Origin of the sequence: Acidilutibacter cellobiosedens (genome assembly GCF_004103715.1) — a bacterium.
Lineage (GTDB): Bacteria > Bacillota > Clostridia > Tissierellales > Acidilutibacteraceae > Acidilutibacter > Acidilutibacter cellobiosedens.
Genome location: NZ_CP035282.1, coordinates 2018503 through 2249188 on the forward strand (window position 1 = coordinate 2018503; position 230686 = coordinate 2249188).

Annotated in this window: 227 protein-coding genes, 2 pseudogenes, 3 CRISPR repeat arrays and 1 other annotated feature (2 of these 233 running past the window's edge); of the genes and pseudogenes, 42 read left to right on the forward strand and 187 right to left on the reverse strand. The window is 33.2% G+C overall.

Going from position 1 to position 230686, the window contains the following annotated elements:
- The 4 genes from EQM13_RS09720 to EQM13_RS09735 form a co-directional block, all read right to left on the reverse strand.
- Positions 1-305: the start of an RNA-binding domain-containing protein gene (locus EQM13_RS09720; protein WP_128752533.1), read on the reverse strand. 862 nt of this gene lie to the left of the window's left edge; only the first 305 of its 1167 coding nucleotides appear in the window; it begins with the start codon at positions 303-305; the stop codon falls past the left edge of the window.
- A 403-nt stretch (positions 306-708) separates the two neighbouring features.
- Complete coding sequence (locus tag EQM13_RS09725) at positions 709-1476, reverse strand: ABC transporter ATP-binding protein (protein WP_071138527.1); 768 nt, start codon at positions 1474-1476, stop codon at positions 709-711.
- Positions 1460-2341, reverse strand: coding sequence for an ABC transporter permease (locus tag EQM13_RS09730; protein WP_128752534.1), 882 nt, complete (start codon positions 2339-2341; stop codon positions 1460-1462). The genes EQM13_RS09725 and EQM13_RS09730 overlap by 17 nt, the downstream gene beginning before the upstream one ends.
- A gap of 27 nt (positions 2342-2368) precedes the next feature.
- Complete coding sequence (locus EQM13_RS09735; RefSeq protein WP_128752535.1) at positions 2369-3349, reverse strand: ABC transporter substrate-binding protein; 981 nt, start codon at positions 3347-3349, stop codon at positions 2369-2371.
- A 93-nt stretch (positions 3350-3442) separates the two neighbouring features.
- Positions 3443-3689 (reverse strand) — a binding site (T-box leader).
- Positions 3690-3967: 278 nt separating this feature from the next.
- On the opposite strand from EQM13_RS09735, the gene EQM13_RS09740 reads away from it, so the two are divergent.
- Positions 3968-5305, forward strand: coding sequence for a C1 family peptidase (locus tag EQM13_RS09740; RefSeq protein ID WP_071138524.1), 1338 nt, complete (start codon positions 3968-3970; stop codon positions 5303-5305).
- Between the two features lie 67 nt (positions 5306-5372).
- Here the strand turns inward: EQM13_RS09740 and glpK are convergent, their stop codons facing one another.
- The 4 genes from glpK to EQM13_RS09760 form a co-directional block, all read right to left on the reverse strand.
- A complete protein-coding gene (gene glpK / locus EQM13_RS09745) occupies positions 5373-6863 on the reverse strand; it encodes a glycerol kinase GlpK (protein WP_071138523.1) in 1491 nt (496 codons plus the stop codon).
- Between the two features lie 48 nt (positions 6864-6911).
- Positions 6912-8045: an MFS transporter gene (locus tag EQM13_RS09750; RefSeq protein ID WP_406565225.1), complete on the reverse strand. Its 1134-nt coding sequence runs from the start codon at positions 8043-8045 to the stop codon at positions 6912-6914.
- Between the two features lie 385 nt (positions 8046-8430).
- Positions 8431-9123, reverse strand: coding sequence for a B3/B4 domain-containing protein (locus EQM13_RS09755; protein ID WP_071138521.1), 693 nt, complete (start codon positions 9121-9123; stop codon positions 8431-8433).
- Positions 9124-9172: 49 nt separating this feature from the next.
- Positions 9173-9589, reverse strand: a complete 417-nt coding sequence (locus EQM13_RS09760) for a DUF1648 domain-containing protein (protein ID WP_128752537.1) — start codon at positions 9587-9589, stop codon at positions 9173-9175.
- A gap of 107 nt (positions 9590-9696) precedes the next feature.
- On the opposite strand from EQM13_RS09760, the gene EQM13_RS09765 reads away from it, so the two are divergent.
- Positions 9697-10290 (forward strand): SOS response-associated peptidase, encoded by a 594-nt coding sequence (locus EQM13_RS09765; RefSeq protein WP_200795929.1) that lies wholly within the window; start codon positions 9697-9699, stop codon positions 10288-10290.
- A 26-nt stretch (positions 10291-10316) separates the two neighbouring features.
- Here the strand turns inward: EQM13_RS09765 and EQM13_RS09770 are convergent, their stop codons facing one another.
- Positions 10317-11450 carry a pyridoxal-phosphate-dependent aminotransferase family protein gene (locus EQM13_RS09770; RefSeq protein WP_128752538.1) on the reverse strand — a complete coding sequence of 378 codons (1134 nt, stop codon included), beginning with the start codon at positions 11448-11450 and terminating at the stop codon, positions 10317-10319.
- A 384-nt stretch (positions 11451-11834) separates the two neighbouring features.
- Here EQM13_RS09770 and EQM13_RS09775 point away from each other — a divergent pair, with 384 nt between their 5' ends.
- A complete protein-coding gene (locus EQM13_RS09775; RefSeq protein ID WP_071138517.1) occupies positions 11835-12059 on the forward strand; it encodes a hypothetical protein in 225 nt (74 codons plus the stop codon).
- A 91-nt stretch (positions 12060-12150) separates the two neighbouring features.
- Positions 12151-15180: a CRISPR direct-repeat array (repeat unit 29 nt; unit sequence GTTTCAATTCCTCATTAGGTATTATAAAT).
- 162 nt (positions 15181-15342) lie between these two features.
- Here the strand turns inward: EQM13_RS09775 and cas2 (EQM13_RS09780) are convergent.
- The 30 genes and pseudogenes from cas2 (EQM13_RS09780) to EQM13_RS09925 form a co-directional block, all read right to left on the reverse strand.
- Positions 15343-15606 (reverse strand): CRISPR-associated endonuclease Cas2, encoded by a 264-nt coding sequence (gene cas2, locus EQM13_RS09780; protein WP_128752539.1) that lies wholly within the window; start codon positions 15604-15606, stop codon positions 15343-15345.
- A gap of 13 nt (positions 15607-15619) precedes the next feature.
- A complete protein-coding gene (gene cas1b / locus EQM13_RS09785; RefSeq protein ID WP_128752540.1) occupies positions 15620-16612 on the reverse strand; it encodes a type I-B CRISPR-associated endonuclease Cas1b in 993 nt (330 codons plus the stop codon).
- A 13-nt stretch (positions 16613-16625) separates the two neighbouring features.
- Positions 16626-17117 (reverse strand): CRISPR-associated protein Cas4, encoded by a 492-nt coding sequence (gene cas4 / locus EQM13_RS09790; RefSeq protein ID WP_128752541.1) that lies wholly within the window; start codon positions 17115-17117, stop codon positions 16626-16628.
- Between the two features lie 59 nt (positions 17118-17176).
- Positions 17177-19531: a CRISPR-associated helicase Cas3' gene (cas3, locus tag EQM13_RS09795; protein ID WP_128752542.1), complete on the reverse strand. Its 2355-nt coding sequence runs from the start codon at positions 19529-19531 to the stop codon at positions 17177-17179.
- Positions 19532-19541: 10 nt separating this feature from the next.
- Positions 19542-20276 carry a type I-B CRISPR-associated protein Cas5b gene (gene cas5b, locus EQM13_RS09800; protein ID WP_128752543.1) on the reverse strand — a complete coding sequence of 245 codons (735 nt, stop codon included), beginning with the start codon at positions 20274-20276 and terminating at the stop codon, positions 19542-19544.
- A gap of 9 nt (positions 20277-20285) precedes the next feature.
- Positions 20286-21176, reverse strand: a complete 891-nt coding sequence (gene cas7b / locus EQM13_RS09805; protein ID WP_128752544.1) for a type I-B CRISPR-associated protein Cas7/Csh2 — start codon at positions 21174-21176, stop codon at positions 20286-20288.
- On the reverse strand, positions 21169-23109 hold the full coding sequence (locus EQM13_RS09810; protein ID WP_128752545.1) for a TIGR02556 family CRISPR-associated protein: 1941 nt from the start codon (positions 23107-23109) through the stop codon (positions 21169-21171). The genes cas7b and EQM13_RS09810 overlap by 8 nt, the downstream gene beginning before the upstream one ends.
- Positions 23110-23140: 31 nt before the next feature.
- Positions 23141-23890: a CRISPR-associated endoribonuclease Cas6 gene (gene cas6 / locus EQM13_RS09815; RefSeq protein ID WP_159429015.1), complete on the reverse strand. Its 750-nt coding sequence runs from the start codon at positions 23888-23890 to the stop codon at positions 23141-23143.
- 244 nt (positions 23891-24134) lie between these two features.
- Positions 24135-24566: a TM1812 family CRISPR-associated protein gene (locus EQM13_RS09820; RefSeq protein ID WP_128752546.1), complete on the reverse strand. Its 432-nt coding sequence runs from the start codon at positions 24564-24566 to the stop codon at positions 24135-24137.
- Positions 24567-24657: 91 nt separating this feature from the next.
- Positions 24658-25422, reverse strand: coding sequence for an IS21-like element helper ATPase IstB (istB, locus tag EQM13_RS09825; RefSeq protein ID WP_114217624.1), 765 nt, complete (start codon positions 25420-25422; stop codon positions 24658-24660).
- Between the two features lies 1 nt (position 25423).
- Positions 25424-27007, reverse strand: coding sequence for an IS21 family transposase (gene istA / locus EQM13_RS09830; protein ID WP_128751667.1), 1584 nt, complete (start codon positions 27005-27007; stop codon positions 25424-25426).
- 165 nt (positions 27008-27172) lie between these two features.
- Positions 27173-30707: a CRISPR direct-repeat array (repeat unit 30 nt; unit sequence ATTTACATTCTACTGTAGTTCTATTAAAAC).
- A 181-nt stretch (positions 30708-30888) separates the two neighbouring features.
- Positions 30889-31167: a CRISPR-associated endonuclease Cas2 gene (cas2, locus tag EQM13_RS09835; protein WP_128752547.1), complete on the reverse strand. Its 279-nt coding sequence runs from the start codon at positions 31165-31167 to the stop codon at positions 30889-30891.
- A gap of 5 nt (positions 31168-31172) precedes the next feature.
- A complete protein-coding gene (gene cas1b, locus EQM13_RS09840) occupies positions 31173-32171 on the reverse strand; it encodes a type I-B CRISPR-associated endonuclease Cas1b (RefSeq protein WP_240662917.1) in 999 nt (332 codons plus the stop codon).
- 11 nt (positions 32172-32182) lie between these two features.
- Entirely contained in the window at positions 32183-32674 is a 492-nt protein-coding gene (gene cas4, locus EQM13_RS09845; protein WP_128752548.1) for a CRISPR-associated protein Cas4, read from the reverse strand.
- A gap of 11 nt (positions 32675-32685) precedes the next feature.
- A complete protein-coding gene (gene cas3, locus EQM13_RS09850) occupies positions 32686-34938 on the reverse strand; it encodes a CRISPR-associated helicase Cas3' (protein WP_128752549.1) in 2253 nt (750 codons plus the stop codon).
- A 14-nt stretch (positions 34939-34952) separates the two neighbouring features.
- Positions 34953-35702, reverse strand: coding sequence for a type I-B CRISPR-associated protein Cas5b (gene cas5b / locus EQM13_RS09855; RefSeq protein WP_240662918.1), 750 nt, complete (start codon positions 35700-35702; stop codon positions 34953-34955).
- The gene (gene cas7i / locus EQM13_RS09860) at positions 35689-36573 is read right to left on the reverse strand and encodes a type I-B CRISPR-associated protein Cas7/Cst2/DevR (protein ID WP_206172659.1); all 885 of its coding nucleotides are present in this window, start codon (positions 36571-36573) and stop codon (positions 35689-35691) included. The genes cas5b (EQM13_RS09855) and cas7i overlap by 14 nt, the downstream gene beginning before the upstream one ends.
- Positions 36563-38236 (reverse strand): type I-B CRISPR-associated protein Cas8b1/Cst1, encoded by a 1674-nt coding sequence (cas8a1, locus tag EQM13_RS09865; RefSeq protein ID WP_071138461.1) that lies wholly within the window; start codon positions 38234-38236, stop codon positions 36563-36565. The genes cas7i and cas8a1 overlap by 11 nt, the downstream gene beginning before the upstream one ends.
- Before the next feature lie 11 nt (positions 38237-38247).
- Positions 38248-38970: a CRISPR-associated endoribonuclease Cas6 gene (cas6, locus tag EQM13_RS09870; RefSeq protein WP_071138460.1), complete on the reverse strand. Its 723-nt coding sequence runs from the start codon at positions 38968-38970 to the stop codon at positions 38248-38250.
- A gap of 147 nt (positions 38971-39117) precedes the next feature.
- Positions 39118-40150: pseudogene (locus tag EQM13_RS09875) on the reverse strand (IS30 family transposase).
- Between the two features lie 703 nt (positions 40151-40853).
- Complete coding sequence (locus EQM13_RS09880; protein WP_128752551.1) at positions 40854-41627, reverse strand: SDR family NAD(P)-dependent oxidoreductase; 774 nt, start codon at positions 41625-41627, stop codon at positions 40854-40856.
- Positions 41628-41690: 63 nt separating this feature from the next.
- Positions 41691-42806 carry an iron-containing alcohol dehydrogenase gene (locus EQM13_RS09885; protein WP_128752552.1) on the reverse strand — a complete coding sequence of 372 codons (1116 nt, stop codon included), beginning with the start codon at positions 42804-42806 and terminating at the stop codon, positions 41691-41693.
- Positions 42807-42832: 26 nt separating this feature from the next.
- The gene (locus EQM13_RS09890) at positions 42833-43891 is read right to left on the reverse strand and encodes a zinc-dependent alcohol dehydrogenase (RefSeq protein WP_128752553.1); all 1059 of its coding nucleotides are present in this window, start codon (positions 43889-43891) and stop codon (positions 42833-42835) included.
- A 23-nt stretch (positions 43892-43914) separates the two neighbouring features.
- Positions 43915-44577: a class II aldolase/adducin family protein gene (locus EQM13_RS09895; RefSeq protein ID WP_128752554.1), complete on the reverse strand. Its 663-nt coding sequence runs from the start codon at positions 44575-44577 to the stop codon at positions 43915-43917.
- Positions 44578-44608: 31 nt separating this feature from the next.
- A complete protein-coding gene (locus tag EQM13_RS09900; RefSeq protein ID WP_161567214.1) occupies positions 44609-45109 on the reverse strand; it encodes a PTS system mannose/fructose/N-acetylgalactosamine-transporter subunit IIB in 501 nt (166 codons plus the stop codon).
- A 44-nt stretch (positions 45110-45153) separates the two neighbouring features.
- Positions 45154-46197: an NAD(P)-dependent oxidoreductase gene (locus tag EQM13_RS09905; protein ID WP_128752556.1), complete on the reverse strand. Its 1044-nt coding sequence runs from the start codon at positions 46195-46197 to the stop codon at positions 45154-45156.
- Positions 46198-46323: 126 nt separating this feature from the next.
- On the reverse strand, positions 46324-47934 hold the full coding sequence (locus EQM13_RS09910; RefSeq protein WP_071138452.1) for a PTS system mannose/fructose/sorbose family transporter subunit IID: 1611 nt from the start codon (positions 47932-47934) through the stop codon (positions 46324-46326).
- Between the two features lie 87 nt (positions 47935-48021).
- Positions 48022-48480, reverse strand: coding sequence for a PTS sugar transporter subunit IIA (locus EQM13_RS09915; protein ID WP_128752557.1), 459 nt, complete (start codon positions 48478-48480; stop codon positions 48022-48024).
- A 114-nt stretch (positions 48481-48594) separates the two neighbouring features.
- The gene (locus EQM13_RS09920; protein WP_128752558.1) at positions 48595-49428 is read right to left on the reverse strand and encodes a class II fructose-bisphosphate aldolase; all 834 of its coding nucleotides are present in this window, start codon (positions 49426-49428) and stop codon (positions 48595-48597) included.
- Positions 49429-49471: 43 nt separating this feature from the next.
- Positions 49472-50530, reverse strand: coding sequence for a zinc-dependent alcohol dehydrogenase (locus tag EQM13_RS09925; RefSeq protein WP_128752559.1), 1059 nt, complete (start codon positions 50528-50530; stop codon positions 49472-49474).
- 416 nt (positions 50531-50946) lie between these two features.
- On the opposite strand from EQM13_RS09925, the gene EQM13_RS09930 reads away from it, so the two are divergent.
- Complete coding sequence (locus EQM13_RS09930) at positions 50947-53787, forward strand: sigma-54-dependent transcriptional regulator (protein WP_161567215.1); 2841 nt, start codon at positions 50947-50949, stop codon at positions 53785-53787.
- A gap of 35 nt (positions 53788-53822) precedes the next feature.
- On the opposite strand, the gene EQM13_RS09935 is transcribed toward EQM13_RS09930, so the two are convergent.
- The 16 genes from EQM13_RS09935 to EQM13_RS10010 all read right to left on the reverse strand — a co-directional run bounded on the left by EQM13_RS09935 (position 53823) and on the right by EQM13_RS10010 (position 72273).
- Positions 53823-54962, reverse strand: coding sequence for a hypothetical protein (locus EQM13_RS09935; RefSeq protein WP_128752561.1), 1140 nt, complete (start codon positions 54960-54962; stop codon positions 53823-53825).
- A gap of 5 nt (positions 54963-54967) precedes the next feature.
- Complete coding sequence (locus EQM13_RS09940; protein ID WP_128752562.1) at positions 54968-56233, reverse strand: ABC transporter permease subunit; 1266 nt, start codon at positions 56231-56233, stop codon at positions 54968-54970.
- A gap of 7 nt (positions 56234-56240) precedes the next feature.
- Positions 56241-57116, reverse strand: a complete 876-nt coding sequence (locus EQM13_RS09945; RefSeq protein WP_128752563.1) for an ABC transporter ATP-binding protein — start codon at positions 57114-57116, stop codon at positions 56241-56243.
- A complete protein-coding gene (locus tag EQM13_RS09950) occupies positions 57117-57863 on the reverse strand; it encodes a hypothetical protein (protein WP_128752564.1) in 747 nt (248 codons plus the stop codon).
- Between the two features lie 3 nt (positions 57864-57866).
- Complete coding sequence (locus EQM13_RS09955; protein WP_128752565.1) at positions 57867-58412, reverse strand: RNA polymerase sigma factor; 546 nt, start codon at positions 58410-58412, stop codon at positions 57867-57869.
- 106 nt (positions 58413-58518) lie between these two features.
- Positions 58519-59646, reverse strand: a complete 1128-nt coding sequence (locus tag EQM13_RS09960; protein WP_128752566.1) for a DUF3885 domain-containing protein — start codon at positions 59644-59646, stop codon at positions 58519-58521.
- Between the two features lie 299 nt (positions 59647-59945).
- Positions 59946-61001, reverse strand: a complete 1056-nt coding sequence (locus tag EQM13_RS09965; RefSeq protein WP_128752567.1) for a hypothetical protein — start codon at positions 60999-61001, stop codon at positions 59946-59948.
- A 252-nt stretch (positions 61002-61253) separates the two neighbouring features.
- Entirely contained in the window at positions 61254-62447 is a 1194-nt protein-coding gene (gene iadA / locus EQM13_RS09970; protein WP_128752568.1) for a beta-aspartyl-peptidase, read from the reverse strand.
- A 36-nt stretch (positions 62448-62483) separates the two neighbouring features.
- Positions 62484-64226, reverse strand: a complete 1743-nt coding sequence (gene yfcC / locus EQM13_RS09975) for a putative basic amino acid antiporter YfcC (protein ID WP_071138441.1) — start codon at positions 64224-64226, stop codon at positions 62484-62486.
- Between the two features lie 332 nt (positions 64227-64558).
- Positions 64559-65725: a nucleotide sugar dehydrogenase gene (locus tag EQM13_RS09980; RefSeq protein WP_128752569.1), complete on the reverse strand. Its 1167-nt coding sequence runs from the start codon at positions 65723-65725 to the stop codon at positions 64559-64561.
- A 256-nt stretch (positions 65726-65981) separates the two neighbouring features.
- Positions 65982-67004 carry a radical SAM protein gene (locus EQM13_RS09985; RefSeq protein WP_206172661.1) on the reverse strand — a complete coding sequence of 341 codons (1023 nt, stop codon included), beginning with the start codon at positions 67002-67004 and terminating at the stop codon, positions 65982-65984.
- A complete protein-coding gene (locus EQM13_RS09990; RefSeq protein ID WP_128752570.1) occupies positions 66967-68133 on the reverse strand; it encodes a glycosyltransferase family 4 protein in 1167 nt (388 codons plus the stop codon). Before EQM13_RS09990 ends, EQM13_RS09985 begins: the two co-directional genes overlap by 38 nt.
- Positions 68134-68149: 16 nt before the next feature.
- Positions 68150-68734: a zinc dependent phospholipase C family protein gene (locus tag EQM13_RS09995; RefSeq protein WP_071138437.1), complete on the reverse strand. Its 585-nt coding sequence runs from the start codon at positions 68732-68734 to the stop codon at positions 68150-68152.
- 435 nt (positions 68735-69169) lie between these two features.
- Positions 69170-70297, reverse strand: coding sequence for an ABC transporter permease (locus tag EQM13_RS10000; RefSeq protein WP_128752571.1), 1128 nt, complete (start codon positions 70295-70297; stop codon positions 69170-69172).
- Complete coding sequence (locus EQM13_RS10005) at positions 70284-71339, reverse strand: ABC transporter permease (RefSeq protein ID WP_128752572.1); 1056 nt, start codon at positions 71337-71339, stop codon at positions 70284-70286. Before EQM13_RS10005 ends, EQM13_RS10000 begins: the two co-directional genes overlap by 14 nt.
- Position 71340: 1 nt before the next feature.
- Complete coding sequence (locus tag EQM13_RS10010; protein WP_071138434.1) at positions 71341-72273, reverse strand: ABC transporter ATP-binding protein; 933 nt, start codon at positions 72271-72273, stop codon at positions 71341-71343.
- A gap of 185 nt (positions 72274-72458) precedes the next feature.
- On the opposite strand from EQM13_RS10010, the gene EQM13_RS10015 reads away from it, so the two are divergent.
- Together EQM13_RS10015 and EQM13_RS10020 are read left to right on the forward strand one after the other, a co-directional pair.
- A complete protein-coding gene (locus EQM13_RS10015; RefSeq protein ID WP_128752573.1) occupies positions 72459-73505 on the forward strand; it encodes a sensor histidine kinase in 1047 nt (348 codons plus the stop codon).
- Positions 73506-73510: 5 nt separating this feature from the next.
- Positions 73511-74116: a response regulator transcription factor gene (locus tag EQM13_RS10020; protein ID WP_114219254.1), complete on the forward strand. Its 606-nt coding sequence runs from the start codon at positions 73511-73513 to the stop codon at positions 74114-74116.
- Between the two features lie 102 nt (positions 74117-74218).
- Here the strand turns inward: EQM13_RS10020 and EQM13_RS10025 are convergent, their stop codons facing one another.
- Both EQM13_RS10025 and EQM13_RS10030 read right to left on the reverse strand, forming a co-directional pair.
- Positions 74219-74941, reverse strand: coding sequence for a creatininase family protein (locus EQM13_RS10025; protein WP_128752574.1), 723 nt, complete (start codon positions 74939-74941; stop codon positions 74219-74221).
- 32 nt (positions 74942-74973) lie between these two features.
- On the reverse strand, positions 74974-75558 hold the full coding sequence (locus EQM13_RS10030) for a GrpB family protein (protein ID WP_128752575.1): 585 nt from the start codon (positions 75556-75558) through the stop codon (positions 74974-74976).
- 892 nt (positions 75559-76450) lie between these two features.
- Between EQM13_RS10030 and EQM13_RS10040 the strand changes: the two genes are divergently transcribed.
- From EQM13_RS10040 to EQM13_RS10055, 4 genes are all read left to right on the forward strand, one after another.
- The gene (locus tag EQM13_RS10040; RefSeq protein ID WP_128751741.1) at positions 76451-77740 is read left to right on the forward strand and encodes an IS110 family RNA-guided transposase; all 1290 of its coding nucleotides are present in this window, start codon (positions 76451-76453) and stop codon (positions 77738-77740) included.
- An 890-nt stretch (positions 77741-78630) separates the two neighbouring features.
- Entirely contained in the window at positions 78631-78831 is a 201-nt protein-coding gene (locus EQM13_RS10045) for a cold-shock protein (RefSeq protein WP_071138429.1), read from the forward strand.
- Positions 78832-79004: 173 nt separating this feature from the next.
- The gene (locus EQM13_RS19030; protein ID WP_200795935.1) at positions 79005-79121 is read left to right on the forward strand and encodes a beta-galactosidase; all 117 of its coding nucleotides are present in this window, start codon (positions 79005-79007) and stop codon (positions 79119-79121) included.
- Positions 79122-79555: 434 nt separating this feature from the next.
- A complete protein-coding gene (locus EQM13_RS10055; protein ID WP_128752576.1) occupies positions 79556-80290 on the forward strand; it encodes a metallophosphoesterase family protein in 735 nt (244 codons plus the stop codon).
- Positions 80291-80539: 249 nt separating this feature from the next.
- A CRISPR array of direct repeats spans positions 80540-80832; the repeat unit is 30 nt; unit sequence ATTTCAATACATCCTATGTTAAGGTTCAAC.
- Between the two features lie 321 nt (positions 80833-81153).
- Here EQM13_RS10055 and EQM13_RS10060 read toward each other — a convergent pair.
- The 13 genes from EQM13_RS10060 to EQM13_RS10120 form a co-directional block, all read right to left on the reverse strand.
- A complete protein-coding gene (locus EQM13_RS10060) occupies positions 81154-81636 on the reverse strand; it encodes a PTS sugar transporter subunit IIA (RefSeq protein WP_128752577.1) in 483 nt (160 codons plus the stop codon).
- A gap of 22 nt (positions 81637-81658) precedes the next feature.
- Positions 81659-82309 carry a ribulose-phosphate 3-epimerase gene (locus EQM13_RS10065; protein WP_128752578.1) on the reverse strand — a complete coding sequence of 217 codons (651 nt, stop codon included), beginning with the start codon at positions 82307-82309 and terminating at the stop codon, positions 81659-81661.
- Between the two features lie 95 nt (positions 82310-82404).
- Positions 82405-83226: a BtpA/SgcQ family protein gene (locus EQM13_RS10070; RefSeq protein WP_071138425.1), complete on the reverse strand. Its 822-nt coding sequence runs from the start codon at positions 83224-83226 to the stop codon at positions 82405-82407.
- A gap of 105 nt (positions 83227-83331) precedes the next feature.
- Entirely contained in the window at positions 83332-84684 is a 1353-nt protein-coding gene (locus tag EQM13_RS10075; protein ID WP_071138424.1) for a PTS galactitol transporter subunit IIC, read from the reverse strand.
- A gap of 13 nt (positions 84685-84697) precedes the next feature.
- Positions 84698-84982 carry a PTS sugar transporter subunit IIB gene (locus EQM13_RS10080; protein ID WP_128752579.1) on the reverse strand — a complete coding sequence of 95 codons (285 nt, stop codon included), beginning with the start codon at positions 84980-84982 and terminating at the stop codon, positions 84698-84700.
- A gap of 29 nt (positions 84983-85011) precedes the next feature.
- Positions 85012-86118, reverse strand: coding sequence for a M42 family metallopeptidase (locus tag EQM13_RS10085; protein ID WP_128752580.1), 1107 nt, complete (start codon positions 86116-86118; stop codon positions 85012-85014).
- Positions 86119-86405: 287 nt separating this feature from the next.
- Positions 86406-87185, reverse strand: coding sequence for a DeoR/GlpR family DNA-binding transcription regulator (locus EQM13_RS10090; RefSeq protein WP_128752581.1), 780 nt, complete (start codon positions 87183-87185; stop codon positions 86406-86408).
- Positions 87186-87384: 199 nt separating this feature from the next.
- Positions 87385-88155: a creatininase family protein gene (locus EQM13_RS10095; RefSeq protein ID WP_128752582.1), complete on the reverse strand. Its 771-nt coding sequence runs from the start codon at positions 88153-88155 to the stop codon at positions 87385-87387.
- Positions 88156-88432: 277 nt separating this feature from the next.
- Complete coding sequence (locus tag EQM13_RS10100) at positions 88433-89140, reverse strand: ABC transporter ATP-binding protein (RefSeq protein WP_128752583.1); 708 nt, start codon at positions 89138-89140, stop codon at positions 88433-88435.
- Complete coding sequence (locus tag EQM13_RS10105) at positions 89118-89918, reverse strand: ABC transporter ATP-binding protein (protein WP_128752584.1); 801 nt, start codon at positions 89916-89918, stop codon at positions 89118-89120. Before EQM13_RS10105 ends, EQM13_RS10100 begins: the two co-directional genes overlap by 23 nt.
- Before the next feature lie 17 nt (positions 89919-89935).
- The gene (locus tag EQM13_RS10110) at positions 89936-90895 is read right to left on the reverse strand and encodes a branched-chain amino acid ABC transporter permease (RefSeq protein ID WP_128752585.1); all 960 of its coding nucleotides are present in this window, start codon (positions 90893-90895) and stop codon (positions 89936-89938) included.
- Between the two features lie 15 nt (positions 90896-90910).
- Entirely contained in the window at positions 90911-91783 is an 873-nt protein-coding gene (locus EQM13_RS10115) for a branched-chain amino acid ABC transporter permease (protein WP_128752586.1), read from the reverse strand.
- A 78-nt stretch (positions 91784-91861) separates the two neighbouring features.
- A complete protein-coding gene (locus EQM13_RS10120) occupies positions 91862-93022 on the reverse strand; it encodes an ABC transporter substrate-binding protein (protein WP_128752587.1) in 1161 nt (386 codons plus the stop codon).
- A gap of 253 nt (positions 93023-93275) precedes the next feature.
- Here EQM13_RS10120 and EQM13_RS10125 point away from each other — a divergent pair, with 253 nt between their 5' ends.
- Positions 93276-93929, forward strand: a complete 654-nt coding sequence (locus tag EQM13_RS10125; protein WP_128752588.1) for a Crp/Fnr family transcriptional regulator — start codon at positions 93276-93278, stop codon at positions 93927-93929.
- Positions 93930-94156: 227 nt separating this feature from the next.
- On the forward strand, positions 94157-94606 hold the full coding sequence (locus EQM13_RS10130; protein ID WP_128752589.1) for a DJ-1/PfpI family protein: 450 nt from the start codon (positions 94157-94159) through the stop codon (positions 94604-94606).
- A 235-nt stretch (positions 94607-94841) separates the two neighbouring features.
- Here EQM13_RS10130 and EQM13_RS10135 read toward each other — a convergent pair whose 3' ends face one another.
- From EQM13_RS10135 to EQM13_RS10180, 10 genes are all read right to left on the reverse strand, one after another.
- Positions 94842-95084 carry a hypothetical protein gene (locus EQM13_RS10135; protein ID WP_128752590.1) on the reverse strand — a complete coding sequence of 81 codons (243 nt, stop codon included), beginning with the start codon at positions 95082-95084 and terminating at the stop codon, positions 94842-94844.
- 381 nt (positions 95085-95465) lie between these two features.
- A complete protein-coding gene (locus EQM13_RS10140; protein WP_128752591.1) occupies positions 95466-95681 on the reverse strand; it encodes a hypothetical protein in 216 nt (71 codons plus the stop codon).
- Between the two features lie 23 nt (positions 95682-95704).
- Positions 95705-96658 (reverse strand): sigma-70 family RNA polymerase sigma factor, encoded by a 954-nt coding sequence (locus EQM13_RS10145; protein WP_128752592.1) that lies wholly within the window; start codon positions 96656-96658, stop codon positions 95705-95707.
- Between the two features lie 291 nt (positions 96659-96949).
- Positions 96950-97396, reverse strand: coding sequence for an RQC-minor-1 family DNA-binding protein (locus EQM13_RS10150; protein ID WP_128752593.1), 447 nt, complete (start codon positions 97394-97396; stop codon positions 96950-96952).
- Between the two features lie 72 nt (positions 97397-97468).
- Positions 97469-99574, reverse strand: a complete 2106-nt coding sequence (locus tag EQM13_RS10155; protein ID WP_240662919.1) for a DEAD/DEAH box helicase — start codon at positions 99572-99574, stop codon at positions 97469-97471.
- Positions 99574-100902: a BREX system ATP-binding domain-containing protein gene (locus EQM13_RS10160; protein WP_128752595.1), complete on the reverse strand. Its 1329-nt coding sequence runs from the start codon at positions 100900-100902 to the stop codon at positions 99574-99576. The genes EQM13_RS10155 and EQM13_RS10160 overlap by 1 nt, the downstream gene beginning before the upstream one ends.
- The gene (locus EQM13_RS10165; RefSeq protein WP_128752596.1) at positions 100871-102991 is read right to left on the reverse strand and encodes a tellurite resistance TerB C-terminal domain-containing protein; all 2121 of its coding nucleotides are present in this window, start codon (positions 102989-102991) and stop codon (positions 100871-100873) included. Before EQM13_RS10165 ends, EQM13_RS10160 begins: the two co-directional genes overlap by 32 nt.
- Positions 102992-103248: 257 nt before the next feature.
- Positions 103249-104184 (reverse strand): hypothetical protein, encoded by a 936-nt coding sequence (locus EQM13_RS10170; protein WP_128752597.1) that lies wholly within the window; start codon positions 104182-104184, stop codon positions 103249-103251.
- A gap of 4 nt (positions 104185-104188) precedes the next feature.
- Positions 104189-104998 carry an ImmA/IrrE family metallo-endopeptidase gene (locus EQM13_RS10175; protein ID WP_128752598.1) on the reverse strand — a complete coding sequence of 270 codons (810 nt, stop codon included), beginning with the start codon at positions 104996-104998 and terminating at the stop codon, positions 104189-104191.
- A 5-nt stretch (positions 104999-105003) separates the two neighbouring features.
- Positions 105004-105369, reverse strand: coding sequence for a DNA-binding protein (locus EQM13_RS10180; RefSeq protein ID WP_128752599.1), 366 nt, complete (start codon positions 105367-105369; stop codon positions 105004-105006).
- 398 nt (positions 105370-105767) lie between these two features.
- On the opposite strand from EQM13_RS10180, the gene EQM13_RS10185 reads away from it, so the two are divergent.
- Both EQM13_RS10185 and EQM13_RS10190 read left to right on the forward strand, forming a co-directional pair.
- Positions 105768-106025, forward strand: coding sequence for an AbrB/MazE/SpoVT family DNA-binding domain-containing protein (locus EQM13_RS10185; protein WP_128752600.1), 258 nt, complete (start codon positions 105768-105770; stop codon positions 106023-106025).
- A 5-nt stretch (positions 106026-106030) separates the two neighbouring features.
- A complete protein-coding gene (locus EQM13_RS10190) occupies positions 106031-106405 on the forward strand; it encodes a type II toxin-antitoxin system PemK/MazF family toxin (RefSeq protein ID WP_128752601.1) in 375 nt (124 codons plus the stop codon).
- A 453-nt stretch (positions 106406-106858) separates the two neighbouring features.
- Here EQM13_RS10190 and EQM13_RS10195 read toward each other — a convergent pair whose 3' ends face one another.
- From EQM13_RS10195 to EQM13_RS10235, 7 genes are all read right to left on the reverse strand, one after another.
- Complete coding sequence (locus EQM13_RS10195) at positions 106859-108931, reverse strand: DUF262 and DUF1524 domain-containing protein (protein WP_128752602.1); 2073 nt, start codon at positions 108929-108931, stop codon at positions 106859-106861.
- Positions 108932-108944: 13 nt separating this feature from the next.
- Positions 108945-111983, reverse strand: a complete 3039-nt coding sequence (locus tag EQM13_RS10200) for a type I restriction endonuclease subunit R (protein WP_206172663.1) — start codon at positions 111981-111983, stop codon at positions 108945-108947.
- 406 nt (positions 111984-112389) lie between these two features.
- The gene (locus EQM13_RS10215; protein WP_114219271.1) at positions 112390-112893 is read right to left on the reverse strand and encodes a restriction endonuclease subunit S; all 504 of its coding nucleotides are present in this window, start codon (positions 112891-112893) and stop codon (positions 112390-112392) included.
- On the reverse strand, positions 112883-114388 hold the full coding sequence (locus tag EQM13_RS10220) for a type I restriction-modification system subunit M (RefSeq protein ID WP_114219272.1): 1506 nt from the start codon (positions 114386-114388) through the stop codon (positions 112883-112885). The genes EQM13_RS10215 and EQM13_RS10220 overlap by 11 nt, the downstream gene beginning before the upstream one ends.
- A 77-nt stretch (positions 114389-114465) precedes the next feature.
- Complete coding sequence (locus tag EQM13_RS10225) at positions 114466-114690, reverse strand: helix-turn-helix domain-containing protein (RefSeq protein ID WP_114219291.1); 225 nt, start codon at positions 114688-114690, stop codon at positions 114466-114468.
- Positions 114691-114765: 75 nt separating this feature from the next.
- Positions 114766-116133: a M20/M25/M40 family metallo-hydrolase gene (locus EQM13_RS10230; RefSeq protein ID WP_114219273.1), complete on the reverse strand. Its 1368-nt coding sequence runs from the start codon at positions 116131-116133 to the stop codon at positions 114766-114768.
- A gap of 12 nt (positions 116134-116145) precedes the next feature.
- Entirely contained in the window at positions 116146-117630 is a 1485-nt protein-coding gene (locus EQM13_RS10235) for a YfcC family protein (protein ID WP_114219274.1), read from the reverse strand.
- Positions 117631-118486: 856 nt separating this feature from the next.
- On the opposite strand from EQM13_RS10235, the gene EQM13_RS10240 reads away from it, so the two are divergent.
- Both EQM13_RS10240 and EQM13_RS10245 read left to right on the forward strand, forming a co-directional pair.
- On the forward strand, positions 118487-118789 hold the full coding sequence (locus tag EQM13_RS10240) for a type II toxin-antitoxin system RelB/DinJ family antitoxin (protein ID WP_071141407.1): 303 nt from the start codon (positions 118487-118489) through the stop codon (positions 118787-118789).
- A 1-nt stretch (position 118790) separates the two neighbouring features.
- The gene (locus EQM13_RS10245; protein WP_114219275.1) at positions 118791-119114 is read left to right on the forward strand and encodes a type II toxin-antitoxin system RelE/ParE family toxin; all 324 of its coding nucleotides are present in this window, start codon (positions 118791-118793) and stop codon (positions 119112-119114) included.
- Positions 119115-119223: 109 nt separating this feature from the next.
- Here the strand turns inward: EQM13_RS10245 and EQM13_RS10250 are convergent, their stop codons facing one another.
- The 10 genes from EQM13_RS10250 to EQM13_RS10285 form a co-directional block, all read right to left on the reverse strand.
- Positions 119224-120348 (reverse strand): radical SAM protein, encoded by a 1125-nt coding sequence (locus EQM13_RS10250; protein WP_128752603.1) that lies wholly within the window; start codon positions 120346-120348, stop codon positions 119224-119226.
- 157 nt (positions 120349-120505) lie between these two features.
- A complete protein-coding gene (locus tag EQM13_RS10255) occupies positions 120506-120817 on the reverse strand; it encodes a type II toxin-antitoxin system RelE/ParE family toxin (RefSeq protein ID WP_128752604.1) in 312 nt (103 codons plus the stop codon).
- Positions 120807-121115 carry a type II toxin-antitoxin system Phd/YefM family antitoxin gene (locus EQM13_RS10260; RefSeq protein ID WP_114219278.1) on the reverse strand — a complete coding sequence of 103 codons (309 nt, stop codon included), beginning with the start codon at positions 121113-121115 and terminating at the stop codon, positions 120807-120809. The genes EQM13_RS10255 and EQM13_RS10260 overlap by 11 nt, the downstream gene beginning before the upstream one ends.
- A gap of 109 nt (positions 121116-121224) precedes the next feature.
- The gene (locus EQM13_RS10265) at positions 121225-121662 is read right to left on the reverse strand and encodes a hypothetical protein (RefSeq protein ID WP_128752605.1); all 438 of its coding nucleotides are present in this window, start codon (positions 121660-121662) and stop codon (positions 121225-121227) included.
- 235 nt (positions 121663-121897) lie between these two features.
- Positions 121898-123454, reverse strand: a complete 1557-nt coding sequence (gene murJ / locus EQM13_RS10270; protein ID WP_114219280.1) for a murein biosynthesis integral membrane protein MurJ — start codon at positions 123452-123454, stop codon at positions 121898-121900.
- Between the two features lie 306 nt (positions 123455-123760).
- Positions 123761-127180: a DEAD/DEAH box helicase family protein gene (locus tag EQM13_RS10275; protein WP_128752606.1), complete on the reverse strand. Its 3420-nt coding sequence runs from the start codon at positions 127178-127180 to the stop codon at positions 123761-123763.
- Positions 127180-129162 carry an Eco57I restriction-modification methylase domain-containing protein gene (locus tag EQM13_RS18745; RefSeq protein WP_114219282.1) on the reverse strand — a complete coding sequence of 661 codons (1983 nt, stop codon included), beginning with the start codon at positions 129160-129162 and terminating at the stop codon, positions 127180-127182. Before EQM13_RS18745 ends, EQM13_RS10275 begins: the two co-directional genes overlap by 1 nt.
- Positions 129147-129272 (reverse strand): hypothetical protein, encoded by a 126-nt coding sequence (locus EQM13_RS18845; protein ID WP_255417513.1) that lies wholly within the window; start codon positions 129270-129272, stop codon positions 129147-129149. Before EQM13_RS18845 ends, EQM13_RS18745 begins: the two co-directional genes overlap by 16 nt.
- 414 nt (positions 129273-129686) lie before the next feature.
- Complete coding sequence (locus EQM13_RS19035; protein ID WP_406565245.1) at positions 129687-129929, reverse strand: transposase; 243 nt, start codon at positions 129927-129929, stop codon at positions 129687-129689.
- Entirely contained in the window at positions 129883-130599 is a 717-nt protein-coding gene (locus EQM13_RS10285) for a hypothetical protein (protein WP_114219283.1), read from the reverse strand. Before EQM13_RS10285 ends, EQM13_RS19035 begins: the two co-directional genes overlap by 47 nt.
- Before the next feature lie 88 nt (positions 130600-130687).
- Here EQM13_RS10285 and EQM13_RS10290 point away from each other — a divergent pair, with 88 nt between their 5' ends.
- Positions 130688-131158, forward strand: a complete 471-nt coding sequence (locus EQM13_RS10290; RefSeq protein ID WP_206172665.1) for a transposase — start codon at positions 130688-130690, stop codon at positions 131156-131158.
- 342 nt (positions 131159-131500) lie between these two features.
- On the opposite strand, the gene EQM13_RS10295 is transcribed toward EQM13_RS10290, so the two are convergent.
- The 3 genes from EQM13_RS10295 to EQM13_RS10300 form a co-directional block, all read right to left on the reverse strand.
- On the reverse strand, positions 131501-133405 hold the full coding sequence (locus tag EQM13_RS10295) for an AAA family ATPase (RefSeq protein ID WP_128752607.1): 1905 nt from the start codon (positions 133403-133405) through the stop codon (positions 131501-131503).
- Positions 133406-133437: 32 nt separating this feature from the next.
- Positions 133438-133563 carry a hypothetical protein gene (locus tag EQM13_RS18850; protein WP_255417515.1) on the reverse strand — a complete coding sequence of 42 codons (126 nt, stop codon included), beginning with the start codon at positions 133561-133563 and terminating at the stop codon, positions 133438-133440.
- 186 nt (positions 133564-133749) lie between these two features.
- Positions 133750-134064 (reverse strand): hypothetical protein, encoded by a 315-nt coding sequence (locus EQM13_RS10300; protein WP_114218930.1) that lies wholly within the window; start codon positions 134062-134064, stop codon positions 133750-133752.
- Positions 134065-134628: 564 nt separating this feature from the next.
- Between EQM13_RS10300 and EQM13_RS18235 the strand changes: the two genes are divergently transcribed.
- From EQM13_RS18235 to EQM13_RS10310, 3 genes are all read left to right on the forward strand, one after another.
- Positions 134629-134784, forward strand: a complete 156-nt coding sequence (locus EQM13_RS18235; protein ID WP_161567216.1) for a hypothetical protein — start codon at positions 134629-134631, stop codon at positions 134782-134784.
- A 244-nt stretch (positions 134785-135028) separates the two neighbouring features.
- The gene (locus EQM13_RS10305) at positions 135029-135211 is read left to right on the forward strand and encodes a type II toxin-antitoxin system HicA family toxin (protein WP_114218928.1); all 183 of its coding nucleotides are present in this window, start codon (positions 135029-135031) and stop codon (positions 135209-135211) included.
- 43 nt (positions 135212-135254) lie between these two features.
- Entirely contained in the window at positions 135255-135665 is a 411-nt protein-coding gene (locus tag EQM13_RS10310) for a type II toxin-antitoxin system HicB family antitoxin (RefSeq protein ID WP_114218927.1), read from the forward strand.
- A gap of 74 nt (positions 135666-135739) precedes the next feature.
- Here the strand turns inward: EQM13_RS10310 and EQM13_RS10315 are convergent, their stop codons facing one another.
- From EQM13_RS10315 to EQM13_RS19050, 10 genes and pseudogenes are all read right to left on the reverse strand, one after another.
- Complete coding sequence (locus EQM13_RS10315; RefSeq protein ID WP_128752608.1) at positions 135740-136054, reverse strand: hypothetical protein; 315 nt, start codon at positions 136052-136054, stop codon at positions 135740-135742.
- Positions 136055-136198: 144 nt separating this feature from the next.
- A complete protein-coding gene (locus tag EQM13_RS10320) occupies positions 136199-136525 on the reverse strand; it encodes a type II toxin-antitoxin system HicB family antitoxin (RefSeq protein WP_206172666.1) in 327 nt (108 codons plus the stop codon).
- Positions 136526-136598: 73 nt separating this feature from the next.
- On the reverse strand, positions 136599-136820 hold the full coding sequence (locus tag EQM13_RS10325; RefSeq protein WP_206172669.1) for a type II toxin-antitoxin system HicA family toxin: 222 nt from the start codon (positions 136818-136820) through the stop codon (positions 136599-136601).
- Positions 136821-137159: 339 nt separating this feature from the next.
- Positions 137160-138599: a serine hydrolase domain-containing protein gene (locus EQM13_RS10330; RefSeq protein WP_170177309.1), complete on the reverse strand. Its 1440-nt coding sequence runs from the start codon at positions 138597-138599 to the stop codon at positions 137160-137162.
- Positions 138600-138694: 95 nt separating this feature from the next.
- Entirely contained in the window at positions 138695-139207 is a 513-nt protein-coding gene (locus EQM13_RS10335; protein ID WP_206173003.1) for a DDE-type integrase/transposase/recombinase, read from the reverse strand.
- A gap of 3 nt (positions 139208-139210) precedes the next feature.
- Entirely contained in the window at positions 139211-139345 is a 135-nt protein-coding gene (locus EQM13_RS19040) for an IS3 family transposase (RefSeq protein ID WP_206173004.1), read from the reverse strand.
- Positions 139346-139671: 326 nt separating this feature from the next.
- Positions 139672-140403 (reverse strand): annotated as a pseudogene (locus EQM13_RS19045) (hypothetical protein); the annotation flags it as partial.
- Positions 140354-140797 carry a hypothetical protein gene (locus EQM13_RS10345; RefSeq protein WP_161567218.1) on the reverse strand — a complete coding sequence of 148 codons (444 nt, stop codon included), beginning with the start codon at positions 140795-140797 and terminating at the stop codon, positions 140354-140356. The pseudogene EQM13_RS19045 and the gene EQM13_RS10345, both read right to left, overlap by 50 nt.
- Positions 140798-140834: 37 nt before the next feature.
- Positions 140835-141296, reverse strand: a complete 462-nt coding sequence (locus tag EQM13_RS10350) for a hypothetical protein (RefSeq protein WP_128752610.1) — start codon at positions 141294-141296, stop codon at positions 140835-140837.
- A 720-nt stretch (positions 141297-142016) separates the two neighbouring features.
- Complete coding sequence (locus tag EQM13_RS19050) at positions 142017-142124, reverse strand: putative holin-like toxin (protein ID WP_114218922.1); 108 nt, start codon at positions 142122-142124, stop codon at positions 142017-142019.
- A gap of 439 nt (positions 142125-142563) precedes the next feature.
- Here EQM13_RS19050 and EQM13_RS10365 point away from each other — a divergent pair, with 439 nt between their 5' ends.
- From EQM13_RS10365 to EQM13_RS10375, 3 genes are all read left to right on the forward strand, one after another.
- Complete coding sequence (locus tag EQM13_RS10365) at positions 142564-143568, forward strand: polysaccharide deacetylase family protein (RefSeq protein WP_128752611.1); 1005 nt, start codon at positions 142564-142566, stop codon at positions 143566-143568.
- Between the two features lie 28 nt (positions 143569-143596).
- Positions 143597-144502, forward strand: coding sequence for a GNAT family N-acetyltransferase (locus EQM13_RS10370; protein WP_206172670.1), 906 nt, complete (start codon positions 143597-143599; stop codon positions 144500-144502).
- Between the two features lie 62 nt (positions 144503-144564).
- A complete protein-coding gene (locus EQM13_RS10375) occupies positions 144565-145266 on the forward strand; it encodes an NAD-dependent protein deacylase (protein WP_114218920.1) in 702 nt (233 codons plus the stop codon).
- Between the two features lie 83 nt (positions 145267-145349).
- Here the strand turns inward: EQM13_RS10375 and EQM13_RS10380 are convergent, their stop codons facing one another.
- Together EQM13_RS10380 and EQM13_RS10385 are read right to left on the reverse strand one after the other, a co-directional pair.
- Complete coding sequence (locus EQM13_RS10380) at positions 145350-145811, reverse strand: ferritin-like domain-containing protein (RefSeq protein ID WP_240663030.1); 462 nt, start codon at positions 145809-145811, stop codon at positions 145350-145352.
- A gap of 229 nt (positions 145812-146040) precedes the next feature.
- Positions 146041-146424, reverse strand: a complete 384-nt coding sequence (locus EQM13_RS10385; RefSeq protein ID WP_128752612.1) for a hypothetical protein — start codon at positions 146422-146424, stop codon at positions 146041-146043.
- Positions 146425-146600: 176 nt separating this feature from the next.
- Between EQM13_RS10385 and EQM13_RS18515 the strand changes: the two genes are divergently transcribed.
- Both EQM13_RS18515 and EQM13_RS18520 read left to right on the forward strand, forming a co-directional pair.
- Positions 146601-146816 (forward strand): hypothetical protein, encoded by a 216-nt coding sequence (locus EQM13_RS18515; RefSeq protein WP_206172673.1) that lies wholly within the window; start codon positions 146601-146603, stop codon positions 146814-146816.
- A gap of 161 nt (positions 146817-146977) precedes the next feature.
- Positions 146978-147193 (forward strand): hypothetical protein, encoded by a 216-nt coding sequence (locus EQM13_RS18520; RefSeq protein ID WP_206172674.1) that lies wholly within the window; start codon positions 146978-146980, stop codon positions 147191-147193.
- Between the two features lie 169 nt (positions 147194-147362).
- Here the strand turns inward: EQM13_RS18520 and EQM13_RS10405 are convergent, their stop codons facing one another.
- From EQM13_RS10405 to EQM13_RS10430, 6 genes are all read right to left on the reverse strand, one after another.
- Positions 147363-147950, reverse strand: a complete 588-nt coding sequence (locus EQM13_RS10405; protein ID WP_114218917.1) for a hypothetical protein — start codon at positions 147948-147950, stop codon at positions 147363-147365.
- A gap of 180 nt (positions 147951-148130) precedes the next feature.
- Complete coding sequence (locus tag EQM13_RS10410; protein ID WP_114218916.1) at positions 148131-148349, reverse strand: transposase; 219 nt, start codon at positions 148347-148349, stop codon at positions 148131-148133.
- Between the two features lie 251 nt (positions 148350-148600).
- Entirely contained in the window at positions 148601-148927 is a 327-nt protein-coding gene (locus tag EQM13_RS10415; protein ID WP_114218915.1) for a nucleotidyltransferase domain-containing protein, read from the reverse strand.
- Entirely contained in the window at positions 148894-149319 is a 426-nt protein-coding gene (locus EQM13_RS10420) for a HEPN domain-containing protein (RefSeq protein ID WP_161567219.1), read from the reverse strand. Before EQM13_RS10420 ends, EQM13_RS10415 begins: the two co-directional genes overlap by 34 nt.
- 652 nt (positions 149320-149971) lie before the next feature.
- On the reverse strand, positions 149972-150913 hold the full coding sequence (locus EQM13_RS10425) for a hypothetical protein (RefSeq protein WP_128752614.1): 942 nt from the start codon (positions 150911-150913) through the stop codon (positions 149972-149974).
- Between the two features lie 324 nt (positions 150914-151237).
- The gene (locus EQM13_RS10430) at positions 151238-152203 is read right to left on the reverse strand and encodes a toll/interleukin-1 receptor domain-containing protein (RefSeq protein WP_128752615.1); all 966 of its coding nucleotides are present in this window, start codon (positions 152201-152203) and stop codon (positions 151238-151240) included.
- 630 nt (positions 152204-152833) lie between these two features.
- Here EQM13_RS10430 and EQM13_RS10435 point away from each other — a divergent pair.
- On the forward strand, positions 152834-153079 hold the full coding sequence (locus tag EQM13_RS10435; protein ID WP_161567220.1) for a hypothetical protein: 246 nt from the start codon (positions 152834-152836) through the stop codon (positions 153077-153079).
- A gap of 93 nt (positions 153080-153172) precedes the next feature.
- Here the strand turns inward: EQM13_RS10435 and EQM13_RS10440 are convergent, their stop codons facing one another.
- From EQM13_RS10440 to EQM13_RS18525, 4 genes are all read right to left on the reverse strand, one after another.
- Positions 153173-153664: a nucleotidyl transferase AbiEii/AbiGii toxin family protein gene (locus tag EQM13_RS10440; protein WP_206172675.1), complete on the reverse strand. Its 492-nt coding sequence runs from the start codon at positions 153662-153664 to the stop codon at positions 153173-153175.
- Complete coding sequence (locus EQM13_RS10445) at positions 153661-154254, reverse strand: type IV toxin-antitoxin system AbiEi family antitoxin domain-containing protein (protein WP_114218910.1); 594 nt, start codon at positions 154252-154254, stop codon at positions 153661-153663. The genes EQM13_RS10440 and EQM13_RS10445 overlap by 4 nt, the downstream gene beginning before the upstream one ends.
- A 164-nt stretch (positions 154255-154418) precedes the next feature.
- Positions 154419-154601, reverse strand: a complete 183-nt coding sequence (locus EQM13_RS10450; protein ID WP_128752616.1) for a hypothetical protein — start codon at positions 154599-154601, stop codon at positions 154419-154421.
- Positions 154568-154711, reverse strand: a complete 144-nt coding sequence (locus EQM13_RS18525; protein ID WP_206172677.1) for a hypothetical protein — start codon at positions 154709-154711, stop codon at positions 154568-154570. Before EQM13_RS18525 ends, EQM13_RS10450 begins: the two co-directional genes overlap by 34 nt.
- A 214-nt stretch (positions 154712-154925) precedes the next feature.
- On the opposite strand from EQM13_RS18525, the gene EQM13_RS10455 reads away from it, so the two are divergent.
- The 3 genes from EQM13_RS10455 (at position 154926) to EQM13_RS10465 (ending at position 156118) form a co-directional block, all read left to right on the forward strand.
- On the forward strand, positions 154926-155147 hold the full coding sequence (locus EQM13_RS10455; protein ID WP_128752617.1) for a DUF1659 domain-containing protein: 222 nt from the start codon (positions 154926-154928) through the stop codon (positions 155145-155147).
- A 41-nt stretch (positions 155148-155188) separates the two neighbouring features.
- A complete protein-coding gene (locus tag EQM13_RS10460; RefSeq protein ID WP_128752618.1) occupies positions 155189-155407 on the forward strand; it encodes a DUF2922 domain-containing protein in 219 nt (72 codons plus the stop codon).
- 168 nt (positions 155408-155575) lie between these two features.
- A complete protein-coding gene (locus EQM13_RS10465) occupies positions 155576-156118 on the forward strand; it encodes a sigma-70 family RNA polymerase sigma factor (protein WP_128752619.1) in 543 nt (180 codons plus the stop codon).
- Between the two features lie 139 nt (positions 156119-156257).
- Here EQM13_RS10465 and EQM13_RS10470 read toward each other — a convergent pair whose 3' ends face one another.
- The 7 genes from EQM13_RS10470 to EQM13_RS18245 form a co-directional block, all read right to left on the reverse strand.
- Positions 156258-156461: a hypothetical protein gene (locus EQM13_RS10470; protein WP_114218895.1), complete on the reverse strand. Its 204-nt coding sequence runs from the start codon at positions 156459-156461 to the stop codon at positions 156258-156260.
- Positions 156462-156463: 2 nt separating this feature from the next.
- Positions 156464-156976: a PIN domain-containing protein gene (locus EQM13_RS10475; RefSeq protein WP_206172678.1), complete on the reverse strand. Its 513-nt coding sequence runs from the start codon at positions 156974-156976 to the stop codon at positions 156464-156466.
- 646 nt (positions 156977-157622) lie between these two features.
- Positions 157623-159383: an ImmA/IrrE family metallo-endopeptidase gene (locus EQM13_RS10480; protein WP_128752621.1), complete on the reverse strand. Its 1761-nt coding sequence runs from the start codon at positions 159381-159383 to the stop codon at positions 157623-157625.
- A gap of 30 nt (positions 159384-159413) precedes the next feature.
- Positions 159414-159998: a hypothetical protein gene (locus EQM13_RS10485; protein ID WP_114218892.1), complete on the reverse strand. Its 585-nt coding sequence runs from the start codon at positions 159996-159998 to the stop codon at positions 159414-159416.
- A gap of 155 nt (positions 159999-160153) precedes the next feature.
- Positions 160154-160396: a hypothetical protein gene (locus EQM13_RS10490; RefSeq protein ID WP_128752622.1), complete on the reverse strand. Its 243-nt coding sequence runs from the start codon at positions 160394-160396 to the stop codon at positions 160154-160156.
- Between the two features lie 302 nt (positions 160397-160698).
- The gene (locus EQM13_RS18240; RefSeq protein ID WP_161567221.1) at positions 160699-160863 is read right to left on the reverse strand and encodes a hypothetical protein; all 165 of its coding nucleotides are present in this window, start codon (positions 160861-160863) and stop codon (positions 160699-160701) included.
- A gap of 42 nt (positions 160864-160905) precedes the next feature.
- A complete protein-coding gene (locus EQM13_RS18245; RefSeq protein ID WP_161567222.1) occupies positions 160906-161082 on the reverse strand; it encodes a PDDEXK family nuclease in 177 nt (58 codons plus the stop codon).
- Between the two features lie 287 nt (positions 161083-161369).
- Here EQM13_RS18245 and EQM13_RS10495 point away from each other — a divergent pair, with 287 nt between their 5' ends.
- The 6 genes from EQM13_RS10495 to EQM13_RS10510 all read left to right on the forward strand — a co-directional run bounded on the left by EQM13_RS10495 (position 161370) and on the right by EQM13_RS10510 (position 164667).
- Positions 161370-161591, forward strand: coding sequence for a DUF1659 domain-containing protein (locus tag EQM13_RS10495; RefSeq protein ID WP_128752623.1), 222 nt, complete (start codon positions 161370-161372; stop codon positions 161589-161591).
- Between the two features lie 41 nt (positions 161592-161632).
- Positions 161633-161851 carry a DUF2922 domain-containing protein gene (locus tag EQM13_RS10500; protein WP_114218888.1) on the forward strand — a complete coding sequence of 73 codons (219 nt, stop codon included), beginning with the start codon at positions 161633-161635 and terminating at the stop codon, positions 161849-161851.
- Between the two features lie 168 nt (positions 161852-162019).
- Positions 162020-162562 carry a sigma-70 family RNA polymerase sigma factor gene (locus tag EQM13_RS10505; protein WP_161567223.1) on the forward strand — a complete coding sequence of 181 codons (543 nt, stop codon included), beginning with the start codon at positions 162020-162022 and terminating at the stop codon, positions 162560-162562.
- Positions 162563-162759: 197 nt separating this feature from the next.
- Positions 162760-162879, forward strand: coding sequence for a DUF1659 domain-containing protein (locus EQM13_RS19115; RefSeq protein ID WP_454665260.1), 120 nt, complete (start codon positions 162760-162762; stop codon positions 162877-162879).
- Between the two features lie 42 nt (positions 162880-162921).
- Positions 162922-163068, forward strand: a complete 147-nt coding sequence (locus EQM13_RS18250; RefSeq protein WP_161567224.1) for a hypothetical protein — start codon at positions 162922-162924, stop codon at positions 163066-163068.
- A gap of 171 nt (positions 163069-163239) precedes the next feature.
- Positions 163240-164667 carry an ISLre2 family transposase gene (locus EQM13_RS10510; protein WP_206172679.1) on the forward strand — a complete coding sequence of 476 codons (1428 nt, stop codon included), beginning with the start codon at positions 163240-163242 and terminating at the stop codon, positions 164665-164667.
- A gap of 363 nt (positions 164668-165030) precedes the next feature.
- On the opposite strand, the gene EQM13_RS10515 is transcribed toward EQM13_RS10510, so the two are convergent.
- From EQM13_RS10515 to EQM13_RS18855, 3 genes are all read right to left on the reverse strand, one after another.
- Positions 165031-166908: a UvrD-helicase domain-containing protein gene (locus EQM13_RS10515; RefSeq protein WP_128752626.1), complete on the reverse strand. Its 1878-nt coding sequence runs from the start codon at positions 166906-166908 to the stop codon at positions 165031-165033.
- A 6-nt stretch (positions 166909-166914) separates the two neighbouring features.
- The gene (locus EQM13_RS10520) at positions 166915-168825 is read right to left on the reverse strand and encodes an ATP-dependent nuclease (RefSeq protein WP_128752627.1); all 1911 of its coding nucleotides are present in this window, start codon (positions 168823-168825) and stop codon (positions 166915-166917) included.
- Positions 168826-168888: 63 nt separating this feature from the next.
- A complete protein-coding gene (locus EQM13_RS18855; RefSeq protein WP_255417516.1) occupies positions 168889-169023 on the reverse strand; it encodes a hypothetical protein in 135 nt (44 codons plus the stop codon).
- Between the two features lie 133 nt (positions 169024-169156).
- Between EQM13_RS18855 and EQM13_RS10525 the strand changes: the two genes are divergently transcribed.
- The 3 genes from EQM13_RS10525 (at position 169157) to EQM13_RS10535 (ending at position 170360) form a co-directional block, all read left to right on the forward strand.
- Positions 169157-169378: a DUF1659 domain-containing protein gene (locus tag EQM13_RS10525; protein WP_128752628.1), complete on the forward strand. Its 222-nt coding sequence runs from the start codon at positions 169157-169159 to the stop codon at positions 169376-169378.
- A gap of 39 nt (positions 169379-169417) precedes the next feature.
- Positions 169418-169636, forward strand: a complete 219-nt coding sequence (locus tag EQM13_RS10530; RefSeq protein ID WP_128752629.1) for a DUF2922 domain-containing protein — start codon at positions 169418-169420, stop codon at positions 169634-169636.
- Between the two features lie 160 nt (positions 169637-169796).
- Entirely contained in the window at positions 169797-170360 is a 564-nt protein-coding gene (locus EQM13_RS10535) for an RNA polymerase sigma factor (protein WP_128752630.1), read from the forward strand.
- Between the two features lie 148 nt (positions 170361-170508).
- On the opposite strand, the gene EQM13_RS10540 is transcribed toward EQM13_RS10535, so the two are convergent.
- The 27 genes from EQM13_RS10540 to galU form a co-directional block, all read right to left on the reverse strand.
- Positions 170509-171216, reverse strand: coding sequence for a DDE-type integrase/transposase/recombinase (locus tag EQM13_RS10540; protein WP_206172680.1), 708 nt, complete (start codon positions 171214-171216; stop codon positions 170509-170511).
- A gap of 793 nt (positions 171217-172009) precedes the next feature.
- Positions 172010-172525, reverse strand: a complete 516-nt coding sequence (locus EQM13_RS10545; RefSeq protein ID WP_128752631.1) for a hypothetical protein — start codon at positions 172523-172525, stop codon at positions 172010-172012.
- Between the two features lie 116 nt (positions 172526-172641).
- Positions 172642-173535 carry a ComEC/Rec2 family competence protein gene (locus tag EQM13_RS10550; RefSeq protein WP_128752632.1) on the reverse strand — a complete coding sequence of 298 codons (894 nt, stop codon included), beginning with the start codon at positions 173533-173535 and terminating at the stop codon, positions 172642-172644.
- A 297-nt stretch (positions 173536-173832) separates the two neighbouring features.
- Positions 173833-174195, reverse strand: a complete 363-nt coding sequence (locus EQM13_RS10555) for a helix-turn-helix domain-containing protein (protein WP_128752633.1) — start codon at positions 174193-174195, stop codon at positions 173833-173835.
- 112 nt (positions 174196-174307) lie between these two features.
- A complete protein-coding gene (locus tag EQM13_RS10560) occupies positions 174308-175105 on the reverse strand; it encodes an ImmA/IrrE family metallo-endopeptidase (protein ID WP_128752634.1) in 798 nt (265 codons plus the stop codon).
- A 170-nt stretch (positions 175106-175275) separates the two neighbouring features.
- The gene (gene istB / locus EQM13_RS10565) at positions 175276-176040 is read right to left on the reverse strand and encodes an IS21-like element helper ATPase IstB (RefSeq protein WP_128752635.1); all 765 of its coding nucleotides are present in this window, start codon (positions 176038-176040) and stop codon (positions 175276-175278) included.
- A 1-nt stretch (position 176041) separates the two neighbouring features.
- Entirely contained in the window at positions 176042-177265 is a 1224-nt protein-coding gene (locus tag EQM13_RS10570; RefSeq protein ID WP_128752636.1) for a Mu transposase domain-containing protein, read from the reverse strand.
- Positions 177258-177548, reverse strand: a complete 291-nt coding sequence (locus EQM13_RS10575) for a helix-turn-helix domain-containing protein (RefSeq protein ID WP_128752637.1) — start codon at positions 177546-177548, stop codon at positions 177258-177260. The genes EQM13_RS10570 and EQM13_RS10575 overlap by 8 nt, the downstream gene beginning before the upstream one ends.
- A 391-nt stretch (positions 177549-177939) precedes the next feature.
- Positions 177940-179154 carry an O-antigen ligase family protein gene (locus EQM13_RS10580; protein WP_161567225.1) on the reverse strand — a complete coding sequence of 405 codons (1215 nt, stop codon included), beginning with the start codon at positions 179152-179154 and terminating at the stop codon, positions 177940-177942.
- 58 nt (positions 179155-179212) lie between these two features.
- Positions 179213-180553, reverse strand: a complete 1341-nt coding sequence (locus EQM13_RS10585) for a polysaccharide deacetylase family protein (RefSeq protein ID WP_128752639.1) — start codon at positions 180551-180553, stop codon at positions 179213-179215.
- 15 nt (positions 180554-180568) lie between these two features.
- Positions 180569-181246 carry a methicillin resistance protein gene (locus EQM13_RS10590; RefSeq protein ID WP_128752640.1) on the reverse strand — a complete coding sequence of 226 codons (678 nt, stop codon included), beginning with the start codon at positions 181244-181246 and terminating at the stop codon, positions 180569-180571.
- 53 nt (positions 181247-181299) lie between these two features.
- A complete protein-coding gene (locus EQM13_RS10595; protein WP_128752641.1) occupies positions 181300-181539 on the reverse strand; it encodes a hypothetical protein in 240 nt (79 codons plus the stop codon).
- A 90-nt stretch (positions 181540-181629) separates the two neighbouring features.
- The gene (locus EQM13_RS10600; protein ID WP_128752642.1) at positions 181630-182724 is read right to left on the reverse strand and encodes a glycosyltransferase; all 1095 of its coding nucleotides are present in this window, start codon (positions 182722-182724) and stop codon (positions 181630-181632) included.
- Between the two features lie 37 nt (positions 182725-182761).
- Positions 182762-183793: a Gfo/Idh/MocA family protein gene (locus EQM13_RS10605; RefSeq protein ID WP_128752643.1), complete on the reverse strand. Its 1032-nt coding sequence runs from the start codon at positions 183791-183793 to the stop codon at positions 182762-182764.
- Complete coding sequence (locus EQM13_RS10610; RefSeq protein WP_128752644.1) at positions 183790-184722, reverse strand: UDP-3-O-(3-hydroxymyristoyl)glucosamine N-acyltransferase; 933 nt, start codon at positions 184720-184722, stop codon at positions 183790-183792. The genes EQM13_RS10605 and EQM13_RS10610 overlap by 4 nt, the downstream gene beginning before the upstream one ends.
- The gene (locus EQM13_RS10615) at positions 184719-185447 is read right to left on the reverse strand and encodes a polysaccharide deacetylase family protein (protein WP_128752645.1); all 729 of its coding nucleotides are present in this window, start codon (positions 185445-185447) and stop codon (positions 184719-184721) included. Before EQM13_RS10615 ends, EQM13_RS10610 begins: the two co-directional genes overlap by 4 nt.
- A gap of 18 nt (positions 185448-185465) precedes the next feature.
- Positions 185466-186797: a nucleotide sugar dehydrogenase gene (locus EQM13_RS10620; protein ID WP_206172681.1), complete on the reverse strand. Its 1332-nt coding sequence runs from the start codon at positions 186795-186797 to the stop codon at positions 185466-185468.
- Positions 186798-186802: 5 nt separating this feature from the next.
- Positions 186803-187390: an acyltransferase gene (locus EQM13_RS10625; RefSeq protein WP_240662920.1), complete on the reverse strand. Its 588-nt coding sequence runs from the start codon at positions 187388-187390 to the stop codon at positions 186803-186805.
- Positions 187383-188573, reverse strand: a complete 1191-nt coding sequence (locus EQM13_RS10630; protein ID WP_128752646.1) for a DegT/DnrJ/EryC1/StrS family aminotransferase — start codon at positions 188571-188573, stop codon at positions 187383-187385. Before EQM13_RS10630 ends, EQM13_RS10625 begins: the two co-directional genes overlap by 8 nt.
- An 83-nt stretch (positions 188574-188656) precedes the next feature.
- On the reverse strand, positions 188657-189883 hold the full coding sequence (locus EQM13_RS10635) for a glycosyltransferase family 4 protein (protein WP_128752647.1): 1227 nt from the start codon (positions 189881-189883) through the stop codon (positions 188657-188659).
- 23 nt (positions 189884-189906) lie between these two features.
- Complete coding sequence (locus EQM13_RS10640) at positions 189907-191073, reverse strand: LegC family aminotransferase (protein ID WP_128752648.1); 1167 nt, start codon at positions 191071-191073, stop codon at positions 189907-189909.
- Positions 191074-191111: 38 nt separating this feature from the next.
- Complete coding sequence (locus tag EQM13_RS10645) at positions 191112-192176, reverse strand: lipid II:glycine glycyltransferase FemX (protein WP_114218876.1); 1065 nt, start codon at positions 192174-192176, stop codon at positions 191112-191114.
- A 15-nt stretch (positions 192177-192191) separates the two neighbouring features.
- Complete coding sequence (locus EQM13_RS10650; RefSeq protein ID WP_114218875.1) at positions 192192-193280, reverse strand: aspartate aminotransferase family protein; 1089 nt, start codon at positions 193278-193280, stop codon at positions 192192-192194.
- A gap of 4 nt (positions 193281-193284) precedes the next feature.
- Positions 193285-193842: a GNAT family N-acetyltransferase gene (locus EQM13_RS10655; protein ID WP_128752649.1), complete on the reverse strand. Its 558-nt coding sequence runs from the start codon at positions 193840-193842 to the stop codon at positions 193285-193287.
- 27 nt (positions 193843-193869) lie between these two features.
- Positions 193870-194499 (reverse strand): sugar transferase, encoded by a 630-nt coding sequence (locus EQM13_RS10660; RefSeq protein WP_128752650.1) that lies wholly within the window; start codon positions 194497-194499, stop codon positions 193870-193872.
- A gap of 29 nt (positions 194500-194528) precedes the next feature.
- Complete coding sequence (locus EQM13_RS10665) at positions 194529-195149, reverse strand: Rossmann-fold NAD(P)-binding domain-containing protein (protein WP_128752651.1); 621 nt, start codon at positions 195147-195149, stop codon at positions 194529-194531.
- 192 nt (positions 195150-195341) lie between these two features.
- A complete protein-coding gene (gene galU, locus EQM13_RS10670; RefSeq protein WP_128752652.1) occupies positions 195342-196223 on the reverse strand; it encodes a UTP--glucose-1-phosphate uridylyltransferase GalU in 882 nt (293 codons plus the stop codon).
- 442 nt (positions 196224-196665) lie between these two features.
- Here galU and EQM13_RS10675 point away from each other — a divergent pair, with 442 nt between their 5' ends.
- A complete protein-coding gene (locus tag EQM13_RS10675) occupies positions 196666-197331 on the forward strand; it encodes a hypothetical protein (RefSeq protein WP_128752653.1) in 666 nt (221 codons plus the stop codon).
- Positions 197332-197377: 46 nt separating this feature from the next.
- On the opposite strand, the gene EQM13_RS10680 is transcribed toward EQM13_RS10675, so the two are convergent.
- The 8 genes from EQM13_RS10680 to EQM13_RS10715 form a co-directional block, all read right to left on the reverse strand.
- The gene (locus EQM13_RS10680; protein ID WP_128752654.1) at positions 197378-199417 is read right to left on the reverse strand and encodes an S-layer homology domain-containing protein; all 2040 of its coding nucleotides are present in this window, start codon (positions 199415-199417) and stop codon (positions 197378-197380) included.
- A gap of 94 nt (positions 199418-199511) precedes the next feature.
- A complete protein-coding gene (locus EQM13_RS10685) occupies positions 199512-200585 on the reverse strand; it encodes an S-layer homology domain-containing protein (RefSeq protein WP_161567227.1) in 1074 nt (357 codons plus the stop codon).
- A 12-nt stretch (positions 200586-200597) separates the two neighbouring features.
- Positions 200598-201392, reverse strand: coding sequence for a tyrosine-protein phosphatase (locus EQM13_RS10690; RefSeq protein WP_128752656.1), 795 nt, complete (start codon positions 201390-201392; stop codon positions 200598-200600).
- Entirely contained in the window at positions 201385-202128 is a 744-nt protein-coding gene (locus tag EQM13_RS10695) for a CpsD/CapB family tyrosine-protein kinase (protein ID WP_071139194.1), read from the reverse strand. The genes EQM13_RS10690 and EQM13_RS10695 overlap by 8 nt, the downstream gene beginning before the upstream one ends.
- Before the next feature lie 18 nt (positions 202129-202146).
- Positions 202147-202833: a YveK family protein gene (locus EQM13_RS10700; RefSeq protein WP_128752657.1), complete on the reverse strand. Its 687-nt coding sequence runs from the start codon at positions 202831-202833 to the stop codon at positions 202147-202149.
- A gap of 334 nt (positions 202834-203167) precedes the next feature.
- Positions 203168-205060 (reverse strand): nucleoside-diphosphate sugar epimerase/dehydratase, encoded by a 1893-nt coding sequence (locus tag EQM13_RS10705; RefSeq protein ID WP_128752658.1) that lies wholly within the window; start codon positions 205058-205060, stop codon positions 203168-203170.
- Between the two features lie 189 nt (positions 205061-205249).
- Positions 205250-205864: a histidine phosphatase family protein gene (locus EQM13_RS10710; RefSeq protein ID WP_071139190.1), complete on the reverse strand. Its 615-nt coding sequence runs from the start codon at positions 205862-205864 to the stop codon at positions 205250-205252.
- Positions 205865-205974: 110 nt separating this feature from the next.
- Positions 205975-207567: a glycosyl hydrolase family 18 protein gene (locus EQM13_RS10715; protein WP_128752659.1), complete on the reverse strand. Its 1593-nt coding sequence runs from the start codon at positions 207565-207567 to the stop codon at positions 205975-205977.
- 215 nt (positions 207568-207782) lie between these two features.
- Here EQM13_RS10715 and EQM13_RS10720 point away from each other — a divergent pair, with 215 nt between their 5' ends.
- The 3 genes from EQM13_RS10720 (at position 207783) to EQM13_RS10730 (ending at position 210471) form a co-directional block, all read left to right on the forward strand.
- On the forward strand, positions 207783-208457 hold the full coding sequence (locus EQM13_RS10720) for a hypothetical protein (protein WP_071139188.1): 675 nt from the start codon (positions 207783-207785) through the stop codon (positions 208455-208457).
- Positions 208447-209466 carry an alpha/beta fold hydrolase gene (locus tag EQM13_RS10725; RefSeq protein WP_114218860.1) on the forward strand — a complete coding sequence of 340 codons (1020 nt, stop codon included), beginning with the start codon at positions 208447-208449 and terminating at the stop codon, positions 209464-209466. The genes EQM13_RS10720 and EQM13_RS10725 overlap by 11 nt, the downstream gene beginning before the upstream one ends.
- A gap of 258 nt (positions 209467-209724) precedes the next feature.
- Positions 209725-210471 (forward strand): alpha/beta hydrolase fold domain-containing protein, encoded by a 747-nt coding sequence (locus tag EQM13_RS10730; RefSeq protein WP_159429031.1) that lies wholly within the window; start codon positions 209725-209727, stop codon positions 210469-210471.
- Positions 210472-210604: 133 nt separating this feature from the next.
- Here EQM13_RS10730 and EQM13_RS10735 read toward each other — a convergent pair whose 3' ends face one another.
- From EQM13_RS10735 to alaS, 20 genes are all read right to left on the reverse strand, one after another.
- Complete coding sequence (locus EQM13_RS10735) at positions 210605-212146, reverse strand: hypothetical protein (RefSeq protein WP_128752660.1); 1542 nt, start codon at positions 212144-212146, stop codon at positions 210605-210607.
- The gene (locus tag EQM13_RS10740; RefSeq protein WP_240662921.1) at positions 212143-213507 is read right to left on the reverse strand and encodes a sensor histidine kinase; all 1365 of its coding nucleotides are present in this window, start codon (positions 213505-213507) and stop codon (positions 212143-212145) included. The genes EQM13_RS10735 and EQM13_RS10740 overlap by 4 nt, the downstream gene beginning before the upstream one ends.
- 49 nt (positions 213508-213556) lie before the next feature.
- Positions 213557-214264 carry a response regulator transcription factor gene (locus tag EQM13_RS10745; RefSeq protein WP_114218858.1) on the reverse strand — a complete coding sequence of 236 codons (708 nt, stop codon included), beginning with the start codon at positions 214262-214264 and terminating at the stop codon, positions 213557-213559.
- Positions 214265-214311: 47 nt separating this feature from the next.
- Entirely contained in the window at positions 214312-215319 is a 1008-nt protein-coding gene (locus EQM13_RS10750; RefSeq protein ID WP_128752661.1) for a polysaccharide deacetylase family protein, read from the reverse strand.
- 148 nt (positions 215320-215467) lie between these two features.
- The gene (locus EQM13_RS10755) at positions 215468-215635 is read right to left on the reverse strand and encodes an aspartyl-phosphate phosphatase Spo0E family protein (protein WP_083381776.1); all 168 of its coding nucleotides are present in this window, start codon (positions 215633-215635) and stop codon (positions 215468-215470) included.
- Positions 215636-215918: 283 nt separating this feature from the next.
- Positions 215919-216629 carry an RNA polymerase sporulation sigma factor SigK gene (gene sigK, locus EQM13_RS10760; protein WP_128752662.1) on the reverse strand — a complete coding sequence of 237 codons (711 nt, stop codon included), beginning with the start codon at positions 216627-216629 and terminating at the stop codon, positions 215919-215921.
- 64 nt (positions 216630-216693) lie between these two features.
- Positions 216694-218349, reverse strand: a complete 1656-nt coding sequence (locus tag EQM13_RS10765) for a peptidoglycan D,D-transpeptidase FtsI family protein (RefSeq protein WP_128752663.1) — start codon at positions 218347-218349, stop codon at positions 216694-216696.
- 60 nt (positions 218350-218409) lie between these two features.
- Positions 218410-219030: a uridine kinase gene (gene udk, locus EQM13_RS10770; RefSeq protein ID WP_128752664.1), complete on the reverse strand. Its 621-nt coding sequence runs from the start codon at positions 219028-219030 to the stop codon at positions 218410-218412.
- Positions 219023-220264 carry a peptidase U32 family protein gene (locus tag EQM13_RS10775; RefSeq protein ID WP_128752665.1) on the reverse strand — a complete coding sequence of 414 codons (1242 nt, stop codon included), beginning with the start codon at positions 220262-220264 and terminating at the stop codon, positions 219023-219025. Before EQM13_RS10775 ends, udk begins: the two co-directional genes overlap by 8 nt.
- 39 nt (positions 220265-220303) lie before the next feature.
- The gene (locus EQM13_RS10780) at positions 220304-220948 is read right to left on the reverse strand and encodes an O-methyltransferase (protein WP_128752666.1); all 645 of its coding nucleotides are present in this window, start codon (positions 220946-220948) and stop codon (positions 220304-220306) included.
- 63 nt (positions 220949-221011) lie between these two features.
- A complete protein-coding gene (mltG, locus tag EQM13_RS10785; RefSeq protein WP_206172683.1) occupies positions 221012-222067 on the reverse strand; it encodes an endolytic transglycosylase MltG in 1056 nt (351 codons plus the stop codon).
- 81 nt (positions 222068-222148) lie between these two features.
- A complete protein-coding gene (locus EQM13_RS10790; protein ID WP_071139104.1) occupies positions 222149-222622 on the reverse strand; it encodes a QueT transporter family protein in 474 nt (157 codons plus the stop codon).
- A gap of 30 nt (positions 222623-222652) precedes the next feature.
- Positions 222653-222988 (reverse strand): YlbF family regulator, encoded by a 336-nt coding sequence (locus EQM13_RS10795; protein WP_128752667.1) that lies wholly within the window; start codon positions 222986-222988, stop codon positions 222653-222655.
- 154 nt (positions 222989-223142) lie between these two features.
- Positions 223143-224810 (reverse strand): ribonuclease J, encoded by a 1668-nt coding sequence (locus EQM13_RS10800; RefSeq protein WP_071139102.1) that lies wholly within the window; start codon positions 224808-224810, stop codon positions 223143-223145.
- Positions 224811-224891: 81 nt separating this feature from the next.
- Positions 224892-225335 carry a Fur family transcriptional regulator gene (locus EQM13_RS10805; protein WP_170177312.1) on the reverse strand — a complete coding sequence of 148 codons (444 nt, stop codon included), beginning with the start codon at positions 225333-225335 and terminating at the stop codon, positions 224892-224894.
- A gap of 28 nt (positions 225336-225363) precedes the next feature.
- The gene (locus EQM13_RS10810) at positions 225364-225621 is read right to left on the reverse strand and encodes a DUF1292 domain-containing protein (protein WP_071139101.1); all 258 of its coding nucleotides are present in this window, start codon (positions 225619-225621) and stop codon (positions 225364-225366) included.
- Positions 225590-226042, reverse strand: coding sequence for a Holliday junction resolvase RuvX (gene ruvX / locus EQM13_RS10815; protein WP_071139167.1), 453 nt, complete (start codon positions 226040-226042; stop codon positions 225590-225592). Before ruvX ends, EQM13_RS10810 begins: the two co-directional genes overlap by 32 nt.
- Before the next feature lie 63 nt (positions 226043-226105).
- Entirely contained in the window at positions 226106-228256 is a 2151-nt protein-coding gene (locus tag EQM13_RS10820; RefSeq protein ID WP_128752669.1) for an alkaline phosphatase family protein, read from the reverse strand.
- Positions 228257-228268: 12 nt separating this feature from the next.
- Entirely contained in the window at positions 228269-228514 is a 246-nt protein-coding gene (locus EQM13_RS10825) for an IreB family regulatory phosphoprotein (protein ID WP_071139166.1), read from the reverse strand.
- A gap of 92 nt (positions 228515-228606) precedes the next feature.
- Positions 228607-230686: the 3' portion of an alanine--tRNA ligase gene (gene alaS / locus EQM13_RS10830; RefSeq protein WP_128752670.1), read on the reverse strand. 560 nt of this gene lie beyond the right edge of the window; 2080 of the gene's 2640 nt are visible here — the last part of the coding sequence; its start codon lies beyond the right edge, outside the window; its stop codon occupies positions 228607-228609.

Genomic DNA, 230686 nt, shown 5'->3' on the forward strand with positions numbered 1-230686 from the left:
AACCCTTTTGGAATACTTACTGCTGCCACTTTCTTACCGCCTACTTTCACTTCTTCAAAAACCGGTATAATATGAGGAATACAATTGTTTCTGCATATATTCATTATTGTTTCCTCAATTTTACTATTTTCAATTCCTTTAATATCTCCGTTATCATTCACCCCAATAAGTACAATACCACCTTCAGAATTAGCAAAAGCCACAAATTCTTCAGCCAATTCCTTTGCTCGAATACTTTCTTCTTTAAATTCAACATATAAATTTTCACCGTTGGATATCATATCAAGAATACTTCTTTCATCCATTTTTTATCCCCCTTTGCTTTAATTTATAAACTATTGATACCTTCATATTATAAAATTATATTATAGTTTCAATTTCTCATAGATATTCTAATTATTTACAATAATTCCACATCTTTATTATAAATAATATTATAAATTAATTCTAATTGTCAATGTACATTATACTATATTATAATATTATCTTATATAAAATTAATAAAAGTTTTACCTAATAAGTTGATCTTACATTATTACATATAATTGAAGCAAACTTCTAAATAAGACATCTATATTCTTAATGCCATTCATATGATTTTCTTATATACCTATATTACTTAAATATACAAAAATGTCATCAAACTTCAGTCTTCTATATCATTTGAAGTTGACGACAATTTTTGTATACATCAATATATATTTATTTCTAATATATTCCCTGTTCATTTAATTTGGATTTATATATCCCAACCAATTCATCCTCAGTAACATCCGTACTTGGTTTATCCAATATTATTTTTCCCCTATCAAGCATAATAATCCGATTGGAATAATTTATAGCATCTTTCATGTTATGGGAAATCATTACAGTAGTTATGGAACATTTTTTGATTAATTCTTTGGTTTTTTTCATTATAACTTTGGAAGTCTTTGGATCTAATGCTGCCGTATGTTCGTCAAGCAAAAGCAGTTTAGGATATTTCATGGTTGCCATTATAAGAGAAAGAGCCTGTCTCTGTCCTCCGGATAGAAATTTTACTTTTGTATTTAACTTATTCTCTAATCCCAAATCCAAATCTTTCAAAAGTTTTTTATATGAATTTATTTTATCCTTCTTTATTAATTTTTTTAAAGTAAATTTTTCTCCCTTTTTATCTGCTAAAGACATGTTTTCCAATATTGTAAGAGATGAGGCTACCCCCATAGATGGGTCCTGATATACTCTTCCTATATAAACGGATCTATCTTCTTCTTTTAAAGAAGATAAATTTATATCGTCCAGCATTATCTCACCGTTATCTGATAAAACACTGCCGCCTATCATATTGAGAAGAGTGCTTTTTCCGCAACCATTAGAGCCTATTATTGATACACATTCCTTTGACTCTATTTCTAAATTAAGCTTATCAAATATATTTATTTCATTTTCTGTTCCAATATTAAATGTTTTTGATAAATTACGTATTTTCAACACTTTTCTTCACCCCTCTCTTATTTCTTAAATCCGGTAAATGTACTGCAATATTATTATAAGCTATAAATATTATCACTATTATTGCATTTATCGCCCTGAGGGCATTAGGATCCAACCCCAAATCTATAGCAATTCCTCCTATAATTTTATATACTATGGCTCCCAATATAGCCCTTGTAGTATTTTTTACAGCATTTGAACTTCTCTTTATAGTATCTCCTATTATAATAGATGCAAGGGCAACTACAACAATTGAACTTCCCATTGTTATATCGGCAAATCCTTGAATCTGGGCCATTAAGCTTCCGCTCAATCCTACCAGTCCATTGGAAAGTACAAGTCCCATTGTTTTATATTTGTTACTATTTGCTCCAAGAGATCTTACGAGAATTTCGTTATCTCCCGTAGTTATTAGCAAATACCCGATTTCTGTCTTCAAAAACATATCCAATGAAACTTTTACCAGCAGCACTATAACTATCAGTACAAAAAGAGCTGGACCCATATCAAATATTGAACCGTATTTATACAGCGGAATATTTGATTTACCGTTTATTTTAAGATTCACAGAATACAATATGCTTAAAGTCAGTATCCCTGCTAATAAGGGCTTTATTTTTAACTTAATAAATAATATTGAAGTCAAAAGTCCTGCCGAGCATCCAAAGCAAAAAGACATGAAACTGCTTAATATAGGACTAACTCCCATAGAAATAAACTTCGCAAATATAAAAGCTCCCAATGGAAAAGTCCCTTCAACAGAAAGATCTGCAATGTCCAATACTTTATAAGTCAGTACCACTCCCATGGCTAAAACCGCAAATATCAATCCTTGTTCCAAAGATGTCAAAATCAGCGAATTCATTGTTTATCCTCCAGTTTCATCTCAAATTTATTTATCAACTATTACAGCATTTTTAAAAACTTTTAAATTCAAATCCAGGCCTAAGGCTTTTAGTGTTTTTTTGTTTACTTTTATTACGGTTTTATCTGCTGTGCCTACAGGTATAGATGATAAATCTTCTTTATCTACAAGTATTTTTTTTGCCATTTCTGCTGTCTGCTTTCCCAGTTCATAATAGTCAAGTCCATTTGTTGCAAGAATTCCATCATCTACTGCAGCCGCAAAGCTGGAAACGGAAATCATTTTATTTTCTATAAGAGACTTAGATACCAGCTCTATAGACGAAGCTACAGTATTATCTGTAATCAGATATAAGGCATCTACCTTTTTAACTATAGAATCTATTCCTTGTGGTAATTCATTTACATTGGTTACTCCAACGGTTACCACCTTTAATCCTGCTTCAGGAGCTAACTTTTTCACTTCTTCTATTTGTATTTCAGAATTCGTTTCACTTGTATTATACAATATACCTATGGTTTTTATATCAGGATCAATTTCTTTAAACATTTTCAATTGGGAGGCAATAGGAGCTGCATCAGATGTTCCCGTTATATTTCCCCCCACATTTTTCATATCATCAACTATTTCAGATTTCACCGGATCAGTTACCGCACTAAATAATATTGGAATATCGGAAGTTGCCTGCTTAGCACTCTGGGCTGCAGGAGTTGCTATAGCAAATATTAGATCTACTTTATCTTTTACAAATTTTTGAGCTATGGCAGATGATGTTGGGATGTCCCCTTGAGCATTGCGGTAATCTATTTCTGCATTAACTCCAAGTTCTTTCAGACCATCTTCAAATCCCTTTCTCGTGTCATCCAAAGAAGGATGTTCAGATAACTGGCTTATTCCAATTTTAAATACTTTTTCTCCATTACTGCTCACTTCTTTACTGTCCTTACCACAACTTGTCATAACTAACGCGATAAGTAAAATCAATGTTACCAAACTTACTTTTTTCATTTAATATCCTCCTCTTATAATATTCGTTAGATCAAATTTATTCGGGCAATAAAAAAATCCTTCATTCCTATAAATACAGTCTTTAACTGTAATTATAGGGACGAAGGATTTAATTCCATTCCGCGGTACCACCCTTATTATGACAACACCGTCATCACTCAAATCGGACCTAACAGTCTTATCCCTTGTAACGATGGGCTTTCGGATTTGCCTAATAGAATTAATCGTTTAGCAAATCTGCTCAAGAGGGAATATTACATATCATCTTAATGTTGGCTTCCACCTTATCCAACTCTCTGTAAAAAAGATTAAATATCTTTCTCTCCATCACAGCATTTATTTATAATGAATATAATCATAATACTTTATCAATATGAAGTCAATACTTTCTAAACTTTTTTTAATAATTTCATAAATTTTTTTTAACAATGTAATAATTAAACATGGTTTCAATAACATTTAGACAAAAATTAAAAGAATATTAGGAAAGTTTCAACGTTAAAGTATCTTCTGCTATTTTAGAATAATGGTTGGTTTAACATTTGAAAAAACAATTCCGTTGTGCTATATTTACACTTATAAACAGATGATAATTAAAATAAAACAAGGAGGTTAATTATGAAAGAGAAAATTTCCTTTGAAAATTTAAAAGAGTTTAAAGACAATTTTGAAAGTGACAGAGCCAACAAAGTTGCAATGAATGCTGCAGCTACAAATGGAGTTATAAAGGCAGCAACAAATCCGCTGGTATTCAGTAATGTAAGACATAATTTTTCCATAAATTTGGAACAGGGAGACATTACCAATCAAAAACAAAGCGGAAGATGCTGGATGTTCTCTGCCCTCAACACTATGAGGTACAGAATTATAAAAAAATTAAATCTAAAGACATTCGAACTGTCTCAAAACTATCCTCTATTCTATGACAAACTTGAAAAATCCAATTATTTTTTGGAGAGCATACTGGAAACATTGGATGAAGAAACTAACGGAAGACTGATTTCATTCCTGCTGACAGCACCTTTAAATGATGGAGGACAGTGGGACATGTTTGTAAATTTGGTAAATAAATATGGTGTGGTGCCAAAATATGCAATGCCGGAAACCGCAAATTCCGAAAATACAAGAGAAATGGACGGTTATCTTACAAAACTTTTGCGACAGTATGCATGTAACATAAGAGAAGAATATAAAAAAGGCACGACGGTAGAAAACCTTCGTAAAGAAAAGAAGAAATACATGGAAAACATCTATAATATTTTGTGTATATGTCTCGGAGAACCTCCAAAGATTTTTGATTTTGAAGTAAGAGACGAAGATAAAAAATATATATGCGATAAAAACATTACCCCGGTAAAATTCTTTGAAAAATATGTAGGCATGAATCTTGACGATTATATAAGCCTTATAAATGCACCAACAGCAGACAAGCCTTATCATAAGACATATACAGTTTCCTATCTTGGAAATGTAAAAGAGGGAAGACCTGTAAAGTACTTAAACTTAGAAATTGATCAGCTTAAAAAGGCAGCAATTGCTCAGTTGAAAGATAATCTCCCGGTATGGTTCGGATGTGACGTTGGACAGAGCAGCCTTGGAAAACAAGGGATTCTTGATCTTGATGCTGTAAAAGTAGGTGAACTCTTCGGAACGGAATTCTCCATGACAAAAGCTCAGAAGTTAGATTATGGCGAAAGTCTAATGACCCACGCCATGGTGTTTATGGGCGTTGATCTTGACGAAAAAGGAAATCCCATACGATGGAGAGTTGAAAACAGTTGGGGAAAAGACGTTGGAAAAGACGGATATATGGTAATGAGTGACAAATGGTTTAATGAATATATGTATCAGGTAGTTGTAAATAAAAAATATCTTCCAAAAGAACTTCAAAAAGAGTGGGAACAGGAACCAGCTAAATTACAGCCATGGGATCCTATGGGCTCTTTGGCAGAATAACAAATCTAAAATTCTAAAAAGCATTAAAAAGATGATTACCTTGATTCAAAGGAATCATCTTTTTAATTTATGCCCAGCTTTTTGACCTTTCTACCGCCTTTTTCCAACCAGCGTACAGTTTTTCCCTCATTTTCGGAGTCATCATAGGCTTAAATTTTCTGTTTATGCCCCAATTCTGAACAATTTCTCCTTTTGATTTCCAAAAATCCACTGCCAGCCCCGCCAGATAAGCTACTCCTAATGCTGTTGTTTCCGTTACCTCTGGTATCTCAATATTAGCATTAAGTATATCAGATTGAAACTGCATCAGAAAATTATTGGAAGCTGCTCCCCCGTCTGCTCTAAGCGTCGTCAGGTTAATTTCCGAGTCGTTTATCATTGCATCTATAACATCTTTTGTCTGATATGCTATAGATTCAAGGGTTGCTCTTATTATGTGGTTTCTGTTGACTCCTCTTGTAAGTCCAACTATAATACCCCTTGCATGCATATCCCAATATGGCGCTCCAAGTCCAGTAAATGCCGGAACCAAATATACTCCGTTTGTATCATCTACTTTAGATGCAAAATAGTCAGAATCCGCCGCATCATGAATTATCTTCAACTCGTCTCTCAGCCACTGAACTGCAGCTCCTGCCGAAAATATAGAACCCTCAATGGCATACTCCACTTTGTTGTCTATTCCCCATGCTATTGTAGTTATAAGCCCACTTTGAGACTTGACTATTTTATCTCCCGTATTCATAAGCATAAAGCAGCCTGTTCCATAAGTATTTTTTACCATGCCCTCCTGAAAACAAAGCTGCCCAAAAAGTGCAGACTGTTGGTCTCCCGCTATACCTGATATCGGTATCTCTTCTCCAAACAATTCCTTATCGGTATTTCCATAAATTTCAGAAGACTGCCTTACCTCTGGAAGTATGGAAGAAGGAATATTTAGTTCTTTTAAAAGATTTTCATCCCATTTAAGGCTTTTAATATTAAAAAGCATTGTTCTTGAAGCGTTTGTATAGTCGGTTATATGAAGTTTTCCCCCTGTCAGTTTCCAGACAAGCCATGAATCAATATTCCCAAATAATATATCCCCTTTTTCCGCCCTTTGCCTCACTCCTTCTATATTATCCAAAATCCATTTTATTTTCGTTGCTGAAAAATAGGCATCAACTATAAGGCCTGTATTTTCCCTTATATAATCAGAAAGACCCGCTGCTTTTATTTTATCGCATAGATCTGCCGTTCGCCTGCATTGCCATACTATAGCATTATAAACGGACCTACCCGTATTTTTATCCCACAGAACTGTCGTTTCCCTTTGATTTGTAATACCTATGGAAGCAATATCTGAAGGACTCAACCCTACTTTTTGTATCGCCTCTTTTGCAGCTTCTATCTGGGTTTTCCATATTTCCTCAGGATTATGTTCAATCCAGCCGGGATGGGGATATATTTGAGTAAATTCTTTTTGAGACAAACTTATTATATTTCCCTTCTTATCAAAGAGAATGGCTCTCGAACTGGTAGTGCCCTGGTCTAATGCAAGTATATATCTTTTACTCATAACAAAATCTCCTCTGAATATCTAATCTTTTAAATTTATTTTTTTCAATCAATAACTTTTGTTTTCAAAAAATTTGCGATTACTTTGTCTAAACAAATACAGTACAAGCAATATTGTTGCAAATGTTATGACAGTTATAATCGTAAAAACATCTATATGCATCATATAATCAGAGATTCCATCGGGTAATAAATCTATCATCCACGCATAAATCTTGTCTCCAAAGAAAATGCCTAATCCAAAGAAGGTTTGATATACTCCCATTGTCATCTCACGAACATTCTTTGCATATGGTTCCATTACAACTCCAATCAAAATATTATAAGTCAATCCATATCCAAAACCGCTTAAAGCATGGGTAAAGAATATAACCCACTGATTTGTAGTAATAGTCAATGTTAATGAAAATATGCCACAAAGAGCAAGTCCAAGAATTAGGGTATTTCGAATACCTATCTTCTTTTTAAAATACAATCCTGCCAGAACGCCTGCAACTAATTGAAAACTGCTGTAAATAAAATCAATATATGCAATCAGAAAATCGCTCATTCCAATTTCTTTTAAGCGAACAAAAGCAACTAAATTACTACCGCTGGAACTGAATTTAATAAATGATACCAATATTCCCACTGCGCTTAGAATTAGCAAACGCTGATCACTAACTACTTTTTTGAATCCCTTTAGCGAAAAATTTCTTGTAGGTTCTTTATTATCTTTCACAAATAACAAAAATATTAATGTGATTAAAGATAAAGCAGCACTTACTATCCACATTTCGCCATAATGCTTAATATTACCTTTAGTTGCTGTATATTGTATGGGGGACATAATAAATTCCGCCAATAATGGCGCAACCGACAAAATTGACACAGACATCATGGCTTGATTGCTGTCAAAAGTTTCGGCAAACAATACGTTAAACAAAGACAACATCGATGCGCTAATTCCCAATGCCAATGAAGACAATAATAATGAATAATAACCGGGTTTAAACACTACATAAACTGATGTAACCAGTACAGCACTAACCGCAAATAAAATCAGAGCTTTACGGGATTTAAAATAATCGCTCAGAGCAAATACAGGTAAGCGAATAAAAGTTGATATCAATCCATATGCAGCAGCAATATTGGCAGCCAATGTTCCTCCTAATGCCAGTCCTCCTATATCAACAGGTGCCATTGCATAAGCCTTACGATAAGAACGTACAATATTAACAGCAGACCAAAATAAAACCAATAAGATAAAAATCAAGCATTGATACCGTGTTAAATGATATTTTTTATACAAAAATATCGACAGTATAATCGTTGCTATAATAGTTATTCCATAAATTAAAATTTGATTGTCCATAATTCCTCTTTCCTCTTTATAAATTTTGTTAAAAAATAAATTTCAAGAAATCTTAGAGAATTAATTGTTATGTATAAAACAGCGTTCATATTAACGTTTTCCATAAGAACAAACATCTTCTCAAATATTTTTTTAACCCCATCCACAGCTGATATTACTATATTACTCGTCTCTTGTCAATTCAAAAAGGTTTAAGAGTCTTAAATTATTTCAGCTAAGATATTATTATGCTGTTACCACAATCTACTGAGAACATCTCATACTGACCTCCGCAATTATCTATTATTTGCTCAACTATCTGTTTTAAAGAATTTTCTCGGTATTCTTTACTTGTATTTGCATTTCCCTGAACAATTAGTATAACATTCTTTGTCTCCTCTGAAATCTTATATAGCTCTGAATCTCTAGCATCAAGATAAGCTAAAATATCATTCTCATCCCTATAAAGAAAATCACCTCTGACTGTTCTTTTTTCTCCTCCGCCTATGGGATAAAAAATTTCTTCACCTTCAGCAAAAGTAAAACATAATGTTTGTGAAATTTTATCATAATCATGAGCTCCGATAGATAAAAAATTTGAGATTACTTCCATATTGTAAATATCTACAATACTATTAATACGAGGCATATGTCCTCTATCCTTTATATTATTAATTAATGCTTCTGCCGTAGGCGGATATTTTTTTAAACTTCTGCCGGATTTTCTAATCATTGCCCTATATCCTTCCAATATCTTATTATTTTTTATTACAGTTTCATCATATTTTAAAGCTTTATTCTGTTGTTCTTGTATCCTCTGTTCAATTTTGGGAGATAAAACATTTTTTACGTTGACATTATGTAAAATTGCTCCCACAATATTCATTAATCCAAATAATAAATACCTTTTATCAACTTCAATCTTCATTTTTCAGTCATCCTCTCTCAAATGACAAATTTTCTTATGATAACTCCTTCTATTTGTTTCTCCGTAACCGTACACCAACAAGAACTGCAAAAAACAAAGCAAAAAACACAAATAAGATTAGTAACAAAGAAAAAGATGGTTTAATTAACTTAATATTAAGAAGAAAAATATGGGTTTCTACTACTACAAATAAATAAGTCAAAAATACAGTAAATGCACCTCCTATTTCCTCTTCCTTTAAACCCTTCATCCAAGAATTGTAGGAAAGCGAGCTCATTACAGTAAAAATCGGAAATACAAAAAACATCCATTTATTCATATTTCCATTTGGAATTCCATCGGCTGTCCAATGAATAACAATATCATTTCCAAGAAAAACTAAAGCAAGGACGGTCAAAATAATACTTATTAAAACTAAAACATCAGCAATATTTCTCCAAAATTTAATTGGTATTCTATTCTGCATATTGTCGCCCCTTGTCCACTTTTTATATATGTTATTATAACCTGGTAAATAATCTATTACTATTATATAATAATATTATAAAGAATATATAATCAAATAATGAGAGGATGAAAATTATGTGCGGTAGATTTTCATTGGATGTGGATATAGATTTTTTAATAGATAGATATAAAGTAATTAAAAAAATCGGTGAATTTAATTCTAAGGATGAAATTTTTCCAACGGATTTTTCTCCTGTGATAATAAACAGGGGGTATAATGAACTTAGAGTGTTAAAATGGGGATTTATGCCGAGCTTTGCTAAAAGACCTATAATTAACTCAAAAAGTGAAACTGTCGATATAAAGCCAACATTTAAAAATTCCTTCTATAACAAAAGATGTTTAATACCCGCAACAAGTTTTTTTGAATGGGAAAAATCCGGAGATAATAAAATAAAAAGGAGAATATATGTTAAAGGTGAGGATATTTTTTCTATGGCCGGATTATATAATATATTTAGAGATGATAATGGAGTTGAATATTATGCATTTACTATACTTACGACAGATTCAAACGAAGAAATGAAATCCATTCACTACAGAATGCCTGTTATATTGCCTAAAGATAAAGAAGATTTGTGGCTCAATATAAATATTAAGAATCCAGTGATTTTAAAAGAATTGCTGAAACCTTATGAGCAGAGCTTATTAATAAAATAAACTCTGCTTATCATGATTTAGTATATCTACATAGCATCAGCAAAATATTTATGCAAACTTCCATTTATATTAATTCCATATTTTTTAAATGTTTCATCCAATGCCTTTAAAGTTATATAAACCTTTTCTTCATAGCAATTTTCTCCCATATGCCCTATCCTAATAACCTTATCCTTCAGACAATCAAAGTCTCCTCCTATCATTATATTGTGTTCTTCCACCATATGATTATATATATCGGAAAATGTAATTCCTTTAGGGATTAAAATTGCGGTAACCGTATTTGAATATCCGTCTATAGGATAAAGTTCCAATTCGGATTTCATTATAGCTTCTCTAACTGCAGTACCTATTTTTTTATGTCTTTCTATATAGTCTCCCTTTTTAAAAACTCTATCCAATGCACAATTTAGCCCATATATATCACTTATAGGAGGAGTATAAGGAAAGTATTTTTCTTCATACCAGTTTTTCCATATTGCCAGATTGCAATAGAAAGATGCAATGGGTGTTTTTCTGTTGAGGATAATATCCCAAGCTTTTTTACTGATACTTAAAAAAGTCAATCCAGGTGATGCGGATATACATTTTTGGCTTCCTCCGAGGACTACGTCTATTTGCCATTTATCCACCTTTAATGGTTCTCCTCCAATGCCTGAAACTGAATCCACCACAGTAATTATCCCATATTTTTTTAATAGCGGGCATATTTTGCTTACAGGGTTTGTAAGACCAGAAGGTGTCTCACAATGGACTAAAGTTGCCAATTTAAAGTCATTATCTTTTTCTAAAAAGTTTTCTAGTTCCTTTAAGTCAATGGATCTTCTATAATTTCCCTTAAAATATGTAATCTCTGCTCCGTATATCTTAGCAAAATCTCCGAAACCCTTCCCAAATATGCCATTATCTATACATAGTACTTTATCTCCAGGTTCAATTAAAGATGCACAGGCTGCTTCAAGCCCCAGTATTCCTTCGCCATCTAATATAAGTACATCCTCTTTAGTATTTAAAAGTTTCTTCAGCTTACCACAGGTTTCCTTGTAATATTCAAAAAAATTCACATCCAAATCCGGATTAGTTATACTCTGGGCCATTGCTCTTCTCACATCTTCATGAACCTCCGTTGGCCCAGGAGTCATTATTAAAGATTTTTTCAAAATAATACCTCCCAAAACTTATTAAACGTATCGTATCGCTTTAAAATTGTATTGTTTATAAATTTATAGTATCACTACAGTTTTGCTGTGTCAATAAAATTAACTATAGTGTAAATATTATATTGGGGAAAGTAAAGTTTGGGGATAGGATATCTATTTTAAACATGAAGAAACGGTAAAGTTTCAATTCCTCATTAGGTATTATAAATATTTATAACCCCGATGGACAAGTACAATATTTTATAATAAACTCTAAGCAAGGGAAGGATATTTCTAAATATAACCCGGAAGAGCAAGAAGTTTTATATCAAAGAGGTTCAATATTTAGAATATCAGACATTGTTGAAAATAATAGTAAATATTATATTATGATGGAGGAATATCATGAATAATAAAAAATTAACCTTTGAAGAGTTTATGAAATTGCCAGAGCAAGAGAAAGGAGAAGCTTATAAAAAACTTTCAGATGAAGATAAATTTAAAGCAAGATTAGGACAAAATCCAGGAGGAACAACTATAGGCTACAAACCTTTAAAGGAGGGAGAAAAAGAAAAATATCATAAAGAATTCATTCAATTTTTAAAAGAAAAGCATGGGATAGACATTTAGAAAGAAATAAGCACTCACTATTTTTATTTAGTAAGTGCTTTTATTATGCTTAATTTTCAGGAGGTGATTAGTGTGGCCGCAAGTGTACAGAGTTTCAATTCCTCATTAGGTATTATAAATCGCAGGTATTTTAAACGGCCATAGAGCTCTCCCGAAGTTTCAATTCCTCATTAGGTATTATAAATTCCCCGTCGATAAAAACATATCCGCTCCCGTGACAAGTTTCAATTCCTCATTAGGTATTATAAATGCTTCTAAAAAGCTAAGTAATAGTTTTATATAGCTGGTTTCAATTCCTCATTAGGTATTATAAATTTTAAACCTCCTTTTAATAATGGCTATCTTAATTAGTTTCAATTCCTCATTAGGTATTATAAATAACAGGAAACCAAGGAAAAATTCTAAAAGGACAAGGTTTCAATTCCTCATTAGGTATTATAAATGGGCATTTTTCTTATTAATTTTATTTTCTCGTCGTGTTTCAATTCCTCATTAGGTATTATAAATCGGATTCTAATTCTCTTTGCCTTAGCTCCATTTTTATGTTTCAATTCCTCATTAGGTATTATAAATGTCGTTTTGGACAGAAAAAAACTGCTATAGAGCCGTGTTTCAATTCCTCATTAGGTATTATAAATTATACATCATTTATACTTTACCTCCCTTTCTCTCTAAAGTTTCAATTCCTCATTAGGTATTATAAATCAGACAATGCGCCACGGAACTTTGCACAAAAGGATAGTTTCAATTCCTCATTAGGTATTATAAATTGTTAAATAAAGGGAGGAATTAAAATGAATTTAATGTTTCAATTCCTCATTAGGTATTATAAATTTGTAGCGTCGGATGCTATGGGAAAAAACAAAACATGTTTCAATTCCTCATTAGGTATTATAAATTGCTACACTGTTCCCCTCAAGGGCGCAAAAAACATTGGTTTCAATTCCTCATTAGGTATTATAAATTTTATAAAAGTTCATGAACCGTAACACGTGGTGTATTGTTTCAATTCCTCATTAGGTATTATAAATCGGAAAGCGGAGAAGTAGAGGACAAATCAAAAGCAAAGTTTCAATTCCTCATTAGGTATTATAAATTAGAATTTTTCTATTTCCTCTTTGTTCGGCCTTCCTGGTTTCAATTCCTCATTAGGTATTATAAATGGTCGCAACCTTGTAAAAAAGCGTAGAGGGAAATTTGTTTCAATTCCTCATTAGGTATTATAAATTCCATCTCTTGCCTGTCCATCTTCTTAATCTTTTTAGTTTCAATTCCTCATTAGGTATTATAAATTTTGAATAAAGAAATAGAGTTATTGAAAGAACAAATAGAGTTTCAATTCCTCATTAGGTATTATAAATAAGAAAGAAGATGTTCAGAGAATAGGTTCCAATATTCTGTTTCAATTCCTCATTAGGTATTATAAATACACATTATCTGAAACAAGTTCCGGTTTCATCCGGCGTTTCAATTCCTCATTAGGTATTATAAATTCCTTTGCTTCCTCATTCTTTGTTTTCCTCCAGCAAGTTTCAATTCCTCATTAGGTATTATAAATTTGTATGAGAATAAGGCAGATGCCCCTATAATTTGTGGTTTCAATTCCTCATTAGGTATTATAAATCACTCTAGCCCATTTTTGTTTTTCAGCATTTTCGTCGTTTCAATTCCTCATTAGGTATTATAAATTTCAGAAGATTTAAGAGAGTTAGCTGATACTTTAGAGTTTCAATTCCTCATTAGGTATTATAAATAAGATAATGCCTTACCGTTCTTCCTTGGAATCATGAGTTTCAATTCCTCATTAGGTATTATAAATTTTTTGAGCTTCTTTCACTTCTTATCACTCCTTTTAGTTTCAATTCCTCATTAGGTATTATAAATTCTTGAACGTCAAGCTAAAATACAAGAATTACTTATGTTTCAATTCCTCATTAGGTATTATAAATAAGGAAAGGTGATAAAATGGATAACATGGAAAATATGTTTCAATTCCTCATTAGGTATTATAAATACGTGCAAGGATTGCCTCAATACAGCTATAGAAAAGTTTCAATTCCTCATTAGGTATTATAAATTAAAATTCTGAATAGCGTTCATCCGTTGCAGTTCATGTTTCAATTCCTCATTAGGTATTATAAATAATTCGTTGACAGAGGAATAATGAATCCAAATGAAGGTTTCAATTCCTCATTAGGTATTATAAATGCCTATCTGTCAACCTTAAAATTTGATATCCATGATGTTTCAATTCCTCATTAGGTATTATAAATCTTCAACTGTTGTGATCTTAGCGGCCATTCCTGCGTTGTTTCAATTCCTCATTAGGTATTATAAATGACATGTCAAGATAGACTACAAAATTTCAAAATGAGTTTCAATTCCTCATTAGGTATTATAAATAATCTTCGTTCTGCATATCTGCCGTTTTAGGGCCTAGTTTCAATTCCTCATTAGGTATTATAAATCCTACAAAGCGGGGGTAAGGGGCCGCTTTGAATTAATGTTTCAATTCCTCATTAGGTATTATAAATTTGTTTTGAAGGAAGTATAGAAGAATTTGAAAAGAAAGGTTTCAATTCCTCATTAGGTATTATAAATACACTGTTCCTTTTTGCCCCGTAAGCTTATGTGCTAGTTTCAATTCCTCATTAGGTATTATAAATTAAGCGGATTAAAGGGCTTATACGTTGACAATACTAGTTTCAATTCCTCATTAGGTATTATAAATAAGACGCTCAGTGCAGGAAACGGATTAAGAAAATGAGTTTCAATTCCTCATTAGGTATTATAAATCATTTCCTTGTATTTGGTTGCGTGAATAGAAAACAGTTTCAATTCCTCATTAGGTATTATAAATGAATCGGACACAAAGGGAAGTGTAGATTATGGCAAAGTTTCAATTCCTCATTAGGTATTATAAATTAGTGGATTCCTAAGAACACCAGCCTATCGGCTAGTGTTTCAATTCCTCATTAGGTATTATAAATGTAGGAAGAATGTTTGAAATGCCTTCTTTCATAGAAAGTTTCAATTCCTCATTAGGTATTATAAATTGGACAGAAAAAGAAAAATGAAATTTACAAAAAATTGTTTCAATTCCTCATTAGGTATTATAAATCCATATTTTTAGCTAAAGTTAGCCATTCATATTACTGCAATATATAAATATTTGTTAAATAAAATTATTTGTTATTTGCTATTAATCTGTATTTATCAGCCTTTTTATTATAAATTTTCAAATGTCGATCCCCCGATGTTTTTACCTTATTATAGGTCGACATTAAAAAAATATCGTAGGTTTATTTTTTTCACAGCCGATTATTTCCTTATTGGAATATTTGTCATTACTTAAGGTATATATAATTAATGAATCCTCATTCTTATTCATTTTGTTCTCAAGTTCAATTTTTAGTTTTTTTAAATCACCTTCAGTAATTTCTCCCTCGAATACCGAATTTTGAACCCAAGTTAAATATTTTCTGCATGTCTTCAACGCCTTAGCTACTCTGTTTTCTCCAAAATCGTATACTAAAATAATATACATAATCTCACATCTCTTACCATTTAGCTATAAATGGTAGATATTGTTCATCTTCGGTTATAAATTTCTGCAATTTGTATGCTTCAAGGCGTATCAATCTTTTATAGCTTACGCGATTAGGGAAATTCGGGTACTTTATCGTAGTCTCAAGTTTTTCATTAAATTCCTTAATAAACTTCATTCGCCCCTCATCACTAAGTATAATGCTTCCCAAATCTTTGTTAAAGTCTTTTTTAGTTATTATTTTCTTATTAATTACAGAAAATATTGTCCTATCAACTATTATAGGTTTAAAAATTTCTGCTACATCAAGGTTAAGTGAAAATCTCCTGTCATTTGTACTATGCAGATATCCAATACGAGGATCCAATTGAGTCTGATACAGTTGGGATAAAACCAAAGTATAAAGCATAGAATTTCCAAAACTTATCAGAGAATTAATTCTATCTTTAGGAGGCCTTTTTGTCCTGGAAGTAAATGTAAAGTCTTCATCATCCAAAATTTTATTAAAACTTTTATAGTAGACCTGTCTTACATTGCCTTCAATTGCCATGATAGTTTCTATTGTACTCTGGAGCTGCAATGTATCAAGAAGATTTGTTATTTCTTCTATTTCCCCTTCTAAGTTAGAATTTCTCCTCTCATAATACTTCAAAACCTGCAGTATGTTTTTTATAGCACCATCGATGAATGTCTTAGCTATAATAACCCTTTTCTCATAATTCAAATATGCCTCACTTTGCTTTAAAATTACGTATCCAGAATTTAAATATTCCCTTGGATAAAAAGTTCCCACATAGTATTCATAGTAATTGAAAAAATGAATTGTAATTTTATTTGAACATACAAATTCAAGAAAGTTTTTATTTACATCAACCTCTCCGAAAATATAAATTGACTCTACGTTATTCACTGGAATATACTTTTTTCCTTCTTCTCCTTCGAACATTAATGTATTATCCTTTCGGCACAACCTGCCATTATTAAAAATAAACATATCCTTCTTCACTATTCCGACCCCCTTAAGAATAACAATATTCATTATATCCGCAATTATAGCAAAATTTACACTTTTCAACTTTAGGTGGAGTTTCATTCTGCATAATATCAACAATACTATTCTTCATTACCTCAAGTTCTTGCAAAGTCTCTTCATTTAAAATAATTTCTGTTCTCTTCTTTTCTTCGAGATAAAGTAGCACCCCTTCAGCATCTATTCCCGCATCTTTTAATACCTTAAGATAATATAGAAGTTGCCATTTTGATGCCTGACTGTATTTTGAAGTCTTTTTAGTTTCACCTATTACAAGTTTTTCTTTAGTACTTAATATAACATCAAATTTGACATTACCAAATGCTATCTCCTTCTTATTCCTTTTATACGTTTGCTCATGGAGAAATCTCCCAAAATCTATGTTTTCATCATTTTGATCCGGAACAATATTTCTCGACATGAGCCACACCTCTCTTTTGCATATATTGTAATACCAGATTAAAGTACCGTTTACCTCCATAATATCACCTGAATCCTTAAAAAATTAATTATTAAACATGCAAAATTTGAATAAATATATTAGAAAAAGAACATACTGTCATCTTCTTCTCTCTTATAACCTGTCATGTCATCATAATAACTACCTATTCCGATTCTCGGTATATAAAGTATTTCATACTCCGGAGTAACGGTAAATTTATCAAGGGTCCTCCAATACTTCTCCGGCATCGATATAAAATACTGCTGCATCTCTTTTTTAATAGGAATAAGTTTTTTTTGTCTTTCATTTATATTTTGTATTTCATAACAGTTTCTATATTCTTCAAGTAAGTCCTCTGCCTTTTCATCATACTCTATAAATACATCCAAATATCCTCTGTTTTCTTCTATTAAAGAAAAATGCCCTACTTCCCATTTGTCATTTTCGTCAAAATTCATTTCCTGTATCGATTTAATGAAATTCTTTGAAGGCTGCTGGGATTTTATATCGCTTATTTTTTTATAGTATTCATTTATAAGTTGCAGGTAATCTTTTTCTTCAACTTTTTCATACGGCCCCAAAATCTCGTCAACTACATTGATAGTATCCAATCCATAAATTTTTTCTCCGAAAGTCCTTCCGTCTTCTCCTACCATTTTTATTAGATTTACATTTCCAATAAAGCCCCGGTTATTTCTATTGCATCTTCCCGCACATTGTATTATTGAATCAAGAGGAGCAATGTCCCTATACACTTCATCAAAGTCTAAATTAACCCCTGCTTCTACTACTTGGGTAGTAACTAAAATGACTTTTTCTTTACTTTTCAATTTCTTTTTTATTAAATTTATCCTTTCCACACGATGCTTAGGTATCAAATTGGTCGACAAATAATAAAGCTGATGCCCATATTCGTTATTATTTTCAAGTGTTTCCTTTATCAACTTGTATAATTCAAGAGACTGACCAATCGTATTCACCACAATCATATATGACTTGTCTCTTCTATTTTTGCTGAAATAATCGCAAAATCCCTCTAAAGTCATACCTTCATCTAACTTACATACAATTTGGGTTCTGTTAAACTTCTCACAATAATTTTCATAAATATCACTATCCAAAAGTTCAAAAGCTTTCGGGAAAAATAAAGGCTTTGTAGCTGTCATTATTATAATATGGCAGTTAAGTTCTTCCGCTAATTCAGTAAATACATAATTCAAAAGCTCAAAATATTTTATATTTACAGCTTGGACCTCATCCATCAAAACAATAGAATCTTTAAGAGCATAAAATTTTTTAAGCATCTTATTTTTGGCTCCTATGGCTGTTTCTAAAAATTGTACAAATGTAGTAACAATAACCCCGCTTTCCCAGTTTTCCATAAAAGTCTGGTAATCAACTGCATTATAAATTTCATCATCTCTGTCCTTTTCATAATCGCTTAAATGGTGGTGTTTCATAATATAGTGGTATTCACTGCCTTTTACATTTTCATCGGCAATATATAAATCTCTGATATCATTATAGTTTTGATCTATAATTGAAGTATAGGGAAGAACATATATGACCTTTTTTAGTTCAGAATTTAACTCTTTCAATTTCAATGCCGCAAAAAACCCCGTCATGGTTTTCCCAGAACCTGTAGGAGCAGTAATTGAAAATACTTTTTTATTACAATTCTTAGAGATATTCTCCTGAACCCTTTTTAAAATGCTGTTTCTCATATTATTAATTTCGTTTTTTTCTTTATTCGAGAATTCGTCCTCTCTTATTTTATTAAGTTCCGAATATCCAATAAATTTTTGTTCAAATGGCTTAACTTTTGATGCACTTACTTTGTCAGAAGCAATTAACGTTGAAAAAATTTGTTGATGAATCCAATATGCATCTTTTTCATCATATAATAAAAGAATTTTCTTACGTAAAAGTATTAATGTTTTTTCAATTGAATTTTCATCATCCATAAAAGCCTTAAAATCTTCTCCGAATCCTAATGATTTATATTCATTATAAATATCCGTATAATTTTCTTTAATGTTTTGTTTTTGCTTATTCAAAATTTGAAGTTTCCAATACATAGCATCGGATTTATTTATTTTATTTCCGTGATATGACATTGGAAGATACTTTTCAAAATTCTTCACCCTGCTGTGATGAGACAAAACGGCGTTATAAGCAATAAGGGGGAGAACTCCCTCCCCCATTTCCCGATTAAACATAACATATGCCGTAAAAACAGCCGATATGTGAGCATGGTTTCCTTCCGGCTTTTCTCCTTTCTCTCTTTTAAAAAGCCTGTCTTGAAAGTATGTCGTGTACTTGCCGAAGTCATGACCGCAAGCAACAATTTCATTTATCTTAGAATATTCCTTATTCCCATAAATCAGCGAATATTCCTTTACCTGAGATAAATGTACGATAAGTTTCATATCAGGATGAGAATAAAATTCCATATTATCACCTTCACATAAATAATATATTTTCAGATTTATACGATTCTTCACCGCTCTTTACAACATAATAATCATTTTTCAATTTGAGGTCTATTTTAACCCCCCTATGATCAAATATATAGGTACCGCTTTTTTTTATTTCCCTGTTCTCATCAAAGTCCCTGGGCATACGTTCCTTCACAAGCTGATAGTTTTCAATCTTTATATTCTCTATCTTCTCTGACGGAACAACGGAACTTATAGGCACATATTCATTACTTTTTTCAGAATATATTTCACATCTTTGTACATTTTCAATATCCCCTTGAAAAAATACTGTTCCCATACACGGAGGATAAGCGAATTTATTCTTTATAAGCCGTTCCTGAAGTTCTTCCATAAAACCTTCTTCGGAAGCAGCATATATTCTGTAAGATACTATACTGTCATCATTACAACCTGTGATAATTTCAAAAGGAATTTGAGTATGCTCGTCGGGAAAACAAAGCTGCGATGCAGACGTAGCCTTAATATAATTCAAAGTTTGAGTAAGGCTTCGGGTAGGTCCGTTTTTCTTTACAGCAATATGAAGTTTATTGGACGACAGTACTTTATAATAGCTGTCCCTCTCATAGCCCAAAATGGAAGCAATGAGGCCTTCCACCGTAGTACGGGGAGGCAATGAATAAGACAAAGAGGATGAATTGGTATAAAATTTTCTGAAATGAGCAAATTTCCCTTCTATGTCAAACACTACACCTTTCATAGCAGTCACCTACTGTATTTTTATTATATTGAAATTTTCCAAAGCCTTTTCCAATAATATCTTTTCGCCCTTATTTTCCAAAGATAAAGCTTCATCATAGAAATAATATATCTTATTAATGCTGTCCCTGTTTTCGTTTAAATAGGCTACAAGCTTTGTTATGTCCAAACTACATTCATTAACGTCTCTGATACTTGAATCATCAGGATTCAATTTAATATAACTTCTCAAATCCCTTAAAATCGTTTCCGTATCTTTAAAATCAAGTCTCAGATAAAACCTCGGATACTGCCCTATCTTGCTTCGTGTCGCAAGAAGAGGTATTGCCTTATATAAAGCTTCATCCAAAAGGAAGATATCCTCTTCCCTTAAATTTGTCTTTTCTGCCCTTCTTCCGCTTATTACTCCGGAAAAAGCTATCATGGAATATTTAACTCTGTAATCCTTCCCTATAGCACCTTGTTTATTGGTATCGGAAGATGCAAAATGAGAAGTTATGCTGGATTCAAGAAGTTCCACCTTGTTGAGAGAACATCCCCAGTTAAACTGTACCGGCCCTGTTAACGCTTTATTATCTTTTGAGGTTATAGTTGCTCCGAACAACCTGACATCTATAAAAGTATTTTTTAGTTCTTCAAAGGAATCCTTATCGATTTTCCCATCCTCCACGAACTCTTTGACTCTTGCGGCAGATGTAACAGGTTCACCGTCAACCTTCTGAACATATAAAATATAGCCCTTATCATTAAGATAATCCCTTATATACCTCTTTAGTCTTAAGTCAGATACTAAATTTAAACCTCTTTCATAATCCATTCTCGGCCTGTTTTCTTCGTCAGGATCTCCATTGGGGTTCGTGAGCTTAGCATCATAAAGATACAAAATTTGTCCGTTATTCATCTTTCTTTTCCTCCTTTTTCTTCATAGTTTCATATGCATATCCAGAAAGGATATAGTATAAATTTTCATCCTTATTATATTTCCAATTCTTTTCGTTTAATCCCATCAACATCTTATGAGCAGAAAAAATAGCTTCCGTATACCTTAATATTTTCTCCTGTCTAAGTTTATTTAAAATCTCATTTGACAACCTCTTGACTTTTACAAAATCCATACCGTTAAAATTAATCTTATTCAATATAGGTTTATAGGTACCGCTATTATCTGCTGCAGCTGCCTTGCTATTTTGACTTCTTCCTACCGCTCCGACTAAGCATCCAAGTAAAAATAAGCTTGCCTGCTGATCATCATATCTCATATCGGTTATATATCCTTTATAATTGTCTTTAAGATTCAATTTAGATACATCCATAATCTTACTCCTTTCCACATTGCCCATATTTTCCAAAAACAACATATAATATAATCCGTCGGAAATCCTGAAATCTATAAAATCTTTGCTGTTTGGGCTTGAAACATTATAATCTACTTGTTCAAACCAGTTTATCTTTAAGCACTCAGTAATATTTGAAATAATTTCTTCTCTATTGAGCTTCCTTCCATAAAATAGAGCTTCGTAAATATTCAGCACGTTTTGATACTGGGTCGGAACCTTTTGACTCAGCCTTATAGGAGTCATATAATAAACAAGATTCAGCCCCCTCTGATATTTTCTTTTAGGTATCAGCTGAAAATACTTTTCAAATGTGAACTGAGCTTCATTTATGCTTTCTCCTATTTTCTCAAAAATACCCGGATTTATATCTTTAATAAGTTTCAATATCTTTGTAGCCTGATTCATTTTTTTATAAAAAGCAAAATTTATGAGATAATGATTGCCTTCACCGACAGCTTCATTCAACTCCTGCAAACCATATTTGTATATTTTTAAATTTTCAATATTATTGGCTGTATTTATGGTTTGTTTAAGTTTATCGCTTAACCTATATAAATCCTTTTGTTTAAACTCATAACTGCTATAAATAATATGGGGAATTATATATACATCCAGTTTGGAAATCTTCCCTTGCATATGATTTTGAACAAATTTTTCTCCTGTAAGGAGCTTATCCTTACAGCTTTTACATAAAACCATATTTTTATCGTAATTCTTTCTGTCAAAATTGTTGGCAAAAATCAACTGATTTGTAGTATAGTATTTTATACTCATCTCACTTAAGTCTGATGTACATTCTTCTTTGGAACCGCAGAAACTGCAATATAATTCCTTACTCTCCATTGAACTTCGTTCTTGAACTGTAAGCCTTTTTTTCACCAAATCCCTATACCATTTTGAAGAACCTACAGCCTGTCCGTCAATACTAAGAGTATAAAGCCCTATTTGCTTTTTCTTTGCTCCCTTGGACTTTTCAAGATATTTTTGAAGCTCCTTCTGTAAATAACTTTGAACTTCCTTATACGGCTTTGATTCGTCTTTATATTTTTCATATATTTCCTTGAGACTTTCTGATATCACTCCAATTTTATACCAATCCAGCATATACCTGTACTTTGGAGTTACATCCTCCCCGAAATCATAATAAAATTCATCAGTAATTAAATTTAGTTTTTCTTTTATATCAGCAGGAATTTCCTTTTCTGCAAGCTGACTTACTACTTCGGAAGTAAGGGAAACGGAATTCGTAAAAGTAACGTACCATTGATTTGCGTTAGGCCCTCCATCTCTTCCCAAATTCAGATATTGCGAAACGGTATTTTCATCCATTTCTTTTACTTTAAAATTAACCTTTTTATTGGCAGTGTCAAAATCTATAATAACTATTTTCTTCGGATTATTTTTGTCATCCTCAATATTAACCTTAACGATTCTGCTGTCAATTATGTCCTGCTCGGCAAGAATCTTTTCGCCTATTTCGATTATCTCCTCCAGCATATCTTCACCTCCTCTTATCCTCGTTTTAATTTTATTTATCTAAATCATTTTTTATAATAAGGCCGAAACCTTGAGAATTCTTACTTCCAAGGCCGGCACAAAAAGCCATATCCATAAGCTCCTTGGAGCCTTCTATCTCAAAAATTCCGGTATAACCTTTTATGATAAAGTCCTTATATTTAATAATCTTCTCATGAGGAGTCCCTCGCGGCACAATCGAAAATTCACTGTTTTGGGGTGGTTCGTCATACAAAGCCTGATACTTGTTAATCAGATTTTTTTGTATGTTAGTAGAAAATTCCTTTTCGTATGGATTATAATAATAAGTTTTTTTACTGTTTTCAAAAGTTACAAAGGTACTGTAAGTTGTTATGGGAGACATGGTTTTTATTACTTCTTTCTCGGATATTTTCTGCTTGATAAGCTCTACCTTTGATATTGATGTCCTGTTCTGACTCACATAGATAAAATCTTCCGTATTAATTATTGAATTAAAAACATATTTGAAAAACTCATTATCAATCGAAGAAAAATATATGCTGATATCCTTTGGAAATACAAAATGCTTTTTTTCTCTGTCAACCAACAAAGGTTTTTCCAATACATTCGAAAAACTAAAAAGTTTATAGCTTCTCTTATTGTATGTATATCCTTTATTGTGCATAAAATCAGCAAAGGAATCCTCATTTATAAACTTATATAAAACTCCCTGAATTATATAATTGTAGGACATAGGCAAAAATATCTTATCATTCGATGAAAAAGTTATTTTACAAAGCATGCGCATCATCTCCTATGGTTTTTTATATAAACCGTATTTTAAACAATATTCTTTAATTTAACATAATTTTGGCTATCTGTCAGCTGCCAAGTCTATAATTTCTGCATATATTTGTATGTTCAAAGTAATTATTCTACAACATTCCAAATATTCCTTCCTGATTTTTTAACAATTAAATGGTGACAAGGCATATGAATAAAGCACCTTATCTACCATTATTATATTACCAAACAACAATAACTTTTTAGATCTCAATTATCTTCTTAAATTCTTTATAATATTTCTTTAAATCTCTTTTTAAAGAGTTATAATCATTCGAATCATCAGAAAATTCAAAATGATTTATTGAATTTCTTTTCTGAGAAACCTGATAGGAAAGTTTAGCAATTTCAGGATCCAATCTATCTGCAATTCTTTTTACTTTTCCTTTTACATCCGTACTCAAATTTTTCTCGGTTATTGCCTCTGATTTTATCATAAGAGCAATTTTGGCAATTCTTTCCCTATTATTTCTATCCGTTTCATTACATACATATGTCCTTATGGTCTCTTCCAAAGCAGTAAAACCTTGTTGTATTAAATTATTTTCAATAGACCACTCTACTACATTCAGGCCAATTTTTAAATTATCTTCAGTATTGAATTTTTGAATTTTATATTCAATTTTATTTGTCAACCGAAAATTAGGTCAAAAGACCATTTAATTTTAGGTCACTTTCTTGTAAATAAATGTGCCTCTAAAATTTGTGTACAAAGGCACAAATACTTTAAGCTGTTAAAGATTTAATAGATGCACCATTTTCTCTTAATGTTTCTCTTAGCCGATAAGAATCACCCTCCATGTCGACAAGAATTGCCTTGTAAGTAAGTCTATCTATCATCGCACTTGTAACTGTCGGATCACCGAAAACCTCAATCCAACGCTCAAATGAAAGGTTAGAAGTAATTATTGTTGATTTCCTTGCTGCCCTTAAAGAAAGATTATTAAACAGCAGATCTGTCCCTTCCCGGTCAAACGAGGTGTACCCAAGTTCATCTGCCACTACAAGGTCATATTTTTCAAATCTATTCTCAAAATATCTCAAGGTCTTAGCGCTATTGCTTTCCTTCAATGTAGTAACCAGTAGTGGAATTGTCGTGAACAGAACCTTATAACCTGCCATGCAAGCCTTTAATGCTAAAGCAATACTAACCATAGTTTTTCCGGTTCCCGGGTTACCGGTCATTATGATATTTTTGCCTTTTTCGATAAAATCAAGTGTTGCTAACTCAGGAAGTCTTTTCTGCATATCTACTGGGAGACAGTCAATTTCAATATCTTCAATATATTGCCTGTAAGGCAAATGTGCATTTCGAATACGACATTCAATGGAACGCTTATCCTTTTCTTCCATCTCATAAGTTAAAAGCTTATGAAGAAAATCCTCATAATCAGCCGCTTCAGATATTACTTCTTCATAGTGAGTTTTAATTCCTTTAAGTTTCAATATATTACAGTATTCTTTAATCTCTTCATTTAATTTAACCTTCATACTATACAGCCTCCTTGTTAAGCTTTCTTGATTGGAGTGCTGCAAGTTTATCATAAATCGATAATGTGCTCCTTGATTTTTCAGTTAGATGATCATTTAATGGAACAGTAACGCAAATTTCTTTTTCCTTTCTACTTTCACAAATCACCTTAACCTTATCAGCACTCATATCCATTGGTGACAGTTTTTCAAGTTCCCTTAAAGCTTCTGTCACAGCATGGATTCCTTTTTCATAAATAATTTCTAAAACTTGTAGAAATGTCTTGGCATCTTTGGTATAATACTGTTCATAGATATATTTGATCTGGGTGTCCGTTTGGAGCAGTGCTGTGCTTCCTTTGAGGGCACCTGGTTTTTTATGTAGAGTTCTAAGATAATGATGAATCTCAATTTTCCAGTCATGCAGTTTAAAACTGCGGTCATGTTTAGCTACAATGCTGTTATCGTAGTAGATAATTATCTTATCTGTAAACATCTTCACTTTTACCATTTTACCAACTAATGTATCCGGCACAGAATAATGATTTTGACTTACCGTTACGGTCGAATATTTGTCAACACGGTTTTCTGAATAAATACTGCTTTCAAACTTAGGTAAGTTAGGAAACAAGTGTTTTTGCTCTTCTTTAAAGATTTCCATCGGCACCAATCCGTTAGATGTTTCTTTATTATTAAGCTTCATACATTCTTCAAAAAGAAACTTGTTTGCTTCTGCAAGAGTGTCGAATTTGTCATTACCCGGCTCACTGAATACTTTTCTTCTAACATATTCTACACTTCTCTCAACGTGGCCCTTTTCATTGCCTTTTGCAATATTCGTGAACCTAAAGTTGAATCCATAGTATATTGATAATTCTGTCAATGCTTTTGTTGGCTCTTTTTCGAACAATCCAACAAATTTCTTAACTGCAACCCTCATATTATCATAGACCATTGTTCTAAAATTACCTTTGCAAAATGAGAAAAATTCTGCATGTGATTGTTGAAATGCTGGAGTATCTTGAGATTTAAAAAGCATTGAATATCTGATTCCGCTTTTAGCAGGAGTAAAAACTGCCATTTGATAAGCTTTATATCCTTCTCCCCCTATATCTAATTTTGCCGTACCCCAGTCAAATTCACATACATCTCCAAGAACATATTCTTGTCTTATGAAAGCTTCACGATGCCTATCCTCGATTGTTTTAACTAATCTTTTAACTGATGAATAACTAATATTAAAATTTTTCTTTAACAAGTATTCATGAATATCAATTTTTCTCATTTGCTGCTTTGACATACCGTTAGCACGCTTCCATTCATTAACCTTTAAGCATTCTTCAATTACTTCAATCATCTCAGATGTTACCTTGTTTGGCCCTCTGTTTTCAGAATTGTATTTTGGTTTTTCAACAATTGCTTGAATTAATTCTTTTGTATCTGTTTCAGGATTTTTTGCTAAAAGTTCTTGCTTTTGATTTTCATACTCATTTACATATTTATTTACAGTATCCTTGCTCATGTGAAGCTCACTGGCAATGCTTCGATTGCTCATACCGTCAATATGTTTAAGTATGATTTTTTGTTTTTGATTCAATTTTATCACTTCCTTCTCTTCCTCCTCCCAGTTTATACTGAAAGGATACCATATTTTCTTAAGAAAGTGACCTAATTTTCAATGAGCCAGCTGACCTATTTTTAGATTAGCATAAACAACTGTAGTTCTATTAAAACCTGCATTAATTATATTAAGTTTATAATTGTTTAATATATTTACATTCTACTGTAGTTCTATTAAAACCGCTCCAGCTATCTATTAAATCCTGTTCATTTAGGTATTTACATTCTACTGTAGTTCTATTAAAACATCGTTTGTTATCCACCTTTGAACATATTTTTGTATAATTTACATTCTACTGTAGTTCTATTAAAACTAAAATCCTTCTTTGCAGGAATACCGGCGTTCTTTGCATTTACATTCTACTGTAGTTCTATTAAAACCGAGTATTACTTGTCATATATTCCGACATTCCTAAATTTACATTCTACTGTAGTTCTATTAAAACAAATTCCTACCTTCGCCATTAAGGTTAGATTTGCTAATTTACATTCTACTGTAGTTCTATTAAAACTAAGCCAGAATTGAAATACTACCAGGCGGTTGAATATTTACATTCTACTGTAGTTCTATTAAAACTGAGAGAAATTAAGTTTAGAGGCAAGCGGTTAGATAAATTTACATTCTACTGTAGTTCTATTAAAACATTCATAAATCATCTAATAGAATTTGTAATAAAGAAATTTACATTCTACTGTAGTTCTATTAAAACGCTGCCTCTGCATTCTCTTTTTCTCTTCTTTCCTGCATTTACATTCTACTGTAGTTCTATTAAAACATTTGCTTTTGCAATTGGGAAGTATTGTAGTCATCAATTTACATTCTACTGTAGTTCTATTAAAACTGAAAGGCTTGAATAGAGAATTGCTCTGCTATTGTAATTTACATTCTACTGTAGTTCTATTAAAACTGTACCACGTTGCTCATACATTTCTTGCAAAAATTCATTTACATTCTACTGTAGTTCTATTAAAACACAATAAATCTTGTGTATCTTTGCAAGTGCAAACAAGATTTACATTCTACTGTAGTTCTATTAAAACGCCATGCCGTATATATTAGTATTTGCAATGCTTTCAATTTACATTCTACTGTAGTTCTATTAAAACCGCCGGAGTTTATATCTACTTCTACATCTTCACCGTATTTACATTCTACTGTAGTTCTATTAAAACGAGTGTAGATAGGCTTTACAAGGTTGATAGAGATACATTTACATTCTACTGTAGTTCTATTAAAACGAAGCCGTTTATCAAATCGATAGGCGGCTTTGGTTTAATTTACATTCTACTGTAGTTCTATTAAAACTGAATGAAACAAATATAAACAATCCTGATATAACTTTATTTACATTCTACTGTAGTTCTATTAAAACCTATCCGGTTAAATTCCGGATATCCTTTCGTAAGCAATTTACATTCTACTGTAGTTCTATTAAAACCTTTTTATCCAAAATCTCTATATTCGCATAGAGATCATTTACATTCTACTGTAGTTCTATTAAAACTGGTCACCATTCATCATACAAACTTGATAATTTGCATATTTACATTCTACTGTAGTTCTATTAAAACGATGTAGAAACTGTCATAGCAGTTTTAAAAAAGAAATTTACATTCTACTGTAGTTCTATTAAAACCATATGTTTTACAATTCACTTGTTTTCATTATTATTATTTACATTCTACTGTAGTTCTATTAAAACTTCCTTGCAAGCCCTGCTACTTCTGCCGCCAATTCAATTTACATTCTACTGTAGTTCTATTAAAACCAGGATAATTCCTTATATAATCGTATCCTTCCCGTCCATTTACATTCTACTGTAGTTCTATTAAAACAAGTCTATCACCTTTGCGTCATTATCTCCCATTTCCATTTACATTCTACTGTAGTTCTATTAAAACACCTTTGTAATTTTCCAGCATCCCTGTCCAGGATACATTTACATTCTACTGTAGTTCTATTAAAACTGAGCAAAACAGGAATCACTATGGTAATGCGTATGTAATTTACATTCTACTGTAGTTCTATTAAAACACTTATGAATATTCTCTTATTCCCCTTTTATACAAAATTTACATTCTACTGTAGTTCTATTAAAACGTATACAGCAGAGGAGTAAATAATTTATTGCAGCAAATTTACATTCTACTGTAGTTCTATTAAAACAGGATTAAAGCACAGATAAACGTCTTGGCATTCTTAATTTACATTCTACTGTAGTTCTATTAAAACGTGTTTATGTTGTAGAGGAAGAAATACAGATTATAGAATTTACATTCTACTGTAGTTCTATTAAAACAATAAAATATATTTACAAGATGCTTGTTTACATTCATTTACATTCTACTGTAGTTCTATTAAAACTTTTAACCTTGTTTCTTTTATTTCTTTATATTTTTCATTTACATTCTACTGTAGTTCTATTAAAACGCCCATCAGGAAAGATATACCAATACCAATTTCCTTTATTTACATTCTACTGTAGTTCTATTAAAACAGATAATATCATCACACAGCTGAAATATTGTTATGGATTTACATTCTACTGTAGTTCTATTAAAACGAGGGGGATTATTCCCCCTTGGCCTATAAAAGTAGGATTTACATTCTACTGTAGTTCTATTAAAACCAACAACGGTTTAAGGGGAATGCTCGATAGCTTTTAATTTACATTCTACTGTAGTTCTATTAAAACTTCCTCTATTTCTCTCTCCATTTTCTTTTTCAGCAAATTTACATTCTACTGTAGTTCTATTAAAACGATGTAACTAAGATTGATTGGGATGTATTCATAGATATTTACATTCTACTGTAGTTCTATTAAAACTTTTTTCTTGCTACAACTAACATTACCTCCCTGAAATTTACATTCTACTGTAGTTCTATTAAAACTCATTCGGAAAGGCTTGATAAAATAGAGCTTGCAAAATTTACATTCTACTGTAGTTCTATTAAAACGTATACCTTCTCCACGCTTTCCGCTAAAAAAAGTATATTTACATTCTACTGTAGTTCTATTAAAACAAGAATTTGCTATCTGTGATAACCAGGTCGTAAATAATTTACATTCTACTGTAGTTCTATTAAAACTTATCTCACCCCCTTTACAATAGCCTGTCCATCATAATTTACATTCTACTGTAGTTCTATTAAAACTCAATTACGTTGGCAGTAGAAAGAGGTATTTGCTCTATTTACATTCTACTGTAGTTCTATTAAAACAAAACAGAAACGGGGCAGTCGGAAGGGCAAAATTGCTATTTACATTCTACTGTAGTTCTATTAAAACGCATATACTCCAAAAGAAACCACGGAGTACGAGAATATTTACATTCTACTGTAGTTCTATTAAAACTAATATACATAAAAAAATTACATCACGATTGACAAAATTTACATTCTACTGTAGTTCTATTAAAACAATAGAAGAAAAATACAATGTAACAGTAATGGGGATATTTACATTCTACTGTAGTTCTATTAAAACAATTTAGCATTGTATATTGACACTCCTTTCAAGCTGATTTACATTCTACTGTAGTTCTATTAAAACTATACCACCTCGCTTTTAATTGTAAAATTTTAGGGTATTTACATTCTACTGTAGTTCTATTAAAACAAAAATGAGTATATTCTTTGAGTAGTTTTATCCATCATTTACATTCTACTGTAGTTCTATTAAAACCCGTTTGTTATTAGTTATTGATATTACCCAATTTGTGCTCTATATTTTGTCGATAATATAATATTTATAAAATTAATATATATAACAGCATCAAAATAAAAAAATATACTAACTTATATATTGAAACTTACAGGTTTGTCAATACTCTATGTTTTTTGCGCTACTACACATCGACAAGCACTTAGAAAAAATTAGACGTTTTATCATCAACAATTCCTAAAAATTCTTTTTGCAACCATTTCTCATCTCTGCTTTTAAACAAGAGTACTGAATCTTTATCATTTCTAATATATTCATTTAACTCCATCCTTAATTTCATACAATTTAATTCAGTTAAGTTTCCTTCAAATACAGATTTTTGGATGTGAGTAAGATATTTTTTACATATTTTAAATATATTTTTTGAAACTTTAGCACCTTTTTTATCCATAACTATATCATATACAAGTATTACATACAAATTTATCACCACCACATTTTGAAGGCTTCATATTCTTTTTCCCCAATAAGATGCTTAATTAATTTATAGCATTCAAGTCTTATTAGATATTGGTAAGATACATCTCTCCCCAATTCTTTATGAAATATAGTATTTTTCAATCGGTTATCATATTCTGCCAAAATTTTTCTTTTAGCATTTTCTCTTAAATATAAAAAATTTGAGTCCTTATCAAAATCATTTTCTGTAATTTGATTTTTGTTAAGCATTGAAAATATCATTCTATCAGCAATAAGCGGTTTGAATATTTCAGACAAGTCTAAAGATAAAGAAAACCTTCTCGTCCCAGGTTGATGTAAATAACTAATTGTTGGGTTCAGTTGTGTTTTGTAAATCTCACTCAACGTTGTGGTATAAACTAAACTATTAATAAATGAAATTAAAGAATTGACCATATTATCAGGAGGCCTTTTAACTCTTTTGTCAAATTTAACATTCTGTTTTATAATATTATTCCATGATGAATAATATATTTTTCTTATATTTCCTTCGATTCCCATTATTTCTTCTATGCTATTTCCATCATCTATTGTATTTGCCAATAATTCAATTTGACTCATAAATTGTTCTAATTCAACACCTCTTCCATTATAATATCTTAAATTTCTATAAATATTATGAGCAGAAGCATTTAAAATTTTCCTTGCAATTACAATCCTTTTTTCATAGTTATCATAATGCCTAACCTGATTAACTAACAAATATCCGCTTACATTTGTCTCTCGAGGATAATAACTTCCACTATAAAAACCATAATAATTGAAAACATGTAGAATAATCCTATTTTGAGATAGAAAATTTAATACTTTTGTATTTAAATTTACTTCTCCAAATATATAAATTTCATCTGCAACTTCTACCTTTAAATTTTTAGACTCACCATTCGTACCAGTAATGATTATATTATTATCTTTTCTCCTTAGATCTCCGTTATTTATAATATAAAATGTCTCTCCCAATTTCACGCTGCACCTCCTTATATAAAACAAATCTCATAATAAGCACACTTTTTACATGTTTTTTTATTAATTATCTCCGGAGGTAAGCCCATTGCAATAATATTTTGAATATCATCAAGTACATGCAACAACCCCTCTTCCTCTTTTTTTGTTAAAAAAATATCTTCTCTTTTCCTTAAGAGCGGATAATCCAAAACCCCCTTTTCAATATCTACACCTTTATTTCTCAGTATCCAAATATAGTATTTTAGCTGCCACTTTGAAGCAATATCAATCTTCTTAGATTTTTTAATTTCGTGTATAATTTTCCAATCCTTTAAAAAATCTATATTAATAGTTTCATCTATCAAAATACTCTTTTTTTCTCGCCCGTAAGAATTTTCATCAATTAACTTGCCCATGCCAACAAGCTCACTGTTAAATTCCATATTAATTTCTTTGTTGAAATACCATAATTTCCTTTTGCAAACAAAATAATAATATACCATTACACCGGTTATATTTTTCATAATACACCCTCTTAAAACATATTGGTGGATCTAATATTTTTATTTTTGTCTTCATTTGAAAATAAAACACCAATTTCATTGTCATATTTGCATCTTACTATGGGTATACTTTCATATTTGTTTATTCTTAACTCTTTTTCTTTATAATCCTTCACTTCTTCACCCCTGATATTAACGGTGAAACCCATAAGTCTATCTTTTGAACTTATCTTCCTGAGTTTCAAGTCTTTTTTTTCTCTTTCATTCATACATTCATCAAATTTTTGGTTAACAATTGTAATACATTCATTGATTATATCTATATTTTCTTCATAAACTTTTAATGGAATAACCGTTTCACTGTCAATGTTTCTAAATTTTTTTTGTACTTCTGATTTCTCCTTTTCAAAATCCTCTATACTTTGTAAGTAATCTATATTTTTACAAAGTTCTTTATAATAATCAGTATCTTTTAATTTATCCATTGAATATACTTCATCTACCATATCCATTTTTTCCTGTTCAGTAAATATTCCCTTTTTATTTATGATATATTTTCTTGACAAATTGAATATGTCTTTATCTATAATCCTACCTACACCACTGCATTTTTTATCATCAGTACCTATAAAAACATGACAATTAAATTCATCATTATCAAGTTCACGATTTCTGTAACATCTTCCCATTCTTTGGAATAGTCCAGCCAAATCAGATAATTCCGTAATCAATAAATCAAAATCAATATCCAAAGAGGCTTCAACAATTTGAGTCGAAATCCATATGCCATAATTTTTAGATTCTTTTTTCCCAAGATCTGTTATCTCTTTCTCTTTATCTTTTCTATCACTTAATATAAATCTCGCATGTAAAAGGTTTATATTTTGAACTTTGTCTTTCTTAAGATTAATATATATTTCCTGTGCCTTTTTCACCGTATTACATATAACCAATACTTTATTTTTATTATACAGTTTTTTTATATACTCAGAATTAATATCTTCTTGTATAACTTTTATTCTATGTCTATTCATTGTGGTATCTATGAAAGGTCCTTCTTTTGGATATACAAATTCTATTTTTTCATCTTTTAAAATTTCAACTATAAATTTAGGAAGTGTAGCTGTTAAAATAGAAAATTTACCACCTATCTGAGTTATATATTTTATACCAACTATCAAATATGATAAAAGCAAAGGAGAATACATCTGTATTTCGTCTATAACAACTTTAGAATATGACAGAGTTGCCAACTTAGGCTCAAAGCCTTTATACCTGTAAACAAAATCAAAGGTTTGATCAATAGTACATATAGTCAAAGGCAAAGATAATTGCTTCGTTTTATTGAAATATTCTTGTATATCTATTTCTACTACTTCTTCTCTTTGGGTATTAAGATATACGCTCATTATATCAGAATGCAGAAGACCTACCTTATTGCTAAAATTATCGGTCACAATATTTTCTATAATCCTTTTATATATAGAGTTTATTGCTGTTTTAATCGGCAGTGTAAAAAAACCTTTATTGTTTCCAATCCACAATAAACCTGCTTCCGTCTTACCCATTCCCGTTTGCGCTGCTACAATAGTATTTCTATTCCTATTTTCAATCATAAATTTTTGTAATTTATTCCATTCAGAGTTTGGATTTTCTCTTTTCCAATTATTTAATAGGTTTTCCATCCCTTCTAATAAGAAATTATTTTCATTTTCCACAGGTAGATGGGCACTGGCGGCATAATCAATTCTATTTAGCAATCCTTTAAGCATAATATACTTAAAAAATTTTTCTTCTCCATTCCTTCTATATATCCTATCTTTTAAAATAAAGAACTCTTCTTCTATAGTATTATTCAATATCACTTCTTTAAATTTATCATACTTAAAATCATCAATCTCATTTTGCATCAACTCAATTTCATCATCAACATCTTTAAGACTAAAATCAAGTTTTCTGTCGTGATGATAGCCTACTGTATGAAATAATACTGATATATCTTCTTCACTATATCCATTGTTCTCGAGCTCTTCATAATTTATAAAAGCCAGACTCAATATGCCATGAGGTATTTCTGAATCATCTCTTTTCCCATGCTTTAACCTATTTTGAAATTTTCTGTTGATCTTGCCCAAATCATGATATACACATGCCATATACAGCATATCCCAATCTACATTTAGATTAGGATATGCTGACTTTAGTAAATTATAGTTTTTCAGCAATTGATCAGTATGTTCCTGTATAGTTTCTTTGGGATTAGTCTTTGCCAAAAATTCTTTCATAGATATTCCTCCCATCAGATAGCAAATAATACGTTCCCGTCTTCGTCCATTGTAAGAATTTCATCTCCTAAAGCAGATATATTCCCTCCATATATAACATCTATTTTATTCCATCTTCTAATAATTTTAGGTTTGTTGAGAGTACCTAAATTAACTAATTCATAATTCTTATTTATTTTGTATCTTGTACCTGATATACTCACACCTTCTTCTCTATTTTTAAATTTTATTTTTTCTAATTCTTCTATTGGTATATACGCACTGTAATCTTCATTCATACGAACTGTTTTTTTTATTTTATCTTCTATTATATCTACAACTTTAACCTCGTTGATTATAGCTATATCTTCTCTTCTACCTAGAGAAGGATATTCTATAGGAAACAAAAAAGCTTTTTCTATTTTTTCAACAAGACTTTGATCTACCGGTATAATATGTATTATGAGTTCTACATCAACCAATAGTTCAACAGTAGAAATGCCTCTACTTATGCCATATTCTCCGGCCTTTAACTGATGCCTGCCATTTTCATACTTTATGCCGTTACTAAATTCATATCTCGTATAGAGATCATTAACTTTAGAATTATACTTCCCTACCACACTTATTCTCATATCATTATACTCTTTAAAGCCACATAGCTCATGAACCATACCTATTATTGTAGAATAAGGCGGCAAAGGATAAGTTTCTTTTAACTGAAAACTGTTAGGTTTTTTATAATTCACCATATCCTGCTGTAATTTAATTCTAATTCCCTTCATAGTAATCATCTACCTTTGCTTTAAGTTTATTAAAAAACTCAGGCATTGATAAAGATTTAAGTTTTGATTTTATTTCATTGTCATTGTCAAACTTTCCCTCTACTAATCCACAATAAGTATCTTTTGCTATATTATCATATAGGACTCCTTGTATTTGGTTCACTAAAATTCTGTTGTCTTTAATATCGACTACATTTTGAAAAACAGGATTTTTAATATCATATACTCCTCCTATAGCAAATAAAGGTTTTAAATCTTCTCTTCTACCCCTTATATCTCTATACAAAAAAGCCACGGTATCCAGAAGTTTTTTAACCCTCCTTGTCTTTTCACTATTCGGTAATTCTATACTATATTCTTCATCAATTCCTATCTGATCCAAATCAGCAACAATCGTATAACGGTAATAAGACCTGTGTATTTCTGCCTGAGCAATATTCATATCATCTTTAAGTCTATCTGCCAATCCTTTGTTGGTTAAAAAATCCAAATCGCCTTTAAAAGTTTCAAGAGAAATCGCATTTGATATTCTGATCTTCGCTGAACGTTTTTTTCCTCCGGTACCTTTTTCAGTCTTTAAGTATCCAAAAAAATCTATTTCTGGATATTCATCAATAGTTGCACTTTCATCAAATTGAATTACCTTTTTCTCTCCACTACCTTCGGCTTTAACAGGTGCATATTTTTCCCCCAATTGTTCTCCAATGTTATATCTCAGTGCTTGTCTAGAAATATAAGTATACTGGTTACCTTTTCCTCTTGACATTTTCTTCAGTGAAGCAACATTTCCAACCCCTTCACCATAATTTGCACTCTCCGCCTCAATAATCATAGAAATAGCTAAACCCTTCGGTTTTAAATTATTTATCATCTTTTCCTACCTCCATATTTTTTATATTATCTTGACCTTCTATTAATCCGCTGGTAAAAGCATAACCTACTGTTTTAAAAGCATCCTCATCTTTTAAAACTTCCAATAATATTGGAGGAACCGATTTTTTAACATATAAATAACAATTAAGTACTGTATCCATAAACATGTCTACATCATTTACCTTCAAGGCATTTAAAAGTCTATATGATATACCGCTTAGTTTATCTGTATTTTTCCCATAACCTAAACGCAAATTTTTTCCTTCATCTCTGCCTTTATCTACAATATAGTTTTTTACTTTTTCCATGTATCCTAACCTCCTCATAAAATTATAGTTAATCTTCATTACGCTATTTATTTGTTTCCCATAAAAATAACAATTGTTATAATCCGTCAATTTGTACAGAAGCATCTTATGCATTAATAAGTACAAATTCTGGCTGTTAAATAAACTGTCCAATACTATATCATAAATATTAAAATATGTGTTGATTTCCTTATATCCGCTTGATATTAAATTATTCAGTTCAGTTTTGCACTTATAAATTAATTCCAATATATTTTTTGTCAAAATGTTAAATCTATATTTTTCGTTCACATACCTGACTACTTGCACATCTGCCAATTCATATTTAGTGCTTTCTGTAAATTGTTCCTTTATAGACTCAACCAATGCCCTGTATGTTAATGATCTGTTAGTATCCGTTGTCTCCAAAACTTCCGTTTTAATTTTACTATTAATACCAATTGCATTTGACATAGAAAAGTTGTCATTTACATATATTCCGCTATCAATAGCATAAGAAAAACCCGCCGGTACACAAGAATATATTAATTTGCACAAAGGGCATACAGATATATCATTGTTGAAATTCCAAACATGAGATGCCTTTCGCTTCACATCAAACCCAATAGCATTTAAAAAGCCAAGGTCATTTGTCATATCCTTTATTTTTTCATCGCATGTAAAGCAATCATATTTGTACTTTGACTTGTCTTCATTAAAATAATCCATTGCGGGCTTTACAAAATATTCTTTATAATCCTTGTACATATCCTTTTCTTTTGTCTGAGGATTTAAAAAACATATACCATTCCATGCCTTGTTAATAATGGAATATATTACATTCTTTGCTGCCACATATTTTTTGACATCTCTTCTATTTAAATAATTAATAATTTCCTTCAAAACATCAAAAGTATTTCTCACATCCGGAATAATATCCTTTAAGTCTTGGTTTTTTTTTACCTTCAATGGTGTAAGCTGCTTTTCCAAAGATAACATTTCTTCCTTCGTTCCCAGAAATTCAAAAGCAGCCAAATAGCTGTTACTCTTTATGAATTTTTTGGCAACATCAGAGATGTATTTATTTAAGGTTTTAAGTGCTTTGTCATCAAATCCTTCAAATTGTTTCTCCTCATAATATTTAATTGTATTTTCAAAAGAAATGATTTTATACCAAGTCAGATTTTTCTCATAAGTAGAGATAAAATAATTAAAATACTTTTCCTCAAAATTTTCTAATACTTCAATTTCAAATTCCAAATAATCTTTGCCAACTACAACTGAATCTTCAGATTTTTTTAATATATTATAAAAACCAACTAATCCACTGTTAAACAACCAGTCATCCAGGTAAAATCTAATTTTCCCACTCAATCTATCACCTCCTATAATAAATCTAACATTCCAAACCCGGAACTTTTAAGCCCTCCCACTCCACTTTTATACATATAATCTAATATGTATGGTTTGGCATATATATTTATTTTGCATAAATTGCCTAAAACTTCAATTCCATAATTTTTAACTTTTACATTCTTATTGCTTAAAACTTCAACTTTTGTCTCTTCAACATCAAGAATACGATCTTGTCCAAATTCTTCTAACAGTTGAATCCTCAAATTGTTCAAAAATAATATTCTTCCATTCTCATCATTCAAAGAAAAATACCAGGTTTTTTTATTATCTCCATTGTGTTCTCTAACTACAACGGGAGATAAAGAAGTAAACGACGCCTGATTATCATATATTTTCTTTTCTCTCATTATATTTATTTTATTGAGTTTTAAAACGTTTTCCTTGATCTTATAAGTTCTCTTAACATTCTGCAAAAAAGCATTATAAAAATGTATAGAATCCTCTAAATTTGACGTCGAAAACTTAAAAATTATTTTTTTACTTGGTATTATAATTTTGTCCCTTGTAAATTCAGCATCTTTCATATATAATGCAAAACAATATGATTTTCTTGCAGTTCCACTTTCAAACAATTTTTTGTAATAATTTTTATTATAACTTTCTAAGTTACTTTTAATAATAGAGATAAATATTCTGTTTTTATCTTTGTCAATGCTGCCTTTTTCTAACAAAAATTCTACAATAATTCTCATATTAATTCACCTCCTTTTATCCATTGTAATTTTATCTTAATATCTTAAATATACAATATAAATTTGTATATGTCAACAATTTTTTAAATTTAGATTTTACAATATAAATTGCAAGTTTAATTGCCCAGTAAAATTTTGCCAGTTATATTAAATTACCATTTGATTCGCACTTTTATATCCAAACATACGTCTAGGATAGTTATTGATCCAATTTTCTATCCTTTTTATCTCTGATTCTTTTAGTTTATCTATATTTGTTCCTTTAGGAACAAATCGCCTGATCAGTTTGTTGGCCACTTCGTTTGATCCTCGTTCCCATGCGCTGTATGGGTGTGCATAGTAACATGTCGTTCGTCTTTTCCCATCCTTAAGGCATGTTCTTTCTATTCCATCTTTATTTAGAAATTCTCCTCCGTTATCCATCGTTATGCTTTTAAAAATATTACTGAATTCATCTTTATATTCTCTCTCTATTCTATCTATTACTTTCTTCACTTCTTCCTGAGTTTTATTATTCATTTTAAATATCTTTTCCTGACGGGTTTTTCTTTCTGTTAATACCAACAAACATGCTTTACCACTGCCTACAACGCTATCCATCTCCCAGTTCCCGTATTCGTCCCTTTTTTTTACTTCTTCCGGACGTTGTTCTATACTTCTTCCTTTCAGATTATTAAGGGCTGCTTTTCTCACTCGCTTATATTCTCGCTTTTTACCATTTTTCTTTACCGGTAAATCCTTATTACTAATATTTTAGAAACAATCCTTTGTCTATATAATTATATAGCGTCTTTGTACAAATGTAACTTTCAAATACAAAACCTTTTTCTTTTATTTCTCCTATTACAGCGTCCGGAGAATATTTCTCATCTTTAATCTTTTTCTCTATGTGGCTAACTAATTTGTGATCTTTTCCTATTTTAAGACATCTTCCTTTATTAGCTGCACATTCCTCGTGAACACGCTGTCCTACATCTGCACAATACCTAATCTCTTTTGTCAGGCTACTATTACTTTCTCTTTTTATTTCCCATTCTATACTTCTGCTGTCACGATCCATCTGAATCCCTATTAAAAGTGGGGTTAACCCCGCTTTTAATAGGGATTCAATTTGATATCTTTCTTTTTCCAAAATCTGTTTCCATCTTCTTTTATTTGTGGTACTATTATTTTGATCCATAGTGGTTTCCTCCAGTCATTGTGTTGTGTTCTCAACTTCATTATAACTGGTTTCTAACCTCTATGGGTCTTTTTTTTATTTATTTGGGCAATTCATTATACAACTTATCATTTAGATTTTACAAATCAAACATTTAACTGCTCAAAAATTTAGTTTACTTAGATAGTAAAAATATTCTGTGCACATATGGTTTTACAACTGAAACAACTTATCATATTTTTAACATTTACCTTTTTAAATAATTATGCTATATTAATAAATATAGTAAATATATTAATAGAACTAATAATAGAATGTAAATTTGTATTTTTATCTGAATTTAGTTAATAGAACTATATTAGAATTTCTGGTAAATACTTTCTTAATATATTCTGAATTTTTATTTTTGCATAAAGTTTTCACTGAAAATTATGATTTTTTACATTTATTTGAATATCTATAACCTCTAAAATCTATATTCTTAAATTTGCATAAATAACAACATATTATAAATATTCTACATCATCCCATATATTCCTTCTTATTTCTCATAAATATGCCAATATTTTTCAAAATCCAAAATAAAATATTGGCATAAAAAATTCTCCTTTCTGACTTAAATCTTATTGTGATTTTCGCCAAAAAAGAGAATTTCTTCTTACAAAAATATGCTTTTTTACACTGCTTCATCATTCCCATTAACCATAATATATCCATTATAATCTTAAAAACCCAATAGCAATCCTCCCGTTACATCAACCACAGAACCGACCGCAAGGGCACACTGTTCGCTTGCCAAAAAAGCTACCATATTTCCAATTTCCCAGGGCTCGCCCACACGTTTAATGGGTGAACGGTTAATACGCTGTTTAAATCCTTCCGGGTTATTTTCCATTTCTTTAACCAATCTTGAATTCATAACATGCCCCGGCATTACTCCGTTTACACGAATTCCATACTCCGTTAATTCCACGGCCAATGCGTGAGTCAAGCCCCACTCGCCTGCCTTATTGCTTACATAAGCAAGACGGCCTTTTGTAGTTGACATCATAGCGGCTTTTGAAACAACATTAACAATCCATCCTTTCTGCTTTTTGAGAACAACTCGGCGGGCAAATTCCCTTGACATCAAAAATTGTCCTGTCAAATTATCTTTTAAGCATTTGTTCCATTCCTCCAAACTGATATCCGTAACCTTATTCGTATATACCTTGCCAGCGTTATTTATAAGTATGTCCACCCTATCAAAGTATTCTTCCGCGGCATCAAAGATACTCTTAACATCTGCTTCGTTTCCTACATCACCTTGCGCACATATAGCCTTACAGCCATATTTGTCCATCAGTTCTTTAGAAAAGGCTTCACTGCTTACGGAATCACTATGATAGTTTATAACAAGATTTGCACCTTCTTTAGCGAATACCTCACTAATCCCTGATCCTATGCCTTTAGACCCTCCGGTAACTATTACCGTTTTTCCTCTATGACCTAAATCCATATTTTTCTCTCCCATCTTTATAAATAATCCCTTATCGTCATAGGAAATATTATATATTCATGCCTAATATAGATTTCTATTAATTTCTTCTAATTCTTCTTTAGCCAACGGTATATAACTTGTAGCTAAAACAGACTGCAATTCATTGTATACTTCTTCCGCGAACTCCTTTATTTCATTCTCACGCATTCCAAAATCCCTCAGTTTTTTTACCGGCCAGATTTTATTCAGTAAATTGCTTAATTCATCAATAACATTATCAGTATTACAATTTAAAATTTCAGTCAAACATTTACACAAATTTTTTATCTTCCCCTCAGGATTCTTGGAATAATATTTTCTTAAAACTTCACAGAAAAATTGATAATTACTTTCTCCATGTGCCACATGATATCTTCCGCTCAGCGGAAATGCAAGGGCGTGTACCGCACCGCAACCTGCATTGCCAAAAGAAATTCCCGCATAATTGCTTGCCAACAAAACATCTTTTTCAATATCTTTTCTCTTTTCCTGCCCTTCATTGGCTATTACAAGAAAACTTTTTACTATTGTTCTAATGGCAGCCATTGCAAAAATATCCGTATAAGGAGTAGCATTGGGTGATAAAAATGATTCTACACCATGGATTAAAGCATCAATAGAACTGTAAGCAAAAAATCTATAGGGCAAAGTTGATATCAGCTGAGGTATGAGTACCGCGGCATCAGCAAAATAAGCGTCATAAGCCATTCTAACCTTTGTTTTTCTCTGTACTGATGTGATTATCGCCGACCTTGTAACTTCGCTTCCTGTACCGCATGTAGTCGGTATCAATATTAATTCCTTTTCCCGAATAATTTTGGACGGGTCATCAAAAATTTCTTCTGCGGATTCAAAAGATTTAAGGGATAATAATTTTGATATATCTATAACGGTTCCCCCGCCTACAGCTATAACACGTTTATAACTCATTCCCTTTGTCTTTTTTAATATCGCATCTACCATCACATCCGATGGCTCACCGTTTCCGAACTCTTCTTGGAATATTATCTTACAAGAGAGGTTGAGGCCTTTCATAAAAGGTTCATAAATAAATCTTTGTGTAACAAGTAAATCTTCTTTATCTATAGGAAAATTCTCTGTAAATTCTTTAAACGTATCAAACTCATATATATCAGGTACTATTCTAAACTTACTCATTTTTCTCTCCTCCGTTTTCTGCTTCCTTATATATCGAATTTTATCATTGCTTTAAGAACGTCCTTTTTTATTGTAGCATCAAAAGCTTCCTGCCATTTTTCAATAGGAAAGCATTTACTGACCAATTTCTCAAATTTATCAGGATACCTGGAAAGAACATTCAGTGCCCCCGTCCAGCTGGACGGCCTTGAACTGCGGCCTGCAGTAATATATAACTGATTTTTATAAATATATGACATATCGACCGTATACATATTTGACTCCAGACTTGGCACTCCGCCTATAACAATACGCCCCATTTTTCTGACAAGGTGCAAGGCCGTATCAAAAGCCTGATTTGAACCTATAGCATCTACCGAAATATCGGCTAAATCTCCGTTACATAATTCTCTTACTCTTTCATCTAAATTGTCTATATCATTAGTAAGAACGGAACAGCCGAATTCTTTAGCAGCTTCTAATCTATGACTGCTATGCCTTGTCCCTATCATAATCACCTTAGCACCGGCGGCTAAAGCTACCAAAGAGCAACACAAACCTATTATCCCAGGACCTATGATTACAATATTTTCGCCACTATGAATATGTCCCCTATCATAAACAATATGGTAGGCACAAGCTAATGGTTCGGCAAGGGCACCAACCTTTAATGACACATTTTCAGGGAGTAATCTGATATTTCTTTCAGGCACGATTACATATTCTGCAAAGCTACCGTTTATAGCAGAGCCGAGCCCTTTTCTGCTAGGGCACATATTCCAATCTCCGGAATGACAATAACGGCAGGCACCACAGTTATCAACGGTTGTCTCATAAACAACTTTATCCCCTACCTTCGTACGAGTTACACTTTTTCCCACTTCCACAACAATTCCACTGGCTTCATGACCCAAGATTACTGGCGGCTTAAGCTTAGCAGAATCTCCAACCGCATCAACTTTCATTAATTTAATGTCCGAACCGCCGCATACTCCGGCATAAGCAACCTTTACTTTAACCCAATTATCTTTATCAACAACCGGTTCGGGGATCTCTACCACATTCATATCATAAGCTTTTTCCGTTAGCCTCATCAATGCTTTCATAATTGTCCTATTCTTCCTTTCTTTTATATTACTTTTCTATTTTTTAAAGATATTTCTTTTACTTTCTGAACATAATTATCCGGTAATGGTTTAATGCTCTTCCCCGTTGCCAATAGTATTAAATACTGTTCACTCGTCCTTTCAATGTTATCATTAACTATCATTGCTTTTTCCATTGTAATTCCTACCCCAATGACACCATGGTTTTCCATAATAATGCCTGCTCTTGTTCCTATTGATTTTCTTATGTTTTCAGCAAGCTTTAAAGAACCGGCAGGTGCAAAAGGAGCTATAGGTATCTCACCGCCCAAATAACTTACGCTCTCTAAATCAATAATTGGCAATTCGCTAACACCTTCTATGGAACCAATTAATGTACCATACTTTGAATGAGAATGTATGATTGCATTAACTTCCGGTCTTTCTAAAAAAATATATCTATGCATAGTAACTTCCACAGAAGGTTTGTATTTTCCATCAACAATATTTCCTTCCATGTCTATTACACAAAGATCAGCAGCAGCAAGAGTTGCATATGCCCTTGAGGAAGGAGTTATTACAAACATATTTTCTCCTTCTACTCTTGCACTGATATTTCCTGCAGTTCCTAAGGAATAACCCCTTTCGGCCATCATTTTTACTCCCCACATTATCTCTTCTTTCGCTTTTTGTATTCCATTACACATTATACTTACACTCCTTTTTATAAATACATTCTTATATGCTCTTAAAATATTTATCCTTTATGCTTTTCCATGTTTTAATCTTTGTATCAGTAGTTATTTGAAATATTATCTCCATTCCTTTCTTCTCCATTTCGTTTAGCATTTTTGCATCGCTTTCATTTAGCGCTATAGTGCCTTCCACAGCTATTCTTCCTGGACCGCCTGCGATTCCGCCTACTTGCAACTTACTGTAATCAAATCCTTTAATATATGATTTATAAGCCGTAGGAACTCCGCTAAATAAAACTAAAATCGGACCGGTTTTTCCAAACTTGTCATCTTTCCATAAAGAAACTGCTTGATCAACAGTAATTGTTTCAACTTTGACTCCAGGGGGGGCAGCCATAGTATATATCTGAGTCATCAATGGGTCCTTAGCAATATTATCATCAATAATAATGATTTTTTTTGCTTCCGTAACTTTAACCCACATTGTAACCACTTGCCCATGAATCAGCCTACTATCAATACGTACTAAACTTACTTCAGCCATCTGTTCCATTCCTCCTTAAGAATACTTTCCACTTTTATATATATTTACTTTTTCCATACAAGCTGCGGTTCCTGATTATTTGCATATCTGATAATTTCGTCGCATATCATACGGGACTGCCATAAATAAACGCCGTATGTCCAGCCGGCAATATGAGGTGTTATTATCACGTTATCTCTGTGTAAAAGAGGATGATTTTTAGGGCAAGGCTCAATCCACATGACATCCATAGCCGCCCCAGCTATTTGATTATTATCCAAGGCTTTGATCAATGCTTTCTGTTCTATAACACTGGCTCTTGATGTATTGATTAAAAATGACGTCGGTTTCATCTTTTCAAACCAGGTAGAATCTATTAAACCTATAGTGGAGTCATTTGCCGGAAGGTGAATAGTTATTATATCGGAATTTATCAATAATTCTTCTAAATTACAAGGTTTTACACCTGCCTCCTCTATGATCTTTTTCGGACAAAACGGATCATAGACATTAACATCCATATTAAAAGTTTTTGCAATTTTTCCAACTTTAGAACCTATGGCTCCGAAACCGACTATTCCCAAAGTTTTCCCATATAGTTCCTGACCTGACGGTATTATATCCCTTACAAAAATTTTATCATTTTTCCACAAGACATCTTTTTTTCCCTCAGTCCTGTATATATCCTCTACTTTGTCTCCCAAAAGCGTACCATCATTTATTTTGCTACAGCTCATTCCGATATTTCTTACAAGGGCAAGCATCAATCCCACTGTAAATTCAGCTACGGACTGCGCATTTCTTCCCGGGCAATAAACCAACGGAATATTCAATTCCCGGGCTGCCTGACAATCAACATTTACCGGAGTGCCACGACCGCAGCCTAAAAGTTTTAATCCGGCACTTTTCCACTTTTCTAAACATCTGCGGGTAACCAAGTCTGAACCGATATATATGATTTCACATCCCATGCATTGTTCTATCAACTCTTCCTCTCCTATAAATCCTTCATTCAATAAACTTCCGACTTTTTTAATGTCACAGACTTCAGCTACTCTGTCATAATAAGGCTGTTCCAATTTAGTACCTAATGCTAATTTTATTTTCATTATTCCACCTCTTTTTGATGCTCCGTTAATTTTTTTAATAATCTCACCGTTATTACATGTATCAGATGGATTGTCTCTAAAATTTAGAAACAATCTATCTGAACATACGAACTAAAACCTATCGGATTATACAAGAATACCAAGAAAACCTAATATAAAAGTACCAACTAATAGTGCAAGCATTGCATTTAACATCTTTCCACCTTTTTTAAGATATTTATACAACAATAGGATTACAACAAGTACAGGTATACCGGGTAATATTGCATCCAATAATCCCGTCTGAAGGTTCAAAGGTGTCCCACCTGTAGGTATCATAATACCAAGTGTTACCTTAACCATTGATGCTGACATTCCACCCATTGCAAATAAGCCTAAAACGCCAAAAAACGATATAATCTTTTGTATCTGTCCTGACTGAAGCAAATTACTTGCTGCCCTTGTCCCAAGCCTATATCCCAAATGAACCAAGTTATAACCTTCAAATTGAGTAATCGCAAGAAGAATAAGTATCGGAACTACGGCAGCCCACCAATATCCTTTTAAGCCATAGGCAACAAATAACGATAAAATAAGCGGTCTTAAGTTAACAAGATTAATAGTATCGCCAATGCCGGCAAAGGGTCCCATTAAAGCATTCTTTACATTAATTACTGTTTCTTCAGGAACGTCTTCTCCTCTAGCCTTCTGTTCCTCCATAGAAATAACTATACCTTCTATAAGAGTGCCGCCTATAGATGCCTCTGTATTGTAAAACAGCAAATGTCTTTGGATAGCTTTACGTAATTCATCCGGCTTATCTTTATATACTTTTCTAAGTATAGGGAGTATGGACCATGCAAAGCAAAGCCCCTTCATCCTTTCAAAGCCGTCTGACATGAAAGCGGTAATCCACCAACGATGATAACAGGTAGTAATATCCTTCTTAGTCACCACTTTATATTCTTCAGATCTTTCGTCGTTCCTCTTTTTAAGAAGGTCAAAAATCCCTTCCTCATTATTATTGTCCTTTGTTCCATAGCGATAATCAAGATATGCGATAAATATAGCAACTATGGCTACTACCATTGTTCCTACCTGAGTATATTGAACAAAGAAAAAACCTACAAAGAAAAACGGCATTAAATCGCTGCGGCCTATCATTTTCATAACCATAGCAAATCCAATTGCAGGCATTGCTTTACTTACCACACCCAATCCTGCCGTCACCGTAGCCGGTAGTACTGAAGCCGCATTAGAAAGCCAGCTTCCGCCGAAATAAAGAATTAAACTCATGGGTATCCACATGGTAATGATCTTCTGAACAGCCGGGAATACTATATGAGCTAAAGTTATCCCTTTAAAATTAAGCTTTTCGGCACATTTATCCGCAAAGCTGTACCAGAATGAATATAAACTTTTATTAAGAGTCCAAAGTTGTGCGAATAACAATGAAACAGGCACAGCTAATGCTATTGCCACATCGGGATTCATTCCATAGGCAATAACACATGTCGCAGGTACAATACCTGCTGCTGCCTGATCTGCAGGTGCCACGCTCCCCGCATTTATAAAAGCTAAATATGCAGGCATTATAGTAGCTCCGATTATCATTGCCGTTGGAACATCTCCAAGGATTAATCCGACTAAAAGAACATTACATAACGGAAATCTAAAAAAAGATTCGGTAATGGTTCCAAGATAAATCGAACTAAGCCAATAACAGCCGCCCAATAAAATCGATTGTAATACTGTCATATCCTTTCCTCCTATTCTTTTCATTTAATTAAATATTAGTTATAACGATCTTTACGATTAACAAAATATTCCTACCACTTGACTCCGTTACGCTTTTTCGTTTTCTTTATTAAATTCTTCTATGAATTCCGTCACATTCTTTATCCCCTCCCTTCCGGCATTTTCTATTTGTTTAAGCAGTTTTTTTCCTGACATAGACTTTCGTGCAAATACCGCCTCGATTACCATAGGCAAATTAACGCCGCTTAATGATAAAACTTCTACGTCATATTGTTTAATTGATAAAATTAATTGGTTAAAGGGAGTTCCTCCCGTAATATCCAAAAGGACAAGCGAACCTTTGGGAAACTTTTTCAAAGTCTCAATAAATTTATTTCTGAAATTTTCAGCTGTATCTCCGGCTTCCAATGAAAAAGCTGCCAAATTTTCGGATTCTCCTGCAATTAACTTTGTGGATTCAATTAATGCCAATGCTAACGGCCCATGGCTCATAACGATTATGCCGGGTAAATCAGCCTTTATTTCGTCAGGGCAATTACTTTTCACTATTTGTCACTCCCTTCCACTTTCGGTATCATCTTTAATATAAGGCCTTAAAGGATTTATTTTTATAAAAATTTAATAATACCTCCGCATAATTTTCCACGACTAGTCGTAAATCTATCCCCTATTATTACATCCGAAAAGGACCATATAATGTTTAATCTTTTCTTTATATCCCTCAACTCCACAATCAATCATTTCAATAAGACTCGGAAACTCTGTTCTTTCAAGATATTCTTTAGCCCCTAAGGCTCCTGCGGTTTTTAAGTCCGTACCTATATTTACTTTCGTTATGCCGGTCTCGACGGCTTTTTTCAGATTTTCATCCCCTGAAGATGAGCCACCGTGAAGAACCAGAGGCACCTTGCATATTGCTTTAAGTTCTGCTAACCTTTCAAAATCAAGATGAGGTGTTCCTACATATCTTCCGTGGGCTGTTCCTACTGCAACTGCAAGGCAGTCGACACCTGTTTTGTTTATATATTCTACGGCTTCAGAAACTTTCGTGAGACCATTATCTCTATCATTATCGTAAGTTATACCTTGTCCGACATGTCCCAATTCAGATTCTACCGAGACACCGATTGCATGAGCCATTTTAACAATTTCCCTGACCTGTTTTATATTATCTTCAAAGGCCAAGCTTGATCTATCTACCATTACAGAGGTAAAACCATACCTAATTGCTTTAACCGCAACCTCATAACTTTTACCGTGATCGAGGTTTAATGCTACGGTAACTTCCGGATATCTCTTGCTAAAAAACTTTGCTGCTTCTGCAATAAGCTCAAGATCTAAAGCATCGTAAACATCCATTATTAACGGAGATTTAAGCTCTATTGCAGCTTTAAAACCCGCCCCCACAGTCTCCAAATTATATACATTAGGTGCTACAACCCCATATTCTTCTGCAGCAGCTTTATTCAATATTTTATCCATTGAAACAAACATACAATTTTCCTCCTTATTTACTTATGAATTAGTTTTATCTAAATTAATCTAAAGTTATTGACACTCTATAAGTCCCCGGGGTAGATGCAAGCTCAAAGGCATGCTGGCAGTCATCCATAGGTATCTTCTGGGATATTATCTTGCCTACTTTAACAACTCCCGAACCTAAAAATTCGGCTGCAAGTTGATAATCCGACGGATCAGAGTTATATGTTCCTATTAGTTCCATTTCTTTATAGTGAATTTGATTTGCATTTACATTAAGTTCCGGTACCGGATGCCCTGATGCGAAGAAGAGAATTCTTCCTCTGGGAGCAAGTACCTTTAAAGCCTGGTCATTTACCGTTGTATTGGCAACAGCAAGTATTACAACATTCACTCCTATACCCTTTGTGAACCTCTTAATTACCGAGTTTAAATCTTCTTTCATTGGGTTTACAGTCTTAAGACCGATAGACTGAGCAAGCCGACAGCGTTCTTCGCTGATCTCGCTTACAATAACATCTCCGCCAAAAACTTTTGCAACCTGTGCATTTACCAACCCTAAATTACCGGCTCCTATTACCAATACCTTATCTCCCGGGGCAATTCTTATACGTTTAGCTCCATGTATACAGGTAGATATCGGTTCAACAAAACCCGCTTCTTCATAAGAAATACTTGAGTCTACCGGATACAACCTTCCTGATTCATATGCCGCATATTGGCTGAATCCAAAGGAACCGCTTACTCCACCAAATTCCACTTCCTTAGGCTTATTTACACACCTATCCGGATGACCTGACCTGCAAAAATGGCATTCTCCGCAACCTCTGGAGCCCTGTCCGCCGAATACAACGTGGGTCCCTATTTTCAATGCCGGATTCGTAACCCCTTCTCCTAATTCAACAATTTCTCCAGCCATTTCATGTCCAGGTGCCCAGGGAAATTTTCTTCCCATGGATTTCCTAAGTCCTTTCCAAGTTTGCCAATCTGTCGTACATATATTACACTGATGTATTCTTACAAGTACCTGTCCTGGCCCCGGTTTAGGAATATCCATTTTTCTGATAGTTACCTTGCCTATATCCTCCATTACCATTACTTTCATTTTGCCTTCCATTTTAAAACTCCTCCTAATAATATTAATGTTTACTATCTACCGCTGATTTATATATTCAGCAAAATTTTCAGTCTTAGACAGTGCTATTATTAATAACATTCACCTCTCTTCAATAAAAATTATTAATACGACTATCTTTATATAAAGCAATATTTATGCCAAAACGTGTCGTATAACCCTGTCAAATTTCATTACATATTGTCTCTTTTGCCCTTTTACCATAAATAACTATTGTCTTGCTTTATGATGTATGGTATAATTTATTTAAATAAAAATCATAAGTTTTGCCTATTTATCAACAATAATAATCACAGCTAATCTATAAATACTATCCATAATGAAAAAAGAATAACTTTAATGTAAAGAAGTGTGGAAAACCTTATCTGTTATATTTTGGTGAAAAGGGTGATTTTATGATGAGAAGGGTAGAAAAAATAGAAGAATATGTTAAGGATGAGTGTAGCCGAAGATTTAATTCCGGTATTTCTTCCGGAATAACGGCTTCTGAAGCTGCAGAAGCTCTGGGAATTAACAGAAATGATGCATCTACAGACTTAAACAAACTTTTTTCAGCAGGTAAGCTAATCAAAAAAGGGAAAAAACCTGTAGAATTTTTCCCTTCGGAAAATAAGGCAGATATATGTGATACCGGACTCAAAGTTCATGAGTCCAAAATCAATAATGCCTTAGATTATATAATAGACAACAGCCCAAGCCTCCGTTCAGCTTTTCAATTGGCCAAAGCTGCTGCATCTTATCCTCCCCACGGTTTGAACACACTTATCACTGGAGAAACGGGAGTCGGTAAAAATTTTTTAGCAGAGGCTATGTGGCAATATATTTCGGATAAAAAAACTTTCCAAAATAAATCCGACAACATTCCTTTTATAACCTTCTGCTGTGCCGAGTATGCAGATAACCCTCAGCTACTTCTCTCACAGCTCTTCGGATACGCAAAGGGTGCTTTCACCGGTGCCCTTAGTGATAAGGAAGGCTTGGTTGAGAAAGCCGACCATGGAATACTTTTCTTGGATGAAGTGCATAGGCTTCCTTCAGCCGGTCAAGAGCTGTTATTTACATTAATCGATAAGGGTACCTTTCGCAGAATAGGAGATACTGTCGATCGTCATGTGGATGTGATGATAATTTGTGCTACTACGGAAGATATCTCCACATCTCTTCTGAAAACATTTATTCGACGTATTCCGGTTCATATATATGTGCCAAAATTATCGGAGCGTTCACCTAAAGAAAGATTACAACTGGTAAATTCTTTTATTGTTCAGGAAGCAAAAAGAATAAATCTTCCTATCTGGGTTTCTGGTAACGTTTTAAAGTTACTGGTTAACTATACTGGCAAAGGAAATATTGGGGAGCTTAGAAATATTATTAATCTTTCCTGTGCAAAAAGTTATCTTAGTTTTTTATCTAATAATGACAATAATATAACTGGTACAGAAAGTTCGAACCAGAGACTCCGTCATCTACAACTAAATATATACGACCTTCCTCAGAAAGTTTACCAGCAAATAAATTCTGCACATTATATGGAAAATCGCTTTGATTCAAAGATATTTAGTGAAGGGTTTATGTTTTATCCCGACAATTTCAATAAATCCCTCTCTCTTTCTGATGAAGACAAATACTCAATTAATTTATATTATTTTATTGAAAAAAAGATTCAAGCTTACAGAAATTTACATCTTAATAATAATGAAGTGGAGCTGCGCGTCGCTCAGGACTTGGATTCATATCATAATAATATTATTCAGAGGATGATGGTTTCTGAAGATTATGGCTCAAAGTTAATAGATTCGATTATTTCTCCCATTTACAGCGAAGTAGCTGATGAAATTCTTGAAATTGCTTCTAAACGTCTTGAAAGGATATATTCTAAAAGTCTGTCTATAGCATTTACTTTGCATATACAACAATTTTTAGAAAGAATAAAAACCGGTGAAATAATTTATAATCCCAACTTAGAAAATATACGCAAAGTACATGAAAGAGAATTTAAATTCTTAAAGGAAATTGAAAATCCAATTTCCCAAAAATTAGGAGTGTCAATTCCTGATGACGAATTAGGATTCTGGGCTATGTTTTTAAGTCATCATGATTCTTCTTTGGACTCTTCCATGGAGATCGGGTTAATTGTTGTCAGCCATGGAACTTCCACTGCCAGCAGTATTGCAAACTTTGTTAATGAGGTAATGTCCATAAACTATGTTTATGCTGTCGATGCTCCACTGCAAAAGTCCTTTTCCGACGTTTTTAATGATCTTTGCAAACTTGTTTTAAAAGTAAATAAAGGAAAAGGTGTTTTGCTTCTAGTAGATATGGGATCTTTTGTGAATATGGAGGATGACTTGATTAATGCTACGGGAATTCCTTGTAAGATTATACCCTTGGTAAGCCCGATTTTAGTATTAGAAGCGGCAAAAATTGTACTGTCCACGGAGGACTCCTTATATACTGTCTACAAAAGAATTTATCGTTCATACTATGAATATTTTGTTAATCAGTTCAAACAATCCGTTAATAAGGCCGGAAGTCTGCCGTCAACTAACAGTAAAAAATCGGCTGATATGAAGAACGTCATTCTTACTGTTTGTACGACAGGATATGGAAGTGCTTCTGTATTAAAACAATTACTTGCAGAAAAATTGCCTCAAAATATTAGTATTGAAATAATTGCACTAGCAATCGATCAGGATATAAATACATATGTGCAAAATCTTCATGGAAGAGTAAAACTAATAGTCGGCGGAATAAATCCTCAGATTCCCGGGGTTCCTTTTATCGGTGCAGAATCTGTATTTACGCAAGAAGGATTAAATAAAATAAAGTCATTCTTAAATATGAATTGTTTCACAACAACAACAGAAATATCAGATACCGTTATGACAAATGATGAGGCTTTCAACCTAATTAAGCAGAGATGTTCTTATTTTACTCCATCTATTGATTCAACAGTAGCAATGAATGCCTGCATGGCTTTTTGCGATGGTGTAAAGAAAAAAATAGTTTCAAAACCATATACAAGTAATTATTTTGTTAACATATCCTTACATTTTCTATGTATGCTTGAACGTATACACACTAACCAAGCAGATCCAATGCCTGAGTGGGGAAATTCAATAATCAATTTAAATCATTCCCTATATATAGAAATTAAGAAGTTATTAAACCAGATATGCGAACCGTTGGGTTATCATGTACCTAAAAGCGAAATATGTTATTATCTCAGGTTATTGTAAGCACTGTCAACCGTTTTTACACCCATACCTTATTTCTAATATAAAATATCCGTTTTTCTCTCTTTTCTCCACCTCACTATCATGGATACAGTGCTGGTAAGCATCAAAGCAATATAAGATAATTCTAAAAAATATTTTGGATAAAAGATGCTTGTCATATAATGTATCAAATAATTTAATAATATTACAAAAACAAATAACGCTATAGGCAATTGAATCCCGATTAAAGTTATATAGTTGTTTCCTATACTGGAAACCAACATGGATATCAGTGTAAAGGTAAAGGATAATATATAAATTCCTATTACCGTAAGATATATATACTGAATAAATGTTAAATCGTACCAGGAAATAATGGAATTATATATTGAATTTATATTTGAATTAAAGAACATGGATGTATTATTTGTAGAGTATATACTAAAAAAGCATATAAACTGTAAAGTTACAATTATAGCAGATGCCAACAGCCCCGCAATTATCTTCTTTTTAAATATTTTTCTTCCTGTTTTAGATGTATATTGAAGATAGCTTATTCTATCTTTATTATCTCTTAAATATATCGGTGTTATCATAAACATTACACTTAGCAATATAGTTGCCGCTACGGGTTTTATTAAATTATCATAATTAAAAAATACCACATCAGTAAATACAGAAGTCTCTAAATTTTTTTCCAATATCTCCTTAATTCTTGTCTCTTGTTTTTCATTTGATGCCTTACTCATCATATAATCTTCTCTATTTTCATAGACTTGTATATACTCTTCCCTCCAAGGCAGTTCCCAAAATACATCTACTTTCCTTTTAAAGATTACATCATTATTTAATTTTTTAAGTTCTTTATTATTTGTATCCATATTGACAAAATCGTCATAATTCATTATTCCTGCTCTTTTAAAATCTTTCCTCGATTGGATATACCCATCTGCTTCCCTTTCGGCTTCTTCATATTTTACTTTGAAATCCTTAAATTCCTCTTCATCCATAAACTCTCCATAATCGTCTTCCATCTCTATAAACATATTATAAATATCCGTAGCTGGTCTTCCGTTTGGAAATACGCTTATTTCAAATTCGATAAATAAAAAATACATGATGATGTTTATCAATATCAGCAGTATAACAGACTTTATATTAAATATCTTCTTCAATTCGTTTAAAATAATATCCATTTATTTCACCTCGCTATATCTTGTTTTTTAAATCTATTAATTGATAAAGTCCCAAGAATCAGCAACAATACTGACCATATACCCACTGTAGCTAATTCATAATATTTAAAAGTTGTAAAAGCACCGCTTTCCATAAACCATATAAAAGGATTCATGATTAAAAAGAAAGGAGTAAACCCACCTATAAATATAGCATTACTGTTTCTTGGAGCCATTCCCGGAACAATTAAAAACAACCCGAATATTATGGCAAATATAACGAATACAATATAATTATTCTTTATTGCCCTTGCTATTATAAAAGTGATTCCGATAAAAAGTAACATACACGCAAAAATCACCCCTATACCGGCAAATAAATATTGTACAAAGGACATGTTCCACCAAGACATATATACGAAGTCGTAATCAGCGTTAAAACAACTGCTTATAGGAACATTCCAAAGTCTCGAGTAGTCAAAAGTCATAAAATACAAACCTAAACCGGTAATCAAGATAATTCCCGTTGCTAATATACTGGAAACTATAGCCGCAGATATCTTGTCCAGAATAAAATTTCTTCCCCTTCTTGTAGTATATGTTATGGCTTCTGTATTATTTTCAAATTCATAGTTTATCAAATAAGATGTGATAAGCACCGTTAATATGATTATCTCAAATATAATGCTTTTAAATAAACTTTTAAACAATAGAGAATGCATTCTATAAATCTGACCTATATAGAACAAATTTTTATGCTCTTTATTATTGACTAACTGATGAAATCTTTTATTAAAATCCCTATACTCATTTCTTACGGTATTTGCGGCTTCTCCCTTGAGTCCGTATTTACTTATTTCATTCTCGGCTTTTTCCATAATATCAATGTTTGAATAGACATCATCAATTTCTCCGATTTTATAATAATAGGCTTCTACTATTCCCAGTTCTCTGATAAATTCTATTTCTTCTTTATCGTATATATCCTCAATGCCATAGTTATGATCATCATAAAATTCCGATACACTATTGTAATTTTTCGATTCCCTTTCGTTTACAAGTATATTTAATCTCTTTAATCCTTTGTCATAATACGATTTAAATCCGGATATCATTTTGTCATCTATTTTATAGCCGAATTTATTCACAATCTTATTTAAAACTTCTAAATCCTCTTTAATATATGAACTTTTAAATATTATGGTAGAATTAAAAATTATAAAAAGGATTAAAAGCCCTATTATAATCGGAGAAGTTATAACTTTTTTAAATTCATTTATCCTTATATTCATGTGATATTTACTCCTCTTTTATGATTTCATCTTTATATACATAGAGAAACACATCCTCTATACTTGGATTTACAGAATCCCAGGAATTCTCCGGCTTATCTTCAGATATAAATCTGACTTTCATCTTGTCATCTTCTTGCTTTTCCGAGAGAGAAAAATACTTATTTCTAAAGCTCGGAACTTCATCAAACTCAACCTTTGTTTCATAGACCATTTCTTCAAGGATTTTGCATATGTTTTTTAAAGTATCCTTATATAAGATTTTCTTATCCTTTATCATAATTATTTCATTAGCTATGGACTCTATGTCAGAGACAATATGGGTAGAAAGAATAACTATTCTCTCCCGGGACAATTCCGCCAATAAATTTCTGAAGCGTACCCTTTCCTTTGGATCTAATCCGGCCGTAGGCTCGTCTAATATTAAAATCTTAGGATCATTTAGCATAGCTTGAGCTATACCGACTCTCTGAATCATTCCTCCCGAAAACTTTCTCATCTTTTTATTTGCAACATTTTCAAGACCGACTAATTTTAAAAGCTGTTCTATCTTTTTTTCTGCTTTCTTTCTGTCTATTCCCTTTAATGCAGACAGATAGCGAAGAAATCTTTTAGGGCTGTAATCTTTGTAATACCCAAACTCCTGCGGCAAATAGCCTAATATGTCTCTATAATCATCTCCCATTGCAGAGATTTCGGTACCATCATAAAGTATTTCTCCTTCATCCGGAAAAATCAAGGTAGTCAGCATCTTGATCAAAGTAGTTTTTCCTGCTCCGTTTGGTGACAATAAACCATATACACCGTTTGTAAATTCAATATTTATGTCTTTAAGAACTAAAAACTTGCCATAGCTTTTGCTTGCATTATTCACAACCAACATCTAAATCATCCCTTCTTTATTTCTAAACATTATAAGTGCTTTAAGGTTTTTTATATATACAAACGCACAACCAAGAGTTACCATAATCCATGTATATAAAGAAATGCTGTTTAGAAACTTTATATAAAAATCAACTTTAAATATATATAATGATAAATTGAAGATTATCCAACCTAATATGATAAAATACTTTACATATCTGTTTTTAACCCTATTTATGGTAAACAGAAAAACTGTAGAAAAAAGAAATAATGATGCTATGGAGATTATGAAAGCTTTTAAAAAATCTATTTTTTCATATACATATGCAACTATATATATAAAGAAAGAGTTAAACAAAATGCATATAACGCTGAATATGAGCATTCTAAAAGCCGATATCTGATATATATTGTATTTGCATGTCATCTCTATCTCACAGGTTTTATTCTGTTTTGCATTAATAAAGCTTAAAAGGGACATTGTCAGATATAACACAGGAGAAACCGTAAACAGGCAGGCATATATACCTCCGATGTTTTCCATATAATACATACTGCTGCTTGTAACTACAGGAAATAAAACAGAAAATATCAATAATATAATAAAGATAATCTCCAGGCCGTCATGAAATAAGTATCTGATTCCTATTTGCCTATACATATTTTTTAAATAGAAATAAAATGATTCTTTCCCTTTTAATCCCTGTTCCGTAATACTGTCTATTTCAGCCTTTACCTCTCTTTCACTCGGCATATCTATCTTCATATACTATCCCTCCTCAAATTTTCTTTTAATCTTCTTAATCATGGAATAATATCTTGTCTTGACTGTAGACTCCGGTATTCCCAATACATTTGATATTTCCAAAAATGTATAATCCGTAAAGAATTTTAATCTGAATATCTGTTGTGCAGAAATATCCAATCTGTTTACTATACTGACTATCTTCTCAACATCTGCTTTATTTTCTAATGTAATTCCTATATCTTCTTTGTCGTATATATCAAATTGGTCAATAGATACTGTCATGCTGTTATATCTGTAATATTTGGAACGATAATAATCCACCAGACGATATGTTGCAACTTTATACAGCCAAGTTCTAAAAGAAGCCTTTTTCTCGTCATAACTATATATTGATTTCAAAAGATTTATAAATATTTCTTGAGTCAAATCCATAGATAGTTCTTTATCCATAGTCTGCTTATATACATAGGCATATATTTCCTTATAATATATGGAAATAAGTTCATTAGCCGCATCTTTATCCGATTTCTTTTTTATCTTTCTTATCAGTTTTCTATCTCTGTCCATTTCTCACCACTTATTCTTATGTTTTATAATCTCCTAACTACCTATTATTATATCCGTAATAGATTTCTAAATAGTTTTATTTCACTGAAAAAAAAACAGCCACAAACTAACCTCTCCTCCTATTCCATTCATTCCAAAATGCTATATATCCATTCCTCTCAAATTCGTCTGCCGGAATATTCTTAGGCAAGGATTTCTTATAATACTCTTCCACCACATTTACAAAACGCAAAACTTCCTCTTTATACTGAAGGTAATAAATATATACGGTGTTTCCCTTTTCGGTAATGAGCCTTATCATTCCATCATCATGCAGAACAGTCCAATCAACTCCGTTATCACATCCGCTGATTTCCACCTCATCTAAGGTTTCGTTCGGAATCATAAAAAAACCGCAGCAAGGCAGCATCTGTTCTCCTTTTGTTAGTAAATGGTCTTCAGACAATGTCTTTAACATTCTGAGCGCTGCCGCACTGGCAGTACAGGAACAGGATAATTTTTCTTCTCCTATAATTACTTCTATATCACCATGAAGGCATAAGTCATCAGGATCATCCTTCTTTCCATCTATCCAATAAAGATTATTTACTTCTATTTTAAAATCCCTGTTATCTCTAGAAATACTATCATGAAATTCTCCCCATACATTTGTGAGGTATCTTTCTTCAGAAGCAAATAGGTAAAGCCCTCTGTCATCATATAAATGGAAAATACAATTACTATTTATATCTATAATAAAAACAGATGAACAAAAATCCATTTCTCCACCTATATCCGATAGGATAATTTTCGGAAAAAGTTTTTCTATATTCACCTTTTTTACATGATAAATATGTCTTGTACAAGTGTAGATTTCTTCATCTCTGTGCATAGGTAAATCATCCTTGTTTATAGGAAACTGCCATTTTAGTTTATATGTATCGTATTCGGTTATACCTATTAAAGTACTCTCTAAAAATTTCTTTTCTGCTTCATTATCTTTTCCATAGGAATCCTCGTAAACGACCAGAAGATTATCGCTATATTTCATAAAGTTGTACACTTCTACTGCTTTTTGAAGACATTCTTCTACATAGGATTCATTTAAACTGCCGTCTTCTAAATATTGATAACCCCTGCTTAAATCTACATGAAGCATAGACTTATGCCTCAGCTGAAATAAAACTTTGTCGCCCGTTTCATATTGTCTTAAAATATTTTCTAAAATGTCCTTTGGTTTTTCTTGGATTTTCAATACCTATTCACCTTCCTGTTTTATTATCAAGTCCGCACCAACAACGGCAGTCACTGCCATGTCATTTTTAAAATTTTCAAATTATATTCTTTATGATTAATTTCTGCAACATATAATCTCTTAAAAAATTTGTGCATTTATGTTTTAATTATATACTTTTAAATAACCTTTTAACAATATAAAATTAATATACTATTCCATATCATGAACAAGAATAATTTGTTAGCCAATGTACTATCGATTACAATGGTTCTAGACAAAAAAATCAGGCAAAGGATATATCCCTTGCCTACATTACTTTATTCTGCCTTATCTAAATCTTTTATAATTTCTTCGTACATCTCAATGTAATTATAAGAAACCGGTTCTCCGTTTTCATCTGTCTCCTCCTGATCTTCTCCTTCATCCTCTCCGCCTTGGATATATTTAATAAGCTTTCCCTCGTCGTTCATAAAGAAGATGGACGGAAGATACTTCAGTTCCGTTCCCGCAATTTTGCTGATATGATCCCAACCCTCGGAAGTCATACCAACTGTATAGAACGGATAATCCGTCATTTCTTTCTCGGAATTAGATGAGGATTCCTGATAGTCTCTCAGAACATCCGATTTATAATAATCCTGATAATCATGTACCATTGCTATAATCTGTGCATCTGCACCATTCTTTTCAATGTACTCCTGGAAAGGTATTAATCCTTTAAGATTTAATTTGGTCCAGGGGCACCATGGAGCACCGGCATAAACCAATGTAATTTTCTTTTCCTTAACTTTTGCATCAAATGCCTCTTTTGTGAATTCTTCCATATCATTTTTTTCAAAACTTATAAGGGTTTCTCCCGTATCGTGAATCGTTCTGACATAGAACTTATTTCCTAACGCTTTCCTCAATTTAGTAATTGAAGTATATGTTTCTCCATCAATATTGTAAGCGTCTAATTTGGCCTCCACTCCATCCACCAGTACTTTATGCGGCGAATCAATAATATTAGCATCTTTTAAATCAATTTCCCGTTTGTCATATTCACTTTGCTCATAGGGTACTCCTGTTGTAATGATGATAGCATTTTGTTTTTCATCAAAACTGATATCAAATTTAGCCTCAGTACTGCTCAAAGCAAAAGCCACATCTCTAAGTCTGACTCTGGTAACTGTATAGGGCCCATCTTCGTCTTCAAGATTCAAAACGGCTCTGCGAATTGGCATAACCTCTCCTGCATCATTCAATGTGACCTTTTCATCAAAAGATGCCGTGGGCATTTTTTTGCTTTCTTCTTCAGCAAAAACTCCCATTGGAAATACTGATAGAATCATAAGTACTGTCAGTATTACCGCTAATTTTCTGGTTCTTTTCATAAAACAACTCCCCCTTTAATATAATTTAATTAGCTAATCGCAGAATAATGCAATTAGTATGAGTACTACATTTTATTAACATTTATTATTTCTGTAAATATTTTTAATTTCCTCTAATTATTCATCGCAAATTCCGACATATAATTCAAACCGGAGATACAGCCCTTTTATTATCTTTTATAAATAAAAAGACCTCTTTGGGTTCAAGAAATTTCTCTACCCTAAGAGGTCTCCTTTTTCATATTAAACAGTTTATTTCAAAACATTTTTTTCAAAAATCCCATATACAACAGGCTTCTTATCCTGCACCATTACTTTCCCCTTAGCTATTACAGTGTCTACGTCAAGATTTTCATCTAACAGACACAAATCCCCATCCATATTTGCTTCAATTCTGCCTTTATTATTCAACTTTAATATTCTTGCAGGATTTGATGTAATTGCCCTTATTGCCGTTTCAAGAGGTATGTTTTCACGATTAACACATTCCTTTATTGCCTTGATTAAGCATGTCGATTTACCGATTCCTATTCCGACATATTCCTTTTTCTCATTAAATATCGGCATACTGCCCTGACCGTCAGATGAAAGTGTATAATTGTTCTGGTTCACACCCTCTTCAAGCAATCTCTTAAGTCCCTTGCTGAATCTTACTTCTCCGTCTGTCTCTTCCCAAAAATCGGGATCTTCGTTTCCGGTAAAATCTATATATCCTCCATCTTTAGCATAATTAACACATTCTTCAAAAAGTTCGGGATTCCTGTTTACATGAGTCGGTAAAAACTGAGTAATAGGTATCTCCGTTTCTTTCAATGTTCTTTTTAAAAAATCAATCTTTCTTGGTCCGTCACCTAAATGAATATTAATAATACCTGCCTTCCCCGAAAGCATTCCTGCAACTCTCGCATCTGCCACTGCTCTTATAAATTCTTCAAATGTAGGCTGAGAAGATCGGTGGTCCGATAAAGCGACCTCTCCTATACCGATAATTTTATCAACAACCATTATATCCTTCATAATTTCTCCGGTTATTGTTTTTAAAGGCAACCTGTATGAACCGGTGTATATATACGTAGTTATTCCTTCTTCCTCCAATCCTCTGGCCTTTGCCAAAAGAGATATCGTATCCCTGGCCATTCCGTCTGTTCCCAGACAGCCGACAACAGTAGTAACTCCTGCAGAAGTAAGGCCCGTCAATGTAACTTCGGGAGTCCTTGTAGCAAATCCTCCTTCCCCTCCGCCTCCTAAAATATGAACGTGGCAATCAATAAAACCCGGAACTAATGATTTACCTTTTCCGTCAATTTCTTTCACTTCGACACAGCCCTTTGTTTCTATAGAAATATTATCATCTACCGCCGCAATTTTATTTCCCAGCAGCAAAACATCTTTGACGCCTATATGCTCAGGCTTATAAACGTCCGCATTTCTTATTATTGTGATCATAATTTTATTCCTCCCTATTCTTACTATCAACCTAATTTACTGTAAGCCCACGGATACGGCAATAATTATTGCAATAGTACCCAATAAGAAAAAGAATGCCTGCATTTTAATCTGAAATTTCGCCCATTTGGACCAATCTATTCTTGCAACACCCAGTACTCCGACTAAACTTGCGGAAACAGGGGTAAATGCATCCAAAAAACCTGCCCCAAGCTGATATGCTAAAACGGCAATCTGTCTCGGGACACCAACTATGTCCGATAAAGGGGCCATGATCGGCATCGTAAGCGCGGCCTGGCCTGAATTCGATGTAACGACTAAATTGAACAAACTTTGGAATATATACATACTCCAAGCGCCTACAACTGCGGGCACGCCTCTTAAAGCATTTCCCACACCGTACAAAACCGTGTTTAAAGCCGACGGAACATTAGCATCGGAACCTCCGAGGACTAAAAGTATCCCCTTTGCCATACCGACAACAATTGCCGTACCGGCTAAATCGGCAACTCCCTTTTGGAAAGATGATGCCATATCATTTATCGTCATATTATTCAATTTAAATATAACTGCTATAACCCCTGCTGCAAAACCCATAACAAAGAATTGAGAAGCTATTTCAGGTATATAATAGGATTTTGCAGTAACGCCCCAAATAATCCAAATTAAAACTGCCAGCATTTCAAGAAGTATCAGCTTATGACCAAGGGTAAACTTCATTTCTTCTTCTGTTACATTTTCTATTCTGTTTCTGAAATACTCATCATTGTTATAGACTACGGAAAGTTCCGGTTTCTTTCTTATCTTTTCAGCATATGCCATCATATATACCGCCGACAGAGCCGTTATTATAAACCACATTATAAGTCTGAACGTTGCACCCGATAATACCGGTATACCCGCAATTCCCTGTGCAATAGCCACACTGAAAGGACTCATCCAGGAAGCTGCATTGCCAACCTGAGAAGCCACAAAAGTAACTGTAACAGCAACAATTGAATCATATCCCAATGCAATGACAAAGGGTACCATTATTATCGCAAAAGGAATAACCTCTTCGGACATGCCGAATGTTGCTCCTCCAAGAGAAAATATAAAAAACAATAGTGGAAGTGCAAGTCTTTCAAGCCCTCTTGTTTTTCTTATAAAAGCATGGATTCCGGCATCAATTGCTCCTGTTTTCATAATAATTCCAAAGGAACCGCCAACAACTAAAATTAATGCTACTATTCCCACTGCAGAACCGTATTTGTCTCCGGTGACAAGACCTTCAAAAACATAATTCATAAACCCGAAACCGTTAAAATCATCTGTACCCCATACATTTGCAGTTTTATGTAACTTTTTGCTTGTATCATATATGGATCTGCCGTATTTTTCATACAGAACATCATCTGTTAATCCCAAATCATCTAATTTAGATTGATCCCAGGTTTTAGGATCCGTCTTAACGAATTCTTTTAAAGCCTTTTGGTCAACTCCGATTTGTTGAAGAGCCTCAGCATCATTAGATAAATCTTTTAGTTTCACAGATAAAAAATCGGTATTTAAGTTATAACTGTACCTGAATGTATCCGCCATTAATACAGTCTTGGTTTTTACCTCTCCGTTAGAATCTTTGTATTCAATTTCATGTACACTAAATTTCCCCGCAGGAATAATAAATGTTAAGACCCAGCAAATAAGCACTACCACAAAAATGATTGCATAAGTATGAGGCGTACGTATTTTTGTAAAATCTCTTCCATTTTTTTGTTGTGTTTTAGATTTCTTAGTCATGCTATTTCCTCCTTTTACATATACACAAATTGCAAATTGATTTGTAACCATTAAAATTTAAATATAAATTTCATATCAATTTTCATTTGAATATTATTTCCAAATAATTCTTTTAATATTAATTGATTGCGGCAATTCTTCATAAAATCAAAACCCTATCTTACGATAGGGTCCTCAAAACGTCTGAGCACCGACCTTTTACTATTTTTAAAAACCAAATCTTTTACTGTTATTATATCTCTTATAAAAATTTTAGACAACAGATATTAAAAAAATATTTCATCCCCTAAGACATATTCAAATCAGCTGACCTAACTAATTTTTGGGGTACCCTAATCCCTTCTAAACAAATCCCTTGTATAAACTTTATCTTCAACATCCTTAATTTCATCAGTCATCCTGTTTGCTACTATTATTTCAGATACATTTTTAAATTCATTCAGATCTTTTATTACTCTTGAATTATAGAAATTATCCGCATTAAGAAACGGCTCGTATACTATTACCTCTATGCCTTTCGCCTTAATCCGCTTCATAACTCCCTGAACGGCAGACTGCCTGAAATTATCAGAATCGGTTTTCATAGTCAATCTATATATCCCGACAATCTTTGGATTCTCAGATAAAATCATCTCCGCTATATGATCTTTTCTTGTTCTGTTAGCATCCACTATAGCCCTTATTATATTATTGGGTACATCTTTATAATTAGCCAGTAATTGCTTTGTATCCTTTGGAAGACAATACCCTCCATAGCCGAAAGAAGGGTTATTATAATGATTTCCTATTCTCGGATCCAGCCCGACTCCTTCTATAATTTGCTGAGTATTTAATCCTCTGATTTCTGCATAGGAATCCAACTCATTAAAGAAGGCTATTCTCATTGCAAGGTACGTATTAGCAAATAATTTAATTGCCTCAGCTTCCGTAGAATCCGTAAATAAAACTGGAATATCCTTTTTAACGGCACCTTGAGCTAATAAACCGGCAAATTTCTTTGCCCTCTCGGATCTTTCACCTATAATGATGCGCGATGGATATAGATTGTCATATAAGGCACTGCCTTCTCTCAAGAATTCCGGTGAAAATATAATATTTTCCGTGCGAAACCTTTTTCTTATATTTTCCGTATAACCTACGGGTACGGTAGATTTAATTATCATTACTGCATCAGGATTAATAGACAATACATTTGTAATCACGGATTCTACTGTATTTGTATCGAAGTAATTTTTATCCGGATCATAATTAGTCGGCGTAGAAATGATAATATACTCAGCATCCTTGAAGGCTTTATATTTATCAGTGGTAGCTAACAAATTTAATTCCTTTGCCGATAAAAACTTCTCTATTTCTTTATCTATAATCGGAGATTTTTTGTTGTTGATCATATCTACTTTTTCCTTAACTATATCTAATGCTGTAACTTCATTGTTCTGGGCCAACAAAATCGCATTTGATAAGCCTACATAACCTGTTCCCGCTATTGCTATTTTCACCTTTATTCCTCCTAAACAATATTAGTTGATGCCCCCTGTTTTCCTCAGAATGGCTTCCTTCCGTCGAAAAAACTACAGCTTCTGTAATACTTCAAATCCTTTTTCCATAAATTTCGGTATGTACTGTCTTTTATACCGTTTGTAATATAGCTGAAGGGATGTTTAAAAGAATATATTAAATAGCCGATCATCTCGGAAGGATCTCTAAAACATTCCCAATCACAGGCTTTGCAGAATGGCTTCTCTTTCACAGCTTTTATATCCAAGTCGTAAATTTACCCATACTTTCGTTTCCTCTGTAGCCACAGGGATATGTATTTCCGTCCTTTGCATCAATGAAAAAGAAATCAATACCGCCCCTGCAGGGAATGGAGAAATCTTCATCACCTTCAAATTGTCTAATCAAGGAATACAGCGATACCAGCGGTGTAAAGATTCGTATCTGGGAACGGTACTTTGGAATGGTATCCATTAGAGCTTGGAATATCTGTATTTTTTCTTCTTTGGAAAAATTAACGACAGGATTTATAGAGGTTGCACCATAAACGGCTTTCATTTTCAGGTCATCGCCGTTGACATTCATAGGATAACAAGCATTAACCATACTGAATCCCAGGCTTATAACAAACTGATAAAAATGCTCAAAAGCTTCTTTAAACTCCTGATAAAAAACTTCCTTATCCGTCATCTTCGTGGATATCTTATCCAAACCGCCGGTATTTCTATTGATTCCGAGATTGGCAGCAGGATAAATACCATGCCCATGAAAAATAGGCAATGCTTTTTCTATTCCCTGAATAACACCTTTTAATCCCCGCATCTGTTCGTGAGTTTGAGCATCGGCCGAATCTATACTAATCCAGAAATTACGGAGCTTAGTTTTTGACAGCCGCTCTGCAAGCCGATGAATTTTATCCGTATAGCCAATACTATCCGAGTTAGTAAACATATAACCGTTGGTACCGGTTCTGATAAATTGAATATTGCGGTCGGATGCGTATTGAATCAGCCGAATAAGGGAGTCTTGATAGAGAAATGGTTCTCCTCCCGTAAAAGAAATTGCTTGGACGTTTTGCCGTACTGCTGAATCAATAACTTTGCAAATCTCGTCTTCCGATAATCTGGAACGGGGATATGTTTCCGTTTTTCTCATGCTGCATTGAGGGCAAGTACCGTTACAATTGTTTGTATATTGGATTACCACTTGTCCCGGAATTCTTCCATTCAATACAGAACGCAAATTATCGATTTGAAAAACAGGATTTTTGGTATGTTTCATCATTTACTCCTTTCTGTTCCAATATTTCATGATAAGTATTGATAAGCCCGTTAAATATTTTATCCCATGACCTGTTAACGCTAAATTTCCGTCCATTTTTCTTAAGACGATTCCTGAGATCGGCATTTTCTATAAGGTTATCCATACATTGTACGAGTTTCTCAGGATCCCTCGGTGAAAACTTAAGTCCGGTTATTTCATGTTGAATGATTTCTCCGACGCCGCCGGCATTTGCCCCAATAACAGGAAGCCCGGAAGCCATAGCCTCTAAAACTACATTACCGAAAGTTTCTGTAGAAGAGGGACAAATGAATATATCACAGGAAGCATATATTTCCGAGAGTTCTTTTCCCTTTTTGAAACCGGTAAATATAGTATCTTTCGGGAACATCTCCTTACATTTTTCCAGATATGGACCGTCCCCTGTGATAATCATAGCAACTTTGGTCCCATATTTTCGATGGATATCTTGATAGCTCTCACTTAAAATATCAAGATCCTTTTCGTAGGATACTCTTCCGACATAAAGGAAAGCAATCTTATCTGAAATTCCGAGCTGTTCTCTTAACTGATTACTTCTATACATAGGATGAAATTTTTTATAATCAATGCCTCGTGAAAATAATCTCGTATTATAGATGCCATGATTATATAAAAGTTTTTGAGCCACAACCGAAGGACATAAGGTCATATCATTTTGTGTATGAAACCATTTCATATAGTTCCATATAGGCTGCTTTAGAAAATTAACTTTATAGTAATCCGCATATTGGGAAAAATTTGTGGTATAGTTTGATACAGTTGGAATACCATGTTTCTTACCGTAATTCAGACCGGAAATTCCCATATTAAATTCCGTCATATTGTGAATGATATCAGGTCGAAAATCCGAAAGAAGAGAAGAAATCCTAAAAGAATTCGGAAAGGCAACTCTGGACTCAGGATATAAAAAGAATCTAACGCTATAGAATTGTTCAATATTTTCATCAGGTATCTCCGTATTATATTTTGGTACAAATATTTTGTACTGGATTCCCATTGAATCATAATATTGAATAAGTTTATTTAGAGTATTAGTCACTCCATTTATCTGTGGTAGATAAGTATCAGCAAATAAAGCGATTTTCATAGATATTCCCCTTTCATTAATAATAAGAATGAAGTGCCAATTCAGTTTTCTCTGAAGCATTGGAAGAATGCTTCATATAACATATGATGGATTCACAAATCCATATAGTGCTTAAAAAAGCATAATCCAGATCTTTTTTCATACTGTCAGGCTGAGAAAAATAGGCTTTGCGCATTTCGGTTACTATAAAAACTATGTTCCTTTTAGGTTTCATCTTGCTGGGCGACATCGTAAACCCATGTGTAAATCGAATTATATACAGCTTAAAATGAAGCCTTAATTCATATAAAAAATGCCGGATTTTTTTGTTGTATATTTCTTCACTTAAATGATAATAGCAAAAGAAATCGCATACATAGTGACAAATCTCACCTAATTCCATTGAAAACTCTTCTGACGATGTTTCTTCCTCCTCCATAATACGATTGAATTTATCACAAACAATAAAAAGACAATTTTCTAAAGTATGGGCATCGTGTTTTAAAAGCGGCAAATCGGGCTTTATATTGCCATAAGCAAATGCCCGCCTATCTATTTTCATTTCTCCGGAAAAGTGCTGATATAATTCTTTAGATATGAAAAGATGCGTAAAAAAGAACATATATCTGCCTCCCTTCTTACTCTGTCTTTACTATAAATATAACAAAGTAGTTAAAAGTATATGTTAAATTCACTTTATGTTTATGTAAAGTATAAAGTTAACCGCAGAAATATATTAAGTATTCAACATTTTTTAAATTCTTACATCTATTTATGGTATAATATTAATAGTCAATTGATTTAGCACAATGCGATTGACTATTCGGCGATTAATAACTTTTATTCACTCTGCACCCCTGCAGAGTGATCTCTTTTTAACTACCATAGAGAATACTTGATAAAAAAATTCTATGGCTGCAATTATCAACATTGCAGCCATAGAATTTTTTTGTTAAACAAGGCATCTGCCCGTAAATGTTGGTTTTAACACAATTTGAGGACAAAAAAACAGCACAAGAGAACCGTCCCCGTGTGTTCTCTTGTGCTGTTTACGTCGCTAAGCTTTTTGGGCTGCTTTAGAAAAGTACAGTCCCATCAATAGAAACGCTGCTGCGAATAATAGTTGCATGAAAATTTCATATCTTACGTCCGAAAAGGAATTGGCTTGCATATCATTTATTCTCACATAATAATAAGTCGGAAAAAATTTCGCTACAGTTAAAACATTCTTCCCCAAAAGCTGCTGGGGCACCATTACTCCGGATATAAACGAAGTCCCTAAGGATAATACTGTGGAAATAGCACTTATTGCAAATTTATTCTTGACAACATTATTTATTAAAAATGTAAGACACAGAATTGTAAACGAAAAGACCACTAAATTAGCTACATACATACCGAAATTTACTTCTCCGATATATTTCCCCCTTAGAACAATACTTCCTAAAATAAAAATCAGTGTAATCAAACCGGCTAATGACAATTGCCCCAAATATATCTCCTCATTAAACCGTAAAAATCTCTTTGAAGATATTTTCCTCCTGCTATCAACATTTTCATTCATAAAGTCGTTCATTACCAAACCCATTACCATAATATAAATTCCTATAATTACATAGCTGGTAAAATTATAATAATACCTAAACCATTGAACGGCACCTTGGTCTTTAACCTTGCCTCCGTCTTTCATCAGGTTTACCGTAGTTTTTTCATCTAAAGCTGTGTTTACATCGCTTAAATTAAACCTGCCATTTTCATAAGTTGCGTTAATGAAGACAAAGAACTTATTGAGCTGTGTTTGAATTTGTACAGATTCCATTTTTCTGTCATCTCTATAAACCTCAACGGCCTTTTCCTTATTTATTACCCTTTCTTCAAAATCTTCAGGTATTACTATTACGGCATCTGCTATGCCTAAAAAAATCTCCTCCTTTATGGATGATTCATCCGAGCCAACCTCAACTATATTGTTCTTTTTTATTAAATATTTTTTTAACTCTCCTGATAATTCACTTTTGCTGTTGTCAATTATTCCTACGTTTAATTTAGTTTCCACAAAATTAGCTTCTCTCTGTGAAGTACTGGAACCGTTTAAAGCAGCTATTATAAAAAATATAATAGTATATGAAAGAATGGCCCATTTATTTCTTAATGCTATTTTAATAAAATACTTATATACTGTCATAGTTTCGCCTCCTTAGGAATACATAGGATATGGAAATCAAAACTATAGAATAAACGGATAAAAGGAAAATTCCTTCTCCTACACTTTTAGTACTGTCCAATAAATTTATCCTATACAGGTTATTTGTTATTATAGATATGGGATTTACTTTACCTAAAACAGGAACCCTTGTATCTATCATTGTTTTAATATCAGGTCCCATCATACCGGACAGGAAGGACAAAAATAATGTCAGAGCTATGGAGATTAAGGTTTTTACATTAACAGATTTTTTATTAGAAACACCTATAAATACTCCTAAGGAAACTCCGAATAAATTCCCCAATATTATAAAGATACTGCTGTATTTCATTTCTTTAAATAACTCAATCTTTAAAACATATTTTATAAAAATAAGAAGCAGTCCGTTGGACAGCAGGTTTAATGCTAATGCCACTATGATTCCAGCTAATAGAAAACTGTGTTTTTTTAGCGGCGTAACATTAATCCTGGCACCTATATTAGATAAATTAGCTTGGATGAAACTAACTGTTTCAATCCCGGTAAAAACTCCATAGGTAGAAAACATTGCAATCAATGAATAAAATATAATAATCATGGAATTTGCCTTTTGATTTCTGTCCAACACATAGTTCACATTAAAGTCATAATTTTCAATAGGCCTGTTCAGTTTTTCCATTTGTTTTATCTGTTCCACTATTTCCCTTATTATAGTTTGGTTTATGCCTGATTCTTTTACAGTTATATTTAAGTCATTGTCTATAAATCCGTCGATTTCTCCGTTATCCAGTTTTTCCTTTATCTCATCCCGAGAAATTTTATGAATCTTTAAAAGATCGGTTTCTTCTAATATATATGATATCTTGTTACCATCTTCTATACCTACATCTATATCTTCCAATTTCATATTTATCATTCCGTTAAAGGCCGTATATAAAAAAACAGCTAAGATTAGGGGGTATAATACGCTCCAAAATGAAAATCCCCAGTCCCTTATTGAACACTTCCCTTGATATATGCAGTTTCTTAATAGACTTTTCATATCAATCCCTAAGCCCCTTTCCTGTCAATTCTAAGAACACATCGTTTAGTGTGGGCAATTGGCTGTGAAGTTTTGTATAGGCCAAATTATTTTCCTTTATAAATTCCAAAAGATTGGTCAGGTTATTAGTCCCGTTTTCAAATTTTATAATACAATCTTTCCCATCTTTTTCTATATCAATTACATGGGGTATGCTTTTCATTTTTTCAATTGTTTCATCTTGAATATTCAGAAATTCGGCTACTATTTTTTCAGATGTAGTTATCATAGCCTTTAATTCTTCTGTCGTGCCGGAAACCAAATCCTTTCCCTTATCCATTATAATGATTCTGCTGCAGATCATCTCTGCTTCCTCTAAATAATGAGTCGTATATATAATCGTGCTGCCTTCTTTGTTTAATTCCCTTATTCCGTTTAATATAAAATTTCTGCTTTGGGCATCCACCGCAACAGTCGGCTCGTCTAAAAAGATAAGCTTAGGCTTATGGGCTATCCCGCAGGCAATGTTTAGTCTTCTCTTCAAACCACCGCTTAACTTTTTTGGATAAAATTTAATATAGTTATTTAAATCTACAAAATCTATGGCTTCTTCAACATATTGTTTTCTTAAATTCTTATCATCTACATATAATCCGCAAAAATAATCTATGTTTTCCTTTACCGTTAAATTTTCAAAAACCGAAACCTCCTGGGGAACCACTCCGATTTTTCTTTTTATATCATAAGAATTCGGAGTCATTTTCTTGCCGAATACTTCTATCTCTCCTTTATCAAAGTTTAATAAGGACAGAATAGAATTTATAGCCGTAGTCTTTCCGCAGCCGTTAGGTCCTAAAAGCCCTAATATTTCTCCTTCTTCCACTTCCATATTAAAATGGTCAAGGGCGATTAATTCTTTATATCTTTTTACTAAGTTTTTCACTTTTACTATCATCTGCTTCACTCCTTCCGTTCGATCTTGATATTATTGTATGATTTTTAAAGAATCTATTTTAGTGTATAAAGTTATAATCTAATATGACATTTGTCATAACTTAAATTGTATTTAATGATGAATATTAGTATAATTAAAATACAGAGTAAAATTCAATATATTTTAAATTTTACAGGAGGACTGCTATGAGAATCTTATGGGAAAAGGCAGTTGTTGCAACATTTTGCTTATATAATACCTATAAAATAAAACCGGATGGAAATTTAGCTTTTTATTTTCTTATAAGCATTATTTTCTCTTTAATGATGGACTTGCTAAACAATAAAAAAATTAAAGCTATTATATATATTTCATTTGCAATGATCTGCTTCTCCGATACTCTGTTCGTCTTTTATCTGCCTTTAATTCTTTACAATATGTATTTAGATTTCAGCACATATATCATATTTTCCTTACCTCTGATTTTTATGAATTTTTCTTTATCAAACTCTTTTATTTCCGTTATTTCAGTCTATCTTGCAGCCATGACAAAAAAGCATAAACTCATTTTAGATGAAAATAAAACGGTAAGAGATAAATTAAAAGGAGAAACTCTTTATTTGGAAAAATATAATAAGCAGTTAAAAATTGATAAAGAGAAAGACGTTCATATTGCCATCCTTACGGAAAGAAACAGAATTGCGAGGCAGCTCCATGATTCGATAGGTCATGTAATAAGCAGCAGCATATTGCAAGTGGAAGCCCTGAAAATTATATCTACTGAAGATAATGTAATAAAAAATCTGAATATCCTCCAAAAAACCTTAAAAAACGGCATGGAAGATATCAGAAAAAGCATACATAATCTATATAATGAATCTCTGGATCTGGAGAGTCAAATTGAAAAACTCTGCAATGAAGTACCTGCCATAGATACCGAAATTATATATAGGATTGAAGACAATCTGAGCTATAATTTGAAATTTGACATTCTGTCCGTTGTAAAAGAAGGCATTACAAATTGTATTAAGCATTCCAATGCTACAAAGCTGAGAATAAGCTTATTCAGCCAGCCGAAATTTTATTCAATTATAATAAAGGACAACGGAAATAATTTCGATAAAAAAGCTTTACTTTCAACTAAGGGAATCGGACTTGTTTCCATGAAAGAAATAGCTAATAAATATAACGGATTTTTGAATTATAAGTTTGACAATGGATTTAAAATACATTTAACTTTAATGAAAGGATAATGTATATGAATATTATAATTATAGATGATGACCCTTTGGTGGTAGAATCTTTAAAGACAATTATAAACGCTAACGAAATCGATATATCGGCCGTAGGCTATAACGGACTTGAGGCCGTAAAACTTTATAAGAAATACAAGCCGGATTTAATTCTTATGGACATAAGAATGGAAAAAATGAGCGGAATAGATGCAACGGAAGAAATATTAAAAACGGATCCCCATGCCAGAATCCTGTTAATAACTACATTTCAAGATGATGAATATATCGGAGCTGCTCTTTCTTTAGGCTGTAAAGGATACATATTAAAACAAAATATAAAAGGCATCATTCCTGCTATAAATGCAGTATATTCAGGAAATTTAGTTTTCGATTCAAAAATTGTATCCAATATTAAAAAGTATTCCAGAAAAAATATGGATATAGGCTTATCCGAAAGGGAGTTGGATATTTTGCTTTTGGTGGCAGAAGGATTGAATAACAAAGAAATTGCGGAAAAACTCTTTTTAAGCGAAGGAACCGTCAGAAATTATATTTCCAATATGCTGGATAAACTGTCCTTAAGGGACAGAACTCAGTTAGCTATTTATTATTATAAAAATTTGAAATAGACAGATTACAGAGATATAAATAAATTTCATGTCGTCAATTGTGATAATTTCCGGCATGAAATTTATTTTTCTTTATGAGAAAACAGCCCGTCTATTCGGTATCTATGAGGTGTAATATTTTCCGTTCTTCATGATGTGTATAAATTCTATGATTTTACCTTCGAGTATATTAAAAATCTTTTCCCCTTTTTCTTTTGAAGCCAGTGTGGCATCTCCCGTTAGCGCATTTTCAAATATCTCTTTTCCTCTGTTTTTATAACGTACTTTTATAAGAGGTTTTTTAGTATTTTTAGTCGCTTTATCCATATTAACAAGTTTCTCATCATAATATAAAATTGCGGATGTTTCATCTTCTCCTGCGTGCCCCTGGCCTGTAGTTACGGTAAGTATTTCCTTCGAGTAATCAAGCCACCAATTGATTACAGCCACATCCAAGCCCAAAGGCACAAGCCTTTCGCTTGCAAGATTGAGGGCATTTATATTTCCGCCATGGCCGTTGAAAAATATAATTTTTCCCATGCCGTTATTAAACATGCTCTTCCCAACATAATATAAGTAATTTGCCATTACCCCCGACGGAATATGTACGGTTCCGGGATATATGGATAGGTCATAGCTCTGTCCGTAAGGGATTTCTGGTGCAATCCATACCTCGTCTCCGATCTTTTTGTCTATCCTCTGGCAAAACAATCGCGGAGAAAATATATCCGTCCCGAGAGGAAGATGATGGCCGTGGGCTTCCACAGAACCTACAGGAACAATAACCAAATCTGATTTTGATAAATTTTTTTTGAAATCGTCGCTTGTATAATTAACCATATACATCTTGATAAACCCTCCCCAATATAAATTCAAATCTAATTCCGTACGTTACGAGAATCCGGACACGCACGTTTCATAATTTCCTGAACGACTTCTGTTTTTGCATCTGCGTAATTTTGAATGTATTTCCATTTACGCTTGGCAAGTCTTCGTTTGGTCTCAGCATACAGCTGCCTATCACTTTCGTGGTTTCTCAGCCAATCACGGAAACGCAGCATCCGCTCAATTTCAGAGACCCCTTCGCTGAAAACATGTAAATTGATGTCTGTATCCGGACCTTTAAATAACCGATGCTGATACCAATCCGGTTCCCGTATCCGCAAGATGTAACCAGCAGCTTCCAAATCCGGAATATAAGACGGTTCATCCGCAGAATCTTCCACGACCAATAATATATCGATAATCGGCTTTGCACATAATCCCGGAACCGAAGTCGAACCTACATGCTCTATCAGCTTTGCTTTACTGCCGAGTGCCTTTCGGATTCTATCTGCTTCCCGCTCAAACAAAACAGGCCAGTTAGTATCATATTCATTGAGGGTAATTTCCGCATTATGCAGCTCCAGTTTACCGACAGTGACCTGCTCCATATATTTATCCCTGTTACTTGCTTCACTCATTATAAATACCTCCCGTCTGTTACTTTATAACTACAGCTTCACTTTATTAGAAGCTTTTCCAATACTCCAACCAAGGCTATTTGCAGGTACGAGCATTGGCACTTTCTTCTTTGTCCTCACTCTCATATACAGTTCCTAAAAAATTAGCAAATCCCTTGGGTCCTTCCACATTATCAATCACAGATACTCCATCTTAGTTGATACAAACAGGTTTATGCTTAATTAGTACAGTTTTGTTTGCTTCAACAAGTTCTTCGTAAGATATAACATTTCTTTCCAATAAATCACCGCAATCTTTTTTCTTGGTTATAATAACAATACAATTGTCACCAAAGTCATAATTATAAATAAGCTTCTTTGTTACAGGAAATAGCTATATTCTCTTCTTGAATTGCTATAACCTTGTCGATTTCTAATCGCTCCAACAAACTCTCAGTACCTCTTATCCATTCATTTATAACTTATCCAACAATCTACTATAACAGTTCTACAATGTTCCAAATATTCCTCCTTGTACAATATAGTTATAATCAAATTACAGTTTTCCACTGTAATAATTATCAATTTCTTAAATAATAATATAGTCTTCTTTTCTAATCATTAAATACATTTCTTTGGCTTCTCACCCTAGCCATAAAGCCAGTTTAATTTGGCCTGAACCATGAACAATATTGTATAATTAATTTATGGATTTGGAGGTTGATGCAATTCCTCCTAGGACGCCTTTATGCGACTACCTGTAAAAAAGAGTATCTATCCATTCTCATAAGATTACATTATTTGGCTGGTTGAGGCCAGTTAACACTGGTTCCTCGTGTCACATGCAAGGTTGTGTACTTATTTGAGAAGGAATGGATTTCTAAATCCAAATACTTTATTTAGGAGGTTTCTTATGGATTATCCACCTGTAGCTGGAATTGATGTTGGTAAAAATTTTAGTGAGATGTGTATTTTGTCCCCTAATAATGAGATTTATCATCGTATTAAGATCTATCATGATTCAATTGACAGTATTAAAGAGGCTATAGGTCTATTGCAAAAAGCAGAAAAGGATTTTGCAATTAGGCCTGTCGTAGTCTTAGAATCCACTGGGCACTATCACAAAATCCTCTTCCACTATCTTTCTGATTCTGGATTTGAGGTCTCTATCATAAACCCCATCCAATCTGATTCTATCAAAAATATTGGAATAAGGAAAGTAAAAAATGATAAATTTGATGCCCATAAGATTGCATTGCTTTATAGGTTTTCTTTTATTAAGACTACTGTTGTTCCTGATGATGTTATTGACTGCCTTAAAAGCCTTTGTCGCCAATATTACAAGTTAGGTGATGAACTTACTACTTACAAGAATAGGCTTATTGGCATTATTGATCAAGTAATGCTAAACTTTACAGATGTCTTCCAAAATGTATATTCAAACACTGCCTTAGCAGTACTTGATAGGTATCCTTCACCTAAGCAAATTCTAAAGGCTAACAAACAAACATTAATATCACTTATTGAAAAAACTTCTAAAAAAGGTTTAGCGTGGTCCACTGAAAAATATGAACTTTTGGTTTTAAAAGCTAAGGAATTTAAAGATTTAAGCATCAATAACCCTGGAAATCTAGCCATTCTCAAAGTTAATATTTCCATGGTAAGAACCTTACAAGATGCCCAAAAAGACATACTTGACGCAATTAATGAAATTATTTTAGCAGATTCTTTAGAAGATAATCCTGTATTGGCACCTATTATTAATCTGCTATGCAGTATTCCTGGTATCGGGATACTAACTGCTGCCACGATACTTGCTGAGGTTGGTGATTTTTCTGCATTTTCTAGCCCCAATAAACTTGTAGCTTTCTTTGGAATTGACCCCTCTGTTAATCAATCGGGTGAATTCACCGGAACCCGTAACAAAATGTCTAAAAGGGGCTCTAGATTGCTTCGTAGGGTCATCTTTACAACTGCTTTAGCCAATATTCGAAGTAAGAGAAATGGTGACAAAACTAATCCAGTGCTCTATGAGTTCTACCAAAAAAAGTGTACAAACAAGCCCAAAAAGGTTGCATTAGGTGCTGTAATGAGAAAATTAGTAAATATTATATTCGCCGTCATGAGAGACAAAAAGCCTTTTGAGCTAAGAACCCCAGAAGAGCATGAGGAACTACTTCTTACTAGGTCTTCAGTAGCCTAATGATCTGTATTTAATGTTTAGTTTTCAAAGAACAATTTTAAATAACAGCTTCGTTTTTTAAACCAATAATCATTGGTTTATTAGGTGTGCATTTTTTTATTATTAATTTTTCAAAAAATATTTAATATTATTTTGCTAAAATCTATTGACTTTAATTAGCTGGTCTTATTTTTTATAAAAATCACAGCAATAAAACTCCATTTTATAATATCTGGACTAAAGATGATATATTGATGAATCAAGTTAATGTCTTGGATTTGAGCGAAAAACAGTACGAATTTACAGAAAAAGCACCCAAAAAAACATTAGGTAAGTATAATATTATAATACCATCTATTAAAAATTGTTAAATCCTTAATAAATGCTATAGGCTATCTCTTCTGTAAATCCAAATTTAATTTATGTACAAATGTATTATATAATTATATAGAAATGGGACTATTTTTAAATATAAATAATAAAGATTTATCTGTTAAGAAAAACGAAAAGAAATGAAAATATAAGATATTAGGGAAAGTAGCCTTAAACAATCGAAGCTGGATAAATAACTATCCGGGGCGATTGTTTAATTATAAATATACAAATCATATTTTCGCTATCTAAGTAACTAAAATTTTCGGACAATTAAACTTACAATTGACCAAAAATAAAGTCTTTTCAATAACTTTAGCGATTTTTTTATTCTACAAGTGTCAAAGACCCGTAACAGATAAAATAAAAAATCCTTGACATATATAAATATCTATGTTATATTATAAAGGTATTATAGATGTATTTATAGATATCACATGTTTTTAGAGATTATATAAGTATCTGTATATATAATTTGTAAAAACATGTGATTTTTTTAAACTTGCATTTGAATATAAATAAAATTTAGGAGGTACCCAATGAGCAAAGGTACAGTAAAATGGTTTAACTCAGAAAAAGGATTTGGATTTATTACAGTTGAAGGCGGAAATGATGTTTTTGTACACTATTCTGCAATTCAAGATGACGGATTCAAATCGTTAGACGAAGGGCAGACAGTAAGCTTTGATGTTATTCAAGGAAACAAAGGCCCGCAGGCTTCTAACGTTAACAGAATATAATTAGTGTTTTAGCTTAAAGCCATTAAAATCCGGGATATCCCGGATTTTAATGGCTTTAAGCATCTTTTTCGGCAAAGCTCAATATACTCAGAGAAATCTGGGACGCGGATATGCGCCTGTTACGCAAAGCAGGCATTAACAGTACCACCATTAATGTGTTTTCGTAAGCAAAAATCCGGCCTTCTGAACACGAATACTATTTTGACGAGCTGGACGAAATAGTGGAGATGTTCAGCCATGAAAACCACGATATTATTTTTGCAACCCCTACGGCAGCGCTGCCCGCGTGATGTTCAAAAAATATCCGGAGGTTGCCCGTACCGATTTTTACGGATATCGTCACAAATTCGGGCAGGGCATCGATTCAGTCCACACTCAAGGACCTTTTTATCTTTGGAACCTTTATCGTACATTGCTGATCCTGAGGTATGATTTACAAACAAGGTAAGATAGCATTAAAACTCCCGTTTATTTGACTAAAAGCCATAATTTCTTGACTAATTCCTATAAATTGTTCAATAATCTCTTATAATTATTCTATAATATTCCAAACATTCCTTCTTACTTTTTTATAAAAATTACTATCGGAACTATTATTTTCTTTGCATTTTAAATAGGGTATAATATATATAAATAAATTCCTGCAACCTTATTTTTTAAATAATATTGAGATGAGAAATTTATTCTCTCGTTCATAAGAAAGGAGAAGTAAACGTATACAAAAATGAAGATACTTTTGATAGGAGACATTCACGGAAATATAGAAGCACTTGATGCTGTTTTAACGAAAGAGGTAAATAAGATAGACAATGTCATTGTACTTGGAGATATTGTGGGGTATATGGCAAATCCCAAAGAGGCCATAGATAGTGTAAAAGACTTTGATTGTATATTAGGCAACCATGATTATGCAATGTGCAATCCAGACATGATTTGGTGGTTTAATTCTGTAGCAAGGCAAGCTTTAACTTGGACTAAAAAGCAATTGAGGGAAGAAGATTTCACGTTCTTAAAGGGATTACCTTTTCAGAGAATTTATAAAAATGAGAATTTTACAGTTGTTCATGGTTGCCTGGGAGATGACCCTTTTGAATATTTATTAGATATTTATCAAGCGGAAAAAAATTTTAAGTTAATGAGTACCGATTTACTATTTGTAGGCCATACACATGTGCCTATAATTTGGCAAGAAGATAGTTTGGAAAATATAAAGGAGCTTACAACAATTGATTATGATAAAGAAATATTGTTAGATGAACATTTAAAATATATTTTTAATATAGGCTCGGTAGGGCAGCCTAGAGATGAAGATCCAAGGAGTTGCTATGTAATATATGATACAGAAAAATATTCTGTTTGTTATAGACGTCAAGAATACGATATAAACAAAACCGTTCGAAAAATCGCAGAAAATGATTTACCGAAATTCTTATATGAAAGGCTGATGTTAGGGATTTAGTTTGTATAAATAATTTTGTGTAATTTCATTCTTAAGCTAACAATTAGTTAAAAAATATAAAATAATAAAATATAATATTTAATCGATAATTGTTTTTTAAAGTTATTTTATATAGTGTTCCTTGCCTTTTACTAGACAATAATTCGCTTTCTAAGCTATCAGTCTTAGAATTTACTTTATTAAATCTTTTCATTATTATCCATTTAAATCAGTCCCTTTTTTTTTATTAATTACATCTTACAAGTTTTAATTCTGATACATCCTATGTTAAGGTTCAACGATGGCAGAATGGGCATATGAAAACGGGTATTACTGATTTCAATACATCCTATGTTAAGGTTCAACATGAATAGGCTTATATACTTTGAACTTATAGAGCCATTTCAATACATCCTATGTTAAGGTTCAACGGTGGCGGAATAAAATGGATAATAAGAATTTGCCAAATTTCAATACATCCTATGTTAAGGTTCAACAACGGGGATACCTTATTCTACATTGTCAAGCCTTTAATTTCAATACATCCTATGTTAAGGTTCAACTACACTAAATTACACATTCATCATTTACATAAAACCTCTTAATACCTGTTACTTTCTTGATTTTATATTTATTTTCCCAACCGTTTTTCATAAATTTATTTATACATATATTATACCTATAAAATATGTATTTTTCAATAACTTAGTCTATACAAAATTAAAATTAGGTTGGGAAAAACCATAGAACAATAATTTGATATTTTGAATTCTATAGTCAAGTTGATTATATTCTGTAGATAAATAGCCCATCTTCTGCCTACATGTATGGGTTTTAACATGGTTTTAAAGATAAAAGCAGCACAGAAGAACCGTCCCCTTGTGTTAATTGTCTAAAAAGGATTTCATTATTTCTAATACTTCCAATTCATTTTTGGCGTTTTTTATTTTCTCTAGCGCATTATCATCTTGGAAAACTTCTGTTAATTTTTGCAACATTTTTAATTGTTCCTTCGGTTCTTTTATAGCTAACATAAATATAATATTTATTTGTAATTTATCATCAGAACCCATATTTTGAAAAGTTACGGGTTTATTTAATATTCCTATAGCAATACTGGTTTTATTTACATATTTCACATCCGTATGCGGAATAGCCACCCCCATATTTTTAGTTGATATTCCCGTTGGGAAATTTTTTTCTCTTTCTATTATTGCCTCCGTGAAACCCTCATTAACATATCCGCATTTCAATAGTTTTGCACCCATCTTTCTTAGTGCATCCTCTCTGTCTTTAGCATTAAAATTCAATGTAATTAATTCTTTGTTTAATGTTACTCCTTTCTTTGCATCAAGTTCATGAACCATATTTATACCTCCATATACTATTTTATAAATCGGATAAAACTTTATTTATAGATTTTATATTTTCTTCTATTTTCCCATTCTTAAAAACTTCTCTGCCTAAAACTGCAGTATCTGCTCCGACATTGTAAATATCGGAAAGTTCAGCTTTAGAAATGCCGCCGTCAGTCCATATTTTAAACTTCCTATGATTAATACGGGATAATTTCTCTACTTTATTAAGCATCTCTCTAATAAAAAGCTGACCGCAACAATCCGGTTCAGCAGTCATTATGAGAACCATATCTATATCATCACTCATATATAATATTTGTTCAATGGGAGTCTTAGGATTAATCGCAAAACCGGCTTTTATGTTTAAAGATTTTATCATATTCAATATTTTTCTTGGATAATTACAGGCTTCAATATTAACAGTTATCGAATCTACGCCAATTTCAGCTAAATCATGTAAATAATTTTCCGGATGATATCCCATTATATGAATAGAAAAAGGTATATCCGTTATCTCCCTTAAATTTTTTATAGTTCTTAATCCAAATGTAATATTAGGTATAAAATTTCCGTCTTCTATATCAATATGAAGATTGTCAATTTTCATATTTTCAAGACGCCTAACTATCGTTTCCAGATTTATTTGATTTGCAGATGCAATTGATGGAGATATATTCAGCATATTATGACTCCCTTCTATAACTTAGTTATTGAAAATACTTAACTCTTTTGCAGCAGGACAAGCATAAATGCTTGTCCTGCTACGTAAGTTTAAAATTAGTTTTTTAAATTCTCCCTGAATTTTTTTACCCTATCCATAAATTCTTTCACTCTTGTAACATCTACCGGATTTTCAAATACTCCGTCTTTCTTAAATGTTGTTCCTACAATTGCTCCGTCAGCAATGCTAAGCTGCTCTTCAACATTATTCAGTTTTACCCCCGTATTGGCAAATACAACTGTCCCCGGTACTGCCTCTTTTACCTTTTTTAGTATCTGCGAATCGGTTTCTGCTCCCGCAACTAATCCGGAAACGCATAGTGCATCGGGTTTTGTATTAAATACAGTTGATTTTGCAATATCAATAATATTTCTATCACCAAGATATCTGGCAGCCTCCGGTACAATATTGAATAGCAGTTTTACATCTTCTGCTCCGATATTATGCTGATGTCTTACTACATCTCCACAATTAGTATTCCAAAGCCCAAAATCGCTGGCATAAACTCCCGTGAATATTTCCCTTACAAATTTAGCTCCTGTCGCTGCCGCTAAGTTAAGCGATTGTTTTGGATCCCAGAGTACATTTACTCCAAACGGTATCTTAACATCCGGCATTAATTCTCCGATAATTCTTGCCATAGATGCAACCGTTTCAGTCCTCACATCTGTTAAATATGGCAAGCTAAATTCGTTTGAAAACATTACGGCATCCACTCCGCCTTCCTGCAAAGCTAACAAATCATGTCTCGCTGCTTCTATTACTTTTTCTATTCCGCCTTTCTTATCAAAAGACGGATCTCCCGGTAATGGCAGAAAATGACACATCCCTATTATAACCTTATCTGTTCCCAATGCTTCAATCGTCCACTTTCCCATGAATAACTCTCTCCTTTACCATTTATTAATAAAAATTAATTCTATAAACTTTGCTTCAATTAAATTTTGGAATACCGAAAAAGAAGAAAAAATATCTTTATTTTATTAATCCATACCTTTCTCATTTGTTGATTCCACTAATTTTTTGTCTTCATATTTCTTGCTTATTATTAAAAAAGCCAATACCAGTAAAACTATAATTACTGCCCCTACTATCCTTAATGACATTATCTTGGATATAATCCACGCAAATATATTCCCGGCGGATAATGCCGTAATAGCTTGTGCTCCTTTTGGAAATGCAAAACCGGTTTCAATTGCGCTTTGAGTTATTATAGGTGCAAATGCACTTGATAAAAGCAGTACAATTGCCATCATTATAGTTCCGCTTATAAGAATTCTTAGAAAATTGCCTTTATGAATTGGCGTTGCCATACAAACAAAAAATGCTGTTGACGCTAAATCCGCAAGGGGCAAAGTAGTATTATTAGGAAGTATAGAAGCTAATATTAACACGATAGGAATTAACAATATCCCTACAGCTATAGTAGTTGGATGTCCCACTGTTATCGCTGAGTCTAAACCAATATAGAATTCACTGCCCGAAAACCTTCTCTGTAGAAATTCTCTGGCAGACTCGGATATCGGTACCAGACCTTCCATAATTATTTTTACCATTCTTGGCAATAGTAGCATAATACCAGCCATAGCAAATGCCATTTCAAGTATGCCTTTTATATCATAATTAACAATTAGTCCAAATAATATCCCTAATATAAAGCCTATAATCATGGGTTCTCCAAATATGCCAAGCTTTTCATTTATGGTCTTTGCATCTGCCTTTATATCCTTTAAACCGGGTATTTTATCATACAGCTTGTCCAACAGTATAAAAACCGGTACCGTTGATGCTGCAAATGCCTGAGGTATGGATACCCCTGGTACCCCAATAACCTCTTTAATTTTGGGAGCACTTATATCTGCTATTTTTAAGGATATAGCCGCATGAGCCGCCGCTGCAATAAAACCATATGTTAAGCTGCCTGTTATAGTACTTACTAAAGTTCCCGTGAATGCATAATGCCAGTAATTCCAAATATCCACATTTACTGTTTTAGTCAACTTAGTAACTAACAGAACTACATTAACAATTAATATAAACGGAATAATTAGAGCGCCAATCTTTGTTCCGAAAGCCACAGCTGCAGCAGCAGGCCACCCTGCATCAATCACACTGAAGCTAAGATTAAATTTTTTCACTAAAATATCTGTTGCCGGTCCAACATATTTAAACAACAAATCAAGAACCAAATTCAAACCTATAAAACCTACGCCTACGGTTATTCCGGATCTAAGTGATTTTGCCAACCCATTTCTAAAGATGAGACCGACAATAAAGATTATTATAGGAACCATAATCATTGAACCCAAGCTACTAATAAAATTGAAAAATGCCATTTAATAAACCCCCTCACTTATTTTTTAAAATCTCAATTATTTTTTTGCGGGTTTCTTCCACACCTACTCCACTAATAAAGGAAATTGCCTGCAGTACGGGCACACCATAATCTTTTTTTAAGTTAGCAGAAGAAATTATTAAGTCAGTATTGTCTTTATGGGAATCTATCTCTGAAACTCTGCATTGAATGATACTGGCATCGATTTTATTATCTTCCAATATCTTTTCTACTTTTGAAGCTATAATAGTTGAAGTAGCAATTCCTCCGCCGCATGCAACAATAATTTGTTTTTTCATTTTGCCTTCCCCTCCCTTCACAATAAAATTTAACTGATAAATCTGAAACTATTAAAAGATTTTATTTCTTTAATGACATTAAGTAATAATTTTATAGCCATATCAATATCTCTTAGGTCCGCAACTTCTATAGGAGTATGGGAATATCTCACCGGAATAGATAAATTCCCGGTAATTATCCCGTTTTCACCTTCTATACATATAAAACCTGTTTCAGTGATTACTCCTGTTATAACCTCTCTTTGAAATTTAATATCATTTTGAACAGCTACCTTTTCAATAAATTCGGTTAATTTATAACTTGGTATAATGCCTGCTAAAGTGCCCCTCCCATGAAAATTCATATAAGTTATTGCAGGCCCTTTTCCTAACACAACATCAGAAGCTGTACAGTTTAATTCCGGGGTATCAAAAGATGGTGTAATATCTATTCCTACAGCTATATCCGGATTTATTTTCCTTACCATAGGCATAATCCCCCTAATATTGAACTCCTCCTGTACACTGGCTACCAAATATACTTCCGAATTTAATTTATCAACTTCTTTTGAAAGCTCTTCCGCTAACCGTAATAATACTGTACATGCCGCCCTGTCATCTAATGCCTTAGAACACACTATATCTTCATTTAGCTCGGTAAATGAAGGTTTAAATGTTGCAAAGCAGCCGACATGTATACCTCTTTCATATACATTCGCATCCGAAAATGAGCCGATGTCTATATACATTTCTTCAATTTCCGGTATCCTGCTTTTTTCGTCCTGTTTCATTATATGATGAGATTTCAGTCCAATAACGCCATTAACTTTTGTACCTTGGGAATTAACTACTACTACATGAGTCCCCGGTAAAGCTTGTCTGTTTACTCCTCCTATTCTTTCAAACCTCAAAAAACCATTTTTCTCTACCTTTTTTATCATAAGACCTATTTCATCCATATGACCAAAAACCAATACTTTTGGAGCATTTTTCACCTCTGATGATATGTGACATACTATATTCCCCAGATTATCAATTGCTACATTATCTGTTATGCCTTTAAACTTTTCGTACATATAGCGAGCTACTTCTTCTTCGTGTCCTGAAACTCCGGATAGCGATGTCAGTTCCTTTAATATTGTTTTTATGTCATTCATTTTCGTGTTACCTCCTTATAATGTAATTTCATTATTAAAGATATTAAATATTTTTCATTTTACTTTTGACATTTTATGATTGTGTCGAATGATATTTGATGATTTTTAATGATATTAATTGATTTATTTTGATTGTATCATAACCTCATTTTCATTGCAAGCGTTTTTTATATCCTATCAATATATTTTCTGATAATAAAAAATCCTCTTTTCTAGTTTAAATCTTAATTTGATTTTCCTAGAAAAGAGGATTTTATTTTGTAAAAGCATAGATTTATTTAAATTATTTATACACTCTTTTTTTCTGCAATGTAGATTTTTACATTAGTATTTCTAAATTTAGATAATTCTTTTTCGGAAATATTAAAGTCAGTAACAATCACATCAACCGAATCTATATCACAGACCTTCGTAAAAGCGACATTCCCGAATTTACTACTATCCGCCAGTACTATTACCTCCTTCGATATTTCAACGATACTCTTCTTGATATTGCTTTCTTCTATATTAGAATTGGTTATACCTCTATCAACATCTATGGCATCTGCTCCCAAAAATGCTTTATCCACATTTAATTCTTTCAAAATATTTTCTGTAAATGGTCCTATTAAACTATATACACCTTTTCTGTGTTGACCTCCTAATACCACTAAATCAATTCCATTAGCTTCACTCAGCACATATGCTATCATCAAATCATTGGTTATTACGGTAATATTGTCGAGATCCTTCATCTGCCTTGCAAGTAACAATGTAGTCGTCCCAGAGTCTAATAATATTGTTTCGCCTTGTTTTATAAAATTAACTGCATATGCACCAATAGCCTGTTTTTCATCAATTTTTTCTTTTTCTTTAATCTCATAAATAGGCTCAAATCGTGTCCCCTTTGTCAAACTCATAGCACCCCCATGAGTCCTGGTAATAAACTTCTCTTTTTCTAACATTCTTAAATCCCTGTTAACGGTTGCCTTGGATACTTTAAAATGGTCACATAATTCCATAATAGTTACCACTTTTTTATCATCTATATATTCGGCCATATTATACAATCTCTCACCTTTTAACATAAACAGATTCTCCTTTTGTTTAATATCACGATTTATGCAATAAATTTGATATTATTTGATTTGTTTTGATTGTATCACAGCCAAACTTTTAAGGCAAGTAACTTATTTACATCATCAATTTTGCATAAAATTCCCATTTATTTGAACAACTAACAATCAAAGAAATGTCAGATTAGAAGAACATTTATAACTGTTCATATTAACTATTTTGCAACTGATTGATTACTTTAACTAAATTCTTTACTAAATGTTCATGATATATTTTTCCCTTGTCTCTTGAAGATTTTGTCGGTTCGCCTGTGACTCCTCCGGCTTTTTCTGCATTTTTTCTTGCTGATTTTACAGAAGTGGGTACATAACACAAAGTATCATGAGAATATGAAGGATCAACGGAGTATAATTCTTTTTCTTCTATCGGGTTATCCGCTGCTTTATCAATTTGTACCAAGTTTTCATATCTGTAAAGCATATGCGAACTTTCTATTTCTTCAGCATGTCCTACCGGTCCGAAACCAAGCTCTTTGACTATATCCTTTGACATATAGGCCGGATCAAATATTTTTATTTCTACATCCAGTTCTCTTTGTGCTTTTTCAGCAGTTAATTGCATCCAAATCACATTCACTATTCTATGACCATTTATGAGCAAAAATTTTTTTATTCCATGTACTGATAAAGATTTGACTATATCAAAAAGATATTCTGACAATATTTCCGGTCTGATAGTAATTGTACCTGGTAATACCATATGATGAGGACTCCATCCAAACCACAATGGAGGCACAATTAACGCATTAGTTTTTAATGCCGCATCTTCCGCCAATGTAATCGCTATATAGGTATCTGTCCCCACGGGTAAATGCAGCCCATGCTGTTCAGTGCTTCCCACAGGTATTATGGCAACTCCCTTGCTTTTCTTTATCAATTCTTTGACCTCTTCCCAATTGTTCTCTTGTAACCAATTTTTCATATAATTTCCTCCCAACAATAAATAATTTATATTAATCAACAAATCTTAATATTTTAAATATTACATTTTCAGTTTACAATGTCATTTAAATTATTAATGTGTTTGAGAATACATTTAATACATTTATTGATATTTAAAACCATGGAAAATAATTTAAAAAAGATAATAACCCATTGTTTAAAGCCATATATAACCTATAAATGGATTATTATCTTTTTTATATAATAATAAATTATTTAAGTATCCCTGTTTTTTCTCCTACTTTTTAAATAGATTGCTATAAGCCCAAATATGCCTTTTCCACTTCAGGATTATTCAATAATTCCTGTCCGGTTCCTTTTAATACTATTTTCCCCAGTTCTATAACATAACCGTAATGGGCACTGCTTAAAGCCAATGTTGCATTTTGTTCTACAAGTAAAATGGTCTTGCCCATATTCTGTATTTTATGAATTATATCAAAAACTTCATCAACTATTATGGGTGCCAATCCCATAGAAGGTTCATCCATAAGTATCAGCTCCGGATTTCCCATTAAGGATCTCCCTATAGCCAGCATCTGCTGTTCTCCTCCGGACATAGTTCCCGCAAACTGTTTATATCTTGATTTTAAGACCGGAAAGAGATCGAGTACCCAAGCCAAGTCCTCTCTTATTATTTCTTTTTTATCTATACGATTGTAAGCCCCCATCTCCAGGTTCTCCATTACAGTCATCTGGGGAAAAATATGTCTTCCTTCAGGTATAAGGGATATTCCCATTCCAACAATTCCGGAAGTTTTCAACTTACTGATATCCCTATTCTTCCAAGTAATACTACCACCTAAAGTTTTAACCACACCCATAATACAATTTAAAGTAGTAGTTTTCCCTGCTCCGTTCCCGCCAATAAGAGTTGTTATTTTCCCTTCCTCAACCGTTAAAGATATTCCGTGGAGTACCTCGGTAGCCCCGTAACCGGCACTAATTTCTTTTATTTCTAGCATTCACATATTCACCCTTTCCTAAATAAGCGCTTATTACATCTTTATTGTTGCGAACCTCTTCCGGTCTGCCCTGAGTAATTACCTTTCCATGGTCAAGCACAGAAATCATATCACATATATTCATAACTAATTTCATATCATGTTCGATTAATATAATCGTATATCCCTTTTCCCGAAGCCTATCTACAATGTTTAACAGATTTGCCTTCTCTGTGGGATGCATCCCTGCAGCCGGTTCGTCCAGAAGTATTATTTTAGGCTGAGCAGCTAAAGCCCGAGCAAATTCAACCAGCTTTTGTTGACCGTAAGACAAATTGCTTACAGTTTCCTGAGCTTTTTCCTCTATGCCCATAAATTTCAGAGCTTCTAAGGCCTTTTCCTTTGCAACCTTTTCATAATGCCGGGATTTTTTGCCATTTATCATAATTGAAAAAATCGGCGTTGGTGTATGAATATGTTGACCTATCATCACATTATCCAAAACGGACATTTCCTTAAATAATCTTATATTTTGAAAAGTACGGGCAAACCCTAAGGAAACAAGCTGATAGGGCTTTACATAAGGTAGTTCTTTTCCTTCCAAGGAAATAGTCCCTGAATCAGATCTGATTAGCCCGGTGATTACGTTAAAAAGAGTTGTTTTACCTGCTCCGTTGGGGCCGATAATTCCATGTATAGTATTTCTATTAACCTGAATATCAATATTATTTAAGACCTGCAATCCGCCAAATCGTACAGAAATTCCCTTTATAGTCAAAATATTTAATTCAAGAGGCATCATATATCACTCCATATTTATTCATTAATCTTATTATTCTTCCTGTAATTCTTTTTTATATTGTCCATAATCCCCACTAAACCGTTAGGCATATATATTACTGTAAAAATAAGGATAAAACCATATATTATTAATCTCGTTCCTTGAAAAACTCTTAAAAGCTCAGAAATAATCGTTAATACAAAGGCTCCGGCGATTCCTCCTAAAATCGTTCTGTTTCCTCCTATAACGGACATACATAAAAATGCAACCGAATCATCAAATGTAAAATTATCCGGACTGGCTACACCAGAGAAAGCTCCGAATAATCCTCCTGCTAATCCGGCAAACATAGCGCTTATTACAAAAGCCGCAATTTTGTAATAGTTTACCGGCACGCCCATAGCTTCGGCAGCCAAATCATCTTCTCTGATAGCGGAAAAAGTTCTTCCTATTTTGGATTTTGCCAGACGGACTGCTATATAAGTGCCAAGAATTACAAAGATCAGTATTAGGTAGAAAAACTGTCCTTCCGATGTTATTTTCAATCCGAAAATCTCAGGATATGGTATTCCGGTAAGGCCAGCCGCCCCTTTTGTAACCGGTGTCCAGTTAAGGAGGACAAGTCTTGTAATTTCGCCAAATCCAACCGTAGCCAATACTAAATAAGGGCCTGATAATTTCATAGCCGGAATACTGATAATCAATCCGCAAGCTGCAGTAGCAACTGTACCAATAATAATTGCAACTAAAAACGGAAAATTAAAATTCATCATCATAAGTGCCGATACATATGTTCCAACTGCAAAAAAACCCGCTTGTCCCATAGATGTCTGGCCTGTATATCCGCTTAATAGATTTAAACCTATAGTCACCAATGTATAAATACCAGCTAAATTTATAATGTGCAAATAATAAAGGTTATTTATATAAAGGGGCAGGGTCAAAATCAGTACACAGACAGCTATCATTAAAAAAATCTTTTTGTTTTTTTTCATTTTAGCACCACCAAACTATACTTTTTGTCCTTTCTTTTTTAGAAATAATCCTGAAGGCCTTAACCACAATACTAAAATCAGTAAAACAAATGTAATAGCATCACGATAACCGGAACTTATCTGTCCGCCTACTACAGCCTCAATAATTCCAATGAAAAAACCTCCTGTAATAGACCCCGGTACAGAACCCAATCCGCCAACTACCGCAGCAACGAACCCCTTTAATCCTATACCTGCTCCCATATTAAAAGTAATGAAGAATATAGGAGCTATTAAAATTCCTGCCGCTGCACCTAATGCAGCACTTATTGCGAAAGCTACCCTGTCGGCTCTTTCAGTATCAATACCCATAATCATAGCGGCATAACGATCCTGTGCAACTGCCCTTAATGCTTTCCCTTCTTTAGTTTGTTTCAAAAGATACTGAAATATGATCATTAATAAAAGCCCTACTACAACTATTAAAATATTCTGCGGCGTTATATTTAAAATTCCCGTAGCTACAGGTTTCGTACTTACAGGCGATGGAAGCAACTGTGCATCAGGGCCCCAAATCATTAGGGCAACATTCCTTATAATAATCGATACACCCAATGTAGCAATTATTACATTAATAGGAGGTGCTTTTCTTTGACGCAGCGGCCTCAGAATCGAATATTGTATCAGTACTCCTACTAAAGCTACAACAGCCATAGAAATAAATAAAGCAGGTGTAAAACCTAAATTAAATACTTGATAAAGTGTGAAACCTACATATGCCCCAAACATTACCATATCTCCTTGAGCCCAGTTAAGGACAGATGAAGCTGCATATATAAAACTATAACTGAGAGCTACTAAAGCATAAATTGCTCCCATAGGCAAACCATTTAAAATAAATTGTAACAAGTCTTTCACTTCCTTTAAATGTTATGGGAAAGTAACAATGATTTTCCTCAAGTCAGAACTGTTTTTATTCATTGTCCGCTATTTAGTTTCAAATGCTTTAATAAGTGTAAATTTGTTTCCATCAATTTTGGTGATTAACAGTCTTTTGCCTATATCGTCTCCTTGTTCGTTAAATGTGGGATTCCCCGTAACCAATTCCAATCCCTGTGTATTTCTTATGGCATCTCGTAAAGCTTCCGGTTCACTGCTGTCAGCCTTTAATACCGCATTTGCTATAATATATACCGTGTCATAAGCTTGTGCACCATGAGGAATCGGATCTTCATTATATTTTTCTTTATACTTCTGAACAAATTCTTTCACTGTGGGAATATCCGCATCCGGTAAAAATGTCTGAGTCAATATTAATCCCTGAGCAGCATCTCCTCCAAGTTCAATCAATTTTTGAGCTGCCATACCACTTGCTCCGAAAAGCTGAACATCAAGTCCCAATTGCTGTGACTGATTGCTTATCAGTGCTGCTTCCGTATATAGACCCCACATAAAGATTGCCTGGGCCCCGTTATCTCTTATCGTTATTAACTGCGGCTTAAAATCTTTATCCCCATTATTATAAGTAGGATTAGCTACTAATTCTAAGCCGTATTTTTCTATAGCATTTTTTAAAAGTTTTGCTCCGCTTTGGCCATAATCATCGGAAGCTGTAAAAGTAGCAACTTTAGTAATGCCCAAGTCTTCCTTTGCATACTTAACTAAAGCATCCGCCTGAAAGCTGTCGTTTGCTGCCGTACGGAAAATCCATTCATTCCCCTGTTCTGTAATTGAAGCTCCGGTTGAACCGGGAGTTATCTGAGGGATTCCTGCTCTTTCTGTAACTACCATATCAGCTAAAGTTGATGAACTGTTGATAGAAGCAATGATTACATTTACTTTGGATTCTTGAATTAATTTATTTGTGGCACTGGAAGATTTAGTAGGGTTCCCCTCATCGTCTTGAAAAACAGCCTCTAATTTCCATTCCCCGGCTAATTTGTTTTTATTAATTTCATTAACTGCTAATTCAACAGCTTTTCGCTGTCCCTGCCCTAATTGAGCCGAACCTCCCGATTCAGGTCCCACAACACCTATTCTTAAAATTTTTTCTAAAGATTCTTGACTGCTACTACAGGCAGTCAAGGTATTGACTACAACAATTAAAAGGATCAATAAGAATATTTTCCCTCTCTTTTTAACATACATAAATCAATCCCTCCTCCATTATCTTTTGATATCTCGCTTTATAATTTTTTCAATTTTATCAACATATCTTATTCTTTATCAAATTCTCCTTTCTATAATAAATTTTCGATATTATTTAAAAAATCTCAATAATGCAAATATTATATTTTTATTGTATAATATTGATTATATTATTAATGTGTTCAGGAATACATTTTCATAGTATTTATTATATAATATTTAAATTAGAAAAACTTCTTATGGGGGTGATTTTTTGTCTATATATAATGCTGAATATACTATAAATTATGAATACCGAAATGTCCTTTTAACTCATTTTAAGGATATGGGTGAAATCATTGATTTTAACAAGGATACTTTAATCGAGTTTGAATATAAAAAATTAAATTATATATATTTAATTCTGAATGGTATAGTTAAACAATTTTTTTTGGATTCCAATGGAGTTGAAAAAACAATATTGATATTAACAAAAGGAGATATGTTTGGTGAAATAACAATGATTCAAAATGATTATGACCGTGTTATTACCAGAACTTATTCTCCTGTTAAGGTTTGTAAAATTAATAAAGATATATTTTATAATTACCTAAAAAATAATCCTTATGTATATGATAGTATTTTATTAATGATTACCACAAAGTTCAGGATATTAATGTACCAGATTTATGACAAAACATATTTGAGTACAAAGGAAAGGCTGTTTTCCCTTTTAAGAAGACTGTCCGTCCAGCATGGTTCCCTCAAAGAAACAGGTTATGAAATAAATTTAAATCTTACCCATGAAGAATTAGCTACTATGATCGGCTCTACAAGGAGTACTGTAACTAAGCTGTTAAAGACATTAGAATCTGAAGGCAAGATAACAAGGAACGGGAAAAAAATAATATTTCATTATAAAATATAGATAAGCAATATGTATTAAAGTTTTGAATTTGAGCGAAGGGCAGTACGGATTTGTAAACAAAACTATTATAAATTAGTGTATAATTAGTAATAAAAGTGAACAAGGGAGGATCTATATGGGAAAAATATTCGTTTATATCTATAATGACATGGCAGATTATGAAATAACCTTTACTTGCTATATGCTTAACGGGAATATTAAACATAAAATCACTCCCGTAGCATACAATGAATAATGTTAAGGCATTATCAGGCCTTATTTATACTCCGGTAATGACTGTAAAGGAAGCAATTGAATATGATGATATCGAAGGACTTATTATACCTGGCGGCAAGAATGATGAGCAGAGACCCGAGCTCACAAAGTTAATAAATAAAACATATAAAAAAGGAAAACTTACTGCGGCTATATGCGCAGGTCCCAGGTTCTTTGCAAAGACTGGGATACTGGAAGATAAAAAGTTCACTACATCACTGTCTCCTGAATATTTCGTAGAACAAAAGAAGGAAGATCCGTTTAACTGGGACAATTTTATAAAACAAAAGGTAATAAGAGACGGAAACATAATAACCGCACCTGGGGTTTCATTTGTTGATTTTACTGCTGAAATAATGGACTTTTATAAGCTGTTTGAAGATGAAGCGGAGAAGAAGGATTTCGGAGATACTTTCAAGTAAAAATTACGTGTTCTGAAATATGCTATAAGTTTTAGCTGTGAAAGCACTGAAATTAAAAGTGCTTAAAGTAAACCCTTTAGCAAAATCCGGAGAAATCCTTCATTGAGTTGCCAAGCCTTCCCTCATTTTGAGTTCATTATTATTTATTATTCTGCAAAAATACACTTCTTCCAAAATATTAATGATACTTTTCAGTTTATAATAATCACTATATATAAAATCTTCTAATAACATTTTAATGTTTACTAAAAATGTAAAAAGCGTAAAGATAATTAGTATAAATCCTATTAACAAAAGATGAATATACAGGAATGAAGATGGCAAGTATAGAACCGGTTTTTATAAAATAAGGTGCTTTTAGTTTTTCTGAGTAATTTTTAATATATTCAATTAAAAATTTAAGTTGATTATCATTTAAATTTTTAACATCAGACTTTTCAATAAATTCTGTTTTCCTCATATTATTAAACTCTATCATATTACTACATCCAAATGTTTTTTTATAACTCTATTGAAACTTTTAGTATATGAAAAAAGATATATAATTAAAATTATAATAATTATAATAATTTTCAAAATATTATTGATCTTAAACGGTTTATCTATAATTGCTATTACAAAACTCACTGGCAATATAACAAATATAAAAATTTTCATAACCGAAGAGAAATTTTTTATTATTTTTTTTGATGAATAAATTTTTTTATAATTATCTAATAACTTGTTAATCACAATAACAACTCCTTTACCCTGCTATATGATAAAATCCTTATCCCCGTATTTTTTCAATTTTCTCTAATTAGTTTTTTGAAATATTATCCGATTTTATTTTATTACTGTGCAGATACCGAGTATTTTATCAGACGATTTCAAATCTACCTACATTTAAAATATTCTGATACATCAAGCACTCATCAAGTTTTACCTCAACCAATGTATAATCTGCCATAACCTTGGTTTCAGGTCGAAATGTTATTTTAATAGTTTTTCCATAATCAATTACTGCACGTCCCGAATTTCTTGACAATGTTTCTTGATTTTTTCCAATCCAGTCAACATTAATATAGACTTTCATATCTTTTCCACCCACACCTTTTTTCATTCATATAATTCCAGCTTGAATTTTTTAGCCGCTTTTCTCAACTTTTTAATTGCCTTCTTTTCAATCTGTCTTATTCTTTCTTTTGTAACACCCAGGATATCACCAACATCTTGAAGAGTCATTCCCTTATCCATATCAAACCCAAACCTCAATCTTATAACTTTGCTTTCTCTTCTGTTCAGTACATCTTCGAACATTTTTTTAAAAATCTTTTTCAATTCTTCCACTTCGAGTTGACGATAAACTTCACGATAAGCTTCATCTTCGCTTACTGCTTTTAAATTTTCTTGAATATCTTCAAAATGAATAGGCGGATTACAGTAACGTAACACCAGAAGCGTTTTTTCATAACCGATATCCAATTTAGCTGCGACTTCTTTTACTAAATCATAGTTGTCTTCAAAAGGTAGTGAATAGTAAGGGTGAATATCGATATAGCGCAATGCCTGATTAACTAAATTCCTAAAACGAGAAGGCAAATGTATAGGCAATCGAACGAATGATTCATGTACATTAATATATTTAAATATCCACAATGATACATATGAATTAAATCTTAAGGATCTAGAAAAATCATATTTCTTAATAGCTTTATAAAGCCCCATTGAACCAATCTGAATTATATCCTCCAATTCACTGCTGCCTTTCCTATGCTCATTCCACGAAATATAAATTACCCTTTTAAGACAGCACAAGAATATTCTTTCGGTTGCATATTTGTTTCCGTTTTTAGATTGTTCCATTAGAAAATCAAACTCTTTCGGTTGCAGAGGAACAATCCTCATTACTTCTTTAATAAAACTTTCTAATTCTGGAGTATCCTTTAACACATCACCGTAAAGCCTATCATAGTTAACCATGACAAAATCTTTGTACCCTCCTTTTTGCTTATAGGCTAAAGAAGGCGAGACAACATTAGGATATTCGTATATTCGGTTTAACGTTTTCATTTTCCGGCAAACCTTTCTTTCTTAATAAACTATTGGATTTTTCAGTTGACTGGCATTAATCTCCATGAACTCTCTAACAACCCATTATAATAATTCTACAATATTCGAAATATTCCTTCTTATTTTTATAAAAATCGCAGCAATAAAATCTTACTTTAAGGTGATATCCCATTAAATTTCTAATAGAAGTTCCATTCCGGGTTTGGCCGTTTTTATTATCAGTAAAACGCTGTATGCACGATAAAACGGCGCCGCATTCTCTGGATAGTAATCCGACGGTATTTAAATTTATCAAAATATTGTTCCTTCTTTTGCTAAATAATCAACAGCCCTCTGAATTTCGTTCTGTACCTTCCTATATTCAATTTCCTTCCAGGCTTTCAGCATAGGTATAAACCTCGCGTTTCCTGTTTGTTTAATTTTCTCAATCAACAACAGTATCATGTCCCTGTTCTTATCCTTTAACTCTTGAACAAAACTGTAGTTTTTATCTTCAAGGAATTTTGTAAATTGTTGGAACAGTTCCTCCGCATATGTTTCCCTCTCAATTTCCCATCCCATTCTTGAGAAAACAAGCATAGGGATCCTGCCCATATATTCTATTTCAAGGTAGCCCTTCTTTATCATCCAATCAATCCTGTTGGTTATTTCCTGCAAAGTTAACTCCCGGTAATATCCATAGACAGGGCATCGGTTTAGCCCATATTCAAGAACCTTTTTGTCTTTGGAACCTTCCATTACTTGTTGATTATATTAAATTATGCTTCTTTTAACGTATCCGCAATATTTTTTTATCCTGTCATATAAAACTTATTTACCACTATATGTCAAATATGATTTTACTCCTTCCAAATCCAACTTATTATTAATCACATATTTAATCTTCAGATTATCCGGTAATAACATCCTGTATTTATTAGAAGATAAATACGATTCTACTATTCCGGGATTATCTCTTAAATATAGAAATATTTCATCTTCAGTAAACTTTCTTTCTATTACTCTATTTATATCTTTCCTTATATTTGGACCACTTATAAAGGTTTCCCTATCATCAAGCTTATAATTTGCTCTATCATCTAACATATTCAGTAACAGCTGTAGGGTCCTGTTTATCTTTGTTCCTTGAAATGTTCTAAGCCCAAATTTATCATTTTTTTCTACCCACCGAAATTTTTCATACCTTAAATTCTCTTTAGAAAGCTTCGATAAAACTTCTCTTATATTTTCATTGTAATAAATCCAATAATTCTCGTTTTCTAATATAACTTTCATTCTGTTTCTTATTTCGTTGGTTATATTAGCACCGCTTCCTAAAAATATAGGAGGATTCCCATCTACAGCTCTATTTACATATATTTTTTTACTTTTCAGTTCTATATCTGTTATCTTCCATATCTGTGCTGCCAAAAATATATTTACCCCTGTCTGTACACCGGGAGACAATGGAATCTCGCCTATTTTTCTTTGGCTGTTATAGACAGAAAAATTGTTTTCCGTTTCAAAATGAGTAAAAAAATCACTGCCCCTTAATAACTTTTCTGTTTCTATACCTGTTATAGCTTCATTTTCCAATATTTCTATATAATTTCTTTTTATTAAGTACTCCAATAACTCAAAATACTCATCGTCTTCTATATCTTGCCAACATCTGAAATTCTTATTTATATTTTTCAGATTTTTAACGGGCATTCCCGTATTTTCTAAGAGAATAGATATTATTTGATGAGCTAAAACGTCATAAGGTTTTATTATGTAATCAAATCTATCTACTAAACCTTCCTCATAAAATGATAATGCAGCCAATCCCTGCAATAAAGACCATTCATCGGTGGCTATAAAATGCAATATGTTTTTTCTCGTTGTTCTGCCACTCCTTCCTAACCTCTGAGCTAAACTTGCTACGGAATGAGGAGCATTATATTGAACTATACTGTCTACCGAACCTATATCCATTCCCAATTCCAAAGTAGATGTGCAGCATATGGTAAACAATTTTCCCCTGCTGCTCTTAGCAAATTCCTCTGCATTGAGTCTCATGTCTTTGCTCACAGAAGAATGATGGGCAAAATATCTGGTATCGGAACCTCTCTGTCTTCCTAATTTACTAAGACCCACCGCGAGCCTTTCCACCTCGCCTCTTGAATTCGGAAATATTAACATAGATTCTCTTTGAGAATAATCATATATTTCTTCCAATGCTTCTCTTGATTCTCTCTTCATGTTTGATTTATAATAACTTTTAGTGGCTTCCAAAGGATTTTGGCTACTATCTAACAATACATCCGTAACCCTGTCACTTATAAAAAAATTTTTAACTTTCTTATAGTCTTCCCTATTCAATGTAGCTGACATACCTATAAATCTAGGTTCCTTTTCCATATATAATTCTATTCTTTCTATTAGAGATCTTAATTGTATTCCTCTGTTGTTTTCTAAAAAACTGTGTATTTCATCTACTATTATCCATTCAGTTCCCCTAAATAGCCCCTTTGCTTCACCGGGTCTTAAAGATAGCATAGCTTCTATAGATTCCGGAGTTATTAAAAGTATACCCCTGGGCTTCTTCAACAGCTTATTCTTCTTTGCCCTGGATGCTTCTCCATGCCAAGATGTAACAGGTATATCCATATAACCGCATAATTCGTATATTCTTCTAAACTGATCATTTATAAGGGCTATCAATGGAGATATATAGACAATTTTAAGACCCGAAGCCCAATCTTTTATTGAGTTTATAGCAGGTAAAAATGCCGCTTCGGTTTTGCCTGAAGCAGTAGGTGCTGCCAATATTAAATTGTTTTCCGTATCATGAACATGTTTTATTGAAGCTTCTTGTATACCTCTTAGAGAATCCCAGTCTTCATCATATATATATTGCCTTATTTCCTTTCGTAATAGGTCATAACCGTTCATTATAAAACCTCGATTTCGTCGTCTTTATTAGCCTCATCCTTAGTTACGGGCATAGATTTTTTACCGAACTTTTCATATATTATATTTTCAGTTTTTTCATCCGGATTCTGCCTTATTAAATCCAAAATTTCCAAATAATCCTTAATTACTGCCCGCGGAGTCAAAAATTCGACTGCTCCGGGCCTATTTAACTGTTCTTCCATATACATTTTTATATTTTCTGTCGTCATAGATATCTCTTCTTTGTAATGTACATTATATATATTATTTAAGTTTTCAAGCAATGTATATATCTCTTCAACGCTTAAAGGCCTCAACGGCAAAACAGTTCTGTTCGTATTTAACAGCTTAAAATCCATACTGTCTTCTGTTCCCAATCTTCCCTTTAATGCTCCATAGCTGGCCATACCACGATTTTCATCAAATACAGATTTTCTTGTGGCTCCTAAATTTACAAACAATCCTCTTGCCGTATTTGATTTGCATTCATTAAATATATTTAATATTCTTTCATAATTTCTTTCTCTGGTTCTGTTCAAGGGCAATTTATATAAATTAACGACCTCATCAAAATTTACTACAAAACCCGAATATCCTATTCCTAAAAACAGCTCAGCTAAATTTTTAACCGCATCATACCAATTATCATCATTTATTATCCTTTCAATCCCCAATTCCCTTTTGGATTCAGTCTTAGTATCCATATCCCCCCGTATCCACCTCAAAGCTTTTAGCCTTAACGCTCTTTTATCTTTTACTATACCTTCATAATATTTAGCAATGGCTTGACCTAATTCATAGGATAAGCCGACCGAATTGAAAGAACTGGTAATATTCAATATTTCATTTTCCACAATATCCTTATTTTCCATCATAAACAATTGATTTACAGGTATATTGTTCTTTTTAGAAATATCCATAATAATTCTGTTTATCCATTCTTCCAATATAGTGTTTATAGCATTGCCATCCTGAAAAGTCTGTATAATTATATTGTCGACTATTTCGCTATACAAAGCTTTCGCCTTTCCGTCAGACGCATAAAATCTCCTTGTAGGGGTTAAATCTACCGTGGAAACAACAAAATTTTTCTGTACGGCAATAGACTCTATAGTTCTAAGCATAAAACTCTTTCCGCTGCCAAAATCTCCTACCCAAAATCTAATGTCACTTCCGCCCTCGATTATAGAATCTAAAATAGAAATGATCTCTTGAACTTCCTCGTTCCGCCCTACCAAAAGATGCTGAATTCCTCTTCGAGGTACTATACCTCCCTCTAAGGCTTTTATAATATTATCAGCTTCCTTTGGATTTACTCTTTGCTTCACTCATAATCAACTCCTTTATCATATCCACATAAAAATCATCTATCTTTATATAATTATCTTCAATCACAATTACCTGGTCTTGTATATATTCATAAAGTTCCCTATTAACATCACTTATAAAAGCATTTAACAAAGTACCGTTATCCATAGCTATTTTTTTGCCTTCTTCGATCTTCATGGGCCCCTTATTTAATATCAAATTTAAGAAATCCCTATACTTAAATGTCAATTTATAATCATATTCCGTCTCTCTTATTTTCTCTTTAAAATTATCCTCTTGAGATTCTTCCTTTTCTTCTTCATCCCCTATATATTCCTCAACAATCTCTACAGTTTCATTAAGTTCTCTCTTTGACTTATCTACCTTATCCATATCTAATTCTATTTTCTTTCTGATAGGTTTTTTAAGCTCCGCTAATCTATTAAAAAGTTCCGGTGACAATACTTCTTTAGATTGAATAATATTTTCATATACGGAGGTATTACCGGGATGAATAATATTCTTCAATAATTTAATATTTTTCTGGCTTAATTTTTCTTCTCTCTCTATTCCGTATAAGCATAACAGCAATAAATTTTCATCATCTGCTTTCTTAATTATCTCCTTTGCTATTTTTATAAAATTTTCATCTTCCTTATAATCAATTAAAATACTCACTCTTTTATCAGCCTCGGCCGTTAATATTTTCTCCGCCCTAAGTTTCCAATCGCCTGGATTCTTTTTAATCATATCCCCTAATATTTCCATTAATTTTTCGCCATTTATACTTGTTTTATATTCTATAATCTTCTTGTTTATATCATTCACAATTTCCTTTGGAAAATATTTTTCAATATTATCTTGTTCATTACCGATATTTAAAACCTGAGTATTAGGCATGACTTCTCTTATGGCGTTTTCCGAGATTTTTATCAAGGATGATAAAATTTTCCTGTTTTCATAATCTGCAAAATATATATATTTACCGTCTATTATATCTTGTAAAGTTTTTTTACTGTTCTTTTCCCATTTTAAATTCTTCTTTAAGCCATTGGATATAATCCGCCAAATTTCTAAGTATAAAATTATAATTTGTTTTTTCGCCTCATGTATATCCCATACTATTGTGGTTCTCGATGGGGTAACATTCAAAACGTTTAACTCTTTCCTACTAAATTCTCTGCTATTTCTAAGTTTCCCATCCATATCCCACCACACTCTTGGAAGTCCTTTTTCCACCAAATTAAAATATGTTAACGTATCTCCTTCCGGCGGTGATACATATTTTTCAAGTTCCTGAGCTTTAGCAAAAACCTCAGCTTTAAGATTTTTGCCTAAATGTTTCTCCAATATTCTATAAGAATATTCGGGATTATAATAATAATTTCTGCTATATGTCTTAGTTACATGCCCTTCAGATATACAATAAATCGTATATAAAATATTATTATAATATCCGCCTTGTTCCCCTATTCTTTTCACTTCCCTATTCAAAGAACTTTTATTTTTTCTTAATTCTCCATCAATAAAATCACAAAGCTTTTTATAAAAGCTAATGGTTTCCTCCTTAACTTGTACCACTTTTATTATATTTCTTTCATAAGGTAAATCCAATTTTTCTATCCAATTATTTGTATTATTAAATACATTTTCCTTCGGTATTTTAACAGGTTCAATATCAGATACTTCAATTATCCCCATTTCATCCGACTCTTTTTTATTAGTTACTTCGATTGCTTTTTCCTTTATTTTCACGTTTACTTTATTTTTCTCCTTATCGATTGAATTCTTTAATTTTTCTGCATATTTATCTTCATTATTATTTATGTATTTGTTCTTCAGCAAGACCATACTTTCGATTATATAGAATATACCTTCTATAAAAGATATTAACATTAAAATACTCGCTATATATACGTTGCCAAATTCTAAAGAAGATACAGAGAGTATGCAAAAAATAGCACCTGTTAATTTTCTTTTCAAATAAAACCTATGTATTCCAAACATGCCCAAAAACATTGACAATATCCCTGCCATAAGAGGATTTCTGTTAATTTCTTTAAATTCCGTTATGCTCACAAAATAATTTTCCTTTTTACCAAATCTCATAAATCATCTATCTCCCTGTTAAATATAATCGAATATCAATAATCTCATCCTCTTAAATTAATCTTATAATTCTTATTAAAGTAACACAGAAATCATCCCACTGAAATTAAACAGGGATTTATTTTAACAAAATATTAAAAACTATATTATCCTTCTTTCATATTATACCATTTTCGTCATAACCTTGACCTCCAATTTTTTTCTTATTATACCACAGAATACTTTTTGTAAGTCAATGCCTCTACACCTATACCGATTCAATAATATACTGTAAAATTAATATCATTCAATAACTTATCCTGTAATTTTTCCTTATCGAAATCTTTTTCTTTTGGTTTTAGATCATATTCTTCCGAACAAAAAACTTTTATATTCCTATCTTGATATATACAATCTAATATATTTTGAAGCTCAACCGTATGTATTAATCCTTCTTTTATAAGGATCTGACAGAGAGCAGGTGTTGTCAATAATGAACATTTCTTTGCCCCCATATGTTTTTTTAAGTTCTCGGACATCAGCAATAACTTTCTAATAGAACTTCTGTCTTCACTGAGAATAATATACTTATATTCATTTACATCCGGAATATTAGATAAAATTGATATACAGACCATAAACAATTCTTCTGCAAGATTATCTTCTGATTTTTTCTTTGATCTGGCCATTTGAAAAAATTCAGAAAATAGTTCAGTTTTTTGATAACTCTCATTCCCGCAAAATTTTCGTACCATATCACTTCCGGAATTAACAATAATCTCATCTACTGAGCCTTTCCATTTTCGGGCTATTCTCAAAGCATATTTTAAAAAGTTATTAAAAACATCCCCACTATAGCTATAAACTCTTCTTAAACACTTCAAAGAATCTTCCTCATCAAATATCAATACGTTTATACCTGCATCTGACAATCTTTTTATGAAATCAATATGTTCATCCCATATCATATGATTATTAGAGCACATCTCCATCAAAACAGTTTTAGTTATTATCACAATTCCATTTTTATTTTTTATATAAGATAATAATGGAGTAATATCAGAAATTTTTGCATGACTCCTAATGGCACAAGTATCATAAATAAAGCAGATATCTGCTACTAATATCATATCCACTGCCTTTTTCTTATCAAGAACTACATACTTTTTAATCTCATCAAAGTTATAAGGGGCTTCCATATATGTTTTCTCCATTGGACTACCCCCTTATCTCTTGATATAATTTTCTCATATTGTTTTTAATTCTTTCTAACTCTGTTTTTCTCATCAATTCTCTTGAAACAAGATATTCACCTTTTTTATTTACTAATGCCAGTAATTTCTCAAAATCATCATTTTTTGATCCCTTTAACAATTCCGTATTTAACCATAGCATATCAAACTCAGCACTTATTTGTTCGCCGGTGGTATTTAATAACTTTTTCAAACTACCGCCATCTTTAAGTAATTCTAACTCATAGCATCTAATTAAAACCGCCATGTATGGTGCTGTAAAGTAATTCATCAATTTGACAATTGTCTGTATTTCAGATTTACTTTCTTCAGATTCTTGCTCGAACTTATTAAACATCTTAATAAATTTTGACTCCGGCATCATAAGACAGGATGCAAAATGGTTGGCTATCATTTCTTCTTCATGATCATAATAATTTTCATTCATGTAAAGTTCAGCAGACTCTTTGAAAGAATGGTATTGATAGAGAATGTGATAAATTTCATGACATAAAGAAAAATTAACATTTACTCTCGGTAATGATGAATTTAGTAAAACATATTTTGAACCATCTCCGCTAAAACATATGGCTCCTATTTCAATATCTTTAAAAGGAATTTCTGCCAGTAAATAACCGTTTTTACTAATAACGGCTCTGGATATCTGCATAATATCAAGCAAATCATCCTCATTTTCCATATTTGCTTCATTATAAAATTCTTTTAATTTCCTATTCACTAAATCTTTATTTTTTTTATTATTTGAAATTATCTTCCGGAACTTTTTAAAATCCACTTGGGTCACTCCTTACATGAATTTATTAATCTTTTCTCAACTCCAAGAACAGCATCTATATTCTCCAAGAAATCAATTAATTTTAGTGCAAATTCTTTTTGCTCAACTTTTGGTTCTCCGGCATAAAACGCAGCATTTAGATTTTCTATGGTTTTATTATTTGAAATGCCGATATTATCTCTAAGAAAAAATTCTGTTTTTTCTCCTAATGCATATGCTATTTTTTCCATATCACTAACGGTTGCTTCCTGTACGCCATTTAATATTCTTGACAATTTATTCGTCTCAATCCCTGATTTCAAGCTTATATATACTTTTTTTATTTTCTTGGCAGTTAAATACTTATTAACATTGTCAATAAATTTACTCATTATATTGCCTCCTTTTTATTATATAATGATATATTATCTTCTCTTATGATTATATAATACTTCCAAATTGAATATATATCAATCTTTATATCATTTTTTGATATTTTATTTGATTCTAATTATATTCACCCAATACGAACTTAAGTCACTAATCATTCTTTTCCGCCTCCTTCCCCAGTATTCAGATAATTATTTTCTGTAAGAGTTGAAGTTTCAAGGGCTGCAATAGGGAATAACTGTATAAAACAATTTATTTTTTTAAATATGGATGATATCTATATATTTTTCCCTACAGTAACTTGACTGTATCAAAATAAAAATATAATTTGACAAGACGTATATACAAGTATATACTATATATGAGAAAAATAAGTAAATTCTAAAAAGAGGTGATTTAAATGAAAACTAATTTAGTTAAATGGGGAAATAGTGCTGCTATTCGTATACCAAAGGCAATATTGGAAAAGTTAAATATAGACAGCAATAATTTTGAAAATATAAGTTTTAATATAGACATAGAAGGAGATAAATTAATATTAGGAAAAAAACAAAAAAAAACAAAATTTGAACTTTTAGCGGAAAAATCCACAGGAGAAAAGTTGAATCCCAGAATAGATATTGATTGGGGTAATTCTGTCGGAAAAGAGGTGTGGTAATAGTTATGACTGACTTAGATAAAAATAATCATAATAACTTAGAATTCGGAGATATAATAAAAATCAATTTTTCACCCTCTAAAGGACATGAACAGAAAGGTTACAGACCAGGGCTTGTAATATCTGACCCTATTACTCAAAAAGAATTGAACGGAATAGTAACTGTAGCTCCAATAACAAATTCAACCAGTACTTTTTTTACCAGAGTAAATTTGGATAAATATAATATTCAGACCAAAGGTGATATATTGATAGATCAAGTTAAAGTTTTGGATTTGAGCGAAAGGCAATATGAATTTATAGAAAAAGCACCCAAAGAAGCGTTAAGCGAGTGTAATATTATATTTAATGCCATCTATGAAAAATTGTTAAATTCCTAATAGAAGCTATAGACTTCAAGTCTCCACGCATGAGAGTAACAGATGCGCTTTCCATGGCTATGTCCGTCCCGGTACCCATTGCCATTCCTACGTGTCGGCAGTGGCAAGGGTAGGATAACCGAGAGCATCACCAATTGCTCCACCCAATAAACAAGCTTTAAAACTATCATGAATATCCATCATTTAACCTCCCAAGTAAAAGATACGATATCACTTACATCTATATTATCCGGCTCAATATATTGTCGGAGAGTAAATATTATTTATATGCAGCTACAGCAAAAATATTTGGAGTAAAAAAAACGATTTAACTGTGAACGGTAACCTTGCCCAAGGAAATACCAACTATTTGATCGTAAAAAACCGTCAGCTGCTTCGGCAATTAAATCCTTTCCGTCAGTCGGTTTTTCTCCATAAGCTCACTGACCCCAACCGTTCCCCATGTCTTATAGCTTAATCGGCTTGAATATGATATGCCTGATCGACAATTGCCATCACATCATCAAGTTGTCCCAGCGAATCAAAAAACACCTCGACATCGCCATTTGCCCAGCGTCCGAGTTCACTCACATCCCTGCAAATACCTTTTGGGTCGATAACATCTTCGAACGGCATATTCACTGAAAGGCACAACCGTTCTTTATGAATTACGATATCAACAAAGTTAGTATCCAGTTTATAGGCAACATACATCTTTTTAAATTCCTTGTGAACATCCGGAGACAAATTCATAATCCTAAGATCCAACTTTTCAAACAACATCCGGGTAAATTGATTTAAATGCTCATAGCTGTTAAGTGTATATTCGGGCTTTGCATTTTGGTTTTTTTTATAAGGGGCCATTTTCTCTTCAGTAATTGACGGATAAGGCCAAATCCGCAAGGCTTTTGTTCCAAGCTCTTTGGCGCGTTCCTGAATCTTCTCAGCGTTCCATGTGTCTTGCAAAACCACATAGCTGTTGATGCGTAATGCGCTCTGCTTGAATCCTCCTTCCATATTGAGCTTTTCAGTGAAAGAGTAATCGCCCATTTCGGCATTGTATGCTGTCAAAGTAAGGTTGCCAAGCGTATGTAGGTATGTTCTTTGCACTTTTTGCCAATCATGACCTAAATCAGAAATCCATTCTCGGGAGAGATTCGGATTCTGTGGCATAATGTGCTCGATGGTATAATTTTCAATAGTGATAGATGCTTTATTCTGAAAATTTTCGAGTTTGCTTAAAATATAATTTCTGATGCGCATATTATAAACATCCCGTGTAGTCAGAATGGAAACAAACTTCTCATCAGTCGGGAATTCTTTATAAGATTCCATAAGTACGAATGCCGCCTTGATAGAATTCAAATAGTCACTTGGATTTATAAAGTTTTTAAGGGTAGCAAACGTCTTGTTCAGGGAGTTAGTCGGGATATTACAAACTGCACGCCTTAAGACATAATTGATGCACATCTTGATAATCTCAATGAGTTCATCAAGAGTAATGGATCCCTTTTCCCAATCCTTATGAACTCTCAGTAAAAACGGATAAACTACCTCACTCCGTAAGGCCTGAATCTCGGAATAACAGGCTTTGAGGGCCGGTTCACTGCTCCTACAGAAGCACATGTCCGTGTAGTACTTGGAAAAAGTATATATATCTTGACAAAGATCGCCCACGGAGTTGAATCTACTATTCAGGTGATACTGCTTGAATTCCTCGTATACGTGATTTATCTTCGGTATATGTCCAAGCTTCATCGTCAGGTAATCACGGAAGAATCTATCCATAAGAGCCGACCGCCTTTCATAATCAAATAGCAGCTCCGTTGGCCTCCAGATGTTTTCATATACATAAATCTGCTCATCGTTATCCAATCCCATGAGGATATAATTTCTAATAAGGTCAGATTCAGACAAATCCATGCCTGTTGAATTTAAACTTTCAAATATTGCCTGTGGATCATCAACCTGCCTGTCGAGCGTGATATTCACGATCTGCAATTTGCCAATTGACTCATATATAGCAGCAGGTTTCAATACCCCGGATGTAACTTTTTCAACAAAAAAATTGTAGTTTTCGATAATGCGGGATGGCTTCTTATTTGTGATTGGTTTCTTCTCAATCAAATCTATGAGAGCATCGCGGTCAGCTTCGGTCAAGAGCATCTTGTATCGATCATAACCAGACTGGAAATCATTTTTCAGGCACAGACTGGTTATCATCGGAGCATTAATAGTCTGATCATCTTGGTGGTGCGCATCCGCATAATCCCGAAGAGCAATAAGAAGCAATGTCAGTGTGGTCATGCGCTGCTGCCCATCAATGATCATGAACTTCTGGACACCGGTAGGCATGGCTTGTTCTGCAATATTAACAATGGAACCCACAAAATGACCAGCCTTGTTTTCTTTCTGCATTGCAACAATGTCTTGCCATAGGCGCTGGCATTGTTCCCGCTCCCAACTATAAATTCTCTGATAGACCGGTATGACAAACTGCTTGTAGCCGTTCAATATTGCAAACATATTACCTTTAATAGCATCCATATGTATTCCCTCCTTATCTCATATCCGCGTTATCCGTCCACATTTCACACTGACCGATAACTGTCATTATAGCATCTTCCAAGCCTTCTGGTGGATAATTATGTTTCTTTAACAGACGCTTCACCATTCTGCGCATCCCGGCACGAGCGGATTCTTTCTTTTGCCAGTCTATCGTTCGGTTCTTTCGCAGGGAATCAGTCAGTTCTTTTGTAATGGCAATGAGCTCTGAATTTTGATAGAAATCCTTTACGGCCGCAGGTTTTGTCAAAGCATCATAGAAAGCAAGTTCTTCTTCAGAAAGACCGAGTTTTTCGCCCTCATAGTGAGCCTTTGTCATGTCAGCAGCCATTTTCATAAGCTCGTCGATGACCTCTTCGTTTGTAAGCATGCCGTTCAGATATGCCTTCATGATTCGGCTTAGCATATAAGAAAACTTCTCCGATTTTACAAGGTTAGTACGGCGATAGACAGATACCTGCTCTGCGATCAATTTCTTCAATAATTCGACGGCAAGGTTTCTTTCTTTCATTTGGGCTATTTCTTCAAGGAATTTCGGGTCAAACAGGTTGAATTCCTCATTGACATCGGAAAATAAGTTGATGACGCCTTCACTCTTTACACTCTGTTTGAGAAGTTCATTGATTCGATCGTTGATATCTTTAAATGAGAGCCGTCCTTTTCCTTCGACGCGCGTAAGCATGGTACGGACGGCTTCAAGATATGCTGCTTCAAGCCGGCTTTTCTCATCGACCATACTTTTGCAAAGTGAGAATGCCTGATACAGCATTAAACTCTCACGTATAAAGTGATTCCGCTTTTCTTCTTTTGAAGGACCTGTAAGGAAATCTGCACCACGGCTAATCAGTTTTGCTCTGGTCAGATCGCTGTTTGTAGTCATAAATTCCGTATAGTCAAAACCATATAAAAGTTCTCGGCAGACAATGAGTTTCTCTTCAAACTTCACTAACGCCGTCTTGGCAATGTCCATATCGCCGTAATTCTTCTTATCACGGACGGTGTAGTCATTCATCGCCTGCTTTAATGCGGAGGCAATGCCAACATAATCAACAATCAAACCGCCTTCTTTATCGCGGAAAACCCTGTTGACCCGTGCAATAGCCTGCATAAGATTGTGCCCAGCCATCGGTTTGTATACATACATGGTCGCCAAGGACGGAACATCAAAGCCTGTAAGCCACATATCAACAACAATAGCAATTTTCATCGGATCATCATTATCTTTGAATTTCCGGGCCAGCTCTTCCTTGTGCTGTTTGTTACCAATAATCTCTTTCCAGTCCTCCGGATCTTTATTCCCTGAAGTCATAACAACGCCGACTTTTTCTTTCCATGCCGGACGCATTTCAAGTATCCTGCGGTAAATTTTCATGGCGATCTCACGGGAATAAGCAACGATTATGGCCTTTCCCGTCAGAACGTATTGCCTGCTATCTTCATAGTGAGTAATAATATCCGTACAGAGTGCATCAATTGTCTGGGGAGCCCCAAGTATACTTTCCATACGACTGAGCTCATGCTTACTCTTTTCAATAGCATATTCATCGGCACTTGCCGCCATGGCATCATATTCTTTATCGATCATGTGCAAGGTTGCTTCATCAAGTTTTAGGTTAATGACCCGGCTTTCATAATAAACCGGCCTCGTTGCACCATCCTCTACAGACTGTGTCATATCATATATATCGATATAATTGCCAAAAACTTCTGTAGTACTGCGATCTTTTAAAGAAATAGGTGTACCGGTAAAGCCAATATATGTAGCATTTGGAAGAGCATCACGAATAATCCGTGCTGTTCCTATAGAGATTTTACCGGTCTTTGGGTCGACCTTTTCCTCAAAGCCATACTGACTTCTGTGGGCCTCATCGGCCATCACAACGATGTTATGACGTGTTGACAGGGGCTCTCCTTGTTCCTCGAATTTTTGCATGGTCGTGAAAATGATTCCGTTCGCTTCGCGGCCTGAAAGAAGCTTTATCAGGTTAGTGCGGCTGTCAGCCTGCACCGGTGTTTGACGAAGAAAATCTTTGCATTTGGAAAACTGACCAAAAAGCTGATCGTCCAAATCGTTGCGGTCTGTAATAACGACAAGAGTCGGGCTGTTCAATGCCTTCTGGAGCTGCTTGGCATAAAAAACCATCGACAGTGATTTCCCGCTACCCTGAGTATGCCAAAAAACACCACCCCGACCGTCACCGTCAATGCCGGAAGCTTTCACGGTAGAAGCAACAGCCTTCTTTACGGCAAAGTACTGGTGATAGGCTGCCAGAATTTTAGCATCTGAACCATCTTCTTTGGAAAAGCAGATAAAATTTTTTATAATATCAAGGAAACGGTTCTTTTCGAACATTCCCTCAAATAGCACATCAAAGGCCGCATATTGGGTGTTTTCGTAGTTACCGTCGGTTGTTTTCCATTCCATGTAGCGATCTTCGCCTGCCGTGATTGTCCCGGCTTTAGACATGGATTGATCACTTATCACACAGAAAGCGTTGTATATGAACAATGAAGGGATGGAAAGCATATAATTGCGGAGCTGGGCATAGGCTTCCAACACGCCGGTCTCTTCGCGTGAAGGCGATTTCAACTCTATCACAACCAAATGGAGACCGTTAACAAAGACAATGACATCAAGACGTTTTTCTTCATTTTCAACATAGGTCCACTGGTTGGCCACACAGAAAACATTCTTATCTATATCTTTATAATCAACCAAATAAACGATCCCGGAACACTGTTTTCCATCCGAAAAATAGTTTACGGTTATGCCGTTCTGCAGATAATCCATGAACACTTCGTTTTTCTGTACAAGCGAACCGGCCTCAAAATTTTTGAGGTGAAAAATCGCTTCCGTAATGGCTTCAGGTGGCATAGAGGAATTTATTCGCTTCAACAACGGCTCCAAATAGTCCTCAAAAAGCGGATCGTTATAATCACGTGCTACATTTGGTCCATAATAATACGTGTACCCTAACTGATCACGAAAGATCTCAATAATTGCATTTTCAAAACTGGCTTCAGTAAATGGCATAGAAATCAACTCCTTTTCCCGGTATAAGTATAACATAAATCATTGTTTAGAAGAGATGGCGCAGGCTATTTTTAAGTCATGGTTTGTCGACTTTGAGCCATTCGGTGGAAAGCGACCGACTGCTTGGACTGCAGGCTTTCTCAGAGATATAGCTTCTGAAATCGTGTGCGGCAAGACTCCATCCACAAAAATCAGTGAGTATTTTGGTGATGATATGCCTTTTATCACAATTCCAGATATGCATGGTGTTGTATATGTCACATCCACAGAGCGGTCGTTGTCGAAAGCAGGTTCTGTTTGAAGCTATCAAGCACAATCAGCAGGGGAATGCCTTTCTTGCAATAACCCGTGACACCCTTTTGCCCCGCCTGATGTCCGGCAAAATCGACGTCTCTAATGTTGACATCTAAACCGCTAAACAATGATTTATCGCTTTATTAATATCAATTTTATTGTCAAGAGTAGAAAGCACATTAGCAATCCTAATTTGTATGGCAAGTGGTAAAATAGGGACTTCATACTGCATTATTGCCTCTTTATCACCGCGTGGCATCTTAGTTCCTTTGGCCGTGGTGGTAGCATAATCGAAAAAGTTGTCACTCGACAGTAAGTAATAGAGAAATCTTGGATTGCAATTTTTCCTTGCTCTCATTACCAGTACATCATTTGAGCAACCGCCTTCACGGTCAGCAAACCATATCTTGCGAAAGTAAGGGCGTATGTTAGATACTAACACATCAGTTGTTCGATAAGCCTGTACCTGGAAAACAGTAGGCAATCTCGTTGCGTAGGTAACTCCACCTCTATTGGGAAGCATATTCTCCGTAGAAATATAAGTTTTTAAATCCAAGTCAGCAACTGGGACCCGCGCATAAGCGAAATAGCAAAGGTCAGAAAGTTTAGATATCATATCCAATCGCCCCCAGTTTTTTCTTGATTTCCTTCTTTAGTTCATCTGACCTTTTAAACATTTCAGAGAGTTCGGAGGTCAAACGCGTCATTTTCTCTTCAAACGGTTCTCCGTCATCTTCCTGTTCTTCAATGCCGACATAGCGGCCGGGCGTAAGAATATAATCCTGTTTCTTAATATCTTCCGTCGTAACGACAGCGCAAAAACCCTGAACATCCTCAAGAGTCCCTTTTGTATATGCCTTATATGTATTGGCAATTTTGGCAATATCGTCATCTGTCAACTCGCGTAGTTTGCGTGTAACCATCGTGCCCATCTTTCGAGCATCAATAAACAGCGTTTTCTTAGGCTGTGATTTTTGCTTATTCAGAAACCAGAGACAAACAGGAATCTGCGTTGTATAAAAAAGTTGACCCGGCATGGCTACAATGCAGTCAACAAGATCATCCTCAATAATGATATTTTTACGAATATCACCTTCCCCGCTGCTGTTGGACGATAAAGATCCGTTTGCCAAGACCATGCCCATCCTTCCATGAGGTGCCAAGTGCCAGATCATATGCTGCATCCATGCAAAGTTTGCATTTCCTGCCGGAGGTATCCCGTATTTCCAGCGCTGGTCATCTTTCAATTTATCGCCGCCCCAATCAGACAAATTAAAAGGAGGATTGGCCATGACAAAGTCAGCTTTAAGAGTAGGATGCCTGTCATTAAAGAAAGTATCCGCCGGAATATCCCCGAGATCTGCATCAATGCCACGAATAGCAAGGTTCATCTGTGCCATTTTCCAGGTTGTCGGGTTCGAGTCCTGCCCATATACTGAGATATTGTTGATATTCCCGGAATGATTTTCAATAAACTTCGCCGACTGTACAAACATCCCTCCTGAACCACAGCAGGGATCGTATACACGGCCGTTGAAAGGCTGCAAAACTTCTACCAATGTTCGAACAACACATGCAGGCGTATAAAATTCTCCCGCAAGTTTGCCCTCCTGCTCCGCAAATTTCTGAAGGCAATATTCATAGGTTCTTCCTAAAATATCCTTCTCATTGTTCTCATCGACCATTTTAATATTTGTAAATAGGTCGACAATATCGCCAAGGCGGCGCTTATCAAGTTCCGGTCGAGCAAAATTTTTCGGCAGGATATTTTTCAATCGTTTGTTATACTTTTCAATTTCACGCATTGCGGTATCAATTACCGTTCCGATTTCCGGTGTATGCGCAGCGGCAGCAACAACATCCCAGCGGGCATCTTGCGGAACAAAAAAGATATTCTCGGCTTCATATTCATCTATGTCTTCTTCGAAGCCTTCACCCTCTTCAACGAGAGCTTTATGTTTTGCATCAAAGCAATCTGAAATATATTTCAGAAAAATAAGGCCAAGCACAACGTGTTTATATTCTGAAGCATCAATGTTACCACGTAAAATGCAGGCCGCATTCCATATCTGTTTCTCAAAGCCGATATCGGCAGTATTCTTTTCAGTCATCTAATTAACCTCTTTTCAAGTCTGAGTTTACAAATCAAATTATTTTCATCAACCAAAAGTGATACATAATAAGTCCCTTATTTTTGATGTGGTTCCCTCCCCTCCGCTACCATCTCCATAATATCGCTGACATCACATTCCAATGCCACACAAATTTTTCGCAATATCTCCGTATTCATATTTCCGTTTTTACCGAGTTTTGTAATTGAGGCCGAACTGATACCTGCGGCTTTCTGCAGGTCCTTTTTCTTCATATCTTTGTCAATTAAAAGCTTCCATAGTTTTTTATAGCTAATGGACATCTTCATCACTCCTGCAAATTTAGAAACCATATTATAAATAGTGTACCATAAAATTCCGGCAAGCAAAAAACATCCCTATATCTTTTTTATTAGAGCTTTATAAAAACTAATCATCTTTAAAAATCTTTCTACAGGTATCCTCTCATTGACCCCGTGCATTGTACCGTACAATTCCTTTTCCAAATATAGAGGGTAAAATCTATAAATAGCATGACAAACATTATAATATTTCCTGCTATCCGTGCTGCCCATCATGAGATACGGCACTATTCCCACACTTCTATTTTTATACTCATGAGAAGGCAAAATATCTCCTATTCTAAATTCACTAGCGATAACATCTTTTAATATATTAAAACTCTTTTCATTCATATCGGATATCTCGGAAGGCTCTTCTACAAGCAACTTTTCAATTTTAAAATCTATTCCTCTGTTTACTCTTTTTATATGCTCAATTGCTTGGTCTGTTGTGTCTCCCTGAAGTAGCCTTAAATTTGCTATTGCCGATGCTCTTTTAGGAAGTATATTGGGAGCATCTCCACCCTCTATTTGAGTAAATGCTATAGTTGTCCTTATTAGAGCATTTAAAGCAGAAATTTTACTAAGCTTCCCCTTTATTACAGGAAATAATTTATCTATATTCGAAAATATCCGCTTTTGCTTCGGAAGATTCACAGCTAAAGCCTTAAACATTTCTTCTGCTGTTATAGTTAATCTATCAGGCATTGGATTTTTCTCTATATTATTTATTATTCTTGAAAGCTTTCCTATAGCGGTATTTCTACCAGGCATAGATGAATGCCCACCGGCACTTTCGCAAGTTATTCTAATATTACTGGAACCTTTCTCAGCTATTCCTATTAAAGCCACTGGGTTACCCAATCCTTCAAGCATATCATATACTATACATCCTCCTTCATCTAAGACAAACTCAAATTCAATTTTTTCTAATTCAAATGCCCGGGCTATTTCTTTTGCACCCATGGTTCCTCCAACTTCTTCATCAAATCCAAATGCAAAATATATGTCTCTTTCATTAGGCTCAACTCCTGCAGCTATTAAACTATCCAAAGCTTCCATTAAACCTATAACCGCATTTTTATCATCTATAGCTCCCCTTCCCCATATAAAGTTATCATCTATTTCTCCGGAAAAGGGTTCTTTTAACCAAGCTCCTTCTGTGCTTTCTTCTACTGGAACTACATCGTAGTGCCCTATTAGAAGTACCGGTTTCTTCTTATTTCCTCTTTTACATCTCCAAATGTACACAGGAGAATATTTATTTATTATTCTTTTTTCACAAGTGCTTGAAACATTCTTATAATTTGAATCTAAAAATTTCAAAAACCTATCAAATTCTTTCCAGTCAACTTTTTTAGCATCTCTATTAGATACAGTTTTTATTTTTAAAGCATCAGATAAATTTTTAACTGCATTTTCCATCTTTTATCCCTCCTAAAAAGGCCCATAATTTATTTTCAATCCGATAAACAAAGCCACTACAGTCAATATCAACATTAACAGCTGAAGTTTCCAGGTCCACTTGAACCACTTTGGGTATCCTACCACAGTGAATCCTAAAGCTATCATCAAACTTGCATTTGTTGGAAACAGCATATTACTAAACCCATCTCCAAAACAGTAAGCTTGAACGACTAATTGCCTTGTTATTCCTGTTAAGTCAGCCAAAGGAACTATTATTGGCATAACTAAAAACGCCTTAGCCGAACCTGAACTTATGAAAAAATCTAAAAAGAATACCAGCATATATATGAAAAATACTGCTAAATACGAATTCAAACCTTGTATCTTAATGCAAGAATAATTTAATATAGTATCCATTATACCGCCTTCAGTTACTATGTATTTAATACTCATAGCCAACATTATTAACAAAATCGCAGGAGCTATTGATTTAAAACCTTTTACAGCAAACTTCAGCAGCTTTCCTTCCATATTAGTACCTTTTACTCTTACTGTCCCTGATACAAAAGCACCTACAAAAAACAAAAATGCAACTATAAGCAGTGAATATGACGAAAGTTCCGGAAGAAAAAATCCGGCAACTACCAGTAAACAGATTAGTATTAAAAATACACTTAAAACTTTCATTGCTTTATTTGATTTTACTTTGTCGTCTTCGGTATATTTAAGATTTACTTCTCCTTTACTATGTTCTCTTCCTTTCTCAATTCTCTCTTTTATAAATCTATCCTCTTCATATACTAAAGAAAGCTCAGGATTTTTTTCTATTTTCTTTGCATAGTTTAATATAAATCTTGAAAGTATGAGATAAACCATTACAAATATTACAGCTCTAAACCCTATGCCTGAAAACAGTGGTAATTCTGCAATTTCTTGAGCTATTGCTATAGTAAAGGGATTAAAAACAGCTGCTGTGAATCCAAAACCGGCTGCTAATGCACTCGCTCCTAAGCCTACCAGCGAATCCCAGCCCATATAATGAGATAATGTTACTACAATAGGAACTAAAGCTATTAATTCATCAAAAATGCCGAGGGTTGCCCCAAAAAACATAAAAAACAGTATTAAAATGTTTAATAACTTATACTTATTGTCCCCATATTTTTCTACTATGTTGTTCATCAAAAACTCGATTATACCAGTTTCTTCAAGGATAACAAAGGAAGCTCCTATTAACAATAAAACAAGTATTATTCCAATTACTGTTACTGAATCCGGTCCCCAGAGAACTTCTATTGGAGCGGTAATCCACCTATAAACGGGGTAATACGGTTTTTCTATTCGCCTGTAACTATCTTTTACAATAACTTCTCTTCCGTCTGTTGTAGTTCTTTGAAATTTCCCAGAGGGTACAACTACTGTGAGTATTCCCGCAATTATAACTAAAATTAATAAGATGCCTACTGATGTTAAAAATGCCTTCTTTCCAATCCTTAATGTCGATTTTTCTTCCATTTTGGCCTCCTAATTTTAATATTTTTTGTTAAAATTTCCTCATTTCCTATTTTAAAAACTATATTTAAACCAAAAGAGCCAAAGCTCAATTTCTCAAACCTTGGCCCTCGTCCTTAAAGCCGTCTTTCTCTTTTGTTTTTCTATCCTACCGTCATGTAAGTTTTTTCAAATCCTTATTATAAAGGATATTATCAGCAGCAGGAAGGTTATAATTGAAATTTGTGGTTACTTTATTACTTCAGGTTCTTTGCAAAGAAAGCTTCAGATATTATTCATACGTTCCTATTATCTATAAAATGGGACAAAAGTCAATCAATTAATCTCCTATAATATTTAAATTTTAAGTTTTTTTAATTACTAAATATTAATTTTTATAAGTTATTCTACAATCTACTGTATTAATTCTACAATATTCTTAATATTCCTTCTTATATTCCATAAATACTGCGATGTATTTTTCAAAGAACCGTAATAAACACCAAAACAATCAAATTGAAAAAGCCGAGAAAACAAATGAAAAAATTAATATAAATAAGTAAAAACTCATGAACACGTGAATCATCCATTGCCGCATATCTGCATCAAAATCCGGCAAACAAAACGTCCCTATACCGTTTATACGGCAAACACGTCCCTATACCGTTTATACCGTTTAATTATCTGCTTACATAAAGATGAAATTACCTGAATACGAAGTTCTCTGTCTGTAAAAGGAACTTAAATACATATGAAATTTTGCATAAGATACTTGAAAAAAATTAAGAAGGTTGCAGGAATTTTATATATACGAAATTATATTTATACTTGAAATGTAACTTCATATGCGTTACAATAGAAGTGAAAGGAGTTGGTTATCATGGAAAAATCAACAACATTAAATCTTAGAGTTAACCCGGATGTGAAAACACGGGCAGAAGAAGTATTAACAAAACTTGGGATACCTATGTCAACAGCAATTGATATTTATTTAAGGCAGATTGCTTTAGCCGGCGGTATTCCTTTTGCTGTAACACTGCCGAAAGTACCTGCAGATCTAAATGCTGATTTGATGACTACGCAGGAAATTCACACAAAGCTTCAGGAAGGCTTTGATGATATAAAAGCTGGAAATATGCAGAATGCTGCCAAAGCTTTTGCTAATTTCAGGAAGACACGTTAAGATGAAACATTGTATTGTACAAATTACTCCCAAAGCATTGAACGACATGGAAGAAATTTATAATTATATTTCAGAGCATTTGTTGGCACCGAAATCTGCTATGGAGCTGTATAACCGAATTGCAGACGCAATTGAAAAGCTGGACGTGTTTCCTGAACGAATGAAAATCATGCAATCAGAACCGGAACATTCTATGGAATTAAGGCATATGATAGTTGATAAATATTCTGTGTTTTATGTAATAAAGGACGAATATGTTATAGTTACAAGAATTCTGTATGGTGCTTCAGATATTAGCAAACGTTTGTCAGAAAATAATGATTAGATATAGCTACAGTTCAAAATATTATGTATAGATTAGCTCTAAATGGCGAGAGCTAACGGAAGCAAAAAAGACAAATGAAGCATCCCCACGTCTTCACCCACGTCTTCCTCTAAAAAATCAATTCTCCTGGTTTATAGCCGTCAGGCAGCTTTTCTTCACTTAAAAATTTGAAATTGTCATCACGCAGTATTGGTAAAAATACTTCGTATGGAATTCTCGAAAACTCACAGGCATAATTACTGGCTCCAAACCACTTGCCCTCTTTGCTGCCCAAATTCAAATCTCTGGCAAACTTTGTATGGTTCGAACAATCATGAACTGCTAAATCCCAGTTTTCCTCATCAGCTATTTTCATGAATTTCAGAGTTAATTCCCTGCTCCAGATTGGAGATATATAACCTAATCTTGAAATATACATGTTTTCTCCATTATAGTTGTATATGTTATTCTCATTCAAATGTAATTCCGCACAATTTATAAAATCGAGTTTTGTGTCCAGGATTGCTTGCTTTTTCTCAGAAAAACTTTTAAAAAATTCAGGAGTCATTGGAGTTTCAATACCTACATTTTTAATATATTTTTTCGCTATTCTAATATTTTCAATGACCTTGTCTGAACAATCAGAGGCTCCCAGATTGAAACGTATCTCATCGAGGCCGGCTTCGCCTAATGCTTTCAATGTCTCTTCCGTGGCTAAAGTTCCATTTGTATATAGATGCTGATAAATTTGAGCATCACTAAACTTTTTTATAACCGAATAATATTTTTCGATTTCCATGAACGGCTCTAAATAAACATAAGAAATGCCTGTGGGTTTCTGCTGGACGGAAAGAAGTAAATCAATATCCTTCTCATAAAATTTTGTGCCTCCGATTTCCCACATGCCTTCGCCAATTGGGGGAATATCATCTGTTTCTCCGTAATCATAACAGAACTTACACTTCAAGTTGCATTTGTTCGTCTTCCTGATTGCACCCAAACCGGTTCCGAAGAGGCATGAACGGCACCCTTTGGGAAATTTGCTTTTATCTCCCACAAAATAAGTTCTATTCTCCAAAGTTTTCAAACCTCTGATTTTAGACATTAACATATCATTTCTATGATCAACCGCTGCCTCAATTTGCGCAAAGGTAGAGTAAACAATCTCTTGTTGTTTTGTCATAAGTTCCTCATCCTCCGGCAATGTTGAAAAAAATTCAAACCATATCAACGCATCTTTTTTTGAAATTTTCATAATATATCCTCCTGAAAAATCAATTTAAATCTTCTTGTCGTGCTTTTCACATATTCCTCTTCTGTAACTATGACCGCCCTTACATTGGTACACAAAATGTTTCCCCGCCACTTGGGCAGAAAAGCATTCAGATTTAGCCTGAATGCTTTTTCACCTTTTATATCAAATTACGATATTCTCTTCTCCCATCTACAATGGCATATATAATAACTAACTTATCTGTTTCATTTATTTTATAAAAAATAAGATGTCTTTCAACAATCAATACTCTATACCCTTGCTTTTTTAAAATCGAATACCTAGGAACACTTCCCGACTCCGGAAACTCCTGAAGACGATTGATTGCTGTTTCAATCTTGTCTAAATATTCAAGTGCAATATTAATATTACCCGAATCACCTGCAATATAAAAAATAATTTCACGGAGCTGTTCCTCTGCTTTATCTGTTCGTAATATTTTATACCTCATCCAACTTTCCGCCTTCTTTAAAAGTTTGCTTCCTTTCTAGTAAAGACGTACGAAGATCATCAAAAGAACCCTGCATTAATGCTAATCTTCCATTTTTTACATCATCTTCCGCCTCCGCAAGTGTTCTGAGTAGTTCCAGCTCCGACTTCATCTGATAGTAATCCTGCAATCCAAGAACTGCTGTGTCACCTCGTCCATTTACAGTAATAATAACAGCATTCCTTGATTCTTTGCACTGCTTGGAAATTTCATTATAATGATTTCTTAAATCTGACGATGGCCTGATTACTGTTTCCATGCTATCACCTCATTTCGATATTTCTATAGTCATATAATATCATAATATGACTATTTTATCAAGTTATTCTTCTTGTGATAGTGTCAGGTTACTGAAACACCGCCTTGCCTTATTGCTCATTTATTTGTTTCCCATTTTGAAACCATGTTATTTTAGGATATTTAACCTGCGATTCTCCGGTATAAAACATTATGAAGGCTCCATATTCATATTTTAAATCATTAATATCATAAGTTGTATCTGTATAACACTTAAGTTTTTCTAGGTCATAATCTTGACTAACCTTGCTTTTTGATTTTTTTACCTCAATGGCTAAAGTGTTATTTGAATCCTTACCTCTTGTATGAACAATAATATCCGGTATTACTGAGATTTCGCGATATTTATCATCAATAATGTTAGAAATATTTTGACTTTCTTCTTTCAGTTTAATAACTTTTTTAATTTTAGATTCAAGAATACATATTTTTTTGGAATTGCGCAAATCCTCAATGTTCCTATTATATTCACAATCAACATCTAATGAATTACCAATAACATATTTCAATATTTAACCTCTCTTTTAATTCTTTAAAATTCATAAAATCACCTCATTTATTTTTCTAATTTATATTAACTGGAAACAAGTAACTTCTTTTGTTTAAATTAGCATGTTTGCTGTAAATTATAATTTACAGCAAACATGCAATAAATAAAAATACAAAAAAGACGAATGAAACGTCTGTATTTGTCAAGCGAAAATTAGGTCAAAAGACCATTTAACTGTCGTTAAACCGCTTATTCTATATATGAAGAATATTTGTTTTTCTAATCCTTGCCACCATATCCCTAACTTCTTCAACTTTAAAGGCATAGCACAATATTCCGTATATTATTACTCCCAACCCTACTGCAGCTAATAGTGATATCAAATTATATAATTTAGATACTCCTAACATCCCATATAACCCGTGGTAAATTAAATATACAGCAGCCCCCATTACGGCAGAAGCTATTCCTGTTTTTACGAATGTAACAATATATCCCTTAATTCCTAATGAGCCTATTTTCTTCTTCACACCGTATAAGAGCATAATAGAAGCAGCGATAGCACCTATACTGGTAGATAAAGCCAGCCCTATATGAGCCATAAATTTTACCAAAATTATATTAAGTACTATATCTATACCTACAGCTATACCCCCGATTAACATGGGAGTTTTTGTATCTTGTAAAGAATAATATACCTTATTAAGTAAAAGCTGAAGTGCCATACCTACCAAACCTATAGAATATGCCATCAGTGCCTGTGAAGTCATAACGGTTGCAGTACTGTCGAAAACTCCTCTTTCAAATGCAACTTCTACTATTGGTTTAGCCAATACTGCAAGTCCAACAGTAGCCGGCACAGTAATCATAAGTATGAAATTGACTCCATATCTCATAACCTTTTTTAAGCCGCTAATATTATTTTCACTGGATGCCTTAGATAATATAGGAAATATTACAGTAGTTATAGCAGATATAAAAACGCCTAATATAAATCCGTTTAATTTATTGGCATAATTCAAAGCCGAAATACTCCCCGTTGATAAATCAGAAGCCAAAGTTCTGTCTATAATTGCACCTATATCATTTATAACTACACTGACTAGTACAGGTAAGCTGAGTACGATAACCTTTTTTATGTATTTATCTCTGATATTAAATTTAAATTCATATTTATACCCTGCAGCTTTAGCCTCGGGAATCTGTATAATATATTGAGATATTACGGCCAACACTGCTGCTGCCATCAACCCTTTTATTCCGAATTTATCAGAAAAAAATATCAGAAAAAAAATGTAAACAAAATTAAACGGAACCCCTATTGCCGATGAAGATAAAAATCTTTCCTCAGATTGAAGATAGCCCGTAAAAGTTCCAATAATTCCACTGAATAAAATCATGGGCAACCCTATTCTTGTTAATCGTACGGCTAAATTAAACTGCTCGCCTTTAAAACCTTTTGCCAATAGTCTTATAATAACCGGTGCACCAACCCAGCTTATAAAAACTAAAATTAAAGAAATAAAAAACATGGAATTTAATATATTGTTTGTATGTTCTAACTTACCTTTTTTGCCTTCCTTAGATTCTATCTCGGAAAGAATAGGAATAAAAGTTGTACTAACAGCATTGCTTAAAAATCCGGTAACTATTCCTGTAGCAGTAAGTGCTACAAAGAACGTATCCGTTTCCATTCCGGAACCAAACTTTGCTGCAATAAGAATTTCTCTAAGAAATCCTAAAAACTTACTCACTAAAGTAAATACAACTATTATAAAGGCTGATTTGGCTGCTTGTCTTGATTTGCTCATATTTTACTCCTTTTTATCTCAGTCTAAATATTTTAAAATCTTTATACGAATTATATCATTTTATAGCTGCATCATTCAATGCATAAACCTACTTTTAAATTCTCTTTGTCCTACAACAAAACCAATAATCCTCTTAATATAGATTACTCTTTAGATAAAAAGAATGTGCAATTAAAGAAATTATTAGGTGAAAAAGGCGCAGTTGCTCTGGGTTGCGGAGGCCAAGCGTTTCATGATGCTTGACCTCTTTAAAGATGGTGTCCATCCCTGCTCTTCCAATCATGCTTCCCATATACAACTACGCCTCTAATCAATGTTCATCCCTAGATCAAACAGTTTTTTCATTTCTTCTTCAAGTGTTCCGTTCTTTGCATACCCCAATGTGTCGCACAGTTTAATGTTGTACTTATCAATATGGATCTCATCACTGAATCCAAGAATGTACCTTAGGCAAATCCGGTAGATGATTTCCGTCGGTGCACAGCCATATACCTGTTTTGCAAAGATATGATTCAATCTTTCCGCATTATCAGGATACAAAGCTTTCATACGCTTGCTCCGGTACAGGCGGGTGACGATCTCTGTGATGTACATGCCTGACTTCATGTAAAGGTCAGCAAACGTATTGTTCGGATCATCGAAGCATCCCGGATTCTCCTGTTCCAGCCGGTCGACCATATCCTTGACTACACGCTTTGGCGTGAAGATTTGGTTTGTTTTCTGCGGCGGAATATAGTCAAAAATGTCACCTTTGCTGGTCTCATCAAAGTAATCAGCCAGTTCGGCGCGTTTCTTCATAAATTCCAGAACCGCATCATTGAAGACGACTTCATCGAACAGGTGACCGTCGAAATGTCTCTTGTGTTCCTCATCTCGAATTTCGTTTCCATTCTCGTCCTTCTGGTAGTAGTCACCGCCATCACGCAGCAAGCGGAACTGATCCAGTGTAACGCCTTCTCCGCTCTGCGGGTTAACAGTCACTTCCCAGAATACATCTGCCGGTACGAGTGAATCGAAATTTGCCAGTGTCGTATTTTCATCACCATAGGCCATGAGAAATGCGGGTATGGTACGGGAGAAACCACGCAGGTGATCCCTCACGCTGCCTTCAATGGAATCCTTCTGATTATTGAGTTTTTCCGTCTCTACTGTTTCGACGATGGTTTCCGCCGCCTTCTTGACGGCCTCATCATCATGAAGTTTCTTCTGAATATTCCGGGCCATGTCCCGGTAGCCTTGAAGCCGTTTCTGCGTATACTCATCATCAAGCTTTGAGATTTCCGACATGGAAGCACCGGACTTCTGTGCCTCAAAGATCTTGTCGTCACGTTCTTTGACAAGCTGGTGATCGCGGATGGTGTAATCACCGTATTCCCGGTTGACTACAGTGTCCGTGGTTTCCTGAATTTTCCGCTCCAGCTGATTCTGTGTGAATTTTTTCAAGTCATGGCCGTACTGTGCTCTTGCTGAATCCACAAGCGTATTGGCGATAGGCTTGGAAAATTTTTCATGCAGTTCCTTCAGTTCATCCTTCTTTGGATCCTTTGTCATCTCAACATGCTTGGTGATGTCTTCAACTGCATCCGCCAGTTTTTGATCGACATCCCCATAAACCTTGTCTCCGAAAAGCTCGCTTGCTGTGCCGATGACTTGCTCCTTTGGAATTTCCACTTCACCGTTTTTGTTGAGATTCAGCTCATCAGCTGTATCTTCGTCAACTCCGACTGGTACCAGCGTCTTAGGTTCCTCGATTGCCTGCATGCCATTGATGAGGTCAATAATCTCCTTCGGTGCTCCAAAAATACCGGAAATGTTGGCAAAAAGGAAATTTGACATGAAACCGCGCTCCACGACTTCCTTGGCATGGATGTGTAGTGGAATCGTGAGAACGGACTCGGCATCCAGTTCGATCATAGAGCCCTGATCATCCTCACCATAAACAGGGAAGAAGTTCAAAAGCTCACGAACATGCTGCTTACGCTGGTCGAAGTCTCCCTTGTCGCCTGATGTTTCCGGAATCAGGTCATTGGCGAACTGCTCGAATATAGTCAGTGTACGCGCCGGATCAAAGTCAAAGACATAAGCGTTCTGCTTCCTGTAGGAATTGCCTTGCGCGTCGTGGAACAGGCAAGGATTCTGTGCACGGAAAGCGGCTTGCATGTACAGTGCCGGACTCGCCATGTTGGACAGCATAAGAACTGCCGTCCACTCCGGGATCGTGACACCGGTCGTCAGTTGTCCAACAGACAGAGTAATAGTCTTATCGTATTCCTTGATGGCTTTAGTGACATGGTCGAATGCCTTCTCATTTTCATCATCGTCATCCAGCTTGCCGTTACCTGCTGCAAGGATAATGTGATAATCCTTGAACACAGGATGAAGCTCCAGCTTCTTTGCCAAAGCCTTAGCACTTGCTACTCGATTTAGCAGCCAAAAAGTGTGCTTCAACTCATTTCGCAGTTCCGGTGTAGAGAACGGGAACTTCTCCTGACGTGTCAGTGCATCGAGAAACTTGTCCACATCCGCGTCATGTATGAACTTGCCGGATTCGTTCGTCTTGAAGAACTCATTCAGGTCGAAAGCATATTCTTCGACATCATTGTCTGCAAGCTCAATGCCTTGTTTTACCTTGTCACGGATGATATCCGACATCTGGTATGTAAACAGACTGAGTCGTGGAAGGTTTTCATAGGGATTCTCTATCTCTCTGGAATCATCCCAATTACGCTTTTTCTTCTGTTCGTCCGCATAGGTCCAGTTGAAAATCGCATCATCCGCAAATTTATCGTTTGCCAATGCCTTAAACGGTGTACCGGAAAGATGCAATGTACATTTACGCTTAATATGATTAAAGGCGGTATCCGTCTTGTAGGTATCTACGCCTTCATGTGCCTCGTCTACGATCATAATATCCCAGTTTAAACCTTTTTCTGCGTTTACTTCTGATAACTTGTCATACCGCCCTCCGAAATAGATGGAACCTTTCAGATCTTGCATACTCACAAACTCGATGCAGCCCTTGGTATTATCGTCTATCCTGTTAAGATACTGCTGACGGCTCATCACATATTTTTTGTCTTTGATGCCGTCCACATTGCTGACAAACAGATAACCGGACTGCGGGCCTAAGAACATCTCATAGTCCGAATACCATGAGTTCGCAATCGCCGGGCGGTTCGTAACGATAAGAATATTCGTTGCATCAAGCCTCTTGCACAGATCATAAGCTGAAAGTGTTTTGCCGAAACGCGGCTTAGCATTCCATAAAAATTCACCATCGCTGTGAGACTTGAAATAATCAAGTGTCATCTCAACAGCTTTGTTCTGCTCATCACGGAGCTTATACGGAATGACAGCGTCCGCGTCATCATCGGAAACAACACCGTGATTCTGGGTAAAATCGACAAAATCACCCTTTGCGGTGTTTGGCTCAATACGGAACCACTCCGTGCCTTCTTCTCTGGAAACATCAAGCTTCTTCAGATAGGCATGGAAGTCCTTATCCGTGAATGTACCAAAAGGCTCGGTCATGTATGCGGCACGCAGATGCCACCATGTTTTATGATCCACACCAACTGTATGTGTCTGCTCGTTAATGCGGGTTTCCACATCCCGCTCTGTAAATCCGATCTTTGTCCAGCCGTCATGGGCAGGTACTCCCGGCGTCGTATACGCATAGCATTGGGGAACAACCTGATAGGCTGTTTTGATCTTTATGCCTGCCATCATGCCATCTCCTTTACATGCGTTTCAATGAAGTTAATCTCCTTTTCATCAAGTCCGTACTTGCGGTAGAGTTGAAGATCAATTTCGTGAACGGATTTTGACCAGTCGATGTCGGAAGCGGAAGTGAAGTCTTGGAGAGGAACATATTTCCATTTATCTTTTGTATTATCTTGTGTGATTTTTAAAATACCAAGCATTACTCTAGCAAATTTACTTTGAACATACTTAAGGCAATGCTCTGCTTCTGCTAAAGTATCATAAGCACCTATGGATAAAAATGTTTCAGTAGCCCCGATTAGGGGTTCCCCGATTAGGGGTGTAGAAAGCACTTCACCGAGCGCACCACTTCCATTGGCTTTTGGTATAAATACTTTATATTTATAAAAACTCTCCGGAACATCCTGATAGTACTTTCTTCCCCAATAATAGACTCTTTTTCCCGATGCAAGGCCTAAAAATTTCACATATTCATAATCATCTGAGGGCTTATCATCAAAAAATACAATATTTGCAAGAACCTTAAAGGCACCAGCACCTACGTCCTTTTTGTGCCCCTTAGACTGAATTTCAACAATTTCTGGGTGTTCTTCCAGAGCTTTATCTGAAAGTCTGTATACTCCTCGTCCAGAGATTATTGAATTCATAAAAACATCAGACAAGTGTTCAACTTTTTTCAAAATGGTATTAAGCTCATGGAATGATGTAAAAATCTCAATTGGAGCATATTTAATGTCACAATCATAGTATGTTATTGCGACGCCACCTTTAATGTCTGTATTAGGGAATACAGCAGTGCTGTTTGGTTCATATTTTAGAATTTTAAAATGCTCGTCATTAAGCATTTTCTCGTTCCATGCTTTAGGCGTACTGCCAGCATTAAAAAGGAAACGTGCCGGATGAATAAGTTCTACTTTATCAGCGATTTCATAAGCCGCATCCATAAACTGGTTATAGACAGGCTTTGCGAAATTACCGTTATCACCGGAGTTTTCAAAGTCCTCATTATACGGCGGATTGCCAATAACGAAATTAAAAAGTTTCTTACCCATGACTTTCATCTCCTTTAGCTTGTTGAAAAAAATAGAGTTATCTCTTCTCCAGTTGTATATCTTGCACGGTATGGCTTCAGGTTCATTATCTGCCATTTCAGAGTACATATCGAAAAGCGTCAGCTGCCGGAATTTCTCATATGGCTTTCCAAGAGGGACAGTGTCTTTCAATCCGTCCATCTGCCAGATGTTCCATACGATTTTGTTTACCACCGTCCGCAACAGCTTCTCATCCGGTTCCTTGCCCCATCGTTCCTTATAGTAGTCGATGAATGTCAGGAGCAAATTGATTCTGGCTATCAGGAGATTGTCGCCCTGATACTCATATCCGTAGGATGCCTCGAAGGCTCGTATTGTCCATTTGACCCATTCTTCATAGTCTGCGGCATTCTCATTCACGATCCGGAGCTTCCGGTCGAGCTGCCCAATTCTCCGCTTCGGAGGAACGATGAGTTCTCCGGTCGAGACATCGTATCGAGAGACTAAATATGGTGCCTCCCCACAGGTAATCTCCAGCCGTCTTGAATCCACATAGTGTTTCCATGTTTTGCGCTTTGGAAACTCAATCGGTTCTTCGACAACCGTCCACGTGTGATCATCCTTCTCTGCATTGAATACGTTTTTTCTGCCGAACCATTCTTTATCGCAATAATTGTTCATCAAGTTGCACAGCCACGCGGGGGTGAAAACCTCGGCCTTTTTTCGTGTGCGCTCCTGCTGCGCTTCCTGTGATTTCCGGATTCTCGGCATGATGATGCCGACCCGCTGCAGGAGAAGGCTCCTGCTTATCTGCTCTTTATCCGAGAATCCATGTCCAAGCTCCTCATAGGTGTCGGTAGCCCAGATGATGTTCTTCTTTGTCGATTTATCTTTAAGGAGCAAGTCCAGAAGAGGAGCTACTGGACTGCTCTGAATGTCTATAAGCTTTTCCACAAACGGAGCTTCCCTCCTTTAAGCCTGTTCTTTATCTTCAATGTTGTTCTCGTCTGATGCCCCACCGGATCTGATCCGTTTGTCGACTTCAGACAGCTTGAACTTCCCAAAGTCTGCCTGCCTTATAGGCAGGCAGAGCAAAAGCTCATTCTATTTCAGATTCTTTGCAATAAAACCCGTTAGGCCATCAATATCAACTGGATTAGGGAAGCTTGCTGCTTTTGATGCCGACCACCTCCCGGTACCTGATTCTCAGCATTTCATCTGTTCCCCGGTACCAAAGACAGTTGAACGGAAGGGCCCTGATGACAACGAAAACAGACTTCTAATCTCATTATAAGTATTTGACAGACAATCGTCAACTACATAGAGGTTATGAATTTGTAAACAGTTATAAACAGACAATAACAGGCAATAAAGCAAGGTGAAAATCCATGTCAAAAGAAGATAGAAAAATGTGGCGGATCAACATTGAGAATTCCGCCTTCACTGATTTAACCCCTCTCATCAGAAAATACGTTATTTCAAAACCTCTTTTTATTGTCCCGAAAAGGTGTTCTTTTATCTACCTCATCTAAGAAATCTTGGCGAACTGATCTTTTTACTCTTCTACCTCTCTTATCTTTTGTACACTCACCTTTATATTTACATTTACCACAGGCTTCAAAATTCTTATATACTATTTCTCTTGTATTTTCATCTATAGGTTTTGCCCCTAATTTATTGATGTTTACTTTTTTTACTATTGTAAATTTCTTTATAATAATGTAAAGTTAAATCATTTTCCGTTGTTTTACATAAAGTCTTATTTATTTTGGGGGCAGCTAATTCCGATAAAGTAACTACATCATCATAAATTCCATTATCATTGGATTCATATTTTCCATCGGTAAACCTAAGTCTTGATGAATTTGCACCGTTTTGTGCCACCATCCCAAATAAACTGCAGACATCGCATAATTTGGTTACATTATCACAGGGATTATAGTCTCCCATATTTTCCAAAATTTTTTCAATCGTATTATAATATACTTCTCTTGTAATACATGAGGGGGACAAATATATAAATTTTTTATTATTATTTTTCACAGTTTTATAGAATACAGGTATAGCATCAATTTTATTTTCTTCCAATTCCTCTATTCTCTTCTTGTAATCATTAAATTCTCTTTTTATTTCTTCTTCATTTTTTCCTTCATCTTCATATTTAAAATTTTCAATATTATTTTCATATAACCTTATTAAATTTTTAAGATTTTCTAAACTATCAACCTCGGCTTTAGGCTCTTTAAAATCAGCGTCCGCATCTATAACAGAAAAATGATGTTTATTATCAATTTCTCCTCCTTGTATAATGATGATATAGTCATCAAGACTACTCATCTTTTGTTTACATCTTTTCATATCCGATAATAGAAGAAGGAGTTCTTCCTTCATCAGATATTATCTAATTTATTTAACATGTCTGACGGCTCCTGATAGACTCCGGACTGATTATGCGGAAATCCAGGCTATACTTTCTGATATGCATGAATTAGTAAACTGCAACGAAGATACTGACGTTGTAAGGCAAATACATCTTATTGAATCCTTTAAAGGTGCCGGTTTCCTTTCAGCAGTAAGTTTAATGTGTGAAATTGGAAATTTCTCAGCATTTCAATCTCCAAAGCAGCTATTTGCTTACTTTGGCCTAGACCCTGCTGTAAAACAATCAGGTAACTTTGAGGGCACTAAAATATCAATGTCTAAGCGTGGTTCTCGTATTGCCAGAATGGTCCTTCATACAATGGCCCTAATCAGTATTAGCAGAAACAAAGATGGCTCAGCCAAGAATCCTGTATTACGTGATTACTATTTAAAAAAATGCCAATCAAAGCCTAAAATGGTTGCTCTCGGTGCTGTTATGCACAAGGTCTGTAACATTGTATTTGCAATACTTCGTGATGAAAAAAAATTGAAATCATCACACCTGAGGAACACCAAAAGAATTACTTAAAAGCGAGATGTGACATCGTTTTATAGTACAATTTCATATCTAAATTTTTGTTTTTTGATTACCTTTCAAAAGGCTTATTAAGGTTACTCTTTTTTAGCCAAACGGTAAATCAAATATTTTAAAATTTTTTATTGACAATTCTTAGCTGGACTCTTTAAATCTTTTTCAAAAACATCTTTAAATGCATTTAACATCAGCTCTGCACTCTATGCCTTCAATAAATACCATATAATAATTCTCTGTTATTTACCTCTTAAAAATATTCTATATAACCGTTATGTCAATCTAATCCCTTTTGTTATCCATTTATATAATCTAAAACAATATTACAGATAAACAATCTTAAGCCGTTACAGGATTATCTTTGCAGCCTATCAAAACCATTTTTTCATCAATAAATTTAACCCACGCATCGTCTGACGGTTCCAACTCTATTTTATTGGTAATCTCACGAAGCTGCCTAAATAACTGTAATCTGAAATATTTATTTTTTTCATCTTTATACAAAGATTTTATTCCTTCTTCAGTGTATACGGTATTTTTTAATATATCATAATCGTATTCCGGAATATACCTTTTTATAAGTACGGTCCCTCTGTCAATATCTTCTTGATTTATATCGGCATATTTATCATTACATATTTTTTTACACATTTTATCTCTTCCATGAATAAGACATGAAAGAATATCATATGCATATCCCCATTCACCATCACGGTTATTTAATTCACACAATTTCCTTAAAAATACTATTCGGCTAACAATATTAACATTATTATTAAGGGCAATTTTTCGGCTTTCATTTGTTATAAGCTTTATATCAGCAGTAGGGTCAATTTGTTTTTCTTTTATTATACCATTTTCATTCCATATAAATGAAGCTGTAGCAAATTCAGAAGATAATTTCCCCAAAACAATAAAATCCGTGATAGGTTCAAAATCATGGGTTAAAAGCAGAACTGTTCTGCCAGATAAAGAAACATCTTTTCTTCCTATATTTCGTTTGAACATGCGGTGAAGTATTGCATATTCTTTATTGCTGTCAAAAGAAGAGATTGGATCATCCAGTATAATTAAATCTGGATTTTGCGATTTAGCATAATACATAAATAAAATCAATGAAAATGCATTTCTCTCACCCCAACTTAAATGACCGCGTATATTAGTTACCTTAGATTTATCATCACTAAAACATTGTTTTAGAATTGTTTTTGTATTTGCTTCATCTTTTGTATCTATTTCAAGTTCGTAATTAATCCCTGCTGTCTTCAAAAAGTCATTAATATCCTTTTGGGATTCATTTATAGATCCTTGTATAATTCCTTTTAATTCTCCCATTTCTCTTTTTAATTTTGCCAATTCATTCTTTAATTTTTCTACTTTGTCATCAATTCGGTCAATAATTCCATCAATATGTTCTCCTCCAAAGTACTCAAAAAATGGTTTCGGAATTTCCATATTATTAACTTGGTCATCTAAGGCTGATATATCAGCAATGGCAATATTTTTATTTCCGAAATTTATTATATTGTTAAATTTATCTACTAAAAGATCCAGCTCTCCATGCAATTTTAACATTACCATTTCAATATTTTTTTCAGGTGTATCCTCTTTAATATACTTCATTAACATATTAAACTTATCCGGATTAATATAATCCTGTAATGAATTAAGCAGATCAACAATTTCTTTTAAATTTTGTGAATCTGCTTTTTTATATGTTTTTGAAAATATCTCCTGCTTCTTTCTATGAGTAGGCGGCAAGTTTTCGGCACAAAATGGGCACTTATCAACTGTATCAAACTTGTTTCCTTGATTTTTCCATGCTATCCAATCTATATTTGTATCACGGTTTCTAATAAAACATTCATAATTTTTAAGTTCCGACGGTATATTATATAGATTATTAGTACGCAAAACACTTCCTGCTGCTCCTCTTCTATCAAGATTACCGGATGATGTTATTTTAAACTTTTCACACAAATTTGTAAGACTATCACGTAATTTTATTATTTCAGTATCTTGCTCCATTAATTTTTTTAACTCATTCAAATGTATATCCAACTGAGCTTTCATTTTGTCATACTTAGGAGTCTTTATAAATATTTCAAATGAATTACCGATTACTTCATCCTCTTTTTCTTTAAATACAACTTGATTTACAAATGTCTCGTCAAAGGTTAGTATTTTATTAAATTTAGGGGTAACCAATACATCAGCTTTATCTTGATTATAGTATGTCTGCAATTCTTTAATTTTATCTGCATCATCAGCATTACTTATTGCTTTAGATATAGTGGTTTTTCCGGTACCTTAATCCCGTACACAATATTTAATTTTCCATTATCAATGTGAATACATCCTGAGCGAATATTATTACAATTAAAAATATTCACCTCGTACATAGGTTTCGCCTCCTTAACTTTATTAAACATGATAAATTAAAAATAAAATATAGGAAAATCGAGGTGAATATTTGAACCTCCAGCTGTGTTATACCTTCCTTACAATTCAAATATTCACTGTTCACATAAAATTTTACCGATTAATTTACTCTTAGGATTTTTATATGTTTAACCTTTATTCTCATTTTAAGAATAAATACCCCAATCTCTTTCAATAATCCAATTAGGCTCCCATCGCACATAATCTGAAGGTTCAAAGTGTTCATTAGTAATCTCAATATCAATTATTTGTTCAGGAATTACAGATAAATTATGTTTCCCTTCCGGACTATCAAGATCATATAAATGATATCTATCTAATCCGTCTTTGTATATTCTTGACGGTCCATAATCAAAAGGAATACAAGTCCTGGTTATGACTCCTTTCTCTTTTGAGTCAATCTTTGCCACTATTATTCTTTTGTTATGAATAGCCTGTATAAATTTTTCATAATTTGACATAATATTTTTCCTCCTTCTATTATTTTTCATATATTCTAACGTCAAACTATAATTTCTTTCCATGTCTCTTTTGCCATATCTTCCACAGTATAGGATCCATTACTCAAAAAATACCCATAATACTTTTAGACTTAAATTATTGACAAAATTAACTACCCACCTTTGATGTCCCTGACTATCCCAACTATATAACCAATTTCCTCCCAATCTGAATAAAATTTTAGTACATAAAACTATACCAAATATTCTATAAAATTTCCTATAGGATAACGATTTCCTTATAAAATCATAACAACATATGAGGACACATATATTGTTTCATAATTAACATACTAAACATCACCCACATATTTATAAAATCATCAAACTATTACATAAAACTATTAAATCTTCAACTAATCAGCATCAATTTTCATAAATTATCCACTAATTTATTATATAAATTCTACAATATTTCAAATATTCCTCTTTATTTCCCATAAATTTTACAAATATATTTTTCAAAAATTACAATGGTAAAATCCCACTATATTTTCTATATAGGAAGTAGAAGGAGATAAAAAAATGGCGGTAAAAGAATATAAGTACGAATCAAAAATGAAGTTTGAGCTTGACGGCTCTATATCTGGACTTCAGTCTCTTCTCCTGCTTAAGGTGAAAAGAATCGAAGAAATAGAATTGAGGAATAAATTCAAATGGCAGAATCGAAAATTCAGATGAATTTCAAAACAAGCGGAAATAAAAAAATTTGGAATCATGCCTCCAAAACTATATAAAAAAAAACAATTAAATATATAAAAAAAATCTAATAAATTATCCGTACATAAATTGTATAACATTAAGGGGTCACTTCAAACCGTCCCCATGGTTTACAAAAATATTTAAAAAAATATAAAATAATTATAAAAACTATTGACACGTACTATTGACACGTACTATAATATTGTTGTAAGGAGGAAGGGAGATGAAACCCAAAGAGATAATAAAAATTCTAACCAAAGAAGGTTGGCTAATAAAAAATCAAAGAGGTTCACACATCTACCTAATACATAAAACAAAACCTGGCAAAATAACAATACCAGACCACAACAAAGATTTAAAACCAAAAACATTAAATTCAATACTCAAACAAGCAGGGCTAAAATAGCCCTTTTGTGAATGTTTCAATATAAATATAGGAGGTAAATAATATGGATAACTACATTTATCCAGCTATATTTGAGACCAGCGAAGCCGGCGGTTATTGTATTACATTCCCTGATTTACCAGGATGTATAACCGAAGGTGACGACTTAAAAGAAGCTATGCATATGGCCAAAGATGCCCTTGAATTATATCTTTACAACCTTGAAGAAGATAACGAAAATATACCCATTCCTTCAAACCCCGAGAATATAAAAATTCCGAAGGGTTCTTTTGTAGCTCCGATTGAAGCTTATATGCCAATTGTAAGGAATGAAATGAGCAATAAATCAGTTAAAAAAACTCTCACAATTCCATATTGGCTAAATAAATTGGCCGAAGAAAACAACATTAATTTCTCTCAAATTCTTCAAACTTCTCTAAAAGAGCATCTCGGTATTAAAAATCTTAAGTTTTAAATGCAAGAAACAGGACTATTGATTTAGCCCTGTTTCTCTTTCTTGTAATCTATTACAAGAATTATATGTTTTTTTTACACATGTATTTGAAAGTCAAATCTTTCCTTCTCAAGCTGTAATTTTTCTGTATCTCCTGCTATTTTAGCCTTAGCCTCAATAAGTCTTCTAAGTTGATTCATACAGGCATTAATCCATGATATCCTATCTTCTGTATTGAACATATCAAAATATATTGATTGATACGCACCATGTTTAATGCTGTTTAAATTTCCTTCGGGAGGAGCTCCTCCTTTATTCCCAACTGCATTCTTATTATTTAAGGATGCACCCTCATCTCTTTTTTCTTTAGACCATCCATATCTCTTTATCCAGAACTTCAATGTATTCATGGATATATTGTATTTATCACATATATTTTATACTTCATTTCCTCAAGATAATCCTGCTTAGCTTTATCTCTTATGTTGTTATCCACATCACCACCTACTTATTTAAGTTCGTTTTTGTGTATGAAAAAAGAGCCTTAGTTGGCTCTATCTGCTTAATTTATATAATGCATACTGATTTAATGATACTCCTTCTTGTTGTGCCTCAATACTTAGTCTCTTATGCAAGCTCTTAGGCACTCTAAGAACAAACTTACCACTATACCTTTCGTCTCCCATTGTCTCTGGAATAGGATCACCATGTTCTAATTTCACTTCTAACCAGCCTTTCATAGCTTCTCTTAAACTGTTGTATACATCTTCAAAGGTTTCACCTGTACTTTGGCAACCGTCCAGCTCCAACACTTGGCCATAATAATAACTGCCGCTTTCATCCGTAATTGGCTGTATTAAATAATTGTATGGTAAATTCATGTAATAATTAATATCTTTTTTCATATCGAAAAGGTGGAAGTTGTTATATTTTTGGAGAACCAATGAAATTTTTCTATCTCCTTATTCTCCTAAGTACATCTTTTACATATACAGCTTTCAAAGGATTTTCTTCTTTTATCGTTATAACGTCGCCTTTTTTATTTCTAAAATGCCTATGTGAACCCTCTTCCGTTACTAACTCATATCCATAAACATTTAACACTTTTGCTGTCTCATTAAATCTTATTCCGTTTGGCTGTCTCTGCATTTTATTTATTATTTTTTCAACTCCCACCTTTTGTTCGCCTCCTTGTATATATAGTATTATATATAGTACTATTGTGCCAAGGATTTTTATATATTTTTTAAATTTTTTATATGGAAAAGAGCCTTGCGGCCCCTAAATTTAAAAATTATCAGAATATTTTGTTTGCTATAAAATAAAATTACCCAATATTGCAAATGCCATTGCAGACATCTGACCAATATATTATCTTTGTAATTGATTAGATTGCAAGAAGAAAAGGAGATCTTTCATACCGAAGAAGAAGGATATTTGCCGTTGGAGCACTCTGATATCATTTCACCACATCAAAATCCGGCAAACAAAACGTCCCTTTGCCTACACCATTTTTCATTTTTCATTTCTCGATAGTACTCTCATAACTGTAACTATAACGCCAATTAAAAACACAACTATCAAAAATATCATAGCAGCAGGCCAAATACCAAAAACATCTTTCATTGTAGAACTATTACCTTGTAGATTTGGAACAATAAGGAATAACCATCCAATAATGAAAACCGAAATTATTTGGGGCATTAGTCGAAGACAATACCTCCAAGTAGGATAGTGTCTATAACGATTGGACCACTTCTTACTTCGTATTATACCTTTAATCCCTAAGATTAAATATATTAATGTAATGAATCCAAGTGATAAATCTATTATTTGAGGTCTAGAAGCTTTAATCTCAGGAATTTGACCTTCAGTCAATTGAATAATCCCGGAACTTATTTCATAAGCATGTTGTATAGTAGTCGTAAAACTGTTAAGCATCACAGCAACAGCATACCCGCTAGAAGGTACAATATCCTGCTGTGACTGGGCAGTAGTTAATGATCCACTATGAGAGATACGTGATGGTTTGATATGTGGTGAGCTTAAGTACCAGCCAAATCCATATTTTTCACTGCCAGGCTGAGGAGAATAGGATTCTTCTAGTAGTGATTTAGACAGTAATTTTTCTCCATATCTATTTTCTCCCTCATTAGTATGCATTGAAAGCCATTTTCCTATATCAGATGCTGTAGTAATGATGCCTCCTGAACCACTAAACATTTGTTCAAGCTCTGACCAAGGAAAAGCACTACCATATGCTGTAACATATCCCTGCGTTAATCCTTGTACAGGATCAGTAGAGTTATCAGTAGATAGTGTATCATTCATTCCTAATGGTGAAAATATCTTTTCATCAAGATAGTCAGGAAATTCCATGCCACTTATTACCTCTACCAAACGAGCAAGTATCCAATAATTTGCATTACTATATGCGAATTCCTCACCAGGATTCCGTTGTAATTTCCAGTCATGCAAACTGCCAATTCTTTCTTTTAATGTATCAGCTTTAGGAACAATTACCGGATTCGGAATTCCCGAGGTATGACTTAATAAATGTCTAATTGTAACTTCTTCTAATCTAGAATCATCCATTGTAAGTTCTGTCAAGTGCTTCACAATGGAATCGTCCAGGTTGATTTTTCCTACGTCAACTAGCTGTAAAACTGAAAACGCAGTAAATGATTTAGAAACAGATGCTATTCTCATTAATGAATTTTCAGTTAATGGTTTACCTTCAGAATCATGACCATATCCTTTTTCGTATACTAATTTTCCATCTTTTACAATTACAATGGATGCACCAGGCAGTCCGTTACGTTTCAAATAATTTGTAACATACTCATCAATATCCCCTGTTTCTATTATAATTTCAGCATTAACTAATGAAGGGTAAAAAGTTAATGGAATTAAAAATACCATTACCATAAAAATAATATATAACCTTATTCTCATTTTATTTATCTCCTAACAGTTCTCTTATAAGTATGAAAAAAAATGGTCCTATGTCAAGATTTAGTACAAATTAAAATGAGAAAAATATCCTCATTTTAACCAGCTAATAGTAAGCTGCCATTCTGTACTTTAGCATACAGTTTTTCAAAATCATCCGGTAACATATAGTCGCAATGACTGTGAATTCGTTTTGTATTATAAAAGGCTTCAATATATTCAATACAGGCGTTATCCCATGGGAAAGCTTTTTTTGAATAGCTTCTCTGCATTTTAGCAGTAGCTTTTATATATTCATTGGAAACATATTGACTTCCGCGGTCACTATGTAAGATAAGCGGTAAGTCAGTATTTCGTCTTGCTTTAGCTTTATTTATTGTATCTATTACACAGGGTACTTCCATCGTTTTTGAGAGCATCCATGCAATGATTTTCCTGGAATATAGATCCATAATGCTTATTAGATAGACGAATCCTCTTGTTGCCCAGATATAAGTAATATCGCTGCACCATACTGCATTTGGACGGTCAGGGTTAAATTGTTCATCAAGGATATTATGAAGCTCCGTACTAAAATCGGAATCTTTGGTTGTTGCAGTCCATGGCTTTATCCACTAAGCTTTAATACCCATTTCCTTCATATATTTGCCTACGGTACGTTCAGAGATGGTTTCACCTTCCCGTTGAAGCTTTTGGGTAATCTTTGGTGCACCATAATTCTGCTTTGAATCATCGTATATATCCTTGATTTTAACTTTAACAGCTTCTTTAAAGAATCATTCAATATAGTCCTAAGCTTTGCCATATCCGCCGGATTAATGTTATAGTCGTATCCTATATTCAGGATATGATTAATGTACTGCAGCAAATTTAAAGCCGGCACATTATGTGGATTTCTAAAAAAATCGTAATCAAAGCTAATTTGATTGTTTCCGGAAAAAAATATATTTAAAGATGAAACCACTTCTTCCAGGTCCATCTTAATATACCTCTTAACATTATCCATGGTTTTTTCCGGTGAAATCGCATAAGATACAATAACATACCCTTCCTTATCCTTGTAGGTCCTCCCCGCTCTGCCCGCTATATTCCAAAACTCCGAATTTGTAAGGTACCTGCCATTCTGCCCTATGAATTTTACCGTATCAAATATAACTGTGTTAATAGGAAAATTCATTCCCTGCGCCAATGTGGTTGTTGTAAACACAAGCTTTATATGATTTTCGCGAATCAATTCTTCAATTGTTTCTTTAACCAGGCCTGACAACCCCGAATTATGATAACATGTTCCATATTTTACGCACTCCAGTAAAGCATCATTTTCATCCGTTTCCAGCTTAATGATCTCCAACGCTTTTTTTATTTCAGGCTTTGAGCTTATATCACGCAGTTTTCCGTTACCGACAAAATACCGTGTTACCTGTTCAGTTAAACTTTTAGTCGTCCCTGGCCCTGCACACAATATTAAAATATTACCGTCCATTTCAATAAAATCATTAAGAATGACGCATAATTTCACCGCATTATCTATTTTATGTACACCTAATTCATCCCTTATGACCGTAGGATTACTTCTTAACATTATTTCTATATTTTCCGAGCCCAGTTGGTTCCTGGGGGATTTGTAAAATTGTAGAACGGAATTTGTTTTATTTTTGTTCAACAAATTGCAGCCTATATACTGCTTTGTAGGAACCCATTCTGCGGATACCACCGCAGAATTTCTTTTAGAATCAGCTAACCATTCTCCGATTTCATCAGCATTTGAGATGAAAGGGCTTAATAGCAAGAAATTTACCTCCTTCATTTTCCGCTATCCGCTCATAAGAATATTTCAGCAAATGCCCTATTAACTTTAATTCTATGTCCTCTGTTCCAAGCATGTAAAAAGCATTGTATGAATAGATATCAATCACACTATATATATCCTGATTTTCTTCCCTTGCAATACTTCCCGTAAACAAATATTCTTTTAATAAGCCGGTAAGATAAATTATATTCCCGAAGGCGCTTATCTTCATTCCGTTGGCAACACTCATTTCATTCTTTGCCAATTCTGCCTCCTGGGCCTCATCCAATACTCCCTGCGCTTTATCTATATTAGAACTTAAATTAACTAATCCATCGTAATTTTTAATATTGCTTAACATTAGAACAATCATGTAATAAGTATTAAATTCCAATCTTTTCATAACATCCATATCAGAAATTATATCTTTAAAATTTATCAGCTTTTTATTATATTCTTCTATAACTAAATTTAATCAGGCCGTTGTCTATTCTGATCCCCGGCACATCAATACCGGATGTATGCTTGTCAATATCTACAGGTTCAATGTTCATTCTTTTATCCGCTTCTTCATAAAACCTGCACCCGTAACTTTTTTCCAACAACAGCTGTGCCATCCACTCTGTTACTCTCTCCCTGCGCACATCAAATTGTGGAATTCTTGACTTCTTCGGAACAGTAATTTCCGCAACTCTTTTATTCAATTTCTCTATGAACGCAGGGTTCAAATTTTTAGAATAATAAAAATCCAAATTATAACTTTCCGTATTATGTACTTTGGAGGCTCTTATCTTTGATATAAGATAATCTTTTAATTCCTTAAAACTCTGGTCGTCATCAATATCATATTCAAATAATCTGACACTTATGCCGTTCGATTTTGTTGATAGCAGTTTCTTAATCGCTGTCATGTAAGTTTCCCCCTATATTGCTTTTTTAAACAATTGATAAAATACATAAATACAAGATTGTCCAAAAATAATATATTTTTAATTTACATCACTTACATATATTTTACCATATAAGCGAATTTATTTCAGAGATTTCGCATCAAATTTTCAATAAAAATATTCTCTTTACCCCAAGAAACCTTTATACTTAGTTTCCAGTTTTCTTTTTTTATTAAGTCTTTATAAATAATGAATTATTCCAATTATCTTTTATAGTTAATATTTCATCTCTTATATCTTCAATAATATCTATCTGGAGCATACCTTTTTTTCTGAATCCTCTTATGCCCCGGAAAAAGTATAATTGTATTAAATTAAATGCTATTGCATTAAACTACAAATAAGTAAAAACGTAAAAAAGACGAATAAAATATTTAGTACTTTTAACTGAAACGTGAAAACCAGCAAACGGTTATGCTAAAAAGATGGCAAACAAAACGTCCCTGTGCCTGTGTAACGGATATCTCCACATCTCCCAGCTTTGCTCTTTCCATCTTTCCACCGCTCCCTTAATTTTGAATATAAAAAAACAACCTTTGTTAAGGCTGTTTTAAATTTTTTAAAACGTGTTTACTTTTAAGCTATTTATGGTATAATATTAATAAGGTAATCGGAATCGCAACAATGCGATTGCCACCAGTGGTTAAATAATTTTAATCATCCTGTGACAGCAGGGTGATTTTATTTTTTGCCTTTTTTGTTGTCTGTTAAGCCAACAATAAAGGAGATCAGCGATATTACGAACATGCCAAACATAATCATTAAAGATATAGCTTGATATGTATCCATATCGCACCACCTCCTTTCTTTTACGAATAGAGGTGGCAATCACACCTGCTTTCCCGATTACCTTATCTTTATTTTACCAAATTATTCATACTTGTACAAGCCAATATTTTTATTCCCTTCCATGAAATTTTTTATCTCATTTTCAATTTTTTTTACTCCAAACTCATTAAAATGTTGTATACTATTATACATAGAAGATATCATCCTTTCTTAATTTATTGGTACTTCAACTTATATTTTAATAGGATGATATCTTCTTTTCAACTATATATGGAAATATATTCTATTTCCCTACTGTAATTTTACACTAACCAATATAATTATGAAAATTCTTCATGTGGACTTTTAAATCAGAATATTATACAATGGCTGTAATACAAGAAGATGTGATTACAGGATTCTTCACTACCGAATACAGGATAAATTTAAGGGGGAAAAAGTGAATAAAAAATTTCTAATTATTATTTCATTGTCTGCCGTTCTGCTGCTTACCGGCTGCAGGGCGGGAATGAAAGGCGAACCTGGTGCGGGTGAAGCCGCTGCAAGCGAAAAGGCCGGCGAAGAAAATAATGAAAGACCCGGAGAAAAGCAGGAGAAGCAGGAAAGCCCGGAAGAATCCGACTGGCAGAGAACTCCCGAAAATTTCCGCAGGGATCTACAGTACATGTACGATAACAAGTACCGGATGATAAGCTTAAACGACTATGCCAAAGGGGAAATAGGCACAAAAGCCGGATATACCCCGATTATTCTTACTTTTGACGACGGAAGGCAGAATAACTTCAATTTAATTGAATCCGAAGGAGGGCTTGTAATAGACCCTGACTGCGCGGTGAGAATACTGGAGGAATTTAAAAATAAATATCCGGATTTTAATGTGACCGCAAGCTTTTTTCTGAACTCAAACCCCTTTGGGCAGCCGGAATATATCGAAAAAAAACTGAAATGGCTGGTTGAGAACGGCTACAATATAGGCAACCACACATACAGCCACAATAAAATGTCAGCATTGAACGGGGAAGAAATCCGGGCCGAAATAGGCTCGGTAAATAATATCATCAAGGCTTACCTGCCTGATTATGCCGTAGAAACATTAGCTCTCCCCAACGGAAGCAACCCCAGGGACGAATTTGTAAGCAGCATGCTTGAAGGCGAGTACAAGGGCAGCAAATATAAAATCACTGCGGTGCTGGATGTGGGCTGGAGGCCCGCCTATTCACCCTTTGACACTCTGACGGATTTCACGGACCTTTACAGGGTAACAGCAAGCGAAACAAATGTCGATAACTGCGGAATGTATGACTATTTCAAATCATTTGAAAATAATAAAAGAGAAAGGTTTATAAGCGACGGAAACCCGGATGTGGTTACAATCCCGAAAAGTCATGAGCAATATCTCAATAAGGATATGGCAAAGAATAAAACAGTAAATATTTATGAGTAACTGATAAAATTCGCATTTTTAAGAGGAGATGGACACCATAAGCGAAATAAAGAACCCAAGTATTATTTTAAAGGAAAAGATTGATAAAAGGGATTATGATGAAATTAAAAAGCTTGAAAAGCTATGCGCGGAAAGGGATAATGTGTCATTTAAGCTGGAACTTGAATATAAGCTTTGCAACAAGGAAGAATCCGGAAGATGGACAGGAAGTATAAACGATCTTATGTTTTATGATGAGTCGGATTTAAAGGGATATATAGGCATAAGCGATTTCGGGGGCAATGCTTTGGAAGTTAACGGCATGGTTCATCCGGATTACAGAAACATGGGAATTTTCAGTAAGTTATTTTCTCTTGCCGAGGATGAGTGGAGAAAAAGGAAACAGCCGGAGATGCTTTTGCTGAGTGACGGCAGCTCAGCTTCTGGAATTGGATTTATCAAAAAAGCGTGCGATGAATATGACCATTCAGAATATGACATGGTTTTAAACATGGGTGCAGAACAAGGGTCAGGGCCGCGCTCCAATAAATTAAGAAGGGCGTCAGGGGGAGACTATGCGGAAATTGCACGGCAGGACAAAATTTATTTCGGCACCGGACAAGATGATGATACTCAGGTTTTCGAACAAAAATACAATGAAAACAACGGTTCTTTTACGTACATGGCTGAGACGGGAGATAAAGTAACAGGCAAGGTCCGCATAGAAATAAACGAAGGAGCGGGCGGCATATACGGGCTTGGGGTCCTGCCTGAATACAGAGGCAGGGGGTTCGGAAGAGAAATATTAACAATGGCAATTGAAAAGCTTAAGGAAATGGGCGCTCATAAAATTGTGCTGCAGGTGGAGATAAATAATAAAAATGCCTTGAACCTTTACAAATCCTGTGGCTTTGAAGTGAATTATGTTATGGACTATTATAAAATCAATAAATAGCCTTTACAAAACCTGATAAAAATTATAAAGTATATATAGAAAAAAATTACAGGAGGCACTCAATGAATGCAGAATTGGAAAAAATAATACATGACAGCAACAATATAGTATTTTTCGGAGGAGCCGGGGTTTCCACAGAAAGCGGCATACCGGATTTCAGAAGTGTTGACGGGTTGTATAACCAGAAATATAAATATCCTCCTGAAACCATGCTTTCCCACAGCTTTTTCGTTCGCAACACACCGGAATTTTATGATTTCTACAGAAACAAAATGCTGTTTTTAGACGCAAAGCCCAACATGGCTCACATAAGGCTGGCGGAACTGGAAAAGCAGGGTAAATTAAAAGCGGTTATAACGCAGAATATAGATGGTCTTCACCAGGCGGCGGGCAGCAAAAATGTCCTGGAGCTTCACGGCTCCGTTCACCGCAACTATTGCACGAAGTGCGGAAAGTTCTATGGCGTGCAGGCAATCGTCCAAAGCTCAGGGGTTCCGAAATGCAGCTGCGGAGGGACAATCAAGCCCGATGTGGTTTTATACGAAGAAAGCCTGAATCAGGATGTTTTGGAGAAAGCTGTGGAATACATAGAAAACGCCGACGTTTTAATAGTGGGAGGAACATCGCTGGTGGTGTATCCTGCGGCAGGGCTGATTAATTATTACAGGGGAAACAAGCTTGTGCTCATTAACAAATCCTCAACCATGATGGACAGAAGGGCAAACTTAGTTATCAGCAACAGCATAGGAAAAGTGTTTGAATGATAAATGTGAAGCTTCCAAGAGCCTTAGGGGCCTTCATGAGGCATTTATAAAAGCCCATGAAGGCCTTTCGGACTGAATAAATTTTAAAATGGGGCAAATCCCTGTTCCGCCCACCAGTCCTCTTTTAAAATATTGTATTGGTCGGTGAATTGCTTCAGATGGACTTTTTCCCACTGGACAAGAAGCAAATCGAACAATTCCTTGCTTGCCGGTGACGAAACCTTGGCTTTGGCCTTTTCATAGAAATCAACAGAGCTCTGTTCCATCTGCATGCCTATTCCGAAAACCGACATGGCAACTGAAGTTTCGTTTTTATCTACCTTATTCCAGCGGTATATCTCCGGCGACGGGATTTTTATGCCTGCCTCAAGTATATCCTCCAATTTTACCTCACTGCCGTTGTTCAGCCTGCCCCACAATTTTCTCAGATAATCGGCATGTTTCAACTCCTCGTTTGCCAGTTCTAAGAAGGCTTCCTTGGTTCCTTCCGAAGCTGCCTGGTTACCGGCTAATTTGTAGAATTCATAGCCTTCGACCTCATTCAGTACAGCTTAAGATATTATTGACAGTTCTTCCTTATACATTTTTTCCTCCTTGATAATGATAACAAAATTTATGTTTAACTTATACCACTGTTTTACTTATTTTAAACATTTATCCGGATTATAACCATATAAAAGCATATAAAAATGTTGAAAATAATTTTGAGTTTCCCCAAAATAAAGGACTAAAGAATTAAGAAACAGCTAAATTAAAATAGTTGAATAAATCAAATTATTGTGATTTAAGATTTTTATGGATAAAGCTATGAATGCCAACTTTTGTCTTAACTAAAATATCTTCTATGGCATAACCAATAGCATAATAAATGAACTTAGGAATGTTATAAATTCTCTTTGAACATTCCTTAAGCTCTTTAAAAAATATGTTATCTTTCTTTTCCGATGTCATAATACCAATATATCCTACTGTAATAGTTGCGATAAGATTGAAATTACGGATAGATTTTAATGACCAAACCCTTATATCTTCAAAATCAAACTGCTGTTTCTTAAATTTAAAATATTCTTCAATACGCCATCTCATTAAATATACTTTAGCAACTAAAAGAGATATCTTTCTCTTTTCGGTGGATTTTAAATTTGTAAGCAGCATCATAGGGCCTTTCCCAAACCCGTAAACTGATATTAATATTAATTCTTGTTTTGGAAATTTACATAAACTCACAGGAATATAATGGTGTTAGAATATAAATAGTACAAGTCAAAATGAGAAAATCCAAAATAAATATAAATTATGGTACAATGTATGTACCGTAGAAGTAGGAACTCATTATGGCTAAACAATATGATAAACAATTCAAACTGGATGCAATCCAGTATTATCAGGATCACAAGGATCTTGGCCTTATAGGTTGTGCTGAAAACCTTGGTATCAGTCAGCAGAGCCTTTCTACAATACAAAACGAATTCACAGTCATTGCGACTATATGTCACCGGATGATTTTGAAAAACTGTATGCTAAAGTACAGAATGGCAGCTTACTATTAGCTAGTTAAAATGAGGATATTTTTCTCATTTTAATTTGTACTAAATCTTGACATAGGACCAACTGATGGACAATAAAGCATCCATTTTCGCACTCTGATATCATTTCACCATATCAAAATCCGGCAAACAAAACGTCCCCTTGCCTGAAGGAGGAACTCATTATGGCTAAACAATATGATAAACAATTCAAACTGGATGCAATCCAGTATTGTCAGGATCACAAGGATCTTGGCCTTATAGGTTGTGCTGAAAACCTTGGTATCAGTCAGCAGAGCCTTTCTACAATACAAAACGAATTCACAGTCATTGCGACTATATGTCACCGGATGATTTTGAAAAACTGTATGCTAAAGTACAGAATGGCAGCTTACTATTAGCTGGTTAAAATGAGGATATTTTTCTCATTTTAATTTGTACTAAATCTTGACATAGGACCAACTGATGGACAATAAAGCATCCATTTTCGCACTCTGATATCATTTCACCACATTAAAATCTGGCAAACAAAACGTCCCTGTGCCTGCTTTTATAAAGTGTTATAGAAATTTAACTTCTCCCAAATCTTTCTTTCAATTCATATAATGCAAGAAGAGGTCCCTGTTCATAGTCTTTATCCGGATGATATCGTTCAAAGCGTTTAACCTCGTTCATCAAAAAAGGAATTAATGAGACATCTCCACGGAATCCTAATACTAAGCATAACATTGATTTTAAATATTCACTACGTATGTTTTCATATTGTTGAATAATCCAATCGCAGCAATTTTCTTTACAATGAAGAAAAAAATAAAGGGTATTTTCAATATATATATCCTGTAAGTTTGTGATTGCTCGTCTTTGAATCAATGGTTTCATCTCTGCTTCATATTCTAAAATCTTATCACGAAGTTTTTGCCTGTTGTTCGCAGAAATGCCTTTTCGCATATACTTCAGCAATTCTTCAGGCTTAACTGTTGATTCAATAGCAGCTTCATCTTTCAAGTCCTCCAAATTAGGCTTTAATTTGTCTTTCAATGCATCGTTAACCAGTTTCTCTATTCCATCCATAGTATAAAGACTATACTCGAATCGAGCTGCTGAAATCTCTTTTAATGGATGATTTTTAAAATATTTTTTGTTTAATTCTTTTATCATAACCTCTATCTCCTTGCCGGAATAATATTTTCATGTATAATTTCAAAAATACATTTTGAATCTATATAAATTACAATGGCAAATAGCTAAATTCTCTTAATGAAAAGCCTAACATATATATGCACATAGTTTTTTTAACTTACCCTTGTTTTTATTTATAGAACAAAGATAAGATTGAACCTAATTTAATAATTCTGTAAATTGATCAAAAAGTGCATTGTGTGTAACAGCAGCACATAAATTTTTCCACAAATGTTCTATTGCATTAAGTTCCGAGCAATATGAAGGCAAGTATAGAAACTCTATATTCTTTAATTCTTTCAAGTATTCGTTTATACCTTTATTCAAGTTTTCAGTTTCCTTAATAGCTTCTTTTAGTAGCTCGTTAACATCACTCATATTGTCCTCTCCCTAACAATAACAATATCCAACAACATTGTTAATAATATTATACATACATTACCAATTCTAATCAATAAGCAAAAAAAAAAACGCCAATCAAGAGAATATATCTTCTGAATAACGGTCAGTCATGAATATTATATTCATACATCTATTTCTACACCACAGGTCTTTGCCGCTTTAATAAATAAAAATCTTAAAAAGTGGCTCAATAACTGCTCACCCACTATATGACCCGCCCTTGCCTGTTAATTTATGAATACTTCAATTCCTGTATTAATCACTTCTTCTACAATTCCCAACTTTTCTTCATAGTCTCGTGTTGTAAAAGAAATTGGTTGTAAATCAACGCCCCTAAATTTTCTAGCTCTTTTCAATAAATATTTTATACTTTCAACACGATCCATATCCTTGAAAGAATCTGAAAATATAGCTAAATCAATATCACTATCAATGTTATAATTACCTTTAGCATATGAACCAAATATAATAGCTTTATCTATCCGAATATCATCACTTAAATCCTTCAAGTAATCTTCAACTACATTTCTAATGTTTTCAGGGATTTTAACCATGAAAACACCTCCTTAGTTTTATTTAAAACCTCTGCAGCTTTCTCTCTAGTTATAGATTGTGATAATTTTTCTTTATAAGATGGATATCTTTCCGAAATATAATATGCTAATAATTCATCAAAGAAATCAAAATATTTTTCAGCAACTAATTTATCATCTAAATCAAACTCATTTATATTAAAAATTCTCTCAAAAATATTCCAGATATTATGAACCCTAGGAGGTTCCACGCCTTTATATAATACAAATAATCCCTTAACTAGTTTTTCCACCGCTTGCTGACATATAAAAACGACATACAAATATCTGCCTGACGACAACATTGCTCCCGCTGTAATTAAATCATAGTCAGCTATATCTTCCCAGTAATTATATTTTTCTCTATTATCCAATCCCGACACCTCCGCTGACACAAATTATATCATTTGACCTAATAGTATTATATCATAATTCAGTTTTTATTTAACAAATTAATTCACCTTGTCAATTTAATTGGACTTACTTGTTAATAAACACAAATATTAAATACAGTGAATATGTTCTCACAAATAAAAAAACATTGCATGTCATCTACACACTTAATAGATTAATCTGTTAATATTACCATGTTTTATCGCTTTTCTAATTTCAAGATCACTTCATAATGCCCATTATTAGGAAACATATATATAATCTTAACTTTGCTCACTCTGTAGCCTCTGTTTTCAAATATTTTTAAAGTTTTTAACATCACATTCTCTTTTGCCATTTTTGCTGATATAATCCCCTCTAAAATTGTACTTTCCTTTAATTGACGTCAATTTTATAAATTATCCAATAATTTATTATATTAATTCTACAATATTTCAAACATTCCTCCTTATTTTCCATAAATATTACAAATTCTTCTAAAAATCACAATAGTAAAATCTCTCTCCATTTTCTATATAAAAAACAAAGGCATAAATGAAATATCCCGTACCTTAAAAATATCCTACAGGGCAGTGATAAACAAAAGTTGATGGTAACAAATGTCCTCATACATAGGGTAGGAAGCTACTTATATCATTCTATTTGCATACTATATTTATTGTTTTCTTTCAGAAATTCCTTTAGACATGAGGATACTCGGACAATATCTGTATCAATAAAGTTCTGTATAATAGAGGCAACCCAATATTGGCTCCCTTCCGGAGGAGTTTCTCCTATGTCAATGTAATCAATATAATCAGAAGATCTGATACATGAAGGCTCAATTAGGATTATCAGTGAGATAAAAATCACCATAATATTTCTTATTATTGATATAAGATGAATTATTGCATCTCTTCTATGATCGTAAATATAATTTGGTAAATTAGACATGATATATTTGCTACCATTAGCATGTACGTAATTGTTTAGTTCACGGTCAAGAGTTGACCATAAAGGTTCTAAATATAATTCAAAACAATTTTTAATAGTATCATCATTTTTTAACATAGAGATATATTTAGAAGCATCAAAATATAGCCTTCTGTCTTGAAAATGAGCAGCATCCGATAATGTGTTTTCTAGCCATGAATCAACAGCCTTTTCATGAGGCTTCTTTTTACAACCAGATGATATGATTTCAAATAATAAGTTTACACCTTCTATAACTTTATCAACATTTATTATATCATTAAAATATTTCTTTGATTCTTCTTCAGAAAAACCTTCCATTCTATCAAGTGTAAAAATTATAAATAAGTATTGCATTAAATCATCGCGAAATTTCCGTACAAGCGTAAACGCATCTGAAAAGCATGCATATTTACAGCACCCCCATATGCTTGATAATGTATGTCTTGCAGCATCTAAAGCCTGCCCTTGTATTAAATAAACTTTATTCCCGATATACTCACTTTTAACCTGTTGAAATTCATTATCAGAAATGAAATCAAGTAGATCTGACATTTCATCTAACGTTTCCTTAAAAACAACCATGTTTTCATCATTATCATCAATTTTGATAGAATTATACATCACATCAGCCTCCTTACCAGATATGAGATTTATCTGCTTTATTACTTTAGCGTTTTCGATGATTTAATACGTTATAAACATAACGGAAAATTAGATTTAAGCCATTATACATTGTTATATTCCTATAACTATCTAAGTTTTCCTCTCCACTTATAACATCCCTCCAATTAACATTTTAAACAATATCTGTACCATAAAATAACTAAACACTTTTTATTTTGAATTATACCTTTTTATACATTTTCAAAATTCTTACTTATTCTTAATATGAAATAAATTTTTACTATTTTTCTTTTAGCACAAAATAAAAACAGTAAATTATTTTTAAATCCAATGTATAATTTCTTTCCATATCTCTTTTGCTATATCTTCCGCAGCACAAGATTCATTTTCGGAGAAAATATTCATAGTCCTTTTTAAGCTTAAATTATTATGAGAATCTATTTCACATGTAACAATTTCATTCATAGAATTATCTCCCTGATAAATCATATTTCCATAAGAAAAATTTATATTATCTATTTTACTAAAATTAGAACCAACCCACATCTTAATCGAATACTTTAAATTACCATCAATATACATTTTAAACAATACTTTTTTACTTGTTAAATCTTCCTGTTCATATTCAAAATTAGGATTCTTAATTTTCGTATCCTTCAGCAATTTAGTAAAAACCTTTTTCATTTTTTCAAAACTATCTTTCATAAATCTATTCTTATCTAAATCAGTTATTTTTTTAAAACTGGGAATAAGGCTGATATAATCATTAAATTTATCATCATTTAATTCTTTAGAATTCATAGATCTCAAATTAGGGATACCTCCGAGGGGTGATGCTTCATATATCGGAACATCCAATAATCTATAAAGTAATTCTTTAAACTTTTCCTCAAATTTAGTATCATCAGAAAAGTCAATATAATAAACCCCTTGTAAATAAAAAGGTACAGTGTCTGTTTTATCCTTTTCTCTAATAATCGGAATAATCTTATCTTTATTAGATTGAATTAGAGGTAAAAGCAACCTCGTTTCAAAACCTACACCACCAGACATTTTATCTGCCCTCTCTTTATAATTATTAGTTAATATAACTAATACAAAATCTTTTATCCTTATATTGTCAGCCATCATGGAATATAGATTAGTTGTCCCTTTTTGTGTTTCAAAAACATCTATAGTAGCGTCAATGCCTTTTTCCCTTAATCTGTTAGCAAAATTAACTACCCATTTTTGATGTTGTGGACTATCCCAGCTATAGCTGATAAAAGCTGTAGGATTTTTAGTCATATAATCAATTCCCTCCCCATATGAATAAAATTTTCAGTATATAAACTACACCAAATATCTTATAAATTATTTTTAAAATAGCGATTTTCTTATAGGATTATAGTAACATATGAAGTCACATATATTGTTTTAGAATTAATACCTTAAATATCCTTTATATATTTATAAATTCATCATACTATTGTGTAAAAAGCATTATATTTCTAACTGTTCAATATCAATTTCTATAAATTATCCAACAATTTATTATAGTAATTCTACAATATTATGTATATTCCTCCTTACTTTTCATAAGTATTGTAAATCCTTTTAAAAATCGTAATAGTAAGTCCCACTTTATTTTCTATATAAGGAGTAAAAGGTAGTAAAAAAGATGGCTATAGAGGGATATAAATATGAGTTAAAGATAAAACTTGACGTGATGAATGGCATAGCCACAATAGATATATTCAGCTACAAAGAAGAAAGTTTGGTGAGGTAATCAATGCAAAGATAATAACTACAGAAACAGAAGAAATAACATTTTAAGAAATCAATATAAATTCTATGCCAGCAGCTGTGATAACTGCCGATGTAAAAATATACCGTTTAATATATAAATAAGGGAATATTCCTTACTACTATTTCAAAATGGAAGACAGATATATGATAAAATCATTAAAAAGAAATCCTCACAAAAGAGAAGAACTTCTAAGAAAACTAAAACCTTTAATTATAAAAAGCGTCAGAAAATATTACAACGACTTTTCTCAATTTGAGAATCTGGTTCAACAGGGGTATGAAGTGATTCTTAAAGAAAATATCATACAAAACTATGACAAACACCAAAACAACAGTACTGAAAAAACCGAGAAAGCAAATAGAAAATTAATATAAATAAGCCGGAAAGATTTTATATTGGAATAAAACCTTTCCGGCTACATATAAACAAATAACCCATTATTTTATCAACTTACAAATAAGTAAAACTTAATGTGGACAAGCGAAGCATCCATTTTCACATTCTGACATCCTCATATCTACCGTCAAAAGGTGGCAAACAAAACGTCCCCATGCCTGCAGAGGAGTAACAATTGTATCATAATCTGCTCTTATCCCTACTCTATATCCACCATACATATCATCATCCCGTATTGGTTCAATTCCTGTAAAAGAAAAATTTACATCATCATTAATTTCAATATTACAAATTTCTGTAATCGCTTTTGTTAATGAGTCTATAGTTATAGGATAGTTTTTAATAGTAGCATCCATATCCATTGTAGAACGATTATCAATTCCCACAATGGCAGCTATTAACATTCCACCTTTTAAAATAAAATTATTTTTATAATCAGATATAGATAGTCTTTCAAGAAATCTTTCAAACATATAATTCTGCAATATAACTTGAGCCGATATATCTTTTTCTTTTGCTAAATTCCTAACCTTTGCCTTTAAACTCATGGCTTTTCTACTCATAGAAGTACCTCCATATAGGTATTTAATATTTTTTCTACATCAAGTTTTCTTGCATATTCCATCAGTAAAGCATAATCTAATTGTTTTTTATTTACTACTCTTTTGAGGGCATCAGTAAATATTTGAATATCTATCCTGTTCCTGCTTCTCAATATATCACAAATGGTTCTTTCCACATTATATATCCTTATGGTATTCCCAAAGGATGTTTTTCCTTCTATTACACCCATTAGATGTAGATCTTTTTTTATATAATAGATTTTAAATCTTTCACTTATATTACTTACAACTTTATATCCACTTGGTACAGTTGCTGAATATTCAAAAGGTGTTCTATCTGATAATTCATGTAAAAAAAGAGCTGTTTCATGTGAATAGATTAATTTAGGATATTTCTTTTGCATTATATACATTTCATCTTCTAATAAATCAGGCAATACATAGACACCTCTACCTATTTTTTCAATTTTGCCTTCAGCAACCAACATAGATAAATAAGTTCTTGGAATTTTATTTTTATCTAAATCTAAACTTAATAGAGTTCCGTTTTGCTCATTTATAATCTTTTCTATTCTTTTATAGTAATCCATAAGCTTCACCTTCTCGTTTTACAAATATACTTATACTGTATACAATATAGGTATATTTGTAAAGCTTCTTTATTCAGTTTTTTCCTCTTTTATACAAAAAAACAGCTTACTTTGTCTATCTATAAAGGAAACGGCTTTTTACTATTTTAATATCCCTGAACACTTTAATCAAAACGACGTGCAAACATGTCTACACACTCAATGTCCAACACAACGGAAACATCAATTTTATTTTTCAAAACCTTATTTCTGAAATCATCACCATCTGTTGTAAAAGTATTGTAATTCGCAAAGTGTTGAAAACTCAGGATTTCTACGTATCTTTCCTTTGCATTCCTATTACGCACTCCACGTGCCCCTTCTTAGTAAACATATCTATAATCTTGACTTTGCTCACCCTATAGTCCCTGTCTTCAAATATCTTTAAACTCCTTACCATCAAATTTTCTTTTGCCATTTGTGCTGCTATAAAGCCATTTAAAATTATACTTTCCTTTAATCAATATTAATTTTTTAATTTTTGTAGATTATCTAACAATCTATTATAGTAATTCTACAATATTTTTAATATTCCTTTTTACATTCCATAAATATTACATATATTTTTTAAAAATCACAATAGTAAAATTCCCCTATATCTTCTATATAAGAAGTAGAAGGAGGTGAAAAAAATGATAAATGAATACAAATATGAATCCAAAATGAAACTTGAGCTTGACGGCGGAATGGACGGAGATAAACAAATAACAAAGTCCAAGACTTACGGCAATATAAAACCGGATACTGATAACGAAAAATTTTATCAGGTTGCCGGCTCTATATCGGGTCTTCAGTCTCTTCCGGTGCTTAAGGTAAAAAGAATCGAAGAAATTGAATTAGAAGAAGAAGAATAATTAAAAAATATATAAATTCAAGAAAGGAGGAGTAAATTCAAATGGCGGAATCAAAAATTCAGATGAATTTCAAAACGAGCGGAAACAAAAAAGTCAGCATATCCGTGGATAACCCGAAAGAAAGCCTTACTTCTACAGATATCAAAAACGTGATGGACGGAATAGTCACAGCGAATATATTCGACTATAAAGGAGAAAGTCTGGCGGAAGTGGTTAACGCAAAGATAATAACTACAGAAACAGAAGAAATAACATTCTAAAAAAATAAAATAAATTCTATGCCGGCGGTTGTGGTAACTGCCGGTGTAGAAATATACTTAAAGGAAAAATATACCATCCGGAGCCTATTCCGGAACGGATGCCAATACCGATTAATATATAAATAAGGGAATATTCCTTACTCCTATTTTAAAACGGAGGATAGATATATGACAAAATCATTTAAAAGAAATCCTCACAAAAGAGAAGAACTTCTGAGAAAGCTAAAGCCCTTAATCATAAAAAGCATCAGAAAATATTACAATGACTTTTCTCAATATGAAGATCTGCTTCAGCAAGGATATGAAGTAATCCTCAACGGAATAGACGAATTTGACGAAGAAAAAGATGTGAATTTTTTATGGTTTATAAAAATGAAACTTAAATTCTATTATCTTGATAAACATAAATACAAAAAAGAAAAACCTTCCTCATTAAATAAACCTATCGGAGAAGACGGAGATGAAATTTTGGATTTGATTCCCGACAATGACAAATCTCCTTTGGATAAAGTTTTGGAAAAAGAAAGAAAGGTTCGTCTAAGAAAAGCGATGAAAGTATTAACACAAAGGCAAAGAAAAATAATCATCTATTATTATATGAAAAACAAAAGCATAAAAGAAATATCCCATATATTGAAAATATCCTACAGAACCGTTATAAACACCAAAACAACCGCATTGAAAAAACTGAGAAAGCAAATGGAAAATTAATATAAAGAAGCCGGGAAGATTTTATATTGGAATAAAACCTTTTCGGCTACACACAAGAAAATGACAAGCAAAACATTTGATTGACGTATTCTACTAAATGTGGCCAGCAGAACCGTCCCTGTGGTCTATATGTTTTATATTATTCTTCATTATTCTTTATACATTCCATAGCCTTTTCGCTTAATTCTCTAACCGTCAAATCTTCAAACAAGTTTTCTTGCCATTTTGTATAATCAAAGGGTTCTCTAATTATTAAAGTAATAAATCTTTCAGCATCTACTTTACCCAGTTTTTCAATTAATACATCCATTCCTTCTTGTCTTATGACTGCATCTGTCCTCATAGTTATCCCTCCATTTCAATAACAAAATCAATAGGGCTGCTTATTTTTACCTCTTTTATTTTAAGATTTAATAATTTTTTATCTGTTGTTATAAAATAATCACAATTACTAAATGCTGCACATGCCACATGCAATGCATCTTTAGATTTAATACCCATTGTATTTAATGTTTCAGCAAATTTAATTATTTCTTCATTTTGTATAATTATTTCTGAAGCTAAGCTTTTCCATTTAATTATGGTGTCTTTCCTTATTTCATATGGGTTTTGACCGTTCTCATACTCTAATATAAATGACCATACCAATTTATATTCTTTAGATATTATTTTATGTTGAATAAATAACTTAGCCTGTGATTCAAGATATATTTTTAACTGTGTCTGATCATCAAACGGCCTATTGAAGCAACAGTTATCTAAATATATTTTCATTCTTAACAAACCACCTTTATTTTTTCTCTTGTAATTACTATAATAGCTCTTCTTACAGCTTATTCTCTTTCTTCCTTTACCCATTCTTCAAATAACTAACAGGAAGTTCATTACCATTCCTTTCTTAGCCAATCCATTACCTCGCTCTCATTATCCCTTGCTTTTATTATAACATAAATAACTGCACCTATTAGTATAGAAATATTAGGAATTGTCGTCGACCTATTAGAAAATAATATTGTTCTTTAATATAGTAAAAACCTGGCGCACGTCGAGTAGGCGGAGCCTCTTGGCTCCAACCCCTCACAGAACCGTACGTGCCCTATTAAGGCATGCGGCTCTTCACTCTATCATTTACAGCAAATAGCTATTTCTGCTATCCTTCTTAGTTTTGTTTCCACCAATTTTCCTCCTCCGCATAAGATTGTTGTTTCCCTTTGAAGGCCGATATTGTGTTACCGCCTTCCCTCAACAGGAATTACTCTGTTTCCTTGGTACTATGCAGTAATCTGACTCCCTATGTGCATTGGATTATCTTGCTTTGTTATCACTTGATTTAATCCTATCAAACCATCAACCTTCCTGATTGGGATTTCGGGGCTCTATCCCTTCAACTATTGTTTACCGCCTACTGCCTAACTGTCTACGCTTGACATCATAAGTCGCCTGATGATGCCTAAGACTCGCTATGAGTGGTTTGCTAAACCTTACTCAGCGGGTGTCCCACGTCTTATAAATCTTCTTTAATATATATAAGTGATAGTACCTTATTTTTATAAATACATTTTGATTGTATAAAAAATTTATATCTTGTTTTTTCTTCAAACCATTCATCAGAATCATAAACGTCTTCTATTGTAATAGATGGATTTTCTATAGCATTATAAATATTGTTTACCTTAATAATAGACTTAGGCTCTTTATCGTTATATTTATCGAAAAAAGTTTCTGAACCCTTCCACCATTTATAATTTTCACCTATAGTATAAAAAATAGCTATATCATCTTTGCTCAATTCTACCCATCTCATAGCTGTCAAGGTTATAGATGTATTAAATTTATTTTTCAATTTAAGAATATTTTTATAATCAAAATTCAAATTTTCTATTATTTTCAAAAACATTTTTTTAGGCAATAATAAATTTTTTGCAAATCTGTTCGCTTCATTTTCTTTTTCATTTATTTTAGTATTAAATTCATCCTCACATATATCACTGCTATTACAAACATATTCGCTTATACGATCATGCCCTTTTAAAATTCCATGACCTATTTCATGAGCAATTGTAAAATTAAGTCTTCCTGTGGACTTCCCGACTTTATTTGCTACTATTATAGGTTTTATCAATGATGAATGTCTTATTAAGCAGCCTTCAAATTCTTTGGTTTCAAACTCATCAACTAAAACTGGAAATCCAAGTATTTTAGCCAATTCCTTTGCCTCTCTATTGCATTGTTCAAAATATTCTTGCAAGAAATAAGAATAATCTGCTATATCCCATTTTTCATTAGAAGGAATTCTTATAATATTTAAGTCTGCATCATTAACATAAGTTTTAGAATAATTTTGAGCTGTTTCATATAAAATTTTTCTATCATTTTCAGATAAATTTTTAATTCCATTTCGTGCTGCAAATGACACTTCGTCAAATTTTTTTTCTTTCTTAGTATTATTAATTAATCCTTTTAACGAATTTTTTAATAGAATTGAGGATGAATTATTTAAATTAATATAAGAACTAAAAATATACTCTGATATAGTATAGCGGTACTTTTCCTCCATTCTTTTCTTGGCTGTTTTCGATTCCAAAATATCAAAAGCTAATTGAACAACACATTCATTTTTAGAACTTAAAATCCTTTCTAAAAATATTTGCCCCATTTCAAAATTATTATCACTTCTTAATAAAGAAATAATATATTCAATAATTTCAAATCTTAAAAAAGGTGTATCATCAATTAGTTTTTCTAAAACATTTATATTATTTTCATCATTATTTACAGCATTAACTAATACCTTTATATCATTAGTATCAATCCTAATAAAATCACCAAAATTAGATTTTACATATTCATCATCTAATTCTTTTGCAAACTTTAAATTTTTACTAACTAAAAATGAAAATAAATCATACTTTGCAAAAGAGTGAACCCCACCCTTTATAAACTTTTTAATCCAATTGTATCCTATTTCATCTATAAACAAAATCCCTAAATTAATCAAAGCTATCTGCATATTTTCATCACAATCACTATAAGATTTAGATAATTTATCTCTTAGTATCTTAATAAAAATAGGATTATTATGTACAAACTTTTTGAGTTGAGTAGCCCATCCTAAATCTGGTTCATTTACAATTCTTAAGGCTAAAGTATTAATCTCATTATCCAATTTTTTTCTGTTAGTATTTAATAAAGATTTTTCTATAATACTATAAATATCTTTATCCATTTTATCTGAAATTTTTACTTTAAAATCAGAAATACTCATGATTATCACCCTCGTTTATAGCTGATATATTCAAATAACTATATCTTCCCACTCAACTTCATTCCATCTTTCAAATCCCAAAATCTGAAAAGTTCCCTTTTCTGCAAATACAATTCTATCTTTAATTAAATATCCATTAGGAATGCTTTTAACAACGCCACCGGTTTTACTAATCTTTTTAAACTTTTCCTTCATTATAATCCTAATTTTTACTCTATACTTCAAGCTGTCTACATTTATACCATGTGTTTGCTTAATTATTGGTGATATATCTGCGTCTCTTAAATTTTTGTGATATGAACCATAAACTCCATCTCCATAATGTACTAAATACTCTGGATTAAGTGATTTGAATATACAGTTCCTACACATGCACCTAATCACTGAACCTATATTTTGATTACTCTTTATCTTATACATTAAAGATTCCTTCTCAAAGTATTTATATATAATATCTCCTTCTTCTAAAATTTTATTTTCTGCTTCTATAGAATATTTATCACAATTAATATCATCTTTCTTTAATATGCCTTCTATTTCTACTTCTTTATGAAGATGCGGACTTTCCACTCCCCACATTTTACATATATTGCATGATGGATAACCTAAAGACATACCCAAGATTCCCCCTAACATTTCTACAAATAATATATTAATATATTTCTAAATAAATATCTCATGGTTCCTCTATTTAATTTTAAAAATCTTTTCCTCCATATTGAAAAAGTCGATGTTGACAAAATAATTGCAAAAAAACTAAAAATACTCTTTTATGATTGATTACAACAGTTATTTATAATGTAATCCCAAAGTTTCCTGCCATTTTCCTCTCCTATTCCAAACATTGTAGCCCTGAAAACATAATTTGTATTAGTAATTTTTTTAATCTCAGATGCCTTAAGTGGTTTCGATAATTTAACATAGTTATCTAAATAGGTATAACATTCCTCATTTATATCTGTAATTTTATCATGGTAATTTTTCTTTTTTATTTCTCCGTTTCCAATGCCCATCGCAACGACTCCCGTGCCACTCCTATATAGAAATACTCTGTCTCTCTTTTTTATTTTGTTGATATTATATTCCATGGCTCATAATAAGCTGCTATTTTACCGTTATTAACCATATCCGCATCATCAACTCCACTGTTTTTTAAATTCGTATTCAGTATATAACAACCTTCTTCAAGTTCAATAACATCATTATCTGGACTAAAAGTATCAAATTTAATAAGTTTTTCATTTTTTTCTGTTAAAAAAACTCTATAAACTATTGCATTAATCGATAATCCCGTATCATTCCAATAATTAACTGTTTATCTGGTATCGGTTCCATCTGTAATAATTAAAAAATGCTGTTTTCTGTTAATCTCATTCTCGCGAAGCTCTTCTTCTCTTCGTAAGTCAAAGTATTTCTTATGTTCTTCAAGGAGTTCAACTAAAGAATCCTTTTTGTGCTTTCTAAATAAATTGTTTAGCATCTCATAGTTGTATTGTCCAAATATTTGTCCGTATCTTAGAACTTAAAGTAAATTCTCAGGGTCAGATTCCCAACGTTTTAACTCTAAAATGGACATATCTCCTTTTCTGTCAAGAGCTAAAATATCCGGTTCTTCTTTACTTTTGCGTTCTTGAAAAATAGTCATCAAACTATCTTCAGATATAACACTCTCAATATTGATAGCTATAAGATTCTCCAAATCTTTAAATAAACTTTAAAGATCAAAATACACATATTTTTCATTTTAAAATATTCAAATATATTCAAGCTTTAATTATTTTTAAAAAATAAAAAATTATTTGCTATATTACAAATTTTAAATAAAATAAATTCTTCGGAAACTATTCAACAACCTGTTATATCAATTCTACACCATTCCAAATATTCCTTCTTATATTTCATAAATATTACAATATATTTTCTAAAAATCACAATAGTAAAATTCCCCTATATCTTCTATATAAGAAGTAGAAGGAGGTGAAAAAAATGGCTATAAATGAATATAAGTACGAATCCAAGATGAAACTCGAATTTGACGGCGGAATGGACGGAGATAAACAAATAACAAAATCCAAGACTTACGGCAATATAAAACCTGATACCGATAACGAAAAATTTTATCAGGCTGCCGGTTCTATATCTGGACTTCAGTCTCTTCCTTTGCTTAAGGTGAAAAGAATCGAAGAAATCGAATTAGAAGAAGAATAATTAAAAAATATATAAATTCAAGAAAGGAGGAGTAAATTCAAATGGCAGAATCAAAAATTCAGATGAATTTCAAAACGAGCGGAAACAAAAAAGTCAGCATATCCGTGGATAACCCGAAAGAAAACCTTACTTCCGAAGAAATCAAAAATGTGATGGACAGCATAGTCACAGCGAATATATTCGACTATAAAGGAGAAAGTCTGGCGGAAGTGGTTAACGCAAAGATAATAACTACGGAAACAGAAGAAATAACATTCTAAAAAAATAAAATAATTTCTACACCAGCGGTTGTGATAACTGCCGGTGTAGAAATATACTTAAAGGAAAAATATACCGTACGGAGCCTATTCCGGAACGGGTACCTATACCATTTAATATATAAATAAGGGAATATTCCTTACTCCTATTTTAAAATGGAGGATAGATATATGACAAAATCATTTAAAAGAAATCCTCACAAAAGAGAAGAACTTCTGAGAAAGCTAAAGCCCTTAATCATAAAAAGTATCAGAAAATATTACAATGACTTTTCTCAATATGAAGATCTGCTTCAACAAGGATATGAAGTAATCCTCAACGGAATAGACGAATTTGACGAAGAAAAAGATGTTAACTTTTTATGGTTTATAAAAATGAAACTTAAATTTTATTACCTTGATAAACATAAATACAAAAAAGAAAAACCTTCCTCATTAAATAAACCTATCGGAGAAGACGGGGATGAAATTTTGGATTTGATTCCCGACACAGACAAATCTCCTTTGGATAAAGTTTTGGAAAAAGAAAGAAAGACACATTTAAGAAAAGCGATGAGAGTATTAACCCAAAGACAAAGGAAAATAATCATCTATTATTATATAAAAAACAAAAGCATAAAAGAGATATCCCATATATTGAAGATATCCTACAGAACTGTGATTAACACCAAAACAACCGCATTGAAAAAACTGAGAAAGCAAATGGAAAATTAATATAAAGAAGTCGGAAAGATTTTATGCTCACACATAAAACCCTTCCGGCTGTATATACATATAAGCTAAAAAAGCATTAGTATATCAACTTACAAATAAATAAAACTTATGGACAATAAAGCATCCATTTTCGCACTCTGATATCATTTCACCATATCAAAATCTGGCAAACAAAACGTCCCTGTGCCTGCGGCAATATAAAGCCTGATACCGATAACGAAAAATTTTATCAGGTTGCCGGTTCTATATCTGGACTTCAGTCTCTTCCTTTGCTTAAAGTAAAAAGAATTGAAGAAATCGAATTAGAGAAAGAATAACAATTCAAATATAAAAAATAAAGAAAGGAGGAGCGAATTCAAATGGCAGAATCAAAAATTCAGATGAATTGCAAAACAAGCGGAAGCAAAAAACAAATAAAGTATCCCCATTTCTTCCCATATTCTCAAATATATTTCTCATTTTTCAATTCAATTAATTATCTTAATATTCCAACCAATGCCCTGTAATTTTTTCTGTGTCTTATCATCCACAAAATCAATTGGAATAGCTAAACAAAGGTTAGTGTAAAATTACAGTAGGGAAATAGAATATATTTCCATATATAGTTGAAAAGAAGATATCATCCTATTAAAATATAAGTTGAAACACCAATAAATTAAGAAAGGATGATATCTTCTATGTATAATAGTATACAACATTTTAATGAGTTTGGAGTAAAAAAAATTGAAAATGAGATAAAAAATTTCATGGAAGGGAATAAAAATATTGTTGGTTTAATACTTGCCTTACAAAAAATTTTATTTGAGCTTGGAAGAGATATTATAACAGAAGTATTGGAGAATATGGATGAATATCTACGTAACAGCGGAGTTAGAAAGAAAAAATGGGAAATAGTAAGAAAAGATAAAAATAGGATTTTAACAAGTTTTGGTATTGTAACATATGAAAGAACGTATTTTAAACCCAAAATGGGAGGAAAAAGGCATCATCTTGTTGATGATATGGTTGGAATAAAACCGCATGAAAAAATGAGTGAGGATGTAATAATAAATGCAGTCGATGAGGCAGCGGAAAGCAGCTATAGAAAAGCGGGAGAAAAAGCATCATATATGAATGAAATAAGTAAACAGGCCGTGATGGATAAAATACACAACCTTGATTTTACAACAACAGAAACTAAAAAATACAAGAAGAAGGATATAAAAACATTATATATAGAAGCGGATGAAGATCATGTGCATCTACAGCAAAAAGGAATTAACAAAAGCAAGTATAATATAGCAATGCCAAAGATCGTTTATGTACATGAAGGAATAGATGCAGAAAAAAGCAGTAAAAGCAGAAAGAGGTTAAAGAATGTAAAATATTTTGGAGGGATGTATGAAAATACGGAAAAATTATGGCTTGAAGCAGCAGATTATATAGACAAACAATACAACATGAATTATGTAGAGAAAATATATATATCGGGAGATGGAGCATCCTGGATACGCCAAGGAGTAAAGTGGATTGAAAAGAGTAAATTTGTGCTTGACGGATATCATCTGAAAAAGTGTATAATAACAGCAACCGCGCATCTAAATAATGAAATAATAAGACAGGAATTGAAAGATGCGGTTGACTGGCCGGACAGAGAAGAAGTAAAAAAAGTATTTAAAGAGATATTGAGCCTTACAGAAAATAAAACAAAGAAGGGAGCAGTAAAAAGAGCAGAACAATATATATTAAACAATTGGGACGGAATAGAGATAAGAGCAGAAGAAGGGATAGGAATAATAGGATGTAGTACGGAAGGACACGTAAGCCATATATTTTCAAGCCGTTTGAGCAGCAGACCAAAAGGATGGTCAAAAATAGGAGTCGGTAAAATGTCGAAGTTATTAATTTACAAAGGGAACGGAGGGAAAGTATATGATTTAGTAATGGCGCAAAAGATGAAAAGGGAAAAAGAAGAGAAAGAACAGATACAAGATGAATTAATAAAAGAAGCAAGAAGTATTGCGAACAGGTATAATGATACTTGGGACATTAGGCCGACAGCAATAGTGAGAGGAGAAAAGACAGGATTATATAACGAAATAAGAGCAATAATGGGTAGAATTTAAGTAAAGTAAAATAAGAGGTAAGAATAGTTGTAGCAAAAAATAAAAGTTATATAATAGAGTTATAAAGTTAGCATATTAGTTAGAAAACCATAGAGATAAAAGATTTGGCGTAGCGGGCCATTGATATGGAGTAGCCTGCATGGTAACCTGTAAAGGAGGGTGGTACGTTTATCTATGGGTTACCCCCTTTATGTACACAAACCATGCAGGCAGAGGCTCCATGTCAATAGCAAATCGGCAACGAAGTAATAAAAAATTTTATACCAAAAGAAATAAAAGGAGAACTTATTTTACAAACATAGGGAATAATTGTATAAAACAATTTATTTTTTAAAATATGGATGATATCTATATATTTTTTCCCTACAGTAACTTGACTCTATCTAAACAAAGCAATGCCCTAGCCCGGGTCATAGCTACATACTGACATCTTAACCGTTTTTGATTTTTTCCCACGGATTTAGGCGGTGTTGCACATAAAAACTTTAGTATAGCTTTCATATTATGTGTTTTCAAAAATGTTTCAAGAACAAGTGTAGCCAAATGAGTCCTTCCTTTTACAGAATGTATACTTCCAAATTCAATATCTACAATGCGTTGTGTTTCTTTATCAGTATAAATATAATGATTCGGGAGTACCTTCCCTATTTTCCCACCATCTTGAACCTCGTTATTCTCCTCATCTATCCATTTTATAAATTCTTCAATATCTTGAGATATTGTAATATCAAATAATTTCAGCATCTGTTTCATAACACCCAACATTGAATTCCATTTTGACTTAGAGATAGCATCACTTGTACCAGACAGTTCATAAACCATTTTTCTAAAATCTGTCTGACAATCATCAGGCAGAACTTTTAATAATGAAGCAAAAATATTGCCAGAAACTGGTACATAATTACATTTTTTCGCCTTGTTTATCAACCTTCTTAAACCTTTAGAAATCCATTCGACCTGCAAAGACCTTTCACCACTTCTTTGAAATTCAATTATTCCATATCTAAAATATTGAATCAAAAATTTATGTACCATGCTCTTACTAGCTTTTTCTGGTTCATATAATTCCCAATAATCATATATTCCTTTTGGAAATTGTTTCTCCGGAGTATCTTCTTTTTTACAATGAACCATGCCAACAACATGGCACCCTTCTTTTTGATACTCACTTATTTCCTTATCGGAAAAAGTATTTAAAATAAGTTGTCCAAATTCATCTATTACCTGTGGTGCTTTATCTTTTTGAAATAAAAATATTGTATGAGCAATCTTCCCTTCAGAAAAAACATTTTCTGTTCCATCCATTCGTTCTTTTGATAATGCTACCGTATTTGCCAATTTAGCAATTCGTGAATCAAACCTCATGCTTTCGTTTAAAACTAATGCTCCTTCTCTGGGAAAATGAGATGACTCATCATCGACATATAAATTATTATATATTGCTTGGTTGCTATCACCATATCCTTGTCTAATGCTACATATTCCATCTTTATTAAATGCTTTCTCTAATAAATCCCATTGAAAAGAATCTGTATCTTGAGCTTCATCAATAAAAAGAATGGGAAAGCGCTGCTGTATAGATGATGAAATTCCATCCAATTCTTCCAATGCTTGTTTTGCATACAAAAGCATTTCATCAAATGTAAAATATCCTTCTTTCTGGGTTTTTTCTATCACATCTAAAATTTTTGCCTTGGTCTCACCACCTTTATCCAAATCAATCTCTCCTATACACCCTTTATATGAACAAATACTTTCATTCTTACGTTGTCTTTTTAAATAATAACGAGTTTCATAGGAAAGCCTCATCCATCTTAGAAAATTCACATATTCTGTATTAATTAAGTCTATATTTAGTCCTTTTGAACGAATCCATGGCAGTGCAACATATGTGTCAAAAAAAGAGTGCAATGTTCCTATAAAATGAGGATATGATAATAATTTTCTACCAATCTCATTATTGCCTAATCTTTCCTCTATTTCTTCTCGGGCAACATTCGTGTGGGATAGAACACATATACCCAAATTATCATATGGCCACTTTTTTGCAAGTATAGCTAATTTTGCAACTAAAATTGTTGTTTTCCCACTACCTGGAAAGGCCTGTATATCTACAGAATACATATTTTTTATAATATTTACTCTTGTTGAATCAAAATGAACCTCATGTCCCAAAGTCTCCTCCACCCATTGGATATCTTCATCAGTAATTTCAATTTCCTTTAATCGATCAATTTCCACAATCTATCACCTCTTAGTTACATACTTTATCGCTTTCACAAGATACTGAGGTATTTTATCTTTTAACTCATCTGCTTTCCCCATGTATTTTCTTTCCAAATCATATGCTAACTGCTGTGCAAAATCAGCTTTTGAAGCCTTTTTTGATGTAAAAAAGCTGTAAAAGTGAGAGGCTTTTTCTTCTATTGTTTTACACGAATTCATTAACTCTATAAATTTTCTTTTATTTTCGTCCCTGTTAGATTTAACATAACTTACTTTCATTAACGCATCTATTAGTATATCTTTCATATCCTCATATTCTAATCCAATGTATGCCAAATCATATTCTAATGTCCAATGTCCCGCAATAAAAGTTCGTACTTTCTGCCCATCTGTTTTTTCTTTGATCTTTTTCAAATGCTCTTTAGCCTTTTCAAGAGTATAATCTGATTCTGCACGCCAAACCCTTTTTGATTTATTAGGCCATGTATTTTTATTCTCTGTATATTGTTCATTAATACATATCCTTGGAGCACAATCGGGCATTACATCTCTATCTGTAATACATGCCACATTTATGTCCAATTCTTTTTGTGACTCTTTGCGCTGGAATATTCTTGCATATCTCCTTAATCCTTTACTTCTGACATCCACTAATGATACTCCATAATCAGTAAAGCTACAATCTAATAATTTTGCTAATGTAGGCAGTAACAACATTTCTCCAGGACCTTCAACTATGACGACACTTCGAGCAAAGAATAAATTTGCTTTTGTTGCATCCAGATATTTTTCTAGAAAAACGTAATCATCACTCTCAAGCATTGTATAATCTTCCGCTAAAGAATATACATCTCCCGACTTTACAATCACAATATTATTTAATTTTACAGCAGAAGCTAATAAAGGTGAATGCGTTGTAATTATTATTTGTCTATTACTTTTCTCTGCTTCATTTTCTAAAGATTGTATCAATTTCAATTGCCTCTGAGCATGAATATGTGCTTCTGGTTCTTCAATCAGCAAAAAACAGGACTTATTATCTTTCTCTGCTTTTTTATGTAAAAGAAGTTCACATGCCATACTCAAGACATTGCTTGTTCCAAGTCCTACTTTTCCTTGCATGGAACATGCATCTTTATCTACTGCAAGATCTAATTTCTCTAATAAAGCTATTTCTTTTTGTAAATTATTAGAATTTGTATCTGTCACTTCTAACCTCGTTTTTATTGTATCTCTTTTTAACAACATTTGCTCACTAAGGATTGTTGTAATTTCCTTATTTATTGAATTCAATGCAGGATGATCGGCCAATAATTCATTTGATAAATTAGCAATGCCTACAAGCGAAAGGCTATGTAAGTCCTTTCCCTCCTCATATTTATCCTCTCCTTTATCAACCACAGAAGTATTTCTCATAATTTGGGACAGTCTTGAGTGCTTGCCTGATTGCATATCACTGTATGCATCCCTCAATGCTCTTAAATATGTCGTTCTCAGCAATTCCCTTGCCTCTGCCGATGGTGCTGCTCCAATACCTTTTTTTCCTGTAGAAATATTCGATATTGGTCGTAGTGGCTTAAAAGTTGTTAAATATTTGCATTTCCAATATAGATATAAGCAAGGTGTCTTTTTCTCTACATCCTCATAAGTAAGACACTCCAAAAAAGCTCCCATCTCACCTTCCGTTAAATCTTCAAATTTACATACAATTTCAATTTCGCGTGCAGTATCTTCGTTATAAAAATCGTCTGTTTCAATTCTGTGCCAGTTCAAATCTGTTGTACCAAAAACAATTTTTATTGCATCCATGATTGCCGATTTTCCAGAATCATTTTCTCCTACAAGAACGGTTAGACCTTTTTTGAAGGTAATTCTATGTTCGTTTTCGTCAAAACAGCGAAAATTTCTAATCGTTAATGATGATAAATACATATTAATCCCCTCCCATATTGCTCAAATTCAAAACAAACAACTTTATATTTTCATATTCAGATTTTATATTACTTGAAAATACATCAGTACATCTTTAATTGTTTCTACCCTTTCAGGAGTTGTATGCTTTTGCTCACACCTTAATTCTCCTACTATATTTGGGAAATCATACATTGGAAATTCCAAATTATCCAACATTTTATTATACTAATTCTACAATATTTTGGATATTCCTCCTTATTTTTTATAAATATTATGAATTCTTTTAAAATTTTACAATAGTAAAATCCTCTTTTATTTTCTATATAAGAAGTAGAAGGGGGTGAAAAAAATGAGTTTAAAAGAATATAAGTACGAATCCAAGATGAAACTCGAATTTGACGGCGGAATGGACGGAGACAAACAAATAACAAAGTTCAAGACTTACGGCAATATAAAACCGGATACTGATAACGAAAAATTTTATCAGGTTGCCGGCTCTATATCGGCTCTTCAATCTCTTCCCCTGCTTAAAGTGAAAAGAATCGAAGAAATTGAATTAGAGGAAGAATAATTCAAATATATAAAATCAGGAAAGGAGGAATGAATTCAAATGGCGGAATCAAAAATTCAGATGAATTTCAAAACGAGCGGAAATAAAAAAATCAGCATATCCGTGGATAACCCGAAAGAAAACCTTACTTCCGAAGAAATCAAAAATGTGATGGACAGCATAGTCACAGCGAATATATTCGACTATAAAGGAGAAAGTTTAGCGGAAGTGGTTAACGCAAAGATAATAACTACGGAAACAGAAGAAATAACATTCTAAAAAAATAAAATAAATTCTACGCCGGCGGTTGTGATAACTGCCGGTGTAGAAATATACTTAAAGGAAAAATATACCGTCCGGAGCCTATGCCGGAACGGATGCCAATACCGATTAATATATAATAATGTAAAGCCTACCAAAATTTATTTAGGAGTCTAAAATGGCCTTAACCAAAAATTCATACAAAGAAATTAAAAATGGCAATGTACACAAAAAAGAAGAACTTCTAAGAAAACTAAAACCTTTAATTATAAAAAGCATCAGAAAATATTACAATGACTTTTCTCAATATGAAGATCTGCTTCAACAAGGATATGAAGTAATCCTCAACGGAATAGACGAATTTGACGAAGAAAAAGATGTTAACTTTTTATGGTTTATAAAAATGAAACTTAAATTTTATTACCTTGATAAACATAAATACAAAAAAGAAAAACCTTCCTCATTAAATAAACCTATCGGAGAAGACGGGGATGAAATTTTGGATTTGATTTCCGACACAGACAAATCTCCTTTGGATAAAGTTTTGGAAAAAGAAAGAAAGACACATTTAAGAAAAGCGATGAGAGTATTAACCCAAAGGCAAAGAAAAATAATCATCTATTATTATATAAAAAACAAAAGCATAAAAGAGATATCCCGTATATTGAAAATATCCTACAGAACCGTGATTAACACCAAAACAACAGCATTGAAAAAACTGAGAAAACAAATGGAAAATTAATATAAATAAGCCGGGAAGATTTTATGCTCACACATAAAACCCTTTCGGCTGTATATACATATAAGCTAAAAAAGCATTAGTATATCAACTTACAAATAAATAAAACTTATGGACAATAAAGCATCCATTTTCGCACTCTGATATCATTTCACCATATCAAGATCCGGCAAACAAAACGTCCCCTTGCCTCTATAAGCTCTGTCCTCGTATTCTTGATAACACCTGTTTTAAGATTATCCGGAACAAGAATACGGGTTACACCGCCAAAGAATGAGTACGCATGCATATGAGCCTCTATCCAGTGATTGGATTTCATATCCGGGAAAGCTTCAGCATATCCGTACAGACTGCATGGAAGTACGGCAACAAATAAATATGCCGATATGTCACTGGTATTGGCAATATCATAAACCTTAATGGTATCACCTGCCCAGTCCACTTCCATTGTTTCTCCGGGCTTACGCTTGACTCTGAGTGTTGCTTTCTTTGATGCGGCATAAGCATGGTACTTGTCATTGAACTGCGTGTGCTGATACGGAATCGTATCTTCTGTCTCACATTTGGCACAGTATTCTGCCCACAAAAGAGAAAGTGTTACACCCGGCTTGGCAAGCTCGTTGTAGACATACTCATAGTCAGGGAGCCGTCTTCCTTCATTGTTACCTCTGTCCGGATAAAACAGATGCTCAATGTCACTGTTTGTCAGTGCGTCAGGAATAGGCCATCCCAGAGAATGCGTTTCTGCAAGCTTAATCACTTCAGAAACCGTGTTGCGAGAGCAACTTAAACTATTGGCAATGGCAACATTGCTAAACTCCAGACTTTTTAGTCTGATGATTTCTCGATAATCAGTCATGGTTATCGACCTCCTGTAATGAATTTACACATTTTATGTGCATAAATTCATTATAGAGGACTGCACTCCACAGCGGAAACACCTGCTCTGAAATATCGGATTTAGGTGCTCTGAATTTCCGGAAAGAGTGCACTTTCTAAACGGAATATTCATTCTATTCAGCCTGATTTTTTATTCTTGTTTTTCATAGGCTACTTTACACTATCAAATTAAATATTTTAAATTTTATGAAAATAACTAACCTACTTTAATTAAAAGTCAGTGAATTAATCTGCCATTATATCTCTATTTGTTCCTTTTAAAATAGAAATTGTGCCATTCCAATCATTCCAAATAAATTTCCAACAAATTATTCTAAAATTCACTATAAATATTCTACAATATTCCAAACATTCCTCTTTATTTTTTATAAATATTACTTAAAATCTTACTTTATCTTCTGCACAAAAAATAATAGGATAGTTATATTCCCTCATCTGCCTTTGCCAGTGCTCTATCTTTAATATTTAATTCCTTTTCAATATCTTTAACATTACCTTTTTATTCCTTCAGAGCAGATTTAAGTTCTCGAAAATCTTCAGCAATATCTTGATTGGCTTTAATACATTGGTTCTCCCTCCTCTGAGTACATACCTTCCATATCTAAAGTATTTAGATAATTCTGCTTCCATAAGAATTAAGGTTTCAAATTTATATTATATGACAACTATCCTAACACATAGAGAGCGTCCTGAGCCAGTGGAAAAGTCACTATTTTAAAAAATCATTCTGGTATCTCTCTGTGTTATGTGAATTACATACAATTATTCTTTTCCTCATTTTCAATAGTAACTTTAATTCTTCTATTTATATAGTTTATTTGTTTATTATAAGATAACGCAAATAATATAATTAAGGCCATACATAGAAATAAGTTCTGCCATCTTTTTATAAACAAACAATCCCTGATCAAAGCATTCCATATAATAAAAATTCCATAAACAATAAATAAAGAAAGAAAAGTACGATAAGTATTGTTAGTTTCAGACAATATATCAACTTTCGGATCTTTATAACTTGCTAATACAAAATTATCATAAGGCATAAATGTAATAATTTTAAGTTTCTTACATATTGGTTCAACTACAACTGAACCGAATCGACTTACTACAATTCCAATAAAATAATAAACAAACAAATTTTCAACCAAGCTATTCCCTAACAATAAAGAATATTTGATTCTTTTTCTAATAAGAAAACATAGTATTACCCCAGGTAATAAATTATTTAGTAGGTTATAAGAACTAATCTTATCTAAAAATCTTTCCAAAGCCTATATTCCTCCCATTACGTTAATATAAGTTTTTATACCTGAACTTTACAATATTTTACTATTATATAATCCCATATCGTATATAAGCCGATACTCTAATCAAAAATGTATCATTATGCTTTTGGTGTAAATGAACCAATATAGTGCTTGATATCTGTATCACTTTTTTCATCATCACTCAAAAATGATACATTATAGTTAAAATTTGACACATAAACATCCACTTTATCATTACCACAATCAAAGGTAATATCTCCTGCTAAATTCTGAGTTATGGTATTATACCCACTATAATAGTTTAAATTCTCCGAGGGAGCTTCTCCTACCACAATTATTTGAGGATTGAGCTGTTTTAATACATCAGATGACACTTTCCCAGATTCACGCCCATGATGGGGAGCAAATAATATATCAATCTCATCCCATTCTATTTTTTCTTTTATTTTCTCAAGGAAAACATGTTCTATATCTCCCATCCACATTATTTTTACTCCATCTTCGACTGAATACGTAAATATGGGTGAAATGTTGTTGTATGATGTTCCCTCCTTGGCTTTGACCAACTCATCTTTATAATCATCATCTGAAGTAATAGGCCATAAAAAATTAATTCCAGCACCTCCGCGTTCTTCATCTTCTTCATTCAACCACCTTCTTCGACATCCTTTTTCAACATAATAGGCTTTACTCGAATCACGTAACTCACAATATTGTTTAAAGCTATCTGTTTCATCTTCTTTTGTTGCCTCATTTTCCACACAGTAAAAATTTGTAATATCAACTTCAGTATAAAATTCATTAATTCCTTTTATATGATCTTCGTCAGGATGAGTCGAAATAAACCTTGAGATACCTTTAGAATTAGATAAATTTTTAATTTCATTAAATATAGCATTACGGTTATCATCATCAGAATAGCAACAATCTATAGTTGTAAAGCTATCAACGTTATGTTTAATGCAAAACATATCACCTTCACCCACAGAAAATGATTTAACAATGCTCATATTTACCTCTCCTCTCTAATGATTTTCGTTAAGTTTTTAATATTCACGTATACATGTATGCCTACAGCTTTGTCCATAATTTCCCTATTTTTCTTTCTTTGTTTATAAAAAAATTTTTAATAACACTTTCGATTAAACTTTTCGACCATACTTTATATATAACAAAAACCTTAAAATACTGAATTTCACTGAATCCTTGTTGTTATCTTATATGCTTGTTAGCACTATTGTTAACACCATGGCCTTTAAATAACATTATGGGATAAACCATAATGTTATTTCATTAATATTCTCGCTTTATTCTTTATCTAATTTCTCAATAAACTTTTTCCAATCATCATCTGTTGCCCCCTGTTTACTGGCTTTTCTTAGAGCAGCTCTAACTACTGGCTTTTTCATAATATACTCTGGCAAATCCGGAGATACTTCATTCCTATCTTTTCCTGCCAGATCAAACATCTTATCCCGCTCTTCTTCTGTTAAATTTAATATTGATGAAATTTTTCCCAGTATACCGACATCCGGTGGATTTCTTCTACTTTTCTCTATATCACTCAAATAAGCAGGTGAAATACCTATCATTTCCGCCATTTTTCTCAGTGTAATCCTTGCCGTCTTTCGTTTTTCAGTAATATATTCTCCAAATCTTATATCATCCATTATTTACACCTTCTTACTCTAATAAACTATGTTTACTTGTTAGCTTACATTATTAATGATACTCCAATTAAAATGATTTGTCAATAAATAATTATTTTATCCCGAATTATTTTTAATCAATAAAACTTTGTTTCCCTATGCCTTTCTCTTTTACAAATTCTAAGTTTTTAAGTCTAATTTTTGCTGCTGTTATGGAAACATTAAATATATCGGCCAATTCAGAAACTACAGTATTTATCCATAAATCTAAATTTTTATCATTATTGTATTCATAGTAACCTTTTGTTATACCCTTTTCTATAAACTTCTTTTTGACCACTCTGCTAAATGTAGCTTTAGGCATTAATAAAGTTGATGCTAGATAATCCGCCTGCCATTCGACCCAGTCGTCATCACTAACCAATTTTCTCACTATATTTGCGGATCTTTCAATATTATCTTTTCTGCATTTAGTGACAGGGACTAATTTTTGAGGTGATTCATCAAGAAAAGTCATTTGATTTGAATCAAAACCGTATTTAAACTTATGTAATAGCCAATGACTTGCTTCATGTCCCAATGTAAATCTTTTCCTTCCTATTTGATTACTATTTAAAAAACTGTTATCTATAAAAATTGTTCCTTCTCTTACCGGAATATCTTTAACATCATTATTTTCAGGATCATATATTGTTACATAACAGTCATTAAAAACCGTCATTCCTAGTATTGACTGATTATTTGATAAATCTTTATAATCCATATATAAGTCCAAATAAATCTCAACAAAATCTTCAATATCTAAACTGTTTGGCTTACTTAAAATTTTATTATCATAATCTTTAAGAATTCTCTCTGCAATATTTTCTATTTCCATTCTGCTTAAAATAGGTACCCCATTCTCTCTTTTCTTAAAATTTAACTTTATCATGAAGTCCTCCTAATTATTTAATTTCATCTACAGACTGCTTCAAATTCACAAATATAACTTTATTATATGTATTTGTCAACCGAAAATTAGGTCAAAAGACCATTTAATTTTAGGTCACTTTCTTGTAAATAAATGTGCCTCTAAAATTTGTGTACAAAGGCACAAATACTTTAAGCTGTTAAAGATTTAATAGATGCACCATTTTCTCTTAATGTTTCTCTTAGCCGATAAGAATCACCCTCCATGTCGACAAGAATTGCCTTGTAAGTAAGTCTATCTATCATCGCACTTGTAACTGTCGGATCACCGAAAACCTCAATCCAACGCTCAAATGAAAGGTTAGAAGTAATTATTGTTGATTTCCTTGCTGCCCTTAAAGAAAGATTGTTAAACAGCAAATCTGTCCCTTCCCGGTCAAACGAGGTGTACCCAAGTTCATTTGCCACTACAAGGTCATATTTTTCAAATCTATTCTCAAAATATCTCAAGGTCTTAGCGCTATTGCTTTCCTTCAATGTAGTAACCAGTAGTGGAATTGTCGTGAACAGAACCTTATAACCTGCCATGCAAGCCTTTAATGCTAAAGCAATACTAACCATAGTTTTTCCGGTTCCCGGGTTACCGGTCATTATGATATTTTTGCCTTTTTCGATAAAATCAAGTGTTGCTAACTCAGGAAGTCTTTTCTGCATATCTACTGGGAGACAGTCAATTTCAATATCTTCAATATATTGCCTGTAAGGCAAATGTGCATTTCGAATACGACATTCAATGGAACGCTTATCCTTTTCTTCCATCTCATAAGTTAAAAGCTTATGAAGAAAATCCTCATAATCAGCCGCTTCAGATATTACTTCTTCATAGTGAGTTTTAATTCCTTTAAGTTTCAATATATTACAGTATTCTTTAATCTCTTCATTTAATTTAACCTTCATACTATACAGCCTCCTTGTTAAGCTTTCTTGATTGGAGTGCTGCAAGTTTATCATAAATCGATAATGTGCTCCTTGATTTTTCAGTTAGATGATCATTTAATGGAACAGTAACGCAAATTTCTTTTTCCTTTCTACTTTCACAAATCACCTTAACCTTATCAGCACTCATATCCATTGGTGACAGTTTTTCAAGTTCCCTTAAAGCTTCTGTCACAGCATGGATTCCTTTTTCATAAATAATTTCTAAAACTTGTAGAAATGTCTTGGCATCTTTGGTATAATACTGTTCATAGATATATTTGATCTGGGTGTCCGTTTGGAGCAGTGCTGTGCTTCCTTTGAGGGCACCTGGTTTTTTATGTAGAGTTCTAAGATAATGATGAATCTCAATTTTCCAGTCATGCAGTTTAAAACTGCGGTCATGTTTAGCTACAATGCTGTTATCGTAGTAGATAATTATCTTATCTGTAAACATCTTCACTTTTACCATTTTACCAACTAATGTATCCGGTACAGAATAATGATTTTGACTTACCGTTACGGTCGAATATTTGTCAACACGGTTTTCTGAATAAATACTGCTTTCAAACTTAGGTAAGTTAGGAAACAAGTGTTTTTGCTCTTCTTTAAAGATTTCCATCGGCACCAATCCGTTAGATGTTTCTTTATTATTAAGCTTCATACATTCTTCAAAAAGAAACTTGTTTGCTTCTGCAAGAGTGTCGAATTTGTCATTACCCGGCTCACTGAATACTTTTCTTCTAACATATTCTACACTTCTCTCAACGTGGCCCTTTTCATTGCCTTTTGCAATATTCGTGAACCTAAAGTTGAATCCATAGTATATTGATAATTCTGTCAATGCTTTTGTTGGCTCTTTTTCGAACAATCCAACAAATTTCTTAACTGCAACCCTCATATTATCATAGACCATTGTTCTAAAATTACCTTTGCAAAATGAGAAAAATTCTGCATGTGATTGTTGAAATGCTGGAGTATCTTGAGATTTAAAAAGCATTGAATATCTGATTCCGCTTTTAGCAGGAGTAAAAACTGCCATTTGATAAGCTTTATATCCTTCTCCCCCTATATCTAATTTTGCCGTACCCCAGTCAAATTCACATACATCTCCAAGAACATATTCTTGTCTTATGAAAGCTTCACGATGCCTATCCTCGATTGTTTTAACTAATCTTTTAACTACCGTTAGCACGCTTTCATTCATTAACCTTTAAGCATTCTTCAATTACTTCAATCATCTCAGATGTTACCTTGTTTGGCCCTCTGTTTTCAGAATTGTATTTTGGTTTTTCAACAATTGCTTGAATTAATTCTTTTGTATCTGTTTCAGGATTTTTTGCTAAAAGTTCTTGCTTTTGATTTTCATACTCATTTACATATTTATTTACAGTATCCTTGCTCATGTGAAGCTCACTGGCAATGCTTCGATTGCTCATACCGTCAATATGTTTAAATATGATTTTTTGTTTTTGATTCAATTTTATCACTTCCTTCTCTTCCTCCTCCCAGTTTATACTGAAAGGATACCATATTTTCTTAAGAAAGTGACTTAATTTTCAATGAGCCAGCTGACCTATTTTTAGATTAGCATAAACAACCGTTATAAACACCAAAACAACCGCATTGAAAAAACTGAGAAAGCAAATGGAAAATTAATATAAATAAGCCGGAAAGATTTTATATCAAAATAAAACCTTTCCGGCTGTATATACATATAAGCTAAAAAAGCATTAGTATATCAACTTACAAATAAATAAAACTTATGGACAATAAAGCATCCATTTTCGCACTCTCATATCATTTCACCATATCAAAATCCGGCAAACAAAACGTCCCTGTGCCTTCTGTGCCTTCCTGTGCCTTCTAATTGATAATACCCTATCTACCTTTATAGCCAATCTTCTTCTTTCCCTTTAATTCCTTTAAAAATCTAACCGCTAATCCCAAATATATCCAAAGCTGGAAATCAATTAAATATGAACCACTTACCATTAAAGGAACAAAACCTATGCAAAACCAAATCAACATTAAATTAGATTCCTCTATATCCTTTGAGAATAATGATTTAGTACTTATAATTCCAATAATAATCAATATAATCGTTCCAAATACTACTCCGAATCCAGAAACTATTTCCAAAATGATGTTATGAGAATAGCTCCCACCTGTATACAATCTATCCCCACCTAACCCAATACCTAAAATAGGATTAGATTCAATTTGGTACAGTACCTCATCATAAATAACATCTCTTCCGCTAAGATTTATCTCATTTTTTAAAAATAAGTTAATACTCCTGCTATATATGCCAAATTTATTTAATATTCTATTCATAAATATAAAAATTTCTTTTAAATATATCAAAATAAATATAATTAATACAAAAATAACTATATTAATTAAAAATTTTTTAGCATTAATTCCTCTGCTATTAATTAATAAATATAATATTACATATACTCCAACGCACATTATAGCACCTCTTGAGCCTAAAGCAAGCATTACGAATAAAGAAACTATGGAAAATATAATTGACTTGATCGAAAATTTTTCAAAGAATTTATCCATAAATATAAGAGTTGGAAGAAGCATATAATATGATAATGACATACTATATGAGCCTAAAGATATTTTTTTTATAAAAACCAAAAATCCAATTATTAATCCTATAATAAAAACTATTAATCCACATTTTTCCATAATGTCCCTTAATATTCTCCTATCATTTATGCTAAAACTATATAAAAAACAAGGCAAACATATGAAAAAAAATTTAAATAAAACATCATTCAAATACACAATATTTTGCTGAAAAAAAAGATAATTAAAAGAAAAGATAGCTAAAAAAACACAATACATTAATATAAACAAAGTACCCTGCTTTTTAAATACAGTCGGAAACACTCTGAGAAAAAATAATCCAACAATAGCTTTAGAAATTAATTGTATATTTTCTCCCATCTTTGTACTTTCAATATTGAAAAAATATAGTATAAAATATTGCCCCATTAATATTACAAAAGAAGACATAACAGCTGTACTTATTTTTTTATCTTCATTAACTTTAAGTTCTGATTCTTTTACTATTAACATTTTATTCATCCTTTTTAACATCTAAATTCTACTATTATATTAATCTTTTAATCATAGCTTAATATCCTAAATCATGACAATAAACCTCATCGAACCATTCCTCCCAACCCCTATATATAGAAGTATTATGCCAAAGTAGAGTGAATGTCCCTTCAACTTTTCTGCATCTATTCTTTAATTTTAAAATAGAGTCCGAACCCTCTTTAATCCTCAATTTTCTATATGTTTTAAGCGTTCCATCCATAGCTATAAGGGGTATCTCTATAATATTCAATTCTCTATCTTCCTCCATATTAAAAGGTTTAAAGGGATGGCATGTACCGCATCTAAATCCTTCATGCTCAGCATAACAAACAGTAGAATCATATCCTAATCCTGCTTTCTCCCAATACTTCCACGTTGTATTTATATTAAATCTTAGATAATGCTGCCTTCCTCCATAACTTGTATATCCTAATACTTTATCAAGTTTTTTCTTTTCTTCTATAAACTTTTCATAATCTTGAAATGTATAATACCCTGCATGAAAACCTATTTCAAAACCTTCATTTTGTAAAAAAGAAATACACTCTTTAACATAATCTTCTATGACATATCCACTATCATAGGAGCTTTTATTTGATGTTTTAAAATAAAACGCACTATCCATACTATACCTTTTAGATATATCAGCTAATTTATATATTCCTAAAAAATACGGATCTTTGATCGGATGCTTTAAAGATTTTCCCCACTCTTTTAATGATCTATTAAATAAACCAATACTTTTACTTTTTATCAAATCCCCACCTAAAGTTCTAATGGCTGTTTTAGCAGTTTTAAATCTCCTGATGTCGTCTATATCATGACTTAATTTAATATGAAATTCATTTTCTCCCAAATTTACATTTGGAAATAATTTTTTTAAATATTTTCTTAATAACATAGCATATTCATCTACTATTGGTATATCTATAAAATTGTATTTATAAGCAATGCTGTTAACAAATTTAAATCTACCATGAATATCCCTTTCATAATTCAATCTTTCTTCCCATCTGGAGAGCATAAAAAAACTTGATGAAACAATATCCCCATTAAAAATAACTTCATCGCTGTTTATTCCAACAAAAGGCAGTTCTTTATTCGCCCAAAACAAAACGGGAATTTTATACATATTATCTGCATCATCTGTCCAATGTATTTCTTTACATTTTCCACTGACTAAGTCATACCAATCATTATCATTTACTAAATTAAAGACAACTCTTTTACTGTTTTCTTTAATGCTAACAGCAACCTCTTTTTTATTTTCATTAATACTAATACTATATTTTAAATTATCTTTTGGATTAGCAATTTTAAATAATTGATTTACAGTATATTCTATTGAATTTTTGGTCATTATTCTATCATCCAAAATATCACCTTGCCTCTATTGTTTTCTTAAACTTTTGTATATGTTAATAGGAATTTTGTATTTAAAAACCTTAGATATTGTAAAATATGGTTTCTGAACCGCACCAAAATTATTATTATAATTTGCAATTTTCTCTATCATACTTCCCTCAAAATCAAACTTCTTAGTAAAATTCGATACATGATTTATTGAATCTAAAACAAGTAATAATTTTGCATTATTATTTCTATACTTTGGATTGGAGCCTGACATTAATAAATATGCACTATTGAAATCCCAAACTACATATATTGAAGTATTAATATTATTTTCTTTATCAAACGCAAACAATATCTCCCTGCATTTTTCTTTTTTACATGCATTATCCAGATTAATTAAAAATTTGCTTGAATATGGTATCTCAACTTTCTGTCTATCAAAAGTCATTTTATTAATAGAATAAAATTGTTCTATATTATCACTTCTGACTACGGTAAAATTACCTTTTTGTTTTTTTATATGATTTCTAGCACTCTTACTAAAATTATTATAAACCATATCCAAATCACTAATATCTTCAATTACATAAGTATATCTTGTTGTCTGCTCAAATTTTCTCCAATAAAATGGTAACCAATTTGTTATAGAATAATGAAAATTCTGCTGATAATAAACTATACCCAATTGTTCTATTTGATCTATTATATCATTCATAACCTCTTTTTCATAAGATAATCTTTTTTCATACTTTTGATTTTGGGGATATCTTATATAATACCATTATTTTGAGTAAGTTTAGGTTGAGTGATATATTTTAACCCATGTTTTTTCTTTATATATATGGGCATAGAAGCTACTATTTCTCCACCCTTTTCAACTATTAAAACATTCCAATCATTTTCACCACAAACTGCATCCATCCACCAATCTTTTGAAAATATAGGTATAGACTTATCTTCTTTACATAATTGTCTGTATTTATCTTTTGGGGTCATTTCTAAATTCACCTCATTTTATGCCTCTTAAAAAATTAAGTATCGTACTACAAAATTATATCATTAAAATACAAAATTATCTATTTCAATAACTTTCAGTATTTACCCATATATCTTATCTAAATTTTTAACTACATCATTCCAGCTATAATCATATTGTATTTTCTCTAAATTCCTTATTTTTTCATTAATTACATTTCTATTATTATTTAAATATTCTATTAAATCTCTTATTTCATTAATGTTGCTTCCATCTACTGTAAATCCAATCCCATATTTATTTACAAAGTTATTTAAAACAGTTCCTTTACCAACTATTACGGGAGTCTTAGTAACTATAGCTTCGTATAATTTAACCGGGTAAGATGTAGTGTACTGCATCGAAGTAGTTGGATATAACACATATAACAAATCAGCCTCACTATAAAATTTAGCACTTTCAGTGAATTCATACCTTCCCGTAACAACCACGTTATTGTAATCATCCTTTATCTTATTTAATTGTTTATATGCCACTCCTGCTCCGTGAATAGCTATCTTTACATTACTCATTTCTTTACAAGCATCCATCAAGTTTTTTAATTCATTGTACTGTCTTACTGCTCCTATATACGAAACTCTAAGATTATCAGATTTAATTTTTTTACATACAGCATAATTTTGTATATCCGGATAATTAGGTATACATATAAATTTTCTTTTGTTCTTATTAGATGCAAAGTTTTTCTGCGTCTCATTAACATAAATTATAAAATCAGATTTGTTTTGAAAAAAGTTTACCATAAACCTTACTATATATCTTATTTTTTGGTTTCTACCATTAATCTCATAATTCTCATGCATATCAAATATAAATTTTGTATAATTATTTTTAATGAAATATCCCGCAATTACTCCATCTAAATCATGGCAATGCAAATATTGATATTCCTTATTTTTTAAATATTCTTTACATTCATTAATAAATCTTACAAAAGGCCTTAACTGCTTAAAGCCAGTACCATATTCAGAATATGGAAAAAACCTTTTGATTTTAATTCCATCTATTACACTTTCTTTAATTTTAGAATATTCACTTTCTCTATCCCAGCATAGTATCTCAACATCTAAACCATTATCTACTAAATATTTAGCTTCTTTATAAACCCTAACATCAGGGTCAAACCTATTTGTAAGTATCATCTTAACTTTTTTCATTTATAAATATCCTCACTCTATTTAAAACATTAAACTTTTATTCTCCGTAAGCCCTAAGTATTATCTCCAAAGCTTTTCTTCCTTCTTCTCCATTTATCAGAGGTACCCTATTTTCATTTACCGCATCTATAAAATTTTTATAAAGAGGAGTATGCCCTCTCCCATACACGCTGTCTATTTCCGTATTTTCATCCTCTTTATCGTAATCCCTTTCATCTGCAAACTGCCATGTTTTTATCTTATTGACAGCCAAACCTCCTATAACTACTGTTCCCTTTTCTCCGAATATACTCAGTGTTTCCTCTAAATTCTTAGGATAAACGCAGGCACTGCCTTCTACTATACCTATGGAGCCATTTTTAAATCTGATGAGTATCGCCCCGAAGTCTTCCATTTCAATATTCCTTAAAAATGTTCCTCTTTCGCAGTGAACCCTTTCTACTTCCGAACCCATCATCCACTGGAGAAGGTCTATATTATGTATGCACTGGTTCATCAATGTGCCACCGTCTAATGCTTTTGTCCCTCTCCAGGGTGCCTGTTTATAATAATCGTCATTTCTGTTCCAAAGGATTCTTGCCGTCCCGTTTATTATTCTGCCGAATCTTCCTTCTTCCACTGCCCTTCTCAGCTTTTGTATGGGAGAATTAAACCTGTTTTGGTGGCATATACCTAACTTCAAATTTTTCTCTCTAGATAATTTTATCATTTTATCTGCATCATTTAAAGATAATGCCATAGGTTTTTCTACCAAAACATGCTTTCCGGCATTCAAACAGTATAAAGCATGAACGGCATGATGGCCGCTTTCCGTACAAATCGAAACTACATCTATATCTTCTCTTTTGAGCATTTCCTTATAATCAGTGTATTTATTAATTTTTTTATCTAAATTAATACCTCTCTGTTTCATAAAATCATAATATTCTTCGACATCCTTGTCCATCTTTTCAGGTACAATATCACACACAGACACGAGATCCGCTTCTGTAAAATTATTTGCTAAAGCCTCAATATGTTTGTGTGATATTCTTCCGCATCCGATAATTGCAAAACTAAGTTTTTTCATAAATTCTCACCTGCTTTCTTGTTTCTAATTACTCTTGCTGGTACACCTGCTACAACTTTATTTTTCTCAACATCTTTTATAACAACTGCTCCCATTCCAACCAAACTATTTTCTCCCACTTTTATCTGATTCTTAATTATAGCTCCCGGTGCAATATACGAATTCTTCTCCAATGATGAACTTCCTGCAAGTATAGACAAACTAATGACAATACTATTATCTTTAACAACAACATTGTGAGCTATTTGACATAAATTATGTATTTTAACATTATTCCCTATATAAGTATCGTCAAGTGTACCTCTGTCAATACACGTATTAGCACCTATCTCTACATTTTCTCCAATTATCACTCCTCCATAATGAGGAACTTTTGTATTCATTCCCTCATCATCTCGAAAATACCCAAAGCCGTCACTGCCAATAACTACTCCAGAATATAATACAGTGTTTCGCCCTATTTCAACTTTTCCTTCAATTGATACATTATTTCTAATTACTACATTATCTCCTATTTTAACATCCCTGCCTATATAACAGTGATGACCAATATATACATTTTCCCCTATTGATTTAGTTTCTACCACCGAATCATTTGATATAAAAGATTTACATTCCTGTTGTTTGAAAAATTTATTTAATATTGAAAAAAATATTTCTTTCGGATTATCACATATAATAAACCCCGCATCTTTAAAATAAATACTATTTATATTTATATCAGATTTCACAACCAACAAAACATCTTCTAAACCAACAAAAAATTTTTCATCATAATAAGATTGATTTTTTATCCAAGTAATACTATTATCTTTTAAATTTTTTAAAGATGAATATCCATTTATTGAAATATCGTTCTTACCGAAATATTTATATTCAAAATTCATTTTCTTCAAATAGCTTAAAATAGTATTCAAGCTTATATTCATACGATATCACCTTCATTAATAACGTCATTTAAATCTCTGATATTGTCCTTCAGATTATAATACCTCTCTACTTTTGCTCTATCAATAAATTTAGTCAATTTTTCACCCATTGTTTCTTCCTTTTCAGAATACCAAAATGGATGAGTAAGAATATGAAGTTTATTATAAAGTTCACTTTTTATTATTCCTATAACATCTTCTCTCCAATGCATACGGGAATCCGACAAATATTTAAAATCAGAAAAATATTTCTTTGAATATGAATTTATTATCCCGTCAAATTGAACATCATTTTCCAATATCCACTTAGACGGCCTGTGCATTGAAACTACCTGTATTTTTTTCCCAACAGCACATTCTAATACACTAATTTCCTTCTTAATATAATACTCCAAGTCTTTAACATTATTTATCGGATAACTTTTTTCATCAAAATGCAGCCCTATTTGATGGCCTAAACTTATTATATCTTTTATAATATCATTAGATTTTTTTGAAAAAATATTATAAAAGTCGGTAGATAGAAGTACAAAAAATGTAGACGAAATATTATTTTTATGTTCCAATCGTGCTATATCAAGAGCTTTATCCAAAGAAGTATCTATATCATGCCTGAATATTACAGATTTATTATATCTATCACAATCTAAGTAGCTACAAAAATGGTAATTTTTCTCTTTTAATAAATCAATCAACTTTATATATTCACCATAAGTAAAATTCATTCTTAATCTCTCCCAAATTTATAATAACTCTATATTTTCCCTGTTTTTAACTTCTTTCATAGCATTTTTGGTATCAAATACAAATACGGAATTGGCTTGTACAAAATTATAATCTATATTTGTATGGGAAGTTGTAACTACTATCAAATCATAATCTTTTAGTACCTGTTTATTTAATTCTTTGATACCGCTCTTTGACTTATCTTTAAATTTATAATTCGGAATGTAAGGATCATAGTAATCCACCATGCATCCTTCTTTCTCAAAGTTTTCTATAACTTTCAATGCGGGACTTTCCCTGTAATCATCTATGTCCTGTTTGTAAGCCACGCCGAGAACCAATATTTTTGAACCGTTGAGAGATTTTTTAAACCTGTTCAGTATCTTTGAAGACCGCTCCACTATATATTCAGGCATACTATCGTTTATTATTCCAGAGGTTTCTATTAATTTCGTATGATAGCTGTATTCTCTTGCTTTCCATGCCAGATAATATGGGTCAAGGGGTATACAGTGACCTCCTACGCCAGGACCTGGATAAAAAGCCTGAAAACCGTAAGGTTTGGTTTTGGCCGCATCTATTACTTCCCATACGCTTATTCCCATCTTCTCACATATTATAGTCATTTCGTTGGCAAGGGCTATATTTATATTCCTATATGTATTTTCCAACAATTTCTCCATTTCAGCTACTTTAGGAGATGATACTTCATAGACGCATCCATTTAAAACAGACCTGTACATAGCAGCTGCCACTTCAGTTGAATCTTTACCTATTCCTCCCACTACCTTCGGGGTATTTTTTGTCTTATACAATTTGTTACCCGGATCAACTCTTTCCGGTGAAAAAGCTAAAAAGAAATCCTCACCGCATTTCAATCCGGAGCCCTTCTCCAATATAGGCTTTAAAAGTTCTTCGGTGGTTCCCGGATAAGTTGTGCTTTCCAGTACAACCGCAGAGCCTCTTTTCAAGTGCTTTGATATTTCAACGGCGGAATTTTTTACATAGCTGATATCCGGCTGCTGATACTGATCAAGGGGTGTCGGAACACAAATGGCTATAAAATCAGCATCTTTGACTACAGAAAAATCAGCTGTTGCCGACAGCAAACCCTTTTCAACCAACTCTTTCAATTCCCCGTTCACGACATCCCCTATGTAGTTATGCCCCTCATTTACCATTTTAACCTTTGATTCCTGAATATCAAAGCCTATGGTCTTATATCCGGCTTTGGCCTTTTCCACAGCAAGAGGAAGACCTACATAACCGAGACCTATAACGGCAACTACGGCTGATTTATCATGAATTTTCTTTAACAGATTGTCCTTCATATCAACTTTGCTATCCATAATCATTACTCCTTTGGACTTAAATTTTTGTTTATAATCTCATACTCTTTACCGCATGAGTCACATATGTACTTATCCCCAGACTTTTTCAACTTATTCCCGCATTTACATACATAACCTACTACACGGGCAGGATTCCCCACAGCCAATGCATAGTCTGGGACATCTTTGGTAACTACAGAACCAGCTCCTATAAACGCATATCTTCCTATTTGATAACCGCAGACTATAGTAGCATTGGCTCCTATGGTTGCTCCTTTTTTTATGGTTGTTTTTCTATATTCAGCTTTCCTTTCTATAAAACTTCTCGGATTAATAACGTTTGTAAATACACAGGAGGGCCCTAAAAATACATCATCTTCACATATTACACCTGTATATACGGATACATTATTTTGTATCTTTACATTATTTCCTATAATAACATTAGGAGATACAACTACATTCTGACCTATATTACAGTTTTGACCTATAACCGTATCCTTCATTATATGAGAAAAATGCCATATTTTCGTTCCCTCCCCTATTTGACACGGTTCATCTATATAACTCGATTCGTGAACAAAATAACCTTTTTCATTCATCCTATTCATCAAACTCCTTCAGCTTTTCAACTATATATTTCTTCTCCTCATCTGTCAATTCGGCAAACATAGGTATTGCAAAGGTGCGTTTTGAGAGATATTCGGCATTAGGAAGAGAACCTTCTTTGTATCCTAAATTTATATAAGCTTTCTGCAAATGGAGGGGTACAGGATAATATATACCGGTCGCTATTCCGTTTTCCTTTAAAAATTCAACCAGTTCTTCCCTTCTTTCGGATTGGAGCATGTACATATGGTACACATGTTTTACATAATCGTCTTCATGGGGAATAGTCAATTTTGTACCCGATAAATTTCGGTTATAAAATTCCGCATTTTTTCTCCTTTTATCATTCCATCCGTCAAGCAACGGGAGTTTAACTCTCAATACTGCTGCCTGTATTTCATCAAGCCTTGAATTATATCCTATGAGGTAATTATAATATTTCAATGGATTATAAACTGTATTGTCTTCAGATTTATCTTCCTCTACTTCTTCGTTTATTCCGTTCAAGAAGTTATAAGCCTTCTGTCCGTTTTCCCCACTTCCGTGAGTTCTCAGGGCTCTGCATACAACAGCCAAATTATCGTCATCAGTAACTATCATCCCCCCGTCTCCGGCACAACCCAAATTTTTAGTCGGGAAAAAGGAAAAACACGCTATATCTCCCAATGCTCCTGTCTTTTTGTGTTTATATTCAGCTCCTACGGCCTGACATGCGTCTTCCAATACCTTAAGATTATATCTTTGAGCTATTTCATTTATTTCATCCATATCGGCAGGCTGTCCGAAAATATGCACGGGTATGATTGCTTTGGTTTTTGATGTGATTTTTTCTTCTATTTCAGCAGGGTCTATATTGAATGTATCCCTTCTTACATCTACAAATACCGGAACAGCTCCTACGGTCGATATGCTTTCGGCTGTGGAAAAAAAAGTAAAAGGTGTGGTTATAACTTCATCTCCTTCACCTATGCCGAGGGCTTTCAATGCTATAACCAAGGCATCCGTACCGTTCCCGACAGATATGCTGTGCTTGACGCCTATGTATTCTCCAAATTCTTTCTCGAATTGTTTTACGTTTTCTCCCATTATATACTGAGCCGATGAAAAAACTCTTAAAACATTTTTATCTACATCTTCTCTTATGGTTTCATACTGTTTTTTGAGGTTTATTAAAGGTATCTGCAAAATCTTCATCTCCTAAGATTTAATCTTCCAATATTGTCTTTTATTTATGAAATTAACTTTTAAATTGCAAATATTAATTAAACTTATCCTTCTTTATAATTAGTAAATATTTTAATTTTATCAACTATAACTTTATAGCTCTCTTTTCTATCAAAGTATTTTTCAGCAAGGTGTCTTGAATTTATTGAATAAATTTTCATTTTGTCTTTATCTTCTGTCATTTTTATAATTGCATCTTTTAAAGATTTGGCATTCCCCGGCATATAATTTATTCCTAATTCATTAGAATTCATTAAATCTATCACTTCTCTTTCTTGACATGAATTCAATATTGGTAAACCTGCTGATACATAATCTCCAAACTTATTAGTTATAGTCCCTTTTGAGCCACCAGTTAAAGCATTTAAAGCAATATCGGATCTTTTTAAGTAGGCTACCATTTTTTCATATTCTACAAATCCATAAAAATATACACTATTGTTGTATAAATCAAGTTCCTTAGCTAACCTTATTAATCTTTCCTCATCCGGTCCGCTACCTAAAATATTTAATTTAATATTTTTATAATCTTTTAATTCCGAAAAAGCCTTTATTGCAGTATCTACATCATAACTGTAACTTAAAGTTCCTATGTAAGTAATCCATATATCATTTTTATCTTTTTCGATTTCATATTTATTATCATTAACAACACTATCAAATTTCTCTAATTCTGATCCAATATAAACCGAAATAAACTCTTTACACTTTGTCCCTTTAACATTGGCTCTATAGGCATAAGTCTTCGACACTCCAAAAACAATATCAGCCATCCTGTAAATATTGTTAGCAATTTTAGTAAAAGGCCACATTAGTATTCTAACTAATAATTTCCGTGTATCAATAGCTGAAGATATTGATTCAGGCCATGTATCCTGTACATCAATTATAAACGGAATATTATTTTTCTTTGCATATTTGCCGGATACATATGAACTACTCATTGTAGGATAAGCAGCATAAATCACATCTGGCTTTTCCATGTTTTCTATTTCTTTTTTTAAGTTCTTTCCAAAATTAATATGACTTAATGCCCTCTTTATAGATACATTTTTTTCATAACCCTCTTCATGTACAAGTCTAACATTATAAGTATATTTATTACATATATCTTTTGATATATGCTTCTTCCTGCCATGACTAAAATCACTGGTAAAAAGAGTTACATCTTCGCCCTCATCATATAATTTATCAGCTAAATATTGAAATCTGTTTCTTGTACCAATTTTGTCTATACCAGAAAACGGAGCAACAATCCACACTTTTTTCATTGATATTAAACTCCTTTTCTTTATTATATATTTTTTAGCCTACTAACCACTGTCCCGACTTCCTCTTCCCCCAAATTAGTACTGCACGGTACATTTATCAAATTCTTTTCATAGAACAGTGCTTTTTCAATCTTATACGACTGATTATCCAAATATGGTTTTTGTTTATGTATCAATCCCCAGAGAGGCCTTGTCTGAATATTTTCGCTGTTTAGCTTTTTCAGCAGTTCATCTCTGTCCATGCCGTATTTTTCTTTGTCTACTATTATGGAATAAAACCAGTGGTTTGAGCGAGCATTTTTTGCAAAGGGAAGGATAGTCAATCCGTCTATATTTTCTACGGCTTCTTTATACAGGTTATAATTTCTGATTTTTGTTTCTATAAAAGTTTCCAGTTTATCTATCTGGCTTGTCCCGAAGGCTGCCTGTATATTTGTCATGCGGTAGTTGTAGCCTATTTCATCATGGATAAAATATAAGGGATCGGTCTTTGCCTGAACGGACAGGAAAGCTACCTTGTCCAACAATTTCTGGTTGCCGGATACAACCATTCCTCCGCCGCCTGTGGTTATTATTTTATTTGCATTGAAGGAGTAGACTCCTATATCTCCTATTGTGCCGCAGTATTTTCCGGCATATCTGCCTTTTGTATAATAGGAACCCAAGGCTTCTGTGGAATCCTCTATTACCTTTAAATTATATTTTTCTTTGATATTCATCAATCTTTCCATATCGGCGGGATTGCCGAATACATGAACGATGATTACAGCTTTTACGGTTTTTCCCGTTTCTTTATTAACTGTCTTTCCGTCTTTAAAAGTACACTGAGCTTGCAAAAACTCTTCCAGTTTGTCCATATCCATGTCAAGAGTATCATCGCAATCCATAAATACAGGTTCAGCCCCCACATATTTAACAGGGTTTACCGCCGCTACAAATGTAACGGTAGGAACTATTACTTCATCACCATGGCCTATGCCCAATACTTTCAAAGCAAGATGAAGCCCTGCAGTACCGCTTTGGCATGAAACCGCTCTTTTTACACCTACATATTTGGCTATTTTTTCTTCAAATTCCGTTATAAATCTTCCTCCGGTAGATACCCAGCCTGTTTCTATAGTTTCTTTTATGTTGTCTAAGATGTCTAAGGAAAGGTTGGGGACTGAAAGAGGGATTAGTTTATTAGTCATAAATACACCTTCAATCTAAATTAATTTTTTTAACATTATCATTTTCTATATTCAGGAAAAAACAAACTTTTTTCCTGTTTGTTTCTATTAACAATATCAGTTAGACGGTTATATAATTCAAAATTATGTATTTTCTTACCGATATAAAAATCATTGTCTTCTAATTTTGAAAATGACTTTTTAAATCTATATAAGGAATCATTTTCAGATTCATATCCTCCCCCCAAATGAAATATTTCATATCCATTTTCATTTCCCCATTCAGCAACTTCATAAAGCATTAAATTATTAGCTTGTAGTTTCCTATACTCTTCTAACGTCCCTGAAAAATGATAATGAAGATATTTATCATACCTCATTATAAGAGATGAAGCTATTATTTTACTACCATAATAAGCATTCACAATAAATACATTTTTCCCTAAACAATTTATTACATCATTAAAAAAATTATCATTAAAATAATAATACTCAGAAGCATTATTTCTATCCATAGTAGATTCATATATGCATTTAAAATTTTCTATTGTCTTAATATCATCATCTAAAGTTACAAACACTCCATTCTTTTTTGCTTTTCTTATCATGTTTCTACATTTAGATTCTATATTAATCCAAATATTTTCTTTATCTCTTAAGTCCATATAAACTGTCTTCCTTATCGGTATAATTGTAGAATATCTATTGAAAAAATCATGATTTTTAATTAAGGGATGAAATCTGTCAAACTGACTTACAATATTTTTTTCATTACAATAATCAGAAAAACTCTTAAAAAATATTTCTCTTAACTTTACTACAGTTTCATCTTCCTTATAGCTTTCATATAAAGGGCCTCCATATCCATAAGCACTGCTAATATCAAAATATTTATTTTCTTCTATTTTACCTTTTAAATTTTTGCTTTTTGCTATATCCCTTAACATAAATGGATATGCAACCTTCCCGTATTCGCACTCCAAATAATATAATGCAGGTTCTCCATCTCCATTATTTCTAAAAGGAACAAAATAGTCATAAGTAAAATAGATGTCTTTTATACTAAAATTCTCTATTATTTTATTCCATGATTTTCCATCTTTTATTATTCGTTTTTTAAACATATATATCAATCCTTTTTATTCCGTTTCTTTATAAATATTAATAACATCTACGATTCTCCTCATATCTTCAACATCATATCTCTGATCACATGGTATTGATAGAATACTATTATATATCTTCTTGCTTAATAAATAATTTGAAATATTTATTTGTCGTGGTATAGACCAATGTATCGGACAATATATACTTTTACTAATAAGAAAATCTTTAAACTTTTTTCGACCTTTTTCTATATATACTGGAAAAAATAAAGGGCAAATAGCATCTGGAATTTTTTTAAATACTGGTTTTATACCTTCAACCTCCTTTAAAGTATTTGATAAAAATATAAAATTTTTTCTTCTTTTTTTTATTAATTCACTTGTATCTAGTTCATTTATAAGTGAATGCGAAACATTATCTATCAAATAAGACATCACATCATCATTTAAAATATTTTCTGCTTTATCAAACATATCTAAAAATTTTTGTTTTAATTTTGGTTTTTTGAATTTTATATAATCTCCTTTTAACAGCAAAGCTCTTTCTCTAATATTAGAAAAACCAGTTTGTACATCTAAATGATTTTGAACATTATTATGCTTAGAAGCTAAAAAACCACCGCTCGGCAATCCTGTCCATTTTCTTAAACTGGCTATATAATAATCATTTTCAATATATCTTTCATACTTTGAAAACAATGTATGCGTCAAATCTTCGACAATTATAGTTCCTTTTTTTTTTAAATAAATAATGTAATTACGCAAATTGATATTTGTTGGAAACCCAAAATACCCTAAATGTAAAAACACGCCTATTTTTTTCTTTAAAAATATATTTATACTTTCTGTGTTTGGCTTAAGATTATTATCAACATCATAAAAATAACAAACATATCCTTCTTTTATAAAAGGCATAATTATTGATTCACAGATATATGCAGGTAATAATGCAGTTTTAGATATAACATTATTTTCTATCCCTTTTAGCATTAAAGATATAGCCCCTCTTCCTGATGAAGTTAATACACTATTCCCCCACATATTTATCCAATCCGGACTACCTTTTGCATAATCATTTGGAATTTCAATAAGCCAGAATTCACTACCTATTTCTCTATTCATTGCTTTACCTTTTCCAATAGTTATTTTTCCTTATTAGTTCTTCATACTCTTCTTTTAATATTCCTACTACTAATTCATCATGATACTGATTCCCTTTAAAAATAGCTTCTCTCCTAATTCCTTCAACTTTCCAGCCACATTTACAATACAATTTTTTTGAAGGTTCATTATAATCTATAATAGAACTATCTAATCGGTTCAAATGCAATTCCTCAAATGCATATTTCATAACCGCCATAACAGCATCTGTCCCTATTCCTTTCCTCCTAAAATTTTTATTTGCTATCTTTATACCATGAAAAGCAGACCTGTTCTTCCAATCTATATTTACTATATTTGCAAAACCAATTGCTCCATCTTCTTTTGTTTCAATAATCAATCTTATATCATTTTTATTATCAGATATTGATTCAAACCATCCTTTCTGTTGAACTTTAGAAACCGGAAACGAATATCCTCCAACCATCTTTTCTATTTCTGGATCATTAATCATTTCTCTTAATAATTCTAAATCTTCTTCTTCAACCGCCCTTAAAGTTACATAGTTACCCTTAATATTCATTTTTTGAATTTTTCCCCCTATTCTAACTTATAATACTTTCCTGGGTTTTCTTACTTCATTTAATGACTCATCTTTAAAATCTACTCCTCTTACACCAATATCAGATCTTGTAAACACCTTTTGTATAGTCAAAAACAATATTCTTAAGTCAAATAAAAAATTAATACTATTAACATATTTAATATCATATTCGAACTTCTTATCCCAGCTTAAATAATTACGTCCATTAACTTGAGCCCACCCACTAATTCCAGATCTTACATCATGTCTATGCATTTCTTCTTTTGTATAATATGGAAGATATATAACCGGAAGCGGCCTCGGCCCTATAAAGCTCATTTCCCCCTTAATTATATTAAACAGCTGAGGCAGTTCGTCTATGCTTGTCTTTCTTAAAACCGAGCCTACTTTTGTCATTCTTTCCATATCCGAAAGCTTTCTTCCGTCACGTTCCGTTTCGACTTTCATGGTTCTGAATTTATAGATTTCAAATATCTTTGCATCTTTGCCGGGACGCTTCTGCCTAAATAAAACGGGGCCTTTGGGATCTTCCGCTTTTATTGCCATAGCCGCAATCAGCATGATAGGCGACAAAATTATCAATAGTATAATTGCAAATATAAAATCCAACAGTCTTTTTATATATTTTCTATACAATCACTTTCAACTCCATCTTATCTTTTTTCCTACACCCCAAAAAATCTCTCCACCCTATCCATAGTATAACCTATCTCCCTCAGTCTCCCCATTATCTCGTCTTCAAAGGTATAGGATGTAACCACTATCCCGTCATGCTTATATTCTTTTATTTCTTCACGGGAAATAATCTTATATCCTGTCAACTCCTTGCCCTGCTTATCTTTGTCGTCGTCCACCAGTGCCAATACTTTCAGGGATTTATCAGTTCTTCCCTTTATTATTGCCAGTATGATTCCCGCCACTTCTCCGGCTCCGTAGAAAAGTATATTCCTGTAGCCCTTATTTTCGATTCTCAGTAAAAAATTCTCCACATTTTCTTCCGCCAGGCGGTACAGCTTTAAGAGTTCGTCCAAATATGTAATGGCCAGGTAGTTTTTCCTCTTCACGCCTTGGGGGGTGATTATATAGTTAACCGTCTTTGCCGATATATATTCCCTCTTCAGATAACTCTTCTCTTCCAGGCCGTTTATATATATGTTGACCATAGAGGGAGCCGCACCTATGAGATCTCCCAGTTCTTTCTGGGTTATATTCTGATTTTTTTCCGTTTCCTGCAGCAGTAAGAGTTCTTTGTACAGGGCTGTGGGATTAAAGAAATTCATGTCCATGTCGTTCTACGCTCCATATCCGAATTTTATTCATTCATTATACGAACGATTATAATATAACACTAATCTGGTTTCCTGTAAAGGAAAATTTGTGTAAAGATTTATTAAAATTTATCGGATTTTATTTAAATATGAAAATCAGAGAACAAAACAGTACAAACCTGTTGTATTATCGGATTTGCACTATCACGATTAACCGTCCTGCTTCTCTCCGACTATCCCTTTCAGGTATTTTCTGAACTCCGTACCCAATTTTTTTCTCTTGAGGGCAAATTCCACCGTTGCCTGAAGAAATCCTAATTTATCTCCCACGTCGTATACCTTTCCTTCAAAGTTGTAGGCATACATTGCTTCTTTTTTCGCCAGTTCCCTGAGGGCATCCGTCAGCTGGATTTCCCCTCCGGCTCCCGGGGCGGTATGCTCCAGTACTTTGAATATCTCCGGAGTTATTATATATCTTCCCAGTATGGCTACGTTGGAAGGAGCTTCCTCCGGAGTCGGCTTTTCTATAAGATCCTTTACCTTGTATACTCCGTCTTCTATATACATACCAGAAACTATGCCGTATTTGTTTACCTCTTCTTTTGGTACTTCCTTGATTCCCAGTATGGTTGTCTTGTATTCGTCGTATACATCCATGAGCTGTTTCAGACACGGTTTTGTCTGGGAATCGACGATATCGTCACCCAAAAGCACCGCAAAGGGTTCGTCGGCTATAAAGTTTTTCCCGCAGTATATGGCATCTCCCAATCCTTTAGGTTCTTTCTGCCTTATATAAGTAATATTGGCCATGTTTGATACTTTCCGAACAAGGTTCAGGAGTTCCGTCTTGTTTCTCTGTTCAAGCTCCATCTCCAGTTCCACGGATTTGTCAAAATGGTCTTCTATGGCTCTCTTATTCCTCCCGGTAATAATCAATATATCTTCTATTCCCGATTCTATGGCTTCTTCAACTATATACTGTATTGTAGGCTTATCAACTATGGGAAGCATTTCTTTGGGCTGTGCTTTCGTGGCAGGAAGAAATCTCGTTCCCAGTCCTGCCGCAGGTATTATTGCTTTTTTGATTGTCATCTTTTTCCCTCCTATGCTCTTTTGGTTTTAACTTTATTTAAAGTTACTCTGCAATTAAATCGGCTTTCGTCAAATATATTTAATTCATAATATTGAGTAGGATCTTTAGATAAACTGCCTCTCCGCTGATTTGGCAGCCTTTTTCACTATCCCCATTTTGCTTCTCCCTTCCCCACATATTAATGCTTAAATATCTTAATCAGCACAGGCAAAAAATATCCCTCTAAAAACAATTATATCAATCCAATATTTAAAATTCAACAAAAACTGCCAATATGAATTTATTTTAAAAATATTTATACATTATATCAAATATTTCATTAAGAAATATCCGTAAGGAAGAATCCTGTCTATTTCCCGGATAATAAGCAGGATATGGATTTGGTATACAGCCTAATAAGTGATATAATATGTTTTATATAATAAATTCGGGAGGAAATATATGAAAAAACACAAAAAAGGCAAATATATCTTTTTGGGAATTGTTGTAATTTTGATCCTGGCTGTATCAATTAACTGGAGAAAAATCAAATTCACCTTTGAAATGATTTCCGCTTACAAAAATGCGGAAGAAAATAAATCGGACGATTCTTCTTCCGAAAATGAAAACAAAAATCCCGATGATATTAAAAACCCCATACTCAAAGTAATCGAATCGGAAACCGGGAAGAAGGATTCCCAAAACCCGGATAGTACAGATGACAATACGGGAGAAAACACAAACACCGATGATTCCGATAAGTCACAAGGTAAGGGCAAAGAGGATGCCGCATATATCGGAATTTTGGAAGAATACAACGGCAAATTCGAAAAACTTCAAAGCGAATACGAAGGAAACCTCGATTCCGTAATAAGCGGAGCATATCAAGAATATAAGTCGGGAAATATATCAAACGCAAAGCTGGCGGCCAAATATATATCCGAAGGTTCCCGGTTGGAAAAAGAATGTGATGCCAAATTTAATTCTCTTATAAAGAAAATCGAGGGAGAATTAAAGGACAAGAATTATAATACAAGCATTGTCAATGATTTGAAAGACTATTACAATTCCTATAAAAGCGCCAGAAGAGAAGAATTGATGAGTAAGGCAAAAAGTTACATGAAATAATATAAAGCAGGGGAAATTTCCTCTGCTTTATATTTTATACTGATATTTATTTGTTATATGCTCTGTATATAACTGTTGCAGCTTCCGCTCTTGCAGCCGGATTTTCGGGATTGAAGGAACCATTGTCACCATTCATCAGTCCCGCTTTAACAACTTCTGCTACGGCTTCTCTTGCCCATGATGGGATAGAATCCGCATCCGCAAATACGGTCAATTCTTTTGCCACATCTTCTTCCGTCAGTTCTTCGTCTGTTAAGCTGCTCAGCATTACAGCCATTTCTGTTCTTGATATTTCTTTATTCGGCTTAAAGCTTCCGTCAGCATATCCCGAAGCAATGCCTAATTTCTTAGCCGCTGCAACATATGGTGCAAACCAATCACCGTCTGCCACATCGGTAAAGGAACCGTCATAGGCTTCAAGCTTTTCTTCAAGAGATGAAACTAGCATCTTGACGAATTGTGCTCTTGTAACTTTTTCTTCAGGTTTAAATGTTCCGTCTTCATATCCGTTTACTGCGTTTTTAGCTGCCATTGACTCTATATAAGTCTTAGCCCAATGTCCTTCCAAATCGGTAAAGGATTTTGTCGATTCCAGGAATGCATATTTACTGTAGTGTGAAAGTACAAGAACGGCTTTGTCATCCTTTATCTTTCCTGTTACAAATTCAAGTTTTCCTTCTTCTTCATTGAAATAGTAAACAGCCAATTTATCCTTGTCTCCAAGGCCTTTGACATTTACGGTTACGGTAATAGGTGAAGCAAATTCCGAAACCTTTGTGGTATCTTTGCCGGATGTAACTTCCAAGGAAAGCTCTACAACTTTCTTTGCATTTCCCAATTCTCCCGCAGCAGCCGCAATCGATTCTACATCTCCTTCGGCGGATTTAAACTGTATCTTTGCGCCTGAAGGTATTTCTATACCCTTTAAAGCATCGGATGATATTAAGTATTGAATATCCCCTGCATTTATTTCCAGGGAAATATTGTTATCTGAAAGAGCTTCCGCAATCTTTGAGGAAAGAACAAAGGAAACATTAACTCCCTCTACATTTTCAATATCTACAACCGCTTTTCCTTCCTTGTCACTGCCTATGGATTTTCTCAGGTTCTTTATTCCCGCAACCAAATCATATTCTTTTAATGTAACTGTAGACACTCCGTCTTTTGTCTGTACGGAAACATTGTCCTTTCCGAATTCTACTGCTGATTCTTCTTTATCAACTTTGCCCGGTTGTGTTACAGGTACGTCTGCATCAGAATTAGATGACCCTCCGCTGCTGCCTGATGAGCCTTCGTCGGACGGAGCTGTATATGATACGTAGTTGACTAATTGTTTAAACAAACTCTTTGCTACTTCACTATTTCCTATTTTGTTATTAAAGTCATTCGCAGCTAATTTAGCAGCATCCGAAACTGCCGATGCGGCTTTTGACGTATCAGTAATCTTATTGCCATTTAAGTACTCACTTTGTATGGCTTTGATTCTGCTTGACAACCCGCTTACATTAATATTGAATTCCAAATTCATTGATGAATCCTTTTCTTTTACAGTCAGATTGTCAAGGATTGCATCGTAAATATCCAATACAAAATTTATTTTACTCTTGCCTTGTTGTAATACACCCTTATTTTCCCAAGCTTTTGCCAAATCGGAACCTAATAAACTACTTCTCAATGTTCCGATGTAACCTAATGAAACTTGCGAAGCACTGCCTTTTTTTACATCATCAATTAATTTTGTCAATTCTTTAGTATTTGATAACCACTTCTTTACTATCTCAACCTCTCCGTTTACATTATCCTTAGTTAAATATAATTTGCTATTCAGCTCGAATTTTAAACCGGAATATTGAGATCCGTTTATAACAGTTTCTGCATCATTTAAAACAGTATTATAAAAGTTTGTACCAGAAAGTTTCTCTACAGCCTTGATTAAAAGAGATGTATCTGTAGTAACCCCTCCAAACTTATCTTTAAGTTCGTCAAATATCGCCTGATTATCATTTCCTTCCGCAAATGCTCCCATGGGTATTACCATCGATAAGATCATGGTCAATACCAACAAAATCGATAAGTACTTCTTCATATTCCTTTAACCCTCCTTAAAATATGTTATTAAAACAATAAACTTCCTTTAAACTCACCTCCAATATAATAATCGTCACATAACGCTATTGCTTTTATTTATTTAATATATCAAACAGCCTTTTAATTGTAACAGCTGTTTCTTCCCTCGTTGCAAAATCCTTAGGATCAATTGTATTTTCTGTTTTCCCTTCAACGATGCCGTATTTCACCGCATACACCATATGAAGTGCGGCCCAAGGGGAAACTTCTCCTTTGTCTTTAAAATCATCCAAGCTCTTTCCCGTGTCCTTTAGTGTAAAGGTAAGGCCTTTATCATTTAATATCCTCATAACTATTGTTATCATTTGTTCCCTTGTTACCCTATTCTTGGGCGAGAAGGAATCGGGACCCGTACCTGTGATTATTCCGTTATCGTAAGCACTCTTTACTGCATTGTAGAACCAGTCCCCTTCTTTTATGTCTCTAAAAGGCATGGCGTTTCCGGCTTTGGGTTCAAGTTTTAAAAGTCTCTGTATGAGCGTAACGAATTCGGCTCTCGTCAGCTCTCCCGACGGATCGAAGGTTTCCTTTGTCCTTCCGGTGATTATCCCTCTTTGAGCTAAGAATACAATTGCATCCTTTCCCTTTGAGTTGTCTATATCCTTGAAATAAACTTCTAAAAGTTTTTCTTCATCCTTTTTACCTTCGGCCAACGGTACAGCAGGAGTCGTGCTCCCGCCGGAAGGATTGCCTTCATTATTTGAAGTATCGGATTTATCCCCTTCTTCATAGCTGTATATAAGAGATTTAATAGCTGAAGTATTTCCCTCTCCGATGTAGTCGGCCAATTTGACACGGTCTTCTTTGCTCCATTTGTTCAGTCTGTCCAGCTCCGACTTTACGTCATCCAAGCTGTATCCGTGATCTTTCAGCTGTTCTTCCTGGCTGTCGCTGATAAATGTACTTAAATCCCTCTTAAGTTTGCTTACACCTTCGTCGTCTTCCATATAAATTTTTAAGGCTTCTCCTGCCGCTTGTCTGTCACCGTCTTCCATATCCGAAAGTTTGCTTAAAAAGAGCTCCAAAGCGTCTCCATTCAGATCCTCGGCAAAAGCCTCCCCGCCCGGGAGTACATATGTAAACAGAAGCCCAAATATCAACATAAACAATAATATATTCTTTTTCATATTCATCCTCCTTTAAAATAAACTTACTTTTGATTTCAGTCTGAACAATATGCCTTTCTTTCTGCCTTCATATTTTTTCGGCTCTTCAAAGACTATGTCCTTATTTTCAAGAAGAGCTTTACCGTTCGTAAAGGTAATTTTTTCAAATTCCTTCTCGGAAACAATCCCTTTCAATATCTCCAAGCTCTTTCCCACTTCCGGAGAACGCCCTTCGTCAGAATGGGCATCCGTCCCCGTGAACTGATACATACCGCAAGCCGCCAATATCTCGGCTGTATTCATTGCCTTGTCCCCATACATTCCCTCCAAACTTCTTATGTTCATCTGAGCTAATGCTCCGAGTCTTATGTATTCATATAAAACATTGGGGTCATCCTGAATCTTTTTATATCTTTCGGGATGGGCGATTACGGGAATGTATCCCTTCATCAGGAATTCATATATTACATTTTCCATATGAACATAATCGTTAGCCATGGCCAGTTCTATAAGAACATATTTGGAACCGTTCAGAGAGCCGACTCTGCCCTCTTCAAGATATTTCATGATATCGGGGGATAAAAATATTTCCTGTCCCAGATATACTTTCAAGTCTATATTTTCCCGTTGGAGAACATCTTTAAATTTTTCGCAAACAACCTTGTTTTCTTCAAAGGTACTGAACTGATCCCCCTCAATATAATGGGGAGTAGCTATGATTTCTTTTATGCCGTTTTTTAAATAAATCTTTGCCATCTCAACGGACATTGCCATTGTTTTTGAACCGTCATCCACATCGGGAAGTATATGGCAATGCAAATCAATCATTGTTCTTCCTCCTCTTCTTCACTCTCTTTCCTTTTCTGCCGGAATCATCATTATAGTACGAATATCTGTAATATTGATATCTGTAATATCCTCCCCTCTCCTTTATGGGAACTTTGTTTAAGACCACTCCCAATATGTTGGCGTTAACCTTGTTAAGGAGTGCCTTAGTGGATTTTGCTCCTTCCACATCCGTTTCCCCCACGGCGCAGACGAAAATCGTTCCGTCTACGATAGACGAAAGAATAGCCGCATCCGTTACCATTCCTACGGGGGAAGCATCCACCAATACTATATCGTAATCTTCCTTTACCCGGTTCAAAAAATTCTTCATCTTCTGGGAACCGATAAGTTCGGCGGGATTCGGCGGGATAGGACCGGAAGTAATGATATCCAACCCTGAAACAATTTCGGTTGTTTTAATTGCTTCATTATAATCCAAGTTTCCTGCAATAATATTTGTAAGCCCCTCCCCGTTGTGTATCCTGAAAAAAGTATGTACCTTGGGCTTTCTTAGATCACAATCTATGAGAAGAACTTTCTTTTCCGCCTGAGCCATAGTAACCGCAGTATTTACCGTAACGGTACTTTTCCCTTCTCCCGGCCCAAAAGAAGTTACAACTATGCTCTTTATAGTCTTATCAATACTTGAAAACTGAATATTTGTCCTCAAGGTCCTGTAGGCTTCCGCCGTAGGAGATTTCGGATTTTCATAGGTAATTATTTTAGATCTTGCCATATCTTCACCTCAATAAAACTAATTGTTTTCATCAAATTTGGGAATAGTCCCTATGACAGATAAACCTAAATATTTCTGAACATCTTCCTGAGTTTTTATGGTATTATCAAAATATTCAAGGATAAACGCCAGAAATATCCCTGCCATCAATCCCAGCACCCCGGCTATGGCCATGTTTAAAAAAGGCCTCGGCTTGACGGGTTTGTCCGTAACCTGTGCTCTGTCTATGATCTGAACATTTTCTATATTCATTATATCTTTGACTTTGTCCATAAAAACTTCCGCCGTCTTGTTGGCAATAGCCGCAGCAAGCTCAGGGTCTCCGTCCGTGACTTCTATTTTAATAATTTCGGTATCCTTAACAAGGTTTACATTGACCTTATCCTTAAAATCATCGAAGGGTATGTCAAGCTTTAAATCCCTTATTACATCGTCTGCGACAACTCTGCTCTTTACCAGTTCTCCATAGGTGGTAACAAGCTGCTGGTTAACCATTATTTCGTTATAATCCAACTGCTGGTTTGTATTCTGATAATCCTTGGGCCTGCCTACCATCAACGTAGTAAATGTTTGGTATTCCGGCTTAAGGACATAAAAACTGATTATACCGCTTGCACCTATGCATATAACCGTAAGCAATAAAATAAGCCATAATCTTTTTATGAGAACGAAAAAATATTCTCTTAAGCTTATTTCCTCTTCCAATTCACGTTTCCCCCTTTACCTATTAATATTAATCGAACAAAAACCGATATATATTATGATTATATTACAACTTTCGATAAATTTATATATAAAACTTTAGGCCTATTTGACTTAAACAAAATTATGTGTATAATTTAATTGTCGATAAATGTATTTTCTTGGTATATTAAGGAGGCCATAGCATTGACATTTTTTAAAGCTGTTAAAAAAATTTCAACAAGAAAAAAGATAAACGGATACTATGAATCAAGCTATTTACTGACTCGAAAGGAAAAGGAAAGCATAATAATAAGTCTTTTTATAATTATGGTCCCTTTCCTTATCTCGTTAATAATTATCGGTGTGAACTGATCTGATTTAAGGTCACAGCTACTTCGTCTTTAATTGGCATATATTTGTCATCGTTGTACATATTTGTTTTATAAGTGGGGACCATGATTTTCAGCAGAGACATTACCTGCTCGTTGGTTCCCATTTCTACAGCTGTCCTTAACCTTTGAATATTCATGTTCAACCCGTCAAACCCATCGATCAGAGGCTTCTCAATATATATCTTGTCATGTTCCGTCTTGCTCACTCTTTCCTTATTCAAAAGAAACTCTTCAAAAAGTTTTTCGCCCGGCCTCAACCCTATTATTTTAATGGGAATATCTATTTCCGGCTCAAAACCCGAAAGTCTGATCAAATCTCTTGCCAAATCAATGATCTTTATGGGATCTCCCATATCCAGTACAAATATCTCTCCTCCTTTTGCCATTGAACCTGCCTGAAGCACCAGCTGGCAAGCCTCCGGTATCGTCATGAAATACCTCGTGATATTTTTATGAGTTACGGTAACCGGACCGCCCTCGGCGATTTGCTTTTTAAAAAGAGGTATTACGCTTCCGTTGCTTCCCAAAACATTTCCGAACCTTACCGCTACAAATTCTGTACTGCTTGTCTTATCCATAGACTGAATTATTTTTTCGCATACCCTCTTTGTGGCACCCATCACACTTGTGGGATTGACGGCTTTATCAGTGGATATAAGGACAAACTTTTTTACATCGTATTTGTCTGCCGCCTGAACCACGTTCAGAGTCCCGAATATATTATTCTTTACGGCCTCCATAGGATTTTCTTCCATCAGGGGAACATGCTTATAGGCTGCCGCATGAAATATAACATCAGGTCTCTCATTTCTGATTACTTCTTCAGTTTTCTTTTTGTCCCTGACAGACGAAATAATAATTTTTAAATTTAAGTTTTTATAATCTTTTTTAAGCTCGTTTTGAATATCATAAGCGTTGTTTTCATACATATCAAGTATTATAAGTTTACCGGGTGAAAATCTGGCAATTTGCCTGCAGAGCTCGGAACCGATAGATCCCCCTCCCCCTGTGACAAGAATTCTCTTTCCTTTTATATATCCGCATATATCCTCCATATTCAGCTTGGTTTCCTCCCTGCCGAGCAAATCATCGATATCCACATCTCTGATCTTTGAAACGCTTACCTTTCCGTCAATCAATTCGTATACTCCCGGAAGAATCCTTATCCTGCATTTGGTCTTTCTGCATTCGTCCACTATATCCCTTATCTGTTTTCTCTTTGCGGAGGGAATCGATATGATTATCTCATCGACTTTCATCTTATTACATATGTACCCTATATCTGACCTGTTCCCCACAACCGGCACTCCGTTAATGCTCTGTCCGATCTTTTTTCTGTTATCGTCTATTATTGCCACGGGTTTACTTTTAAGAGCATCGTGGTTTCTCAGTTCTTTTATAACCATGGCCCCAGCGGAACCCGCACCTACGATCAACACCCTTTTGCTGCCGGACTCTGAAAAAATATTGTTTTTAAATCTTCTGAAAGCTCTGTAAATAAATCTGTGCCCTCCTATAAGCATCATGTCTGAAAGGGTTACCATAATATATACACTTATAGGCAAATAAGACGACATCAACGTTAAATATCCGATAACTATAATATTGGATGTAAGCGATGCCGCCACCACTTCAAAAAGCTCATCAACACTGGCATATTCCCATAAGCTCTTGTATAATTTGAAAAAATAAAAAACGGTTAATTTAATAATAGTAATTATAATAGCATTGTTTAGATAAACCTTAAAGATTTGAGGATCTATATTGCCCTCAAATCTAAGAGCCATTGCAATGATGTAGGACGCGTTTAAGAGCAAAATATCGCAAACAATCATTGCGATTTTTCTTCTTGTCATTAATAATCCTCCCCTTGAAATTCCCTGTATAATTTTTTTTAAACTCCAAATATCATTATATCAATATTTTAGACGGCATTCAATATAAAAATAGATAAATCTACAGTTTTAGGCAAATTAATACAAAAATAAAAATCGCCTTATTCCTGATAAACCAAGGACAAGGCGCATTAAAATTTTATATGTTTTTTATACATTTTCCTTTAAGTGAGAGATGTCTCCGTAGAGAATTATCTTTGAATTCTTTCCGTCAGTCTCGATTAAAGTCATGCTTGTATTTCTTATGGGAGGAATGTCCCAGATTTTATCTATGGGAAGATTCTCAAAATACAGCATAATAGACCTTAAAGCCACAGCATGGCTGACAATCAAAACATTTCCGGATTTATAATCCGATATTATTCTGTTTATAGCGGATACTGTCCTTTTTTGAAGCTGGAGAAAAGTTTCTCCCCCGTTTTCGGCTTTATATAGAGCCGGATTTCTTTTATATTCAATAAATTCTTCCGAATCCCTGATATTCTTCAAAAATTCTCCGTCCCAACTTCCGTAACCCAATTCCCTCAAATCGGGTTCCTCTTTTATTTCTACATTTCTGTCCCGAAGTATGAGTCTGGTTGTGTCTATGGCCCTTTTTGTAGGGCTTGAAAATGCTATATCAAAATCCGTATTCCTTAATCTTTCCCCCAAGAGAACAGCACTGTCTATACCTTCCTGTGTAAGATCCGAATTCCCCCAGCCCTGAATTCTGCCGATGATATTCCATTCCGTTTGTCCGTGTCTTACCAAATATAATTTAGTCATATAAATTCTCCTCACCATATATTATTTCAATAATTAATCCCTAAAAAACAACAAAATGAAACTCCGGTTAAAACCGTTATAACCGGAATTTCAGATTTTTTATATATCTTCTATTTTCCCTCTGCATTCAAAATTTCATTCCATATGTTAAGATTTATCCCTTCATCTTCATAATCGGGAATGGTACCTAACCTCCATAAGGATATTCCGTTAACTCCAAAAAGCTTTGCCATATTTATTTTATCCGTTACGCTGTTTTCATTTTCATACCATACTATATTATCCGTTTCATCTTCGGAATTATGGTACTTCAGATAAGCATTCCCGAAAACGTACTGTTTTTCTACAGAACTGTCTTCCGCCATTCTTTTTCTGATCAATTCATAGCCGGGGTGATATGGAATGTCATTCATAATCTTCCCGTCCTTAATCTTCCACTGAACCGAGTCAAATGATATTTGCAGAAGTATTTTATTCTTATCACGAACTCCCGTATTTTCATCTGTGATTTCTTTTAATCCGTAATATATATCATCCATAGGTGTCAAAGGTGTATTGGAATAAAAACTGTCCCTTTCATTTTCCTTTAAGCTTTTCGGATAATAATCATGAGCCATGAGAATTACCTTATCCGCCACTTCTCCTATATATCTATAGTCATAAGCATCATAATACGCTAAAGGAGGCTTCATTTTAGGAGGTACCGTTACATAAAGGCTCTTGTTGTATTTATTCAGCTCTGCCTTTAGCTCCGATAAGAAGGTATTGAATCCGGATTTTAATTCTTCTCCTTTCATATTTTCAAAATCTATTACCACTCCGCCAAAGGAAGTTTCTATCTTCTTTACGATTTGATCTATAGCTTTTTTTCTCCCCTCATCCTTTGTCAACACATACTTCAATGTATTCTGATCATTTGAAAACACCGTAAGTTGGTTTAAAACCTTATTATCCTTTGCGATACTTAGAGGTTCCGAAAATCCTTCAGGAAATCCGAAGGAATTATTTTCATCTCTGGTTGTATTTAACACAACTTTATTTTGCGATTCGTCCCCTTCCAATCTGCTCCATCCAAATCCCACGGAATTCAAATCTTTTATCATATCCTTCTGGGAATAAGAATCTATAGCATAAAAACCGTTTAAATAGCTTACAGGCTTGGAAATTTTCTCATATATTCTGCCTAATACTGTGGCTCCCTCTTCTCTCGATACTGCCCTGTCCGGATTAAATTTATTGTTGCTTCCGGTCATCAGATTCAAATCTTTTACAACGGATATGTATCCAAAATCATCTTTTACATCATCATAGGGAAGAAACTTTTTAACCGATTCAATATCGGACTCAAAAGCTAAACCGTCTAATTGAAGTTCCCTTACGATTATTTCGGCCATTTCTTTTCTTGTAAGGGCAGCTTTGTCCTCCTCGGGAGTTAAAACTATATTCTGATTCATATTAATGACTTTCTGAATCCATGTGATAAATTCTCCCTTTGTCAAAGACTTTCCCATTCCGAAATTTTCTTCATCTATTCCCTTGATTATATTCAGATCCTTAAGCTCATAGATATATTTTTCCGCCCAGTGGCCTTTAGGCACATCTTTAAAATAATTTTCTTCCGTATCCGCGAAGGTTGTCCCTCCTGCCGATAAAAGAGCAAAGATAAGTACTGCGGATATTACTTTTAATAATGCTTTTCTCATAGATTCTCCCCCTTGTAGATTTAATTTTACTTTTATTATATCATATTATTCTATTTAAAATAAAGACCATAATATAGTATAATATTTATAAAGGGACTTATGTTGAAGCATTAACACGTTAAAAAGCCTTTTGAAAAATATCATTTAACGAAAAATTTACATTAAGATAAATCAGAATTTTTCTATGGGGTATAATAAATTTTAGGAGGCATTCGATGAAAAAATTCATAAAAAAAACTATCTCTTTCTTTTTGATAGGAATTATGGCATTATCCTTATCCGCATGTGGCCAAGAGGAAATGGAGATATCGGATTCTGAAGCGGAAGAAGGGTATGTAGGGTTTAAGGATTTGGGATTTAAATTTAAAATGGGCGATACCTGGAAAGAAAAAGAGGATAACATAGTGCTATTCGGTTTGGGAAATCCTGATGATGAGAATGAACCCATGCTCGGGGGAATAGTATACGGATATATATCAAACGATTTAATAGACCAATATTACGATGCTGTTGAAAATATAAAAGATGAAGACAAATTAAACGATAAAAAGGGAGAAATCTTTTCTCATGTCAGAAACATATTTGCAATATCCGTATTCAAAAAAAATGTGACCCCTAAAAATGATGAAGTGGCGGAATTAACAACCCTTAAAAATAACGTTAAAATCAATGAAAAATCCGGATATACTTTTTATTTTTCTTACGAGGATTTTGACGACTCCGGCTTATCTGAAGAAGACAAAAAAGAATATAAGGCATTATATGATGACATAAAAAATATTCAAAAATCCATTACTACCTATAAACCGGTAGCTACCGAAAAAGCTGCTAATTCCATTGAAAATTCTGACTTTGCAGGCGGTGGAGAAAGGAAATATTATGAAAATTGATTTTACTTATACAAAGAAAGATATCGACTATGTTTCGGGATATATATTTAAAGGAAAAAGCTACAGATGCAGCTATATAAGATACAAATCCCTCTACAGAAATCCCGCGCCGGGAACCGAAAATGTTGAAATCTATAATTTTGAACCGAAGAAAGACCCGAGAGCATCTACTGTTATTCTCCATGGTCTTGGAAGCAGGAATATCAAATTTTTATTATGGATTGGTCCTCACCTTGCATCTGCGGGAGTTAATACCTCTATAATCATTCTTCCGGGAAATTATACCCGAGTGGAAAACAATTCTGTAAGCGGAAGGAGCTATCTGTATCCTGACATAGACATCATGTACCAATTTTGGGAACACGGAGTTGTCGATGTCTTAAGTACTATAGATCTTCTTTCCCAAAAAAATTTATGGAAGGAAAACAATGTTGTAATGGGATACTGTTTGGGCGGAATGATAGGAACGATTGCGGGTGCTTTAGACGAAAGAATTAATCACAAACTGTTCATAACGACAGGAGGTTATCTTCCGAAAATAATCCATAAATCCCCGGCTACTGCTTTTGCAAGAGCTTTATTAAATAATGGATATAAGGATCCTTATTATTTAAATGACGAGGAAAGATTATACAAAATATATAAGGATGAATTTCCCTCAGTGAAAAAAATGTCCTTTTCGGAAATAGTGAAAGATGAAAATATTCATCCTTTATTTAAAATAGATCCAATATCCTATGCTCATTTATTGGATATGTCAACGGTCACTTTCATTGATGCGCTGTTTGATACTACCTTGCCGTTAAAATCACGGAGAGTTCTTTATAATGAAATGGAAGGAGCAAAACGAAAAATGCTTCCCATCAACCATAATATTTGGCTTCCCTTCGAATTTGTATTGGCAAGATATATTCTCCACAAATTAAACGTTTATGACAGAAGCGCGAGAAAAGCACTCTTCAGACCGGAAAGAGTGGAAAATCCCCTAACCGGAATGCATATAAAATAATTTTTAATACGGGAGAATAAAATGGAAAAATTTAAAAAAAGTATCAAAAAATCTTATTTCTATGTCAATAAGCTCTATATCTTTATAACGTTTGTTCTCTTAGTTTCTATCGATTTTTCTTTGGGCTTTTATTATTTCCTTCTATCCGTCTTCATGTTTTGTTTAAGGATTTTAAATGCTCATATTCCCATAATGCCTAAAAAACCTATTTATTATGTCACTTATACTTATAAGCAAACCGGGAGACGTCATTTAAAAATGGATATATGGTATCCCCAAAATTTTGGAGAAACAAAATACCCCTTGGTTTTTTTCTGTCACGGCGGCGGGTGGATATCGGGATTCAGAAATCAAAAAAATAATGTTTCATGGTGTAAGTACCTTGCGTCAAATGGCCTATGCGTATCGTCAATCGACTACCGATACGGGCTTAAAAGCAGCATGAATGATATATTGTTTGACTATACGGATGCTTTGGACTTTATAAAATATAACAGCGAAAAATTAAAAGTAGACAAAGAAAAAATTGTTTTGATGGGATTATCCGCTGGAGGGCATCTCTCATTATTATATTCAGCTTATAATTCCTATAGGAAAGATAAAGAAAAAATGGAAGGAATAAAGGGAGTCGTTGCATATTATTCTCCCTCTGATCTAAAGGATATATTTACTCCTGAAAATAAGTCATTATTTGCCAGATTTTCAACTAAGAAAACCTTAAAAGTAGACCCTAAGAGCAAAAATGAAATACTTGATTCTTATTCTCCTATCAATTGGGTAAGTTCAAATATGATTCCCTGTTTTTTAGCTCATGGAAAGGAAGATGATACGGTACCATATTCATCTTCCCAAAAATTTTATGATAAATTAAAGGAAAACGGCATAAATTGCTATTTCCTTACTCACGACAAAGGAGGGCACTCCTTTGATTCAACGTTTAAAGACGACCAAACCGTTTATATCCTTAATGAAACCTTAAATTTCATAAAATCTCTTTTCTTATAACCCATAGGGAAATCAAGATTTCATTAATATAAATTTCCCGTTAAATGGGTTTCAAGAAAAGCTTCCTTAATATAATATTTCAATAGAAGCTTTTCTTATAACCCATAGGGAAATCAAGCTTTTCTTATAAGTCTTATTCTTCGTTTATTTCTTGCCCTCCGTTTTTTAAAAACTCTTCTTCCCAGGTATAAACATATTTTCCCGTTGCCCATTCTGCCATCACTACCTGCTCTTCGGATTTTAATTTTACCTTTTTTAAGGGTTCTCCGAACAGCTCTCCGTCTCTTATCTCATATACCAAAAGATTGCCGGGAACTACTATTACAGCAATATCTTTATTAGGGGAAGTATAACCGTCTACAGCTTCCGGAACTTTTAACTTTATTCCGCTCCAAGGCACCGAAAGCTCATCATATGTTATAAGCTCCTGAGGAGTAACCGTTTTTATGTTAAAGTCTCCGTAATGATCCTGATTATTCTCGGAAATATTTATCCTGCCCTTCATTATCCAATGCCCGCTTCTCCTGGATAGCCCAAAACTTTCCTCATTAGGAACGATACCGATAAAATTATTTTTATGTTCAAAATTTTGGGCCGAGTACTTGGATGCGGCTTCCAAGAAGGCATTCTTCCCCGTTTCTCCGGCAATATCCGAAATTTTTATCGGATTGCTGTTTTCAATATTATCTATCGGGAGAACCTGGAGCAGATGTTTCCCGTTAATGATTTTCTCAATGGATATATAGTTATTTCCGACGGCCAAAATATTTTTTAATGATTTTTCCTTTGCCGGTTCTTCAAGCTTTTTTCTCATGATGATATTTATTGTCGCATTTTTTTCATCATAATCCTCTTTGTTCTTAGAAGAATTTTTACTTATCTCCTTATTATAAGGCTTTGCATATAATTCATCAAAAGTTACATTGTCTTCGGTTTTTCTGTTCACTCCTACCTCCCAGAATCCGGTTTTTCTCGGAACAAACAAGTTGCTTCCCCGACAGGCATAGACCATAGATTTATTATAACTTCTTATCCATACCGTTTTATATGCCCAATGTTCCGATCCGTTATCATCATATTCTGGATACTTAAGCCCTATTAAAACTCCTGATTGGGGCGATTCTGTACCCTCGTCATTCATAATCTTCGCGCTTTGACTTTTTTCCGACAGGTATTCTTTTACATTCTGAGTATTTACATCCTCATCAAGCTTTTTTAAATAATAAAAAACTCCATCTATATTAACTACTATTTCATTATCATTGATTTTAATAAATTCATAAAAAAATTGTTCTTTGCTTATTATACTTACTATTTGTATTTTTTTACTGCTTATACCTAAATATTCCGGACTCACCTTATACTGATATAAAAGATAATCCGTACTGTTCACATTTTTTATTTTATAGGAAGGCTCCAAGGATAAATTATTTCCGATGCCTGCAACACTGCTATGAAAAATTGCTTTCTCTCCTATCATTGACTTCGCCTGTGCTTCCCATCCCCCCTTAGCATTCCCGTTTTTATAGCTTTCAATTTCCCATTTTCCCATGAGAGGTACGGTATTGTTTCTGGGTGCACTGATTTTTTCACTTGTTTCAATATTGTTTAGATTACATGAAGTAGTTTCTATTGTCAAAAGGAGCAATATCAAAATAATAATTACTTTTTTCATCGAGTCGATTCCTCCCTTAAAGGCAACCTGACAGATACTTTTGTTCCCACACCCTGCACGCTTTCAATACTCATAGTTCCCCCATGAAGCTTAACGATTTCATCACATATTGATAATCCCAGTCCGCTGTTAGATTTACTGTTTTTACCTTTATAAAATTTTTCTTTGACGTAAGGCATATCTTCCTCTGAAATTCCGCAACCCGTATCTTCAACGGAAAAATTTATAAAGGAACCTTCACTTTTGGCACTTAATTTTATTGTTCCTCCATCCGGAGTAAATTTGAAGGAATTATCTAACAGATTAATAAGGACTTGTTTAATCCTATCTTCATCGGCTATTATTCTCGGCATTTCCTCTTCACAATCAAGTTCAAATTTGATTAATCTCCCTTTGGACCTAGGCATTATCTGCTTCCCTATCTGTTTAATAGTATATCCCAAATCCATTTCTTCTTTGCTTAATGTAATTCTTCCCGAGGCAAACCTCGAAAAATCCAATAATTCTTCCACCATAGAAGATAATCTTTCGCTCTCCCTTTCAATAATCTCCAACCCGTCCTTAATCATATCGGCGTTTTTAATGTCTTCGGATTTTAATGTAATTGCCCATCCCTTAATAGAAGTCAGCGGAGTTCTCAGCTCATGAGATATTGATGATATAAAATCATTTTTGAGCTGTTCCTTTTTAACTAATTCTTCAGCCATATAATTTAGAGTATCTGAAAGTTTGCCTATTTCATCATCGTATCTTTTTTTACTTCTTATATTTAATTGGCTGTTAGCCATCTTTTCGGCTACCTTAGTCACTTCCCTTAAAGGCCTGACTATAGTGTTTGACAAAAACACACTTACAAGTCCCGATATAGATACTACGATAAGCCCAATCCATATAAGAATTATTGATATCTTGTTAATCGTCTTGTCTGTCTCTCTTAATGAAGATACAAATCTGATAACTCCAATCACTTTATTATCCATTCTAAGAGGGTAAGAAACAGACATGACAGGCTCATCATCATAGGAAACTTCTCCTGTCCATACTCCTTTCTCCCCTTTTAATGCTTCTACTACATCCTGAGTATTAATTTTATTTAAATCCGATACCCCTATAGAATCCATCAATATATTTCTATTCATATCTATTACCTGAACCTGTGCAGTAGTCTGCTGCCAAAAAACATCTACATCATCCATGATTATATCTTCCAATGAATAAGAAGAAAAATATTTGGAATAGAATTCAGCGGAAAACTGTATTTGGTTAGACAATATGTCCTCTATACTTTTATAATAATACTGCTTGACAGCATTTATCAAAAAAAATTCCAATATAAATACTGAAATAATAATTACAAGCATAAAATTTCCTACCAGCCTAGCTTTTATACTCCTCATTTTCTACAGCCTTTCACTTTTTATTTATAGCCCATCTATATCCTACGCCCCAAACCGTATCTATAATTTGGGGGTCACTAGGATCATCCTCCAACTTTGCCCTGAGTCTTCTTATATTTACATCTACGATTTTAGTATCTCCTACAAAGTCATAACCCCAAACTATATTCAATATTTCGTCTCTGCTAAATGCCTTGCCGGAATTTTCCATAAATAATTTAATGATGGAATATTCCGTCGGAGTAAGTTCTATCTCCCGGCCGTCTTTATAGAACTTCCTGGCATAAGAATCTATTTTAAAGGGACCATCAGATTCCACACCTGATTTATCATGTAAATGAAATTCCATTCTCCTAACTAAGGATTTAACTCTGAGAACCAATTCAATCGGATTAAAGGGTTTAGCCATATAATCATCCGTGCCATACTCAAGACCCGTAATTTTATCAATATCTTGACTTTTAGCAGTAAGCATTATTATTCCAATTTGGGCACATTCTTTCCTTAATATTTTACAAACTTCATATCCGTCAATTCCCGGAAGCATGATATCCAGAATCACCACATTAACATTTTCTTTCCTGACAATTTCTATTCCCTCTTCTCCGGAGCCTGCTTCAAAAACAGTAAAATTATTTCTTTCCAAATTAATTCTTATAAACTTTCTAATGGAATCTTCATCTTCAATTATTAAAATATTATTTTTTCTTTCTTTATTCACATTCCCACCTCTTAATCCTCCATTTATCTTTCTCTTTTATAATACCCCTATTTAATCTGTTCAAATTTATAACCTTGTTCAGTCAAATAATCTAAAATTGAAGGCAATGCTTCTAAAGTGGTCTTTTTCGTACCTAAATCATGCATAAGAACTATTATTTTCTTTTTATTTTTTGAAGTTTTTTTCAAATTTTCAAGAAGTTTTTCAACAGGAACATCATTCCCTGAGGCATCACCTACACTTACATTCCAATCATAGTATTTATAGCCTTCCTTTTCAGCAACTTCTCTGAAGAATTTTTTCTTCTCTCCAAAAGAACCTCCCGGGAATCTAATAATATTAGTATTAAAATTTTCTCCCAGTATGCCTTTAAGGACATCCTCGTTTTGTTTTAACTCTCCTAAAAATCCATCTCTGTCTTTATATATTTTATCATATTTATGAGAATAAGTGTGATTTCCTATAGTATGTCCTTCTTCATAAATTCTTTTAACAATATCGGGATGTTTCTCTGCATTATATCCGACTAAAAAGAAAGTGGCTTTTATATCCCTCTCTTTAAGCAGATCAAGAACCTTTGGGGTAATATTGGAAGAAGGTCCGTCATCAAAGGTCAGATATGCTATTTTATTTTCTTCCGATGGGTCTGAGACGGAACATTTTTCATCATCTTTAGTATCTTCACCTGTATTTACATCCGTATTTTTATTTTTATTGGTATTTACATTTGTATTTACTTTATCAGAAGGTTTTTCCTCTGGTTTTGTTGTTTCTTTGGATACCGGTACATTTTTTTCCGGAACAGTCTCTTTTTCATTACTTTTATCAATGACCCTTTTTTCTGGAACCGGCATATCCTTTTCCGGATGATCTTCTTTTACTGTTGTATCCGTATTATTCAAATTATTTGCTTCCGCCGACAATATCTTTTTATTTTCCATTCCGTATTTACTAAAAGAACCAGCGAAAATCAATGCTAAAATTATAATGACACCTAAACAAATCTTTCTCTTACGTCTCGCTAACGCTCTGGAATTACCTATTGTCCCCTTCATTTTTTGTCACCTCATGTTTTATTTTGTATCTAAAACTATAATATTACTTTTATACCCTATTAGAGGTTACAATTAAGTAAACTTAAGGTTACAATTAGGTTACAAAATACAACAGGTTAAATCTTAACGGTCAGTTATCCGAAAACAATTATTTTTTATTGTAATACTGGCAAAGAAGTTTGTCAAGAACTTGACTTAATCTTACAATCTCTTCGTCACTTAAGTCATATCCTTTTTCGTTTATTAAATCATAAAGTTTAAGTCTGACATTTTCTATTTTTCTCAAAAGGGACATTGCTTCACCTCTCTTGTCCAAAATTCATCCCTCTCTTTTCTACGAAATTTGATTTAACCTGTTGTATTATTGAAATTTTATAACATAAATTGAATAATTGGGATAAATAAATAAAAATTTGTTATAAAAAAGTTTTTATTAAGATATTAATATATTAAGGAAACTTTTTTATAATAAATTCAACAGAAGATATAAACCCAGGTTATAAAAAAAATGCCCTTATAATATTGGGCATGTCTTATCTTTTATGAAAAAAAGGTATCTCCAGCTACTAAAAAGTAGTTTTTGAACATCGCCTTTCTAATCAATAGCAACCATCACCGTTTAATGATTTATTTAATTTTTTTATAGCTCGTTTTTCAATTCTTGATACATAAGATCGTGAAATCCCCAGCATATCGGCAATTTCCCTCTGTGTCTTACATTCTCCGTCGACAAGTCCGTATCTTAGCTCAACAATAACTTTCTCCCTATCCTTCAATACTTTATTTATTTTGGAATACAATTTCTTTACTTGTAATTTCAAATCCACTTGATCTATTATGTCATCTACGTCCGTTCCCAATATATCCATAAGTGAAATTTCATTGCCTTCCTTATCTATTCCTATAGGTTCCTGAAGAGATACTTCCACTTTAACTTTCTTATTTGAACGTATAGTCATTAATATTTCATTGTCTATACATTTTGCGGCATAAGTTGCCAATCTTGTGCCTTTATCCCTGTTAAAAGTAGTAATCGCTTTTATAAGTCCTATTGTCCCTATAGATATTAAATCATCCGAATCTTTTCCTGTATTGGCATATTTCTTTACTATGTGAGCTACCAATCTTAAATTTCTTTCTATAAGAATATTTCTGGCTTCTTCGTTTCCTTCTGCAAATAATTCTAAATATTTTTCTTCCTCTTCATTAGTCAGTGGTTTCGGAAAGGAATTTGCACTTGATATATATCCTACAAATATGAAAAAGGGTTTAATCAACCCTAACAATTCCAATATAACCAATGCCTCCATCAGAAAACACCTCCCCTTTCCCCATATTAAAATATATGAAAAAAAGGAAGCACTTGTGCAAGTCCTATCTGTTAATTTCCTGTATTTTTCGTACTATTTTTTCAAAAATGGGCACTGCCGAACTTGAGCCGGAATGACCTTCTTCTACAAGTATGGTGACTGTATACTTCGGATTTTCCCTTGGAAAATAACCGACAAACCATCCATGAATGGTAGGCTGCTTGTTGAGTATCGCCTGAGCAGAACCGGTTTTCCCTCCCGCTCCCCCTATATCCTCCAAATTTACTTTTTTAGCTGTTCCCGATATTACAACCTCATTTAAATAATCCCTTACAATCTCACAATATTTCTGTTCTATAATTCGTACGTCGTCTTCTCTGTTGAATTTCTTCACCGAATAGCCATCTTCCGTAACTATCTCGTCTACAATAGACAAACTTTTTTTTATACCGTTATTTGCTACTATCGTAATCATATTGGCTATCTGTAAAGGCGTTGCTTCGATTGTCCCCTGACCAATTGATATATTACCAATGGCAGGGCCTATCAATTCTCTTCCCTCAGGTAAATTTCCCTTTACTTCTTCCATAAGTCCTATATTGATTTTCTCTCCAAAGCCTAATTTTTTTGCCATTTCTATTATCTTTTTTGCCCCTATTCTTTCCCCTATTTGAATAAAGACGGAATTACATGATTGTGCAAAAGCATTCTTAAGATTAATTTTACCATGGCCCTCTTCTTTACTACATTTAATTATCAAATCATTGATTTGCTCATATCCTCTGCAATAAAATTCTTTATTGACCAAATTCATATCCTCTTGAAGACCGGCCAACAACACAACTATTTTAAACAGGGAGCCCGGTGGATAAGAAACCTGGACAGCCTTATTAAAAAATTCCATATTCCCCTTATTTAAATATGTATCAATACTATTTTGATTAAAATTCGGCCTGCTCGCCATAGCTACAATATCTCCCGTCGATACTTCGGTAACTATAACTGCTCCGTTTACTTTATAATCATCCATAACATTTTCAACGATTTTCTGAATATGATAGTCAGCTGTCAATTTAACGGAAGAAGGTCTACCGCTATCTTGAGATTTATTGGCAGTATACCCGGCTCCGGATATAACATTTCTTTTCCCATCCAATTCAAAGTATACATCTTCCGAATCTTCCTTTTTTAAAATATCATCAAATACCTTTTCGATTCCGCTTTCTCCTTTATTTTCGCTTTCCTTTACATAACCTATAACATGGGAAAGAATTCCCTCCTCATTATATCTCAACGTTTTGTCAAGGATAAATACTTCTTTTGGAATATCCTTTTGACTGACCGACGAGGATAAAGGTACGGACATTATCTTGTTACCGCTTTTTAAAAACTTGGATAATCTTTCTTTATCTGTATCTCCAAATTTCAATACAAAATCTTCAACGTTTTTATTATTTTCTATATCATCTCTGAATACGAACACGGTCTTTATTTTATCTCTGTTAGTAAGGGGTATGAAATTCTTATCATATATCACTCCCCTGTCCGGATATATGTTTGTTTCTTCCCCTCTCTGTTTTAATGCTTCGGTACAATAATCATCATATTTAATTATCTGTACCCAATATAGTCTGAACCCTAAGACAATAAACAAGATAACAATAAAAAATGCAAAATAAAAAATTCTGTTCTTCAACAAATTTCTTCTATATCTGCTCATAAAAAAACCTCCGCAACAATTTTCTATATTTATTATTTCCAAATTGTTGCAGAGATATTATCATTTATTTATAATGGACTTTATTTTAGTTGAAATAATGTCAATAGCTACTTTGTTATATCCTCCTTCAGGAATTATAATATCTGCATATTTTTTTGTAGGTTCTACAAATTGCATATGAGCAGGTCTCACCGTTCTCATATACTGAGTTATAACGGAATCCAGGCTCCTTCCTCTTTCATTTATATCTCTCATAATTCTTCTGATAACCCTTACATCAGAATCCGTATCAACAAATATCTTTATATCTAATAAATTTCTTATTCTCTCGTCTCCTAAAATAAGTATGCCTTCAAGGATTATAATATGCTGCGGATAAACCAAAACGGTTTCTTTTTTTCTATTGTGTATTTCAAAGTCATAAATCGGTTTTCGTATAGGTTGCCCCTTTAATAAACATTTCAGATGTTCTATAAGAAGATCGTTATCGAAGGCAAAGGGATGATCATAGTTCGTCTTCATCCTTTCTTGAAAAGTCAAACTGCTTTGATCCTTATAGTAGGAATCCTGTTCGATTATTACGGCATTCTTTTCATCTAAGCTACGAAATATCTCCTTAGCAACAGTACTTTTCCCCGAGCCTGTCCCTCCCGTTATTCCAATGAGTATGGGCCTATCCAATTGAATCACTTCCCCTGTCTTTTCTGATAATATCCCATGGTTCAACTCTTTGTTTCATCTCAATTTTAACTATCTGCTCAGGATGGGGAGCCACTTCAATTTCTTCTCCGAATTCATTCCACATCTTTTCTATTCTTTGAGTCACAAAATCCTTATTAGGTCCGAAGATTTCTATTTCATCTCCTACAAACATTCTATTTCTCTGGCTCACGGTTGCTAACCGTGTTTTATCATCATAATCTAAAACCAGCCCGACAAAATCGTAATTTCTTATATAGGAACTTGAAGTATATACCTGATCCTTGCCGGAAGGTTTGTTAAAATAAAACCCCGTTGTAAAATCCCTATAGCTTGCTTTCTTTATTTCATCAAGCCATTGAGGTTTATACACATAGTTGTTCGGATCCTTTAAGTATTCGTCTAATGCCATTCTGTAAGATCTGACGACAGTAGCAACATAATATTGACTTTTCACTCTTCCTTCAATTTTAAAACTGCTGATCCCCGCTTTTACAAGCTCAGGAATATGCTCAATCATACACAAATCCTTGGAATTAAATATAAAAGTCCCCTTGTCATCCTCATAAACCGGAAAATACTGACCTTTTCTCTCCTCCTCCATTAAAAAATATTTCCACCTGCAGGGATGAGCACATCCTCCCCTGTTGGAATCCCTTCCAGCCATGTAATTGCTAAGCAAACATCTTCCCGAATAAGAAATACACATAGCCCCGTGGACAAAAGTTTCTATCTCCAGATCCTCTGGTATTCTTTTTATTATTCCCTTTATTTCATTCAAAGACAGTTCCCGGGCAAGAACTATTCTTCTAACTCCTAAATTATACCAAAACATTACCGTTTCATAATTTGTAGCACTTGCCTGAGTACTTAAATGAATAGGCATATCCTGAATTGTATTTCTAACCTTCACAAACATCCCCGGGTCCGCAACTAAAACCCCGTCAACTTTTATCTTCCGCAAATCCTTCAAATATTCTTCAATTCCTATCAGATCCTCGTCATGAGGAATAATATTTAAAGTGACATACACCTTTCTGTCCCTCTCATGGGCAAAATCAATTCCTTCTTTCATTTCCTTTAGAGTGAAATTCTTGGATGCTTTCCTTAATCCAAAGCTTTCTCCTCCCAAATATACTGCATCGGCTCCATATATTACAGCCATTTTAAGTTTCTCCAAATCTCCCGCAGGAGCCAACAATTCAGGTTTAATCAATTTTTTTCCTCCTCCCCTCTTATTTAAAATCTCATATTATCAAACTTTACAAGTTACAGCAATTCCATCACCAATAGGTATTATGGAAGAATGAAATCCTTCCAATTCGGAAATATATTTTAAATACTGTCTCATCCTTTTAACTATGGTCTTTTTCCTTCTTATTACCAATTCGTCAGTTGCTACCATTCCTTTATACAGAACGTTATCCGATACTATTATCCCGCCCTTGTTTAACAATTCAATGCAACAATTAAAAAATTCAAGATAATGGCCTTTAGCCGCATCTAAAAATATAAAATCATACTTATCTTTTAGAGAAGGCAGAATTTCCATAGCTTCTCCCTTAATTATATTTATTCTGTCTTTGAAATTGGTCTTCTCTATATTTTTTTCTGCTGCAGAAACCATATCCTCTCTTTTTTCAATAGTTGTAATATTACAGTTTTCGCCTGTAAATTCTCCCATAACAATGGAGGAATATCCTATTGCCGTTCCAACCTCAAGAATTTTAGCGGGTTTTTTTATTAACAACAACACTCTTAAAAACTGGGCAACTTCCGGCTGAACTATAGGAACATGATTTCTGTCCGCATAATCCTCCATAGATTTTAAATAATCGGATCTCTCCGGAAGTATTGATCTTATATACTCTTCTATATATTCCTCATTTATGTAATTCAAAAAAATCTCTCCTCTTATACATAAATTAATACATGGAATTATAACCATGTATTAATAATAAAATTACTTTTTAGGATTGGAATTTAAATGTTCTGCGTAAGTCCTGGAAAAAATATGCCCTCCACTGCCGTCATCCTTTGTCCTAAAAAAAAGATAATCGGTCTTTTCAGGTTCAAGAACAGCCCGTATAGATTTTAAACCGGGAGATGAAATAGGTGTGGGAGGTAGCCCCTTATGGATATAAGTATTATACACGGAATCAATTTTCAAATCATCATAACTTAATACTTCTTTCCTTTCTCCAAGAGCATATTGAATCGTAGCACAAGACTCAAGCTTCATTCCTTTATCAAGCCGATTTTTAAATACGCCTGCAATTAACGGTCTTTCACTGTCCAATTTTCCTTCTCTTTCCACTATAGACGCCAATATTATCAAATCGTTCAAATTTCGGCCTTTTAACTGATCTTTAATATCATTTTCATAAACCTCTTCAAACTTTTCAAGCATCTTTTCTATAATTTGCTCCTCTGTGGAATTAACAAATATTTCATAGGTAGCAGGAAACAAATAACCTTCTAAGCTTTGGTTTTGATTAATTTCCTTTAAAAAGGAAAATTTTCCTCTGAAATTATTAGCATCCGCGGATAACTTTAAAAATTTGTTTGCATCTGCCAAGCCTTCTTCCGATAATTTATCCGCAATTTGTCTCAATTCATACCCTTCGGGAATAGTAAAAGTAACGATATTATCATCTTTACCTCCCGTAGAAAGCTCTTCGAGAATTTCTCTCAAATTCATTCCCGTATTTAAAGTATAAGAACCTGCCTTAAGTCTTCCCTCTTTATTCTCTTTTATTGTCAAACATTCAAAGACAAGCTTACTTTTGATTAATCCGTTCTCTTTAAGAATACCTGCAATACCGTATACGTTACTTCCCCGAGGAATATCAATGGATACTTCAGTCATATTCTTCAAATTCATTGGTTCCAAACTTTTTTTATAATAAAATAAACTGCCAAATAAAAGTACTAATATCACTAAAGGTAAAATTATCAGCATCAGTTTATTTTTTTTTTCATTTTTTCCGCCACTTTTCTTATTCCTTATTTCTTCCATTGCTTAATCTCCACCTTTTTATCGTTACTCACATTAATTATACATAAACGGTTGGAATATTACAAGAACAAACAATTAATATCATTTCTTCAAAAATTTATTATAAGCTGTAAGTACAATGCTTCCAAATATATAAACAGATGCAAATTCTCCGACAGAAATCCCTATAGCGGTTATCCAATAAGGAATATTAGTAAAGTATGAAACCCAAAGAGAAACTATAAACCCGTTTAATAACACAGGGGGTAATATTCCAATTAATTTATTCGGCGCTTTAGATGTCAAATAAGCTGCCACAAGAGTTACTATGCTACCCCCTAAAATATCTATAAGTCCAAATCCTGAATAAATGGATAAAATCAAGTTTGAAATCAGACACCCTACGAATAGCCCTGGGACAGCCGCACTCTCAACTAAAGGCAGTAAGCATAACCCCTCTGAAAGTCTTAACTGTACAGGTCCAAAAGTAAGCTCTCCAAAGGGGATCTGAATCATCACCAATATAACATATATACCTCCTATTAAGCTGGCCTTTGTTAAATATTTCGTATTCATCCTCTCTTAACATTTCCTCCCAATAAAATTTTATTCCTCCTTTATATTAATAGCATCTTCTATAATCTTATATACATCAGCAACTATTTGAGAAAACTTCGTTTCAGATATAAAAAAATCTTTTATATCCGGATTTAGCATTAATATATCCTGTAACTTTTTAATTTCTTCCTCTTCACCTGCATCTATTTTATCTTCTGATGCTTGCTTTATCTGAAATTCAAGGGCCTTTTTCTTAAAATCCAATACCATTTCCTTATTCTTTTTATCCTTAAATACCTTATTGCTTTTCTCCGCATAATCTTTGTATTCTTCCGATTCTTTTAATGATCTTGCCAATTTGTGGGCGTCATCATATATATTCATATTCTCTCCTCCTCATGTTCTTATTTAAAAACACCATAAACATATATAAAAAAATAATCCCATTTAATATTATATCATGCAAGGACAGAAAAGAAAATATTTCCTGTAATCTAACTTAAAAAATAAAGGAATGCTTAAAGCATTCCCCCATTGTTTATACTTCCATGATAATAGGCAATATCATAGGATTTCTCTTTATCTTTCCATATATATAATCTTTAAGTCCGTCTCTCATATTGGATTTAAGAGTTGCCCAATCCGTAATATTGTTTCTCTCACATTCCGATAATATATTTTTTACTACTTCCTTTGCCTCTTCCATTAGATCTTCAGATTCTCTCACATAAACAAAACCTCTGGAAACTATGTCGGGTCCTGATATAACTTTTCCTTCCTGCTTACTCATAGTAACAACTACGATTATAAGACCATCTTCCGAAAGATGTTTTCTATCCCTTAATACAATATTTCCTACGTCGCCTATTCCTAACCCGTCTACCAATACATTGCCTGCCGGAACATTAGTTCCAAAGCCGGCTCCGTTTTTCGTAAATTCCAAAACAGAACCATTTTCCGCAATGAAGATATTTTCTTTAGGCATACCCAATTCCTGAGCCAGTTGGGCATGACGTCTCAAATGCCTGTATTCTCCGTGGACAGGTATGAAATATTTAGGCTTCAAAAGAGTATGCATAAGTTTCAGTTCTTCCTGGCAAGCATGACCTGAAACATGAACATCAGCAAGTGCTTCATATATTACATTTGCGCCCTTTTGAAATAGCTGATTGATTAATCCGTAGATAGTTTTTTCATTGCCCGGAATGGGACTCGCAGAAATAATAACCAAATCTCCGGGAATCAATTCTATTTTTTTATGCTCTGAATGAGCCATTCTTGCCAATGCTGACATAGGCTCTCCTTGGCTTCCGGTAGTTATAATCACCAGTTCTTCTTTAGGGTATTTATCCATATCGTTAATATCTATAAGCATTCCCTCGGGAACATTAAGGTATCCGTCTTCTATAGCAACATTCATAACATTCACCATGCTTCTTCCGGACACTACCACTTTTCTGTTAACCAAGGATGCCGAATTTACGATCTGCTGAATTCTATGAACGTTAGATGCAAAAGTGGCAACTATTATCCTGTCCTTTGCCTTCTGGAAAATATCATTAAAAGTCGCTCCCACGGTTCTCTCGGACATAGTATACCCCGGTCTTTCAACATTCGTGCTGTCACAAAGAAGTACCAAAACCCCTTTGCTGCCGACCTCCGCTAATTGATGCAAATCTATTACTTCATCATTAATAGGAGTATAATCCACTTTAAAATCTCCTGTATGAACAACTGTCCCTATGGGAGTATGGATTGCCAATGCAACTGAATCCGGTATACTATGATTTACCTTTATAAATTCAATATTAAAGCATCCTATTTTTAAAGTATCTCTTGCTTTTACTTCATTCAATTCCACTCCTTGAATTCCATGTTCCTTAAGCTTACTGTCTACTAAGCCTAAGGTCAATTTAGTCCCGTAAAGCGGAAGCTTGATCTTTTTCAATATATAGGGAAGTCCTCCAATATGGTCTTCATGCCCGTGAGTAAGTATTATCCCTCTGACCTTATCTTTGTTTTTAAGAACATAAGTAATATCAGGTATTACCACATCTATGCCGAGCATTTCATCATCCGGAAACATCATTCCACAGTCTATTATTATAATATCTTCTTTATATTCGATTAAAGTAATGTTCTTCCCGATCTCTCCTAGACCTCCCAGAGGTATTATCTTTAATTTTGCTGGTTTTCTTGACACCATATCACTCCTTTATATATAAGTATGTCAATGTATTATCTTCTATATTCTTTCTTCTTATCTTTTAAAAAAAATAAATCCTTTTTAGGATTTATTTTGGCAATCACTGCAATATCCAAAAAATTTAACATTATGGTCAACTATTTTAAATTTTAACTGTTTCTCAATTTCCTGCTCAAGATTTTCCAATAAATCAAGTTTCACTTCTATTACCTTCCCACAGCCGAGACAAATCAAATGATGGTGGTGATGATCTGCAGTTCCCGAATTTAACTCATATCTGCTGCATCCATCGTCAAAATTCAGCTTATACACGATCCCCAATTGTTCAAATAGAATAAGAGTCCTATATACAGTAGCCAAACCTATTTCAGGATATTTAATTTTAACACTGTCATATATTTCTTCCGGGCTTAAATGCTCTCCTTTTCTATCCAATATTACATTTAAAACAGCTCTTCTTTGGGTAGTCAGTTTATAGCCATTTTCCTTTAATTTATTCTTTACCACATCATTATTAATCTCCATCTTCTCACCCACTTGTAAATAAAATTGATCACTGCATCCTTTCCTTCATCAACGACTCATAAGCAGAATAAGCATCCTTAATTTCCTGATCATCCTCTACAATTTTAAGCAATAACTCTCCTTTATCATCTTTCTCCATTCTAAAAAGCCAAGTTCCCTCTCCAGACTGATCAATCGGAATCAGAATAGCATAATCCACATCATCGAGGCCAAAAGTTGCTACTACTTCAAATTCTCTTTTTTCCCCATATTCATCAAAAAGTTCTATCCTGTTTCTCAGTTTCATCACCACCTTTTTTCCTTCTGTCCAAATAGGACTGCAAAATAAAAGTAGCAGCTACTTTATCTATTATCTTTTTCCTTTTACTTCTTCTTACATCTCCTTCTATCAACATTCTTTCCGCTACTACAGTAGTCAGTCTTTCATCTTCCAAATTGACCTTAAGCTTAAACTCTTTTTGAAATTTTTCAATAAATTTCAGTACCTTTTCTCCTTGAGGCCCTATAGTATTATTCATATTCTTAGGAATACCTATAACAACTTCACATACATCATATTCTTCTATAATTTGTCTGATTTGGGCAAAATCCTTTTTAAGCCCTATTCTTTTAATAGTTTTAAGTCCCTGAGCGGTCAACAACAAGGGATCACTTAAAGCTACTCCGATAGTTTTATCTCCTAAATCCAATCCAATTATTCTCTTCATCAATAATATTTCCCACCGTTTCATATTACTTTCCTATGGAATTCTCCTTAAATTCCACTATACTTAATTCAATTCTTCCGCCGTTATAGACAAAAAATATGAAGTTAACAATACCATAGATAATGCTGAGAGTATAATTCCCGAATCATTTACAAGTATTCCCATAATACTCCCTGCAATTCCGCTTATTAGTCCGATGCAAATGTTTTTTCTTTTATTAAACATTTCTCTGATTTTATCTTCGCAGAAAATAAGAATACATGATTGAGAAACAATATTTATATATAAGCTTTTTGTCCACACAGATGAACCGATAAGCTTTATATTCATAAGTATTTTTCTGATTATAATATTATTAATCAAATCTTCTCCTTGGCTGCTTGCCATAAGTATGGTTTTCCCCAAATGAGTCGGATTTGAATTAAATTTAATATCTATATATGAAAACCCCAGTATAGCTACTACTACCAGAGAACAAATCAATACCATACTTTTAAAATTAATCCTTATATTCAAATCTTCCAATATAAAAACTAATACCGCAAACAGAACGCATATGGTTCCTCCTACCTTGGCCCCAAATTTTGGACTTCCTATAAGAAAAACAGTTAAAAAAGATATTAAATATAAAATAATTCTATTTTTATTCTTGCTTTTTTTAAAAACTTCCATATTGCATAATAAAATAATCATACATCCCATAAATACCCCTACCATTTCATTACCAATCCCAAAGTACCTTGCTCCGATAATCGGATCATAGCCTAATGGCGAAAACCTTATTAAATTATTATTGGTAAGCATATCTATAACCAAAGTCAAATATATAACTAAAGAAGAAATGTACAGGATGTTTTTTTTACTTTTATTATTTATATTATATAATATTACAAAAGTTATTGATAAAATAACAATTAAACTTAAAATAAACTGAAAGTAATTATTCCAATTAACAGCAGAATTAATAAGTAATACAAAGGGTATAGATCCGGCCAATATAATAAATCCCCAAAAAATCTTGGAAATTTTCCCTGAAATTTTTACGTTAAATACAACCAAAAGAGTTCCCAATATACAGCTTATAATTGATAATATAGAATAAACAGCAAGAACATAAAATCTTGAATTAGAAACCACATTTATTCTATTATTGTCTTCATAAAGAAATTCAAAACCATTATCTCTATTAATACTATAAACATTAGTACCTAAAAATTGTTCATGAGGCAATCCTAAATAGTTAATGATAGTAGGAGCAATATCTATATTTGAAATCAATCCTTCACGCTTAGTTGTTGAGGAAGATAAAACTCCTTTTGGCATACCTCCGCCCCAGAAAATCACGGGAGAAAGTATACTGCCATTTACTCTTTCTTCTCCACCATTAGGACTTATAATAATAACCAATGAATTCTTTTTATCTAAGCTATGGGATAGCTCTTTTAAAAATTCATCAATATTATTTAATATTTTGTTTCTAATATTAAAATACTGCTTATCCGTTAATTCGTTGCTATAAGAAGCTAATCTATCCAAATCTCCCGTATCAATAACTACAAGAGAAGCTTTTTCCCTGATATCAACAACCTGCTTCAACATCTTTTTATAATCCGTTCTGAACCCGTAAGGGAATTCATCATCATCCACTATTATATTGTCTATATTCCCATAATCAATAAGTCCTTTAGAGTCCATAGGAATAAGGGAGCTGGGTCTTATGATTCTATCAAGTATGTCAGCATTGCCATAAAGGGCGGTTTTAAGTCCGGCTTTATGAAAACTATCCCCCAATGCTCCGATATAAGGTTTATAATAATTATCTTCGTTATATTTAATAAGTTTTGAAAACCCGACTATGCCGATATCTTCATCTCCAACTGTTTCTCCGACTCTTTTTTCATATAACTTCTTGTAATAGTCATTTAGATTATACGATTCTCCTCCGTCATAATCAGTAGATGCCCTGTTGGATGCATTAATGGTAAGATAGCTCTCGGCTCCATTATATCCCGATAATCCTCGGGGATTCATCAATCCTATACTTCCATCTCGGATGATATCGTTTAGATTATACATAGTTTTAATATCATCTAAAGTCAATCTGTTTGCTACTACTAAATATACGGTTTTATTCTCTTTGTCGGCAAAAGTTCTTCCTCCTATTAGCAGCAGAACGACAATTAAAATAACAATACTGAATCTTTTTAAATTCACCGGATATCTCTCCTATTTGTTTTTTTCTTCATTCTTTAAATAAAATACCAATAATTCTTCTATGAGCTCGTCTCTTTCTATCTTTCTGATCAAACTTCTTGCATTATTGTGGCTTGTTATATAGGTAGGATCCCCGGATAATATATATCCAATCATCTGATTTATAGGATTATATCCCTTCTCCTTCAAAGCTTCATAAACAGTCAAAATGATATCTCTCGCCTCGTTCACATTTTCCTTTGGCGATTCAAACTTCATAGTCTCATAAAAATTGTTATTATTCACAAAACACACCCCCTATATTATTTATACCATAAACAAATAATTATATACAATGTTTAAATAAATATTTACTTAAGTTGTTTTTCAATTATATCATATACCAAATTTAATGCTTGATTAACTTTATTGATATCTTTTCCCCCTGCTTGTGCCATATCGGGACGTCCACCGCCGCCGCCACCGGTGCATTGAGATACTTCCTTAATAATCTTTCCTGCATGAAGTCCTTTATCTATCAAGTCTTTAGTAACCATAGATACAAAAGAGAGTTTTCCATCCAAGGAAGATGCTAAAACTATTACTCCCGAGACTATTGAATTTTTGATCTCATCCCCAAGATTTCTGAGACTATTTATATCCATATTCTCAATATAATAAGTCAATACATTTATGCCTTTAATTTCATGACTATTTTTGATAATATCGTCTTTAAGAGACAACGCCATTTTTCCCATAAGCTTTTCTACTTCTTTATCCTTTTGTCTGTTCTCTTCCACAATTCCTTTAATTCTTTCTGTTATATTATTTCTATTTCCTTTAACAATGTTAGCGATATTATCGATTTCTTCGTCTAATTCCTTTAAATATTGATATGCACTTCTCCCTGTAATAGCTTCTATTCTTCTTATCCCCGATGCGATACTTGTCTCGTTTAATATTTTAAAAATTCCTATATCGTTAGTATTCCTTACATGAGTTCCTCCACAAAGTTCCGTAGTGTAACTGCCCATCTGTACTACTCGTACCTTATCACTGTATTTGTCCTCAAATAAAGCTACTGCTTTCATCTTTTTTGATTCATCATAGGAAGTAACGGCAGTATCCACTTTCAAGCCTTCAAAAATTTTTTCATTTACTATTTCTTCTATTTTAGCCAATTGCTCTTTAGATATACTCTCAAAATGGGTAAAATCAAATCTCAATCTATCGGGGAGAACCAAAGAACCGGCCTGATTTACATGTTCTCCTAATACATTTTTCAGTGCTCTGTGAAGAAGATGAGTTGCGGAATGATTTCTCATAATATCCTTTCTTCTTTTCTCATCAACTTCAGCAGTTAAATCATCCCCTACATTTAATACTCCCTTTTTTACCTTTATATAATGAAATATATGCCCTTCTTTATCCTTTTTAGTATTTAATACGAAAGATTCAAAACCGTCTTTTGACAGGATTCCTGTGTCTCCAACCTGTCCTCCCCCTTCTCCGTAAAAAGGTGTTTGGTTTAATACTACTATTCCTTCCTCTCCATCATGTAAAGAACCAACAAATTCGTTTCCCTTTATTATTTTTTCTACTACTCCAGGGGAAGTAAAAGTTTCATACCCTTTAAAAACTGTCTTATCTCCGTCTATTTTTAGTGAAAAATCTCCTGTTCCCCAGATATTATTTTCACTTCCTCCTCTTGCACTTCTGGCTCTTTCTCTTTGCTCTTCCATTTCCCTGTTAAATTGAATTTCGTCTGCCGTATATCCACGTTCTTTTAATATTTCCTTAGTTAAATCAAAAGGAAAACCATAAGTATCATAAAGTTTAAATGCCTTTTTCCCATCTAATATATTTTTATTTTCAGATCTCATATCTGATATATATTGATCTAATATCTCTAAGCCCTGATTTATCGTTTCATAAAACTTTTCTTCTTCTCCGTCTATTATCCTAAAAATTCGATTTTTTTCTTTTTCGATCTCAGGATATTGCTCCTTCCATAATTCTATCACTTTTTCAGCTATTTTGCTTAAAAATTTTCCTTGAATATTTAATAATTTTCCATGTCTTGAAGCTCTCCTTATAAGCCTCCTGAGAACATAGCCTCTCCCTTCGTTGCTTGGAAGTATGCCGTCGGAAACCATAAATGTAATAGCTCTGGCATGATCCGTTATCACACGGATGGATTTATCTTTTTCGGAGTCCTTGCCATAAGAAACCTTGCTTACTCTTTCAACTTCTTTTAACACTTCATTTATCTGTTTAACTTCAAATATATTCTTTGCATTTTCCATAACCATTGCCATTCTTTCGAGTCCCATCCCCGTATCTATGTTAGGTTTTGGCAAAAGATTATAATTTCCATTCTCATCCTTATCGTATTGAGAAAAAACTAAATTCCATACTTCCACATACCTGTCACATTCACATCCCGGTTTG

Bases quoted from the DNA above. Each gene is read 5' to 3' on its own strand.
- EQM13_RS09730 (WP_128752534.1), bottom strand. From the start codon at position 2,341: ATGAATTCGCTGATTTTGACATCTTTGGAACAAGGATTGATATTTGCG.
- EQM13_RS09735 (WP_128752535.1), bottom strand. From the start codon at position 3,349: ATGAAAAAAGTAAGTTTGGTAACATTGATTTTACTTATCGCGTTAGTT.
- EQM13_RS09740 (WP_071138524.1), top strand. From the start codon at position 3,968: ATGAAAGAGAAAATTTCCTTTGAAAATTTAAAAGAGTTTAAAGACAAT.
- glpK (WP_071138523.1), bottom strand. From the start codon at position 6,863: ATGAGTAAAAGATATATACTTGCATTAGACCAGGGCACTACCAGTTCG.
- EQM13_RS09750 (WP_406565225.1), bottom strand. From the start codon at position 8,045: ATGGCACCTGTTGATATAGGAGGACTGGCATTAGGAGGAACATTGGCT.
- EQM13_RS09755 (WP_071138521.1), bottom strand. From the start codon at position 9,123: ATGAAGATTGAAGTTGATAAAAGGTATTTATTATTTGGATTAATGAAT.
- EQM13_RS09760 (WP_128752537.1), bottom strand. From the start codon at position 9,589: ATGCAGAATAGAATACCAATTAAATTTTGGAGAAATATTGCTGATGTT.
- EQM13_RS09765 (WP_200795929.1), top strand. From the start codon at position 9,697: ATGAAAATTATGTGCGGTAGATTTTCATTGGATGTGGATATAGATTTT.
- EQM13_RS09775 (WP_071138517.1), top strand. From the start codon at position 11,835: ATGAATAATAAAAAATTAACCTTTGAAGAGTTTATGAAATTGCCAGAG.
- cas2 (WP_128752539.1), bottom strand. From the start codon at position 15,606: ATGTATATTATTTTAGTATACGATTTTGGAGAAAACAGAGTAGCTAAG.
- cas4 (WP_128752541.1), bottom strand. From the start codon at position 17,117: ATGGAGGTAAACGGTACTTTAATCTGGTATTACAATATATGCAAAAGA.
- cas3 (WP_128752542.1), bottom strand. From the start codon at position 19,531: ATGGAATTTTATTCTCATCCTGATATGAAACTTATCGTACATTTATCT.
- cas5b (WP_128752543.1), bottom strand. From the start codon at position 20,276: ATGAAAGGTGTAGTGTTTGACATAGAAGGGAAATTTGCTCATTTCAGA.
- cas7b (WP_128752544.1), bottom strand. From the start codon at position 21,176: ATGAATAACGGACAAATTTTGTATCTTTATGATGCTAAGCTCACGAAC.
- EQM13_RS09810 (WP_128752545.1), bottom strand. From the start codon at position 23,109: ATGCTGGAGGAGATAATCGAAATAGGCGAAAAGATTCTTGCCGAGCAG.
- cas6 (WP_159429015.1), bottom strand. From the start codon at position 23,890: ATGCTTTGTAAAATAACTTTTTCATCGAATGATAAGATATTTTTGCCT.
- istB (WP_114217624.1), bottom strand. From the start codon at position 25,422: ATGAAGGTTAAATTAAATGAAGAGATTAAAGAATACTGTAATATATTG.
- cas4 (WP_128752548.1), bottom strand. From the start codon at position 32,674: ATGAAAAATATAACCGGTGTAATGGTATATTATTATTTTGTTTGCAAA.
- cas3 (WP_128752549.1), bottom strand. From the start codon at position 34,938: ATGAAAGAATTTTTGGCAAAGACTAATCCCAAAGAAACTATACAGGAA.
- cas5b (WP_240662918.1), bottom strand. From the start codon at position 35,702: ATGAAGGGAATTAGAATTAAATTACAGCAGGATATGGTGAATTATAAA.
- cas7i (WP_206172659.1), bottom strand. From the start codon at position 36,573: ATGATAAATAATTTAAAACCGAAGGGTTTAGCTATTTCTATGATTATT.
- cas6 (WP_071138460.1), bottom strand. From the start codon at position 38,970: ATGAGAATTATTGTAGAATTTTTGTTAGAAAAAGGCAGCATTGACAAA.
- EQM13_RS09880 (WP_128752551.1), bottom strand. From the start codon at position 41,627: ATGGATTTAGGTCATAGAGGAAAAACGGTAATAGTTACCGGAGGGTCT.
- EQM13_RS09885 (WP_128752552.1), bottom strand. From the start codon at position 42,806: ATGAGTAAGTTTAGAATAGTACCTGATATATATGAGTTTGATACGTTT.
- EQM13_RS09890 (WP_128752553.1), bottom strand. From the start codon at position 43,891: ATGAAAGCATTGATGAGGCTAACGGAAAAAGCTTATGATATGAATGTG.
- EQM13_RS09895 (WP_128752554.1), bottom strand. From the start codon at position 44,577: ATGTGTAATGGAATACAAAAAGCGAAAGAAGAGATAATGTGGGGAGTA.
- EQM13_RS09900 (WP_161567214.1), bottom strand. From the start codon at position 45,109: ATGGCTGAAGTAAGTTTAGTACGTATTGATAGTAGGCTGATTCATGGG.
- EQM13_RS09905 (WP_128752556.1), bottom strand. From the start codon at position 46,197: ATGAAAATAAAATTAGCATTAGGTACTAAATTGGAACAGCCTTATTAT.
- EQM13_RS09910 (WP_071138452.1), bottom strand. From the start codon at position 47,934: ATGACAGTATTACAATCGATTTTATTGGGCGGCTGTTATTGGCTTAGT.
- EQM13_RS09920 (WP_128752558.1), bottom strand. From the start codon at position 49,428: ATGTTTGTTTCAATGGATAAAATATTGAATAAAGCTGCTGCAGAAGAA.
- EQM13_RS09925 (WP_128752559.1), bottom strand. From the start codon at position 50,530: ATGGAAGGCAAAATGAAAGTAATGGTAATGGAGGATATAGGCAAGGTA.
- EQM13_RS09930 (WP_161567215.1), top strand. From the start codon at position 50,947: ATGAGAAGGGTAGAAAAAATAGAAGAATATGTTAAGGATGAGTGTAGC.
- EQM13_RS09935 (WP_128752561.1), bottom strand. From the start codon at position 54,962: ATGGATATTATTTTAAACGAATTGAAGAAGATATTTAATATAAAGTCT.
- EQM13_RS09940 (WP_128752562.1), bottom strand. From the start codon at position 56,233: ATGAATATAAGGATAAATGAATTTAAAAAAGTTATAACTTCTCCGATT.
- EQM13_RS09945 (WP_128752563.1), bottom strand. From the start codon at position 57,116: ATGTTGGTTGTGAATAATGCAAGCAAAAGCTATGGCAAGTTTTTAGTT.
- EQM13_RS09950 (WP_128752564.1), bottom strand. From the start codon at position 57,863: ATGAAGATAGATATGCCGAGTGAAAGAGAGGTAAAGGCTGAAATAGAC.
- EQM13_RS09955 (WP_128752565.1), bottom strand. From the start codon at position 58,412: ATGGACAGAGATAGAAAACTGATAAGAAAGATAAAAAAGAAATCGGAT.
- EQM13_RS09965 (WP_128752567.1), bottom strand. From the start codon at position 61,001: ATGAAAAGAACCAGAAAATTAGCGGTAATACTGACAGTACTTATGATT.
- iadA (WP_128752568.1), bottom strand. From the start codon at position 62,447: ATGATCACAATAATAAGAAATGCGGACGTTTATAAGCCTGAGCATATA.
- yfcC (WP_071138441.1), bottom strand. From the start codon at position 64,226: ATGACTAAGAAATCTAAAACACAACAAAAAAATGGAAGAGATTTTACA.
- EQM13_RS09985 (WP_206172661.1), bottom strand. From the start codon at position 67,004: ATGAAACATACCAAAAATCCTGTTTTTCAAATCGATAATTTGCGTTCT.
- EQM13_RS09990 (WP_128752570.1), bottom strand. From the start codon at position 68,133: ATGAAAATCGCTTTATTTGCTGATACTTATCTACCACAGATAAATGGA.
- EQM13_RS09995 (WP_071138437.1), bottom strand. From the start codon at position 68,734: ATGTTCTTTTTTACGCATCTTTTCATATCTAAAGAATTATATCAGCAC.
- EQM13_RS10000 (WP_128752571.1), bottom strand. From the start codon at position 70,297: ATGACAGTATATAAGTATTTTATTAAAATAGCATTAAGAAATAAATGG.
- EQM13_RS10005 (WP_128752572.1), bottom strand. From the start codon at position 71,339: ATGAAAAGTCTATTAAGAAACTGCATATATCAAGGGAAGTGTTCAATA.
- EQM13_RS10010 (WP_071138434.1), bottom strand. From the start codon at position 72,273: ATGATAGTAAAAGTGAAAAACTTAGTAAAAAGATATAAAGAATTAATC.
- EQM13_RS10015 (WP_128752573.1), top strand. From the start codon at position 72,459: ATGAGAATCTTATGGGAAAAGGCAGTTGTTGCAACATTTTGCTTATAT.
- EQM13_RS10020 (WP_114219254.1), top strand. From the start codon at position 73,511: ATGAATATTATAATTATAGATGATGACCCTTTGGTGGTAGAATCTTTA.
- EQM13_RS10025 (WP_128752574.1), bottom strand. From the start codon at position 74,941: ATGTATATGGTTAATTATACAAGCGACGATTTCAAAAAAAATTTATCA.
- EQM13_RS10030 (WP_128752575.1), bottom strand. From the start codon at position 75,558: ATGAGTGAAGCAAGTAACAGGGATAAATATATGGAGCAGGTCACTGTC.
- EQM13_RS10040 (WP_128751741.1), top strand. From the start codon at position 76,451: ATGGATTATCCACCTGTAGCTGGAATTGATGTTGGTAAAAATTTTAGT.
- EQM13_RS10045 (WP_071138429.1), top strand. From the start codon at position 78,631: ATGAGCAAAGGTACAGTAAAATGGTTTAACTCAGAAAAAGGATTTGGA.
- EQM13_RS10055 (WP_128752576.1), top strand. From the start codon at position 79,556: ATGAAGATACTTTTGATAGGAGACATTCACGGAAATATAGAAGCACTT.
- EQM13_RS10060 (WP_128752577.1), bottom strand. From the start codon at position 81,636: ATGGTTCATGAACTTGATGCAAAGAAAGGAGTAACATTAAACAAAGAA.
- EQM13_RS10065 (WP_128752578.1), bottom strand. From the start codon at position 82,309: ATGCTGAATATATCTCCATCAATTGCATCTGCAAATCAAATAAATCTG.
- EQM13_RS10070 (WP_071138425.1), bottom strand. From the start codon at position 83,226: ATGGGAAAGTGGACGATTGAAGCATTGGGAACAGATAAGGTTATAATA.
- EQM13_RS10075 (WP_071138424.1), bottom strand. From the start codon at position 84,684: ATGGCATTTTTCAATTTTATTAGTAGCTTGGGTTCAATGATTATGGTT.
- EQM13_RS10080 (WP_128752579.1), bottom strand. From the start codon at position 84,982: ATGAAAAAACAAATTATTGTTGCATGCGGCGGAGGAATTGCTACTTCA.
- EQM13_RS10085 (WP_128752580.1), bottom strand. From the start codon at position 86,118: ATGAATGACATAAAAACAATATTAAAGGAACTGACATCGCTATCCGGA.
- EQM13_RS10090 (WP_128752581.1), bottom strand. From the start codon at position 87,185: ATGTTAAAAGGTGAGAGATTGTATAATATGGCCGAATATATAGATGAT.
- EQM13_RS10095 (WP_128752582.1), bottom strand. From the start codon at position 88,155: ATGAAAAATTGGTTACAAGAGAACAATTGGGAAGAGGTCAAAGAATTG.
- EQM13_RS10100 (WP_128752583.1), bottom strand. From the start codon at position 89,140: ATGCTAGAAATAAAAGAAATTAGTGCCGGTTACGGGGCTACCGAGGTA.
- EQM13_RS10105 (WP_128752584.1), bottom strand. From the start codon at position 89,918: ATGCCTCTTGAATTAAATATTTTGACTATAAAGGGAATTTCTGTACGA.
- EQM13_RS10110 (WP_128752585.1), bottom strand. From the start codon at position 90,895: ATGAAAAAAAACAAAAAGATTTTTTTAATGATAGCTGTCTGTGTACTG.
- EQM13_RS10120 (WP_128752587.1), bottom strand. From the start codon at position 93,022: ATGTATGTTAAAAAGAGAGGGAAAATATTCTTATTGATCCTTTTAATT.
- EQM13_RS10130 (WP_128752589.1), top strand. From the start codon at position 94,157: ATGAATAATGTTAAGGCATTATCAGGCCTTATTTATACTCCGGTAATG.
- EQM13_RS10135 (WP_128752590.1), bottom strand. From the start codon at position 95,084: ATGATAGAGTTTAATAATATGAGGAAAACAGAATTTATTGAAAAGTCT.
- EQM13_RS10140 (WP_128752591.1), bottom strand. From the start codon at position 95,681: ATGAAAGTCTATATTAATGTTGACTGGATTGGAAAAAATCAAGAAACA.
- EQM13_RS10145 (WP_128752592.1), bottom strand. From the start codon at position 96,658: ATGAAAACGTTAAACCGAATATACGAATATCCTAATGTTGTCTCGCCT.
- EQM13_RS10150 (WP_128752593.1), bottom strand. From the start codon at position 97,396: ATGGAAGGTTCCAAAGACAAAAAGGTTCTTGAATATGGGCTAAACCGA.
- EQM13_RS10155 (WP_240662919.1), bottom strand. From the start codon at position 99,574: ATGAACGGTTATGACCTATTACGAAAGGAAATAAGGCAATATATATAT.
- EQM13_RS10165 (WP_128752596.1), bottom strand. From the start codon at position 102,991: ATGAGATTTGGTAAAAAGGAAAATTATTTTGTGAGCATAACGGAATTT.
- EQM13_RS10170 (WP_128752597.1), bottom strand. From the start codon at position 104,184: ATGGAGAAAACATATATGGAAGCCCCTTATAACTTTGATGAGATTAAA.
- EQM13_RS10180 (WP_128752599.1), bottom strand. From the start codon at position 105,369: ATGAGTAAATTTATTGACAATGTTAATAAGTATTTAACTGCCAAGAAA.
- EQM13_RS10185 (WP_128752600.1), top strand. From the start codon at position 105,768: ATGAAAACTAATTTAGTTAAATGGGGAAATAGTGCTGCTATTCGTATA.
- EQM13_RS10190 (WP_128752601.1), top strand. From the start codon at position 106,031: ATGACTGACTTAGATAAAAATAATCATAATAACTTAGAATTCGGAGAT.
- EQM13_RS10195 (WP_128752602.1), bottom strand. From the start codon at position 108,931: ATGGATGCTATTAAAGGTAATATGTTTGCAATATTGAACGGCTACAAG.
- EQM13_RS10200 (WP_206172663.1), bottom strand. From the start codon at position 111,983: ATGCCATTTACTGAAGCCAGTTTTGAAAATGCAATTATTGAGATCTTT.
- EQM13_RS10215 (WP_114219271.1), bottom strand. From the start codon at position 112,893: ATGATATCTAAACTTTCTGACCTTTGCTATTTCGCTTATGCGCGGGTC.
- EQM13_RS10220 (WP_114219272.1), bottom strand. From the start codon at position 114,388: ATGACTGAAAAGAATACTGCCGATATCGGCTTTGAGAAACAGATATGG.
- EQM13_RS10225 (WP_114219291.1), bottom strand. From the start codon at position 114,690: ATGTCCATTAGCTATAAAAAACTATGGAAGCTTTTAATTGACAAAGAT.
- EQM13_RS10230 (WP_114219273.1), bottom strand. From the start codon at position 116,133: ATGGAAAATGCAGTTAAAAATTTATCTGATGCTTTAAAAATAAAAACT.
- EQM13_RS10235 (WP_114219274.1), bottom strand. From the start codon at position 117,630: ATGGAAGAAAAATCGACATTAAGGATTGGAAAGAAGGCATTTTTAACA.
- EQM13_RS10240 (WP_071141407.1), top strand. From the start codon at position 118,487: ATGGAAAAATCAACAACATTAAATCTTAGAGTTAACCCGGATGTGAAA.
- EQM13_RS10245 (WP_114219275.1), top strand. From the start codon at position 118,791: ATGAAACATTGTATTGTACAAATTACTCCCAAAGCATTGAACGACATG.
- EQM13_RS10250 (WP_128752603.1), bottom strand. From the start codon at position 120,348: ATGAAAATTTCAAAAAAAGATGCGTTGATATGGTTTGAATTTTTTTCA.
- EQM13_RS10255 (WP_128752604.1), bottom strand. From the start codon at position 120,817: ATGAGGTATAAAATATTACGAACAGATAAAGCAGAGGAACAGCTCCGT.
- EQM13_RS10260 (WP_114219278.1), bottom strand. From the start codon at position 121,115: ATGGAAACAGTAATCAGGCCATCGTCAGATTTAAGAAATCATTATAAT.
- murJ (WP_114219280.1), bottom strand. From the start codon at position 123,454: ATGAGCAAATCAAGACAAGCAGCCAAATCAGCCTTTATAATAGTTGTA.
- EQM13_RS10275 (WP_128752606.1), bottom strand. From the start codon at position 127,180: ATGGCAGGCATAAAGATCAAAACAGCCTATCAGGTTGTTCCCCAATGC.
- EQM13_RS10285 (WP_114219283.1), bottom strand. From the start codon at position 130,599: ATGAAGGAAGAACTCCTTCTTCTATTATCGGATATGAAAAGATGTAAA.
- EQM13_RS10290 (WP_206172665.1), top strand. From the start codon at position 130,688: ATGCATGAATTAGTAAACTGCAACGAAGATACTGACGTTGTAAGGCAA.
- EQM13_RS18850 (WP_255417515.1), bottom strand. From the start codon at position 133,563: ATGTACGAGGTGAATATTTTTAATTGTAATAATATTCGCTCAGGATGT.
- EQM13_RS10300 (WP_114218930.1), bottom strand. From the start codon at position 134,064: ATGTCAAATTATGAAAAATTTATACAGGCTATTCATAACAAAAGAATA.
- EQM13_RS18235 (WP_161567216.1), top strand. From the start codon at position 134,629: ATGGCGGTAAAAGAATATAAGTACGAATCAAAAATGAAGTTTGAGCTT.
- EQM13_RS10305 (WP_114218928.1), top strand. From the start codon at position 135,029: ATGAAACCCAAAGAGATAATAAAAATTCTAACCAAAGAAGGTTGGCTA.
- EQM13_RS10310 (WP_114218927.1), top strand. From the start codon at position 135,255: ATGGATAACTACATTTATCCAGCTATATTTGAGACCAGCGAAGCCGGC.
- EQM13_RS10315 (WP_128752608.1), bottom strand. From the start codon at position 136,054: ATGAATACATTGAAGTTCTGGATAAAGAGATATGGATGGTCTAAAGAA.
- EQM13_RS10320 (WP_206172666.1), bottom strand. From the start codon at position 136,525: ATGAATTTACCATACAATTATTTAATACAGCCAATTACGGATGAAAGC.
- EQM13_RS10330 (WP_170177309.1), bottom strand. From the start codon at position 138,599: ATGAGAATAAGGTTATATATTATTTTTATGGTAATGGTATTTTTAATT.
- EQM13_RS10345 (WP_161567218.1), bottom strand. From the start codon at position 140,797: ATGGATGTTATGAAAAGATTGGAATTTAATACTTATTACATGATTGTT.
- EQM13_RS10350 (WP_128752610.1), bottom strand. From the start codon at position 141,296: ATGACAGCGATTAAGAAACTGCTATCAACAAAATCGAACGGCATAAGT.
- EQM13_RS19050 (WP_114218922.1), bottom strand. From the start codon at position 142,124: ATGGATACATATCAAGCTATATCTTTAATGATTATGTTTGGCATGTTC.
- EQM13_RS10370 (WP_206172670.1), top strand. From the start codon at position 143,597: ATGGACACCATAAGCGAAATAAAGAACCCAAGTATTATTTTAAAGGAA.
- EQM13_RS10375 (WP_114218920.1), top strand. From the start codon at position 144,565: ATGAATGCAGAATTGGAAAAAATAATACATGACAGCAACAATATAGTA.
- EQM13_RS10385 (WP_128752612.1), bottom strand. From the start codon at position 146,424: ATGATGCTGCTTACAAATTTAAAATCCACCGAAAAGAGAAAGATATCT.
- EQM13_RS18515 (WP_206172673.1), top strand. From the start codon at position 146,601: ATGGCTAAACAATATGATAAACAATTCAAACTGGATGCAATCCAGTAT.
- EQM13_RS18520 (WP_206172674.1), top strand. From the start codon at position 146,978: ATGGCTAAACAATATGATAAACAATTCAAACTGGATGCAATCCAGTAT.
- EQM13_RS10405 (WP_114218917.1), bottom strand. From the start codon at position 147,950: ATGATAAAAGAATTAAACAAAAAATATTTTAAAAATCATCCATTAAAA.
- EQM13_RS10410 (WP_114218916.1), bottom strand. From the start codon at position 148,349: ATGAGTGATGTTAACGAGCTACTAAAAGAAGCTATTAAGGAAACTGAA.
- EQM13_RS10415 (WP_114218915.1), bottom strand. From the start codon at position 148,927: ATGGTTAAAATCCCTGAAAACATTAGAAATGTAGTTGAAGATTACTTG.
- EQM13_RS10425 (WP_128752614.1), bottom strand. From the start codon at position 150,913: ATGTATAATTCTATCAAAATTGATGATAATGATGAAAACATGGTTGTT.
- EQM13_RS10430 (WP_128752615.1), bottom strand. From the start codon at position 152,203: ATGACTAAAAATCCTACAGCTTTTATCAGCTATAGCTGGGATAGTCCA.
- EQM13_RS10435 (WP_161567220.1), top strand. From the start codon at position 152,834: ATGGAAGACAGATATATGATAAAATCATTAAAAAGAAATCCTCACAAA.
- EQM13_RS10440 (WP_206172675.1), bottom strand. From the start codon at position 153,664: ATGAGTAGAAAAGCCATGAGTTTAAAGGCAAAGGTTAGGAATTTAGCA.
- EQM13_RS10445 (WP_114218910.1), bottom strand. From the start codon at position 154,254: ATGGATTACTATAAAAGAATAGAAAAGATTATAAATGAGCAAAACGGA.
- EQM13_RS18525 (WP_206172677.1), bottom strand. From the start codon at position 154,711: ATGGCAAAAGAAAATTTGATGGTAAGGAGTTTAAAGATATTTGAAGAC.
- EQM13_RS10455 (WP_128752617.1), top strand. From the start codon at position 154,926: ATGATAAATGAATACAAATATGAATCCAAAATGAAACTTGAGCTTGAC.
- EQM13_RS10460 (WP_128752618.1), top strand. From the start codon at position 155,189: ATGGCGGAATCAAAAATTCAGATGAATTTCAAAACGAGCGGAAACAAA.
- EQM13_RS10465 (WP_128752619.1), top strand. From the start codon at position 155,576: ATGACAAAATCATTTAAAAGAAATCCTCACAAAAGAGAAGAACTTCTG.
- EQM13_RS10470 (WP_114218895.1), bottom strand. From the start codon at position 156,461: ATGAGGACAGATGCAGTCATAAGACAAGAAGGAATGGATGTATTAATT.
- EQM13_RS10475 (WP_206172678.1), bottom strand. From the start codon at position 156,976: ATGGGTAAAGGAAGAAAGAGAATAAGCTGTAAGAAGAGCTATTATAGT.
- EQM13_RS10480 (WP_128752621.1), bottom strand. From the start codon at position 159,383: ATGAGTATTTCTGATTTTAAAGTAAAAATTTCAGATAAAATGGATAAA.
- EQM13_RS10485 (WP_114218892.1), bottom strand. From the start codon at position 159,998: ATGTCTTTAGGTTATCCATCATGCAATATATGTAAAATGTGGGGAGTG.
- EQM13_RS10490 (WP_128752622.1), bottom strand. From the start codon at position 160,396: ATGGGCATTGGAAACGGAGAAATAAAAAAGAAAAATTACCATGATAAA.
- EQM13_RS18240 (WP_161567221.1), bottom strand. From the start codon at position 160,863: ATGCTAAACAATTTATTTAGAAAGCACAAAAAGGATTCTTTAGTTGAA.
- EQM13_RS10495 (WP_128752623.1), top strand. From the start codon at position 161,370: ATGGCTATAAATGAATATAAGTACGAATCCAAGATGAAACTCGAATTT.
- EQM13_RS10500 (WP_114218888.1), top strand. From the start codon at position 161,633: ATGGCAGAATCAAAAATTCAGATGAATTTCAAAACGAGCGGAAACAAA.
- EQM13_RS10505 (WP_161567223.1), top strand. From the start codon at position 162,020: ATGACAAAATCATTTAAAAGAAATCCTCACAAAAGAGAAGAACTTCTG.
- EQM13_RS18250 (WP_161567224.1), top strand. From the start codon at position 162,922: ATGGCAGAATCAAAAATTCAGATGAATTGCAAAACAAGCGGAAGCAAA.
- EQM13_RS10510 (WP_206172679.1), top strand. From the start codon at position 163,240: ATGTATAATAGTATACAACATTTTAATGAGTTTGGAGTAAAAAAAATT.
- EQM13_RS10520 (WP_128752627.1), bottom strand. From the start codon at position 168,825: ATGTATTTATCATCATTAACGATTAGAAATTTTCGCTGTTTTGACGAA.
- EQM13_RS18855 (WP_255417516.1), bottom strand. From the start codon at position 169,023: ATGTTGGATAATTTGGAATTTCCAATGTATGATTTCCCAAATATAGTA.
- EQM13_RS10525 (WP_128752628.1), top strand. From the start codon at position 169,157: ATGAGTTTAAAAGAATATAAGTACGAATCCAAGATGAAACTCGAATTT.
- EQM13_RS10530 (WP_128752629.1), top strand. From the start codon at position 169,418: ATGGCGGAATCAAAAATTCAGATGAATTTCAAAACGAGCGGAAATAAA.
- EQM13_RS10535 (WP_128752630.1), top strand. From the start codon at position 169,797: ATGGCCTTAACCAAAAATTCATACAAAGAAATTAAAAATGGCAATGTA.
- EQM13_RS10540 (WP_206172680.1), bottom strand. From the start codon at position 171,216: ATGACTGATTATCGAGAAATCATCAGACTAAAAAGTCTGGAGTTTAGC.
- EQM13_RS10550 (WP_128752632.1), bottom strand. From the start codon at position 173,535: ATGAGCATTGTTAAATCATTTTCTGTGGGTGAAGGTGATATGTTTTGC.
- EQM13_RS10555 (WP_128752633.1), bottom strand. From the start codon at position 174,195: ATGGATGATATAAGATTTGGAGAATATATTACTGAAAAACGAAAGACG.
- EQM13_RS10560 (WP_128752634.1), bottom strand. From the start codon at position 175,105: ATGATAAAGTTAAATTTTAAGAAAAGAGAGAATGGGGTACCTATTTTA.
- istB (WP_128752635.1), bottom strand. From the start codon at position 176,040: ATGAAGGTTAAATTAAATGAAGAGATTAAAGAATACTGTAATATATTG.
- EQM13_RS10570 (WP_128752636.1), bottom strand. From the start codon at position 177,265: ATGAATGAAAGCGTGCTAACGGTAGTTAAAAGATTAGTTAAAACAATC.
- EQM13_RS10580 (WP_161567225.1), bottom strand. From the start codon at position 179,154: ATGTTAATAGTAAAAGAATCAGAACTTAAAGTTAATGAAGATAAAAAA.
- EQM13_RS10590 (WP_128752640.1), bottom strand. From the start codon at position 181,246: ATGAATGATATAATAGATCAAATAGAACAATTGGGTATAGTTTATTAT.
- EQM13_RS10600 (WP_128752642.1), bottom strand. From the start codon at position 182,724: ATGAAAAAAGTTAAGATGATACTTACAAATAGGTTTGACCCTGATGTT.
- EQM13_RS10605 (WP_128752643.1), bottom strand. From the start codon at position 183,793: ATGAAAAAACTTAGTTTTGCAATTATCGGATGCGGAAGAATATCACAC.
- EQM13_RS10610 (WP_128752644.1), bottom strand. From the start codon at position 184,722: ATGAATATAAGCTTGAATACTATTTTAAGCTATTTGAAGAAAATGAAT.
- EQM13_RS10615 (WP_128752645.1), bottom strand. From the start codon at position 185,447: ATGAATTTTACTTATGGTGAATATATAAAGTTGATTGATTTATTAAAA.
- EQM13_RS10620 (WP_206172681.1), bottom strand. From the start codon at position 186,797: ATGGATAGCAAAGTTGATATGAAGGACAATCTGTTAAAGAAAATTCAT.
- EQM13_RS10625 (WP_240662920.1), bottom strand. From the start codon at position 187,390: ATGAATAGGATGAATGAAAAAGGTTATTTTGTTCACGAATCGAGTTAT.
- EQM13_RS10635 (WP_128752647.1), bottom strand. From the start codon at position 189,883: ATGAAAAAAGTGTGGATTGTTGCTCCGTTTTCTGGTATAGACAAAATT.
- EQM13_RS10640 (WP_128752648.1), bottom strand. From the start codon at position 191,073: ATGACTAATAAACTAATCCCTCTTTCAGTCCCCAACCTTTCCTTAGAC.
- EQM13_RS10645 (WP_114218876.1), bottom strand. From the start codon at position 192,176: ATGTTTAAAAAACGAATAATAAAAGATGGAAAATCATGGAATAAAATA.
- EQM13_RS10650 (WP_114218875.1), bottom strand. From the start codon at position 193,280: ATGAATAGAGAAATAGGTAGTGAATTCTGGCTTATTGAAATTCCAAAT.
- EQM13_RS10655 (WP_128752649.1), bottom strand. From the start codon at position 193,842: ATGAATATTAAGGGTAACTATGTAACTTTAAGGGCGGTTGAAGAAGAA.
- EQM13_RS10665 (WP_128752651.1), bottom strand. From the start codon at position 195,149: ATGGACATGAATTTCTTTAATCCCACAGCCCTGTACAAAGAACTCTTA.
- galU (WP_128752652.1), bottom strand. From the start codon at position 196,223: ATGACAATCAAAAAAGCAATAATACCTGCGGCAGGACTGGGAACGAGA.
- EQM13_RS10675 (WP_128752653.1), top strand. From the start codon at position 196,666: ATGAAAAAACACAAAAAAGGCAAATATATCTTTTTGGGAATTGTTGTA.
- EQM13_RS10680 (WP_128752654.1), bottom strand. From the start codon at position 199,417: ATGAAGAAGTACTTATCGATTTTGTTGGTATTGACCATGATCTTATCG.
- EQM13_RS10685 (WP_161567227.1), bottom strand. From the start codon at position 200,585: ATGAAAAAGAATATATTATTGTTTATGTTGATATTTGGGCTTCTGTTT.
- EQM13_RS10690 (WP_128752656.1), bottom strand. From the start codon at position 201,392: ATGATTGATTTGCATTGCCATATACTTCCCGATGTGGATGACGGTTCA.
- EQM13_RS10695 (WP_071139194.1), bottom strand. From the start codon at position 202,128: ATGGCAAGATCTAAAATAATTACCTATGAAAATCCGAAATCTCCTACG.
- EQM13_RS10705 (WP_128752658.1), bottom strand. From the start codon at position 205,060: ATGACAAGAAGAAAAATCGCAATGATTGTTTGCGATATTTTGCTCTTA.
- EQM13_RS10710 (WP_071139190.1), bottom strand. From the start codon at position 205,864: ATGACTAAATTATATTTGGTAAGACACGGACAAACGGAATGGAATATC.
- EQM13_RS10715 (WP_128752659.1), bottom strand. From the start codon at position 207,567: ATGAGAAAAGCATTATTAAAAGTAATATCCGCAGTACTTATCTTTGCT.
- EQM13_RS10720 (WP_071139188.1), top strand. From the start codon at position 207,783: ATGAAAAAATTCATAAAAAAAACTATCTCTTTCTTTTTGATAGGAATT.
- EQM13_RS10725 (WP_114218860.1), top strand. From the start codon at position 208,447: ATGAAAATTGATTTTACTTATACAAAGAAAGATATCGACTATGTTTCG.
- EQM13_RS10730 (WP_159429031.1), top strand. From the start codon at position 209,725: ATGGATATATGGTATCCCCAAAATTTTGGAGAAACAAAATACCCCTTG.
- EQM13_RS10735 (WP_128752660.1), bottom strand. From the start codon at position 212,146: ATGAAAAAAGTAATTATTATTTTGATATTGCTCCTTTTGACAATAGAA.
- EQM13_RS10740 (WP_240662921.1), bottom strand. From the start codon at position 213,507: ATGCTTGTAATTATTATTTCAGTATTTATATTGGAATTTTTTTTGATA.
- EQM13_RS10750 (WP_128752661.1), bottom strand. From the start codon at position 215,319: ATGAAGGGGACAATAGGTAATTCCAGAGCGTTAGCGAGACGTAAGAGA.
- sigK (WP_128752662.1), bottom strand. From the start codon at position 216,629: ATGGAGGCATTGGTTATATTGGAATTGTTAGGGTTGATTAAACCCTTT.
- EQM13_RS10765 (WP_128752663.1), bottom strand. From the start codon at position 218,349: ATGAGCAGATATAGAAGAAATTTGTTGAAGAACAGAATTTTTTATTTT.
- mltG (WP_206172683.1), bottom strand. From the start codon at position 222,067: ATGGAAGAAATAAGGAATAAGAAAAGTGGCGGAAAAAATGAAAAAAAA.
- EQM13_RS10790 (WP_071139104.1), bottom strand. From the start codon at position 222,622: ATGAATACGAAATATTTAACAAAGGCCAGCTTAATAGGAGGTATATAT.
- EQM13_RS10795 (WP_128752667.1), bottom strand. From the start codon at position 222,988: ATGAATATATATGATGACGCCCACAAATTGGCAAGATCATTAAAAGAA.
- EQM13_RS10800 (WP_071139102.1), bottom strand. From the start codon at position 224,810: ATGGTGTCAAGAAAACCAGCAAAATTAAAGATAATACCTCTGGGAGGT.
- EQM13_RS10805 (WP_170177312.1), bottom strand. From the start codon at position 225,335: ATGGAGATTAATAATGATGTGGTAAAGAATAAATTAAAGGAAAATGGC.
- EQM13_RS10810 (WP_071139101.1), bottom strand. From the start codon at position 225,621: ATGAAACTGAGAAACAGGATAGAACTTTTTGATGAATATGGGGAAAAA.
- ruvX (WP_071139167.1), bottom strand. From the start codon at position 226,042: ATGAAGAGAATAATTGGATTGGATTTAGGAGATAAAACTATCGGAGTA.
- EQM13_RS10825 (WP_071139166.1), bottom strand. From the start codon at position 228,514: ATGAAGTTTGAATCGCCAAAGGAAAATGTGAACGAGGCGAGAGATATC.